At 59.3% G+C, this 228514-nt stretch carries 215 protein-coding genes, 6 tRNA genes, 1 pseudogene and 1 riboswitch (1 of these 223 only partly in view); of the genes and pseudogenes, 124 read left to right on the forward strand and 98 right to left on the reverse strand.

Translation table 11 applies throughout. The features are described from left to right. Window positions 1-32, forward strand: the 3' portion of a protein-coding gene (locus VOI22_RS04270) for an aldo/keto reductase (RefSeq protein ID WP_323795333.1). Its footprint begins 982 nt before the window's first position; only the last 32 of its 1014 coding nucleotides appear in the window; the start codon falls outside the window, past its left edge; the stop codon is at window positions 30-32. 12 nt (window positions 33-44) lie between these two features. On the opposite strand, the gene VOI22_RS04275 is transcribed toward VOI22_RS04270, so the two are convergent. Then, a complete protein-coding gene (locus VOI22_RS04275) occupies window positions 45-500 on the reverse strand; it encodes a cyclic nucleotide-binding domain-containing protein (protein WP_323795334.1) in 456 nt (151 codons plus the stop codon). Window positions 501-602: 102 nt separating this feature from the next. Next, on the reverse strand, window positions 603-962 hold the full coding sequence (locus VOI22_RS04280; RefSeq protein WP_323795335.1) for a TfoX/Sxy family protein: 360 nt from the start codon (window positions 960-962) through the stop codon (window positions 603-605). Window positions 963-1238: 276 nt separating this feature from the next. On the opposite strand from VOI22_RS04280, the gene typA reads away from it, so the two are divergent. Further along, on the forward strand, window positions 1239-3065 hold the full coding sequence (typA, locus tag VOI22_RS04285) for a translational GTPase TypA (RefSeq protein WP_323795336.1): 1827 nt from the start codon (window positions 1239-1241) through the stop codon (window positions 3063-3065). 118 nt (window positions 3066-3183) lie between these two features. Next, window positions 3184-3582 (forward strand): rhodanese-like domain-containing protein, encoded by a 399-nt coding sequence (locus tag VOI22_RS04290; RefSeq protein WP_323795337.1) that lies wholly within the window; start codon window positions 3184-3186, stop codon window positions 3580-3582. Window positions 3583-3638: 56 nt separating this feature from the next. Here the strand turns inward: VOI22_RS04290 and VOI22_RS04295 are convergent, their stop codons facing one another. The 5 genes from VOI22_RS04295 to VOI22_RS04315 form a co-directional block, all read right to left on the reverse strand. Further along, window positions 3639-5261: a HAMP domain-containing methyl-accepting chemotaxis protein gene (locus VOI22_RS04295; protein ID WP_323795338.1), complete on the reverse strand. Its 1623-nt coding sequence runs from the start codon at window positions 5259-5261 to the stop codon at window positions 3639-3641. A 139-nt stretch (window positions 5262-5400) separates the two neighbouring features. Then, the gene (locus tag VOI22_RS04300) at window positions 5401-5847 is read right to left on the reverse strand and encodes a cache domain-containing protein (protein WP_323795339.1); all 447 of its coding nucleotides are present in this window, start codon (window positions 5845-5847) and stop codon (window positions 5401-5403) included. A 398-nt stretch (window positions 5848-6245) separates the two neighbouring features. Then, window positions 6246-7736 carry a M81 family metallopeptidase gene (locus tag VOI22_RS04305; protein WP_323795340.1) on the reverse strand — a complete coding sequence of 497 codons (1491 nt, stop codon included), beginning with the start codon at window positions 7734-7736 and terminating at the stop codon, window positions 6246-6248. 4 nt (window positions 7737-7740) lie between these two features. Beyond that, window positions 7741-9135, reverse strand: a complete 1395-nt coding sequence (locus tag VOI22_RS04310) for a M20 family metallopeptidase (protein ID WP_323795341.1) — start codon at window positions 9133-9135, stop codon at window positions 7741-7743. Window positions 9136-9187: 52 nt separating this feature from the next. Beyond that, entirely contained in the window at window positions 9188-9961 is a 774-nt protein-coding gene (locus tag VOI22_RS04315; protein WP_323795342.1) for a 5-oxoprolinase subunit PxpA, read from the reverse strand. A gap of 128 nt (window positions 9962-10089) precedes the next feature. Between VOI22_RS04315 and pxpB the strand changes: the two genes are divergently transcribed. Further along, window positions 10090-10827, forward strand: a complete 738-nt coding sequence (gene pxpB / locus VOI22_RS04320) for a 5-oxoprolinase subunit PxpB (RefSeq protein ID WP_323795343.1) — start codon at window positions 10090-10092, stop codon at window positions 10825-10827. Beyond that, the gene (locus tag VOI22_RS04325; RefSeq protein ID WP_323795344.1) at window positions 10824-11855 is read left to right on the forward strand and encodes a biotin-dependent carboxyltransferase family protein; all 1032 of its coding nucleotides are present in this window, start codon (window positions 10824-10826) and stop codon (window positions 11853-11855) included. Before pxpB ends, VOI22_RS04325 begins: the two co-directional genes overlap by 4 nt. A gap of 155 nt (window positions 11856-12010) precedes the next feature. Here VOI22_RS04325 and VOI22_RS04330 read toward each other — a convergent pair whose 3' ends face one another. From VOI22_RS04330 to VOI22_RS04340, 3 genes are all read right to left on the reverse strand, one after another. Then, window positions 12011-14911, reverse strand: a complete 2901-nt coding sequence (locus VOI22_RS04330; protein ID WP_323795345.1) for a DUF4347 domain-containing protein — start codon at window positions 14909-14911, stop codon at window positions 12011-12013. A 389-nt stretch (window positions 14912-15300) separates the two neighbouring features. Then, window positions 15301-15558, reverse strand: coding sequence for a hypothetical protein (locus tag VOI22_RS04335; protein WP_323795346.1), 258 nt, complete (start codon window positions 15556-15558; stop codon window positions 15301-15303). 41 nt (window positions 15559-15599) lie between these two features. Further along, entirely contained in the window at window positions 15600-16631 is a 1032-nt protein-coding gene (locus tag VOI22_RS04340) for an MBL fold metallo-hydrolase (RefSeq protein ID WP_323795347.1), read from the reverse strand. A gap of 194 nt (window positions 16632-16825) precedes the next feature. Between VOI22_RS04340 and phnN the strand changes: the two genes are divergently transcribed. Beyond that, on the forward strand, window positions 16826-17383 hold the full coding sequence (gene phnN, locus VOI22_RS04345) for a phosphonate metabolism protein/1,5-bisphosphokinase (PRPP-forming) PhnN (protein WP_323795348.1): 558 nt from the start codon (window positions 16826-16828) through the stop codon (window positions 17381-17383). Between the two features lie 37 nt (window positions 17384-17420). On the opposite strand, the gene VOI22_RS04350 is transcribed toward phnN, so the two are convergent. From VOI22_RS04350 to phnG, 8 genes are read right to left on the reverse strand one after another with little or no spacing between them, the layout of a single operon-like run. After that, window positions 17421-18035, reverse strand: a complete 615-nt coding sequence (locus VOI22_RS04350; RefSeq protein WP_323795349.1) for a DapH/DapD/GlmU-related protein — start codon at window positions 18033-18035, stop codon at window positions 17421-17423. A 34-nt stretch (window positions 18036-18069) separates the two neighbouring features. Next, window positions 18070-19227: an alpha-D-ribose 1-methylphosphonate 5-triphosphate diphosphatase gene (locus VOI22_RS04355; protein ID WP_323795350.1), complete on the reverse strand. Its 1158-nt coding sequence runs from the start codon at window positions 19225-19227 to the stop codon at window positions 18070-18072. Next, window positions 19224-19946, reverse strand: coding sequence for a phosphonate C-P lyase system protein PhnL (gene phnL, locus VOI22_RS04360; RefSeq protein WP_416366077.1), 723 nt, complete (start codon window positions 19944-19946; stop codon window positions 19224-19226). The genes VOI22_RS04355 and phnL overlap by 4 nt, the downstream gene beginning before the upstream one ends. Window positions 19947-19951: 5 nt before the next feature. Continuing rightward, complete coding sequence (gene phnK / locus VOI22_RS04365) at window positions 19952-20740, reverse strand: phosphonate C-P lyase system protein PhnK (RefSeq protein WP_323795352.1); 789 nt, start codon at window positions 20738-20740, stop codon at window positions 19952-19954. Then, the gene (locus VOI22_RS04370) at window positions 20737-21678 is read right to left on the reverse strand and encodes an alpha-D-ribose 1-methylphosphonate 5-phosphate C-P-lyase PhnJ (protein WP_323796285.1); all 942 of its coding nucleotides are present in this window, start codon (window positions 21676-21678) and stop codon (window positions 20737-20739) included. Before VOI22_RS04370 ends, phnK begins: the two co-directional genes overlap by 4 nt. A gap of 16 nt (window positions 21679-21694) precedes the next feature. Further along, the gene (locus VOI22_RS04375; protein ID WP_323795353.1) at window positions 21695-22813 is read right to left on the reverse strand and encodes a carbon-phosphorus lyase complex subunit PhnI; all 1119 of its coding nucleotides are present in this window, start codon (window positions 22811-22813) and stop codon (window positions 21695-21697) included. Between the two features lie 4 nt (window positions 22814-22817). After that, window positions 22818-23441 (reverse strand): phosphonate C-P lyase system protein PhnH, encoded by a 624-nt coding sequence (phnH, locus tag VOI22_RS04380; RefSeq protein WP_323795354.1) that lies wholly within the window; start codon window positions 23439-23441, stop codon window positions 22818-22820. A 3-nt stretch (window positions 23442-23444) separates the two neighbouring features. After that, window positions 23445-23858, reverse strand: a complete 414-nt coding sequence (gene phnG, locus VOI22_RS04385) for a phosphonate C-P lyase system protein PhnG (RefSeq protein ID WP_416366078.1) — start codon at window positions 23856-23858, stop codon at window positions 23445-23447. 180 nt (window positions 23859-24038) lie between these two features. Between phnG and phnF the strand changes: the two genes are divergently transcribed. From phnF to VOI22_RS04400, 3 genes are read left to right on the forward strand one after another with little or no spacing between them, the layout of a single operon-like run. Next, entirely contained in the window at window positions 24039-24758 is a 720-nt protein-coding gene (phnF, locus tag VOI22_RS04390; protein WP_323795356.1) for a phosphonate metabolism transcriptional regulator PhnF, read from the forward strand. 35 nt (window positions 24759-24793) lie between these two features. Continuing rightward, the gene (locus VOI22_RS04395) at window positions 24794-25585 is read left to right on the forward strand and encodes a hypothetical protein (protein WP_323795357.1); all 792 of its coding nucleotides are present in this window, start codon (window positions 24794-24796) and stop codon (window positions 25583-25585) included. After that, window positions 25563-27263 carry a thiamine pyrophosphate-binding protein gene (locus tag VOI22_RS04400; RefSeq protein WP_323795358.1) on the forward strand — a complete coding sequence of 567 codons (1701 nt, stop codon included), beginning with the start codon at window positions 25563-25565 and terminating at the stop codon, window positions 27261-27263. The genes VOI22_RS04395 and VOI22_RS04400 overlap by 23 nt, the downstream gene beginning before the upstream one ends. Window positions 27264-27347: 84 nt before the next feature. On the opposite strand, the gene VOI22_RS04405 is transcribed toward VOI22_RS04400, so the two are convergent. The 4 genes from VOI22_RS04405 to VOI22_RS04420 are packed head-to-tail and all read right to left on the reverse strand — an operon-like array spanning window position 27348 to window position 29360. Continuing rightward, window positions 27348-27806, reverse strand: a complete 459-nt coding sequence (locus tag VOI22_RS04405; protein ID WP_323795359.1) for a periplasmic heavy metal sensor — start codon at window positions 27804-27806, stop codon at window positions 27348-27350. Beyond that, window positions 27803-28243: a hypothetical protein gene (locus VOI22_RS04410; RefSeq protein ID WP_323795360.1), complete on the reverse strand. Its 441-nt coding sequence runs from the start codon at window positions 28241-28243 to the stop codon at window positions 27803-27805. Before VOI22_RS04410 ends, VOI22_RS04405 begins: the two co-directional genes overlap by 4 nt. Next, a complete protein-coding gene (locus tag VOI22_RS04415; RefSeq protein WP_323795361.1) occupies window positions 28243-28812 on the reverse strand; it encodes a sigma-70 family RNA polymerase sigma factor in 570 nt (189 codons plus the stop codon). The genes VOI22_RS04410 and VOI22_RS04415 overlap by 1 nt, the downstream gene beginning before the upstream one ends. 35 nt (window positions 28813-28847) lie before the next feature. After that, window positions 28848-29360 carry an EF-hand domain-containing protein gene (locus tag VOI22_RS04420; protein WP_323795362.1) on the reverse strand — a complete coding sequence of 171 codons (513 nt, stop codon included), beginning with the start codon at window positions 29358-29360 and terminating at the stop codon, window positions 28848-28850. A 185-nt stretch (window positions 29361-29545) separates the two neighbouring features. On the opposite strand from VOI22_RS04420, the gene VOI22_RS04425 reads away from it, so the two are divergent. The 3 genes from VOI22_RS04425 (at window position 29546) to VOI22_RS04435 (ending at window position 32382) form a co-directional block, all read left to right on the forward strand. After that, window positions 29546-30484, forward strand: a complete 939-nt coding sequence (locus VOI22_RS04425) for a 3-keto-5-aminohexanoate cleavage protein (protein ID WP_028465185.1) — start codon at window positions 29546-29548, stop codon at window positions 30482-30484. A 5-nt stretch (window positions 30485-30489) separates the two neighbouring features. Continuing rightward, window positions 30490-31296, forward strand: coding sequence for a shikimate dehydrogenase (locus VOI22_RS04430; protein ID WP_323795363.1), 807 nt, complete (start codon window positions 30490-30492; stop codon window positions 31294-31296). 216 nt (window positions 31297-31512) lie between these two features. After that, on the forward strand, window positions 31513-32382 hold the full coding sequence (locus tag VOI22_RS04435; RefSeq protein WP_323795364.1) for a hypothetical protein: 870 nt from the start codon (window positions 31513-31515) through the stop codon (window positions 32380-32382). Window positions 32383-32449: 67 nt separating this feature from the next. On the opposite strand, the gene VOI22_RS04440 is transcribed toward VOI22_RS04435, so the two are convergent. The 14 genes from VOI22_RS04440 to VOI22_RS04505 form a co-directional block, all read right to left on the reverse strand. After that, a complete protein-coding gene (locus tag VOI22_RS04440; RefSeq protein WP_323795365.1) occupies window positions 32450-33244 on the reverse strand; it encodes a xanthine dehydrogenase family protein subunit M in 795 nt (264 codons plus the stop codon). Window positions 33245-33272: 28 nt separating this feature from the next. Then, a complete protein-coding gene (locus tag VOI22_RS04445) occupies window positions 33273-35636 on the reverse strand; it encodes a xanthine dehydrogenase family protein molybdopterin-binding subunit (RefSeq protein WP_323795366.1) in 2364 nt (787 codons plus the stop codon). Between the two features lie 64 nt (window positions 35637-35700). Continuing rightward, a complete protein-coding gene (locus tag VOI22_RS04450; RefSeq protein WP_323795367.1) occupies window positions 35701-36159 on the reverse strand; it encodes a (2Fe-2S)-binding protein in 459 nt (152 codons plus the stop codon). A gap of 304 nt (window positions 36160-36463) precedes the next feature. Next, window positions 36464-37099: a carbon monoxide dehydrogenase subunit G gene (locus VOI22_RS04455; RefSeq protein WP_323795368.1), complete on the reverse strand. Its 636-nt coding sequence runs from the start codon at window positions 37097-37099 to the stop codon at window positions 36464-36466. Window positions 37100-37234: 135 nt separating this feature from the next. Then, window positions 37235-38950 (reverse strand): Na(+)/H(+) antiporter subunit D, encoded by a 1716-nt coding sequence (locus VOI22_RS04460; protein WP_323795369.1) that lies wholly within the window; start codon window positions 38948-38950, stop codon window positions 37235-37237. Continuing rightward, complete coding sequence (locus VOI22_RS04465) at window positions 38934-39224, reverse strand: hypothetical protein (RefSeq protein ID WP_323795370.1); 291 nt, start codon at window positions 39222-39224, stop codon at window positions 38934-38936. Before VOI22_RS04465 ends, VOI22_RS04460 begins: the two co-directional genes overlap by 17 nt. A gap of 10 nt (window positions 39225-39234) precedes the next feature. Beyond that, entirely contained in the window at window positions 39235-40725 is a 1491-nt protein-coding gene (locus VOI22_RS04470; RefSeq protein WP_323795371.1) for a monovalent cation/H+ antiporter subunit D family protein, read from the reverse strand. Beyond that, window positions 40722-42209, reverse strand: a complete 1488-nt coding sequence (locus VOI22_RS04475) for a monovalent cation/H+ antiporter subunit D family protein (protein WP_323795372.1) — start codon at window positions 42207-42209, stop codon at window positions 40722-40724. The genes VOI22_RS04470 and VOI22_RS04475 overlap by 4 nt, the downstream gene beginning before the upstream one ends. Then, window positions 42209-42610 (reverse strand): cation:proton antiporter subunit C, encoded by a 402-nt coding sequence (locus VOI22_RS04480; protein WP_036553184.1) that lies wholly within the window; start codon window positions 42608-42610, stop codon window positions 42209-42211. The genes VOI22_RS04475 and VOI22_RS04480 overlap by 1 nt, the downstream gene beginning before the upstream one ends. A gap of 3 nt (window positions 42611-42613) precedes the next feature. Continuing rightward, window positions 42614-43051, reverse strand: a complete 438-nt coding sequence (locus VOI22_RS04485) for a Na(+)/H(+) antiporter subunit B (RefSeq protein WP_323795373.1) — start codon at window positions 43049-43051, stop codon at window positions 42614-42616. Continuing rightward, entirely contained in the window at window positions 43048-43635 is a 588-nt protein-coding gene (locus VOI22_RS04490; protein ID WP_323795374.1) for a DUF4040 domain-containing protein, read from the reverse strand. The genes VOI22_RS04485 and VOI22_RS04490 overlap by 4 nt, the downstream gene beginning before the upstream one ends. Next, the gene (gene mnhG / locus VOI22_RS04495) at window positions 43635-43976 is read right to left on the reverse strand and encodes a monovalent cation/H(+) antiporter subunit G (protein WP_323795375.1); all 342 of its coding nucleotides are present in this window, start codon (window positions 43974-43976) and stop codon (window positions 43635-43637) included. Before mnhG ends, VOI22_RS04490 begins: the two co-directional genes overlap by 1 nt. After that, entirely contained in the window at window positions 43976-44308 is a 333-nt protein-coding gene (locus VOI22_RS04500) for a monovalent cation/H+ antiporter complex subunit F (RefSeq protein WP_323795376.1), read from the reverse strand. The genes mnhG and VOI22_RS04500 overlap by 1 nt, the downstream gene beginning before the upstream one ends. Further along, window positions 44305-44793: a Na+/H+ antiporter subunit E gene (locus tag VOI22_RS04505; RefSeq protein WP_323795377.1), complete on the reverse strand. Its 489-nt coding sequence runs from the start codon at window positions 44791-44793 to the stop codon at window positions 44305-44307. Before VOI22_RS04505 ends, VOI22_RS04500 begins: the two co-directional genes overlap by 4 nt. 212 nt (window positions 44794-45005) lie before the next feature. Here VOI22_RS04505 and prpB point away from each other — a divergent pair, with 212 nt between their 5' ends. Both prpB and VOI22_RS04515 read left to right on the forward strand, forming a co-directional pair. Continuing rightward, on the forward strand, window positions 45006-45914 hold the full coding sequence (prpB, locus tag VOI22_RS04510; RefSeq protein WP_323795378.1) for a methylisocitrate lyase: 909 nt from the start codon (window positions 45006-45008) through the stop codon (window positions 45912-45914). Window positions 45915-46035: 121 nt separating this feature from the next. Then, window positions 46036-46896: a branched-chain amino acid aminotransferase gene (locus VOI22_RS04515; protein ID WP_323795379.1), complete on the forward strand. Its 861-nt coding sequence runs from the start codon at window positions 46036-46038 to the stop codon at window positions 46894-46896. Window positions 46897-46942: 46 nt separating this feature from the next. On the opposite strand, the gene VOI22_RS04520 is transcribed toward VOI22_RS04515, so the two are convergent. After that, the gene (locus tag VOI22_RS04520) at window positions 46943-47884 is read right to left on the reverse strand and encodes an ABC transporter substrate-binding protein (protein WP_323795380.1); all 942 of its coding nucleotides are present in this window, start codon (window positions 47882-47884) and stop codon (window positions 46943-46945) included. After that, window positions 47885-48655, reverse strand: a complete 771-nt coding sequence (locus VOI22_RS04525) for an ABC transporter permease (RefSeq protein ID WP_323795381.1) — start codon at window positions 48653-48655, stop codon at window positions 47885-47887. 54 nt (window positions 48656-48709) lie between these two features. Further along, a riboswitch (TPP riboswitch) is annotated at window positions 48710-48813 on the reverse strand. 114 nt (window positions 48814-48927) lie between these two features. Between VOI22_RS04525 and VOI22_RS04530 the strand changes: the two genes are divergently transcribed. From VOI22_RS04530 to VOI22_RS04570, 9 genes are all read left to right on the forward strand, one after another. Continuing rightward, the gene (locus VOI22_RS04530; protein ID WP_323795382.1) at window positions 48928-50409 is read left to right on the forward strand and encodes an NAD(P)/FAD-dependent oxidoreductase; all 1482 of its coding nucleotides are present in this window, start codon (window positions 48928-48930) and stop codon (window positions 50407-50409) included. Continuing rightward, window positions 50406-51572: an acetoin utilization protein AcuC gene (locus VOI22_RS04535; protein WP_323795383.1), complete on the forward strand. Its 1167-nt coding sequence runs from the start codon at window positions 50406-50408 to the stop codon at window positions 51570-51572. Before VOI22_RS04530 ends, VOI22_RS04535 begins: the two co-directional genes overlap by 4 nt. A gap of 47 nt (window positions 51573-51619) precedes the next feature. Then, complete coding sequence (locus VOI22_RS04540; protein WP_323795384.1) at window positions 51620-52120, forward strand: DUF192 domain-containing protein; 501 nt, start codon at window positions 51620-51622, stop codon at window positions 52118-52120. 89 nt (window positions 52121-52209) lie between these two features. After that, window positions 52210-52286: transfer RNA gene (locus VOI22_RS04545), tRNA-Pro, on the forward strand. Window positions 52287-52470: 184 nt separating this feature from the next. Next, entirely contained in the window at window positions 52471-52989 is a 519-nt protein-coding gene (locus tag VOI22_RS04550; protein WP_323795385.1) for a CC0125/CC1285 family lipoprotein, read from the forward strand. Between the two features lie 110 nt (window positions 52990-53099). After that, entirely contained in the window at window positions 53100-53414 is a 315-nt protein-coding gene (locus tag VOI22_RS04555) for an ETC complex I subunit (RefSeq protein WP_028465165.1), read from the forward strand. 16 nt (window positions 53415-53430) lie between these two features. Next, window positions 53431-53507 (forward strand) — tRNA-Arg (locus VOI22_RS04560). A 358-nt stretch (window positions 53508-53865) separates the two neighbouring features. After that, window positions 53866-54996 carry a porin gene (locus VOI22_RS04565; RefSeq protein ID WP_323795386.1) on the forward strand — a complete coding sequence of 377 codons (1131 nt, stop codon included), beginning with the start codon at window positions 53866-53868 and terminating at the stop codon, window positions 54994-54996. Between the two features lie 119 nt (window positions 54997-55115). Next, a complete protein-coding gene (locus VOI22_RS04570; RefSeq protein ID WP_323795387.1) occupies window positions 55116-55361 on the forward strand; it encodes a helix-turn-helix transcriptional regulator in 246 nt (81 codons plus the stop codon). Here the strand turns inward: VOI22_RS04570 and VOI22_RS04575 are convergent. Beyond that, window positions 55356-56333 (reverse strand): DMT family transporter, encoded by a 978-nt coding sequence (locus tag VOI22_RS04575; RefSeq protein ID WP_323795388.1) that lies wholly within the window; start codon window positions 56331-56333, stop codon window positions 55356-55358. The two genes, VOI22_RS04570 and VOI22_RS04575, sit on opposite strands and share 6 nt — an antisense overlap. 106 nt (window positions 56334-56439) lie before the next feature. Between VOI22_RS04575 and VOI22_RS04580 the strand changes: the two genes are divergently transcribed. Both VOI22_RS04580 and VOI22_RS04585 read left to right on the forward strand, forming a co-directional pair. Then, entirely contained in the window at window positions 56440-58335 is a 1896-nt protein-coding gene (locus tag VOI22_RS04580; RefSeq protein WP_323795389.1) for an ABC-F family ATP-binding cassette domain-containing protein, read from the forward strand. 18 nt (window positions 58336-58353) lie between these two features. Next, complete coding sequence (locus VOI22_RS04585; protein ID WP_323795390.1) at window positions 58354-59946, forward strand: rhodanese-like domain-containing protein; 1593 nt, start codon at window positions 58354-58356, stop codon at window positions 59944-59946. Between the two features lie 29 nt (window positions 59947-59975). On the opposite strand, the gene metC is transcribed toward VOI22_RS04585, so the two are convergent. Continuing rightward, complete coding sequence (gene metC / locus VOI22_RS04590; RefSeq protein WP_323795391.1) at window positions 59976-61136, reverse strand: cystathionine beta-lyase; 1161 nt, start codon at window positions 61134-61136, stop codon at window positions 59976-59978. Between the two features lie 407 nt (window positions 61137-61543). On the opposite strand from metC, the gene VOI22_RS04595 reads away from it, so the two are divergent. The 4 genes from VOI22_RS04595 (at window position 61544) to VOI22_RS04610 (ending at window position 66076) form a co-directional block, all read left to right on the forward strand. Beyond that, complete coding sequence (locus VOI22_RS04595; protein WP_323795392.1) at window positions 61544-62587, forward strand: amino acid ABC transporter substrate-binding protein; 1044 nt, start codon at window positions 61544-61546, stop codon at window positions 62585-62587. Between the two features lie 252 nt (window positions 62588-62839). Further along, entirely contained in the window at window positions 62840-63874 is a 1035-nt protein-coding gene (locus VOI22_RS04600) for an ABC transporter permease subunit (RefSeq protein WP_323795393.1), read from the forward strand. A gap of 3 nt (window positions 63875-63877) precedes the next feature. Beyond that, window positions 63878-65233: an amino acid ABC transporter permease gene (locus VOI22_RS04605; RefSeq protein ID WP_323795394.1), complete on the forward strand. Its 1356-nt coding sequence runs from the start codon at window positions 63878-63880 to the stop codon at window positions 65231-65233. A 51-nt stretch (window positions 65234-65284) separates the two neighbouring features. Then, the gene (locus tag VOI22_RS04610; RefSeq protein WP_028465155.1) at window positions 65285-66076 is read left to right on the forward strand and encodes an amino acid ABC transporter ATP-binding protein; all 792 of its coding nucleotides are present in this window, start codon (window positions 65285-65287) and stop codon (window positions 66074-66076) included. A gap of 116 nt (window positions 66077-66192) precedes the next feature. Here the strand turns inward: VOI22_RS04610 and VOI22_RS04615 are convergent, their stop codons facing one another. The 4 genes from VOI22_RS04615 to VOI22_RS04630 form a co-directional block, all read right to left on the reverse strand. Continuing rightward, entirely contained in the window at window positions 66193-67263 is a 1071-nt protein-coding gene (locus VOI22_RS04615) for a GNAT family acetyltransferase (RefSeq protein WP_323795395.1), read from the reverse strand. Window positions 67264-67274: 11 nt separating this feature from the next. After that, window positions 67275-68129: a 3-mercaptopyruvate sulfurtransferase gene (gene sseA, locus VOI22_RS04620; protein ID WP_323795396.1), complete on the reverse strand. Its 855-nt coding sequence runs from the start codon at window positions 68127-68129 to the stop codon at window positions 67275-67277. Window positions 68130-68152: 23 nt separating this feature from the next. Further along, window positions 68153-69154: a cysteine synthase A gene (locus tag VOI22_RS04625; RefSeq protein ID WP_323795397.1), complete on the reverse strand. Its 1002-nt coding sequence runs from the start codon at window positions 69152-69154 to the stop codon at window positions 68153-68155. A 106-nt stretch (window positions 69155-69260) separates the two neighbouring features. Continuing rightward, complete coding sequence (locus tag VOI22_RS04630; RefSeq protein WP_323795398.1) at window positions 69261-69830, reverse strand: GNAT family N-acetyltransferase; 570 nt, start codon at window positions 69828-69830, stop codon at window positions 69261-69263. 164 nt (window positions 69831-69994) lie between these two features. Here VOI22_RS04630 and VOI22_RS04635 point away from each other — a divergent pair, with 164 nt between their 5' ends. Both VOI22_RS04635 and VOI22_RS04640 read left to right on the forward strand, forming a co-directional pair. Then, a complete protein-coding gene (locus tag VOI22_RS04635; RefSeq protein WP_323795399.1) occupies window positions 69995-70513 on the forward strand; it encodes a histidine phosphatase family protein in 519 nt (172 codons plus the stop codon). Beyond that, on the forward strand, window positions 70510-72102 hold the full coding sequence (locus VOI22_RS04640) for a CYTH and CHAD domain-containing protein (protein ID WP_323795400.1): 1593 nt from the start codon (window positions 70510-70512) through the stop codon (window positions 72100-72102). The genes VOI22_RS04635 and VOI22_RS04640 overlap by 4 nt, the downstream gene beginning before the upstream one ends. Here the strand turns inward: VOI22_RS04640 and VOI22_RS04645 are convergent. The 4 genes from VOI22_RS04645 to VOI22_RS04660 form a co-directional block, all read right to left on the reverse strand. Further along, complete coding sequence (locus tag VOI22_RS04645; protein ID WP_323795401.1) at window positions 72091-73191, reverse strand: CaiB/BaiF CoA-transferase family protein; 1101 nt, start codon at window positions 73189-73191, stop codon at window positions 72091-72093. The two genes, VOI22_RS04640 and VOI22_RS04645, sit on opposite strands and share 12 nt — an antisense overlap. Window positions 73192-73320: 129 nt before the next feature. Next, a tRNA-Asn gene (locus tag VOI22_RS04650) sits at window positions 73321-73395 on the reverse strand. A 202-nt stretch (window positions 73396-73597) separates the two neighbouring features. Continuing rightward, a tRNA-Cys gene (locus VOI22_RS04655) sits at window positions 73598-73671 on the reverse strand. Between the two features lie 86 nt (window positions 73672-73757). Next, window positions 73758-74834: a tartrate dehydrogenase gene (locus VOI22_RS04660; protein WP_323795402.1), complete on the reverse strand. Its 1077-nt coding sequence runs from the start codon at window positions 74832-74834 to the stop codon at window positions 73758-73760. A gap of 151 nt (window positions 74835-74985) precedes the next feature. Here VOI22_RS04660 and VOI22_RS04665 point away from each other — a divergent pair, with 151 nt between their 5' ends. The 4 genes from VOI22_RS04665 (at window position 74986) to VOI22_RS04680 (ending at window position 80632) form a co-directional block, all read left to right on the forward strand. Next, window positions 74986-75645 (forward strand): protein-L-isoaspartate O-methyltransferase, encoded by a 660-nt coding sequence (locus tag VOI22_RS04665; protein WP_323795403.1) that lies wholly within the window; start codon window positions 74986-74988, stop codon window positions 75643-75645. A gap of 40 nt (window positions 75646-75685) precedes the next feature. Next, window positions 75686-77083: a TolC family outer membrane protein gene (locus VOI22_RS04670; RefSeq protein ID WP_323795404.1), complete on the forward strand. Its 1398-nt coding sequence runs from the start codon at window positions 75686-75688 to the stop codon at window positions 77081-77083. Window positions 77084-77177: 94 nt separating this feature from the next. Next, a complete protein-coding gene (locus tag VOI22_RS04675; RefSeq protein WP_323795405.1) occupies window positions 77178-77861 on the forward strand; it encodes a DUF2497 domain-containing protein in 684 nt (227 codons plus the stop codon). A 128-nt stretch (window positions 77862-77989) separates the two neighbouring features. Next, entirely contained in the window at window positions 77990-80632 is a 2643-nt protein-coding gene (locus VOI22_RS04680; protein WP_323795406.1) for a valine--tRNA ligase, read from the forward strand. Window positions 80633-80644: 12 nt separating this feature from the next. Here VOI22_RS04680 and VOI22_RS04685 read toward each other — a convergent pair whose 3' ends face one another. Both VOI22_RS04685 and VOI22_RS04690 read right to left on the reverse strand, forming a co-directional pair. After that, window positions 80645-81091 (reverse strand): thermonuclease family protein, encoded by a 447-nt coding sequence (locus VOI22_RS04685; protein WP_323795407.1) that lies wholly within the window; start codon window positions 81089-81091, stop codon window positions 80645-80647. Between the two features lie 15 nt (window positions 81092-81106). Further along, window positions 81107-82012 (reverse strand): HAD-IIA family hydrolase, encoded by a 906-nt coding sequence (locus VOI22_RS04690; protein WP_323795408.1) that lies wholly within the window; start codon window positions 82010-82012, stop codon window positions 81107-81109. Window positions 82013-82180: 168 nt separating this feature from the next. On the opposite strand from VOI22_RS04690, the gene VOI22_RS04695 reads away from it, so the two are divergent. Continuing rightward, window positions 82181-82360, forward strand: a complete 180-nt coding sequence (locus VOI22_RS04695) for a hypothetical protein (RefSeq protein WP_323795409.1) — start codon at window positions 82181-82183, stop codon at window positions 82358-82360. Between the two features lie 32 nt (window positions 82361-82392). Continuing rightward, window positions 82393-83895, forward strand: a complete 1503-nt coding sequence (locus tag VOI22_RS04700; RefSeq protein WP_323795410.1) for a M81 family metallopeptidase — start codon at window positions 82393-82395, stop codon at window positions 83893-83895. A gap of 122 nt (window positions 83896-84017) precedes the next feature. On the opposite strand, the gene xth is transcribed toward VOI22_RS04700, so the two are convergent. Continuing rightward, window positions 84018-84788, reverse strand: a complete 771-nt coding sequence (xth, locus tag VOI22_RS04705; protein ID WP_323795411.1) for an exodeoxyribonuclease III — start codon at window positions 84786-84788, stop codon at window positions 84018-84020. A 115-nt stretch (window positions 84789-84903) separates the two neighbouring features. Beyond that, window positions 84904-85335 (reverse strand): iron-sulfur cluster insertion protein ErpA, encoded by a 432-nt coding sequence (gene erpA / locus VOI22_RS04710; protein WP_323795412.1) that lies wholly within the window; start codon window positions 85333-85335, stop codon window positions 84904-84906. 128 nt (window positions 85336-85463) lie between these two features. On the opposite strand from erpA, the gene VOI22_RS04715 reads away from it, so the two are divergent. The 15 genes from VOI22_RS04715 (at window position 85464) to VOI22_RS04785 (ending at window position 99538) form a co-directional block, all read left to right on the forward strand. Then, a complete protein-coding gene (locus VOI22_RS04715; protein WP_323795413.1) occupies window positions 85464-86672 on the forward strand; it encodes a deoxyguanosinetriphosphate triphosphohydrolase in 1209 nt (402 codons plus the stop codon). After that, window positions 86673-88430: an arginine--tRNA ligase gene (gene argS / locus VOI22_RS04720; RefSeq protein ID WP_323795414.1), complete on the forward strand. Its 1758-nt coding sequence runs from the start codon at window positions 86673-86675 to the stop codon at window positions 88428-88430. After that, a complete protein-coding gene (locus tag VOI22_RS04725) occupies window positions 88427-89341 on the forward strand; it encodes an SPOR domain-containing protein (RefSeq protein ID WP_323795415.1) in 915 nt (304 codons plus the stop codon). The genes argS and VOI22_RS04725 overlap by 4 nt, the downstream gene beginning before the upstream one ends. Before the next feature lie 13 nt (window positions 89342-89354). Further along, entirely contained in the window at window positions 89355-90383 is a 1029-nt protein-coding gene (nagZ, locus tag VOI22_RS04730) for a beta-N-acetylhexosaminidase (RefSeq protein ID WP_323795416.1), read from the forward strand. Then, window positions 90383-91090, forward strand: coding sequence for a site-2 protease family protein (locus VOI22_RS04735; protein WP_323795417.1), 708 nt, complete (start codon window positions 90383-90385; stop codon window positions 91088-91090). The genes nagZ and VOI22_RS04735 overlap by 1 nt, the downstream gene beginning before the upstream one ends. Before the next feature lie 8 nt (window positions 91091-91098). Next, entirely contained in the window at window positions 91099-91893 is a 795-nt protein-coding gene (locus VOI22_RS04740; RefSeq protein ID WP_028465136.1) for a segregation and condensation protein A, read from the forward strand. After that, window positions 91890-92549, forward strand: a complete 660-nt coding sequence (gene scpB, locus VOI22_RS04745; RefSeq protein WP_323795418.1) for an SMC-Scp complex subunit ScpB — start codon at window positions 91890-91892, stop codon at window positions 92547-92549. Before VOI22_RS04740 ends, scpB begins: the two co-directional genes overlap by 4 nt. 147 nt (window positions 92550-92696) lie before the next feature. Next, window positions 92697-93770: an ABC transporter ATP-binding protein gene (locus VOI22_RS04750; RefSeq protein WP_323795419.1), complete on the forward strand. Its 1074-nt coding sequence runs from the start codon at window positions 92697-92699 to the stop codon at window positions 93768-93770. A gap of 115 nt (window positions 93771-93885) precedes the next feature. Next, window positions 93886-94125, forward strand: a complete 240-nt coding sequence (tatA, locus tag VOI22_RS04755) for a twin-arginine translocase TatA/TatE family subunit (RefSeq protein WP_323795420.1) — start codon at window positions 93886-93888, stop codon at window positions 94123-94125. 89 nt (window positions 94126-94214) lie between these two features. Next, window positions 94215-94673 carry a Sec-independent protein translocase protein TatB gene (gene tatB / locus VOI22_RS04760; protein WP_323795421.1) on the forward strand — a complete coding sequence of 153 codons (459 nt, stop codon included), beginning with the start codon at window positions 94215-94217 and terminating at the stop codon, window positions 94671-94673. A 3-nt stretch (window positions 94674-94676) separates the two neighbouring features. Continuing rightward, window positions 94677-95498, forward strand: a complete 822-nt coding sequence (gene tatC, locus VOI22_RS04765; RefSeq protein WP_323795422.1) for a twin-arginine translocase subunit TatC — start codon at window positions 94677-94679, stop codon at window positions 95496-95498. Between the two features lie 102 nt (window positions 95499-95600). After that, window positions 95601-96890, forward strand: coding sequence for a serine--tRNA ligase (gene serS, locus VOI22_RS04770; RefSeq protein ID WP_323795423.1), 1290 nt, complete (start codon window positions 95601-95603; stop codon window positions 96888-96890). A gap of 14 nt (window positions 96891-96904) precedes the next feature. After that, window positions 96905-97702 carry a 5'/3'-nucleotidase SurE gene (gene surE, locus VOI22_RS04775; protein WP_323795424.1) on the forward strand — a complete coding sequence of 266 codons (798 nt, stop codon included), beginning with the start codon at window positions 96905-96907 and terminating at the stop codon, window positions 97700-97702. A gap of 6 nt (window positions 97703-97708) precedes the next feature. After that, window positions 97709-98353, forward strand: coding sequence for a protein-L-isoaspartate(D-aspartate) O-methyltransferase (locus tag VOI22_RS04780; protein ID WP_323795425.1), 645 nt, complete (start codon window positions 97709-97711; stop codon window positions 98351-98353). Between the two features lie 129 nt (window positions 98354-98482). Beyond that, window positions 98483-99538 (forward strand): peptidoglycan DD-metalloendopeptidase family protein, encoded by a 1056-nt coding sequence (locus tag VOI22_RS04785; RefSeq protein WP_323795426.1) that lies wholly within the window; start codon window positions 98483-98485, stop codon window positions 99536-99538. Between the two features lie 13 nt (window positions 99539-99551). On the opposite strand, the gene VOI22_RS04790 is transcribed toward VOI22_RS04785, so the two are convergent. After that, window positions 99552-100409 carry an ATP-binding protein gene (locus VOI22_RS04790; protein WP_028465129.1) on the reverse strand — a complete coding sequence of 286 codons (858 nt, stop codon included), beginning with the start codon at window positions 100407-100409 and terminating at the stop codon, window positions 99552-99554. Between the two features lie 290 nt (window positions 100410-100699). Between VOI22_RS04790 and yajC the strand changes: the two genes are divergently transcribed. From yajC to VOI22_RS04820, 6 genes are all read left to right on the forward strand, one after another. After that, a complete protein-coding gene (yajC, locus tag VOI22_RS04795) occupies window positions 100700-101050 on the forward strand; it encodes a preprotein translocase subunit YajC (RefSeq protein WP_323795427.1) in 351 nt (116 codons plus the stop codon). 87 nt (window positions 101051-101137) lie between these two features. Next, complete coding sequence (gene secD, locus VOI22_RS04800) at window positions 101138-102709, forward strand: protein translocase subunit SecD (protein WP_028465127.1); 1572 nt, start codon at window positions 101138-101140, stop codon at window positions 102707-102709. 12 nt (window positions 102710-102721) lie between these two features. After that, window positions 102722-103690: a protein translocase subunit SecF gene (gene secF, locus VOI22_RS04805; RefSeq protein ID WP_028465126.1), complete on the forward strand. Its 969-nt coding sequence runs from the start codon at window positions 102722-102724 to the stop codon at window positions 103688-103690. A 4-nt stretch (window positions 103691-103694) separates the two neighbouring features. Further along, a complete protein-coding gene (locus VOI22_RS04810; RefSeq protein WP_323795428.1) occupies window positions 103695-104072 on the forward strand; it encodes an Mth938-like domain-containing protein in 378 nt (125 codons plus the stop codon). A 22-nt stretch (window positions 104073-104094) separates the two neighbouring features. Continuing rightward, window positions 104095-105015: a phytoene/squalene synthase family protein gene (locus tag VOI22_RS04815; protein ID WP_323795429.1), complete on the forward strand. Its 921-nt coding sequence runs from the start codon at window positions 104095-104097 to the stop codon at window positions 105013-105015. Beyond that, on the forward strand, window positions 105012-105860 hold the full coding sequence (locus tag VOI22_RS04820; RefSeq protein ID WP_323795430.1) for a phytoene/squalene synthase family protein: 849 nt from the start codon (window positions 105012-105014) through the stop codon (window positions 105858-105860). Before VOI22_RS04815 ends, VOI22_RS04820 begins: the two co-directional genes overlap by 4 nt. Window position 105861: 1 nt before the next feature. Here the strand turns inward: VOI22_RS04820 and trmFO are convergent, their stop codons facing one another. Continuing rightward, entirely contained in the window at window positions 105862-107247 is a 1386-nt protein-coding gene (gene trmFO, locus VOI22_RS04825) for a methylenetetrahydrofolate--tRNA-(uracil(54)-C(5))-methyltransferase (FADH(2)-oxidizing) TrmFO (RefSeq protein WP_323795431.1), read from the reverse strand. Here trmFO and VOI22_RS04830 point away from each other — a divergent pair. Next, window positions 107224-108648 (forward strand): hypothetical protein, encoded by a 1425-nt coding sequence (locus VOI22_RS04830; RefSeq protein ID WP_323795432.1) that lies wholly within the window; start codon window positions 107224-107226, stop codon window positions 108646-108648. The two genes, trmFO and VOI22_RS04830, sit on opposite strands and share 24 nt — an antisense overlap. A gap of 43 nt (window positions 108649-108691) precedes the next feature. Here VOI22_RS04830 and uvrA read toward each other — a convergent pair whose 3' ends face one another. Next, on the reverse strand, window positions 108692-111556 hold the full coding sequence (gene uvrA, locus VOI22_RS04835) for an excinuclease ABC subunit UvrA (RefSeq protein WP_323795433.1): 2865 nt from the start codon (window positions 111554-111556) through the stop codon (window positions 108692-108694). Window positions 111557-111744: 188 nt separating this feature from the next. Here uvrA and ssb point away from each other — a divergent pair, with 188 nt between their 5' ends. The 7 genes from ssb to VOI22_RS04870 all read left to right on the forward strand — a co-directional run bounded on the left by ssb (window position 111745) and on the right by VOI22_RS04870 (window position 117851). Beyond that, on the forward strand, window positions 111745-112275 hold the full coding sequence (gene ssb, locus VOI22_RS04840; protein ID WP_323795434.1) for a single-stranded DNA-binding protein: 531 nt from the start codon (window positions 111745-111747) through the stop codon (window positions 112273-112275). Between the two features lie 38 nt (window positions 112276-112313). After that, the gene (locus VOI22_RS04845) at window positions 112314-113141 is read left to right on the forward strand and encodes a class I SAM-dependent methyltransferase (RefSeq protein ID WP_323795435.1); all 828 of its coding nucleotides are present in this window, start codon (window positions 112314-112316) and stop codon (window positions 113139-113141) included. 159 nt (window positions 113142-113300) lie between these two features. Further along, window positions 113301-116051 carry a DNA gyrase subunit A gene (gene gyrA / locus VOI22_RS04850; RefSeq protein WP_323795436.1) on the forward strand — a complete coding sequence of 917 codons (2751 nt, stop codon included), beginning with the start codon at window positions 113301-113303 and terminating at the stop codon, window positions 116049-116051. Between the two features lie 16 nt (window positions 116052-116067). Further along, window positions 116068-116574, forward strand: a complete 507-nt coding sequence (coaD, locus tag VOI22_RS04855; protein ID WP_323795437.1) for a pantetheine-phosphate adenylyltransferase — start codon at window positions 116068-116070, stop codon at window positions 116572-116574. A gap of 73 nt (window positions 116575-116647) precedes the next feature. Next, window positions 116648-116723 (forward strand) — tRNA-Lys (locus VOI22_RS04860). 449 nt (window positions 116724-117172) lie between these two features. Beyond that, window positions 117173-117514 (forward strand): hypothetical protein, encoded by a 342-nt coding sequence (locus tag VOI22_RS04865; RefSeq protein WP_028465117.1) that lies wholly within the window; start codon window positions 117173-117175, stop codon window positions 117512-117514. A 97-nt stretch (window positions 117515-117611) separates the two neighbouring features. After that, the gene (locus VOI22_RS04870; protein ID WP_028465116.1) at window positions 117612-117851 is read left to right on the forward strand and encodes a hypothetical protein; all 240 of its coding nucleotides are present in this window, start codon (window positions 117612-117614) and stop codon (window positions 117849-117851) included. Here the strand turns inward: VOI22_RS04870 and VOI22_RS04875 are convergent. Next, window positions 117848-119041 (reverse strand): aminotransferase class V-fold PLP-dependent enzyme, encoded by a 1194-nt coding sequence (locus VOI22_RS04875; protein WP_323795438.1) that lies wholly within the window; start codon window positions 119039-119041, stop codon window positions 117848-117850. The two genes, VOI22_RS04870 and VOI22_RS04875, sit on opposite strands and share 4 nt — an antisense overlap. Window positions 119042-119100: 59 nt before the next feature. Between VOI22_RS04875 and VOI22_RS04880 the strand changes: the two genes are divergently transcribed. From VOI22_RS04880 to VOI22_RS04890, 3 genes are all read left to right on the forward strand, one after another. Then, on the forward strand, window positions 119101-119976 hold the full coding sequence (locus VOI22_RS04880; RefSeq protein ID WP_323795439.1) for an alpha/beta hydrolase: 876 nt from the start codon (window positions 119101-119103) through the stop codon (window positions 119974-119976). A 69-nt stretch (window positions 119977-120045) separates the two neighbouring features. Beyond that, window positions 120046-120744 (forward strand): DUF502 domain-containing protein, encoded by a 699-nt coding sequence (locus VOI22_RS04885; RefSeq protein WP_323795440.1) that lies wholly within the window; start codon window positions 120046-120048, stop codon window positions 120742-120744. A gap of 35 nt (window positions 120745-120779) precedes the next feature. Beyond that, window positions 120780-121175 (forward strand): RidA family protein, encoded by a 396-nt coding sequence (locus VOI22_RS04890; RefSeq protein WP_323795441.1) that lies wholly within the window; start codon window positions 120780-120782, stop codon window positions 121173-121175. On the opposite strand, the gene recG is transcribed toward VOI22_RS04890, so the two are convergent. After that, window positions 121172-123253 (reverse strand): ATP-dependent DNA helicase RecG, encoded by a 2082-nt coding sequence (gene recG, locus VOI22_RS04895; protein WP_323795442.1) that lies wholly within the window; start codon window positions 123251-123253, stop codon window positions 121172-121174. The two genes, VOI22_RS04890 and recG, sit on opposite strands and share 4 nt — an antisense overlap. A gap of 122 nt (window positions 123254-123375) precedes the next feature. On the opposite strand from recG, the gene VOI22_RS04900 reads away from it, so the two are divergent. The 3 genes from VOI22_RS04900 (at window position 123376) to VOI22_RS04910 (ending at window position 128399) form a co-directional block, all read left to right on the forward strand. Further along, the gene (locus VOI22_RS04900) at window positions 123376-123636 is read left to right on the forward strand and encodes a succinate dehydrogenase assembly factor 2 (RefSeq protein WP_036553171.1); all 261 of its coding nucleotides are present in this window, start codon (window positions 123376-123378) and stop codon (window positions 123634-123636) included. Window positions 123637-123640: 4 nt separating this feature from the next. Continuing rightward, entirely contained in the window at window positions 123641-127135 is a 3495-nt protein-coding gene (gene mfd / locus VOI22_RS04905) for a transcription-repair coupling factor (protein ID WP_323795443.1), read from the forward strand. A gap of 82 nt (window positions 127136-127217) precedes the next feature. Further along, entirely contained in the window at window positions 127218-128399 is a 1182-nt protein-coding gene (locus tag VOI22_RS04910; RefSeq protein ID WP_323795444.1) for an oxidoreductase, read from the forward strand. 11 nt (window positions 128400-128410) lie between these two features. On the opposite strand, the gene VOI22_RS04915 is transcribed toward VOI22_RS04910, so the two are convergent. Next, window positions 128411-128725 (reverse strand): DUF1272 domain-containing protein, encoded by a 315-nt coding sequence (locus VOI22_RS04915; protein WP_323795445.1) that lies wholly within the window; start codon window positions 128723-128725, stop codon window positions 128411-128413. Window positions 128726-128838: 113 nt separating this feature from the next. On the opposite strand from VOI22_RS04915, the gene VOI22_RS04920 reads away from it, so the two are divergent. Beyond that, entirely contained in the window at window positions 128839-129615 is a 777-nt protein-coding gene (locus tag VOI22_RS04920) for a DUF4197 domain-containing protein (RefSeq protein ID WP_323795446.1), read from the forward strand. Here the strand turns inward: VOI22_RS04920 and VOI22_RS04925 are convergent. Then, window positions 129612-130265, reverse strand: a complete 654-nt coding sequence (locus VOI22_RS04925) for a DsbA family oxidoreductase (RefSeq protein WP_036553168.1) — start codon at window positions 130263-130265, stop codon at window positions 129612-129614. The two genes, VOI22_RS04920 and VOI22_RS04925, sit on opposite strands and share 4 nt — an antisense overlap. A 134-nt stretch (window positions 130266-130399) precedes the next feature. On the opposite strand from VOI22_RS04925, the gene VOI22_RS04930 reads away from it, so the two are divergent. Further along, window positions 130400-132022, forward strand: coding sequence for an acyl-CoA synthetase (locus VOI22_RS04930; RefSeq protein WP_323795447.1), 1623 nt, complete (start codon window positions 130400-130402; stop codon window positions 132020-132022). A gap of 22 nt (window positions 132023-132044) precedes the next feature. Here the strand turns inward: VOI22_RS04930 and VOI22_RS04935 are convergent, their stop codons facing one another. The 3 genes from VOI22_RS04935 to VOI22_RS04945 all read right to left on the reverse strand — a co-directional run bounded on the left by VOI22_RS04935 (window position 132045) and on the right by VOI22_RS04945 (window position 136060). Further along, window positions 132045-133130, reverse strand: coding sequence for a mandelate racemase/muconate lactonizing enzyme family protein (locus tag VOI22_RS04935; RefSeq protein WP_323795448.1), 1086 nt, complete (start codon window positions 133128-133130; stop codon window positions 132045-132047). 105 nt (window positions 133131-133235) lie between these two features. Next, the gene (locus VOI22_RS04940; RefSeq protein ID WP_323795449.1) at window positions 133236-135065 is read right to left on the reverse strand and encodes an adenylate/guanylate cyclase domain-containing protein; all 1830 of its coding nucleotides are present in this window, start codon (window positions 135063-135065) and stop codon (window positions 133236-133238) included. Beyond that, complete coding sequence (locus VOI22_RS04945; protein WP_323795450.1) at window positions 135050-136060, reverse strand: P1 family peptidase; 1011 nt, start codon at window positions 136058-136060, stop codon at window positions 135050-135052. The genes VOI22_RS04940 and VOI22_RS04945 overlap by 16 nt, the downstream gene beginning before the upstream one ends. A 105-nt stretch (window positions 136061-136165) precedes the next feature. On the opposite strand from VOI22_RS04945, the gene VOI22_RS04950 reads away from it, so the two are divergent. Next, window positions 136166-137755 carry a peptide chain release factor 3 gene (locus tag VOI22_RS04950; protein ID WP_323795451.1) on the forward strand — a complete coding sequence of 530 codons (1590 nt, stop codon included), beginning with the start codon at window positions 136166-136168 and terminating at the stop codon, window positions 137753-137755. Between the two features lie 54 nt (window positions 137756-137809). On the opposite strand, the gene VOI22_RS04955 is transcribed toward VOI22_RS04950, so the two are convergent. Then, window positions 137810-139123 carry an FAD-binding oxidoreductase gene (locus VOI22_RS04955; protein WP_323795452.1) on the reverse strand — a complete coding sequence of 438 codons (1314 nt, stop codon included), beginning with the start codon at window positions 139121-139123 and terminating at the stop codon, window positions 137810-137812. A 384-nt stretch (window positions 139124-139507) separates the two neighbouring features. Between VOI22_RS04955 and VOI22_RS04960 the strand changes: the two genes are divergently transcribed. After that, a complete protein-coding gene (locus tag VOI22_RS04960; protein WP_323795453.1) occupies window positions 139508-140035 on the forward strand; it encodes a MarR family transcriptional regulator in 528 nt (175 codons plus the stop codon). 76 nt (window positions 140036-140111) lie between these two features. On the opposite strand, the gene VOI22_RS04965 is transcribed toward VOI22_RS04960, so the two are convergent. Together VOI22_RS04965 and VOI22_RS04970 are read right to left on the reverse strand one after the other, a co-directional pair. Then, on the reverse strand, window positions 140112-140798 hold the full coding sequence (locus VOI22_RS04965; protein ID WP_323795454.1) for an aspartate/glutamate racemase family protein: 687 nt from the start codon (window positions 140796-140798) through the stop codon (window positions 140112-140114). 18 nt (window positions 140799-140816) lie between these two features. Beyond that, window positions 140817-141269, reverse strand: a complete 453-nt coding sequence (locus tag VOI22_RS04970) for a YtoQ family protein (protein ID WP_323795455.1) — start codon at window positions 141267-141269, stop codon at window positions 140817-140819. A 300-nt stretch (window positions 141270-141569) separates the two neighbouring features. On the opposite strand from VOI22_RS04970, the gene VOI22_RS04975 reads away from it, so the two are divergent. The 8 genes from VOI22_RS04975 to VOI22_RS05010 all read left to right on the forward strand — a co-directional run bounded on the left by VOI22_RS04975 (window position 141570) and on the right by VOI22_RS05010 (window position 152127). Next, complete coding sequence (locus VOI22_RS04975) at window positions 141570-142664, forward strand: ABC transporter substrate-binding protein (protein WP_323795456.1); 1095 nt, start codon at window positions 141570-141572, stop codon at window positions 142662-142664. Between the two features lie 285 nt (window positions 142665-142949). Then, a complete protein-coding gene (locus VOI22_RS04980) occupies window positions 142950-144053 on the forward strand; it encodes an ABC transporter substrate-binding protein (protein WP_323795457.1) in 1104 nt (367 codons plus the stop codon). Then, window positions 144050-146023: a sensor histidine kinase gene (locus VOI22_RS04985; protein WP_323795458.1), complete on the forward strand. Its 1974-nt coding sequence runs from the start codon at window positions 144050-144052 to the stop codon at window positions 146021-146023. Before VOI22_RS04980 ends, VOI22_RS04985 begins: the two co-directional genes overlap by 4 nt. Before the next feature lie 248 nt (window positions 146024-146271). After that, window positions 146272-147279 (forward strand): BMP family protein, encoded by a 1008-nt coding sequence (locus VOI22_RS04990; protein WP_323795459.1) that lies wholly within the window; start codon window positions 146272-146274, stop codon window positions 147277-147279. Window positions 147280-147299: 20 nt separating this feature from the next. After that, window positions 147300-148844, forward strand: coding sequence for an ABC transporter ATP-binding protein (locus VOI22_RS04995; protein WP_323795460.1), 1545 nt, complete (start codon window positions 147300-147302; stop codon window positions 148842-148844). Further along, window positions 148834-149883: an ABC transporter permease gene (locus VOI22_RS05000; protein ID WP_323795461.1), complete on the forward strand. Its 1050-nt coding sequence runs from the start codon at window positions 148834-148836 to the stop codon at window positions 149881-149883. Before VOI22_RS04995 ends, VOI22_RS05000 begins: the two co-directional genes overlap by 11 nt. Window positions 149884-149887: 4 nt before the next feature. Next, complete coding sequence (locus VOI22_RS05005) at window positions 149888-150838, forward strand: ABC transporter permease (protein WP_323795462.1); 951 nt, start codon at window positions 149888-149890, stop codon at window positions 150836-150838. Window positions 150839-150852: 14 nt separating this feature from the next. Then, on the forward strand, window positions 150853-152127 hold the full coding sequence (locus VOI22_RS05010; RefSeq protein ID WP_323795463.1) for an amidohydrolase family protein: 1275 nt from the start codon (window positions 150853-150855) through the stop codon (window positions 152125-152127). On the opposite strand, the gene VOI22_RS05015 is transcribed toward VOI22_RS05010, so the two are convergent. Then, window positions 152124-153263 (reverse strand): aminotransferase class V-fold PLP-dependent enzyme, encoded by a 1140-nt coding sequence (locus VOI22_RS05015; protein ID WP_323795464.1) that lies wholly within the window; start codon window positions 153261-153263, stop codon window positions 152124-152126. The genes VOI22_RS05010 and VOI22_RS05015 overlap by 4 nt on opposite strands. Window positions 153264-153361: 98 nt before the next feature. On the opposite strand from VOI22_RS05015, the gene VOI22_RS05020 reads away from it, so the two are divergent. Continuing rightward, the gene (locus VOI22_RS05020) at window positions 153362-154327 is read left to right on the forward strand and encodes a hypothetical protein (protein WP_323795465.1); all 966 of its coding nucleotides are present in this window, start codon (window positions 153362-153364) and stop codon (window positions 154325-154327) included. A 46-nt stretch (window positions 154328-154373) separates the two neighbouring features. Here the strand turns inward: VOI22_RS05020 and VOI22_RS05025 are convergent. Continuing rightward, window positions 154374-154463 (reverse strand) — tRNA-Ser (locus VOI22_RS05025). Window positions 154464-154777: 314 nt separating this feature from the next. Here VOI22_RS05025 and VOI22_RS05030 point away from each other — a divergent pair. Further along, a complete protein-coding gene (locus VOI22_RS05030) occupies window positions 154778-155491 on the forward strand; it encodes a FadR/GntR family transcriptional regulator (RefSeq protein ID WP_323795466.1) in 714 nt (237 codons plus the stop codon). A gap of 42 nt (window positions 155492-155533) precedes the next feature. Beyond that, window positions 155534-156439 carry an SMP-30/gluconolactonase/LRE family protein gene (locus VOI22_RS05035; protein WP_323795467.1) on the forward strand — a complete coding sequence of 302 codons (906 nt, stop codon included), beginning with the start codon at window positions 155534-155536 and terminating at the stop codon, window positions 156437-156439. An 11-nt stretch (window positions 156440-156450) separates the two neighbouring features. Here VOI22_RS05035 and VOI22_RS05040 read toward each other — a convergent pair whose 3' ends face one another. The 5 genes from VOI22_RS05040 to VOI22_RS05060 form a co-directional block, all read right to left on the reverse strand. Continuing rightward, window positions 156451-157734: a TRAP transporter large permease gene (locus VOI22_RS05040; RefSeq protein ID WP_323795468.1), complete on the reverse strand. Its 1284-nt coding sequence runs from the start codon at window positions 157732-157734 to the stop codon at window positions 156451-156453. Between the two features lie 13 nt (window positions 157735-157747). Beyond that, entirely contained in the window at window positions 157748-158314 is a 567-nt protein-coding gene (locus VOI22_RS05045; RefSeq protein WP_323795469.1) for a TRAP transporter small permease, read from the reverse strand. A gap of 116 nt (window positions 158315-158430) precedes the next feature. Then, window positions 158431-159417, reverse strand: a complete 987-nt coding sequence (locus VOI22_RS05050; protein ID WP_323795470.1) for a TRAP transporter substrate-binding protein — start codon at window positions 159415-159417, stop codon at window positions 158431-158433. A gap of 178 nt (window positions 159418-159595) precedes the next feature. Next, window positions 159596-160522 carry a 5-dehydro-4-deoxyglucarate dehydratase gene (kdgD, locus tag VOI22_RS05055; RefSeq protein WP_323795471.1) on the reverse strand — a complete coding sequence of 309 codons (927 nt, stop codon included), beginning with the start codon at window positions 160520-160522 and terminating at the stop codon, window positions 159596-159598. 45 nt (window positions 160523-160567) lie between these two features. Beyond that, window positions 160568-161401, reverse strand: a complete 834-nt coding sequence (locus VOI22_RS05060) for an NAD(P)-dependent oxidoreductase (protein ID WP_323795472.1) — start codon at window positions 161399-161401, stop codon at window positions 160568-160570. 295 nt (window positions 161402-161696) lie between these two features. Here VOI22_RS05060 and VOI22_RS05065 point away from each other — a divergent pair, with 295 nt between their 5' ends. From VOI22_RS05065 to VOI22_RS05105, 9 genes are all read left to right on the forward strand, one after another. Continuing rightward, window positions 161697-162674, forward strand: coding sequence for a lytic murein transglycosylase (locus tag VOI22_RS05065; RefSeq protein ID WP_323795473.1), 978 nt, complete (start codon window positions 161697-161699; stop codon window positions 162672-162674). Window positions 162675-162768: 94 nt separating this feature from the next. Beyond that, complete coding sequence (locus tag VOI22_RS05070; protein ID WP_323795474.1) at window positions 162769-163749, forward strand: septal ring lytic transglycosylase RlpA family protein; 981 nt, start codon at window positions 162769-162771, stop codon at window positions 163747-163749. Between the two features lie 151 nt (window positions 163750-163900). Then, window positions 163901-165076: a D-alanyl-D-alanine carboxypeptidase family protein gene (locus VOI22_RS05075; RefSeq protein WP_323795475.1), complete on the forward strand. Its 1176-nt coding sequence runs from the start codon at window positions 163901-163903 to the stop codon at window positions 165074-165076. Next, window positions 165069-165737 (forward strand): dTMP kinase, encoded by a 669-nt coding sequence (tmk, locus tag VOI22_RS05080; RefSeq protein ID WP_323795476.1) that lies wholly within the window; start codon window positions 165069-165071, stop codon window positions 165735-165737. Before VOI22_RS05075 ends, tmk begins: the two co-directional genes overlap by 8 nt. Further along, window positions 165734-166852, forward strand: a complete 1119-nt coding sequence (locus VOI22_RS05085; protein ID WP_323795477.1) for a DNA polymerase III subunit delta' — start codon at window positions 165734-165736, stop codon at window positions 166850-166852. The genes tmk and VOI22_RS05085 overlap by 4 nt, the downstream gene beginning before the upstream one ends. Before the next feature lie 100 nt (window positions 166853-166952). Then, entirely contained in the window at window positions 166953-168485 is a 1533-nt protein-coding gene (gene metG, locus VOI22_RS05090; RefSeq protein ID WP_323795478.1) for a methionine--tRNA ligase, read from the forward strand. After that, window positions 168486-169304, forward strand: a complete 819-nt coding sequence (locus VOI22_RS05095) for a TatD family hydrolase (protein WP_323795479.1) — start codon at window positions 168486-168488, stop codon at window positions 169302-169304. Window positions 169305-169312: 8 nt separating this feature from the next. Next, window positions 169313-170089: an MBL fold metallo-hydrolase gene (locus VOI22_RS05100; RefSeq protein ID WP_323795480.1), complete on the forward strand. Its 777-nt coding sequence runs from the start codon at window positions 169313-169315 to the stop codon at window positions 170087-170089. Between the two features lie 49 nt (window positions 170090-170138). After that, window positions 170139-170786, forward strand: a complete 648-nt coding sequence (locus VOI22_RS05105; protein ID WP_323795481.1) for a glutathione S-transferase family protein — start codon at window positions 170139-170141, stop codon at window positions 170784-170786. A 67-nt stretch (window positions 170787-170853) separates the two neighbouring features. Here the strand turns inward: VOI22_RS05105 and VOI22_RS05110 are convergent, their stop codons facing one another. Then, on the reverse strand, window positions 170854-171498 hold the full coding sequence (locus VOI22_RS05110; RefSeq protein ID WP_323795482.1) for a hypothetical protein: 645 nt from the start codon (window positions 171496-171498) through the stop codon (window positions 170854-170856). 43 nt (window positions 171499-171541) lie between these two features. Here VOI22_RS05110 and VOI22_RS05115 point away from each other — a divergent pair, with 43 nt between their 5' ends. Continuing rightward, complete coding sequence (locus VOI22_RS05115; protein ID WP_028465072.1) at window positions 171542-171793, forward strand: hypothetical protein; 252 nt, start codon at window positions 171542-171544, stop codon at window positions 171791-171793. Between the two features lie 17 nt (window positions 171794-171810). Here the strand turns inward: VOI22_RS05115 and VOI22_RS05120 are convergent, their stop codons facing one another. Next, window positions 171811-173529, reverse strand: coding sequence for an FAD-dependent oxidoreductase (locus VOI22_RS05120; protein ID WP_323795483.1), 1719 nt, complete (start codon window positions 173527-173529; stop codon window positions 171811-171813). A 320-nt stretch (window positions 173530-173849) separates the two neighbouring features. On the opposite strand from VOI22_RS05120, the gene VOI22_RS05125 reads away from it, so the two are divergent. From VOI22_RS05125 to VOI22_RS05165, 9 genes are all read left to right on the forward strand, one after another. Then, entirely contained in the window at window positions 173850-174635 is a 786-nt protein-coding gene (locus VOI22_RS05125; protein ID WP_323795484.1) for an IclR family transcriptional regulator, read from the forward strand. 234 nt (window positions 174636-174869) lie between these two features. Then, on the forward strand, window positions 174870-176141 hold the full coding sequence (locus tag VOI22_RS05130; RefSeq protein WP_323795485.1) for an ABC transporter substrate-binding protein: 1272 nt from the start codon (window positions 174870-174872) through the stop codon (window positions 176139-176141). A gap of 87 nt (window positions 176142-176228) precedes the next feature. Then, window positions 176229-177104, forward strand: a complete 876-nt coding sequence (locus VOI22_RS05135) for a branched-chain amino acid ABC transporter permease (protein WP_323795486.1) — start codon at window positions 176229-176231, stop codon at window positions 177102-177104. Continuing rightward, window positions 177101-179638 carry a branched-chain amino acid ABC transporter ATP-binding protein/permease gene (locus tag VOI22_RS05140; protein WP_323795487.1) on the forward strand — a complete coding sequence of 846 codons (2538 nt, stop codon included), beginning with the start codon at window positions 177101-177103 and terminating at the stop codon, window positions 179636-179638. The genes VOI22_RS05135 and VOI22_RS05140 overlap by 4 nt, the downstream gene beginning before the upstream one ends. Window positions 179639-179702: 64 nt before the next feature. Further along, complete coding sequence (locus tag VOI22_RS05145; protein WP_323795488.1) at window positions 179703-180410, forward strand: SDR family oxidoreductase; 708 nt, start codon at window positions 179703-179705, stop codon at window positions 180408-180410. A 49-nt stretch (window positions 180411-180459) separates the two neighbouring features. Continuing rightward, on the forward strand, window positions 180460-182241 hold the full coding sequence (locus VOI22_RS05150; protein ID WP_323795489.1) for a thiamine pyrophosphate-binding protein: 1782 nt from the start codon (window positions 180460-180462) through the stop codon (window positions 182239-182241). Between the two features lie 29 nt (window positions 182242-182270). Further along, a complete protein-coding gene (locus VOI22_RS05155) occupies window positions 182271-182630 on the forward strand; it encodes a cupin domain-containing protein (protein WP_323795490.1) in 360 nt (119 codons plus the stop codon). Between the two features lie 223 nt (window positions 182631-182853). Next, a complete protein-coding gene (gene nirK, locus VOI22_RS05160) occupies window positions 182854-184002 on the forward strand; it encodes a copper-containing nitrite reductase (protein WP_323795491.1) in 1149 nt (382 codons plus the stop codon). 77 nt (window positions 184003-184079) lie between these two features. Next, complete coding sequence (locus VOI22_RS05165) at window positions 184080-184904, forward strand: SUMF1/EgtB/PvdO family nonheme iron enzyme (protein WP_323795492.1); 825 nt, start codon at window positions 184080-184082, stop codon at window positions 184902-184904. Here VOI22_RS05165 and VOI22_RS05170 read toward each other — a convergent pair. Continuing rightward, the gene (locus VOI22_RS05170) at window positions 184871-186052 is read right to left on the reverse strand and encodes an NnrS family protein (RefSeq protein ID WP_323795493.1); all 1182 of its coding nucleotides are present in this window, start codon (window positions 186050-186052) and stop codon (window positions 184871-184873) included. The genes VOI22_RS05165 and VOI22_RS05170 overlap by 34 nt on opposite strands. Before the next feature lie 84 nt (window positions 186053-186136). After that, a complete protein-coding gene (locus tag VOI22_RS05175) occupies window positions 186137-186568 on the reverse strand; it encodes a pseudoazurin (protein WP_323795494.1) in 432 nt (143 codons plus the stop codon). A 99-nt stretch (window positions 186569-186667) separates the two neighbouring features. Between VOI22_RS05175 and VOI22_RS05180 the strand changes: the two genes are divergently transcribed. Beyond that, the gene (locus VOI22_RS05180) at window positions 186668-187363 is read left to right on the forward strand and encodes a Crp/Fnr family transcriptional regulator (protein ID WP_323795495.1); all 696 of its coding nucleotides are present in this window, start codon (window positions 186668-186670) and stop codon (window positions 187361-187363) included. A 25-nt stretch (window positions 187364-187388) separates the two neighbouring features. Here the strand turns inward: VOI22_RS05180 and VOI22_RS05185 are convergent, their stop codons facing one another. Then, complete coding sequence (locus VOI22_RS05185) at window positions 187389-187598, reverse strand: DUF1858 domain-containing protein (protein WP_028465059.1); 210 nt, start codon at window positions 187596-187598, stop codon at window positions 187389-187391. A 265-nt stretch (window positions 187599-187863) separates the two neighbouring features. On the opposite strand from VOI22_RS05185, the gene VOI22_RS05190 reads away from it, so the two are divergent. The 6 genes from VOI22_RS05190 to VOI22_RS05215 are packed head-to-tail and all read left to right on the forward strand — an operon-like array spanning window position 187864 to window position 192749. Further along, window positions 187864-188235, forward strand: a complete 372-nt coding sequence (locus VOI22_RS05190; protein ID WP_323795496.1) for a cytochrome c — start codon at window positions 187864-187866, stop codon at window positions 188233-188235. A gap of 12 nt (window positions 188236-188247) precedes the next feature. Continuing rightward, the gene (locus VOI22_RS05195) at window positions 188248-189603 is read left to right on the forward strand and encodes a cbb3-type cytochrome c oxidase subunit I (RefSeq protein WP_323795497.1); all 1356 of its coding nucleotides are present in this window, start codon (window positions 188248-188250) and stop codon (window positions 189601-189603) included. Continuing rightward, entirely contained in the window at window positions 189600-190409 is an 810-nt protein-coding gene (locus VOI22_RS05200) for a CbbQ/NirQ/NorQ/GpvN family protein (RefSeq protein ID WP_323795498.1), read from the forward strand. Before VOI22_RS05195 ends, VOI22_RS05200 begins: the two co-directional genes overlap by 4 nt. 15 nt (window positions 190410-190424) lie before the next feature. Then, complete coding sequence (locus VOI22_RS05205; RefSeq protein ID WP_323795499.1) at window positions 190425-192347, forward strand: nitric oxide reductase activation protein NorD; 1923 nt, start codon at window positions 190425-190427, stop codon at window positions 192345-192347. Between the two features lies 1 nt (window position 192348). Further along, the gene (locus tag VOI22_RS05210) at window positions 192349-192525 is read left to right on the forward strand and encodes a hypothetical protein (protein ID WP_323795500.1); all 177 of its coding nucleotides are present in this window, start codon (window positions 192349-192351) and stop codon (window positions 192523-192525) included. Continuing rightward, the gene (locus VOI22_RS05215; protein WP_323795501.1) at window positions 192504-192749 is read left to right on the forward strand and encodes a hypothetical protein; all 246 of its coding nucleotides are present in this window, start codon (window positions 192504-192506) and stop codon (window positions 192747-192749) included. Before VOI22_RS05210 ends, VOI22_RS05215 begins: the two co-directional genes overlap by 22 nt. Window positions 192750-192760: 11 nt before the next feature. Here the strand turns inward: VOI22_RS05215 and VOI22_RS05220 are convergent, their stop codons facing one another. The 4 genes from VOI22_RS05220 to VOI22_RS05235 are packed head-to-tail and all read right to left on the reverse strand — an operon-like array spanning window position 192761 to window position 196502. Beyond that, on the reverse strand, window positions 192761-192934 hold the full coding sequence (locus VOI22_RS05220) for a hypothetical protein (protein WP_323795502.1): 174 nt from the start codon (window positions 192932-192934) through the stop codon (window positions 192761-192763). Then, window positions 192931-193251: an STAS domain-containing protein gene (locus VOI22_RS05225; RefSeq protein ID WP_323795503.1), complete on the reverse strand. Its 321-nt coding sequence runs from the start codon at window positions 193249-193251 to the stop codon at window positions 192931-192933. The genes VOI22_RS05220 and VOI22_RS05225 overlap by 4 nt, the downstream gene beginning before the upstream one ends. A gap of 12 nt (window positions 193252-193263) precedes the next feature. Beyond that, window positions 193264-195231 carry a glycosyltransferase gene (locus VOI22_RS05230; RefSeq protein WP_323795504.1) on the reverse strand — a complete coding sequence of 656 codons (1968 nt, stop codon included), beginning with the start codon at window positions 195229-195231 and terminating at the stop codon, window positions 193264-193266. Then, the gene (locus VOI22_RS05235; protein ID WP_323795505.1) at window positions 195228-196502 is read right to left on the reverse strand and encodes an HlyD family secretion protein; all 1275 of its coding nucleotides are present in this window, start codon (window positions 196500-196502) and stop codon (window positions 195228-195230) included. The genes VOI22_RS05230 and VOI22_RS05235 overlap by 4 nt, the downstream gene beginning before the upstream one ends. Before the next feature lie 563 nt (window positions 196503-197065). Between VOI22_RS05235 and VOI22_RS05240 the strand changes: the two genes are divergently transcribed. The 6 genes from VOI22_RS05240 to VOI22_RS05265 all read left to right on the forward strand — a co-directional run bounded on the left by VOI22_RS05240 (window position 197066) and on the right by VOI22_RS05265 (window position 202093). Next, the gene (locus tag VOI22_RS05240) at window positions 197066-197896 is read left to right on the forward strand and encodes an archaeosortase/exosortase family protein (RefSeq protein ID WP_323795506.1); all 831 of its coding nucleotides are present in this window, start codon (window positions 197066-197068) and stop codon (window positions 197894-197896) included. After that, entirely contained in the window at window positions 197893-198318 is a 426-nt protein-coding gene (locus VOI22_RS05245; protein WP_323795507.1) for a hypothetical protein, read from the forward strand. The genes VOI22_RS05240 and VOI22_RS05245 overlap by 4 nt, the downstream gene beginning before the upstream one ends. A gap of 148 nt (window positions 198319-198466) precedes the next feature. Continuing rightward, window positions 198467-198778 (forward strand): STAS domain-containing protein, encoded by a 312-nt coding sequence (locus tag VOI22_RS05250; RefSeq protein WP_323795508.1) that lies wholly within the window; start codon window positions 198467-198469, stop codon window positions 198776-198778. Between the two features lie 10 nt (window positions 198779-198788). Further along, on the forward strand, window positions 198789-199265 hold the full coding sequence (locus VOI22_RS05255) for a hypothetical protein (protein WP_323795509.1): 477 nt from the start codon (window positions 198789-198791) through the stop codon (window positions 199263-199265). After that, on the forward strand, window positions 199247-201376 hold the full coding sequence (locus tag VOI22_RS05260) for an SLBB domain-containing protein (protein ID WP_323795510.1): 2130 nt from the start codon (window positions 199247-199249) through the stop codon (window positions 201374-201376). Before VOI22_RS05255 ends, VOI22_RS05260 begins: the two co-directional genes overlap by 19 nt. Window positions 201377-201388: 12 nt before the next feature. Continuing rightward, window positions 201389-202093, forward strand: coding sequence for an AAA family ATPase (locus tag VOI22_RS05265; protein ID WP_323795511.1), 705 nt, complete (start codon window positions 201389-201391; stop codon window positions 202091-202093). On the opposite strand, the gene VOI22_RS05270 is transcribed toward VOI22_RS05265, so the two are convergent. From VOI22_RS05270 to VOI22_RS05290, 5 genes are read right to left on the reverse strand one after another with little or no spacing between them, the layout of a single operon-like run. Continuing rightward, window positions 202090-203544, reverse strand: coding sequence for a sigma-54 dependent transcriptional regulator (locus VOI22_RS05270; protein ID WP_323795512.1), 1455 nt, complete (start codon window positions 203542-203544; stop codon window positions 202090-202092). The two genes, VOI22_RS05265 and VOI22_RS05270, sit on opposite strands and share 4 nt — an antisense overlap. A gap of 13 nt (window positions 203545-203557) precedes the next feature. Beyond that, window positions 203558-203875, reverse strand: coding sequence for an STAS domain-containing protein (locus tag VOI22_RS05275; RefSeq protein WP_323795513.1), 318 nt, complete (start codon window positions 203873-203875; stop codon window positions 203558-203560). Between the two features lie 57 nt (window positions 203876-203932). After that, window positions 203933-205441, reverse strand: coding sequence for a SpoIIE family protein phosphatase (locus VOI22_RS05280; RefSeq protein ID WP_323795514.1), 1509 nt, complete (start codon window positions 205439-205441; stop codon window positions 203933-203935). After that, window positions 205435-208002, reverse strand: coding sequence for an ATP-binding protein (locus tag VOI22_RS05285; protein ID WP_323795515.1), 2568 nt, complete (start codon window positions 208000-208002; stop codon window positions 205435-205437). Before VOI22_RS05285 ends, VOI22_RS05280 begins: the two co-directional genes overlap by 7 nt. Before the next feature lie 27 nt (window positions 208003-208029). Further along, window positions 208030-208680 (reverse strand): oxidoreductase, encoded by a 651-nt coding sequence (locus VOI22_RS05290; protein ID WP_323795516.1) that lies wholly within the window; start codon window positions 208678-208680, stop codon window positions 208030-208032. A gap of 116 nt (window positions 208681-208796) precedes the next feature. On the opposite strand from VOI22_RS05290, the gene VOI22_RS05295 reads away from it, so the two are divergent. Then, on the forward strand, window positions 208797-209726 hold the full coding sequence (locus tag VOI22_RS05295; protein ID WP_323795517.1) for an NAD-dependent epimerase/dehydratase family protein: 930 nt from the start codon (window positions 208797-208799) through the stop codon (window positions 209724-209726). A gap of 83 nt (window positions 209727-209809) precedes the next feature. Here VOI22_RS05295 and VOI22_RS05300 read toward each other — a convergent pair whose 3' ends face one another. The 8 genes from VOI22_RS05300 to VOI22_RS05335 are packed head-to-tail and all read right to left on the reverse strand — an operon-like array spanning window position 209810 to window position 220159. Then, on the reverse strand, window positions 209810-210829 hold the full coding sequence (locus VOI22_RS05300; RefSeq protein ID WP_323795518.1) for a glycosyltransferase family 4 protein: 1020 nt from the start codon (window positions 210827-210829) through the stop codon (window positions 209810-209812). Beyond that, a complete protein-coding gene (locus VOI22_RS05305) occupies window positions 210786-211886 on the reverse strand; it encodes a glycosyltransferase (protein ID WP_323795519.1) in 1101 nt (366 codons plus the stop codon). The genes VOI22_RS05300 and VOI22_RS05305 overlap by 44 nt, the downstream gene beginning before the upstream one ends. Then, window positions 211883-213382, reverse strand: a complete 1500-nt coding sequence (locus VOI22_RS05310; RefSeq protein WP_323795520.1) for a hypothetical protein — start codon at window positions 213380-213382, stop codon at window positions 211883-211885. Before VOI22_RS05310 ends, VOI22_RS05305 begins: the two co-directional genes overlap by 4 nt. Further along, window positions 213379-213729, reverse strand: coding sequence for a hypothetical protein (locus VOI22_RS05315; RefSeq protein ID WP_323795521.1), 351 nt, complete (start codon window positions 213727-213729; stop codon window positions 213379-213381). Before VOI22_RS05315 ends, VOI22_RS05310 begins: the two co-directional genes overlap by 4 nt. Window positions 213730-213774: 45 nt before the next feature. Next, complete coding sequence (locus tag VOI22_RS05320) at window positions 213775-216156, reverse strand: hypothetical protein (protein WP_323795522.1); 2382 nt, start codon at window positions 216154-216156, stop codon at window positions 213775-213777. After that, window positions 216153-217292 (reverse strand): glycosyltransferase, encoded by a 1140-nt coding sequence (locus VOI22_RS05325; RefSeq protein WP_323795523.1) that lies wholly within the window; start codon window positions 217290-217292, stop codon window positions 216153-216155. The genes VOI22_RS05320 and VOI22_RS05325 overlap by 4 nt, the downstream gene beginning before the upstream one ends. 1 nt (window position 217293) lies before the next feature. Continuing rightward, on the reverse strand, window positions 217294-218961 hold the full coding sequence (locus tag VOI22_RS05330) for an asparagine synthase-related protein (RefSeq protein ID WP_323795524.1): 1668 nt from the start codon (window positions 218959-218961) through the stop codon (window positions 217294-217296). 13 nt (window positions 218962-218974) lie between these two features. Continuing rightward, window positions 218975-220159, reverse strand: a complete 1185-nt coding sequence (locus VOI22_RS05335) for a glycosyltransferase family 2 protein (RefSeq protein ID WP_323795525.1) — start codon at window positions 220157-220159, stop codon at window positions 218975-218977. A gap of 10 nt (window positions 220160-220169) precedes the next feature. Between VOI22_RS05335 and VOI22_RS21110 the strand changes: the two genes are divergently transcribed. Then, window positions 220170-220319: a hypothetical protein gene (locus VOI22_RS21110; protein ID WP_416366144.1), complete on the forward strand. Its 150-nt coding sequence runs from the start codon at window positions 220170-220172 to the stop codon at window positions 220317-220319. Here the strand turns inward: VOI22_RS21110 and VOI22_RS05340 are convergent. The 4 genes and pseudogenes from VOI22_RS05340 to VOI22_RS05355 form a co-directional block, all read right to left on the reverse strand. Next, window positions 220270-220896: pseudogene (locus VOI22_RS05340) on the reverse strand (acyltransferase); the annotation flags it as partial. The gene VOI22_RS21110 and the pseudogene VOI22_RS05340 sit on opposite strands and share 50 nt — an antisense overlap. A gap of 5 nt (window positions 220897-220901) precedes the next feature. Further along, complete coding sequence (glmS, locus tag VOI22_RS05345) at window positions 220902-222692, reverse strand: glutamine--fructose-6-phosphate transaminase (isomerizing) (protein ID WP_323795527.1); 1791 nt, start codon at window positions 222690-222692, stop codon at window positions 220902-220904. A gap of 57 nt (window positions 222693-222749) precedes the next feature. Continuing rightward, window positions 222750-224201, reverse strand: a complete 1452-nt coding sequence (locus VOI22_RS05350; RefSeq protein ID WP_323795528.1) for an O-antigen ligase family protein — start codon at window positions 224199-224201, stop codon at window positions 222750-222752. Window positions 224202-224204: 3 nt separating this feature from the next. Then, window positions 224205-225143, reverse strand: coding sequence for a glycosyltransferase family A protein (locus VOI22_RS05355; protein WP_323795529.1), 939 nt, complete (start codon window positions 225141-225143; stop codon window positions 224205-224207). Window positions 225144-225215: 72 nt separating this feature from the next. Between VOI22_RS05355 and VOI22_RS05360 the strand changes: the two genes are divergently transcribed. The 3 genes from VOI22_RS05360 to VOI22_RS05370 are packed head-to-tail and all read left to right on the forward strand — an operon-like array spanning window position 225216 to window position 228490. Then, a complete protein-coding gene (locus VOI22_RS05360) occupies window positions 225216-226397 on the forward strand; it encodes a glycosyltransferase (protein ID WP_323795530.1) in 1182 nt (393 codons plus the stop codon). Continuing rightward, a complete protein-coding gene (locus tag VOI22_RS05365; RefSeq protein ID WP_323795531.1) occupies window positions 226397-227785 on the forward strand; it encodes a lipopolysaccharide biosynthesis protein in 1389 nt (462 codons plus the stop codon). The genes VOI22_RS05360 and VOI22_RS05365 overlap by 1 nt, the downstream gene beginning before the upstream one ends. 12 nt (window positions 227786-227797) lie before the next feature. Continuing rightward, the gene (locus VOI22_RS05370) at window positions 227798-228490 is read left to right on the forward strand and encodes a sugar transferase (protein WP_323795532.1); all 693 of its coding nucleotides are present in this window, start codon (window positions 227798-227800) and stop codon (window positions 228488-228490) included. Window positions 228491-228514 lie beyond the last annotated feature (24 nt).

Genomic DNA, 228514 nt, shown 5'->3' on the forward strand with positions numbered 1-228514 from the left:
CGCTGGAAGGCCGCGTGGCGCTGACAGGGTAGGCGGCGTTCGCCTTACTTCGCGACGCCTTCCTCGAAGAAATCGCCAAGGCCGTGGTCGGGTTCGAAGACTTCTTTGACCTGACCGCGGCTGGCATTCTTGTAGTTCTTCATGATGAAGCCGTAGGCCTGATCGAGCTTGTGGGCCTGATTGAGGATGATCATCTTCGGCAGTTTCGCGCATTTGGCGATGTCGGCACGGACCCGGTCTGCGCGTACCCGGGCATAGGCACCGGCGCTGAAGCCGACGAGGGTGCCGACATAAGGCCGTTTCAGGATGGCTGAGCTTTCGCCGAGGAGGGAGCCGCGCTTGAAGGTCGTGACCGTGCCGTCCAGCTCAATGTAGAGGCCCGGGCTGTGCTCCATCGCAACCTCACCGCTGAGAACGTACATGACGAAATCGGACGGCTCGCCATGCTCGCAGATGATGTCGCCAGGCTCGAATGGAATACGGTCTGATTCAGGAACCATAGATTTTTCTTTTATCTTCAGGTTGATTGGTTAATGAGTATTAATTTGAATTAAATTATTCTTAATAACAAGCTCCAGGGCGGCGAATTCTGGCTGATTTCCTCAACTACGTTTTCTTTTTTTCTTAGGCTTATGTGCCTTGAGGGCCGCATCGATGGCAGCGCGGGCCCATTCCAGAAACAACTCTGGGTCCTCCAGTATGTTTGTTGGTACCTCCCAGTAACTGCCGACCGTGACCTCGCCTTTCTTTGTGTTGTAGCGGAACGGCTCGCTGCCGCGCTCCTCGAAAACCGGGCGATTTCGGTCGTCCACGCGGAAATAGGGCTGGTCACCCAGCAAGAGGGCGAAATTGACCTCGCCATATTTGATGCCATAGCCGCCGAACATGCGGTGCGCATGGATATCGCCCAACGGCTCCAGCATGTCGGTAATGAAGTCCGCGAGCTCTTTCGATGCGGCCATGACCCGATTCCTCTTGTTTGTTCTCTTATTGTTCCCATTTAACGCTTTGCTGGCAAGGCTAGGCGGCATCACATCCCAGTGGGATGCCGGTTGGGGTTGCAAACGGGATGCAGCCATGCAATCCAGCGCTTGTTTCGCGCTGCAATATAAGTATGTTAGCGCCGAGTCATTTTGACACTGCCGGGCCTGAACCGCCCTGAGCCAATCAACGCAGATTTGCACGCCTGGCACCGCGCCGTAATAGCGGCGCGCGGCGGACCTGTTCGGAGTCGTTCCATGGAACTGAGAAATATCGCAATCATCGCCCACGTCGATCACGGCAAAACCACGCTTGTCGACGTGCTTCTGAAACAGACCGGTACGTTCCGCGAGAACCAGCAGGTCGACGAGAGGGCGATGGACAGCAACGATATCGAGCGTGAGCGCGGTATCACCATTCTCGCCAAATGTACCTCGGTCGAATATGGCGGCACCCGTATCAACATTGTCGACACACCGGGCCACGCCGATTTTGGCGGTGAGGTGGAGCGCATCCTCTCCATGGTTGATGGCGTTGTCGTTCTGGTGGACGCGGCCGAAGGCCCGATGCCGCAGACCAAGTTCGTGCTCGCCAAGGCCCTGAAGCTGGGCCTGCGTCCGATGGTCGTGGTCAACAAGGTCGATAAGCCGGAGCAGCGTGCTTACGAAGTGCAGGACGAGATGTTCGACCTGTTTTCCGCGCTCGAAGCGAATGAAGAGCAGCTCGACTTCCCGTCGCTGTTTGCTTCCGGCAAGGCCGGCTGGGCGAGCGAGACTCCGGACGAGGTTGGCACAGACATGGCGCCGTTGTTCGAGCTCATCCTGAAGCACGTTCCGGCGCCTGCTGTCGAGAAGGACGCGCCGTTCCGGATGCTGGCAACTACGGTCGAGGCCGATCCCTATCTCGGTCGTCTGCTGACTGGCCGGATCGAGGCCGGTACTGTGAAACCAAACCTCAGCGTCAAGGCACTGTCTCGCGACGGCAAGGTGCTGGAGCAGGGTCGGATCACCAAGGTGCTCGCCTATCGTGGCCTGGATCGGGTCCCGTTGGACGAAGCTGTGGCTGGTGACATCGTGGCGCTTGCCGGGCTTTCAAAATCGACCGTTGCCGACACCATCTGCGTGCCGGAAGTGACCGAGCCGATCATGGCGCAGCCGATCGATCCCTCGACCATCGCCGTGACCTTCTCCGTTAATGACAGCCCGCTCGGCGGTCTGGATGGCGACAAGGTGACGAGCCGGGTGATCTGGGACCGTCTGAAGAAGGAAGCCGAAGGCAACGTCGCCATACGCGTCTCCGAAACTGCGGACAAGGATGCCTTCGAGGTCTCCGGACGTGGTGAATTGCAGCTTGCGGTGCTGATCGAGCAGATGCGCCGTGAGGGCTTCGAGCTGTCGATCAGCCGCCCGCGCGTGCTGTTCCAGTCCGATCCACAGACCGGCCAGCGCCTCGAGCCGATGGAAGAAGTCGTCATCGACGTGGATGAGGAATTCTCCGGCGCCGTGGTCGAAAAGATGCAGCAGCGCAAAGCCGAATTGATGGACATGCGTCCGTCTGGTGGTGGCAAGCAGCGGGTGACCTTCCGCTGCCCGTCGCGTGGCCTGATCGGCTATCACGGCGAATTCATGACCGATACCCGTGGTACCGGCATCATGAACCGGGTGTTCGATTCCTACGGTCCCTATAAGGGCCCGATCCCGACCCGCCGTAACGGCGTGCTAATCAGCCTGGAAAAGGGCAAGGCAGCGGCCTACGCACTGTTCAACCTGGAAGAGCGCGGCCCGCTGATGATTGGTGGCGGCGAGGATATCTATCCGGGCATGGTGATCGGCGAGACCAACCGGGGTAACGATCTCGACGTTAACCCGCTGAAGTCCAAGCAGCTCACCAACTTCCGGGCATCAGGCAAGGACGACTCGATCGTTCTCACCCCGCCGATCCGGATGACGCTGGAAAAGGCGATCTCCTATATCGGTGATGACGAGCTGGTTGAGGTGACACCGAACAATATCCGTCTGCGCAAGCGCTATCTCGATATCAACGAGCGCAAGAAGCACGCCCGCAAGATAGCGGCCGAAGGCTGATACTCTCCTGACGACCCAAGGGAGCCGGAACATCAGTCCGGTTCCCGAAAGGCCATTCCGTTTGCGCCTCGCGCGCACTAGGCTCTCCCCAGAAACGTGATCCTGAGGGAGGGCCTCAATGGCCGAGAAAACCATTAAAACAGTCGACTCCATGGTGGCCGAAGCCAACGAGCAGGTCCGCATCGTCTCTGTCGAGGATGCAAAGGCCATGGTCGGCAGCGACGACGTGACCTTTATCGATGTCCGCGATGTGCGTGAGATCGCCAAGACCGGCCGCATTCCGGGCGCGCGCCATGTGCCGCGCGGCATGCTGGAATTCTGGATCGATCCGGCCAGCCCCTATTACAAGGACTTCTTCGGCGAGGATAAAACCTTCGTTTTCTATTGCGCCGCGAGCTGGCGTTCCGCTCTGTCCGCCAAAACGGCGCAGGACATGGGCCTGACGCCCGTCGCCCATCTCGAGGGCGGCCTCGGCGAATGGCTCAAGGCGGATGGTCCTGTTGAGATGAAGGACTAAAGAAAACGGCCGGGCAGATGCCCGGCCGTTTGCATATAAATTCACCGATTCTCAAATCAGGCGGAGCGCACCTCTGCGAGGAAAGCGTCGACCTGACTGCGCAGGGCGCTGACAGAGTCGTTCATGCGGGATGCAGTTCCCGTCACGTTCTCGGCCGCGGCGCTGGTTTTTACTGTCGCCTGATTCACGTGTGCGATGCTGCTGGTAACCTCATCGGTACCGGTCGCGGCATCCTGAACATTGCGTGAAATCTCGGACGTGGCTGCTGACTGCTCTTCGACTGCGCCCGCGATCATGGTTGAGGATTCCGACAGGTTGGAGATCAGGCCGGTCACGCGGGTGATTGCCTCGACCGCCGCGCTGCTGGACTGCTGGATTTCCTGAACCTGTGTTGAGATATCCTCGGTTGCCTGGGCGGATTGATTTGCCGGGCTTTTCACCTCGCTGGCGACCACCGCGAAGCCCTTGCCGGCATCGCCGGCCCGGGCAGCCTCGATTGTTGCGTTCAGGGCAAGCAGGTTTGTCTGCTCGGCAATATCCCGGATGAGCGTGACGATCTCGCCGATCTTCTCGGCCGACTGCGCCAAAGCCTGCATCTGCACGTTCGTCCGCTCGGTTTCGGCAACAGCGGAGCTGCTGATCTGTGAGGCATCGGAGACCTTGCGGGTGATTTCGCCGATCGATGCGGAGAGTTGCTCCGTCGCGGCGGCAACAGTGTTCACGTTGGTCGAGGCCAGGGATGCCGCAGAGGCTACCTGATCCGACTGTGTGTTGGTCTCGCCGGCGGCAAGAGTCATCTCGTTGGCGGTGTCATTCAGGTTGGCCGCCATGCTGTTAAGTTCGGTCATGGATTGCCCGATCATGTTTTCAAAGCGGGCAATTGATGCTTCGATCCGCTCGGCCCGTTTCGACCGATCCTGTTCTTCGGCAATCTGTTTGGCGCGCATTTCCTCGCGCTCGATCAAGCCTTCCTTCATGACGCCGAGGGCTTCGGCAATCGCACCGACCTCGTCTTTGCGATCCTGATCGGTAATATCGGTGTTGCTGTGCCCGGATGCGATTTCCTTGATCACTGTTGTGATCCGGCTGATTGGAGCAGTGATGGCGCGGCCGGTGAAAATACTGATTGCAAGCGAAAGGATAAAGGCGACGACAACGACACCCATAACTTCCAGCTCGGCCAGATCCTGCGCCGCCTTGGCTTGATTCTGTAAGTCGTCCGCCTTCTTGATGATGGCGTCGGAGAGCTCCTGAATCTTCCCGGAGACGTCACTCAGCCTGACGTGAGCGTCGGTCATCAACATGGAGGCCAGGAATGAGTCGATAGCGACGGTCTCGAGTGTTTCAGTCGCGACACCACGATACGCGCCATACCCTTCCCGGATCGTCTGCAGGGCCTCTATTTTGTCTGCGGGAGTATTTGCCTCAATCTTTGCGAATAGCGCTTCAACGTTTCCGAAGATGGTCCGTGCTTCCTCGGCTGCTTTCGCAACGTCCTCGGCAGCTACTCCGGACTGTTGCCAGCTGAGAGCTCGGAACAGCGTTGCATGACCAGCATTGACAAGCCCTTGCAGCTCTTTGGTGTCAAGGACCAGTTGCCCGGCAAGCCCCGCATTCTTCTGGAGATTGGTTGTCTCCTTTAAAGAAATGAAGAATACCGCTGCGATGATCAGGATCATCAAGCACGCAACACCAGGTGCGATTAGTGTTTTCTGAATAATGGGAAGATTTTTCAGCATTTTCGGTGTTCCGGTCCCAAAATTTTATATACGGCCGGGGACGGAAAATCCGCCCCCGACGTGGTTCGTATAGCTTGTATTAGCGCTTGTAGGCGCCGACACCGACGACTTCATTAGCCAGTCGGATGATGTAAGATGTCTTCGGCTCGACAGCGTTGGACGTCGGATTCTGCCATTTGTAATCGACCCAAGCTGCATCCGTGACCTTCAGGAAATCCTGGATGAACTGCTTGCCGTCGACATCGCGGAGACCGGTCAGGTCGCGGCCGACCAGTGCTGCCTTGGCGCCGTGCGCAATCGTGGTGCCCTTGAGATCGAACACGAAAACATAGAGATCGCGGTCATGCCATTCGCCACCCGGGGCCATGAAATCTTTGATAGCACCATCAAGTCCGGCCGAGTTGATATGCGCAGCAGCTTTTTCAGCCATCGCCTTGGCTTCCGCCTCGGAGGCGAACTCGGCTGCAGTTGCACCCACGGTGGCGGTGAACAGCATTGCAGCGGCAATGATGAGTTTCTTGAACATCTGTTAGTTCTCTGAAAATCAGTCGTTGTTGGTATGAGGTGAACCCGGCTCGTCCTGGAACAGAGCCGTTGTTTTCCGTGAGAGGGGTGATTCTCCAGAATACTTAAAAGATATTTAACTGCCGGAAATTGATGTGGCTTTCCAAGCCGGGCCGTGGCCAGGCGGCGCAGCGCCGACTGCGAAGCGGCGTCGGCGTGCCAGGCATTTGTGGACGTGATAAGGGATTCCTGTTTCCGTCGAGAACCGGGGCGATCTTTCAACGCAGGTGCGCGCGCTTGCACCGCAGGGGGAATATGGCGTGCAGATAGGGTTTCACTGCACTCAGGCTCCACGCTTCATCACGCATTTCAAGCGGGTCGATGCAGGGCGCGCGCACCTCCTTTTCGCGGTGTCGCCGCTCAGGAAAGAGGATCGATCGGCCAGATCGGCCGGCGCAGATGCTTGTAGTCAAAGCTACTGTAGTCCTGGGAGACGAGACATCCGCTATCGACCAGCACGACGTCGCGGGCGACCGGCTGGAAGGCGGCGCGGAAATGGTGGGAGGATTTGACAGCGATCACGTCCAGCGCCGCCGGATCGAGTCCAAACAGCTTCAGCGCCTGCTGATCCGTGACCTGCAGATTGCTGCTGGCGATCACCACCTTCACGCCTGAAATGTCGAGCAGGGCGGCGCGGCCGAGGCGCACTTCCATATTGGCCCACATCGGCCCGTCGCAGACGAAAGCTCCGGTCTCGTTGAGGGCGAGCACTGTTGCATCCGTCTCGATTGGCGGCCCATAGCTGTCTGGATCGACTTTTGCGCCAAGCGAGATGGCGATTTTTGCTCCAACACCGGCTGTATGAGCCTGTTCGGCAACCGCCGGATCGCAAATCGCGGCCAGTGCCGCATTCGAAATGCCCGTCGCGATAATGCTTTCCAGCAGGCGAACACCGTCGCCATAACCACCACCGCCCGGATTGTCTGTGGTATCGCCAATGACCAGCGGTCCCTTGCCCGTGGGGCCGTTCCTGATCTTCTCGGAAAGCTCCGTGAGAGAGAGCAGGGGAACGGTGTTGATTGCCCGGGTGTCCCAGACGAACTGCATCAGGTCGTCGGCGATTTTCTGGCCTTTTCCCGCATCGCCATCCGTGGTGACGCTGACGGATGGGCCGGCCTCGGCTATGTCCGACCAGGCGAAACCGGCGCAGAGGCCGATTTCCAGAATAGCCGGATCGGCGGCCTTGATGTCCGCAGCCCGGGCCAGCAGCTCGACCATCGGGCCTTCCTGGGTCCGGCCGTGATTGAGACCGTCGAGGGTCGGGCGCCGGGCTACAACCGTGACCGGACGGATTTCTTTATCCATTGCCCGCTGCAGCAGGGCGGCAGCCTCCGTCGCGGCCTCGTACTGATCGATATGCGGATATGTCCGGTAAGGCACCAGGATATCAGCAAACGCGGCCATTCCGTCCGTCACATTCGCATGCAGGTCTAGCGTGACGGCAATCGGAACCTGCGTGCCGAGACGGTCCCGCAGCCTCTTCAGCAGATCACCTTCCGCGTCCTGGCTGCTCTCGGTCACCATGGCCCCGTGCAGGGCCAGCATGACCCCGTCGACCGGTCCCGTGTCGAGACCGGCCAGCACGATGTTGCACAGTTCCTCCCAGGCGTCCGCTGTGGTCATGCCGCTTGGTGTGGCATGGGCCGCAACGGTCGGGATCATCTCCCAGCCGTAGGTCCGCGCGGCATCGATATGGGCGGCCACTTCCGTCGCGGTGCCGGACATATGCGTGGCTATCGCGTCGCCGAAATAGCATTGCCGACGCAAATAGGCGTCCATGTCGGTCCGCAACACACTGAAAGTATTGGTCTCGTGGCTGATCTCAGCCGACAGAACACGCCGCGCGGTCATCGGATTACCAGCTTTCCGGAAGGGTACCGTCGCCGATATCCCAGAAAAGGCCGGCGGTGAGTTGCAGGCCCTCGCGGAGGATCGGTTTCAGTGCATGCTCGTTCGGCGCATGCTGGGAGCAGGAGGCATAGGAATGCGGCACCCAGATGGTGGCCAGGCCGAGGATTTCGCTGAAGACGTCGTTCGGCAGGGAGCCGCCGAGGTTCGGCAGGATCGCGGTCTTCTTGTTGGTCGTGCGCTGGATCGATCCCGCCGCCCACTGCACGAGCGCATGGTCGGGATCGAGGCGCGTCGCCTTCATGTAGCCGCGATCGGCGTCCGCGACGGTGACCATCGGGAAGCCTTCGCGCTCCAGATGCCGGCGCAGGGCCGGAACGATGTCCTCCGGATCGGTGCCGACAACGAAGCGGAGCTGTCCGCGGCAGGTCGCCCGGCCTGGGATCGCGTTCACCGGCTTGTCCGGCAGGCCGGCCGTGTAAGCGAGGATCTCGAAGCTGTTCCAGCCGATCACCCGTTCGATCGGCGTGAGGGACTCTTCCCCCCAATTCGGATCGATCTGCGGGCCGTTCGCTTCCGCCTCGAGCTCGCACTCGGCGAGCGCGGCCCGGATTGCCGGGGTGAGGGTGGTCGGGCGCCATTCCGGCACGCGGATCTGGCCGCGCCGGTCGACGATGCTGGCGAGCGCATGGGCGAGGATGACCGCCGGGTTTGCGAGCAGACCGCCCCAGTTGCCGGAATGGTGGGCGCCTTCGCGCAGGTCGCAGGTGATATCCATCGGATAGGCCCCGCGCGAGCCCATGAACACGGTCGGGTGATCGGCACTGATACGGGGACCGTCGGAGGCGATCAGAAAATCGGCCTTCAGCTTGGCTTTTTGTTGTTTTGCAAAGTCCGCCAGTCCCGGGGAGCCGGATTCTTCGCCGGACTCGATCAGTATCTTGGAATTGAAGCCAAGCTTGCCACGGGTCTTCAGGACGGCGTTAAGGCCGGCGATATTGATCGAGTGCTGGCCCTTGTTATCGACGGTCCCGCGGCCGTAGACCCGCTCGCCGACCTCGGTCAGGGTCCATGGATCGCGTCCCTCGGCCCATTGGCCTTCCATGCCGCGGACAACATCGCCATGACCGTAGGTGAGCACGGTCGGCAGGTTGTCGCCCTCGTGACGGGTGGCGATCAGGAAGGGGCCGCCCTTTGGCGAGGGGTTCGGGAACTGCTCGCAGACATATCCCATCGGCTCCAGGGCCGCCCGCATTTCAGCCATATAGGCCTCCATGTCGGGCTTCCGCTCTTCGTAGAGCTGGCTTTCGGTGCGGATAGCCACCCGGCGGCTCAGGTCCTTGAGAAAATCGCCGCTGTCGAAATGTTCGGCGGCGGCAGAGATGGCTTGCTCACGACTCACGGGGGTAGCTCCTGGGTTGGACACAACAGTTAGTCAGTTGAGTGGCAGTTGGTCAGTCAAGCGGCACGTCCGGCAGGGTCACCACGTCGATACCCCTGGCCTCGAGCGCGGCCCGGACGGCGCCGGCCACGGCCGGGCCTGTCGGCTCGTCCCCATGGATACAGATGGAATGAACCACCACAGGTATGTCCACGCCGTCGGTCGAGCGGACCTTGCCGGTCTCGACCATGCGCAGGACATGCTCGACGGCCTGCTGCGGATTACGGATCATGGCGTCGTCGCGCTTCCGGCTGGTCAGGCTGCCCTTGGAATCATAAGTGCGGTCGGCGAAAACCTCCGAAGCGGTCGGCACGTTGAGCGTTGTGCCGGCTTTCATCAGCTCGGAGCCGGTCGTGGCCAGCAGGATGATGGCCGGGTCGACCGCCTTGGTCGCGCGCACGATGGCTTCGGCGAGATCCCTGTCTTCGGAGGCCATGTTGTTCAGCGCGCCATGCGGCTTCATGTGCGTGACCGTCATGCCGTGCAGCGCCGCCATCGCCTGCAAGGCGCCGATCTGGTAGGCGATCATCGCCTCGACCTCGCGCGGGGACATGGAAATCCGGCGGCGGCCGAAACCCCAGAGATCGTTGAAGCCCGGATGCGCACCGATGCTGACGCCTTCCGCCTTGGCCGTGCCCACGACCCGGTCCATCACATTGGCGTCCCCGCCATGAAACCCGCAGGCGACATTGGCCGAGCCGACGATCTTCAGCATCGCCATGTCGTCGCCGATATCGTAAGCGCCGAAACCTTCGGCCATATCGGCGTTCAAATTCACTTTGGTCATGCTTATGGTCCGTGGCTATTGTCTCGAAGCGCGGCTCGCGCGTCCGGACGCTTGGTCGATGGGCGGTTGGACGTGAAGACTAGCGCCAAACCCTTCTTACGGTCCATGTCCGGAACAGAACCATTGTGATGTCGGAACCTGTCTTTCTCCCCGCCGGGGATACCGCCCTTGTCGTGCAGTTCGGCGAAGCCGTCGATGCGGCCGTAAACCGCCAGGTGCGCCATGTCGCCGCCAAGCTGCGCGAGCTGTCGCTGGCTGGCATTGTCGATATCGTCCCGACGATCCGCTCCCTGATGGTGCATTACGATCCGCTGGTGACGCGTTCCTCCGAGTTGCAATCGGCGATTTCCGAGATCCTGCATCATCAGCACGAGGGCGAGGACGGCTACCGGCTCTGGTCCATACCGGTTTGCTATGAGGGCGAGTGCGCGCCGGACCTCGATAGCGTGGCGCGGGACATGAAGCTGGACGCGTCGGAGGTGGTGCGCGGCCATACCGCCGCGCCGCAGGAAGTCCTGATGATGGGATTCCTGCCGGGCTTCCCCTATCTCGGCCTGCTGCCGGAAGCGTTCGATGTGCCGAGACGGTTCGAGCCGCGCGTCAAGGTACCGGCCCGCTCGATCTCCATCGCTGTGCGGCAGACCACGATCTACACGGTCGAGAGTCCCGGCGGCTGGCATCTGATCGGCCGCACACCGGTCGAATTCTTCGATCCCACCCGTGACGCGCCGATTCTGGTCGCCGCCGGGGATCGGGTTCATTTCCAGCCGGTATCGCTGGCCGAGTATGAAGCGCTGCGGAAGGATGTCGAGGCTGGGAACTACCTGCCTGTCGTGGAGGATATCGCACCGGGAGAGGGCGCATGAGCGGGCTCAGGGTGATCCAGGCCGGTTTCGCGCCGACCCTGCAGGATTTCGGCCGCCCGGCCTTCCAGAACAGGGGCGTGCCCGTGTCCGGCGCGCTCGATCCCGTGTCTCTCCGGATCGGCAATGCGCTGGTCGGAAATGACGAGGGGATGGCCGCCATCGAGTTCCGGCTGATCGGACCTGTTCTTGAAGTACTGGCGGAAAGCGTTCGCGTGGCGCTGGTCGGCACCCGGGCCGGGATTGTCGTCGAGGCGGGAGAGCGTGTCGAACTCCCGTCATATCAGAGCGTTACCCTGAAACGTGGACACCGGCTGTCCGTCAATCCGGTGACGGATAGCGGTGCGGCCTATCTTTGCATTGAAGGCGGCTGCGATCTGCCCGCCGTGTTTGACAGCCTATCCACCTATGGCCGCTCGCAGATCGGCGGCTTTCAGGGCCGCGCGCTGAAGGACGGGGATGAGTTGCCCCTGCGCCTGAACGCGGTTCCCGCGCGGGGCGAGCTTCGGCTGGAAAATCCCGGATATCTCGATGCCGGCGGCCCGGTCCGTGTCGTGTTCGGCCCGCAGCGGGATTATTTCACCGACGAGAGCGCCGCCGCTTTCCTGACCAATGAATACAGCGTCAGCCGGGAAGCGGACCGGATGGGAATGCGTCTGGAAGGCCCGGCGCTCGAGCATGCACGCGGCTACAACATCACCTCGGACGGCATCGTCACCGGCGCCATCCAGGTGCCCGGCAACGGCCTGCCGATCATCCTGCTGGCGGACCATCAGACCACGGGCGGATATCCGAAGATCGGCACCGTCATCTCCGCGGACATCCCGCGTCTTGGTCGCCTGAAGCCGGGGGATGCACTGTCCTTCGCGGAGGTCACTGTCGCCGAGGCTGAAGACGCGCGCCGGGAGCAGGAAAAGGAAATCAAGCGGCTGATCGGGGCGCTGAGCCCGGCTGCGGCATGGCTCGACGAGGCGGCGCTTTACCGGGAAAACCTGATCAGCGGCGTGGTCCACAACGAAGAAGCGGTCTAGGACGGGCCTTCATAAACGGGCGCGTTCCGATGACTACTTTCGGTAAAACCTCGGAAGTCGGTCAATCGACCGCGTCGGTCAGCAAAGGTGGGGAGCCGCCGTTCGCTCCTCCGGGGCAGTTCACCGAACTTCCCTCGTTGCTCCAGTCTTCCGCCTTAGAAGATCATGAAGTCGGCGCTGGAGAGGGCGCCCGTATGCACGCCGATCAGGGTGACCGAGTTGCCGGCCCCGAAGTCAATGACCGCGTCCCCGGCGGCATTGTCGGCGGCCCGGAGAAGCATGTCCTCCGGTGTGGCGACTGCCGTGCCGTTGATCCCGGCGGCAACGGCGATCTGGTCCTCGCCCGCGGTGAAGCTGTAGATGATGTCGTTGCCGTCCGCCGTCTCGAAGCTGAACCGGTCGGCCCCGAGCCCGCCGGTGAGGACATCGTCTCCGGTCCCGCCGGTCAGTATGTCATTCCCCTGTCCGCCATAGAGCGTATCCGCACCGTCGCCGCCGGAGAGCGTGTCTGCGCCCTGGTTGCCGTAGATCACGTCGGCTCCGAGATTGCCCTGGAGCAGGTCATCCTCCTGCCCCCCGATCAGTGTATCGTCGCCCTGACCGCCATAGAGCGTGTCGTTCCCCCGGTTGCCGCAGACGATGTCCGCCCCCTGGTTGCCATAGACGATATCTCCGTCCTGGCCGCCATAGAGCGTGTCCGCTTCTTCCTGCCCCCAGAGCGTGTCCGCCCCCTGGTTGCCGTAAAGCAGGTCGGTACCATTGCCGCCATACATCACGTCGCTACCGGCCAATCCTGAAAGCGTGTCGGCTCCGCTCGTACCACTCAGCACGTCATCGCCGGATGTCGCCGCGCTCGCATTGTCGTTGCCGCCGGAGGCCACAGGCTTCGCGCCGATATCCCGCAGCGTCACGTCATTGCCGTCGCTGCCGGCATAGCTGATCTGGTACTGGCGCGTGCCGCTGGTAAAGGTCGCCCCTTCCGCAAGGCCGCTGAAGGTCCCGGTCACGGCATCGGCCCCGTCATTGCTGATCAGCACATAATTGTCGCCGGTCGTCGATGTGTAGCCGAACACCGTGTTCAGGGTCGCCGAATTGATGGTGACGGTGCCGGTGACGGAGACCTGGTCATATCCGGTTCCGGCGGTGGTGCCGTCGATCTCCATCGTCGCGGTGGAGCCGCTGGAGAGTGTGAGGTTGCCGGTGGAGATCGTCCCCGGGCTGTTGCCGGGGGCGATGGTGCCACCCGACAGGATGGTGACCGGCGTGCTGTAGGTCCCGGTTCCCTTGAGGGTGACGCCGGAGGCAATGGAATAGGTGCTGCTTCCGCTCAGGGTGCCGGAGAACGTGTTGGCCCCGGGATCGGAAAAGGAGATAGAGCCGGCCCCGACATTCACGGTGCCGGAGCCGGTGAGGGCGCCGATGGTCTCGGTGGTGCCGTTCAGATCCAGGGTAGCCCCGGCGGCGACATTGACGGTGCCGTTGTCATCGAGGGCGTTGCCCCCGGAGAGCTGCACGGTGCCGGCCGAGATGGTGGTGTTGCCGGTATAGGTATTGCTGCCGGAGAGCGTCAGCGTACCGCTGCCGGTCTTGGTCAAACTGCCCGTCCCCGAGACCACACCGGAGAAGGTCGTGTTGGTTCCCTGATTGACGGTCAGGGCCCCGGCCCCGATCGACACGGTGCCGGCGCCGGACAGGGCTCCGATGGACTCGGTTGTGCCGTTCAGGTCCAGTGTCGCACCGGCGGACACCGAGACGCTGCCGCTGTTCGAGAGCGCGCTGCCGCCGGACAGTTGAAGGGTGCCGCCGCTCACCGTGGTGCCGCCGGTATAGGTGTTGGTGCCGGTCAGGATGGTGGTGCCGGTGCCCATCTGGTTCACCGCCGTCGAGCCGGCGATGGTGACGGCCGTGCCGCTGCTGGTGCCGTCGCTGCTGAGGACGTAGCCGGTATCGGTGTGGTTGAAGTTGACGGTGCCGGTGCCGGAGCTGGTCCTGATCGTCGAGGCGTTCACGATGCCCGCAGCACCGCCATTACCGATGTTCAGCGTGCCGGTGCTGCCGGTGAAAAGGCCGGTGTAAAGCGTGCCGCCGACGGTGACCGAGCCGCCGTCCGTAACGGTGAGGGTCCCGACCCCCGAATTTCCGACGAGCAGATTTTGGGCACCAGTGTTCACGGCCGAGCCCGCACCGTCGACGAGCAATGCCCCTGTGCTGCCAGAACTGTTACCGACAAAAGATTGGCCGCCATTGGCCGTCAGCGTCCCGCCACCGGTGACCTGCAGAGTCCCGCTGCTTCCGGACCCAGTCCCGATATAGAAGCTATCGATCGCGGGCGCGGCCCCGGCCAGTTGCGCCGTGCCGCCGTTAGCGATGTTGGCAGTATCGGAGCCGCCGGGCACGCCTCCAAGCCAATTGCCGGCCGTGTTCCAGTCTCCCGTTCCGCCGCTCCAAGTGTTCAACAGGACCGGCAGGCCGGTGAGGGCCGCGGTGTTCAGCGCGGGGCGCGGCACAGGGCAGCCGGCGTCGAGGATCCAGGATCCGCCAAGCGCCGAGCCGCCGACCGGCTTGCTGGCGGCGGCCACCGGGCATCCGGTCGTCCGCTCCAGCGTCGTCACGAAAGTCTGGCCGGCCTCTCCCTCAGCGACCGAGCAGGCATAGAGCTCTATCGTCGCACCGGCGAGAACATGTCCCATCGCCGCAAGGGCGTGCCGGCGCGCCCGCAGACTGTCCCCGGTCAGAGGCCGGTCGCCAAGGATCAGCGCCCCCGGTGTGCCATGGCAGATCACCGCCAGCCGGTGGCCCGGTGCTGCGCGCACTGCCGCCACAAGCCGTGCCAGGCCATCCTGTCCGGGATCGACCCGCACGACGCGGGCCGGGCCGGTCACCCCCTCCAGGATCTCGTCTGCAGCCGGAACCCGGGAGTCCATCACGATCAGGAGCGGCTGTACGGGCACCGGCGGCATGACCAAGTCCGGCGATACGGGCAAGTCGTGTGCCGTGCGGGAGCCGGTTGCCGAAAGCCGGTCCGCCTCCGTGTTCGTCACGTAGCCTCGATTCATCGTCACGGCCTCCGGCCTGAATGTCATCATCCGGCCGCCTATAAATTGACGAGGCAGCGGAACTTCCCCCTCAGGGTGGAAAATATTCTCCTTTGATTACAATGTTCTGATTGGAAATTCGGTGGCTAATTTTGGAAATTTTGGAAATTCGACGGCTAATTTTGGAAATTTTGGAAATTCGGCGGCTGAAATGAAAAGCGCCGGGCAGATTCTGGAAGAATTCGACATTGGCCCTAAGGGGCTATTCTCGTCTCCGCAACGACCGAACCGGCTATGGGAAGGCAGCACCCGCCGTTCCGGCCTGGAGGGGATGGATCCGGTATGTGGCCGACGGCGGATCTCGGGTCGGACCTGTACTATTTTGACTTCGACAATGTGGAAATCGCCCGCTATTTCGAAGGCATCGGTTTCACGGTCTTCACGGGAGAGATCTCGTACCGCATCTGCTCGATTTCGTCAGCACCCCGGCCCGGGAACACTCGGTCTCCGTGCCGTCCGATGTGACGGAGCGTCTGGTGGCCGCCTTCGAGCGCTACTTCGAAGGCATTGCGTAGTTCGAAGACGGGCGGCTTAAGTCCGCCGTTGCCAATGGCCTCTTTGGGTCGGGAGAGGCCGGATAGGCAATCCGGCTTTGCGGGCTGGCTCAACGCGGTTGGAACCTCGCAATAGTGAGTCCCGTAGCCACAGCCTAGGCGGCCCGTCCGTACCTGTACGTCCCGTTATCGCCAAGCTCCCGGGTAATCTGCCCGTCTTCGATCAGCAGATGCAGGTGCGCCAGCGTTTCGCCGACGGCGAAGCGGGTCTGGTGCAGGTCGAGGTCGCGCATGAAGAGGATTTTCATCACCTCGGCGGCGGATGACGGGCGGTCGCAGGCCTCGATGGTTTCCTCCAGCCGCTCGTCATGGTGGCTGCGGAGTGCGTCGATCCGGAAATTGATGCCGCGATAGGGGCCGTCGTGGCCGGGAAGTACGAGAATGTCGTCCTTGCCGCCCTTCATGCTGTCGAGGAAGGTGAAGAAATCCTGCAGCGGGTTGCCGTCAGGCTCGGTCCACCAGACTGCGATGATCGGCGTGATGCGGGGCAGCAGCAGATCGCCGCCGAGCATCAGGTTGTCTGCTTCCGAAAACAGGCAGACATGGTCCGGGGAATGTCCGGCGCCGAAATAGGGGCGCCAGGTGCGGCCGCCGATCTCGAATGTCGTATCCGGTCCAATGCGGTTGAAGGCAGGCGGAATAGGCGAGACCAGCTTGCGGTATTCGTTGCCGATCTTGCGCATCTCGCCGTTGATATCCGCGCCAAGGCCGAGCTTTCCATAGAAGCCGACCATCTGATCGACGAAATCCTCGGACGTGTCGAGATAGAAGGACCGGGCATTCAGCCATTCGGTCCGGCTCATCCAGAGCGGGGCGCCGGTCTGCTCCTGCAGCCAACCGGCGAGACCGACATGATCCGGATGGAAGTGCGTGCCGATGATGGCCTGCACCGGATCGTTCCCGATCACGTCCTTCAGGATCTTCGTCCAGGCGACCCGGCAGTTCTCCGTGTTCAGGCCGCAATCGACAATCACCCAGCCGGCATCGTCTTCCAGCAGGTAGAGATTGACGTGATTGAGCGAGAAGGGCAGCGGCAGGCGCAGCCAGTGCACGCCCGGCGCGACTTCAAGGAGAGCGCCGTCTTCAGGCCGCGTGTCTCCGAGCAAATAGGTAAGTTCCTGTGTCATGGTTGCGGACATTAGTCAGCACGCGTGTGACTGGAAAGTGCCTAATACGAACAAGTCGCCCGGATATTTCGACAAACCATCCGACGAGGCCTGTTCCTCGCATGTTAAGGATCTGTGAAATGCGCGCTTGAGCCTCGCCACGCCGGGGAGGAGGAGCTAGTAATAGCCTTCCTTATTCACGTGAGTTTCCCCGAATGAACAGTCGCTCCAACACCGGTACTCTCTGGCTCGTCGTGGGGCCGTCGGGGGCGGGCAAGGACAGCCTTCTGGATGGCGCCAAGGCTGCTTTGTCGGACAGTCCGGACCATTATTTCGTCCGCCGTGACATTACGCGTCCGGCAGATGCGGGTGGCGAGGAGCACAATCCGGTGTCGGTCGCGGAGTTTGAAAGGACAAAGAAAGAGGGCGGCTACTGCCTGAGCTGGGAAGCCCACAATCTGCGCTACGGAATTCCTAAAGCGATTGAAGCGGAATTGTCTGCCGGACGGCATGTCATCGTGAATGTGTCGCGCGCACTGATCGGCAAAGCTCGGGAGATGTTTCCGGATGTGCGGGTTGTGAACATTACTGTTCCCCGCGCGGTTCTGGAAAATCGCCTCAGGGGGCGCGGACGGGAGAGTGAGGCCGATATCCAGAAACGTCTGGCTCGGGCCGAGGCCTTCACGCTGGAAGGACCGGGCGTGATCAGTTTCATCAACGACCGGCCGCTTGAAGAGTCTGTCTCTGCTTTTACGGCGTTATTCACGCAATAGGCGAAATATCGGTAAAATCCGATATTTCGATAGGTGCTTACCGATATTTGGCCAGGAATGCGGGAGCCGGCAGGGCGCGGAAGTCGCTCATGCGCTCTTTCAGCAAGTCATGCGGCCAATCCCACCAGGCGAGCTCCAGCAATCCTTCGGCTGTCTCCTCGTCCACCCGGCGCTTGATCTCTTTCGATGGAACACCGCCAACGATTGTATAAGGCGCAACGTTTTTGCTGACGACGGCTCCGGCTGCGATGACGGCGCCAGTTCCGACATTCACACCAGCAAGCACGGTCGCGCCATGGCCGATCCAGACATCGTGCCCGATGGTGCAGTGATGCTGTCGCCGCCAGTCGAAGAACGCCTCGTCATCGTCTCCCAGGCCATAAGCAGCCGCTCGATAGAGGAAATGATGCTGCGACGCGCGGGTGCTCGGATGATTTCCGGGATTTATGCGCGTATGAGAGGCGATTGAGCAGAATTTTCCTATCGTAGCGTAAATGATGTCGCTGTCATTCACCACGTAGGAATAGTCGCCCATCTCGGTCTCAATGACGGAGGTGCGGGCGCCGACTTCTGTCCAGGCCCCGAGTTCGCAGTCCCGGACCTGTGCCGTTTCGTGCACGGTCGGCATCGAGGAGAGTTGTTTCTGAGCCATGAACTGAACTTTCCGTCTTTCGTTCAAACAAGCGTCAGGTGACGCGCGTACCTGCCCGCATAACCTTGCGGACCACCGGTGTGCCGTCCTTGGCCCGCCGCACCCGGATCAGGTCAGCCCGTTTGCCGGGGAGGATCTCCCCCCGATCGTCCAGTCCGACCATGCGGGCCGGGTTGGACGTGACCGTCGCCAGTGCTTTAGGCAGCGGCAGGCCATGTTTTTCATGCAGCAAGAAAGCGCCGTGCAGCATGCTGGCCGGGACATAATCCGATGAGAGTGCATCCAGCACGCCTGCTTCGGCCAATTCACCGGCCGAGACATTGCCGGAATGCGAGCCGCCGCGGACCACGTTCGGCCCGCCCATGATGTTGGTGAGGCCTTTCTTGCGGGCATGTTGTGCCGCTTCCAGCGTGGTCGGGAATTCGCTGATGGTCAGGCCCAGTTCGTGCGCCTCGTCCACATGATCCACCGTGGCATCGTCATGGCTGGCAATGACCACGCCCATATCCCGGCAGGCCGCAGCGATGGTCCGCCGGTGCTTGTCGGAATAGAGAACCTGGTTCTTCTTGCGCTCCTCAACCATGGCATCGAATTCGGCGTCGCTCATGGCGTGCTTGCCGGTGTAGTAGATCTTCAGTTTGCTGAGATCGACGAACTGACGCTGGCCGGGCGTGTGATCCATCAGGGATACCAGCCTGACCAGCGAATCTTCCTTGAACGGCTCGAACAGGTTGAGGGCATTGGGATTGCCGACCTCGCAGCGCATGTGCAGGAAGTGGCTGGCCCGCAGCATGTCGTGCTCGCTCGCCTCGCGGATGGCATTGGCGGATTCCATCAGGATCTTGTCGCGCGCGTCGTCCCGAAGGGTGCCACCGACGGCAACCGCGTCGAGCACCGTCGTGATACCCGCCGCCGTGACCTGTGCATCATGCGCCAAAAGGGCGGACATGACCGGCCAATGGACCTTCGGGCGCGGGATCAGGTGCTTTTCGAGATTGTCCGTGTGCAACTCGACCAAGCCTGCGATCAGATAGTCACCGTCGAAATCCGTGGCCCCGGCCGCGCCGGTGCGGCCTTCGGAAATATCCTCGATCCTGCCATTCCGGACGGTAACGGTGCCATGCACTTCACCATCGGCCAGAATGATACGTGCATTGGTCAGAATGGCATCGGGGGCCTCGCTCGTACTCACGCCGCGCTCCTCGCAGGTTGAAGTTCGTATGTCCGGGTGCCGACCGCCTCGCGCACGGCCTGATCGTGGAAAATGCCGACAATGGCGGACCCGTTTTGCCGCGCTTCGTTGATCAGGTCCACGACTGTTTGCCTGTTTTCGGCATCGAGGGAAGCTGTCGGCTCGTCCAGCAGCAGGACGGGATAATCCTGCACGAGGGTCATGGCGATATTCACGCGCTGTTGTTCGCCGCCGGAGAAGGTCGCGGGCGGCAGGGACCAGAGGCTTTCCGGGATGCGCAGGCGGCTCAGCAAGGTCGCGGCTTTTTCGCGAGCGGCGACTTCGTTGATGCCGCGCGCGAGAAGGGAATCGGCCACGAGATCGAGCGTGCCGACGCGGGGAATGACGCGCAGGAATTGGCTGACATAGCCGAGCGTCCGTGCCCGGATATCGAGCACGACATGCGGCTCGGCGCTGACCAGATCGACAAGTTCGCCGTCGTGCCGGATCAGGACCTTTCCGGATTGCGGCAGGTAGTTGGCGTAGAGCGAGCGAAGCAGGGTCGATTTCCCTGCACCGGATTGCCCGGCGAGGATGACGCATTCTCCCCGCTCGACAGTGAAGGAAACATCTTCCAGCACCGGAAGGGTCACGCCGCCCTGATTATGCAGCGTGAAGCTCTTCATCAGGTTGTCGACGCGGATCATGTCTTGGCCGTGTTTTTGGTTGTTATCGGTCATGGTCATCACACCGGCAGGATCGAGGAGACGAGAAGCTGGGTATAGGCGTGCTGCGGATCGTCCAGCACCTGATCGGTCAGGCCCTGTTCGACGACGCGGCCCCGCCGCATCACCATCAAGCGATCCGACAGCAATCGGACCACGCCGAGATCGTGGGTGACGATGATACAGGCGATGCCGAGCTGGCGGACGAGGCCACGCACCAGATCGAGCAGGCGGGCCTGCACGGAGACATCGAGGCCGCTTGTCGGCTCATCCATGAAGACGAGGCGCGGTTTGGTAACCAGATTTCGGGCGATCTGAAGACGCTGCTGCATGCCGCCGGAGAAGGTCCGGGGCAGATCGTCCATCCGGCCGAGATCCATCTCGACCTTTTCCAGCCATTCCGAGGATGTCTCCCGGATGCTGCCGTAATTGCGTTCGCCGACGGCCATCAGCCGCTCGCCGACATTGGCGCCGGCGGAGACGTTCATCCGCAACCCGTCGCGGGCATTCTGGAAGATGATCCCCCAGTCCGTCCGCATCAGCATCCGCCGTTCGGCTTCTGACAGGGCATAGATATCCTGCAGGCCGTCGACCCGCGTGTCGAAGCGGACGCTCCCGGCGGTCGGCTGCATCAGCCCGGAGGCGCAACGCAGCAAGGTGGACTTGCCGGAGCCGGATTCTCCGACGATCCCCAGCACTTCACCGGGATAGAGCGAGAAATGCACATCCTCGCAGCCGATCTGGTGGCCGTATTTCTGGGTCAGGCCTTCGACTTCAAGCAAAGGTCCGTTGTCACGAAGCGCCATCATTTGGCGGCTCCCTTCTTTGCGGAGGGTAATGGTTCGCCCTGATCGCCGACATGGCCGGCCTCGCGGCGTTCGGCGCAATAATCACTGTCGGAGCAGACATACATCTTGCCGCCGGCATCATCGGTGATGACCTCGTCGAGATAGCTGTCTTCCGCTCCGCAGAGTGCGCAGTTCTCTTCCCAGGACTGGATGGTGAAGGGGTGATCCTCGAAATCGAGGCTCTTCACGTCCGTATAGGGAGGGACGGCATAGATGCGTTTTTCGCGTCCGGCGCCAAAGAGCTGGAGCGCGGCCATCTGGTGCATCTTCGGATTGTCGAATTTCGGGATCGGGCTCGGCGCCATGATATAGCGGCCGTTCACCTGCACCGGGTAATTGTAGGCCGTGGTGATACGGCCGAAGCGGGCGATGCTCTCGTAGAGGCTGACATGCATGACGCCATATTCCTCAAGCGCATGCATCTTCCGGGTCTCGGTCTCGCGCGGCTCGACCCAGCGGAGCGGCTCCGGGATCGGCACTTGATAGATCAGGATCTGATCGTCGGTCAGGGGCTTTTCCGGAATCCGGTGCCGGGTCTGGATCAGGCTGGCATCCGCCGTCTTCTCGGTCGTCGCCACGCCGGCCGTCTTGGCGAAAAAGCGGCGGATGTTGACGGCGTTCGTGGTGTCGTCCGCGCCCTGGTCGATGACTTTAAGCGTGTCGTTCGTTCCGATCACGGCAGCGGTCACCTGCATGCCGCCGGTGCCCCAGCCATAAGGCAAGGGCATTTCCCGGCTGCCGAACGGCACCTGATAGCCCGGAATGGCGACGCCCTTCAGGATCGCCCGGCGGATCATCCGTTTCGTCTGCTCGTCCAGATAGGCGAAATTATAGCCTTCAACCTGTTCGACCGGTTTGTCATGCTCCGGCGCCTGCCAGGGCTGCGCTTCTTGCGTCATGCTCATGGATCTCGTCCTACTCGGCCGCGGCCAGTTCGTCGTCATCAGTGCGTTCCGCCGCCTCGCGGGCCGCGATTTCCTTGCGCAATTCGCGCACGGTCACGAGCTCGCCCTGGAAGTCGACGTAGTGCGGCAGTTTCAGGTGCTGTACGAAGCCGGAAGCCTCGACATTGTCGGAGTGATAGAGGACGAACTCCTCGTCCTGGGCGGGGGCGGTGATCTCTTCACCGAACTCCTTCGCCCTGAGAGCCCGGTCGACCAGTGCCATGGACATCGCCTTGCGTTCGCAATGGCCGAAGGTCAGGCCATAGCCGCGGGTGAATTGCGGGGGCACTTTCGCCGAGCCCTTGAACTGGTTGACCATTTGGCATTCGGTGACGGTGATCTCGCCGATCTCGATCTCGAAGCCGAGTTCTTCCGGCTCGAAGCTGACTGCGAGTTCGCCCATCCGGATCTCTCCGGCAAAGGGGTGGTTGTTGCCGAAGCCGCGCTGGGTGGAATAGCCGAGCGCCAGAAGGAAGCCTTCATCGCCACGGGCGAGGTTTTGCAGCCGGGTCGCGCGGTCCGCCGGGAAGGAAGTGGACTCCCTTGTCAGGTCGGGAACTGGGCCGTCCTCGTCATCCGGCAGATCGAGCTCGATCAGGCCTTCATGATCGAGAATATCTGCGACGCGGGGCATGCCGTCGGCAACCGGTTCTTCCGATTTAGGTGCCTCGGGCGTTTCGCCGTTAGCGGCCAGAGTGAAGTCGAGCAGACGATGTGTGTAATCGAAGCTCGGACCGAGGATCTGGCCGCCCGGCAGGTCCTTGTAGGTGGCGGAGATGCGCCGGCGGATCTGCATGGTGCCGGTATCGATTGCCTGCGATGCGCCGAACCGGGGCAGGGTGGTGCGGTAGGCCCGGAGCAGGAACACCGCTTCCTGAATATCGCCATTGGCCTGTTTGATGGCCAGTGCGGCAAGATCGGGATCGTACAGCGAGCCCTCGGTCATCACTCGGTCGACGGCGAGCGGGAGCTGTTCGCGGATTTGCTGGAGGGACAGTTCCGGGATCTGGCGGTCGCCCCGCCGGATATCGGCAAGATAGTGCAGCGAGTTCTCGATGGCCTTGTCGCCGCCTTTGACAGCTACATACATGGGCCTATTCCTTTCCGCTCTGCAGGGTGACGTGCGTGGTGCGTGGCAGCGCGACCATTCTGGCGCCAGCCACAAAGACGAGATCGATGCCGCGCGGGAAATAGCGTTGCAGCGTCGCTCTGCTCTCCCAGAACGCCGCAGGGACGTCCGGCAGGCCGAGTTGCGCGCTGTCCTTGATGCCGGGACCTGTCAGGGTCAGGGTGCCGCCTTTCAGGATCGTTTCCACCTGGATGATCAGGGTGGCGCCCAATTCCGGATACTCGTCAGTGCCTGTATTGAAGGCGTCAAGATCTCCGAGCGCGCCATCCAGAATGGCGAAGGCGGCGTCTTTCGCTTCCGGGACGATCCGGGTTCCGCAATGGAATTTCAGATAGGTTTCAGCCGCCGGATTTGCCAATGCGGGATCGAGATAGAGCGGCGTCTCGAAATCAACCAGGGCCAGTGCGATGGTGGTCGCGGCCAGATCCAGTGTCTCCGGTCCTTCAATGTCGAGATCAATTGTCTCGATGGTGCCCGGACGGGCCATGGCGTCGAGCAGGTGGCGGAAAACCAATTGCGATTGGCTGACCGGATCCGAGAAGCCCGGTTTCAGCGTTTGTCCGGATTGCATGGTGGATTCCAAGGACATCGATCAGTTCTCCCGCGCCACGGTAAAGAATTCGACTTTCGTCGCTGCGGCTTTCCGGCTCGCGGTCTCGCGGCTCTGTTGGTGACGGAGTTCCAGTGGCTTGATGATGGAATGCTCGACAGTTTCCGCGCGCTCTTCGCGTTGCATAAGGGCATCGATCACGGCGGCGATTTCCGCATGATCCTTATTCCTCCCAGAGACATATCCGTGTCCGAGAACACCGCCTTCAAGCCCGACAGAGCAACGGGTTACCGTCATTTCACCGAGGTTGAAGCGGTTCCCAGTACCGCCCATGCGCCCGCGCACCATGACCATCCCGATTTCGGCCGGGCGGATCCGGGTCCAGGAGGGTTTGTCGGGCAGGTTCTGCCAGAGGCTGCGGAGGTCCTCGAAGGAGGCTTTGGCGAGGATTGACATCCATCGCTTCCGGGCCGGTGACTGATGCTGTGGTGACTGTGTCCCCATCGGTCTGTCCTTTTCTCTCGACAAATTTTATATTTGTCTAGATGTCTATATCTATCAGTGTTATAGGGGCGTCCACGCACCTGCGCAACTGGAGCGCAGTGACATTTTCATGACTCATCGAGTGAGGGTGCCTTGATCGAACGGAAAAGCGGCCAGTCCCTTTGGCGCCAGATTGCCAACGACATATCCGATGCAATCCGCTCTGGCACGTATCCGCCAGGCAGCAAGATGCCGACGGAAGCAGAGTTATCGCAACAATATGGCGTGAACCGGCATACGCTCCGGCGAGCCGTCTCGGAGCTTGCCGAAGAGGGCGTTATCCGGGTGGAGCAGGGCCGGGGAAGTTTCGTTCAGGAACATGTTCTGGACTATCTTGTCGCCAGGAAAACGCGCTTCTCGGACAACGTGCTGCGGCAGAAGCGAACCCCAGGTGGCCGCACGCTGCTGCTGACGGAAGAGGTTGGCGATCCGGCGATCCTGAAGCAGCTTGGCCTCTCCCGTGGAGCCCGCCTTGTCCGGCTCGACCGGATCGGCGAAGTGGACGGCCGGCCGATTTCCGTTGGCAGTCACTATTTCCCGGCGGCCAGGGTTCCAGGATTCGCGGAATTGCATAAGGAATTGAACTCGATCACCAAGGTCCTGACGCATCTTGGTTATGGCGAATACACCCGTAGGGAAACACGTGTGACGGCACGGATGCCGGACGTGGAGGACGCAGAGCATCTTCAACAACCGCGAAACCGGCCGGTACTGGTCATCGAGTCAATCAATGTAGACCCGGCCGGTGTTCCCATTGAGTACGGTTTTGCCCGTTATGCCGCCGACCGCTTTCAACTGGTGTTCGAGAGCTGATCGAACCCGATAACTGGTGTTCGTCGCAGATTCGAATGAAACTTATCGCAAAGCGATCCTTGACCAGTGGCAGCGCATCGCGCGAGGTAGTATCAGCAATTCAACCTGCGCAAAGCGGGACGACAAAAGGGAGGCGGGAAGCAATCCCGCCGATAGGATTGATGGTGACATCCACCTACGTTCTGCGTCTGATAAAAGACGTGTTTTCTCCTCATGCGGTCTCAAAACATCTGCCTGACGGGTGCCGGATTGTTTATTGCAATGCCGGTGATCTGAGCTTCGAAGGAGGCTCGGTGCTGCAGCCCGACGAAGCCCGGTTCATGCGCTCCGGCATGGCCGTGCGGGCAGGGACCGAAGGTGGCGAATTGTGGCGTTGGGAGTTGGACGAGACTTCAGCTGAACCGCAAGTGGATCTAGGCGAGGGTATCCATAGCGAGATCGTCGAGTCGAACGAGGTTCCCACCGTGGAGAATCTTGAAGACTGGCTGATCCGCTGCGACAGCGTGCTTTTCCCGACGGGGGGCACAGCTGTGCCGCATAGCCATCTGGGTCCGGGCATCCGCTGCATCCGAAATGGCAAACTCACCCTTTCGACGGACAAGCTTTCCAAGGACTACCTTCCGGGCGATGCCTGGTTTGAGCCTGGCGCTCAAACCGTCTGGGCGGAAGCCTGTACGCAGGAATGCACCCGCTTCATTCGGGTGCTGCTGCTGCCGAAAGAAGTCAAAGGCAAAAGTTCGATCCGCTATCTGAACGAAGCTGATCGCCGTAAACCGAAATCCCAACGATATAAGAGTTATGTAGATGAGCTCCTCTCCCTCAAATAACAGTGCCGGCCATGGCCGTCTCGGTGGCCATATTCTTGTCGATGCGCTTGTTGAGGAGGGAGTTGATCTCGTCTTCGGCGTGCCCGGTGAAAGCTATCTGGCGGTTATCGACGGCCTGCAGGAGCGCAACGGTATCCGCACGGTGATGTGCCGCCAGGAAGGCGGCGCGGCGATGATGGCGGACGCCTATGGCAAGCTGACTGGGCGTCCCGGCGTCTGCATGGTCACCCGTGGTCCCGGCGCGACCAATGCCAGCGCCGGCGTCCATGTCGCTTTTCAGGATTCCACACCGATGGTGCTCCTGGTCGGCCAGGTGGCGCGCTGGATGGTGGAGCGAGAAGCTTTCCAGGAAATCGACTACCGCCGGATGTTCGGTCAGATGGCGAAATGGGTGGCGCAGATCGACGATGCGGCGCGCATTCCGGAATATATCAGCCGGGCATTCCACACGGCAGTCTCTGGCCGTCCGGGTCCGGTGGTTCTCGCTTTGCCCGAAGACATGCTGATGGATTATGCCGATGTGGCAGGCATCGCACCCTATGTGCCGGTCGAGCCGCATCCGGGCCAGCAGCAGATGGCCGATTTCAGGGCCATGCTGGATAAGGCAGAGCGACCGATCATGATTGTCGGCGGCGGCGGCTGGGATCGTCAGGCGTGCGAGCGGATCGAGACATTCGCGGTTGCCAACAGTGTTCCTGTCGGTGCGTCCTTCCGTTGTCAGGATTACTTCGACAACCGGCATCCGAATTACGTAGGCCATGTCGGCATCGGCATCGATCCGTCCCTTGCGGCCCGCATTCAGGAAAGCGATATGGTGATCGCGCTCGGCACCCGGCTGGGCGAGATGACCACCGGCGGCTACACCATGTTCGACATTCCGCGCCCGAAGCAGGGGCTCGTGCATATCCATGGCAGCGCGGAAGAGCTTGGCCGGGTATATCAGGCCGACATGATGATCAATTCCGGGCCGAGAGCTTTTGCGGAGGCTCTGGAGGCGATGGCGCCTGTTGACGGCAGCAGCCGGTCGAAGAGTATCGCTCAGGGCCATGCAGATTATCTTGCAACGCTAGAGCCGCTGCCGGTTCCGGGCGATGTGCAGATGGGGGAGATTGCAGCCTGGTTGAACGCCACGCTGCCGGACGATGCGATCATCACCAACGGTGCCGGTAACTATGCCAACTGGATGCATCGCTATTACCAGTATCGCGGCTACCGGACGCAGCTTGCCCCTACTAGCGGATCGATGGGCTATGGCCTGCCTGCTGCAGTGGCGGCGGCGCTGGTGCATCCAGACCGTGTGGTGGTTTCAATGAACGGCGACGGCTGTTTCATGATGCACGGCCAGGAGCTGGCTACCGCCATGCAACATGGCGCGAAGATCATTGCCATCGTCATCAACAACAACATGTACGGCACGATCCGTATGCACCAGGAGCGTGAGTTCCCGGGCCGAGTGAAGCATACCGAACTCCAGAACCCGGATTTTGCGGCACTGGCAAAAGCCTATGGTGCAAATGGTGAGACGGTTCTCGAAACCTCGGAATTCCAGCCGGCATTCGAACGGGCTTTGGCATCCGATAAATCGACCGTGATCGAGGTGAAGATCGATCCTGAGGCGATCACGCCGAAAACCACGCTTTCGGCAATCAGGAAAGCCGCCCTCGCAAAGGCCGGCTGAGTTCACGCCTTTCAGTATATCAACGTGTTTTCTTCAGAGACGGCTTTTGGGCTGAGTCCCTAGGCCGTCTCAGGACGACAAGGCTTAGTCGTCATCATTCTTGCGGTGCCTGCCGAGGGATTTCACCAGCTTGCGCCGCTGTTCCGGTGTCAATTGTTCGACGATATCGATCATGAAAGAGTGCGTTTCCGTCCGCATTCGGTCGAAGACCTCGTTCATCGATTCCAGAGCCTTAAGATAGGCAGTCCTGTCGAACGGTTCCTGCAAAAGCGTGTCCCGAATGGCGTCCCGCTTCTCGCGGGAGGTTCGGCGGGTCTCGCGCATGGCTTTGGAGTGCGCCGTCAGCCTCTCACGAAGTTCCGGCGTCAGGCTGTCACCGAGGCTTTTCTCGATCATCCGGGTCATTGAGTGGCCGTGGCTCGGCCCCTTTGGACCGCCATGCCAACGGTCGAAGCGGCCGACCATGATGCCTGCGAAAAACAGGTTCAGGGCGATTGATACGAATAGAACCAGTGCGAGTGTGCGTGTCCGGGTCCAGGTCATAGGAAATTCTCCTCAACGTCCGCGCCCAGCGCACGTTCAACTATCGTCACTTGATCATTCACCGTCGTGCTGGTCTCCGTCGGCAGGTCGGTGAAGGTGACGCCGATGATGAAACCGGCTGCACTAGCAGCGACGAGCCCCGCTGCGGGCTGCCACAAGCCACCGAACGGCCATAACGTATTCATCAACCCTTTCAGCTTCAGGCTTGCTGGCGCGCGGACTTCAGCCGACGCTGGGGCGATGGCCCTTTCTGGAGCAGCCATCATGGCGTCGAGTTCGAAGTCCAGAGCCGCAGCTTCGTTGAGTACGTCACGGAGCGCCGGATGAGCCTCCAGGAGTTGGAGTGCCATTTGGCGTTCCTGCTCGGGCCATTTCGACGGGTCGCTTCCGAAAGCATCCGCCAGTTCCCTGAATCTCGCTTCGTTCATGCTTGTCATCAGTTTTCTCCGACAGCCGCTTTTTCTAATGTGCCGGACTGTTGGTCCTGCATGATCTCTTTCAGTTTCTTCCGTGCTCGCCGGAGCAATGATTCCAGAGCGTCTATACTGATATCCATCGTTTCCGCAGCCTCGTTGGCCGTCATGTCCTTAAGATGGAACAGCGAGATCGCGATTCTCTGGCGCTCTGGCAGAAGCTCCACTGCATGACGCACGCTCGTCCCCGTTCTTTTCCGGGCGAGGGTCTGTTCAGGGTCGGGAGTTCCATCCTCGATTTCCTGATCGGCGATATCGACCGTTGTGTGCCGGGCTCTCAGACGGTCGATACATAGATTGTGAGCGATTCGGTAGATCCAGGACTTTGCCTTGCCGTCCGGGTTCCACCGCGGGGCGTGGGACCAGACGCGGCCGAAGGTTTCTTGCGAGATCTCCTCGGCATCGCTCTGGTTCCCGAGCATGCGGTAGGCAAAGGCGGATATCGGACCTTGATGTCGCAAAACGAGTCTGTCGAAAGCTGTCTCGCCACCATCGGCGACGAGACAAAGCAGCTCATTATCAGACTTAATCATGCACATTCCCGATTCCACGAACCGCTGTCACACGTCTAGCGCGGGCATTCCATCTTGCCGCCAGACATGCCGCCGTGCTTGCCACTGAAACCTTTGCCGTGATGCATGCCATACCCTTTCATTCGAGGGGTCGTGGCTTCTTCCATGGTGATGACACCGTCCCGATCACGATCCATTTTCTGCATCATCCTGGTGCCGGAGCGGGCGAACTCGTCGGTGCTGACGACACCGTCGCCGTCTGTGTCCATCCGATTCAGCATGCGCTGTTGACGCTTCAGGCGCATTTCTTTCCGGGCAACATCGATTTCCTCGACATCGATCACACCGTCATCGTTGGTGTCGATCTCGGCCGCGCGTTTGCCGCGGGACTGGTAGATCTCGGCCTTGGTCAGCTTCTCGTCGCCATTTTCGTCGGCGGCTTTGAAGCGTTCGAGCATATGGGCTTTCATTTCCTCGCCGCCACGTACGCCTTTCATGCCTTCGCTGTGTGCAAGCGCCGGGGTGAGGGCGATGGTGCCGAGCAGGGCGACCGCAAAAAGCTTCTTCATTTCGTCAGTTCCTTTGCTGGACTGTCCCGCCTCCGATGAACGGGATATCCATAAAACGGAGGCCGATGCAAAATCCGTCGCTGTTGCTGCGAATAAACTATTTTTCCCGACAGGCTCTTTTAAACGGCGGATGCGCGGAGTAGCCTCCAAGCAGTTAAATGAATTGAAAAAATCTGGAGGAAGCAATGGCGCCGGCAAGCAAGAAAGTGATCATCAGTTGTGCGGTCACGGGCTCTATTCACACACCGACTATGAGCCCGCATCTGCCGATCACGCCGGACGAGATTGCGACCGACGCGATTGCCGCAGCGGAAGCCGGAGCATCTATCCTGCACCTGCACGCGCGTAACCCCGAAGACGGCAGCCCAACGCCGGATCCGGATATGTTCATGAAGTTCCTGCCGCGGATCAAACAGTCCTGCGATGCCGTCGTGAACATCACCACGGGCGGCGGTCACGGTATGAGCCTGGAAGAGCGCCTTGCGGCGGCGTTCAGGGCCAGCCCGGAGATGACATCGCTCAATATGGGGTCGATGAATTTCGGCCTGTTCCCGATCCTCGACAAGATGAAGGACTTCCAGCATCCGTGGGAGCCTCAGTTCCTGGAAAACTCCCGCGACTTCATCTTCCGCAACACCTTCAAGGATATCGAATACATCCTCAAAGAGCTCGGCGAGGGCCATGGCGTGCGCTTCGAGTTCGAGTGTTATGACGTCGGTCACCTCTACACGCTGGCGCATTTCGCGGATCGCGGTCTGGTGAAGCCGCCGTTCTTCGTGCAGACGATTTTCGGCATTCTTGGCGGCATCGGAGCGGATGAGGAAAACCTCATGCATATGCGCCGGATCGCCAACAAGCTGTTCGGTGACGATTACGAATGGTCCGTACTGGCGGCCGGCCGTCACCAGATGAACTTCTGCACCATGGCAGCCATGCTCGGCGGTAACGTCCGCGTCGGGCTTGAGGACAGCCTCTTCATCTCCAAGGGCAAGCTCGCGGAAAGTAATGCGGATCAGGTGGCCAAGATCCGGCGCATTGTCGAGGATCTCTCGCTTGAGGTGGCCACGCCTGCCGAAGCCCGGGAGATGCTGGCGCTCAAGGGCGGCGACATGGTGAAGTTCTAGAGCCAATGTCTGCGACACTCGATATTACGGGCACGACCCGTGTGTTCGGCGTTATTGCCGATCCGATCGCCCATGTCCGCGCGCCAATGGTCTTCAACCCGCTGTTCGAGGCAAGGGGCACGGACGCCGTCATGGTGCCCGTGCATGCCCCGGCGGACCGGTTGGAGACTGTGCTGGATGGCTTGAAGGCACAGCCCAATTTCGGCGGGCTGGCGGTAACCGTCCCCCACAAACTTGCGATCATGGAACTCTGCGACGAGGTAGGCCGGCAGGGCCGCCTCGTCGGCGCTGTGAATGCGGTTCGCTTCGACGATCAGCGCCGGATGATCGGTGACAATTTCGACGGCGCTGGTTTTGTTGCCGGCATGCGCGCCGAGGGACATGAGGTTACTGGGCGCTCCGTGTTACAACTCGGGGCCGGAGGGGCCGGGCGGGCGATTGCTTTCGCGCTGGCCGATGCCGGCGTCTCAAGGCTGGTGATTCACAATCGGACGCGGGTAAAGGCCGAAGAGCTGGCCGCGGCTGTTTCCGCCGCTTATCCGGATGTGCCGGTTTCGGTCGGCGCTGCGGACCCGGACGGCTGCGAGATCGTGGTCAACACCACGTCTGCAGGACTGCATGATGGTGACCCTCTACCAATCGATGCAAAGTTTCTTCAGCCGGACGTGCTTGTGGCTGAAATCATCATGATTCCGGAACGGACACGCCTTCTCGAATCAGCACTATCCAGCGGCTGCAAAGTTCAGTATGGCCGCCATATGCTGGATAAACAGATTGATTTAATTGGCGAATTTCTGGGATGTTTTCAGTAAAGTTTGACGCGGACGCACCATCGGGTACACAAATGTGAGGTAATTAGAACTGATTTCCGCTCAAAATTCTGGAATCAGTGGGCGACAACTCGGTCCGGCGCTGTGCCGATTAGGTAGTCTATGAGCAACGATGCGGCAAAGGCGGACCTGGCTCGAATTCGTATCGCACTCTGCGGTAAGAACCGACAAGTCTTGCTTCCTGTGCGGTCAGAGCTGATGAGCATTGGCTACCTGGACACCGAGTGGATCAGGTCCGACGACGAACTGCGCGTTTGGACATTGTCCGGAATTCCGGATCTGATCGTCGCCGATCATGCCCTGGATGAAGGCGCCGCGATCCAGACCGTTAAAGACATCCGGAGCGGTGATCTTGGTGAAAACCCCTTTGTCGTGACGATCATGACGACCTGGGCCAATGATCCTGATTCTATCCGCGCTGCGATAAATTGCGGTGTGGATGACCTGATAGTGGCTCCCTATTCGACAGGGCAGTTGCTTGAGCGCATCCAGAAGATGATCACGGACCGTAAGCCGTTCATCGTGACCAGTGATTATATAGGTCCGGAACGGCGTCGTGACCCCAGCCGAAAGAGCGACATTCCGACATTTCAGCCACCGAATACCCTGCGTATGCGTCAGGAAGGCGAGAAAGTCGATGCGGCGGGTATCAAAGAGCAGATTGCGAAAAGCAATACCGAGATCACAGAGGAAAAACTGCGCCGGATTGGTTTCCAGATTTCCTTTCTGGTCGATCTTATCCTCCCGGAATTCGGTGTTGGAGAGTTTGACGCAGTGCTGTCGAAAAACCTGAATCGTCTGGCGTCAATGAGCGGGGAAGCGGTCCAGCGGCTCGAGAACACCAAGTATGAGCCTGTATCCCAGCTCTGCAAATCTTTGCATAAGCTGTCGAGCCGGATCGCGGCGGAACCGGATAAAGCCGCTCCGGACGACGTTGAGCTGCTGAAGCCGCTAGCCCGCGCGATTCTTGAAGCCTTCTTCCCGAGCGAGGAGACCAGCGATCTCGTCGGGCAGATCAGCAGCGCTATATCCAGCTACAACGAACGGCGCACCCGGCCGGCTTCCTGACAGCGGAAATGAAAAGCCCCCGGCCACATTGTGCCGGGGGCTTCCCTTAGTCTGGATGTAAGCCTTATCAGATCTTTGCGACGGCCCGTTTCGCCATCACGGTAATCAGATGTGCGCGATAATCGGCGCTTGCGTGAATGTCGGCGTTCAGGTTGGCTGCTGAAACCTTCACATTGGCGAGTGCATCAGCGGAGAAGTTGCTTGAAAGAGCGCTTTCCATCTCCGGTACACGGAACACGCCATCCTGACCGGCGCCGGTTACCGCAACGCGGATACCTGCCGGACCGTCTGCCACGAAGACACCGACCAGCGCATAACGCGAGGCCGGGTTCGGGAACTTCACGTATGCCGCCTTGCTCGCCACCGGGAAGGAGATCTTGGTGATGATCTCGTCATCCTCGAGGGCAGTCTCGAACAGGCCGGTGAAGAAATCGTCCGCTGCAATGTCACGCTGGTTGGTGTGGATCGTTGCCCCAAGCGCGAGACAGGCCGCCGGATAATCCGCTGCCGGGTCGTTGTTCGCGACAGAACCGCCAATGGTGCCCAGGTTCCGGACCTGGGCATCTCCGATATGGTCCGCCAGTTCCGCAAGCGCGGGCAGGGCGGATTTGATATCGGCGGAAGCGGCGACCGCTGCATGGTTCGTCATGGCGCCGATTGTGACGGTGCCTCCACTGACAGTGATGCCTTTCAGCTCCGCGATGCCGCTGAGATCGACCAGATCGGACGGGCTGGCAAGCCGCTGTTTCAGTGTCGGGATCATGGTCTGGCCGCCAGCGAGCAGCTTACCGTCATCCGCACCCTTCATGGCACTCGCCGCATCTGCGACGCTGGCCGGTTTGTGATGTTCGAACTCGTACATCTTTTGAGTCTTCCTTCCTGGCTTTCGCTTACTCGGCGGCCTGCAGGGCCGACCATACCTTTTCCGGCGTTGCCGGCATGCTCATGTCCCGTACACCACGGTCCCAGAGCGCATCGATAACCGCATTGATAACAGCTGGCGGAGAGCCAATGGCCCCGACTTCTCCAACACCTTTAACACCAAGCGTGTTGTGGGTGCAGAGCGTGCCTTCCGTTGTCACATCGAATTTGGGGAAATTGTCGGCACGCGGCATCGTGTAATCCATAAAGGAACCTGTCACGAGCTGGCCGCTTTCATCATATGCCGCATATTCAAGAAGCGCCTGCCCGATTCCCTGGGCGACACCGCCGTGCACCTGACCCTCGACGATCATCGGATTGATCACCCGTCCCACGTCATCCACTGCGGTGAACTTGATCACCTCGGTAACGCCGGTCTCCGGATCGATCTCGACCTCGCAGATATGGCAGCCGCCGGGATAGGTGAAGTTTGCCGGATCGTAGAAGGCTTTTTCGTCCAGACCAGGTTCCAGCTCATCGTGCGGGAAGTTGTGCGGCACATAGGCGGTGAGAGCAACCTCGCCGAAAGCCATGGAGCGATCAGTCCCGGCCACGGTGAAGTTGCCGTCCTTGAACTCGATATCGTCGGCCGAGGCCTCGAGCACATGGGCCGCGATCTTCTTGGCCTTGTCGATGACCTTGTCGAGCGCCCGGATCAATGCCTCACCGCCGACGGCGAGGGACCGCGAGCCGTAAGTGCCCATGCCGAACTGCACCTTGTTGGTGTCGCCATGGCTGATCTCGATGCTCTCCATCGGCAGGCCAAGCCGGTCCGACACGAGCTGAGCGAATGTGGTCTCATGTCCCTGACCATGGCTGTGCGTGCCTGTGAAGACGGTCACGGAGCCTGTCGGGTGCACCCGGACCTCTGCCGACTCGTAAAGACCGGCGCGGGCCCCGAGTGAGCCAACGACAGCCGACGGCGCAATGCCGCAGGCCTCGAGATAGGTCGAGTAGCCCATGCCCCGGAGTTTGCCCCGGCTGGCAGCTTCTGCCTTGCGGGCGGCAAAACCGGCAACGTCGGCAATCTTCGTGGCCGAGGACAGGGTCGCTTCATAGTCGCCGCTGTCATATTGCAGGGCTACCGGTGTCTGGTAGGGGAAGGCATCGGCCGGGATGAAGTTCCGGCGGCGGATTTCCACCTTGTCGATCCCGGTTTCACGCGCTGCCTGATCAACGATACGCTCGATCAGATAGGTCGATTCCGGACGGCCCGCACCACGATAGGCGTCTACCGGCACCGTGTTGGTGAAGATGGCCTTCACGTTGGCATGGATCGCCGGCGTGGTGTAGGTGCCGGCAAGCAGGGTGGCGGAGAGATAGGTCGGCACACAGGGCGCAAAGGTGGAGAGATAGGCGCCCATATTGGCCTGGGTCTGAACCTTCAGGGCGAGGAACTTGCCGTTGGCGTCCAACGCGAGCTCGGCGTGGTTGATCTGATCCCGGCCATGCGCGTCAGAGATGAAGCTCTCGCTGCGTTCCGCAACCCACTTGATCGGACGGCCGATTTTCGGCGCAGCCCAGGTGACGATGGCTTCTTCGGCATAATGGTAGATCTTGGAGCCGAAACCGCCGCCGACGTCCGGTGCGACGACCCGGAGCTTGTGCTCGGGAATGGAAAGCACGAAGGCGCCCATCAGCAGGCGGATGACATGCGGGTTCTGACTTGTGGTGTAGAGCGTGTACTCACCGGTCGCGGAATCGAACTCTCCAACCGCTGCACGCGGCTCCATCGCATTCGGAACCAGCCGGTTATTCACCAGGTCGATCTTGGTGATATGCGCGGCTTTGGACATGGCCTCGTCTACCGCGGCTTCATCTCCGATTTCCCAGTCAAAGCAGAGGTTTGAGCCGACATCGTCATGTATAAGAACCTTGTCGGTGAGGGCATCGGACATGCTGACGGCAGCGGGCAGGACCTCGTAATTGACGACGATGCTCTCGGCTGCATCTTTCGCCTGGCTATAGGTATCTGCTATCACGACAGCAACCTGGTCGCCGACATAGCGGACCTTGCCCTTGGCAAGCGGCGGATGCTCCGGCTCCAGCATGGGTGAGCCGTCCTTGGAATGGATCTGCCAGCCGCAGGGTAGGGAGCCGACCTGCATATCTTCGCCGGTGAAGACGGCCAATACACCTTCTGCGGCCTTGGCCGCGGAGCTGTCGATCGAGGTGATTTTGGCATGCGCATGTGGGCTGCGCAAGATATAGGCGTAGGACTGACCCGGACGATTGATATCGTCCGTGTAGTTACCTTTGCCTGTCAGAAATCTGAAGTCCTCAACGCGCTTTACGGCGGCGCCTATGCCCGTACCCGTGGTTCCGTCCGGCATTCTATCCTCCCGTTTCGCATGGCAGTTTTTCTGCCTGTCATTTGGAGCGTTTTATGCGTGTTCTCTAAGCCTGCGCCGCCTGCTGAACGGCCTTGACGATGTTGTGGTAGCCGGTGCAACGGCAGATGTTGCCTTCCAGCCACTCACGGATTTCGCCTTCGCTCGGCTTCGGGTTCTTTTTCAGCAGGTCGACAGCGCTCATCACCATGCCCGGGGTGCAGAAACCGCACTGCAGGCCATGGTTGTCGCGGAAGGCTTCCTGCATCGGGTGCAGCGTGTCGCCGTTGGCGAGGCCTTCGATGGTGGTAACGTCCATGCCATCTGCCTGTACGGCAAGCATGGTGCAGCTTTTCACGGAATCGCCGTTCACATGCACTACACAGGCACCGCACTGGCTGGTGTCACAGCCGACATGTGTGCCGGTTAGGTGGAGTTGTTCGCGGATGAATTGAACGAGAAGGGTGCGCGGCTCGACTTCACCGCTGACAGACTTCCCGTTCACCGTCATGGATACGGTGGCCATAGGCTCTCTCCCAGTTATCTCTCCAAGGCGCCATTTGCCGGCTCCTGGACTTCAAGGTTCCGACTGTGTCGAATGGTTTGGAAATTTCGACTTCGTGGACAGTCTCTCTGCCGTTCGGTCCAAGGTCAAGCGGGGATAGGAGAAGCTTTGAAATACGGGGCCGGGAAAAACTGCCGCTTTTCAGATGGATTATGCGCGCCTCGCGATGCTGTGAAATCGCGGCACGAAAAACGGCGCGAAACTCTCATTTCGCGCCGCTTCTTTCCAGCCGGAAACATATCCGGCTGGTTTTCAATTTGTTTGTCTAGAAGTCGAGACCATGCATCGCGTACCAGACTAGGCTGGCGACGGCGAGGCCAGCGGTCAGGATCACCATCCAGTGCAGGCCGGGATACACGTTCTCTGCCGGAACACCATTCTCGCTCATTGCATTTTCCTTTCCGTGGTCGATTGCTGACGGCGCCGCTGTTTCAGCTGCCGGGGAGTCAGTAGTGCCGGACGCTGCACCGACGACTTCGCTGAACGTCTTGAAGAAATCGTTCGCCATTTTTTTTGCGGTCGAGTCGATCAGGCGCGCACCGATCTGTGCAAGCTTGCCGCCGACCTGAGCATTCACCTCATACTTCAGCAGCGTACCACCCTCGGTCTCCGAGAGCGCCACCTTCGCGCCACCCTTGGCGAAGCCTGCCGCGCCGCCCTTGCCCTCGCCGCTGATCGTGTAGCCGTTCGGCGGATCGATGTCCGACAGTGTCACGGCGCCAGCGAATTTAGCCTTCACCGGGCCGACTTTCGCCGAAACCTTGGCATCGAAACCCGTATCCGAGGTCTTGTTGACCTCTTCACAGCCGGGGATGCACTGCTTGAGAATTTCGGGGTCGTTCAGCGCTTCCCAGACTGCCTGCTTCGGCGCCGGGACGAGATATTCGCCAGTCATGTCCATAGCGGTGAACCTTTCTTCACAAGGGAATTAACCCGCGGCGATGCAATTATCATCTTTTTAGCCCCCGTTCCAGACCAGCCGGGCCGATAGGAAAGGAATTGGCACGGAACTCTGCCACATAGCGGCCAGCGAGGATCATACAGCTGAGTAGCTGACAATCAGTGCCACGAGGAGCAGGAAGGCGACGATGGCGACCGCATTGCCGACACTGCTGATACGTCCGGAAAGACCGCCCGGTGCAAAAACCGTTACAGAAGCTGACATTGCAGCTCTTATGACCGATTTCGCATTACCGGTGACGCCTTGATAGACGATGTCTATAGAGGCACCCAACCGTCCCAGTACATTCGGAAGAAAGCGTCTGTAGACCCAGTCGAAATCGAGATTGGTCGACTTCAGTTCCGGGGGATAGATGCCGGTACGCATAAGGACGGTGAAGGCCAGCGCAGAGAACATCAGAAGCTGAAGCTGCGTTATCACGTGTGCGGTCGTATAGGGCACGTAGTCGACGTCGAATGGCAACAGCGCATAAAGCGGTGCCGGCCAGACCCCGATGCCGATACAGAAGGCGGCGGCGATCCCCATGGCAATTAGCATGTTCAGTGGCGCTTCTTTCGGCCGGCGGCCACTGTCATGCGCGAAGAAAGCGAAGTAGGGAATCTTGATGCCGGAATGGTGGAACACGCCAGCTGATGCAAAGAGCAGCACGGCCCAGACGAACCAGTAACCCTCATTGGCGGAGGCCGACATGATCAGGGATTTCGAGACGAACCCGGAAAACAGCGGGAAGGCCGAAATCGAGGCGGCGCCGACGACACAGAAACCCATTGTCCAGGGCATCGATTTGTAGAGTCCACCCAACTCGGAGCCCTTGCAGGTACCGGTCCGGAACAGAACCGCGCCCATCGACATGAATAACAGCGCCTTGTAGAGGATGTGGCAGAAGGCATGGGCAGCGGTGCCGTTCAGCGCGAGCTCGGTGCCGACACCAACGCCAACCACCATAAAGCCGAGCTGGTTATTCAGGCTGTAGGCGAGGACGCGCCGCAGATCGTTCTCGATCACCGCATAGAAAATCGGGAACATCGTCATTGCCGCGCCGATCCAGATCAGCATTTCCGTGCCGGCAAAACCGCGCGCGAGCGTATAGACAGCAAGTTTGGTGGTGAATGCGGAGAGCACCACCGTGCCGGTGACGGTCGCTTCGGAATAGGCGTCCTGCAGCCAGTTATGCAGCAGAGGAAAGGCGCATTTGATGCCGAAGGCGAACAGTATGAGCCATGCGCCGGGAGCATCGAGGCCGAAGTGCTCGAACGCGATGGAGCCGGTTGCCGTGACATGAACGATCAGGCCTGCGAGCAGGATAACACCGGAGCCGACCTGTATAATCAGGTAGCGCATGCCGGCGCGGTACGCGCTTTCGGTTCCGCTGGCCCAGATCAGGAAGACGGACGAAACGGCGGTCAGCTCCCAGAAGACAAACAGGGTTATCAAATCGCCCGCGAGGGCAGCGGCAACGGCGCTGCCGGCATAGATCTGCGCGGCGGTACGCTGCACCCGGTCTGGCTCATGCCAAGCATAGATATTGCCGAGCAGTGAGGCGATCAGGAAGATTGTGGCGAAAATCCGGGACAGGCTGTCGAGCCGGAGCAGTTCGAGCTCGTAGCCAAGCATCGAGACGGCGCCGTGGTTTCCGTCCGGAAGGGCAAACAGATATGCCAGGAGGACGGCCGGGAGAAGGAGCACATAAACCCGGCCGATGCTGTGGCTGAGAAATGGGACCAGAAGTCCGCCAAGAATCAGCAGCAGTCCGGGGCTGAGCGGGAAAAACAGATCAACGATCATGGTCATAATAATCTTCGTCCCGCATCAGGAATACCCGCATCAACTTCGCTGCCAGAACAAGACCGACACACATAATGAAGCCGTAGATGGCATAGAACCCGAACCACGATTCAGCCTCGAAGTGCGGATGCTTGTGATAGAAGCCGTCCGCCGCGAAAAGCAGAGCGCAGACAACGACGATTGCGACAATGATCTTGTTGACGTTGCGTTGGTCGTCGAGCCAACGCGGTTTCTCGTCATGCTTCGGATGGTGCTCGGGGGTCTGTGGATCCGCACTCATGGCAGCAGCCTCACTCAACGATCGGGCGCAGCAACGCGATGATCGCGTCGGCGTAGAAGAACAGGACGAGACAGCCAGCAGCCGTCAGGCAGGGCGGCAGGACGCAAAAGAACGGCGCTTCCTGTATGCCGCCTTTTGCAGGTGCCACGGCGGCGCCTGCAGATGCCGTGGCGAGCGCCGGAGCCGGGCGGAAGAAACCACGCGCCACAATCGGCATCAGATAGGCAATGTTGAGCAGCGAGCTGACCATGTAGACAGCGACCACCACAATCATGCCGGTCTCAGCAGCGCCGAGAGCGAGATACCATTTGCTCCAGGTCCCGGCGAATGGCGGCAGGCCGATGATCGAGAGCGCTCCGATGCAGAAGGCGCCGAAGGTAAAGGGCATGACGCGCCCCAGTCCCTGCATGTCGCTGATCTCTGTCTTGTGGGTCGCGACATAGATCGCTCCCGCGCACATGAAGAGGGTGATCTTGCCGAAAGCGTGGGTGGCAATATGCAACGCGCCGCCAAGGATCGCATAGTGATTGGCCAGCGCCGCCCCGAGCACGATATAGCCGAGCTGGCTGATGGTTGAGTAAGCCAGCCGGGCCTTCAGGTTGTCCTTGGTCATGGCGACAAGGGAGGCCGCCAGCACGGTGAAGGAGGCAACCCAGATCAGCCAGTATGCTGCGCCTGTCTGGGTCAGCAGATCAATGCCAAAGATATAGATCACCACCTTCAGCACGGTGAACACTCCGGCTTTCACGACGGCGACAGCGTGTAGCAGCGCGCTTACGGGCGTTGGCGCCACCATGGCCGCGGGAAGCCAGCGATGGAACGGCATCAGGGCAGCCTTGCCGATACCGAACATGTAGAGCGCCAGCAGGAACGGCAGCAGAACCGGCTCGACCTGATCGGCGAGGATGCCGCCCTTGGTGAAGTCCAGTGTGCCGGCAGCGACCCAAGTCCAGATCACAGCGGCGAGCTGCAGGCCGATGGAGGTGCCGATCAGGATGCCGAGATAGATCCGCGCCCCGCGCTTGGCTTCCTCGGTCTCCTTGTGGGCGACCAGCGGATAGGTCGAGAGGGTCAGCACTTCGTAGAAGATGAAGAGCGTGAACATGTTCCCCGCGAAGGCGATGCCCATGGCACTGGAGATGGCCAGCGTGAAACACATGTAGAAGCGGGTCTGCTTCTTCTCGCCGTTACCGCGCATATAGCCGATGGAATAGAGCGAGTTGATGATCCAGAGACCGGAGGCGATGCAGGCGAACAGCATCCCCAGAGGCTCGATCTTGAAAGCCAACTCGAGGCCAGGCATGACCTCGATCAGGGTCAGCCCCGGACTTGCGCCCGCCATCACTGCGTCCAGCAGGGCCAGTACGATGGCGAAGAGTGCAACAGCGGTTACCAGCGTCACGCCTTCGCGCAGATTCGGCGAATTCCCGGCCAGCCAGATCAGCACCATGCCAACGAGCGGCAGGAACAGGGTGGCGAGAAGGGCAGTTTCCATGCTCATTGCGCCACTCCCACGAGACCTTCGGCGGCCATGCGCGCAATCCGCGTCGTCAGGCTTGCATCAACGCCGAAATAGATATTGGCAATGACCAGCGTCCAGGTCGGGAGCAGCATGGAAAGCGGTGCTTCCGTCACGGTCCGGCCCGGGATTGGGTCCTTCAGATAGGCCACTTCGATGACTCGCCAGATATAGATCACGGCGAGCAGGGAGCTGGCGAGGATCAGGACGATGATGACCCAGGCTTCCTGCTCCAGCGCGGCGGATATCAGGTACCACTTGCTGATGAACCCGACCGTCATCGGCACGCCGATCAGGCTAAGCCCGCCGATCACAAAAGCGGCCATGGTCCAGGGCATCTGACGTCCGATCCCGGCCAGATCATTAATGTTGACCGACCGGATCCGGAAGAAGACACAGCCGAGCGCCATGAAGAGAGCACCCTTCATCAGGGCATGATTGAACAGGTGTAGGGTCGTCGCCATCAGGCCGGTGACGCTGAGGAAACTGACGCCGAGCATCATGTATCCGATCTGCGCCACGCTCGAATAGGCCAGCATCCGCTTCAGATTGTACTGATAGATCGCCGAGATAGAGCCGGCATACATGGCGGCCAGAGCCAAAGGCATAAGCACAAGTCCGACCATCGGCGCCATGAAGGAAGAGCCTGAGCCGAAGATGGTGAAAGAGAAGCGAAGGAGCAGATAGACCGCCGCCTTGGTCGCTGTCGCAGCGAGGAAGGCAGTCACTGCGCTCGGCGCATAGGTATAGGCATTTGGCAGCCAGGCGTGCAGCGGGAACAAGGCCAGTTTCAGGGACAGCCCGATGATGATGAAGGCGAAGCCGACATCAAGCGTGCGGGAGGAGCCGATCGGACCGACGCGCGCGGCGAGATCTGCCATGTTCAGCGTGCCGGTCGCCATATAGAGCAGACCGACTCCGATGACGAAGAAGGTTGCGCCAACTGTTCCCAGAATCAGGTAATTGTAGGCGGCGGTCAGAGCTCGCCGATCCTGCTTGGCCCCCGCGGCGACAAGCACATAGGTCGAAAGCGACGAAATTTCGAGAAAGACAAAGACATTGAAGGCATCCGCCGTGGCCGTGATGCCGAGCAGTCCCGTCAGGCACAGGATAAAGGCGGTATAGAGCAGAGAGTGTTGATTTTTAGGGACTTCCGCCTCGAAGCTGCGCTTGGCGAACGGCAGCACGACGGCGGAAATGCCGGAAATGATCAGCAGCACGAGCCCGTTGCTCGCATCGACCCTGTATTCAATGCCGAGCGGTGCGGCCCAGCCCCCGATCTCGTAACTGATCGGGCCAGTCTCCAGCACCATGTGCATCAGGTAGGCGCTGCAAATGAACGCACCGATGCACACAAGCAGGGTGAAGAACCAGGCGAGGTTACGGGCGCGGAGGAGGCTGCAGATAGGGGCTGCGATCAGCGGGCCAGCAACCTGCAGAACCGGCAAATGGTCGACGGCGATCATCAGGCTGCATCCCCCGTGCCTAGTCGCGCACGTTCGGTCGTGACGACGGCATTATCCATGCCTTCCAACTCGTCTTCCTCAATCGTGTCGTAGCTCTCGCGTATCCGCACAACCAGGGCGAGGCCAAGCGCGGTTGTTGCGATGCCGACGACAATGGCCGTCAGGATCAGGACGTGCGGAAGAGGATTGGAGAACAGTTCCGGCTTGCCTGTCAGGATTGGCGCGGTGCCTCCCTCGGCCTTGCCAAGCGAGATGTAGAACATGAAGACAGAGGTCTGGAACACGTTGAGACCGACTATCTTCTTCACCAGATTGCCGCGCGCGATGACGATATAAAGCCCGATCATCATCAGGACGACGACGATCCAGTAGTTATATTTGTCTAGGAACAGCTCAAGCATGGCTTACCAGTCGTCATCCTGAATTTCATGGGTCCGGCCCGCATAGGCGAAGAAGATCGCGATCATCACGGCTGTCACCGTCACGCCGACGCCGAATTCAACGACGAGAATGCCGAGATGCTGTCCGCCGGTCGGTGTGGATGCCAGAACGTCATAGTCGAGGAAAGTGCCGCCGAGCAGGAGCGATGCGATGCCGGTACCGGCATAAATCAGCACGCCGAGCGGGATCAGGATCGCGAGCCAGCTATCCGGGAAAGCTCTACGCGCAGCCTGCACGCCGAAAATCAGGGCGTAGAGAACAAAAGCCGCAGCGAAGATGACACCGGCCTGAAAGCCGCCGCCAGGTCCGAAGTCGCCGTGGAACTGAACATACAATGCGTAGAGCAGGATAAACGGGATAAGCAGCTTGGAGACCACGCGCAGGATCAGATGATGTCTCATGCATCCTCTCCCTTGCTGCTGTTGGAGCTCTCGTCGGCCTCTTCATCCTCGCGGCGGCGTCCAAGCAGGAACAGCACACCGATACCGGCCGCAAAGATCACGGCGGTCTCCCCCAGCGTATCGAAACCACGATAGCTGGCCAGGATGGAAGTGACGATGTTCGGAACCTGGATGTCATCCCGGGAGCCGGCGATGTATTCAGGCACAATATGCTGGAAGCCGGGTGCGTCGGTCGAGCCGAAGGGGGGCATATCGACTGTGCCGTAGATCAGCGCTGCGCCGATGCCGATCGTAACGAAAAGCGGGCCGACATGCAGCTTGATCGCGTGTTTCTCGCTACGCCGGGTGAGGGTCATGGCCCCCAGCATCAGCACCGTCGAGATGCCCGCGCCAACGGCTGCTTCGGTAAAGGCGACGTCGACCGCATCGAGGGTCACGAAGACGGCCGCAGATATCAGGCTGTAGATGCCGGAAAGCATGGCGGTCGCGAAGAGATTGCGGGACCGCACGATCCCGATCGCGGTGATCCCGAGCAAGGTCATCAAGGATATATCGACGAGGATATTGACAATGCCGGATTCCATCAGGCTTCCTCCGTCTTTTTCGGTCGGAGGTCGGCTTCCGGCACTCCGAACGGCCGCAGACCGACGGCATTGGCCGCGTTCGCCAATGCATGTGTTGCGGTCGGGCTGGTGAAGAAGATGAAGAGAGAGATCATCAGCAATTTTACGGTCACGATGGACCAGCCAGCCTGCAGCATCATGGCGATCAGTAGCAGCTCTGTGCCAAGTGTATCGGTGATGCCAGCGGCGTGCAGCCGGGTATAGAAGTCCGGCAGCCGGAGCATGCCGAGCGTACCCGTAAAGATGAAGAACACACCGGCCAGGATGAATGCCCAGGAGGCCAGATCGATGATCATTTCCATCAGACGGCCCCCCCGTTCTTCCCGCCGGCCCCGTTGTTGATCTCGGTCCCGTTCCTGATGTCGGCACTGTCGGCAACACCGAGGTTACGGTAACGGAAGAATTTCAGGATCGCGATGGTGCCGATGAAATTCATCAGGGCGTAGAGCAGGGCGATGTCCAGAAAGTCCGGTCGGCCACCGATAAAGCCGAGCACAGCAATCAGCAGGACCGTCTTGGTGCCAAAGCTGTTTCCGGCAAGCACCCGGTCGTAAAGGGTCGGTCCGATGAGGCCGCGGGCCAGCGCCATCAGCATCGGAATGATCAGGCCGGCGGCGGCCGCGGCAAACATCATCGGTACTTCAACTCCAAGGCCGTAACCCGTTCATCCATATCGCTTTCGATCAGGCCTGCCGCCATGTCGTCGGTGATCGCATGCACCAGGATTTCGTCATCCTCGATATCGACGGAGACCGTACCCGGCGTCAGTGTGATGGAATTGGCGAAAGTCGCAATGCCGACATCGGTTTGCTGGCTTGCTTTCACCCGCACCATGCGCGGTGAAACTTTAATGTTCGGGGCAAGGACAATTTTGGCGACATCAATATTCGCCTTGCCGATCTCCTTGGCGAGCCAGATCCAGTACCGGATCAGGTTCGGGCTGAGACGGATCGAGACGGGGAAGCCGTCAAGGCGGTCCATACGGATGGCGAGATACAATGTCAGGATGATGGACGCGACGCCGAACCCGAGAACCAGTTTGTGGTCAAGACTGATCGATCCGGACAACAGCATCCAGAAAGCGGCAAGGCTCGCTCCCAGACCTAAGATGTGCCTCATCGACGCGTCTCCCTCGCGTTTATCGACCAAATTCGTTTTTCAGCCCACAGGCAGCGATCTGGTGTACCAGGAACCAATCCAACAGCACGCCAGCATTGTCAATACAGGTATGACAATGCAATGACACGAGGGCGCGGCTGAGTGCAATCTCTGAAGCGCCGAATTAACCAATGAGAATCCCGGCAACATGGCGCGGAAGAGGGAAGAAATACATGGCATGGCTTCTGCAAAAACAGGTGGCGACTCCGGCGGGCGATCGGCTGGCAGCGCTTTGGGACCGGCGGGAAATTCTGCGTATCCCTGGCGCGCATGATGCCCTTTCTGCTGTCATTGCGCGCGATACAGGCTTCGAATCGCTCTATCTTTCGGGCGGGGCACTCTCCGCAAGCCTGGCTCTTCCTGACCTCGGCATGATGACAATGGAGGAGTTGGTTCATCAGGTTCGCACCATTGTGCGGGCCTCTCAGATCCCCCTCATTGTCGATGGCGATACCGGGTATGGCGAAGCGCTGAATGTGATGCGGCTCTGTCGTGAGTTGGAGGAGGCAGGGGCGGCAGCGGTTCAGCTTGAGGATCAGATGCTGCCGAAGAAATGCGGTCACCTGTCGGACAAACTGCTGAACGACACGGCCTCCATGAGCGCAAAGATTGCTGCCGCTTGCAAGGCTCGCAGTCATCTGCGGATTATTGCCCGGACGGATGCGATGGCGTCGGAGGGGCTGGATTCTGCAATTGCGCGGGCCAAGGCCTATGTCGCCGCTGGAGCCGATGCGATCTTTCCTGAAGCCCTGACGGAAGAAGCGCATTTCAGAGCCTTTTCCGAAGCGCTGGACGTGCCGTTGCTGGCGAATATGACGGAGTTCGGCAAGACCCCGTATTTCACAGCCGAGCAGTTTCAGGAATGGGGCTTCAGCATGGTGATCTGGCCGGTGACGTCCTTGCGGGCGGAAGCCGGGATCGTGCGCGCGCTCTATCAGCATTTGGCCGAGCAGGGCGGACAGGAAGGGTTTCTCGACCGCCTGATGTCCCGGAAAGATATCTACGAGCACATAGGCTACGGAGATTATGAGGCGCTGGATGGAACCATAGCCGCCAGTGTAGTGCCTGAAACGGATACCTGATTGGGTGTCAAATGGCTGTTGGCACGTGTTTCGGATTGTCTCCATGACAAAGTTTGTCTGGTCTCACAAAACATAAAGGACAATATTACTGTCCTATTTTGTTGCGTATGGAGATCGACAAATGAAACAAATATTCTGGTACCGCGGCGAATGGCTATCAAACGAACCCATGGTGTCCGGCCCGCTGCAGATCGCATTCTGGTCGGCCAGCAGCGTATTTGACGGTGCCCGGGGCATTAAAGGTGCGCTGCCCGACATAGGCCTGCATTGTCAGAGGGTGGTCCGCTCGGCAAAGGCGATGCTGCTGACGCCCGGGCTTGAGCCTTCTGAAATCGAGGCTCTTTGCCGGGAAGCGGTGCAAAGGCTGCCGCAGGATCTGGATTATTATATCCGGCCGATGTTCTTCTCTACCGGGCAGGGAGTGGCACCGGAAGGGGACGATACGGAATTCGTGCTCGCCGTCTTCGAGGCACCGCTGCCCGATGCCGTTGCCGGCTCTGCATGCCTTTCCAGCTTCCGCCGCAATGCCATTAATCAGGGTCCGACAGACGCAAAGGCGGGATGTCTCTACCCGAATGGGCAACGTGCGTTGAAGGAAGCTCGGGAGCGCGGCTTTGATCTTCCGCTCATGCTTGATCCAAATGGCAATGTCGCCGAGTTCTCAACGGCTAACATCTGGATCGTGAAGGACGGCGTCGCGCGGACACCGGCGGCGAACGGCACTTTCCTCTCCGGCATCACCCGACGGCGTCTGATAGGCCTGTTGAGCGATGATGGGATTCCGGTCGAGGAAGTGACGCTGACGGCAGACGATGTGCAATCAGCGGACGAGATCTTGGTCTGCGGCAACTATGGGAAAATCCAGGCGATCAATCGCTTTGAGGAACGTGCCCTGACACCAGGGCCGGTTTTCGAGCGGGCCCGGCAGCTCTACATGGGCTTTGTGGAGAGTACGCGGGCGTCAACAACAGCCGCTGGATGATCAGCTCGCCCCGCACGTCCTTATCGGATGTGCGGGGCGCTTCTGGTTACTTTAATTCGATCGTGTAAGATTCTGTTTTTACGTCTTTAGTGACCAAACCGGCTTCTTTCATGAAGGCGGCAAACCGGTCATAGCGGCCACGGTCTAGAGCTGCCGGGCGCAGGGCGAAACGGGGCAGGGTATCGCGCCAGGCCCGCTTGTTCAGCTCGTCATCCAGCTCTTTGCGGCCATCGATAAAGGCCATCCAGGCATCGCCGGGATGGTTGACGATATATTGGGTTGCCTGCTCCACGGCGGAGAGGAACTTCTTCAGGCGCGGGTCGTCGAGGCGATCCTTGTGCGCGATATAGATCAGCTCGTCATAGGGCGGCACACCTTCCTCCTCGACAAAGAAAGCCCGGCCCGGTTTGCCGACAATATCCATCTGGTTCAGTTCGAAATTCCGGAAGGCGCCGATCACGGCATCGACCTGCCCCGAGATGATCGAGGGAGAGAGCGAGAAGTTCACGTTGATCAGTTCGACATCCGAGAGCGTCAGGCCGTGCTTCTCCAGCATGGCGCCGAGCAGCGCATCCTCGAAGCCGCCGACCGAGTACCCGACTTTGCGGCCTTTCAGATCGGCGATGGATTTCACCGGCCCGTCCTTCAGGACCACGAGCGTGTTTAGCGGAGTGGCGACCAGCGTGCCGAAGCGCACCAGCGGCAGGCCTTCGGCTGCCTGGATGTGGAGCTGCGGCTGATATGAAACGGCGATATCGGCTTTCTGCGCGGCGACCAGTTTCGGCGGGTCATTCGGGTCGGCCGGGGCGATCAGTTCGACCTCAAGGCCTTCATCGGCAAAGAAACCTTTTTTGTCGGCAACTATCAGCGGGCCGTGATCGGGGTTGACGAACCAATCCAGAAGGACGGTCAGCTTGTCTGCCGCATTGGCCGGCGCTGTGCCGAGGACGATCAGCGCGGCGAGAAGCGCGGCGGTCCGGGTGAACATTCAGTTTCCTCCAGTATGCAATGTTGGCCGGGCTTCGCCGGCTTGCCAGGGCATGGCTGCCCTGAGCAGGAAATCGATCCCGTAATAGAGCGTGATGGCGAGGATCGAGAGAGTGAAGAGTGCGGCGAACATGACGTCGATCTGCAATCGTGCATTTGCGTGCAGCATCAGGTAGCCGAGCCCCGAGCTGGAGCCGACCCATTCGCCAACAATCGCGCCGATGGGGGCCACGGCAGTCGCCACGCGCAACCCTGAAGCGAAAGCGGGTAGGGCGGCCGGCAGTCGGACATGCAGCAACAGCTCAAGGCGATTGGCGCCAAGCGTGCGTGCGCAATCGATAAACAGCGGATCTGTCCGGCGCAGGCCGTCATACATCGCCGCGGTTACCGGAAAGAAGATGATGAGCGCGGCCATGGCCACCTTGGACGCCATGCCGTAGCCGAGCCAAAGCACGAGGATCGGCGCAAGCGCGAAGACCGGCACCGCCTGACTGATGACCAGAACCGGCAGCAGCCATGGGCGTATCCGGGCAGACCAGGCCAGCATGAGCGCCGTCGCGCCACCGAAAAGCGTGCCCAGGGTAAGGCCGAGCAGGATTTCTGCCAGAGTGATAGAAGCATGACGGGCGATCAGGGAGGCTGAACGGATCCAGGCTTCCGCGACGGGAAGCGGGCCCGGCAGTATATAGACGGGCGTGCCGCTGATGCTGACGATGAGCTGCCAGACGGCCAGTATCCCGGCGAATATGATTAACCCGCGGACAGCATTCATGAGCCGTCACCAGCATCAAGGTTCTGGGAAATCGGGATCTTGCTGAAAAGGCTGTGCCGGGTCATTTGCTCTCCCTACGCCGGCATTACCCGGATCAGGTTTAGGGTCGTTCCTCCCGGAACCTCTCAGCCGCACCTGCAGCTCCCCTGATTGAGCGGCAAATATGGGCGAGCTTCATTCCCATAGCAAGCCGTCAGATTGTGCCCCACTGGATGAGAGCGCCAAAGCGCGCTACCTAGTGACAGGGAAACAAGACGTTCTGTGGGGATCATGTGAGCGACGCAGGCTTGGTCATTGGACTTGATGCACTTGAAGTGCGGGTCGCGGAGGATCTCCGGACCATTTCTTATCCCAACGCGGCCTGGGTACCCGAGCGGCACGCTCCGGATGGGCGCCCTGTCCTCGATGTGCTGGTTATTGGCGGCGGGCAGGGCGGCCTTGCTGTTGCCCACGCCCTCAAGCGGGCCCGTATCGAGCGGGTGCGCATCGTGGATCGATCACCGGAAGGGTTTGAAGGCCCTTGGCTGACCTATGCGCGGATGCCCACACTGCGGTCGCCGAAAGAAGTCAACGGCCCCGATCTTGATATTCCCTCGCTCGCCTTCCGGTCCTGGTTCGTAGCGCAGTATGGCAGAGCGGCCTGGGAGGATCTCAACAAGATCGCAAAGGAAGACTGGGCCTCCTACTTGCTCTGGCTGCGCCGGGTTCTCGATATAGCCATCGAGAACGAGGTCTCGGCGGAGCGGATTGCGCCCGCCGCGGATGGCGATCTGATCTGCGTGGACCTCGTTGGTTTGCGATCCGGTACCCGGGAGCAAGTGCTTGCAAGAAAGATTGTGATCGCAACCGGTATTGAAACGCCCGGGAATTGGTGGACGCCGCCGGAAATCAGTGCGCTCGACAGACGGTTTTGGTCACATGCTTCCGAGACTATCGATTTCGAGAAACTTCGCGACCGTCGCGTGGCTGTGCTGGGGGCCGGTGCGTCGGCGTTTGACAATGCTGCGACGGCGCTGGAGGCAGGTGCCGCACGGGTGAGCGTCTGCTGCCGGCGAGAAGAATTGCAGCGGGTGCAGCCTTTCAAGTGGCTGTCCTTTCCCGGCTTTCTCGGGCATTTCGCGGATCTGGACGATACCTGGCGCTGGCGCTTCATGAACCATCTCATGAGCTTGCGCGAAGCCTTCCCGAAAGAAACCTGGCAGAGAGTCGCGAAGCACAAGAACTTTGAGCTCCTCACCGGCGCCCCATGGCTGTCCTGTGCAATCACAGGCGACCAGATCGACATCGAGACTCCGAAAGGAAAACTGGAAGCAGATTTCCTGATTGTTGGAACCGGCTTCGCGATCGATCTTTCGGCGCGGCCGGAGTTTTCCGAGATCGCCGCGTCGGCGGCTACCTGGTGCGACCGATACAGCCCGCCGGCCGGTGAGGAAAACCCGCGTCTCCAGTCCTTTCCCTATCTCGATCCTTCATATGCGTTTCAGGAGCGGGATGCCGGGACGGCCGGATGGCTCCGGAACGTTAGGCTCTTCACCTATGGCGCAACGCTCAGCTTCGGGCCCTCCGGGTCTTCCATCAACGCGATGAAGTTCGCGGTTCCACGTCTTGTCTCGGGGATCGTCCGGGACCTGATGGCGGAAGACGTGGAGCAGCACTGGGAAAGTCTGAAAGCCTATGACCTTCCCGAATTCCTGCTTCCCGATGAGGAAGGGAAGGTCGCGCCCCAGCAGGCCGTGATCAGCAGGACCGCATGAGGGTGCGCGACTCGCAGATACAGGAACACCTGGACCCCGCCATACCGGATGTTTTTCCAGACCGCCCGATCCTGATCGGCAGCGAGATCTACCGAAAATCACGGTACGGCGCGACGCACCCTCTCTCGATCCAGCGGGTAACGCCGGTGATGGATCTCGCCCGTGCGCTCGGCTTGCTCGACGAAAGTCGTTTCGTGGACAGCCCGATGGCGACACCGGATGAGCTCGCCCGCTTTCACGCCCCCGACTATATCGCCGCCGTGGTTGCGGCTGAACGGGACGGGCATGTCAGTGACGAGGTGAAGGAACGCTACAATATCGGCCGCAGCGGAAACCCGGTCTTCCCGGAGATATTCAGCCGTCCGGCAACGGCGGCGGGGGCATCCTTGCTGGCCGGACGAACCCTGGCCGCGGTCGAACGCGGCACTATTCACTCTCTGGCGGGAGGTACCCACCACGGCCGCCCTGCCATGGCCTACGGGTTCTGTTACTTCAACGACCCGGTGCTTGGTATTCTCGCCATGCTCGACGGGGGGCTGTCCCGAGTCCTCTATGTCGACCTCGACGCCCATCACGGCGACGGTGTGCAGGATGCCTTTCACGACGAGGATCGTGTTCTGACGATCTCCATTCACGAGGATGATCGCTGGCCCCGCACAGGACCCGCGGAAGACAGGGCCGGCGGCATGGCCCGGAACTTCCCGGTTCCGAAAGATATGAACGATACCGAACTCCGGTTTCTGATTGAGGAAGCGATCCTGCCGATAGGGGAGGGTTTCCGTCCGGACGCGATCGTCATCCAGAGCGGATGCGACGCGTTGGCCGATGACCCGCAAAGCAAATTATCGCTTTCGAACAATGCGATATGGGAGGCAGTTCAGCGCCTTTCGTCTCTTGCTCCTCGCGTTCTTGTGGTTGGAGGGGGTGGTTATAACCCCTGGGCTGTTGCCCGTTGCTGGACTGGCATCTGGGCGCATTTGAATGGCACCGATCCGCGAGGCATCTCGTTCGATAAAGAAGCCGAGAGCGTTTTGCGCGAGCTGTTTTGGAATCATAGCCGTGGGCGCAATCCGCCGGCGCACTGGTTCACAACACTGGCCGATGTTCCGTTGGAAGGAGATGTGCGATCCGCCGTGCAGGATCTTGCCCGCTTGCTCCCATGATGCGGTCAGCGCTCTTGAGCTCGGCACGGGAGTCAATTATCGGATGAATGGTCTATGACACTGAACAGGCAGTATCCGCTTTGACCCACTCCCTGAAGACCGTAATTGGCGCGATATTTGTGCTCGGACTGTTGGCTGTCGTTCCCTTCAAGGCAACAGCCGGCGAAGACGCGCGTCTGGTATTGCATCGCGGCGATACAGAGCATGTCTTTACAGTCGAAGTTGCCGACACACCAGAAACCCGGGCTTCGGGACTGATGTTCCGGAAAGAGTTGGCCGATGATGCCGGCATGCTCTTCATCTACCCGGGCAAGCAAAAGATATCGATGTGGATGAAAAACACACTGATCTCGCTCGACATGCTGTTCCTCGACCGTGATGGAACGATTTTGCATATCTCCGAACGAACGACGCCGTTATCGACGCAGGTAATCTCTTCCCGGTTTCGCGTGAAGGCTGTTCTTGAGGTCGTTGCGGGAACGGTCGAGCGGCTCGGTCTTCGCGCAGGCGACCGCGTGGAACATGATCGCTTGGCGGCGGATCGCTAAAAATCGTGGCATGACACTCGAGTATTGCGCTGGTCGTTCAAAAGCATTACCAAGCGTGCGCCCGTTGGAATTCTCGCTGCGGGCCGTGTCGGGGTGTAGCGCAGCCTGGTAGCGCATCTGCTTTGGGAGCAGAGGGCCGGCGGTTCGAATCCGTCCACCCCGACCATTCACTTTTTATCTCCCAGACCGATCTCATTTTATTGAAGGTGTAGCTCCGCTGAAGGAACCTTCATCTGGAAAATGAGAATGAGACCTATTATCTTTTGTTGTGGTCGCGCCGTTTTGGCGGGTTATGGCCAACCGGGAGCAATGCCATGAACATTGAACGGTCGTATTTCAGGACTCCTCGGATGAGAATATCCGGATTGCTGTTTCTGGCTCTGTTGTTACCGGTTCTGGCGGGGTGCGCTTCTCCGACGCCTTATGCGCCTCTGTCGGATCGCTTCGGCTATAAGGACAGCAGCATTGAAAGCAACCGCTTCCGGGTCAGTTTCAGCGGCAACTCGTCCACAGATCGTGAAACGGTCGAGACGTACCTGTTGTACCGCGCGGCGGAGCTCACGCTGGAGAAGGGGGCTGCCTATTTTCTCGTGGTCGAGCGCGATGTTGAAAAGACCGACCGCTATTTGAATTATTCCTATGAGCCCTTCGGATATGCCGGGTACGGCTACTACGGCTATCACGGAGGATATTACTTCCGTCATCGTGTTTATGCCGGCCCTGACGAAAGCGTACCGATCACCCGCTACGAGGCTATCGCGGAAATTATCGTCGGCGGCCCCGGGCTTTCCGACAATAAAGCGGACCTATACATGGCCAAAGAGGTCATCGAAAACCTTGGGCCGAAGATCGTCCGGCCGAAAAGCTGAGTCTCTGCTGCATTGACCTCGCAACGCCTTTGAGCGATACGAAACCCAAGGGTGTCTCACTGGGACGCTGGAAGGTCCGTAAGGGTCTCGGGTACGAGGAGAGATTTCATATGTCAGTGCGGATTTATCGGCCGAGCAAAACGGCCATGCAGTCTGGGCGTGCGAAGACCAAGCTTTGGGTGCTGGAGCCTACCCTCGATACTGCCCGTGTTCCGGAACCTCTCATGGGGTGGGTCAGCAGCGGCGATACAAACAATCAGGTTCGGCTGACTTTCGAGACCAAGGAAGAGGCCGTTGCTTACGCCAAGAAGCACGAGCTCGACTACATCGTGCAGGGCGACCACAAGCGGAGCCTGAAGCCGAAGGCCTATGCCGACAACTTCGCGGCCGACCGCTTTGCGACCTGGGGCACCTGGACACACTGATCTCGCCAGTTTTCGCGGCCCCGTAGCTCAACTGGATAGAGCACCGGACTTCTAATCCGACGGTTGCAGGTTCGAGTCCTGCCGGGGTCGCCAATTTCTGTTTCTCATTCCTAAAACAAGATCACATTCCCTTTCCGGGGGCGGGTGGTGCCGTCGGCATGCGGGCACCAGGAACGCTCTTAAGTGCGGGGGGGGGTGTTTTTCAATACCTTGCAACTCGATACGATCTGTTTCCGCACGGGAACTTATCTCTCTAACCGTTGCAGAGAGGGCCTTTCTGGCTGTGTCACGGCCTGCGCATGACTTTGTCCGGGATGGTGTTATTGTACATGATTGTACTTATTCACATCTGAGGGTCACCGGTCAGCACGCTGTTTCCGGTTGCAGGATCGTTTTTGACATTAGATAGCATTTTGGCAGGCTGTTCCTGTCGGGTGCATGGGGATAACGGATGAAAAATTTTGCGCAGCCCAAAAAGGCCTTGCTTCAGACCACAGCGCTTGTTGCCGCAGGCTTTATCGTTTCCGCGGCCCCTGCTGATGCCGCGGAAAAGCTGAGGATCGGTGTTGGCGGTTACGCCGAGCAATGGTTCGGCTATACGGATATTCAGGACGATGGGAACACCACTCAGGATCTTTCCGGTTTCGATGTGAAGTCGGACACGGAGATCCATTTCGAGGGCTTCACCACGCTGGATAACGGTCTTGAAGTCGGGATCAATGTTCAGCTTGAGGGCAACACCAACAGCAGTGACCAGATTGACGAGAGCTATCTGACGGTTCGCGGCAATTTCGGTCAGATTGACATCGGTGACGAAAATTCAGCGCTCTACAAAACGCATGTCGCGCCGAAAGAATACGGAATGGGGATCAATTCCGGAGACACCGTCGATTGGGAGCTGAGCGGAACTACTTCGATCAGCAACTCCGGTTATTTTCGCGCCCCGTTCGGCGGTACCTTCATTGAGCCTGGCCGGGCTAACGATTCGACAAAACTGACGTACTACACGCCGCGTGTTGAAGGTTTCCGCGTCGGCCTTTCCTATGCGCCCGACAGCGCCCAGGACAGCAATGTCCTGCCGGACCGCAACACAAGCAGCCTGACCGACGGCGTCATGGCCGGGATCGACTATTCCCGTGATTTCAATGGCGTGAAGGTCGGGGCGTCTGCGGGTTACGGCACGTTCCTTGAGGCAGCGGGAAACAATCCGGAACCGGAAGCATACGCATTCGGTCTCACGGTTGATTATGCCGGGTTCCAGGTTGGCGGCTCATACGCCGGCTTTCAGGATTCCGGCGTCAATGACGGCGATGCCTATGTTATCGGTGCCGCCTATGATTTCGGCCCATACGGGTTGAGCGCCACCTATCTCCATGGTGAACGCGACGGTCTTGCAGGGAGCACGGCCCCGGCCAGTGTGCAGGCGGATCGTGACACATTTGCCCTCGGCGGACGTTACATCCTCGGTCCGGGCGTTTCCCTGCAGGGCACGCTCGGTTATTCGGAATATACGAGTGACACAGCCGGCGTCGGCGATGTCGAGGCCGCATATGCCATTACAGGCATCAAGCTGACCTTTTAGTCTGAGGGGCTGGAAACATGGGGAGGGACGCCTGATGCGTTCCTCCCTGTTCACCGGGATGAATTCTCCGATGCCATCGTCTTCGAATGCGCATATAATGCGCTTCTCAAGGAGGCGGCATGACGTCCGGTGAATTCAAAAAGCTGAGAAAATTCCTGAAGCTCTCGCAGAAGGAAATGGCGGAGGCGCTAGGTCTGAAGCGCCGCATGATCCAGTATTATGAAAAGGGGGAGCGTGACGGTGAGTCACTCGATATCCCCAAAGCAGTTGAACTGGCTTGCTATGCTCTCGCGGCCGGTGTGCGTGAATACACCTTCATTGCCCCGAAAAGTCCTCCCAAGCGAGCCGAAATTTCAGCTCTATGACGCAACCTGCGCTTGCCGCCGCCGGACCCGTTCGCGGTACAGGATATAAAGCCCGCTGCTGATCACCAGTACTGTCCCGCCCAGTATCCAGAGATCCGGGACATCCCCCCAGACGAAGAATCCGATCAGCACCGCCCAGATCATACTGGTGTATTTGAACGGGGTGACGAAACCGGCTTCGTTATAGCGGAATGCCTCGATCATGAGGAACTGCGCGGCGCCGACGAAGAGACTGCTCAATCCGAACAGCAGGATGTGGCCCATGGCAACCGGCTGCCATTCGGTGAATGGATAGCTGGCAAAGCCCGACAGGGTCACGAAACTCATCCCCACTGCCAGCATCGAGAGTGTGCTCTCGGTCCTATGCATCTTGCGGGTCACAATGTCCCGGAAGGACCCCATGACTGTCGCGAAGAGTGGCAGCAGCGCCACGGCGGAAAAGGTCTGGGGGGTCGGCTTCACCATGATCAGAACGCCGCAGAAACCGACCAGGATCGCCATCCAGCGCCGCCAGCCGACTTGCTCGCCCAAAAGCGGAACGACGAGGGCTGCCGTCACGATAGGACCCGCGAAAGCGATCGCCGTTGCATCGGCAATGGCCATGAGTTTCAGCGCCCAGATGAAGCTGTAAGTGCTTAAAACAATGATGGCGGCACGGGCGAGCTGGAAGCGCCAATGGGTGACGCGAAGCTGGCGACGCCGTCCGGTCATGAAGGCGAACCCGAAAATCAGCACCAGAACCAGCACGCCGCGCAAAGCAATGAGCTGTCCGACTGGATAAACATCGGTCAGCCACTTCGCGATCCCGTCATTCAAGGTCACCAGACCGATGCCGCCGGTCATGCAGACGGCGCCATACATCCACCCGAGCCTCGGGCTTTCTTCCGGAGCAGCGAGCGGCATCGTGACTGGCGCAACAGCAGAGGCGGGCGAGATCGAGCCCCCTGCGATGATTACTTTTTTTGGAGACACGGAGCGGTCCTTTGGCAGAACTCAGAGCCTCTACCTCTCGTCCTTAATTTGCAAGCTGACTCACGCGGGATTGGCGCCGGTCTGAGCAAGTGCTATCAGGCGTGCCATGATCCAGATTACAGACATGACTTTCCGCATTGCGGGCCGCACTCTTTTCGACTCCGCATCGGCGACAATCCCGGACGGCCACAAGGTCGGCCTCGTCGGCCGGAACGGTACCGGCAAGTCCACTTTGCTCAAATTGCTCACCGACACCTATCATCCGGATGGCGGCGATATTTTCGTCAGCGGCGGACGTGGTGTGGAAGATCCGATCGGCATGGTGTCCCAGGAAGCGCCGAGTGGGCCGGATACGCCTCTTGAGGTCGTGCTGCGCGCCGACAAGGAGCGGGAACGGCTGATCCAGGAATCCGAAACCACGCAAGACCCGATGCGGATCGCCGAGGTGCAGACCCGGCTTGCAGATATAGGTGCCCATGCCGCTCCAGCACGGGCAGCGTCGATTCTGGCTGGCCTCGGGTTTGAGGATTCCATGCAGTCCCAGCCCATGTCGAGTTTCTCCGGCGGCTGGCGCATGCGTGTCGCGCTTGCGGCGGTACTGTTCGCGGAACCTGAGATCCTGCTGCTCGATGAGCCGACGAACCACCTTGATCTCGAAGCCACGGTCTGGCTGGAGGCCTATCTCGCGCGGTATCCGAAGACGCTGGTGATCGTCAGTCATGACAGGGGCCTGCTGAACAAGGCAGTCGATGCCATCCTGCATCTCGAAAACAACCAGCTGACCCTCTATCAAGGCGGTTACGACCGCTTCGAGAAGACCCGGGAAGAGCGGCTTGCCCAGATCGAGGCACAGCGCACCAAGCAATCGGCGCAGCGCAAGCATATGGAATCCTTCATCGAGCGCTTCCGCTACAAGGCGTCGAAGGCTCGTCAGGCCCAGAGCCGTATCAAGGCGCTGGAGAAAATGGGCAAGCTGCCCGATGCGGTAAACGAGCCAACCACCCGGTTCAGGTTTCCCAACCCGGAAGAGCTGCCGCCGCCATTGGTGACGTTCGACAATGCTAGCGTCGGCTACGAGCCTGGAAAGCCGATCCTGAGTGGCCTCAGTCTGCGCATCGACGGAGATGACCGGATCGGGCTGCTTGGCCGGAACGGTAACGGTAAATCGACGTTGGCAAAGCTGATTGCGGGCAGGCTTGCGAGGACCGGCGGGGACGAACACCGCACAGCCAAACTCCGCGTAGGATTCTTCGCGCAGCATCAGGTAGAGGATCTCGACCCGGAGGCGACGGCAGCCGAACATATGGCGCGGCTGATGCCGGGGGCGGCTCCGGACAAGGTCCGGGCACGGCTTGGCGGTGTCGGCCTTGTACAGGACAAGCAGACAACCCTGTCGAAGCATCTGTCTGGAGGGGAGAAAGCGCGCCTGACGCTGGCCCTGATCACCTATGACAGCCCGCACGTATTGATCCTCGACGAGCCGACCAACCATCTGGATATCGATGCTCGTGACGCGCTGGTTCAAGCGATGAACGATTATACAGGCGCGGTTATTCTGATCAGCCATGACAGGCGCTTGCTTGAATTGACAGTCGACCGGCTCTGGCTCGTCTCGGGCGGGACCGTGAAACCCTACGACGGCGACCTCGACGGGTATCGAGACTGGCTGCGTCAGGAAGAGCGTGCCGCGGCCCGGTCCGAGAACGGCTCGGGTGGGTCGGAGAAGAAAAACGACCGCAAACAGGCCCGCAAGGACGCGGCTGATCGCCGCAAGCAAACTGCGGATCTCCGCAAGCGAGCCCGCGAGCTGGAAAAAACCATCGAGAAACTGAACCAGCGTAAAGCCAAACTCGAAGCACAGCTCGCTGACCCGAAGCTGTATGAAGGACCGACATCGGACATGAAGGCTCTGATCCTGAAGAAAGAAGCAGTGAATCAGGAGCTGGAAGTCGTTGAAGCGGAGTGGCTGGAAGCAGAAGCGGCTCTGGAAGAAGCAAAATAAAGCGGGAGGAGGGCAGCCATGGCCCGGACGATCACTGCGCGCGAACTTCACGACGCGTTAAACGGAACCGGTGAAATTGCCCTCGTTGACGTAAGGCCGGAAGCGGTTTTCGGAGCGAACCATATCCTCCTCGCGGCCAATATTCCGCTCGGCCATCTTGAACTGCGCATGGCCGATCAGGTGCCCCGGTTGTCGGCAGCCGTTGTCTTGTGCGACGGCGGGGAGGGGCTGGCGGAACTTGCGGCTCAGCGTCTGGCCAGTCTCGGCTATACGGATCTCTCCATCCTCGAAGGTGGCGTGAACGCTTGGGGAGCGGCCGGTCTTGAGCTTTTCAGCGGGCTCTATGTGCCGAGCAAGGCTTTCGGCGAATATGTCGAGCACGAGTATGAAACCCCGTCTGTCTCTGCCGAAGAACTGCACCAGATGATGGAGCAGGGGGAGAACATGGTGGTGCTGGATTCGCGGCCGATGAGCGAGTTCACCATGATGAACATCCCGACGGGAATCGACATGCCCGGTGCCGAGCTGGTCTATCGAGTGCAGGAAGCGGCGCCCGATCCCGATACCACGGTTGTGGTCAACTGCGCTGGCCGCACCCGGAGTATTATCGGAGCCCAGTCGCTGATCAATGCCGGTATCCCCAATAAGGTTGTCGCGCTGCGCAACGGCACCATGGGGTGGCATCTGGCGGGCTATCAGCTCGAACACGGCAATATGCGCCCGCCGCCGCAGGTCAGCCCTGAAGGGGCAAATCTTGCGCGGCAACGCTCCCGGGCTGCGGCAGACCGGTTCGGCGTCCGGCGTGTTGACGCCGCCACTCTTGATCGCTGGCGGTCGGAGAGTGCTCAACGGAGCCTCTATATTCTCGATGTCCGGACCGCAGAGGAATTCGAGGCGGGCCACATAGCCGGATCGCGCCATGCGCCGGGTGGCCAGCTTGTCCAGTCGACCGATAGCTACATGGCGACCCATCGTGCGCGGGTGGTTCTGGTCGATCCGGAGATGGTGCGGGCGAACATGTCTGCAAGCTGGCTCAGGCAACTCGGCTGGCAGGAGGTTTATGTCCTCGAAGGCGCGCTCGACAGTCAGCAGATGGAGAGCGGTCCGCGTGCATCGCTCCTGCTCGGCGACTTGCCAGCGGCAGATCTGATTTCTCCGGAAGACGCACGGCAACGGATTGGGTCCGGTGCTGTATTTGTTGATCTGACGCGCAGTCTGGATCATCGGGATGATCATCCCGAGGGTGCTCGTTGGGGGAAGAGGGAGACCCTGGAAGGCGATTTGTCGGCGATCGGCGTGGCGGAAGTCATTCTGACGGCGGCGGATGTGCGGCTGGCTGTCCTGGCCGCAGGCGAACTGGCCGATAGTAACATTCGCTGTTCGGTCGTTGATGGCGGAAACAAGGCTTGGGAAGCTGCCGGTTTGCCAATGGCGGCAGGCATGGGGGCTCCCCTTGCAACTTTGGATGATGTCTATATGCGCCCCTATGACAAGGACGCAGGCAAAGCGGAGATGGAGCGTCGGATGAATGCCTATCTCACCTGGGAAGTGGCCCTGGTCGAGCAGATCGGGCGTGCCGGCGGCATCAGTTTCCAATCTTATCGGACCTGAGCGCGCCGGCTCCCGTTATTCGAGGTCGGTCATGCGAGGGCAGCCATCCGCTCGAAACCGGCCTCAAGATCCGCGATGAGGTCGGCTTCGTCCTCCAGCCCGGCATGGATGCGCAATAGCTGGCCCGAAACCTCCCACTTTGTCGCCGTACGGGCCGCGGCAGGATCGCCGGGAAGAATGAGGCTTTCATAACCGCCCCAGCTCGCACCCATGCCGTAGAGCTCGAGTCCGTCCAGGAACGCGGCGAGCGCTGTTTTTGATACCGGTTTCAGGACAAAAGAGAACAACCCACTGGCGCCGGTGAAGTCCCGTTTCCAGAGATCGTGTCCAGGGCAGGAGGGCAGCGCTGGATGCAGGACGCGGTCGACTTCGGGCCTTTCCTGCAGCCATTCAGCCAGGGCAAGGGCCGTCTCGCCGTTTTGTGCGAGACGCACAGCCATCGTCCGGAGGCCGCGCTGAGCCAGATACAGGTCGTCCGGGCCGGAGCAGTTACCCTGCATGTAAACCATGTCGCGGATTGCACCGGCGTGGGCTGACCGGCTGGCAATGGTTCCCATCATGATGTCGGAATGGCCACAGATATACTTGGTCACCGCCTCGACAACGATGTCGACGCCGTGCTCCAGGGCATCGAAGTAAAGCGCTGTTGCCCAGGTGTTATCCATGATGACGGTCGCATCGTGCTGATGTGCGATTGCCGCCAGCTTCGGGATGTCCGAGACCTCGAAAGTCATCGTTCCCGGGGCTTCCAGGTAGACAATCTTTGTCTCCGGCCGGATGTGCTCCGCGAGCTCATCGGGTTTCATCGGATCGAAATAGCTTGAAGAGACCCCGAAACGTTTAAGGAACCCCTCGGCGAATTTCCGTGTCGGGAAATAAACGCTGTCAGCCAGCAGGATATGATCTCCGGCAGAGACCTGGCTCAGGATCGCACAACAGATTGCAGCGAGACCGGAAGATACCGCGATTGCATCGTCGGCTCTGTACAGTGCGGCGACCGCTTCCTCGAAGGATCGACTGGTCGGCGTTCCCCGCCGTCCGTAGCGATATCCATCGAACTCCGGTTTCCGGGATGCCTCCAGTTCCGCAAGTGTCGGCTTGAGAATCGTCGAGGCGTGATAAACTGGTGGGTTCACGACCCCATGATTTCGATGCGGGTCGCGTCCCGCGTGGGCAATGAGAGTACGCATTCGGGATTTCGCGCCGGTTTTCATGTGATCTCCGAAAACTCTGAGGGTTATTGATAAGGTTTTGCATTTAAAACTTTATTGTCAAAAAAGCACGGTTGTCCGCCGAAAAACCGCAAGAGTTGCAGTGATGGCATGGGAATTACTGAACCGTCGGCTTTTCTCGCACTTGCAAAACACGGCAACGGCGTGTTGGTATTACCTCTACTGTCATGAAGACTGGTTCCAAGGTTGCCCATGTTCCGCTCCAGTTGAGTGGACGAGGCAGAGATTAAAAGCCGGGTAGCGGGGATACATGACGGTGAACAACGACCGGGATCCAAGGGGGCGATCCCAAAGTCTTAGTCAGGGGTATGCAGACCGGGACAACCGGCCGTCGTTAACCTAAACACAACAGGGTGGGTTTAAGAATGAAGAAACTGAGTCTTTTAGGCCTTGGTCTTGGCATGATGGCCAGCCTTGGCTTCACAGCCGAGATGGCGTCCGCGCAAAGCACGCTGGACATCGTGAAGGAGCGGGGAATTCTGCGGTGCCAGGTCGGCACTCCGGCTCCGGGCTTCTATCAGCTCGACGAAAAAGGTGACTGGTACGGCAGTGACGTGGCCATTTGCCGCGCTATTGCAGCCGCGATCTTCGACGATCCGAGCAAAGTGGAATTCCAGTCCGTGACCAGCGCGGTGCGCTTTACCGCCATGGCCAACGGTGAGTCCGACGTGCTGTCCCGCACGACGACGTGGACCCTGTTCCGCGACACGCAGCTCGGCCTCGATTTCACAGCCGTCAACTTCTATGACGGCCAGGGCTTTATGGTCGACAAAGACCTCGGCGTGAGCAGTGCTCTTGAGCTCAAGGGTGCAACTGTTTGCGTGCTGACAGGCACCACGACCGAATTGAACCTGACCGACTTCAGCCGTAGCAACGATCTCGGGATCGAGCCGGTTGTCTTCGAAGATTCGAACGTCCGTGACGATACCTTCGCCAAGGGCGGCTGTGACGCGATCACCAACGACAAGTCCAGCCTGGCGTCCACTCGTGCGAAGTTCCCGGATGCGTCCAAGTACGTCGTTCTTCCGGAAACGATTTCCAAAGAGCCGCTTGGCCCGGTCGTTCGTCAGAACGATTCCCAGTGGATGGACATCGTGAAGTGGACTGTCTTCGCTCTGGTTCAGGCCGAAGAAATGGGCATCGACAGCACCAACATCATGGATATGGTCGCTAATCCGGCCACTCCTGAAATGGCACGTATGCTCGGTGTTGAAGGCGACCTGAACAAGGGTCTCGGTCTCGAGAAGGACTGGGTTGTCCGCATCATCAAGCATGTCGGCAACTATGGCGAAGTGTACGAAGAGTACATGGGCACCAAAGGTGAGTTCGCCATTGGCATCCCGCGCGACGGTAGCCCGAACGCGCTGTGGACCAAAGGCGGCCTGATGTACTCCCCGCCGTTCCGGTAAGACATCCAAGACAGCAGGCCCGGTCGAAACTCGACCGGGCCTCTGTTCTATTGGATCACTTAATCTTACGCGGAGATCGGCTATATGGCTGTCGTTGACAGAGGGGCGTCGGGACAGGGTTCATCGTTCTCAGTAATAGTGAACGACGAACGTTACCGATCCATATTCTACCAAATTATCGTGTTTGCAGCCGTTATGTGGGGCGGCTGGTATCTCTTCTCGAACACGTCTCAGAATCTTGAAGCGCGTGGGATGAGTTCCGGGTTTGACTTCCTCGGAAGTACCGCCGGATTCTCGATCGCATTCTCGATTATTCCTTACGAAGCCGGTGACAGCTACCTGTGGGTCTATCTGGTAGGCATCACCAACACGCTTCTGTTGTCGTTCCTTGCCATTGTGGCGACGACAATGCTTGGCTTTTTTGTCGGCATAATGCGGCTTTCGAAAAACTGGATGGTTGCGCAGCTGGCGTCCTGGTACGTCGAAATATTGCGTAATACGCCATTGCTGCTGCAGATCCTGTTTTGGTATCTCGCTGTTTTCGCGATCCTGCCGCGACCGAAGAACAGCGTCGATATTCTCAGCCTTGAGCTCTTCCAGCTGAACAACCGCGGATTTTATTTCCCCGCACCGGTTCCTGGCGATCTTTTCTGGCTGACCATGGTCACGCTTCTGATATCCGTGATCGTTGCGTATGGCATCGCGATTTGGGCCAAGAGGCGGCAAAACGCGACAGGTGTCCGGTTCCCGGCTTTCTGGACCGGTGTGGGCATCATTATCGGCTTTCCGATGTTGATGTTCCTGATAACCGGCTCTCCGCTGCAGTGGGATATCCCGGTTCTGAAGGGATTCAATTTCGCTGGCGGATCATCAGTTCCACCGGCTTTCCTCGCGGTTTTCATCGCTCTCGTAATATACCATGCGTGCTTTATCGCAGAGATGGTGAGGGCGGGTATTCTGTCGGTTAGTCACGGTCAGACCGAAGCCTCGTATTCCCTCGGGTTGAAACCGGGACTTACGCTGCGGTTGGTGATTATCCCTCAGGCCATGCGAGCAATCGTTCCGCCGCTGATCAGTAACTGGATGAACGTGGTCAAGAACTCGTCCCTGGCAATTGCTGTGGGCTTTCCTGATCTCGTTGCGGTCTTCATGCAGACCTCGCTGAACCAGTCCGGTCATGCGATCGAGATCGTGGCCATGGTGATGTTCTTCTACATGACCGTCAGCCTGACGATTTCCGGGGCACTGAATTACTACAACAAGCTCGTTCAGTTGAAGGAGCGGTGAGCCATGACAAACCTTGACGCATCGTCTTCAGAAGTTGTCTTCCACCCGAAACCGAGCCTGCCGCCGCCACCGAATACAGTCGGTGCAATCGGCTGGGCCCGGAAGAACCTGTTCAGTAGCCCATTGAATGCATTCCTGACCATCCTGTCGCTCTATGTGATCTGGGTTGTCGTTTCGAACGCCTTCGAGTGGGCGGTCGTGAATGCCGTATGGGAGGCCAACTCACGTCGCGAGTGCCTAGACAAGGTCGGGCTTTCGGGCGCGTGCTGGGCCGGTGTCAGCCATTGGATGAAGAACTTCATCTATGGCCGCTATCCGGATGAGGAAGTCTGGCGGGTAAATCTGGGCTTCGGAACACTCATCCTCTGGATGCTGCCGTTCTGGCTTCCGCGGGTGACATCGAAGATCGCAATTGGCGCATCCGCCATCCTGATCTCTCCGTTCCTCCTCGGATATCTCTTCGCCGGGGGCGAAAAGGGCCTTTTCCTTCAGGTCATGATCTCTATTGCGATCACGTCCTTCATTTTCAGCTGGGCCCATACCTTGCTGTCCATGGCGACGGGTAAGTCGCTCTGGGCGGCTATCGTTCAGGCCAGCGGGTTTTCCGCAAAGCCGGAAGCCACGCATAAATACCCGGTATTTGCCGCCTGTCTGGTTGTGTTCGCCGTCGCTTTTGCTTGGCAATCCAGCTGGGATATCTCCGGGCAATCAACCAACCTCTGGGGCGGTTTGTTTGTCACTCTGGTGATTTCCGGGATCGGGATTGCTGTCTCGCTTCCGGCCGGCATCGTGCTGGCTCTGGGACGCCGTTCGAAAATGCCGGTCATCCGGGTTTTCTGCGTGTCCTTTATCGAGTTGTTCCGGTCCGTGCCATTGATCACCGTGCTTTTTATGGCGGTGACCATGGTGCCGCTGTTCCTGCCTGAGGCAATCAATCCGGTGAAGATCGTTCAGGCGATCATCGCGGTTTGTATCTTCTCCTCGGCCTATATGGCGGAAACGGTGCGTGGCGGTCTTCAGGCCATTCCGAAGGGACAGTATGAAGCGGCGCAGGCTCTGGGTCTGAGCTACTGGAAAATGATGACTCTGATCGTCATGCCGCAGGCTCTGAAGCTGATGATCCCGAATATTGTCGGCAGCTTCATCGGCCTTCTGAAGGACACCACACTGGTCTCCATCGTCGGTCTTTATGATCTGCTTCTGATGTTGAAGGCAGTCAGTCAAAACCCGCAATGGAACGGTATCCACACGGAGCCGCTTGTCTTCGGAGCAGCTTTGTATTTCGTTCTCTGTTTCGTCATGTCGAAATACAGCCAGCATCTTGAACGGACGCTGGGAGCAGGGCAGGCCGGGAGATAACCCCCGGCAGGTCCATTCCTTTTCAGCGTATCGAGCCAAGGAGTTAACAACATGAGCATGGACGCTCAGGTCGAAACAAAACAAACGGTCAAGTCCACCAAGGGCGATGAAGTCGTCATTGAACTGGCTGGCGTTAATAAGTGGTACGGAGAGTTCCACGTCCTGAAAGATGTGAATCTCTCGGTTCATCAGGGTGAGAAAATCGTTATCTGCGGCCCGTCAGGGTCCGGTAAATCGACGCTTATCCGTTGTATCAACCGTCTGGAAGAGCATCAGGGCGGAGATATCATCGTCAACGGCGTGACGCTCGACAACAACCTGAAGAACATCGATGCGATCCGCAGCGATGTCGGCATGGTGTTCCAGAGCTTCAATTTGTTCCCGCACCTGACGGTGCTGGAAAACTGCACGCTCGCCCCGATCTGGGTGAAGCAGACGCCAAAGGCCGAAGCCGAAGAATTGGCGATGGAATATCTGGAGCGTGTGAAGATCCCGGAACAGGCCAATAAATACCCGGGGCAGCTATCCGGCGGCCAGCAGCAGCGTGTCGCCATCGCGCGGTCTCTCTGCATGAACCCACAGATCATGCTGTTCGATGAGCCGACCTCGGCCCTCGATCCGGAAATGATTTCAGAAGTGCTGGACGTGATGGTCGAACTCGCGGAATCCGGCATGACCATGCTTGTGGTGACTCACGAGATGGGCTTTGCCAAGCGAGTGGCCGATCGCGTGATCTTCATGGATTACGGCGAGATCGTCGAGCAGAACACTCCAGAAGAGTTCTTCACGAACCCGCGTTCTGATCGTACAAAGCTGTTCCTGAGCCAGATCCTGGCGCACTAACACATACAGTCTGAGCTTATACAGTCTGGGAGGGGGGGACAACGGGGGACCCTCCGGAAGGGCGCGCTGCGAGAGATCGCGCGCGCCCTTCGCATTTCTAATTCATGGAGTTGAGGTCAGCGCGTGGCACCGTCGGCCAACGGAAGTTTTTCCGCGGCCGCATGATCCCGGAACAGGCTGTTCGGCGCGTGTCCACGCTCCGAAGCGTGCGGAGGGAGCGGTAGCCCGGCCAGCCGCGGGTCTGGCAGGATCTCGATCTCCCGTGCGTAGGGCACGAACCCGGCTCTCTGGTAATTTCCGAGGGCGCGGGGGTGATCGAGGTCACAGGTATGGACCCAGACGCGTTCTGTTTCCGGCTGCCATGCGAGATCGATTGCCGCGTCGATGAAATAGCGCCCGATACCGATCCCGATGAAGCCCGGTAACAAGCCAAAATAGGACAGCTCCACGTTCTTGCCGTTCTGACTGCGTTCAAGTTCACAGAACCCGGCCGGCTCTCCATCCACACTCAGCAGATAATACTCGGCTCCCGCGCGTGAGAGGGCTGCTGCCAGCGTTTCGTCATCCATGATCCGGCGAGACACCCAGGTCCAGTCGCCGCCGACCCCATCATAGAGGAACCGGTAGAATCGCACGCTGGGAATGGCCATCCGTTCCAGCACGATCCGTTTGCCGATCTCCGGCGGCCGGGCAGGCTCCCGGTCTGGCCGGGAAAGCATTTCCAGGTGGATAACCGTCGTTTCTGTCTGCCCGGTCTGCCAATCCGGCACCGGGCCAAATCGCTTCGCCATGACAAGGCGGTCTTCCTGGACATAGCCCAGTCGCTCGTAGAAGTCTTTTACCCTGGTATTCGCAGGCCGGATCATGAGCTGGGCCTTGCCGACACCGCGCTCTTGCAGCCAGTCCTCGGCGGCGGACATGATTTCCCGGCCAAGACCGCTCGTCTGTCGGCCCGGAGCCACTCCGACATAATAGTACCAGCCGCGATGCCCATCGTGACCGACCATGCTGGCGGCTGCCAGTTCCTGACCATCGAACCCGAGCAGGATTTCTGCATTGGGGCTGGCGCGGCAGAAATGAATGTCCTCATAAGGATCGTTGTGCGGCACGGTGAGACCTGCCGCTTTCCAGAGTGCGACAACGGAATCGATATCGCCGCCCGCAATCGGGCGTACGTGCAAAGCCACGACGTCCTCCTTCAGGATGTTTCGACTGGCGTTTCCGGGTGCGCGCCCCATTCACTCCAGGAGCCGTCGTAAACGGCGACGTCTTCCTTGCCTAGCAGGTAGAGGCCGAGCGACAGGATGCAGGCGGTTACGCCGGACCCGCATGTCGTCGAGACCGGTTGCGCGAAATCAAGGCCGAGACCGGCCGCGAAACGGTCGCGCAAGGCATCTGCAGGCAGAAAGGTCTTGTCCGCGTTGAGCAGGGTACCGAATGGCATGCTGAGGCTGCCGGGGATATGACCGCTGCGCAGGCCGGCCCGGGGCTCAGGGGCCGTTCCGGCATAGCGTTCGGCCGCACGGGCATCAAGAACCGCCCTGGAGCCACTGCCGATATTGTCGCTGAGGGCGTTAAGGTCGGTAACCAGCTCTTTGCGGAAGGTCGCCGTGAAGCTGGCTGACGGGCGTGTTTCCGCGCCTGAGGCCACGGGCCGGTCTTCGGTCAGCCATTTTGGCAACCCGCCATTCAGGACAGCGACCTTGTCATGCCCGAACAGCCGGAACATCCACCAGACCCTGGCTGCACTCATCATACCGTAGACATCGTAGACGACGACGAGGTCATCGTTCGATATTCCCATCGCCCCGACCTTCGCCGCGAATGTCTCGGCGTCCGGAATCATATGGGGCAGGGTGGCGGCGGGGTCTTTCACATCGTCGATATCGAAGCGTCCGGCACCCGGGATGTGCTTTTTGAGATATTCCGAGTCCGCGTCGCGATCTATGCCGGGCAGGTGATAGCTGGCATCGAGGATCTTGACCGTCGGATTGCCGAGATTCTCGGCCAACCAAGCTGTCTCGACGAGTGCTTCTGGATTCTTGTAATTCATCGTTTTCCTCCCGCTTTGCGCCGTCAGACCAACCAACTCGGTACCGGCAGTCCTTTTTCTTTCAGGAACTCCGGATTGAAGATCTTGCTCTGGTAGCGGTGTCCCCAATCGCACAGTATGGTGACGATGGTGTGACCCGGTCCCATCTGTTTGGCGAGCTTGACGGCGCCGGCGACATTGATGCCGGTCGAGCCGCCCATGCAGAGACCTTCTTCCATCAGGAGCTTGAAGATCACATCGAGGGCTTCCTCGTCGGTCACTTGGAACGGCGCATCGACCGTGATGCCTTCGAGGTTCTTCGTAATCCGGCCCTGGCCGATTCCCTCGGTGATAGAGCCACCCTCTGATTTCAGCTCACCATGTGCATAGTGATTGAAGATCGCCGAGCCCATTGGGTCCGCGAGGCCGATGGTGACATCCGGATTGCGCTCTTTGAGTGCCATGCTGACACCGCCGATGGTTCCGCCGCTGCCGACGGAACAGATGAAGCCATCGACCGTGCCGTCGGTCTGGTCCCAGATCTCCGGGCCCGTCGTGGTGTAGTGGCCATGGCGGTTGGCGACATTGTCGAACTGGTTTGCCCAGATTGCGCCATTCTGCTCATTCGCTGCGATTTCCTCGGCCAGACGGCCGGAGTACCGCACGTAATTGTTCGGGTCCTTGTAAGGGGCTGCAGGAACCAGCCGGAGATCCGCGCCGACAAGGCGCAGCATGTCCTTTTTCTCCTGGCTCTGGGTTTCCGGCATGACGATGACGGAGCGGTAACCGAGCGCATTGCCGACAAGGGCAAGGCCGATGCCCGTATTGCCGGCCGTTCCCTCGACAATCACGCCGCCGGGGCGCAGGGCGCCACGTTCTTCGGCATCGCGAATGATCGCCAGCGCCGCACGGTCCTTTACAGAACCACCCGGATTAAGGAACTCGGCCTTGCCGAGGATGGTGCAGCCGGTTTCCTCCGACGCGCGCTTCAGTTTGATCAGCGGGGTATTGCCGATTGTGCCGACGAAGCCATCGCGAATTTGCATTCTTTTTCTCCGGTATTACGTGCGGGCCATCAGGCCCCGAACTTAGTGTTCGATCCGTCCGCTTACCAGTTCGTATGCCCTTAATGTGAGCGGGCGGGTGCGGATTTCACAGTTTCTGTTCCTGCATGGATCGACGCAGGGAAGACCCGGCGAGGCGATAGAGAATTTTATCGCTCTTCAGCAACGGGCCGAGCTTTTCGTAAAAGGCCGTCGCCTTCTCGTTCCAGGGATCGGCTGTCCAGTCGATCTGCTCGACACCGCATTCTTCCGCCTGTCGTACCAGCTCGGCCATCAGGCCTGCGCCTACGCCTGACGCACGCGCTCTTCTCGTGACGAAAAGATCCTGAATGAAAAAGCTGCGCTGGCAGCTGGCGAGAGCGAAGACTTCGGTATAGGCGATAAATCCCTGCAATCCGGCGGTTGTTTCGGCGACCAGTACCTTGAGATTGTTGTCCCGCTCAAAAAGTTCCGACGTCATGATATGGGCCATATAGGAGCGCTGGTTTCGCGCCGGAAGGCCATAAAATGCGAGAAGTTCCTGGGTGAGTAGAGCAAGGCTGTCGATATCTTCCGGCTTGAGCGGGCGGATACCTGCTGCTTTTCCGGAATCGATTTGATTACCTTTTGTCGCGGGATCAATGAGCGCGGTATTTCGGGGCGGAGTTTCGGCGCTCATAAACGGTTCCAGCGGACAAACATAATGCGGTACGGGGCAACCGCCTTGTTTGACCTTGGCGGCAGCAGCACGCGCTGTCAATTTAGCGCTCTTTAAAAGGGGGCTGAAACGGTTATGGCGCTGAAGAATACGGGACCATCGCCCTCAGAGATGGGAGCCGCCTGGTGAGCAAAACCCTTTTGCTGTTGCGTCATGCCAAGTCCAGCTGGGACGCCCCGGCTCACAGTGACTTTGAGCGGCCGCTGAACCGGCGCGGCGAACGTTCGGCGGCGGTTATAGGCATCATGATGAAGCAGGAGAAGATCGCTCCCGATCTCATTCTCTGCTCGTCGGCCCGGCGAACGGTACAGACCCGGGACATTATTCGTCCTTATTTACCCCGCAATTGTCCAGTCGAGGAAACCTCCCGGATCTATGAAGCAAGCATGAACGATATTTTCGCTGTTCTGTCCGAGCTTCCCGACAATGTTCAAAAGCCGCTGCTTATCGGGCACAATCCTGGCCTGGCACAATTAACCTTGTTTCTGTGTAGTACAGCGGGAGGTGAAGCTCTGACCCGTGTGCAGGAGAAATTTCCGACCGGCGCTCTGGCGGAGATTGAGCTCGATATCGACACGTGGAATGAGATCGCGCCCGGAAAGGGGCGGTTACGCCGCTTTGTGGCTCCAAAGGATCTTGTATGAGTAGGAAAGCAGAGCCATTACCGACCGAATCGGAGTTGCGGCTCGCGATCTCGGAGAAATGGGTCAATCGGCTGAAGAGGTTGCCGTCTTTGGTCAAGTCAGGCAGTGAGCGGGCCAAGACCACTCATCTGAAGTCGACATATTTTGACACGCCAGACAAGGAGCTCGCCAACGCTGGCATTAACCTACGCATCCGGGAGATGGGGCGCAGGAAACTGCAAACCCTGAAGATCGGTAGCGGCTGGCAGGCCGGTATCACGCAGCGGATTGAGATCGAAGGCTGGGTTAGTGGCGAAGAGCCGACTCTCGACCTTATTCATGCGCCGGAGATTCGGGATTTGCTCACCCGGGACGGGATTTGGGGACGATTGCAGCCCGCTTTCGTGACGGACTTCCGGAGGACGAGCCGTCTTGTAACCTACGCCGGACGGTTCGGTGACGCACTCATTTCGGCGGATCTCGATATCGGCGAGATTCGCTCAGGCACCCGAAAAACGGCCATCTCCGAGCTGGAACTCGAACTCAAAGACGGTACGCCAAGCGCGTTGTTCGAGTTGGCATGTGCGATCAACGATGATGTTCCGGTCCGTATCGAATATCGCGGCAAGGCAACCCGCGCGGGGGAATTGCAGGTTCCAAAGGAGCCGAAGCCGGTCAAAGGGCGGCGGCCTCCGTTGGTTCGGGGGAGCCGGATCAATGAATCGGCAGTTGCGATCCTGAAGGCTTGCCAGACGCAGATCGCTGCGAACGAATTCCCGATTCTGGAGAGTATGGACCCTGAAGGACCGCACCAGATGCGAGTGGCAGTGCGCCGTTTGAGAGCCGCGCTCGGGATGTTCCGGACATTCGGTGACACGGAGCTGATCGATCGCATCAGGGAAGAGGGGAAGTGGCTTGCGGGGTCCCTCGGCCAGGCGCGCGAATGGGATGTTTATATCGCTGATCTTCATGATCCCGTCGAGACCGCTCTTGGCACGGATATTCCGGCGCTGAAGGAACTCCGGGCGCTTGCTGAGGCTCGGCAGGAGGCCGGGTACAGAGACGCCCGGGCAGCCGTCGCATCGTCCCGGTTTACCTCTTTCCAGCTGCAACTCGGTCTGCTGATAGAAACGCTGACTAATTCCCAGAGAAAAGGCGCCTTCGACCATCTGGCCCGGAGTGAGGAATTTGCCGCGTCAAAGCTCGAAAAACGCTACCGCAAGGTTCGCAAAATGGGACGAACGGCCCTTCAGGGCAACACTGCAGCGAAGCATGAGCTGCGGCTCGAAATGAAGAAGATGCGCTATGCGTCTGAGTTTTTTTCGTCCCTTTTCGAGGCCAGAAAAGCCAAGATCTTTTCCAAGTCTGCGGCCCGATTACAGGACCTGCTCGGCTATGCAAACGACTACGCGGTATGCATTGAGCAGTTGGAGTCGCTTGTTGCTCCGGAGAGCGGAGCGAACATGCCCGATCTGATGAAGGCGTCGGGAATTGTCATCGGATGGCACGGGGAGGAAATGGCCCGCGCCGATCAAGAGATAGAAGATGCATGGAACCGGTTTCTGGATGCCGGGCGGTTCTGGCCGAAACGACATCGCTCAGCGAGCTGATGCATCACCTTTGAGTTCTGCAAGGATTTCGGCTGTGTGCTGGCCTCTGTAAGGACTCGGCGACGCAGGTGTTGGTTTCTTGCCATCGAATCGCGGTGCGGCTGCTGCCTGCAGCCGGCCGTCGAGATCCTGCCAAACCCCGCGCGCTACCATATGGGGATCGGTCGCGGCGTCATCCGGCGAAAGCACCGGTCCGACGCAGGCGTCGCTGCCCCCGAATAAAGCCAGCCAATGCGCGCGGGACTGGCCGGTGAAGAGGGAAGCAAGCCGTGCGCCGAGATTTGGCCAGAGAGACTCCTCGAACTGCTGTTCGAACGCCGAATCGCCTTCAAGCCCCAGGCGCTCCAGGAATATCCGGTAAAATTTAGGCTCCAGGCATTGAACCGAGAGAAAGAGGCCGTCGCTGCATTGATATGTGCGGCTCCAGTGCGGCCCGTCCAGCAGGCTGTGGCCGCGTTCCGTTTGGAAAGAGCCGGCCGCGCGAAGCGACATCAGCAGATTCATCATATGCGCCGAGCCGTCGACGATCGCTGCGTCCACAATGGTGCCCTGGCCGGTCGCACGGGCTTTCAGCAGGGCGGACAGGATGCCAATCACCAGATAGAGCGCGCCACCGCCGATATCTCCGACCAGGGTCGGGGGCGGGAAAGGTGCTGTGCCTGCCGGAGAGGCGTACCAGAGTGCGCCTGATAGCCCGATATAGTTCAGATCATGACCGGCCTCCCGGGCTTTGGGGCCGTCCTGGCCCCATCCCGTCATCCGGCCGTAGACAAGGCGTGGCTGCAGTGCGAGGCACTCATCCGGCCCCAGACCCAATCTCTCCATCACACCGGGCCTGAACCCCTCGATCAACCCGTCCGCACCTCTCAGCAGGGCCTTCAGGACTGCAACATCCTCTGGCACCTTGAGATCGAGGGCGATTGAGCGCTTGCCGCGATCAAGCAGGTTGTTATCGCCTTTGCCCGGAACATCCGATGCTGTCTTTCGGTGCACCGTGATCACGTCAGCACCAAGATCTGCGAGCAACATGGAGGCGAAAGGGGCGGGGCCGAGGGCCTCGATCTCGATGATACGGACATCAGATAACATGGTTGAAATCCAGCTGTTCGGGCAGTGGATCGCATGGTCGCTGGAATGGAAGCCGGCGACAATGCCGGGCAGGCGTGCGCCGAGAAATAAAAAAACGGCCGAAACCGAAGTTTCGACCGTTTTTGTTATTGGCTCCCCGGGACGGATTCGAACCGCCGGCCAAGCGATTAACAGTCGCTTGCTCTACCGCTGAGCTACCGGGGATCAGCAGCTCGCCGGGGGTGTGCCCCGACGAGGTGGCGGTATATAGCAGCGCTTTTCGGCGAGTGCAAACTCGAAACGTGCCTGTAGGGCAATTTTAGCATGAGCATTTTAAGCGCCGCCTTCTCATGCCCAAAAACAGGCATGGAAGGCTGTTACGGGACGCAAGCCGAGGAAATTATGCGTAAATTCTCAGAAGGGGAGTTGGAGGCCCGGGCCGGAATCGAACCGACGTACAAGGATTTGCAGTCCTCTGCATAACCACTCTGCCACCGGGCCAACAGGGCGCGATAGGTAGCCGCCCGCTCCACGCCCGTCAATGCCTTTTCATGCGTTGAAGCACTGTGTGAAACAAATGACCCGAATCACACATTCCCTTTCGACAGCGCAGCAAGCACTGCATCGGTCACTTGCCGCGTTGTTGCCGTGCCGCCGAGATCGCGCGGAAGAACAGATCCGTCCGCAGTCACCCGCTCAATGGCGGACATCAATCGTGACGCTGCGTCGGTTTCGCCGAGATGCTCAAGCAGCATGGCGCTGCTCCAGAATGTTCCGATCGGATTCGCCACGCCTTTGCCCGTGATATCGAAGGCCGAGCCATGGATGGGCTCGAACATGGAGGGCATATCCCGCTCCGGCCTCAGATTTCCTGTCGGTGCGATTCCGAGCGAACCGGTCAAAGCGGCGGCGAGATCGGAGAGCACATCTGCGTGCAGGTTTGTGGCGACAACCGTATCCAGGCTCTTCGGGTCCAGCACCATTCTTGTGGTCATCGCATCGACCAGCATCTTGTCCGTCTCGACATCCGGGTAATCGGATTTGATTCGCTCGAACACGCTGTCCCAGAACACCATGCCGTGCCGCTGGGCATTGGATTTCGTCACGAGCGTAAGTTTTTTCCGCGGACGGGATCGCGCGAGCTCGAAAGCAAAACGCTGGATTCGTTCGACGCCGACCCTGGTGAAGATGGAAACGTCGAGTCCGACTTCCTCTGGCAGACCGACATGGGCGCGTCCGCCGGCTCCAGCATATTCACCTTCCGAGTTTTCCCGGACGATAACCCAGTCGAGATCATCGGCAGTGACACCGGCGAGGGGCCCCTGAATACCTGGAAGCAGGCGGGCCGGGCGAACATTGGCGTACTGGTCGAGAGTCTGGCAGATCTTCAGGCGTAAGCCCCACAGGGTGATGTGGTCCGGGATATCGGGATCGCCGGCGGAGCCGAACAGGATTGCGTCGAATCGGCGTAGGGTATCGACCCCGTCCTCCGGCATCATCACGCCGTGCTTGCGATAATAGTCGCCGCCCCAGGGGAAATGCTCGAATGTAAGCTCGAAATCCGCACTGTCAGCGGCGAGCGCTTCGAGGATTTCAACGCCTGCGTCGATCACTTCCGGGCCAATGCCATCACCGGGGACGGCGGCAATCTGATATTTTTTCATGGCGGTTATCGGTGCGGCCGATGACAGGCCGTTCCTCCCTTGGGTGGTATCTGGGGTGGTATCTGGATTGTGTTCAAAAACCCCTCAAAGTATAACTGCCACAAGGCCGCGCATTGGCCTGCCTTTTCACATGCTGGAGCACTGTCGCGAAATGACGGACTTCGCCACTGCACGCCACAACATGGTCGAGAGTCAGATCAGGACAAACAAGGTCACTGATACGGCGATCATTGACGCTTTCGAAGCTGTTCCACGGGAGCTGTTCGTCCCCAAACAGTTAATGGGCGTCGCCTATGTCGACGAGGATCTGAACCTTGGCAACGGCCGGGTTCTGATGGAGCCGATGGTTTTTGCCCGCTTGCTGCAGATCGCGTTGCCTGATTCGGCAGACGAAGTACTGGATGTCGCGTGCGGGTGTGGTTATTCGACGGCCATCCTGTCGCATCTTGCCGGGACGGTTTACGGTGTCGAGCAGGACGAGCAGCTGGTCAGTGGTGCTAATGAACGGCTCGGTTCGCTTGATGTCGATAATGCGGCGATTGTCGCGGGTGATCCGCTTGGCGGTTATATAAAGAAAGCGCCTTACAGCCTGATTGTTATCGGCGGCGGGGTTGAACGAATCCCGGAATCGATTACCGATCAACTTGCCGATGGCGGAAGACTGGTCACGATACTATATGAGAACGGAGCGCGGCAGGGTAACGCCGTGCTTGTCGAAAAATTCGGGACGACGGTTTCCAAGCGGGTGGTTTTCGACGCCTCCGTGCCGTTGCTCCCGGAGTTCCGGAATGAGCCGAAGTTCGTTTTTTAGATTCTCACGTTTGCTTTTTGTTAAAGCGGAAAGATCTCGGATGACACGGGTGACGGGTATGAAGAAATTGCATCGCACGGCCGCGATGCTGACAGTGTCAGCTTGCATTCTTGGCGTTTCTGCACCACCAGTCACCGCCGAAACGCTTTCTGAAGTCCTTTCTTATACCTATCGGACCAACCCAACCCTCAATGCCGCCCGGGCAAGCCTGCGTGTCGTTGATGAAGGCGTCCCGCGAGCCAAGGGCGGTTGGCTGCCGACGGTCTCCTCGACACTTTCTGTCGGCTTCGAGAAAACCGATGTAGATACCAACACCACGTCAGCTGACGGCAACACGACGCCGAAATCGGCCAACGTTACGGTGACCCAGCCGATCTATCGTGGCGGTCGCACGGAAGCGGACGTCAACTCGGCCGAATATAGTGTGCAGCAAGAGCGCGCCACCATGTTCAGTACAGAGCAAAACACGCTGCTCGATGCGCTTACCGTCTATATGAACGTGATTCGGAACCAATCTGTCCTCGAACTGCAGAAAAAGAATCGGGCACGCCTGGAGACCCAGCTTCAGGCAACACGGGATCGTTTCGAGGTTGGTGAGGTGACGCGTACCGATGTGGCGCAGGCCGAAGCCCGCGTCGCCATTGCCGAGGCCGACCTGATCCAGGCGGAAGGCAATCTGATCAGCTCGCGGGTGGCGTACGAACGTGTCGTCGGTACTGTACCGAGTGAACTGGAAGATCCGGACATCGTTACGTCCTTGCCCGAGAGCCGGGAAGAGGCTGTTGAGCAGTCAGTCATCAATAATTTTTCGCTGATTGCCGCCAAATTCGATGAGCGACGCCTCGGTGAGACAATTGATTTGGTGTTTGGCGAGCTGCTGCCGACCGTGAATCTTGTCGGCTCTGCCGAATATGCCGAGGACAGCGGCTTCAACGACGACAAAACGACCGAGTTTGCCGTTACGGCTCAGGTCATCATTCCAATCTATCAGAAGGGGCAGGTCTCCGCGCGCGTCCGCGCAGCGAAGGAGAATGCCAACCGGTCCCGGATCGTGGTGGAGTCGATTCGCCGCGATACGGTCGACCTCGCGGCCCGTGCCTATGAGGCATGGCAGACTTCGGTAGCCCAAATTCTGGCTCTAAAATCCAGTGTAGATGCGGCTGAAATCGCCCTCGACGGCGTCCAGCAGGAAGCTACCGTTGGTGCCCGGACTGTGCTTGATGTCCTGGATGCGGAACAGGAGCTTCTAGACACGCAGGTCAGTCTTGTCAGCGCAAACCGGGACGAAGTCGTGGCTGCGTATACGCTTCTGCTCGCTATGGGCAAGCTCACAGCGGCGGATCTTGGTCTTGATGTCGAGTTCTACGATTACGACAAGCACTACCGGGATACCATCGATCGTGTCTGGGGAACTGATGTGTCGGGAAAACTCCCCTGATCGCCCGGGACTACTGGCCGGACGACAGGCTGGCGTTTCATAGACTTGTGGGATACCCTTTAAGCCTCTTGATTCCTTGTGGGTTTGAGTCTGGATGAGTGATACGGCGCAAGAACCGTCGATGGAGGAAATCCTCGCCTCGATTAGGCGAATAATTTCCGAAGACGGTGAGGAGGGCGAGGAAGCCCCACCCCCCGAAGAAGCTGCCGAGCCAGAACCGACTCCGGAACCGGAGTCCGGGCCTGAACCGGAGCCCGAAGCTGAGCCTGAGCCGGAACCCGAGCCCGAGCCGGAACCTGAAGTCGAGCCGGAGCCTGAAGCCGAGGCTGAAGCTGAGCCCGAGCCAGAACCTGATTTCGAGGAAGAAGAAGACGTCCTCGATTTGACGGATATGGAGGAAGAACAGCCGGAGCCGCTGTTCGAAGAGCAGAAGTTTAGCGACGACGAGCCGGAACCGGCCCCCGCGCCGCCTCCGCCACCACCTCCGCCGCCGCTGCAACAACCGCAGCAAGCGCCTCCGGCTGAGGGACTGGTTTCACCGCCGCAGGCCGCCGAAACGGTCGATGCGTTCAGCCGTCTGAATGAAAAGCTGAACGAGGATTATCACGAGCTGCCGATCGGCAACGGGGCCATAACACTTGAACGCCTGACGCGGGAATTGATGCGTCCGATGCTCAAGGAATGGCTCGATCAGCATCTGCCGATGATGGTTGAGCGTCTGGTTCGCGAGGAAATCGAGCGGCTGGTAATGCAGTCCCAGCGGCGCGACCCCTGGTAAGAACCATCGGTCCCGGGCTTTCCGGGCTGGAATTCCAAACGATGATGCCCTAAACCTGCTCTCCTTTCGGGGAGCAGGTTCTATCTGTTTTCTGATACCGGTTTCACGACATGGCCAAGGGCATCAAAATGCTTGGAAAGACATTCGACGCGGCCGCGGTTGAGCGGACCCATTACGAGAACTGGGAAAAAGCAGGGGCATTCGCCGCCGATCCCAACTCGAGCAAGGTTCCGTACACCATCATGATGCCGCCGCCGAACGTCACCGGCAGCCTGCATATGGGCCATGCGCTCACTTTCACCATTCAGGATATCCTGGTTCGCTATAAGCGGAAAACCGGCAAGGATACGCTGTGGCAGCCGGGTACGGACCATGCGGGCATCGCCACCCAGTCGGTTGTCGAACGCCAGCTCGCGGCCAAGCAGATCACCCGGCGCGCGATTGGCCGGGAAGCGTTCGTTGAGAAGATCTGGGAATGGAAAGCCGAATCAGGCGGAACCATCACCAGCCAGCTCCGTGCCCTCGGCGCTTCGCCGGATTGGCAGCGTGAGCGCTTCACAATGGACGAGGGCTGCTCCGACGCGGTCGCGAAGGTATTTGTAGACCTTCATAAAAAGGGCCTGATCTACAAGGACAAACGCCTTGTGAACTGGGACCCGGAACTGCACACGGCAATCTCCGACCTGGAGGTCCAGCAGGTCGAGAGCAAAGGCCATCTCTGGTATTTCCGGTATCCGCTGGAAGACGATCCCAGCCGGCATATCGTTGTGGCGACGACTCGCCCGGAAACCATGCTCGGCGACAGCGGCATTGCGGTGCATCCGGATGACGAGCGGTACAAGGATCTGGTGGGTAAATACGCCATCCTGCCGCTTGTTGGTCGCCGTATTCCGATTGTCGCGGACGAGTATTCCGATCCGGAAAAAGGCTCCGGCGCTGTCAAGATGACGCCCGCCCATGATTTCAACGATTTTGAGGTCGGTCGCAGGCACAATCTGGAACAGATCAACATCTTTGATAGCCGCGCGCGCATCAACGAGAACGCGCCGGAGGCCTATCGGGGGCTCGACAGGTTCGACGCCCGCAAGAAGATCATCGCGGACATGGAAGAAGCAGGGCTGCTGGAGCAGATTGAAGATATCCAGCACACCGTCCCGCACGGAGACCGCTCCGGCGTTGAGATCGAGCCGTGGTTGACCGATCAGTGGTACTGCGACGCGGAAACTTTGGCGAAACCGGCTATTGAAGCCGTCGAGACCGGTAAAACCCAGTTCGTGCCGAAGAGCTGGGAGAACACCTATTTCGACTGGATGCGCAACATCCAGCCCTGGTGCATTTCACGTCAGCTTTGGTGGGGTCATCAGATCCCGGCCTGGTACGGCCCGGACGGCAGCATTTTCGTCGAGGAATCGGAAGAGGCGGCGCAGGCCGCAGCGGATGCGCATTATGGCGCACCGACCGAGATCACGCGCGATGAAGATGTGCTGGATACCTGGTTCTCTTCCGCGCTCTGGCCGTTCTCGACACTCGGTTGGCCGGAAAAAACACCTGAACTGGACCGTTATTATCCGGGTGATGTGTTGGTCACCGGTTTCGACATCATTTTCTTCTGGGTCGCCCGGATGATGATGATGGGCATTCATTTCATGGGCGAGGTGCCGTTCTCCACGGTCTATATCCACGCTCTGGTCCGGGATCAGCACGGCGCCAAGATGTCCAAGTCCAAAGGCAACGTGATGGATCCGCTCGATCTTATCGAGAAATTCGGCACAGACGCGCTGCGTTTCACCCTTACCGCCATGGCGGCGCAGGGCAGGGATATCAAGCTCGCCGAGAGCCGCGTCGAGGGCTACCGGAATTTCACGACCAAACTCTGGAACGCGGCGCGCTATGCGGAAATGAACGAGTGTCAGTGGGATGCGTCGTTCGATCCGAAAGCCGCGACACAGACCGTAAACCGCTGGATCATCTCTGAGCTGGCAGAAACGGAAGCCAAGGTCTCCAAGGCTATCGACAGCTACCGGTTTAACGACGCTGCGGGCGCGCTCTATCACTTTATCTGGGGCACCTACTGCGACTGGTATCTGGAATTCACCAAGCCGATTCTCTCCGGGGCAGATAAGGCCGCCGCTGAGGAAACCCGCAAGGCGACGGCCTGGGTGCTGATGCAGGCAATCAACCTGCTGAACCCGCTGATGCCGTTCATTACCGAAGAGCTGTGGTCTGCTTTCGGCGGCGAAGGCCAGTTGATTACCACGGCTTGGCCTGATGGCTTGCAGGAAGCTGCAGACGCCGATGCCATTGCCGAGATGGACTGGGTGGTGCGGCTTATTTCCGAAGTGCGCTCTATCCGTTCGGAAATGAACGTGCCGGCCGCCGCGAAGATTGATCTGCTGCTGAAGGACATGTCCGCTCAGACAGTGGAGCGGCTGGAGCGGAACCGGGATGTGATCATCCGTCTGGCCCGTCTGGAGACTATTTCAGCGACCGAGGATATTCCCACCGGTGCTGTTCAGGGTGTGATCGACGAGGCGATGATCGTTCTGCCGATCGCTGATGTGCTTGATCTGGCCCAGGAACGTGTGCGGCTGGAAAAGGATCTCGGCAAGCTCGATGGCGAGATCATCAAGCTGGACAAGAAGCTCTCGAATGAGAGCTTCACATCCCGCGCTCCGGCCGAAGTGGTCGAAGAAAACCGTGAGCGGCTGGCCGACGAGAAGGCCCGGCGGGATAAACTGGCCGCCGCACTGGAACGGATTGCAGCACTCTAGGGTGCTAAGTCCTTAGTTAGGCACACTTTCCCAAAGCCCGCGCTTCCCGGCGCGGGCTTTTTCTTCTGCCGGCCTGTAGGCATCGCCTGCTTCATCGGCGACAGCCCAGCCGGACAGCACCATCTCGTTCGACAGATCTTTCTTATTGACGATGCAGCGGGCGTTGAATGTTTCCACGGCCACGCAGCGAGCCTGTTTGCGGTCTGCCAGTTCCTGCAGATGCTTCTTTGCGGCGGCGCCGCAGAGCCAGGGCAGTGCGCCGCGCAGGCATTTCTGGCGCGGACTCGGGGCGACGATTCCAAACAGCCTTATCACGCTTCTGTCTATCTGGATGGTTCCGGCGTCAATAACGCGGGCTTCGCCTTCGATGACGATCGGCTTCTTGTCTGCCGCCATTGCGGCATTTGATAAGCCGGTTAGACAGAGAAGCATCGAGAGCAAGAGGACTGGCGCATGCATGCGGTCGCTCCATGATTAAATCGACGGTGCGATGAAATCAGGCCAGATTCCGCTTTCTTCTGCAAGTCTGAGGGGATCCTTTCCGCGTGTGAAGCCGGTTTCGACCAACAGGGCCTTCATGCCCCGGGCCCGTCCGCCGAGCACGTCCGTGTGGAGCGTATCGCCAACGCAGAGCACCCGTTCGGCCGGGATATGGGCCAGATCCCGCATGGCCATCTCATAAACCGGAGCGAAAGGCTTGCCGAGGAAGACCGGCTCGATCCCGGCTTCGTCCGCAAGCTGATGCGCGAGATAGCCGGGCTCCAGGCTCATTGCATCGGTATAGGGAGCTGTCAGGTCCGGATTTCCAACGATCACGGGGCGGGGGTGGCGCTTGAAGCTCTTGATGATCGGCGCGAAATCCTTTCTCCAGAAATCATCGCAATCGAGCAGCAACAAGCCGGAGGCCTCGTCGATATTGACGCCGTCATCCGGCCAGGCACGAATGTCATGGCCCCCTTGAGGGATGAGACGGGGATCGAGGCCGACGGCAGCCCAGAAACCATCCCCTCCGCTCTCAAGCATGTTTTCAAGCAGGCTGACACCGGCGAAAATCTCTGATTCCTCGAACAGGTAACCGCGCGCGCGGTGGCTTTCGCACATTGCGGAGATGCTCTTTGAGCCGTCGTTTGAGACAACACGGACGGCAACGCCTGCCTTGCGGATACAATCATAAGCCGCAGGGCCCTCGGGGATGACCGGGGGACCGAGACTGAGAACGCCGAAATTATCGAGGATGACAGCGTCGAAATCTCCGATGATCTCTGCAATGCCGGAAATGTGGCGTGGCGTGACCGGCGGCGGTGCGGGAGGCAACCGGTGCGCCCAGCGCAGATACCCGGCCCAGCTATCGTCGAACGTCAGATATTCCCTCGCGCACATGCCTGTCAGTCCCTCAGTCGGTCGGGTTTTGGAACCGGAGCGGTTCCAGAAGAATGGTTCCGGGCAAATTGCTATCGCGCATGGCCCGTGATTAAGATGTCATGCATTGATTACAGGCAGATGCACCCTCTGCCAACGCCGCCTCATCCCCGAGGGTACGGAATCTGAATGGTACAGCACGGAGACAGGACCGGGATCGAGCAGGAGCCGCGCCGCTGGCGCAGCTCCGAGTTCATCGGTCTTGTCGTCTTTCTTCTCATCTGCGTGGCCGTCCTGCCTTTTGTGCGGGACAGCTACATCCTCCAGGACGTCTGGGTCGCACTCTGCGGCGCCATCGGCATCAATTAGTTTAGTCATCTCAATCGGACAGGAGAGTCAGAATGGCGCGGATTATCATCGGCGGCTTTCAGCACGAGACGAATACCTTTGGCCCAAGCAAGGCGGGGCTGGATGCTTTCACCAGCCCGGGGAGCTGGCCAGCATTGGTCACGGGCGCTCCCCTGTTCGAAGCGGTCAAGGGGATCAACCTGTCTGTTGCAGGTTTTATCGAGCAGGCCAAAAAGCTCGGACACGAGCTGGTGCCGACGAGCTGGGCCGCGGCTTCTCCCTCCGCCCATGTCACGGACGACGCTTACGAGCATATCGCCGGGTTGATCCTGAAGGGCATTGAAGAGGCTCTGCCAGCTGACGCGGTCTATCTCTGCCTGCATGGCGCGATGGCGACGGAGACATATGAAGACGGTGAGGGGGAGCTGCTGCGCCGGATACGTGCGCTCGTTGGCGAGGACATGCTAATTCTGGCCAGCCTCGACCTGCATGCGAATGTCACACCTGAGATGGTTGCCCGGGCAAACGGTCTCGACGCCTACCGGACCTATCCGCATATCGATATGGCTGATACAGGGGGGCGGGTCGCGCGCCGGCTGGATACCCTCCTGAAGTCAGGCCGCAAACCCGTCCACACTTTTGAGCAAATTCCCTTTCTGATGCCGCTGGTCCGGCAATGCACAATGGCGGAGCCTGCTGCCGGCCTCTACGAGATGATCCCGGACCTGGAGGCGGCACATGGCGTCTCGCTCTCCTTCGCAACGGGCTTTCCGGCAACCGACATCTATCATTGCGGCGCCTCTGTTTTCGCTTACGGAGACACCGAGGGTGATGTGAAACAATCCGTGAAACAATTGGTTGATGCCATTTGCGCCAAGGAAGCGGATTTTTCGGCCGCATTGCCCAATCCGGACGACGCGGTTCGAGAAGCGATGCGCATCGCGGCGGCGGCGGACCGTCCGGTCATCATCGCGGATGTGCAGGACAATTCCGGCGGCGGTGCTGACAGTGACACGACGGGGCTGTTGCGCGCTCTTGTCCGCAATGGCGCCGAGGGTGCTGCGCTCGGATTGCTGGTTGATGCCGAGTCGGCGCTGGCTGCGCATGAGGCCGGTGAGGGGGCGGAAGTCGTGCTCGCTCTTGGCGGCAAGTCCCGGGTGCCGGGCGATGCGCCGTTTGAAGGCACGTTCCGGGTCGAGGCACTTTCAGACGGAGAATTCACGGCGACTGGACCGTTCTATTCCGGCACCCACATGCGGCTCGGCCCGTCGGCCCGGCTCAGCATCAATGGCGTGCAGATCGTGGTCGGCTCCCGCAAGGTTCAGATGGCCGACCGGATGATGTACCGCTTCCTTGGCATTGAGCCGGAACAAATGAAGATCCTGGTGAATAAAAGCTCGGTGCACTACCGCGCCGATTTCGCGCCGATCGCCGCAGAAATCATAGAGTGTGCGTCTCCGGGCCCGGTTCTGGCCGATCCGGCGGCGCTACCGTGGAAACATCTGCGCGAAGGGCTGCGGACACGGCCGCTGGGGGACCCGTTCAAAGCGGGGTGAGCCCACTCTAAATCGTCATTCCCGCGCACGCGGGGACCCAGGAAATCAGAACTCGCCATGATCGACTAGGTCCCGGCTCTCCGGCCGGGATGACGTCTAAAAAGCGATGACGACGTGAGCAGTTACGCCGCGAGCTCGATCCAGACCGGGGTGTGGTCCGAGGCCTTGGTTTTTCCGCGCGGGCCGGAGTCGATGCCGGAGGCTTTCAGCCGGTCCGCCGCTTGCGGCGAGAGCAGGAGATGGTCGATCCGGACACCGTGATCGTTTTGCCAGGCGCCGCCCTGATAATCCCAGAAGCTGTAGCGGTGCGGCGCGGTGTTGTAGATCCTGTAGGCGTCGGCATAGCCGAGATTGAGAATGGAGCGGTATGCGGCACGGGATTCCGGCTGGCAGAGCGCATCGTCCGCCCAACCAGCTGGGTCATGCACGTCTTCGTCCATCGGCACGACATTGTAGTCGCCTGCCAGCACAACGGGGCCCTCGCTTTGCAGTAGGGTTTCCGCCCGCGCCTTCAGTCGCTTCATCCAATCCAGCTTGTAGGTGAATTTCTCGGTCGCGATCGGGTTGCCATTCGGCAGATAGATCGAGGCGAAGCGGATGCCGCAGATCGTGCCCTCGACATAGCGCGCCTGTTCGTCCGCATCGTCGCCGGGCAGTCCAACCAGCGGGTCTTCGATCTCGTGTTTGGAGAGGATAGCGACGCCGTTATAGCTCTTCTGCCCGTGCGCCAGAATCTTGTAGCCGCGTTCCTCAATCTCAAGGCGCGGGAAATTCTCGTCCACGGTCTTGGTTTCCTGGAGCATGGCAACGTCCGGCTGGAAGCCGTCTAGCCACTCCAGCAGGTTCGGGAGCCGCGCCTTGACCGAGTTGACGTTCCAGGTGGCCGCTTTCATGGGGAGTCCGTTCCGCGAAGAGCTTGGAGAATGACGAACGGCGAGTTTGCCCGCACGCTGTCGCGCGGCCAAGACACTTTGCCGGACATCAAGGAAACCGGCGCGTTAGCGTCTGTCAGAGGGAGAAGGACGTACCGCAGCCGCAGGAAGACGAGGCATTCGGATTCGTGACCTGGAAATAGGCGCCGAGCAATTCGTCGACATAATCGAGCACGCCACCGTCCAGCAGGTCGAGAGAGGTATCGTCCACGATCACTTTCATGCCATGGCTCTCAAACACGTGGTCGTCGTCTTTCATCACATCGTCGAAACCGAAATCGTATTGGAAACCTGAGCAGCCGCCGCCCTCGACGCCGACGCGCATGAATTTGCCGCCGCCATTCTCTTCCATGTCCAGCAGGACCTTGATCCGCTGGGCCGCACTTTCGCTTAATCCGAAGCTGCGCGCACCAGCACCCGGAGGTGCTGCGGCAGCACTGTCACCATGGTTTTCAGCGAGGCTCATCGCCGCTCCGATCATCGCGTTCGAATTTATGACCGTGATCATAATCACGTCCCTGATGAGAAAGTAATGCTTCAGGCCCTGAATTCAACTGTTTTCGGGCCCTTGGCATTGCGCGGAAGGGCGCCCGAGAGTAGGTTCCGCCCAGTTCGAATCGCACTTGGTCCCTGTAAATGCCCGAGTCCCAAAACTGGACGTTCAAACAGCAGTTCGCGCCCTATGCTGCGGATTTCAGGAACAGCCGCGGCCGGCAGTTCCCGGAGCCGGAAGCACGCGAGCGCACGCCGTTCCAGCGAGACCGGGACAGGGTTCTGCATTCCGGCGCTTTCAGACGCCTGGAATACAAGACCCAGGTCTTCGTCTATCACGAGGGCGATTATTATCGCACCCGGCTGACACACAGCCTTGAGGTGGCGCAGATTGCCCGCTCGATCAGCCGTTCCCTCGGCCTGAATGAGGATCTGGCGGAAGCCCTGGCGCTTGCGCACGATCTCGGCCACACCCCGTTCGGCCATGCCGGCGAGGACGCGTTGGACGCGGTGATGAAGCCCTATGGCGGCTTTGATCACAATGTGCAGACGGTTCGGGTCCTGACCCTGCTGGAACAGCGTTACGCATCGTTTGATGGCCTCAACCCGACATGGGAAACCATCGAGGGGATCATCAAGCATAACGGCCCTCTGACGGATCGGGACGGAGTTGGTGATGTACCACCGATTATTACCGAGTTGGACGCGAAACTGTCTTTGCAGTTAAGTGGTTTTGCCAGCGCGGAAGCCCAGATAGCGGCGCTTTCCGACGATATCGCCTATCATGCGCACGATATTGACGATGCGCTGCACGCCGATCTTTTCGATATCGAAATAATGCTCGATGTACCGCTGATCGGCCCCATCGTCTCGGAAGTCATGGAGAGTTACGGCACGCTTTCCCGCGCCAAGATGGTGCAGGAGATTGTCCGCCGTCTGATTGGCGCGATGGTAGAGGATCTGCTTGCGGAAACGCGGCGGAGACTGGCGGAATACCGCCCGAATTCGGCCGATGAAGTCCGCAGCGCGCCTGTTCCGCTGATTGCTTTCTCCGCCGAAATGGAGGACCAGAACCGCACTTTGAAAGCGTTTTTGTTTCACAACATGTATCGTCATTACAAAGTGAATCGCATGGCCAGTAAGGCCCGCAGGGTGGTAACGGACATGTTCGAGTTGCTGATGGCGGAACCTAACTGCCTTCCGGCGCAATGGCAGCGGACCGGCAACGACCAGCCGGGCCAGATTGACGATACCAAACAGGCGCGCCTTGTCGCTGACTATATCGCTGGCATGACCGATCGCTTCGCGGTGATCGAACATGCCCGTCTCTTTGATCTAAACGCGAAGACATAAATGAACGTTTTCAGATACTTTCAAAGCAAACTTGATGCAACGATAGAGGCGCTGGCCGCCGAGGGAGCACTACCCTCCGGCTTGGATATCAGCCGGGCGGGCGTTGAGCCTCCGCGCGATCCGAGCCACGGCGACATTGCCACGAACGCGGCCATGGTGCTGGCTAAGCCCGCAAAAATGAAGCCGCGCGACATCGCCGAGTTGTTGATCGTCAAGATGCGCGCCTGGGAAGAGGTCAGTGAGGCTGAGATTGCCGGCCCCGGTTTCATCAATCTCCGGATCGCCGACGGTTTCTGGCGCAATGCCATTTCAGGACTGCTTGAAAAGGGCCTGGATTTCGGCAAGTCGGATATCGGCGCAGGCAAGAAGGTGATGGTGGAATACGTCTCCGCCAATCCGACGGGCCCGCTGCACGCGGCGCATGCGCGCGGTGCCGTGATTGGCGACGCATTGGCTGCACTGCTTGCCAAGGCCGGATTCGACGTGACCCGCGAGTACTACATCAACGATGCAGGCGCCCAGGTCGATACGCTCGCCCGTTCCACCTACCTCCGCTACAAAGAAGCGCTGGGTGAGGATATCGGTACCATCCCCGAAGGTTTCTATCCGGGCGAGTATCTGAAAGAGGTCGGCGCGGCTCTGGCGGCGCGGGACGGCGACAAGTGGATGCAGGCGGACGAGGCGGACTGGCTGCCGGAAATTCGCGCATTCGCCATCGCGCAGCAACTTGAAGGCATCAAGGACGATCTCGGCCTGCTTGGCGTCGATATCGAGATCTACAGCTCCGAGAAGGCTTTGGTCGACGCCGGTGCGGTCGATGCCGTGATGCAGACGCTGGAGGAGCGCGACCTGCTCTATACCGGCGTGCTGCAGCCGCCGAAGGGCAAGCAGCCGGATGACTGGGAGCCGCGCCCGCAGCGCCTGTTCAAGGCGATGCAGTTCGGAGACGATGTCGACCGGCCAATCCAGAAATCGGACGGTAGCTGGACCTATTTCGCCAATGACGTCGCCTATCACCTCGACAAGTACAATCGCGGCTTTGCCGAGATGATCGATGTCTGGGGCGCGGATCACGGCGGTTACGTGAAACGCATGAAGGCGGCGGTGAAGGCCGTAACCGACGGCAAGGGCGAACTGGACGTCAAGCTGTGCCAGCTCGTGCATCTGATGGATGACGGCAAGCCGGTGAAGATGTCGAAACGGGCGGGAACCTTCGTGACCTTGCGCGATGTCATCGATTCGGTAGGCAAGGACGTGTTGCGCTTCATCATGTTGACCCGGCGCAACGACCAGACCCTCGACTTCGATTTCAAGAAAGTCACCGAGCAAAGTCGGGAAAACCCGGTTTTCTATGTGCAATATGCACATGCACGCTGTCATTCCGTCTTAAGGCATGCTGCCGAGGCGCTTGAGGGCGCGGATGTTTCCTGTGCCGGGCTGGCACCGGTAGTGCTGGATCGCTTGACCGATCCGGCCGAGCTTGGTCTCATGAAACTGTTACTCGGATGGCCTCGTACGGTCGAAAGTGCCGCCGAAGCGCACGAACCGCACCGGATCGCTTTCTATCTCGGCGAGGTCGCCACTGGTTTCCACAGTTTGTGGAACAAGGGCAGGGAAGACACGACTTTGAGGTTCCTGGTCGATGATGACCGCGAGTTGACCATGGCTCGGCTGGCTCTGGTTCGAGCCACGCAGACTGTCATCGCTTCCGGACTCTCCGTGATCGGGGTTGAGCCCGTGGAGGAGTTGCGCGCATGAGTTTGCATTCGGGAGCGCCGGAACGGCCGCGGATGATCGAGGAAGAGGACCGTCCCGGACCGCCTCCACTCATGTCCGAAGAGACGACCAAGGGCAGGGGGTTGACCATCATTGCTGCAACTCTGGCGGTTGCAGCCTTCGCCGGTATCGTCTGGTACGCTTACGATCAGGGCCGTAGGATAGGCAGCGAAACCGCCGCCCCGCTGATCAAGGCCGATGTGACACCGTCAAAGGTTCGGCCTGATTCGCCGGGTGGTATGGAAGTTCCGCATCAGGACAAGCTGGTGCTCGACGATCTCGGCTCCGGCCGTGGCGCTCAGAACAGCGAAAGCCGGGTAGAGCGCCTGTTGCCGCCGCCGGAGACACCTCTGCCGCCGCCGGAACCTCTGTCGATCCCGACCAATGACGCGACCCAGACTGCGGAAGCCCCGGCACCGAGTGCACCTGCCGTAACGACGGCACCGGCTTCAACCCCATCGGCAACCGCCGTTATCCCGCCGGCCAAGAAACCGGCAGAGACCGCGGCGAAAACACTTATCCCGCCGCCGCCTGCCCCCCCGGCAGCGAAGGTGGAAACCCCGGTCACGGCTCCCGCGCCGAAGCCCGTTGCGGCAAAGACGCCCAAACCGGCACCAACACCGGCTCCAGCCCCCGCACCGGTCGCCACAGGCGGTTTCAATATCCAGATCGCCGCCTTGCGGAGCGAGGATGCCGCCGCGAAGGAATGGAACAGAGTGAAAGCGGCTAATGCTGCTCTGCTTGGCGCACTCGGGCCGACTTACCAGCGTGTCACGACCTCCAACGGGGTGTTTTTCCGCGTACAGGGCGGACCGTTGAGCGATAAAGCCGCGCGTGACATCTGTACGGCACTGAAGGCCAAGGGTCAGGCTTGCCTCGTGGTGAAACGCTAGACGGGACACGCAAATGCGCTCCTTGATCCTCGGCTGTGCCGGTCCGGAACTCAGCCGGGCCGAGCGCCTGTTCTTCATCGATACCGATCCGTTCGGCTTCATTCTGTTTCAGCGGAACTGCGAAAGCCCGGAGCAGATCCGGATGCTGACTGAAGATCTTCGCGATTGCGTCGGACGCCACGCGCCGGTTCTGATCGACCAGGAAGGTGGCCGCGTCCAGCGCCTGAAGCCGCCGCAATGGCGTGCGGCTCCGCCGGCCGCCCTGTTTGGAACGCTTTATGCCGAGGATCCGGTGCGGGCGGAGCAGGCAGTACGGGTGAACGCCCGACTGATTGCGGCAGAACTCATGGATTGCGGCGTCGATGTAGATTGTTTGCCCTTGCTCGATGTCCGTCAGGACGGCGCACATGACGTAATCGGAGATCGTGCTTTTGCCTATACGCCGGATATCGTTGCCAGGCTCGGACGCGCTCAGGCGGAAGGTCTCGCCGCCGGCGGTGTTGCTCCTGTGATGAAGCATATTCCCGGACATGGCCGGGCGGGTGTGGACAGTCACCACGCGTTGCCCAGGGTCGATACAGAACGGGACGAACTTGCCGTGATCGATTTCGCGCCTTTCAAGGCTCTGAAGGACCTGCCTATGGCGATGACGGCTCATGTCATCTACGAGACGCTGGATTCCGGACGTGCGGCCACGGTTTCCCCCACGGTCATCGGAGAGGTTATCCGGCAGGAGATCGGCTTCGATGGGCTGTTGATGAGTGACGATATCTCCATGAAGGCGCTGGCTGATCCGCTGGACATATCAACGGCACGTGCGCTGGAGGCCGGATGTGACGTTGTCTTGCACTGCAATGGTGACATGACGGAGATGCAGACAGTCGCCGGAGCGGCGCCGGTTCTGTCCGGCAAGGCTCTTTCCCGCGCGGAAATGGTACTCGGTTTCCTTGATCGCATTCGTCGGGACGCCCGTCCGGCGGTCCGCGAAGAGCTTCTTTCTTCCTTTGCCGAGCTGGCCGGTCAAAATCGGGCCTCCACCTGATGGAAGAGATGATCTCCAACATCCTCTTCACGGCGTCGATCTGGGCACTACCGGTATTGATCGCGATCACCATGCATGAAGCGGCACACGGTTATGTGGCGAACATGCTGGGAGATCCAACGGCTCGCCTGATGGGGCGTGTGACCCTGAACCCGTTCGCCCATATCGACCGGTTCGGCACGATCATCCTGCCGATGCTGTGCGTGATATCTGGATGGGCGCTCGCCGGCACACCGTTCGTCTTCGGTTATGCGAAACCGGTACCTGTCGCCGTGTCCCGGCTGAACAATCCGCGCCGCGATATGATGCTGGTCGCGGCGGCGGGCCCCGCAATAAATGTCGTGCTGGCATTCCTTGCAGCGGCGCTATTGCATACTGTCGCCTGGTTCCCGGAATGGTTTGGCGCCTGGTGGCAGGCCACCTTGATCAACGGGATCCTGCTCAATCTGGTGCTGGCAGTGTTCAACCTGCTGCCGATTCCGCCGCTCGATGGCGGACGGATCGTCACCGGACTTCTGCCTTACGAGTTGGCTGTGCGTTACTCCAAGCTTGAGCGTTTCGGCCTCTTCATTGTCATCGGCCTGATGTTTCTGCTGCCCTTTATCGGCCGGGAGATTGGCGTCGATCTCAGTTACGCCATGCAGCTCGTCATGTTCGGCGTCAAAAATCTGCTACACTTTATCCTTATGCTCACGGGACAAATCTGAGGCAGGCAATGAGCGACGGTTTCGAAAGTCCTGTTCCGGAACACCGCCGTAGGCGGGAGCCGGTTCAGCTTTCGCTGTTCCTGAATATCGACGGCTTCGAAGGGCCGATCGACGTTCTTCTGCAGCTTGCCAGGGATCAGAAAGTCGATCTCATTCATGTTTCCGTCCTGCAGCTCGCGGAACAGTATCTCGGCTTCGTCAATCAGGCCCAGAAACTCAACCTGGAACTCGCCGCTGATTATCTGGTGATGGCCGCCTGGCTCGCCTATCTGAAATCGCGTCTGCTTCTGCCGCCTGACGAGAAGGAAGAGGAGGAGCAGAGCCCTGAGGAGATGGCGGAGGCCCTGCGGTTCCAGCTCATGCGCCTGGAGGCGATGCAGCAGGCTGGTGAGGCGCTGATGTCCCGCCCGCAGTTTGGCGCGGACTTCTTCGCCAGAGGGCAGGGCGAAAGCATTTCCGTTCGCAGGCGCCCGATCTATGACGTGACGCTGTATGAATTGTTGCGCGCCTATGCGGATCACCGTGTACGCCACGACAGGTTGGCCCTGCGCATTGAGGCAACCCACCTTTATTCCGTCGAGGATGCGGTCCAGCGTCTCAGCCGCGTCCTTGGCGCCGTGCCGGAATGGCAAACCCTGTTTTCTTTCCTGCCGAGCGGGCTGCGCAAAGGCCTTCGTCTGCGCTCCGCCGTTGCTTCGACCTTTGTTGCTTCTCTGCAGCTGGTGAAGGACGGAAAGGCGGAGATCAATCAGGCCGGGACCTTCGCCCCGATCTATTTTCGCTCCCGGGAGGGCGATGCGTGAGTTTCGATACACCCGAAAATTCCGGTCCGAGCCGATCCGAACGGATCGTCGAAGCCCTGTTGTTCGCGAGCAAAGACCCGTTGCCCATCTCCGAAATTGGCGAGCGTCTGCCCGAGGGCGTTTCCGCTGAAAGCATTCTGGAGAAGCTGCAGGCACGCTACGCCACGCGCGGCGTTCATCTGGTGCAGATCAAGGATTGTTGGGCCTTCCGGACCGCACCGGATCTGGGAGACGCGCTGCGGGTTGAGATGGCAGTCCGCCGCAAGCTCTCCCGCGCGGCGATCGAAACCCTGTCTATCGTGGCTTATCACGAGCCGGTCACCCGGGCGGATATCGAAGAAATCCGTGGCGTCGCGGTCAGCAAGGGAACGCTCGACGCCCTGCTTGAAGCTGGCTGGATTCAGCCGCGCGGCAGGCGCCAGGTACCGGGGCGGCCGCTGACCTGGGGGACGACGGAGGCCTTCCTCGATCATTTTGGTCTGACGGCACTGAGCGATCTGCCGGGGCTGGAGGAATTGAAGGCGACCGGAATGCTGGACAAACGGCCGGGTCTGACGTCGATTGCCATGGGCGATGAGGATGGCATTGAGCCGGAAGACGGCGATGAAGAAGACGATGGCCAGTTCGATCTTCTGGAGAGTGAGGACGGAGCTTAAGCAAGCTCTTGTACATATGTGATTGCTTCCGCGCTTGAGCACCCGTGTGCCTTCTGATACCTCCCTGTCTGTGATGACATTGCAAATAAATCGCGTTTCGCTGCGCACAGCATCAATCCCGACCGGTATCAGGAGCGGGAACAGAGGATGACGCCTGTCCTTCGCCTGGAAGGCGTCAGCCATCAGTTCGACGGTATTCGTGTGGTCGATGACCTGACCCTGGACATCGCTCCGGGTGAAGTATTGTGTCTGCTTGGTCCGTCCGGCTGCGGGAAAACCACGGCGCTTAGGATTGCCGCCGGTCTGGAGCCGCTGCAGACCGGTCGCGTGCTGATGGGCAATACCGAAGTTGCGGGGCCCGGCCTGCAAACGCCGCCCGAGGAACGCGGAATTGGTCTCGTGTTTCAGGATTACGCGCTGTTCCCGCATTTGAACGTGCTCGACAACGTGGCTTTTGGTCTTTCGGTGTTCACAAAGTCTGTCCGCCGGGAGAAAGCGCTTACCGAATTGCGCCGTGTTGGTATGGACAGCGCTGCGGACAAATTTCCGCATGAGTTGTCCGGTGGTCAGCAGCAGCGCGTCGCGTTGGCTCGGGCTCTCGCTCCAAATCCAAGGATCATTCTGCTGGACGAGCCTTATTCAGGACTGGACAGCGCTCTCCGTGCCCAGGTTCGCGACGATGTCCTGCATCTCCTGAAGGAAAGCGGTGCCGCCACGCTGATGGTCACGCACGATCCCGAGGAAGCCATGTTCATGGCGGACCGGATTGCCGTGATGCGGGATGGCCGGATCGTGCAGGAAGGTTCTCCGCACAGCCTTTACTGCTATCCGAATTCTGCATTCGTTGCCGGGTTCTTCGGGGAGGTGAATGCCTTTACCGGGCCGGTGAAGGATGGCCACGTCGCAACACCGGTTGGCCCGGCCGCCGTGGAGGATCTGGCGGAAGGGACGCAGGCAACAGTGATCGTACGGCCGGAGGGACTGCGTGTAACCACATTGCAGGCAGGTCAGAGCGATTATGCGGCACTGGTCATGGAGTCGCGCCTGCTAGGACGCAGCAGCCTGGTCCATTTGCACGTTCAGTCCGGCGAGAACGGCAGTACCAAAGAGTGGCATTTCCACTCCCGCATGCCCGGTATATTCCTGCCGGACGCCGGGACGCGGCTGCGGATAGAACTCGACCCGGGGCAAATCTTCGTGTTTCCCGCGCAGGAAGACTAAATTCCTGCGGATTAAAGCCGTGCGGGACATTGCAGAGGACCTATGATCATGCCTATATACGGAAAAAGTCCTACTACGGGACGTAACTAATCTAGACAGACGGGAGCGTTCGCTCATGGGTTTCGGTAGTATCTGGCATTGGCTCGTTGTTTTGCTGGTCGTCGTTGTGCTGTTCGGCGGAAGCGGGAAGATTTCCTCGCTGATGGGCGACTTCGGCAAAGGCCTGCGTAACTTCAAGAAAAGCATCAAGGACGAGGATGGTGATCAGGCATCCGAGGGTGAGTCCTCGAAAAGCCTCAATTCCGAGCAGTCCGCTGCTGCGCAGCCGAAGGCTGACGAAGCCCAAAAAAGCTGACGGACCTCACCTGGTTCTCCGGCCCTTATGCCGGAAAAGAACCACGCGCGGGCCGACAGGTGCCGTGGCGTGAATAATGGTATGCGCTGATGTTTGATCTCGGCTGGCAGGAATTCATGCTGATCGCGTTTGTCGCGGTGGTCATTGTCGGCCCCCGTGACCTGCCGCGCGTCGTTCGCTCGGTCAGCACCTATCTCCGAAAGGCGCGCTCTATCGCGCGCGATTTCCAGAACAGTCTGGAAGAAGTCGCTCGCGAAGCCGAACTCGACGATCTCCGCAAGGAAGCCAAAAAAATCACCAGCGGCGATCTCGAACAGCGCGTCAACGACATGGTGGACCCGGGCGGGGACACCAAAAAGGAGATGGAGCGGATCGCCGGTCAGGCGCGGGATGTGGCGTCGTCACGTCCTGTCGAGTCATCTACGACAGAGGCAAAAGCCGACAGCAAACCGGAGACGAAAACCCCGGATGCAAATCAATCTGCCGAGGCGAAACCCGCTAAATCAGACGGTAAGAACGCGGCGGAAAGTGCTGCGGCAGGACAATGATCAATGACTGAGGATATCGAAGAAAAGCGGATGCCGCTGCTCGACCATCTGGTGGAGCTGCGTAGCCGTCTGATCTATTCTTTTGCTGCGTTCATTATCGCCTTTTTCATCTGTTATGCGTTTGCCGAGCCGATTTTTGCGTTCCTTGTTGAGCCGCTGGCCAGCCTGACCGAGGGTGAGCCCGGCCGCCGGATGATCTACACGGCGCTGCACGAGGCTTTCTTCACTTATTTGAAAGTCGCCTTCTTTGCTGCGGCCTGCCTGGCTTTTCCGATTATTTCGATGCAGCTCTGGAGCTTCATCGCGCCGGGTCTCTACAAGGACGAGAAGACGGCATTTCTGCCATTTCTGATCGCCACGCCGATCCTGTTCACAATCGGCGCGGCCATGGTCTATTACCTGGTCATTCCGCTGGCCTGGCAGTTCTTTCTCGGCTTTGAGCATCCGGGTACGGACGGTTCGCTGCCGCTGGTGCTTGAGCCGAAAGTTGATCAGTACCTTTCGCTGGTCATGCGTCTGATATTTGCCTTTGGTGTCTGTTTCGAGCTGCCGGTGTTGATCATCCTGCTGGCGAAGGTCGGCATGGTGAGTTCCACCGGTCTCGCCAAGAAGCGCAAATATGCGATTCTCATTGCGTTCGTCGTCGCCGCTATTCTGACGCCTCCGGACGTGATTTCCCAGGTCCTGCTCGCCATTCCGGTCGCAATTCTCTATGAGATCTCGATCATCGGCGCGCGTATCATCGAGAAAAAGCGCGGCCAGAAGGTCGATGACGACGATGATGATGAGGACGAAGACGAGACCTCGTCTAGCACCGCCACCTGACCGAGCGGCGCCCCGGCAACGGATCGGGGCCAGCCGCTGGACCCGTCGGGTGGCACTGCCTATAAGATCAAACCGGATTTCCGAACAGAATGGACGTGTGAGATGCACGATATCAGATGGATTCGCGAGGACGGAGCGGCCTTCGACAAGGCCATGGCGCGCCGCGGGTTTGCCCCGCAGGCTGATGCTATCCAATCCCTCGACAAGCAGTGGCGCGATACGACGACGGAGCTGCAGAGCCTGCAGCAGCGCCGTAACGAAGCTTCCAAGGAAATTGGCAAGGTGAAATCCCAGGGCGGCGATGCCGATGCCCTGATGAAGGAAGTCGCTGATATCAAGGACCGGATGCAGAGCCTTGAAGAAGAGGGGCGTGCCCTCTCGGAAAAGCTGGATACGGTTCTGTCCGGCTTGCCGAATGCCTTGGCAGACGATGTGCCGGACGGCCCGGACGAGAGCGCGAACGTGTTGCTGCGTACGGTCGGTGACGCTCCCCGGACCAACGAAGCCTCTCCTGACCATGTCGCCATCGGCGAAGGCCTCGGCATGATGGACTTCGAAACGGCCGCCAAGCTTTCCGGCGCCCGGTTCTCGTTGTTACGCGGTCAGCTTGCCCGTCTTGAGCGCGCACTGGCGAGCTACATGCTCGATATCCATACGGGTGAGTTCGGCTATACCGAGGTCTCTCCGCCCTATCTGGTGCGGGATACTGCACTTTATGGCACCGGCCAGCTTCCGAAGTTCGGCGAGGATCTTTTCAAGACCACAGGCGATCACTGGCTGATCCCGACCGCCGAGGTGCCGCTGACAAACATGGTGTCCGGCGCGATTCTGGCGGAAGAGGAACTGCCGCTGCGCTTCACGGCCTACACGCCCTGTTTCCGCTCTGAAGCAGGCTCCGCCGGCCGTGACACGCGCGGCATGATCCGGCTGCACCAGTTCAGCAAGGTCGAGCTTGTTTCCGTCACCCATCCAGACAAGTCGATGGAAGAGCACGAGCGGATGACCGGCTGCGCCGAGGAAATGCTGAAGCGCCTCGGGCTTTCCTATCGTGTTGTTACGCTCTGTTCGGGTGACACCGGGTTCGGTGCGCGCAAGACCTACGATATCGAGGTCTGGCTGCCGGGGCAGGATGACGGCAAGGGCATGTACCGGGAAATCTCCAGCTGCTCCAACTGCGGCGATTTCCAGGCCCGTCGCATGAAGGCCCGTTACCGGCTCGATGGCGGCAAGCAGACTGGATTCGTGCACACGCTGAACGGCTCCGCTCTCGCGGTTGGACGGACCTTGATCGCCGTGCTGGAAAACTATGCTGAAGCCGACGGCTCCGTCAGTATTCCGGAGGTGCTGCGTCCCTACATGGGCGGGTTGGAAAAAATCTCGGTCGCGAGCTGACGGGAGAACGAGAGATGACCTGGCCGCTTGATGTTGGCAACGCCCGGATACTGATTACGAATGATGACGGCTACTACGCACCGGGACTTCAGGTCCTGGTGCGGATAGCACGGTCGCTATCGGAAGATGTCTGGGTGGTGGCGCCGGAGAGCGAACAGAGCGGGGCAGGGCATTCCCTGACCCTCCGGCGCCCGCTGCACGCGCGGGAGCATCAACCGAACTGGTTCTCCGTGAACGGTACGCCAACGGATTGCGTGCTGCTTGCAGTAAACTCTCTGATGAAAGGGAAGCTCCCGGACATTGTGCTGTCCGGGGTGAACCGGCACGGTAATCTGGCGGACGACTTGACTTACTCTGGCACGGTCTCGGCCGCCATGGAGGCAACTATCCTCGGCGTTCCTGCTGTTGCGTTCAGCCAGGAGCTGATTGACGGCCAACCGGCGGACTGGACCCCGGCGGAGATTTTTGGTCCCAATCTCCTCCGCCGGATTCTGCATGAAGGTTTTCCGGAGAACACATTGTTAAACGTGAATTTTCCTCCGGTTCCGGCAGATCAGGTCAAAGGCATTCATTTAACCTCCCAGGGTCGCCGCAAAAGCGGGGACGATATTATGGAGGTGACGGATCCACGCGGGGCACGGCACTACTGGATCGGACATATGCAGAGCATGAAGCCCTATGCGGAAGGTACTGATCTCGCCGCGATTGATGCAGGTTATATCTCTGTCACACCGGTCAAGATGGATATGACAGACTACGAGACCCTGAAGTCGCTTCATGGCGCCTTTCACCTGGAACATTCAACCGACTGAGCCGCGATGACTCTTGAGGAAAGCAAGATACGCCTGATCATGGAACTGCGGCGCGAAGGGATCTCCGACAGCGCGGTTCTGGGCGCTATTGAGCGGGTTCCCCGGGAAATCTTCATTCCGTCGCCGATCAAGACCTTTGCCTACGATAACAGGGCGCTACCTATCGGCGCCGGGCAGACCATCAGCCAGCCCTACGTGGTGGCTTACATGACCCAAGCCCTCAACCTCAACGATCGCTGCAAGGTTCTGGAGATCGGCACCGGATCGGGCTACCAGACCGCGGTTCTGGCCCGTTTGGCGCGCCGTATCTACACTATAGAGCGGCATCCCAGCCTGTCGGATGAAGCGAAAGAGCGTTTTGAAGCTCTCGACCTGCATAAAGTGGTGACCCGGGTCGGTGACGGCAGCAAAGGCTGGCCGGAACAGGCACCGTTTGATCGGATACTCGTCACGGCGGCATCGGAAAGCGTGCCGGGAACCTTGCTGGAGCAATTGGGCGAGGGCGGTATCATGGTCGTTCCGATCGGCCCGCAGGATGGCACCCAGCATATTCACCGGTTCACCCGGACAGAGGACGGAATTGAGGATGAATGCCTTCTGCCAGTGCGATTCGTGCCTCTGGTCGAGAGCGAAGTGCGGGACAGCGCCTGATTGTTCCAGCGTTCAGTGGCTCTTGGCGCGGGCCTGCGGGCTCCGCTTGAGAAGGCGGTTTGCAAAACCTAAACTCGCCATATGGCAATGACATCCCCACGCTTTCGAAATTGGTCGGCCCTTCTTGTTGTGGCTGGTCTGCTGACTGCCTGCGGCGCGGGCGGGCCGCGTCTTGCCTTTAGCCCCTCCGGGAAATCATCGTCTCATCTTGCCATCCCGTCCGGCGGGCTGATCAGCGCCGGTCCGAACGATACGGTCTATGAGATTTCCCGGCGCTACGGTGTGCCGGTACGGGACATCATCCTCGCGAACCAGCTGCAGCCGCCCTACAAGCTCTATGTGGGGCAGGACCTGCGTCTGCCGGCACCGAGCAGTTATGTGGTGCGGCAGGGAGACACGGTTTTTTCGATATCCAGGCGATTCAATGTCGATATGCGCACGGTCGTGCAGATGAACGACATCAGACCGCCTTACCAGATCCGGGTCGGGCAGGAGATGCGTTTGCCGTCGCAAGAGATCGCGAAAGGCACCGCCGTCGCCTCCAACACCAGAACATCGCTTGGCGCATCGCAGTTTCCCAAGGGCCCGGGCAGTCGTGGCAACACCACCAGAACCGCATTGCTGTCACCGGGGATCGTTGCCTTGCCGGAACTTAACCCGCGCAATCCGTTGTCTTCGGAACGGCAAACAGTTGTTCTGCGGCCTCCGGCACCGAAACCTCGCGCGACCCAGTCTGCATCGGCACCCGAACCCAAGGCGAAAACGGGCCTCGAGGTTGCGAAAATACGCCCGCCGCAACGGGCTGGTTCCAAATTCCGCTGGCCGGTCAGGGGACGGGTGATTGCGAATTTCGGACCACGTCAGGGCGGACTTCATAATGACGGCATCAATATCGCCGCCCCGCGCGGCGCGCCGGTAGCGGCCGCCGACAATGGTGTGGTGGCTTATGCGGGGGACGGACTTCCCGGATTCGGCAAGCTGTTGTTGCTGAAGCACGCGAACGGCTGGATTACGGCCTACGCGCACAGCGATCGTCTGCTGGTAAAGCGCGGCGAAATCGTCCGGCGGGGCCAGACCATCGCGACGGTCGGTTCAAGCGGCAGCGTGGATCAGCCGCAGCTGCATTTCGAAGTGCGCAGGGAAAAGCGGGCGGTCGATCCGCGCCAGTATCTCGACAGAAGCTGAGCTCTTTAGCCGGTTAGGCCAGCTTCTTGCCGAGATCGCCAGCCAGATCTTGAATGAACTGCCAGGCAACTCGTCCTGAACGGGCGCCGCGGGTGACCTGCCATTCCTTGGCCTTGGCGCGCAGATCTTCCGCGCTGATCGGCAGGTCATAGGCTGATGCGTAGCCTTCGATCATGGCGAGGAAGGTATCCTGGTCGCAGGCATGGAAGCCGAGCCAGAGGCCGAAGCGATCGGAAAGCGACACCTTCTCCTCGACCGCTTCGCCCGGATTGATCGCCGTAGATTGCTCGTTATCGATCATATCGCGGGCCATCAGGTGACGGCGGTTGGACGTCGCATAAAACAGCACATTGTCCGGCCGGCCTTCGACGCCGCCTTCCAGGACCGCCTTCAGGGACTTGTAGGAATTGTCGGCAAAGTCGAAGGAGAGATCGTCGCAGAACACAATCAGACGCCGCTCCGTATCCCGTGCCAGATTCAGCAGACGCGGCAGGGTTTCGAGGTCCTCTCGGTGAATTTCAACCAGGGCCAGGATGCCGTTGCGCTTCTCATTGACCTGGGCATGGACGGCCTTGACCAGCGAGCTCTTGCCCATGCCGCGCGAACCCCAGAGCAGCGCGTTATTGGCGGGCAGGCCGCGGGCAAACCGGTCAGTGTTCTCGCGCAACTGTTCCAGCTGCGGGCCAACCCCCTTCAGGAGAGATATATCGACACGGTTAATCTGCCTGACGGGGTCGACCTGTCCTGCTTGTGCATTCCAGACAAAGCCTTCGGCGTCGCCGAGATCGGCAGCCTTTGCGGGCGGCGGTGCGATACGCTCGAGAGCGTCGGCAATACGGGCGAGAATCTCAAGCTCTCGGGCGTCGGACATGTCACTGGACCTTGAAAAGAGTAATCATCGTGCTCTGTTCCGGTTGTGAAACCGGAGCGGCGGGAAAGTATCACACGCCGTCTGTCCGTCAATTCCTCGGTCTGTCTTTTCCACAGGCTTTCCGGCCATTGAAAAAGCCCGCCGGACCTTTATAGTCCGCCGTTCCGAGTTTTCGGCGTGTTCCAGTGGAAATCGCTGGCCGAGACGCCTGGGAGCGACTATGTGAGCGAAGCATGCGCGAATACGAATAAGGATCGCGCTGAACTTTGCGTCTGAATTGGGAGAACTTGATGTTCATTTCACCAGCCTATGCCCAAGCGGCTGGCGGCCTCGGCGGCGGCTTCGACGTAATGGCGTTCCTGCCGTTAGTCCTGATTTTCGTTGTCTTCTACTTCCTGCTGATTCGCCCGCAGCAAAAGCGGGTCAAAGAGCACAAGGAAATGCTTTCCAAAGTCCGCCGGAACGATGTTGTCGTCACCAATGGCGGTCTGATCGGTACGGTTACCAAGGTGATCGATGATAAAGACGAGATCCTCGTGGAAGTCGCCGAAGGTGTGAAGGTCCGCGTGGCCCGCAGCATGCTCTCCGACGTTCGGGCCAAAACCGAACCCGCGACGGCGGAAGCCACTGACAAAAAGTAAGAGTCCTCGCGGCGCCCTGACGGGCGCCGCTGACACATCCGCTGACCCGTTATGGCGATGGCCCGTTATGGCTAGAGGCACATAAAGATGCTCCAATTTCAGCCTTGGAAAACCGCTCTCGTGGCGCTGGTCTGCGCCTTGGGTGTGCTGTACGCACTTCCGAATGTGATCGAGCGCGACCTGACCCAGGATCTTCCCTCCTGGCTCCCCGGAAAGAAGATCAATCTCGGTCTTGATTTGCAGGGCGGCTCACATCTTCTTCTCGAAGTCGATGTGGACGTCGTCGTTGCCGAACGGCTGGAAGCCATTGTCGATCAGACCCGGCGCAATCTGCGCCAGGAGCGGATCGGCTATCGCGGCCTTGGTGTGGCGCGCGACGCGGTTCACTTCACCGTTCGCAATCCAGAAGATCTTGAAAAAGCGCGGAATACTGTCCGCAGGATCGATCCGGAAACAGATACGGAAACCGGTGCAGGGAACACGATCCGGATCACGCTGACAGAGGTTGCAATGCGCGATCTCAAGGCCCGTGCCATCGCTCAGTCGATCGAGATCGTTCGCCGACGCATCGATGAGACCGGTGTGCGCGAGCCGACGATCCAGCGGCAGGGCGACGATCGTATTCTGCTGCAGCTGCCGGGCGTTGACGATCCTGAGCGGATCAAGGCGCTGCTCGGCCAGACGGCTAAACTGACCTTCCGTATGGTCGATGCGACCGCTTCGGTTCAGGACGCGATGCAGGGACGGGTGCCGCCGGGCTCGCAATTGCTTCCGGCAGCGGACGAGCGTCCAGGCGCCCCGAGTAATTACGTTGTGAAGCGACGGGTGATGGTTAGCGGCGAAAATCTCGTCGATGCCCAGCCGAGCTTCCAGGACGGACAGCCGGTCGTCAGCTTCCGCTTCGATACGGTCGGCGGTCGCCGCTTCGGCAAGGCTACAACCGAGAATGTCGGGCGTCCCTTTGCAATCGTGCTGGACGGCAAGGTGATCAGCGCGCCGGTGATCCAGACCGCCATCCTTGGCGGATCGGGTATCATTTCCGGCAGCTTCACCGTGCAGGAAGTCCAGGACCTCTCGCTGCTGCTGCGCGCCGGTGCACTTCCGGCGCCGTTGCAGGTGCTTGAAGAGCGCACTGTCGGCCCGGGACTTGGTGCCGATTCAATTGCTGCCGGCAAGTTTGCCAGTGTCATAGGTCTCTTGCTGGTGATTGTCTTTATGATCGTTGCCTATGGATTCTTCGGCTTGCTGGCGAATGCCGCCCTGTTCTTCAACATGGCTCTCATCGTGGCCGTACTCTCCAGCCTGCAGGCGACCCTGACCCTTCCGGGTATTGCAGGTATTGTCCTGACGGTTGGTATGGCTGTGGATGCAAACGTCCTGATTTTCGAGCGTATTCGTGAGGAAGTCAGGAATGGCCGGACACCCATGGCATCCATCGAGGCGGGCTACCAGCGCGCCTTCCGGACGATCGTCGATGCGAATCTGACGACTCTCTTCGCGGCCCTGTTCCTCTACTTCATGGGGTCGGGTCCGGTGAAGGGCTTCGCTGTGACGCTGGGCATCGGCATTCTGACGTCGCTCTTCACGGCAACGCTGGTCAGCCGCCTTTTCATCGTGCTCTGGATGCGGCGTAGCCGGCCGAGCGAATTGCCGATCTGAGGGAATAGACAGATGTTCAGACCACTTCGCATCGTTCCCCACGGCACTAAGGTGCCGTTCGTTGCCAACCGCTTTAAAGCCTTTGCCTTCTCGGTTGTGCTGATGCTGCTCAGCCTCGGCGCCTTGGCCGTCAACGGGTTGAATTTCGGCATCGATTTCCGCGGCGGCATCTTAATGGAGGTGAAGACCGACGGCCCCTCCGACATTCAGTTTCTCCGGACCGAACTCGGCAAACTCGAACTTGGTGATGTCAGTATCCAGGAGTTCGGGGCCGAGGACGATATTCTGATCCGTATCCAGCGTCAGGACGGATCGGAAGCGGAACAGCTTACCGCCGTCGAAAAAGTGAAAGAGACACTGGGTGAGGGCGTTGAATACCGCCGCACTGAGTTTGTCGGACCGACAGTCGGTGAGGAACTGAAGGAAGCCGGGCTTATCGCGGTCATCTGCGCTCTCGTGGCGATTATGATCTACATCTGGTTCCGCTTCGAATGGCAGTTCGGCATTTGTGCCTTGATCGCGCTTAGCCACGATGTGCTTTCGACCCTCGGGCTGTTCGCTCTGAACGGGCATGAGTTCAACCTGCCGACGGTCGCTGCGATCCTGACCATCGCCGGTTATTCGATCAACGACACCGTGGTCGTTTTTGATCGCGTGCGGGAAAACTTCCGCAAGTACAAGAAGATGTCGTTCGCAGATCTGTTCAATCTCTCGATCAACGAGACCCTCTCTCGTACGACGATGACCTCGGTCACCACCCTGCTTGCTCTGCTGGCGATCTACTTCTTCGGCGGAGCGGTTCTGGCCGACTTCGCGTTGGCCATGATCTGGGGGGTCATTATCGGGACCTATTCCTCGATCTTCATTGCCGTGCCGTTGCTGCTTTACATGCAGCCGCGCCGGGGCGAGGAAGATGACGCGGACTCCCCGGTCCAGATGCCGGAATACGAGCGGCAGGGAGCTGCCGACAAAAAGGACTGATCCAATGGATGTAACGCCCCTGATCCCTGAAGGTCTTCAGCTTATAGAGACCTATGGCGACGGGGCGTTCCGGATCACCGGCGTCCGCTATCAGGGCGCCGTTTTTGTTTTTCCCGACGAAACACAAGTCTGGCAGCAAGCCAGTGTCGAGGACCTGACGGCAGCCGCTCTCTCGCCGGTGACGGATCGAGAGACGGTCCCCGAGATACTGTTGCTTGGCACAGGCGCGCGCACCGAGTTCATCCTGCCGTCCATCCGCGCGGCGATCCGGGAAAAGGGGCCTGTGGTGGATATCATGGATACAGGAGCCGCTTGCCGCACCTACAATGTATTGCTGGCCGAAGGGCGCCGCGTCGCCGCCGCGCTGCTGCCCGTTGACTGATTCTTACGGCGACAATCCGGCAATGGCTGAGGATTTTGCGTTCTGCCGCGAGATAGCCAGGAGGGCCAACGCGAACCTCCTACATGCCGCGCGATTGCTTCCGGGACCACGGCAGGATTTTTTCTTCGCAACCTACGCCGCCATGCGTCTGATCGACGACGCGGTCGACGATGGTTTTCTTTGTCGCCCGTCCGAGGACCGTGAGCACGAGCGCGGCGCCATGCTGGCCGATATCGACAATTGGCAGGGCCAATGTCTTGGCCGAACGGAAGAGGGGCCGCTTCCGGCGCAGGTTTATCGTGCCTTGCGGAAGACGGCGCATTGTTCCGACCTTGGTGAGACGCCCTGGACCGGTCTTGCTGACGCTATGCGGCGCGATGTCCGCGAACAGCCGATGCCTGACTGGGAAGATTTCCTAGGCTACGCAGCGGGCGCGACCGTCGCGCCGGCAACGATCTTCATTTATCTCCTCGGTGCGAAGCCGGCGGAAAGAGGTTTTTCCTGGGATTTGCCCGAGCCGCCGGTGCATTATGCTGCCGATCTCGGGATATTCTGCTACCTCGTTCATATCCTCCGCGATCTGGCCAAAGATGCGGAGCGGTCTGAGCGGCTGGTGACCGTCCCTGATCGTCTAATCGAAAATGCAGGATTGCAGAAGACCGGTCTCACGGACGCGATTCGGTCGCGTGACCCGCGTGTTGGCTCTCTGGCAGCGGATCTTCGGCAGCGGGCATCCTCTTATCTTGAAGCCGGGCGCGTCGCTTTAAGGGCTCTGAAGCCACTCATAGGTCGGCGTGAACAGTTGGCTCTGTCCGGGCTGATCGGTATTTACGAGACGCTCTTCGAGCGTTTTTCAGCGGACTATTTCACGGGGATGGCCGACGCGCCGTCCCTCGAGGTGGCACTCCGCAAGAAACTGCTGCCCTCGCAAGCCCCGTCATGACCGCTCAGCCTCCTGCACTCTCGGCGCCAGCCGCTCTGGTCCGCCGGCATGATCTGGACCGTTTTCGGTTTGGCCTCTTTGCGCCTGCGCGGCATCGCGAGGCAGTCTTCACGCTTTTCGCCTTCAATCATGAGGTGGCGAAGACTCGTGAAAGCGTAAGCGAAACAATGATCGGCGCGATCAGGCTGCAATGGTGGCGCGACAGTATCGAGGGAATATATGCCGGAACACCGCGCCAGCATGAGGTGATCGAGCCGCTTGCAGCCTGCATCGCAGCCTACGGGTTGCCGCGTGCGCCATTCGACGCGTTGATCAACGCCCGGGAGCGGGATCTAGAAGATCGCCCGATGGACGACCTTGCGGAAATGGAAGGCTATCTCAGGGCCACAACGCTTCCACTGGTTACGCTTGTGGCGGAAATACTGGCTCCCGGGCAGAGTACGGATCTGGACGGTTTTGCCGAGATCGCCGCAGGGCATGCCCTGGTCGGGAAGTTACGCGCGGCCGCTTTCGATGAAGCGGTCCGGCGCCCGTTTTTGCCGCGCGCTGTTATTGAACCGCATGGTGGGGAAAGTCGCGGTTTTGCGGAGCTGAAGGCAGACGAGGGCGCTCGTAAAGCCGTGAAACAGATGGCAGAACATGCGCAAACTCTCATCGAACGGGGATTGGTGCGCACACCAAAGCATTCGCACCTTGCGCCGTTGCTGCTGCCAGCCCGCCAGGCACGCGCACGGATCCGGCTGCTGGCCAAGCTGGACTACGATCCATTCAGACCAGAGTTTGCCGACCACGATCCGCTTGATGTTTGGCGCTTTTGGCTGGCGCGGCTGATCCGGCGGTTTTGAGTTACTCCGCAGCGGCAGCTTTGTTACCCGACAGCCATTCATCGATATCGCGCAGGGCGCGTCCGGCCATGGCAGCCTTGCGGTCACGACCTTTCAGCTTTCGCTTCTTTCCGTTCGCGGTGATTTCCGGCTCGATCGTTGGGAACAGCCCGAAATTGACGTTCATCGGCTGGAAGGTTTCAACGTCGGCATCGCCGGTGATATGGGCGAGCAACGCACCGAGCGCTGTGGTTCGCGGCGGCAGGGACAGCTCGGTATTCAGACGCTCTGCGGCAGCGAATCGCCCGGCGAGCATGCCGATGGCCGCACTTTCGATATAGCCTTCGACACCGGTGATCTGTCCGGCGAAACGCAAGCGTGGCATGGCTTTCATGCGCAGCGTGTCGTCCAGCAGCAGCGGCGAATTGATGAAGGTATTGCGGTGAATACCGCCTAGCCGCGCGAACTCGGCCTTTTCCAGCCCGGGAATGCTTCGGAAGACCTCGGTTTGCGGGCCATACTTCATCTTGGTCTGAAACCCGACCATGTTGTAGAGCGTGCCGAGGGCATTATCCTGACGCAGCTGGACCACGGCATGCGCCCTCGTTCCTGTGCGCGGATCGGTCAGGCCCACCGGCTTCATCGGGCCAAAGCGTAGAGTTTCGGAACCGCGCTCTGCCATCACCTCAATGGGCATGCAGCCTTCAAAATAGGGAGTGTCTTTCTCCCACTCGCGAAATTCCATTTTCTCCGCATCGAGCAGGGCCTGGATGAATGCCTCGTATTGGGCTTCGTCCATCGGGCAGTTGATGTAGTCCTTGCCGTCTCCGCCTGGGCCGACCTTGTCATAACGGGACTGGAACCAGGCCTTGTCGAAATCGATGCTTTCCTTATGCACGATCGGCGCGATCGCATCGAAAAAGGCGAGAGAGTCCTGCCCGGTCAGTTTCGCGACGGCTTCGGAAAGTGCCGGCGATGTGAGCGGGCCCGTCGCGACGATCACGGAATCCCAGTCTTCCGGCGGCAGCCCGTCAATCTCGCCGCGCTCGACCGTGATCATCGGATGTCCGGTCAGCGCTTCCTCTACGGCTGCAGAGAAATGATCGCGGTCGACTGCGAGAGCGGAGCCGGCTGGCACCTTGTGGATATCCGCCGCCGTCATGATCACGGAGCCGACCCGGCGCATTTCTTCATGCAACACGCCAACGGCGTTACCCTCTGCATCGTCCGAGCGGAAGGAATTGGAGCAGACGAGTTCGGCAAGACCATCGGTCTGATGCGCTTCGGTCGAACGAACCGGCCGCATTTCGTGCAGCACAACGGGCACTCCGGCCTCGGCCAGTTGCCAGGCCGCCTCGGATCCGGCAAGGCCGCCGCCAATGACATGAACCGGGCGCATGTTATCCATCAAACTTCCAATTTCTCGCTGCGGGTCGCAATTTGCAGACAGATAGACCTTAAAAGCACCGACATCAACGCGGCACAAAGGAAGGCGTCTGCGTTAACCCTGTTTTTATTACTTTTCTGCATCATATTACCCATTGGCTGCAAAGCCTTCTCACCCGCGGATAACCGGTCAAAAAATCAGATGAGCGACACAGGGTATTTTGAGAGTTTCGACCGTCAGAAATTGGATCCGACCGATAAGGACGGCTTCAAATCCGCAATGATCGATTTCTGCCGCACCAACACGATGGCGGCGGATGCCCTGATGGCAGGCAATGTCGAAATGCTCGGCCTGGAGAGCCTGAAGGAAAAATTCGGCCCTAGCTGGGGCAAGGTTCGCGGCAAGGTTCATCTGCTGACAGAGACCATCATCAAGCAGGTCATCACGCCGAATGATGTTTATGTGCTCGCCAACGCCGAGCAGTTCATCGTGTTGTTCGGGCAGGGCGACAAGGAAACGGCAAACAAGAAAGCACAGCAGATTGCCAATGAAGTGAACCGGCGCCTGCATGGCAGCAGTGCGGATAGCGGGTTCCATGGCGTCACAGTCAAATCCATGGTCTTCGAGATCCCCCGCGACGAGCCGGAGAAGCTGACGGACGTCAAGGCGCTGACCGAGACAGTGGAAGAAGCACGGCAAGAAAAGCAGGCGGAAGAAACCGAGGCGTTCGAGCAAGTCAGGGAAACAATCAAGCTGGTCTATTGGCCGGTCACCAATATCCGCAAGCGTCTGGTTTCAATGTATCGCGCTGAACTGTCGATACCGGACGGCACGATGCCGGAAGCGGGAAGCGAGACCGGCGCGCTTGAATGCGCGATGGATGTTGCGTCACTTCAGTTGGCTCAGGCGATGATGAAGGATACGCCCAGGGCAAAGCCGTTACTACTGTTGCCTCTGCATATGAGCTCCCTGACCAACAAGCAATTCCGGGAAGTCGTTCTTTCCGAACTCAAGTTGCTTCCGGAATGGGCTGAGCGCCGACTCATGCTGTTGATCATGGGGCTCGACAATGATGTTCCACAGACCGTCCTGCATAATACTTTCGCGTATATCTCACCATTTTGCGCCGGGTTTGTTGGTTCTTTCTCCCGCACATTCGGTCGTGCGGCGCAATTAGAGGGGGCGGGACTGATCGGGACCGGTTGCAGCACCGGAGATACAAAAGGGATCACGCCTTCCCTGGTCGAGGAGCTGAGCAATTTCGTCGTCAAAAATAGCGGTGGTCAGAAACGGACATTCGTATTTGATGCCCCTGACCTCGATACGGCGACCACGGCACGCAAAGTTCATTGCGATTATGTGGACGGACCCGGAGTAGCCCCGGCGCTCAGTGTTTTCGGGCCGGTCTTCAAGATCGCCTGAGTCACGCGGGCGGACTGGATGAGCTCTCTTATAGAAGGTGGATTCAGGCCGACTTCTTCGCCCCGGAAGCAGCCAGATAGGGCGCTAGGTACTTGCCCGTGTAACTGCCCGCCGTTTCGGCGACAGCCTCGGGCGTGCCCTCGGCGATGATCCTGCCGCCGCCGGAGCCGCCCTCAGGGCCGAGATCGATGATCCAGTCGGCGGTCTTGATGACCTCGAGATTGTGCTCGATCACGATCACCGTGTTGCCCTGGTCCACGAGCGCATGGAGCACTTCCATCAGCTTGCGGATATCTTCGAAATGCAGCCCGGTCGTCGGCTCGTCCAGAATGTAGAGTGTTTTGCCGGTCGCCCGCCGGGACAGCTCCTTTGAGAGCTTCACCCGCTGCGCTTCACCGCCCGAGAGCGTGGTGGCCGCCTGACCGATTTGGACATATCCAAGCCCGACCTGCTGTAGCGTCACCAACTTGTCGCGGATCGACGGCACGGCCATGAAGAACTCCACGCCTTCCTCGACCGTGAGCGCGAGCACGTCGGCGATGGATTTCTGTTTGTAGGTGATTTCCAAGGTTTCACGGTTATACCGCTTGCCCTTGCAGATATCGCACTGAACGTAGACGTCTGGAAGGAAGTGCATCTCGATCTTGATGACGCCATCTCCCTGGCAGGCCTCGCACCGTCCGCCCTTTACATTGAAGGAGAACCGGCCGGCCTTGTAGCCCCGGGTCTTGGCTTCCGGGAGACCGGCGAACCAGTCACGGATTGGCGTGAAAGCGCCGGTATAGGTCGCCGGGTTCGAGCGTGGCGTGCGGCCGATCGGCGACTGGTCGATATCCACCACCTTGTCGATGAACTCGAGCCCGGTAATTGAATCATAGGGTCCCGGGTGTTCGCGCGCGCCATGCAGCTTCTTGGCGATAGCTTTCCACAGCGTCTCGATGATCAGCGAGGACTTGCCGCCGCCGGAAACCCCGGTGACGCAGGTCATGGTGCCGAGCGGAATGGAGACCGTGACATCGTCCAGATTGTTCGCCGTGGCGCCGGTCAGCCGAATATGACGCGCTTTTGTCGCCTTGCGCCGCTTCGCCGGGATCGGCACCTGACGAAGACCGGTGAGGTATTGTCCGGTCAGACTCTGCGGCGCCCGCATGACCTCTTCCGGCGTGCCCGCCGCGACCACGGTGCCGCCATGCACCCCGGCGCCGGGACCCATATCGACCACATAATCGGCAGCCCGGATCGCATCCTCGTCATGTTCGACCACGAGCACGGTGTTACCGAGATCTCGAAGGCGGACGAGGGTGGTCAGCAAGCGGTCATTGTCCCGCTGATGCAGCCCGATGGACGGCTCATCGAGTACATAGAGCACCCCGGTCAGGCCTGAGCCGATCTGGGAAGCGAGGCGGATACGCTGGCTTTCCCCGCCGGATAGTGTGCCGGAAGCGCGCGACATGGTGAGGTAGTCCAGACCGACATTGTTAAGGAAGCCAAGGCGTTCGTTGATTTCCTTCAGGATACGCTCGGCGATCTCAGCCTGCTTGCCCGTCAGGCTGTCGCTCAGCCCTGTGAACCATTTCACCGCCTCGGAGATAGACAGTTCCGTCAGCTCGCTGATATTGCGGCCTTCGATCTTCACCGCCAGCGCTTCCGGCTTCAGGCGCTGGCCGAGGCAGACCTCACACGGTGCAACGGACTGGTATTTGGAAAGCTCGTCGCGGCTCCAGGCGGAATCGGTTTCCCGGAAGCGCCGTTCCATGTTCGGCACCAGTCCCTCGAACGGCTTGTTGGTCTGGTAGCTCCGCAATCCGTCGTCGAAGGTCATCACCACGCGTTCAATACCCGTACCGTAGAGCAGGGCGCGCTGCGCCCCTTCCGGCAGATCCTCGAACGCGGTGTCGAGAGAGACATCGAGATGCTTCGCCAGGCTCGCCAGTGACTGCGCGTAATATTTAGAGGTCGACCCTGCCCACGGTGCCAGGGCCCCCTTGCGCAGACTTTTGCTGCCGTCCGGAACAATCAGGTCCGGATCGAAATACATACTGTTGCCGAGGCCATCGCATGTCGGGCAGGCCCCGAACGGATTGTTGAAGGAAAACAGCCGAGGCTCGATCTCGTCGATGGTGAAGCCGGAAACCGGGCAGGCGAACTTTGCGGAGAAGGTTTTGCGCTCACCGCTGGACGCGTCCTCGGCAATCAGCAGACCATCCGACAGATCAAGCGCGGTCTCGACGGAATCGGCAAGCCGGGTGCCAATGCCCTCACGGACGACAAGCCGGTCCACCACCACTTCGATATTGTGTTTCAGCTTCTTGTTCAGGGCCGGAACGTCATCGATTTCATAGAGTTCGCCATTAACCTTGAGACGCTGAAAGCCCTGCTTGCGCAGCTCCGCCATCTCCTTGCGATACTCACCCTTGCGGCCCCGCACGATCGGCGCCAGCAGGTATAGCCGAGTGCCTTCCTCCATCTCGAGAATCAGGTCGACCATCTGGCTGACAGTCTGACTCTCGATCGGCAGGCCGGTCGCGGGCGAGTAGGGGATACCGATCCGGGCGTAGAGCAGCCGCAGATAATCGTAGATCTCCGTTACTGTGCCGACCGTGGAGCGCGGGTTACGCGACGTGGTCTTCTGCTCGATGGAGATCGCCGGTGAAAGGCCCTCGATCAAATCCACGTCCGGCTTCTGCATCAGTTCCAGGAACTGCCGCGCATAGGCCGACAGGCTCTCGACGTAGCGGCGTTGTCCCTCGGCATAGATCGTATCGAAGGCCAGCGACGACTTGCCCGAGCCACTGAGCCCGGTCAGAACCGTCAGGCTGTTCCTCGGGATGGAGACATCGACGCTCTTCAGGTTGTGCTCGCGGGCACCCTGGACACGGATATCTTTCGGTTCGGAAGAGGCTGACATTGGCAGAATCCGGACTAAGAACGAAACAGAAACATTTATAAGGCGCAGGGCTGGACTTGGCCACCCGCATTTTGCAGGTGCAGCAAATCCGGAGAGAAGCCGACGGTAATCGATCCCGACTGGATTAGCAGTCCCGGATATGGGACAGTCCAGCAAACAAATTCGCAGAGCAGAGTGGAAATAGAACCATGGCAGGCAGCGTCAATAAGGTCATCCTTGTCGGCAATCTCGGACGCGATCCGGACATCCGGAGCATGCAGGACGGAAACAAGGTCGTGAACCTCTCCGTCGCCACCTCCGAATCCTGGCGTGACCGCAACAGCGGTGAGCGTAAGGAGAAGACCGAATGGCACCGTGTTGTGATCTTCAACGAGAATCTTGCAAAGGTCGCTGAACAGTATCTCCGCAAGGGCTCGAAGATCTATGTCGAGGGCCAGTTGCAGACACGCAAGTGGACAGACCAGTCCGGTGTCGAGAAATACAGCACTGAAATCGTGCTGCAGCGTTTCCGTGGCGAGCTGCAGATGCTCGACGGCCGCAACGAAGGCGGCGGTCAGGGCGGCGGCGGAGGCCAGGGTGGCGGCTATGGTGGTGACGACGGCTACAATCAGGGCGGCGGTTACGGCGGCGGCTCTGGTGGCGGTGGCCAGGGCGGCGGGGGTAGCGGTCCTGCTCCAGTCGGCGGCCCGGGCGATCTCGACGACGAGATTCCGTTCTAAGCGGCTTTGGTACGCGCCGACCGACAGGGTCCGACGGCATGGATAAGTTTCAGGCAGCAAATCAGCAAAAATGGAACGAGTTGGCGGAAGTGCATTACACTTCCGCCGGCAGTGACTATGGCGTCGAAGACTTCCTGAGCGGTCCGGAAGGCGCTCGCGACCTGCACAAGACGGAACTGGAGGAACTCGGTTCCGTCAAAGGCCTCGATATCCTGCATCTGCAGTGTCATTTCGGCCTGGACACGCTGTTGCTGGCCCGCAAGGGCGCGAAAAGCGTTACCGGTCTGGATTTCTCGCCCGTCGCAATCAAGCAGGCTCGGGAGTTGGCGGAGCGGGCGGGAATCGATGCGGCCTTTATCGAAGGAAACGTCTATGACGCACCGGAGTTGGTCCAGGGAACATATGATCTGGTCTACGTTTCCTGGGGCACGATTTGCTGGCTGCCGGACATTGAGGCATGGTCGCGGGTTGTTGCACACTTCGTGAAACCGGGCGGCCGTTTCTATTTTCTGGACCAGCATCCCGTAACGCTTAGCTTCGACGATTACGCGCCGGCCCCGCACGCGCCGATTTACGATTATTTCCATAAACCCGACCCCATCTCATTCGACGGAACGGATTCCTACGCGGATGAAAATGCGGTTCTCCGGACCCAGCGCAGCTACGAATGGACCCACCCGGTCGGCGAAGTTGTCACAGCCCTGATCGATGCCGGCCTGCAGATCGAGTACCTGCATGAGTTCGATACGGTGGCCTGGAAAGCGCTGGCTTTCATGGAGCCATGCGAGGGTGGTTTGTACCGTTTACCCGAAGGGATGCCGCGTCTTCCGCTGAGTTATTCAATATCGGCGCGCAAGTATCTGTAAATAATGGACAATCGGGCTCAAAAAAATCACCGTAAAGATTGTTCCTTCGTTACCGTTCTGTTATAAATTCAGGGACTTCTGAAGGTCCTGGCGGAGGGCCGACAAATATAGGCTGCCACCGCCGTTGACAGGGACGCAACCAACCGGAAATCGCTTGAATTGACCTCATCCGAATCCTCTTCATTCGACATTTCGCCTGTCTCAATCGAAGACGAAATGAAGCGCTCCTATCTCGATTACGCAATGAGCGTGATCGTGTCCCGGGCGCTCCCTGACGTACGTGACGGCCTGAAGCCGGTTCACCGCCGGATTCTCTATGCCATGAAGGAGGGCGGATACGACTGGTCCAAGCCCTACCGTAAATCGGCGAACATCGTCGGTGCCGTCATGGGGCAGTATCACCCGCACGGCGACAGCGCGATCTACGACGCGATGGTCCGAATGGCGCAGGAATTCTCCATGCGCCTGCCGCTGGTCGACGGCCAGGGTAACTTCGGCTCGATGGACGGTGATCCGGCCGCGGCCATGCGATATACAGAAGCACGCCTCGCGAAATCCGCCGAAGGCCTGCTCCGGGACATTGACAAGGATACGGTCGACTACGTTGCCAACTACGACGAGACGACGACCGAACCCAGTGTCCTGCCTGCCGAATATCCGAACCTTCTGGTGAACGGCGCCGGCGGTATCGCCGTCGGCATGGCCACGAACATCCCGCCGCACAATCTGGGCGAGGTGATCGATGCATGCTGCGCCTATGTGGACAATCCGGGTATCACCATCGATGAGTTGATTGAAATCGTGCCAGGGCCGGATTTCCCGACCGGCGCTATGATTCTCGGCAAGAACGGCATCCGTGACGCTTACCACACCGGGCGTGGCTCGGTGATGATGCGGTCCAAGGCGGATATTCAGGAAATCCGCAAGGATCGCCACGCCATCGTCGTCAGCGAAATTCCCTATCAGGTGAACAAATCCCGCCTGATGGAGCGCATCGCAGAACTTGTGCGTGAGAAAACCATCGAAGGCATTGCCGAGTTGCGGGACGAGAGTGACCGTGACGGCGTGCGCGTCGTTGTCGAACTCAAGCGCGACGCGGTGCCGGACGTGGTGCTGAGCCAGCTTTACCGCTTCACCCCGCTGCAGACCAGCTTCGGCGTCAACATGCTGGCGCTGAATGGCGGCAAGCCGGAACAGATGAACCTGCGCGACGTGATCGTCGCCTTCATCGCCTTCCGCGAGGTCGTCATCACCCGGCGGACCCGCTTCCTGCTGCGCAAGGCGCGGGACCGTGCGCACGTTTTGGCCGGCCTGCTGGTTGCCGTGAACAATATCGACGAGGTGATTCGAGTCATCCGTGGCTCCCGCGATGCGGCGGACGCCCGCGAAAAGCTGATGGGCCGGGATTGGCCGGCGGAAGATGTCGAGGAATTCATCGGCATCATCGACGATCCGGGACACAGGGTCGTGGACGGAAAATACCGTCTCTCCGACGCCCAGGTCCGGGCCATTCTGGAATTGCGCCTGCAGCGCCTGACCGGGATGGAGCGTGACAAACTGATCGAGGAGACCAAGGAGCTCGCGTCCAAGATCGCTGAGTATCTGGAAATCCTGCAATCGCGCCCGCGGATGATGGAAGTGCTGCGTGCCGAACTGGTTGCGGCCAAGGAAGCCTACGCCACGCCGCGCCGGACCGAACTTGTCGATGCCGAGTTCGAGCACGACATGGAAGACCTGATCCAACGCGAGGACATGGTCGTTACCGTCAGCCATAACGGCTACATCAAGCGTGTGCCGCTTTCGACCTACCGGGCACAGAAGCGCGGCGGCAAGGGCCGCTCGGGCATGGCCACGCGGGACGAGGATTTTGTCAGCCGCCTGTTCGTCGCCAACACCCACACGCCGATTCTCTTCTTCACCTCGCGCGGCATGGTCTACCAGATGAAGACCTACCGCCTGCCGATCGGCACGCCGCAGTCTCGCGGCAAGGCGCTGGTGAACCTGCTTCCGCTGGAGCAGGGAGAATGGATCCAGACCATCATGCCAATGCCTGCGGAAGAGGAGGAATGGGCGGACATGCACATCATGTTCGCGACCTCTGCCGGTACTGTGCGCCGGAATTCTCTGTCCGATTTCACCAATATCAAGCGCAACGGCAAGATCGCCATGCGACTGGATGAGAACGATCGTCTGATCAACGTGCAGCCGTGCATGGAAGCGGACGATGTCTTCCTCACCACGCGGGACGGCAAGGCGATTCGCTTCCGGGCAACCGATGTTCGGTTGTTCCGTGGCCGCGATTCGCTCGGCGTTCGCGGTATCCGGCTGGGGGCTGGTGACGAGGTCGTCTCCATGTCGATCCTGCACCATGTCGATTATCAGGATATTCCGGGTTCAGACGAACTCGAGCGCGATGTTTATCTGAAACTTGCCGGCCAATTGCGGCGGGCGACGGGCGAGGGCGACGAGGAGACCGATTCGCCAGCGACCGGTTCCCTGACGCCGGAGCGATTCGCACAACTTGGTGCGGAAGAGGAATTCATCCTCACGCTTACGGAAAGCGGTCTCGGCAAGCGGACCTCGGCCCATGAATACCGGATCACCAACCGGGGCGGGCAGGGCATTGCCAATATGGAGCTCACCAAGCGCAGCGGCGGTGTCGTTGCCGCGTTCCCGGTGGCCGATAACGATCAAATTATGCTTGTGACCGACGGCGGACAGGTGATTCGCTGTGCGGTCGGTGAAATCAGCATCACTGGGCGGAGAACCCAGGGTGTTTGGATCTTCCGCGTCGATGAAGGCGAGAAAGTCGTATCCGTGGGCCTGGCCGGCGATGAAAACGGAGACGACGTGGAAGGCGAAGAAGAAAACACAGACGAAGGCGGAAACGGAGATACCGCCGAGAGCTAACGGGGGACTTGGGAACATGAGGGTTGGGGTTTATCCGGGAACGTTCGACCCGATTACGAACGGGCACCTGGACATCATTCGGCGCGGCAGCAAACTGGTCGACAAATTGATCGTTGCTGTCGCCCGCAATGCGGGTAAAGGCCCGCTGTTCAGCCTCGACGAGCGGGTTGAGATGGTACAGGACGAAATCAACAAGCTGAACACAGCCCATAAAGGGGATGGAGTTCATGGAGAGATTGTCGTCGTATCTTTCGGCAACCTGCTGATGCATTTCGTCGAGGAGAATGGCGCTGCGACAATCATTCGCGGGCTGCGTGCCGTCTCGGATTTCGAGTACGAATTCCAGATGGTGGGCATGAATGCCCGCCTGAATGCGGCCGTCGAAACGGTGTTCCTGATGGCATCCGACCGCAACCAGTTCATATCCTCGCGTCTGGTCAAGGAGATCGCGAATATGGGCGGTGCCATCGACCAATTTGTCCCTGAGCGCGTGGTTGCGCGGGTTCAGGACAAGTTCCAATAACCGGAACAAAAATAATTACCGGAAGAGGTTGACCGGAGCCCGCTGTTTGCATAGGTTCCGGCTTCCTTTCGGGGGGCGCGTAGCTCAGCTGGTAGAGCATCTGACTTTTAATCAGACGGTCACAGGTTCGAATCCTGTCGCGCTCACCATTCCTCCGAACTTATAAAATGCCCCGCCGCGTCGTTTCTGCACGTTGCGTTTCAGGCACCGCATCAATCTCATTCGATAGAATGAGTAATAAGATGTTTTTTTTCAAACGCCTTTGGATAGCTCTAGTGCGCCGGGAGACATCGGGAGAAGGTCAAAGCGGGATTACACCGCCAGACCAGGCGAAGTGCTGGCGCTTGATTCGCATAAAATAAGAATGGTTAGATTATTAAATAAAATGCGCTCTATTTCCGTTAACCAAACCGCGAGCAATTTGACTTGAATTTTCGGCCTTTCCCCCAGGGAATCCCCGTTAATTGTACTTGCAAAGCCACAAATTTGATCAAAATCTAACTTGCTTAGCTTTGTCGCAGCATCAGATAGCGTATATTAGTACTGTCACTGCACCGGAAAGCGCCGTCGCGGCGTTCTGAACGAGAAGGACGAGAGTTTGGGGTTTTTTGACTTCCTCAGCGTCAAGGCCAAGAACAAGAAGCCGGTCAGGCCGACCAAGGCGCAAGGCATCAAAAGCGTCAAGGCCAAGGGCAAGCTTGAGGCCTGTGGAATCGTGAAGATCGACAGTTTTACGTTCGTCGTGAAGGACTACAATTTGAAGGGGTTCATCATTGAACCTTACGACAAGGATATCCTGGTCAAAAGCCAGCGCTTCCGCTTCGATATCGATGTCTCTAAAGGCAATCACAAGATGAAAGGTTCTGCGGAAGCGGTCGTCACCAAGATTGCAGGCAATGCCCTGGCAGCGGCATTTACGATCAAACCATACGATCACTAAAGAACAGACAACCTGTTTCTGGTATGTTTCTTACGGTTCGGTTTGGGCTAACACCGGCAAATCAGTCGGGGCGTCCTTGCCAACAGGGAGATCCATCATGGATGAACGTAAGAAGCTGCTTCTGATGATGCGGGAGATCCGCAAGAAGATCGATCCCCGGGTCCTGGAACAGGCCAGACAGGCCGCTCTATTGCAGATGGGGCAACAGCCACAGCCCGAACCGCCGCGAGATAATGAAGCATCCCGGCTCTTCAAGCTGGCTCGCGAGGATAACGGCGCCCGCAAGAGCGAAATCCTCGCCTATCTCGAGAAGAAGTTCCGCAGCAAGCTGAACTAGGTTTTGCCCTCTGATTTTCGCTTTATCGCTTGGGCCAATTTCTCATACTCCGTGACATCATTGTAGATCTGCGCTGAGATTCGGCACCAGAGTCTGCCGGCCACGGCGCGTATCGGCACCTGGATTCTGTCATGATCGACCAGATGCGCCCGCAATGCATTCGCATCCTGCTGATTGTCCCCCAGACCATCCGGAAGCCGTATTGTCGCCAATGATCCGGTCAGTGCCTTTCCCGCGCCGCGTTCCGTGTTCCATGCTGAAGTCAGCAGGTCAGCCGCCTCATTCGCGAGCTCTGTGTTGTGTCGGCGGATATTCCCAATCCCATATGCATCCATGAATGCCAAAGCTGACGGCAGGGAGAGTTGTGCCGAGGCATCGCGGGTCCCGACCCAGTCGAATTCGTCTATGTACCCGTCTGAATAGCCGTGGGAGATCACCAGGGGGTGAGTGCTCGCCCTGTGCTCTGGCGCGGTCCAGAGAAAGGCACAGCCTTTCGCGGCAAACATCCATTTATGGCAGTTTCCGGTGTACCAGTCGCAGTCGAGCGTCGAGATATCGAGCGCGAGCATGCCGGGCGCATGTGCGCCGTCGATCAGGACAAGCGCTCCTGCATCCCTCGCGGCCTTTGCCATCTCCGCCACGGGCAGGACAAGCGCGGTTGGGGAGGTCACATGATCGAGAATGACAAGGGCAGGGGCCGGGACAAGCGCGGCTTTGAACCTTGTGAGGATTTCATCCGGATCTGAAACGGGAAATGGCAAGGAGAGCGCCCGCACCTTGGCGCCGCAGCGGGACGCGACGTAGTCAGCGGTATTCCGCACGGCTGGATAGGTCTGGTCCGTCACCAGAATTTCGGCACCTGCAGCGAGATCAAGCCCGCGTAGCACGGCATTCACGGCCCCGGTTGCATTCTCGACCATGGCAATGCCGTCCGCATCAGCACCGATGCGCGGGGCGAGGGCAGCAGCCGCCGCCCGCAGGCCGGGCCGGAACTCCCGATCCATGAACCGGCTCGGTTCGCGCTCCAGATGATCCTGCCAGACCCGTTGGGAGGCGAGCACGCACACGGGGGTTGCCCCGTAAGAGCCATGGTTCAAATGCGCGTAGTCGCGTTCCAGCGCGAAGGCAGCCCGTACCGGGGCACCGAAAGCCGGAATGTCATTATTGCCGCGGGACGTCGGGACCTGCATGGTCATCTCCAGGAAATAAAGACCGAGAGTGCCACGGTCGGAAACGGGAGCGGAACAGAATGTTTGAGGGATTTGAGCGGAAACACATCGCGACCTCCGGATCGGAGATCAATCTGGTGGTCGGCGGTAGCGGCCCCGGCCTGCTCCTGCTGCATGGATATCCCCAGACTCATGTGATCTGGCACAAGGTCGCGCCGGTTCTGGCTGAGAAATTCACCGTCGTGGCAACGGACCTGCGCGGCTATGGAGACAGCGGTAAACCGGCGACCGACCCGGCGCATACTCCATATTCCAAACGGGAGATGGCGCGGGATCAGGCTGAAGTCATGTCCGCGCTGGGGATCGATAAATTCGCTGTGGTCGGGCACGACCGGGGTGCGCGTGTCGGCCATCGTCTGGCCCGCGATCATCGGGAGCGCGTGACCCAACTCTGCACACTCGATATCTGTCCGACTCTGGATATGTACGAGACGACCGACATGGCCTTCGCGGCGGCTTACTATCACTGGTTCTTCCTGATCCAGCCTGCCGATTACCCTGAGCGCATGATCGGGCACGATCCGGAATTCTATCTTGAGAAGAAGCTGAAATTTCTGGCTGACGGAACAGCGATAACGCCGGAAGCCATGGCTGAATACAAACGCTGCTTCGCCATGAAAGAGACCATCCATGCCACCTGCGAGGATTACCGCGCCGCTGCTACCATCGATCTGGAGCATGATCGCGCCGACAGGGAGCAATTACTCGACATTCCGATCCACGCCCTCTGGGGCGAGAAAGGGATCATCGGTCGGTTCTACGAGCCATTGGCTGTCTGGCAGCGCTATACGATCGGAGCTGTGACCGGGAGCGCGGTCCCTTCAGGGCACTATATCCCCGAAGAAGTGCCCGGCCGACTCGTGGAAGAACTCAAAGATTTCCTTGGCAGTGAGTGACCGTTTGCGTCGCAGCATTCTGTCCCTATATGTTCTGGCTGGGGCATTGAGCATCAGGCGGCATTCCAAATGACCAAAGAGAAGAATTCGGGCGTTGTCCGGCCAACGATTTTCGGCCGGATGCGCACCTACATGTTCGCCGGGATCCTGGTGACGGCGCCCATCGGCATCACGCTCTACCTGACCTGGGTTATCGTCCATTTTATCGATAACCAGGTGATGCCTCTGATCCCGAAGCAATATAATCCGGAGAATTTCCTGCCGTTCTCCGTTCCCGGCATCGGCCTGATCGTGATGCTGGTTTCCCTGACTCTGATCGGCTGGCTGACGGCAGGCATTCTCGGGCGCTGGATGATTCGTTTCAGCGAACATCTGCTGGCTCGTATGCCTGTGGTCCGTAATGTCTACAGTGCCATCAAGCAAATCATGGAAACGGTAATGGCGCAGCAGTCGAGCGCTTTCCGGGAAGTGGTTCTGATCGAATATCCGCGGCGCGGTATTTGGGCGGTCGGCTTTATAACCGGCGGCACGGTCGGCGAGGTTCAGAACATCACCGACGATACGATGGTCAATGTCTTCCTGCCGACGACACCAAATCCGACATCCGGGTTCCTTTTGTTTCTGCCGAACCGGGACGTCTATCGTCTTACAATGACTGTCGAAGAAGGCATCAAAATGGTGATTTCGGCCGGTATCGTCACACCGCCTGATCGCCGGCCATCGTCCGAACGGGAAAAACCCGTTATCCATGTCGAGAAGGCAGACTAAGTCTTTCCTTCAAAGCTCGGAATTTATGGATTAAAATGCAACGTAAGCTCGTTTCCTCGGGGTCTCATCTCGAGCCTATTATCGGTTTCAGCCGCGCTGTCCGGGTCGGCGATTTCATCTCGGTCGCCGGAACGGCACCGATCGGAACCGATGGAAAGACCGATGGCGTTGGGGATGTTTACAGGCAGACCGTGCGCTGCCTTGAAATCGTCCGTAAAGCGATCGAAGACGCTGGCGGCTCGATTGAGGATGTAATCCGGACCCGCATCCTGGTGACAGACGCAAAAACCTGGGAAGAAGCTGCACGGGCACACGGGGAGGTCTTCTCGGACATCCGCCCGGCGACTACCGTTATGGAAGTCCCCGGTTTCGTCGACCCAGACTGGCTTGTTGAGATCGAGGCCGAAGCGATATGCACGCCGAAAAACTAGCCGCCTCGTAGGTAGCGGATCGCCGCATCCCGTTCGAACAGGTAGAGCAGCACGCGCAGGGCCTCTCCGCGCTCGCCCTTGAGATCGGGATCGTTGGTCAGCACCAGTCGGGCATCGTCGCGCGCAACGGTCAGCAGATCGTTATGCGCGGCCAGATCGGCCAGACGGAATGTCGGCAGACCGCTCTGTTTGGTGCCGAGTATTTCTCCCGCGCCGCGTAGCTTCAGATCTTCCTCTGCTATCCGGAAGCCATCCTCTGTCTCGCGCATCACCGCGAGCCGGGCCCTTCCGGTTTCGGAAATTGGAGAGCCGAACAGTAACAGGCAGGTCGACGCCGCGCTGCCCCTGCCGACCCGGCCGCGTAACTGGTGTAGCTGGGCCAGTCCGAACCGTTCGGCATGTTCGATCACGATAACCGTTGCATCCGGTACGTCGACACCAACCTCGATCACCGTTGTCGCGACCAGAATGTCCAGCGGACCGTTCTTGAAACGGTCCATCACGGCGTCCTTGTCAGCCGCTTTCATCTTGCCGTGGACGAGACCGACGCGTCCGGGATAGAGCCGATCCAGGTGCTGGAATCGCTCCTCAGCTGCCGCAACATCGATTTTCTCGGATTCCTCGACCAGCGGGCAGACCCAATAGGCTTTTGCTCCGGAGGCAGCCTTGCGTCCAACGGCCTCGGCAACGTCAGCAAGCCGATTGAGCGGAATGGTTCTTGTATCGATGGGCTGGCGTCCTGGTGGTTTTTCGGTAAGCCGTGAGACATCGAGGTCGCCATAGGCGGTCATGGTCAGTGTTCGCGGGATCGGCGTCGCCGTCATTACCAGCGTGTCGACGGCATGCCCCTTTTCACCGAGGCTCATCCGCTGATGCACCCCAAAGCGGTGCTGCTCATCAATCACCGCCAGGGCCAGATCCTTGAACGCCACACTTTCCTGAAAAAGCGCGTGGGTACCGACAGCTAGATGGACCGTGCCTTCGGCAATCTCGGCGAGGAGCTGCTCCCGGGCTTTGCCCTTGTCCCGGCCAGTCAGCACGGCGATCCGTATTCCCGCCGCCTCCGCGAGCGGCTGCATCGAGGCAAAATGCTGCCGCGCGAGGATTTCCGTCGGTGCCATCAGGGCTGCCTGCCTGCCACATTCGACCGCATTCAGCATGGCCAGCAGCGCGACAACCGTCTTCCCGCTGCCGACATCGCCCTGGATCATCCGCAGCATGCGTTCCGGTGACGCCATATCCCTGTAGATATCCGTCAGCGCTGTCGCCTGCGCACCTGTAAGCTTGAATGGAAGGGCTTCCTGGGCCTGGCGGCGCAGCGATCCATTTCCTTCGACGGAACGCCCTTTCTGCCGCTTCTGATGCGCCCTGACCAATGCCAGAGCGAGTTGGTTCGCCAGCAATTCGTCATATGCGAGACGGCGTCGCGGCTGAGCTTGCGGATCGATATCTTCCAGTGAGCCGGGTGCGTGCGCTGCCAGTAACGCTTCCCGCCAGGCCGGGAACTGCTGGACCGCGAGATACGGCTTGTTGCCCCATTCCGGCAATTCAGGCACGCCAGAAAGCCCTGCCGCGATTGCCTTTCGCAATGTCTTCTGGGTGAGCCCCCCGGTCAGTGGATAGGTCGGCTCAACCTGCATGATTGTGTCGGCATCCTCTTCCGGAACCATGTGATCCGGATGGGTCATCTGCAGACGGCCGTTGAAATGCTCGACCTTGCCGCTGACCACGCGACGGGTGCCAACTGGTAGCATCTGCGTCACATAGTCGGGCTTTGCATTGAAGAAGACGATATCGAGCTGACCGCTCTCATCCTCCGTGATCACCCGATAGGGTTGCTTTCGGCTGCGCCCGGGCCGGTGCTCGACCACGGTAACGTGCAGGGTGGCAATCACATCGTCCGGCGCCTCGGCGATACGCGGATTGAAACGGCGATCGATAATGCCGCTCGGCAGATGCCAAAGCAGATCCACGACCGATTTCCCGGCCAACGTCTCCAGCAATTTCCCGATACGCGGACCGACGCCGGGAAGGCGGGTCGTATCGGCAAAAAGGGAATAGAGAATTTCCGGTCGCAAATTACTCGCCGATGCTATTAAGGGCGCGGCTCGGAGCCACCGGCCGTTATCCCGAGGGCTGACATGCCAAGACTTCGATTTATATCCTAGCGCAACGCGTTGACAAACAAGGAGTGCGCCGAATGACCGGTCTCGATGATAGGCGAAAAAAGCTGATCTACCGAAGCGCCTATACCGGCACCAAGGAAACCGACCTTTTGCTCGGCGCCTTTGCCCGCACCCATATTGCGGACCTTGATGAAGAAGGGCTCGATACGTATGAAACCCTTCTCGAAATTCCCGATCCGCGGCTCTACAAGTGGATTACCGGCCAGGAAGAAGCGCCGGAGGAATATGAAACGCCCATCCTCGACATGATCCGCAACTTCAAACTCGTTGAATAGTCTTTTGATTTACAACAAAACGACCCTTTCGAATGCGGGGCCTGCCGCCTTTTCATCCGTGCCAGAAGGCCACGACGCCCGTGTCTTGCTTGAGATTGCCGCAGCGCATGGTGGTGTCCTGCATGTCGCGCGGGACGACTCGCGCCTGGCCGTTTTGCGCCAGGCGCTCGGTTTTTTTGAGCCGGAACAGACGGTACTGAGCCTGCCTGCCTGGGATTGCTTGCCCTATGATCGCGTCTCCCCGCATGGCGACCTGATAAGCCAGCGGGTAGAGACACTTGCGCGGCTTGCCTCAACGGGGCTTTCCAATGGCGCCGTGATGCTGACAACGGTGAACGCGCTGTTGCAGCGTGTTCCGCCACGCAGCTTTTTCACCGATGTCGGCCTCGCCCTGAAGCCGGGAGACGACAAGCCGGTTGAGGATATCGCCCGCTTTTTTGAGGCAAATGGTTACACCCGCGCGGCGACGGTCCGGGAGGCCGGGGAATATGCGGTGCGCGGCGGGATTATCGACGTCTTCCCGCCCGGCGCGGAAGAGCCTCTTCGGCTCGATTTCTTCGGCGACGAGCTGGAAACCATTCGCTCTTTCGACCCGGTCAGCCAACGGACGACCGGCAAGCTTGATGCTTTCGAGATTTTCCCGGTCGGCGAATTCCGGCTCGATGAAGAGGGGATCAAACGCTTCCGCTCGGGCTATCGCACCCATTTTGGCGGGGAGATTTCCAAGGACCCGCTCTATGAGGCGATCAGCGAAGGCCGCCGCCATGTCGGCATGGAACACTGGCTGCCGCTGTTCCATGAGGATCTGGAGACCCTGATCGATTACACGGGCGCGGCGCCAGTGACTTTCGATCATCAGGCAGACGCGGCTATGAGCGCGCGCTTCGATCTCATCCAGGAATATTACGAGGCTCGCAAAAGCCTCTACGACCGGGGCACGCCGGACGGCGGCAGCGTCTATCGGCCGTTGCCCCCGGACAGCCTCTATCTCAATGAACGCGACTGGCAGAGTCTGGAACAAGGTCTGCCGAGCGCCCGTTTTACGCCGTTTGACCTGCCGGAAAGCGGTGCCGACGGGGCCACGGTCCTTGATTGCGGCGGGCATGGCGGTGTCGGCTTTGCCGAGGCGCGGGCCCGGCCGGACACGGATCTCTATGCCGCGGTGCGTGATCGTATCCTGGGCGAGCCGGAAGACCGCCGGGTGCTGGTTGCCGGATATACCTCAGGCTCGCGGGACCGGCTTGTCTCCCTGCTACACGAGCACGGGCTGGAACGACTGGAGCCGGTCAGTACCTGGAAAGAGGCTCAAAAGCTTCCAAAAGGAACCGCCGGTGCCGTTGTGCTCTCTCTGGAGCAGGGCTTTGCCAGTGACGATCTGCTTTGCATTGCCGAGCAGGACATTCTCGGAGAGCGGCTGGCCCGGCCATCGATCCGCCGTGGACGCCGGGGTGAAGAATTTCTTCAGGAAGTCTCGGCGTTGCATGAGGGCGACTACGTGGTCCATGTGGAGCACGGGATCGGCCAGTATGATGGGTTGGAAACGCTGGAGATCGGCGGCGCGCCACACGATTGCCTACGGTTGCTCTATCTGGGCGGGGACAAGCTGTTCGTTCCGGTCGAGAGCATTGAGGTGCTCTCCCGCTACGGCTCTCAGGAATCCGGCGCGCAACTGGATAAACTTGGCGGCGCCGCCTGGCAGGCCCGCAAGGCAAGGGTCAAGAAGCGCCTGCGCGACATGGCGGAGCAGCTGATCAGGCTCGCCGCCGAGCGTGAGGTTCGTGAGGCCGAGCCTATTGCAACACCGACTGGTGTCTATGACGAGTTCTGCGCCAAGTTCTCCTATACCGAGACAGACGACCAACTCCGCGCTATTGAGGAAACGCTGGACGATCTGAACAAGGGCCGGCCGATGGACCGGCTGGTCTGCGGCGATGTCGGATTCGGCAAGACAGAGGTGGCGCTGCGCGCTGCTTTGGTGGTCGCAATGCAGGGCTATCAGGTCGCGGTCGTGGTGCCGACGACTCTGCTGGCACGTCAACATTTCAGCCAATTCAAGGAACGCTTCAAGGGCCTGCCGGTCAAGGTCCGACAACTCTCCCGTATGATCACGGCCAAGGAACAAACTGCGGTCAAGGAAGAGCTGGCAAACGGCGATTGCAGCATCGTGATCGGCACCCACGCGGTGCTGGCGAAAAGCATCCGATTTTCCAACCTCGGCATGGTGATCGTCGACGAGGAGCAGCATTTCGGTGTCGCCCAGAAGGAGCGCCTTAAAGAACTGCGCTCGGCGATCCATGTGCTGACCCTGACCGCAACGCCGATACCGCGGACGCTGCAGATGGCGCTGAGCGGGGTCCGGCAGATGAGCCTGATCACAACGCCGCCGGTCGACCGCTTGGCGGTCCGCACCTTTGTCATGCCCTATGACGGGCTGGTTATCCGTGAAGCCATCATGCGTGAGCATTATCGCGGCGGTCAGACCTTCTATGTCTGTCCGCGCCTCGACGATCTGCCGCGCATGCATGATCGGCTGACCCAGCTTGTGCCGGAAGTCCGCATTGCCACGGCTCATGGCCGGATGAGCCCGACCGAGCTTGAAGATGTCATGACCAAGTTCTGCGACGGGGCCTACGATATCCTGCTCAGCACCAACATCGTTGAATCCGGTCTCGATATTCCGAACGCGAACACCATCATCATTCATCGTTCGGACATGTTTGGTCTGGCCCAGCTCTATCAGCTGCGTGGCCGTGTTGGACGTTCCAAGACCCGGGCCTATGCCTATCTGACCACGCACCCGACCAAGATCCTGACGGCGGACGCCAAGCGTCGGCTCGAAGTGATGCAGACCCTCGACAGTCTCGGAGCCGGCTTCAGTCTTGCCAGCCACGACATGGATATCCGTGGCGCCGGTAACCTGCTGGGCGAGGAACAGTCGGGCCAGGTGAAGGAAGTCGGCATCGAGCTTTACCAGCACTTGCTGCAGGAAGCTGTGCAGGCGGCGCGGGAAGGAGGCTTCGAAAGCATGGAGCCGGAGGAGCAGTGGACGCCGCAGATATCGCTCGGCACCCCCGTCCTCATCCCTGAAAACTATGTGCAGGACCTCACCGTCCGGCTCAGCCTCTACCGTCGTATCGCTAATCTGGTGAACGAGGCGGAGATCGACAGCTTCGCCGCCGAATTGGCGGACCGATTTGGTACCCTGCCGCCGGAGGTCGAGAACCTGCTGAAGATCATTGCCATCAAGCAGCTCTGCAAGCTGGCCGGGATCGAGCGGGTGGATGCGGGGCCGAAAGGCGCTGTTATTGCGTTCCGAAACAACGACTTCTCCAATCCGCGCGGGCTGGTCGGCTTCATCGCGAAGCAGGCCGGTAGCGTCCAGCTTCGGCCGGACCACAAATTGGTCTATCGCCGGGCCTGGGAGCAGAAGGATGTGCGGGTACGCGGCCTGACGGGGCTGATGCAGGAACTAGTCTCGATCGCCTCGCAAGGAGCGTGACGGTAAGCCCTTCCAAGAGAGCACTAACGCCTGATTGGATGCTGCGTTAACCTTTAGCCTAATGGAAACGGAGGGAGGCCTGATGCTGGATGAACCGCTGCATCTTCCCTGCGGCGCGGTCCTGAAGAACCGTATCGCCAAGGCTGCCATGTCCGACGATCTCGGCGACGGTCAAGGCTCTCCGACAGATTCCCAGCAGAGGCTGTATGCACTTTGGGCCGATGGCGGTGCTGCGATGTCTCTGGTCGGCGAAGTCCAGATAGGACCGTGGGCGCCGGAGAATTACGGGAACCTTGTTCTTGAACCCCTGGGTGAAACAGAACAGTTTCGCGGCCTGTCCGACGCGGCGACCGCAAACGGGGCTCATTTCTGGGCACAACTCGGTCACGCCGGCGCTCTGGCGGTGCCGGTTTCCGGTCCCGCGAAAGCGCCGTCGGCGATCGACGTGTCCGGCATTCATGCCGTCGAAATGACGTCTGATGAGGTCGAGGCGCTTCCTGCCGCCTATGCACAAGCGGCGCTGAACGCCCGGTCCGTCGGTTTTACCGGGGTCGAAATTCATGCGGCACATGGGTTCTTGCTCAACCAGTTCTTGTCCCCGCTTTTCAATCGCAGAACCGACCGTTGGGGTGGCTCTGCCAGGCGGCGGGCCTTGTTATTAATTGAGATTATTGCCGCGGTTCGCGCTGCCGCCGGTCCTGGCTTCCCAGTGGCCGTCAAGATTAATGCAACCGATCAGCTCGCCGGCGGTATCGAGGAGGCGGAGGCGCTCGATCTCGTTTCGATGCTGGACGAGACCGATATTGACCTGATCGATATCAGCGGCGGTGCCTATTTCCCCGGAGCGGCTGCTGCAAGTGACGGCACCAAGGCCGGGCCGTACTTCCTCGACTTCGCCCGGTTGGCCCGCGCGCGCACGGGGAAGCCGCTGATGACGGCGGGTGGTTTCAAGAAACGGATGGAAGCGGAAGAGGCGGTGTCGTCCGGTGCCGTTGACATTGTAGGACTGGCCAGAGCCCTTGCAATCGATCCGGCGCTACCTGGAAAATGGTTGAGTAAGTCTGGGGAAGAGCCTGTATTTCCAAGATTTGCCGTGACGCCGCCTGGTGGCGTCACGGCATGGTATACAGAACGGCTGCACCAATGGGGGAGCCTCGGCGCAATAGAGGAGGAGCGCTCAATTGAAGGTGCTCTGGCGCAAGTCGAGCGCCGCAAGGAAGCCAATGCCGTACTCTGGCGGAAACGTTTCCGAGCAGTGCTCTAGCCCGGTCTTACTCAGCGATCTTCCGGGGCTATATCCCTGATCCGGGCAACGTGGGCGTCGATTTCAGCGCGAGTGTATGTGGAGTGAATCCGCTTATCGGATGCGGGATGATTCTCAAGACCAAGCATCCTCTCCGGTCTCCACGCCTTCAAAGGCCGTATAGGGCGCGGCACGAAACCGCCGCCACAGGTCGGGCAGACATTGAAAAGCGTGGTTTCAACACATTCGACGCAGTAGGTACATTCATAGGAGCAGATCCGCGCATCCCCGGATTGCGGCGGCAGATCTCGATCGCAAAGCTCACAATTTGGCCGGAGTTGGAGCATCTTCGAATCCGCTTAATGGTTTTGTAGTACCCGACGATTACAATCGCCTGAACCAGACGATATCATAAGGTTGAGCCGACACGACACCGGCTCTCTAACCACAAAGAGACGATATGCCAGCGATTAAGCGCCTGTATTCCCGCCGCAACCTCCTTGGTGCCTCTGTTCTCGTAACAGCCTTGATCGCCGCGAGCACGGTCAAGGCCCAAACCGATTTATTCGGGACGGCAAAGGGGCTTTTGAACTCCTTGGGCGGTAGTGGCCAGGCCGGATCAGGATCGATAGGCCTGGATAACGAGACCATCTTTGCCGGGCTGAAGGAGGCGCTCAGCGTCGGTACAGAGAAGATCGTCTCCCAGTTAAGCGCAGCGAACGGTTATTTCGGCGACAGCGCCATCCATATTCCGCTCCCGGAAAGCCTGCAGACCGCGGGAAAATTCCTGGATAAGGCCGGTTTCGGCGCCCTTGCGGACGATCTGGAACTGCGGATGAACCGGGCAGCTGAGGCCGCCGCGCCGGAGGCTGGAGAGATTTTCTCCGACGCTATTTCATCGATGAGCCTTGAGGATGTGAAAGCCATCTATGAGGGGCCGGACGATTCCGCCACACGCTGGTTCCAGCAACGGACCAGCGAGACACTGACCGCGCGTTTTACCCCCGTTGTCGAACGCTCGATGTCGGAAGTCGGTGTGGTGCGGAGCTACGACGCCTTCGTCGGGCAGTATGCGAAGATACCGTTCGTTCCGGATGCAAAGGCTGAATTGTCGACGCACGTGGTTGGCAAGGCCCTGGAGGGGCTCTTTCATTACCTCGCGATAGAGGAAAAGGCGATCAGAACAGACCCCGTGGCCCGCTCGACGGATCTGCTTAAGAAGGTCTTCGGCGGTTAGGCCTGATTGGCCACCACGGTATTGTCCGAGCTGTCCATATCAAACAACGGGAAGAAGGCTTCCGGCTCTTGTGCGCCGGAAACCGCATATTGCCGGTTGAAGATGAAGCAGGGCACACCGTTGATGCCATTTTCGTAGGCAAACCGGGTTTCGGCCATCACTTCACTGGTGCCGCCGGTGCTTTCGAGCCATTCGCGGGTATCGTCCGGCTTCATGCCTGACTGTTCGGCCAGTTCCACCAGGTTATCTATCTCACCGATATCGACGCCTTTGGTGAAATAGGCGACGAACATTCTCTCCATCAATGCGTCCGACGTGCCCATGACAGTCGCAAGATTGATCGTGCGATGCGCAAGGACCGTATTTGGCGTGCGCTGGATCAGGTCAAAGCGGAAATCAATTCCCTCTCCGTCGCCCATGCGCTTGATGTTGTCATAGATCTGCGTTGCCCGATCCGGGCCGCCGAATTTGTTCTCGAGATAAGCCTGCCGGTCCATGCCTTCGGCCGGCATTTCCGGATTCAACTGGAACGCCCGCCACTGAATGGTCAGGTTCGGCAACGGCCGAGCCTTCAATGCCCGTTCAAGACGTCGTTTGCCGATGAAACACCATGGGCAAATTACGTCGGAGAAAATATCGATCTGGGTCATAGTCCGGCTCCAAGGCCCGTTCTGTCTCGGTCTCGTGGTGTCGGCGAGCAACACCATTTCCCCGTGCTTGACGGTTTATCGAAACGAAGAAACCATGTCTCTTAACGGGGACAGGGAAACATTTGCGGGCGGTCATGTCGATCTTTGAAACGGGACTTGAGAGAAATCGGGCGAACTATGCGGCGTTGACGCCATCCGATTTTCTGGAGCGCGCGGGTGCAACATTTCCCGAAAAAACGGCCATTATCCATGGCGACCTGCGCCGCAGCTATGGCGATTTCCTGAACCGTTGCCGCCGATTAGCCGATGCATTGCGGAAGCGCGGCATCGGACATGGCGATGCGGTTTCCGTTCTTGCTCCCAACACACCGGCGATGCTCGAATCGCACTATGGTATTCCCATGGCGGGCGCGGTGCTGAATGCCATCAACACCCGTCTCGATGCCGCGACCATCTCCTTTATCCTTGGCCATGCCGAGTCAAAGCTGGTGCTGGTGGACAAGGAGTTCGCGCCGGTGATGGAACAGGCGCTGGCGCAAATCGACAACCCGCCGCCGGTAATCTGGATCGACGATCCGCTGGCAGAAGGCGGCAAGCCGCTCGGCGAGAAGGAATACGAAGAACTGCTCTCCGAGGCCGAGCCTGCGCCGGACTGGCCGCGGCCCACGGATGAGTGGCAATCCATGTCGCTCAATTACACATCCGGGACAACCGGCAACCCGAAAGGCGTGGTCTACCACCATCGCGGCGCCTATCTGAACGCCATGGGCAATGCCATTGCCTTCGGTCTAACCTCAGGGAGCCGCTATCTCTGGACGCTGCCGATGTTCCACTGCAACGGCTGGACCTACACCTGGGGGGTAACCGCGGTCGGCGGCACGCATGTCTGCCTGAGAAAGGTCGATCCGGCGCTGATCTTCGAGCAGATCGCAGAGCAAGGCGTCAGTCATATGTGCGCGGCACCGATTGTGCTGACCATGCTGATTCATGCCCCGGCGGAACAGAAGAAAGCGTTCTCCCAGCGCGTAAACATCGCCACCGGCGGCGCCGCACCACCGAGTGCGGTCATCTCCGCCATGGAGACGATGGGCTTTTCGGTTACCCATCTCTATGGCCTGACCGAAACCTACGGCCCATCGACGATCTGTGCCTGGCCTCCCGAATGGGATGAACTCGACCTGGACGCGAAAGCTCAGCGCATGGCCCGGCAGGGCGTTTACTATCCGACCCTGGAAGGCATGCGGGTAAGTAATCCGGATACCGGCGAAGCCGTGCCGGCGGATAGCGAAACCATTGGCGAGCTCTGCCTGCGCGGCAACACCGTGATGAAGGGTTATCTGAAAAACCCGAAAGCCACGGCGGAGGCGCTGGGCGACGGCTGGTTCCGGACCGGCGATCTTGCGGTGTTGCACCCCGATGGCTATGCCGAGGTCAAGGACCGCTCAAAGGACATCATCATTTCCGGCGGCGAGAACATCTCCTCTCTCGAGGTCGAGGAGGTGCTCTACAAGCATCCTAAAATCATGGAAGCCGCCGTGGTCGCCAAGCCTGACGATAAATGGGGCGAGACACCTTGCGCTTTTGTCACGGCTGCACCGGGCGCCGGGGAGATCGGCGCGGAAGAGATAACGGCCTGGTGCCGTGAGCATATGGCATCCTACAAGATGCCGCGGACGATCATCTTTGGTGACCTGCCCAAGACGTCTACCGGCAAGATCCAGAAATTCGTTTTGCGGGAACGGGCGAAAGACCTCTAATGGTCGCCCGTTTGGCTCGCTCCTAGATCCTGAACCGCTCAATCATTTCCGGATCAGGCTCGAAGCCGATGCCCGGTCTGTCCGGAACCTGCACAGTACCGTTGGACGGAAGTGGGATCGACGGATCGAGATAGGCCTCGGGCTCGATATATAGATGCTCGAACTGCTCGCAGATCTCGCGCGCGGCCATGAGCTGGATCGTGGCCCAGTAACCCGGACCGAAATAGGGCGCATGCGGCATCACCGACGCGCCGTATTCCTCGGCAACGTCGCAGACCCTCAGGAACTCGCTGACACCGCCTACTTTGGTAACACTCGGCTGCAGGTACTTGATATGTGGCGCGGTACGGGCGAACTCTACCGAGGTGCAGGCATTCTCGCCACTGGCGATGGCCACACCGTATTCCGCCTGCAACATTCCCAGAGTTTCCGCGTCATCCGGCGGAAACACCGGTTCCTCAACCCAGTAAAGGTCCAGACGCCGCATATGCGGCATGATTTCGTGTGCCTGCTCAATCGACCAGTTGCAGTTCACGTCGGTTGCAAGCTTGGTCTCTAGCCCGGCGCCCTGGCGACCTGCCTTGATGGCGTCGAGCGAAATCTCGTGCAGTTTGACGGTCTTGTAGCCTTCGCCGACAACCTTGGCCGCGAAGGACCGAACAAGGTCCGGGTCCGTATACCGCATGAGGCTGGCATAGGCGGGCAACGCGGTTCTCGGCCGCACTGCCAGCAGTCTGGCAAGAGACGCCCTTTCATGCTTCGCCGCGATATCCCAAAGCGCGATATCGACTGCGGATATTGCGAACATGGTGATGCCATAGCGGCCATGCAGATGCAGGCGTTGCTGCAATTCCAAGTTCAGTGCGGCGACATCGTCTATCTCCCGGCCAATGAGCAGGGGGGCGACCATATCCTCGATGGCCGCCATCGTTGCCCGGCGGCAGGAATAAGCGAAACCGTCGCCCCATCCGACAATGCCGTCTTCCGTTTCTATCCGGACAAGCACGATCTCGAGTGTGGTCCATTTGGTCGGCATCAGGCCGGTTCCGGCGCTCCCATCCTCGAATGGAATTTGCAGGGGAATGACGTCGACTGACTTGATTTTCATTTTTGCTTCCTCCCTGACGGCGCTTTCGTACCGTTCCCGAGTGAAGCTTAGCCGAACTTGCTGGGAAGACACGAATACGGATGCTGTTAATACCCTTCAGGGGCGCTAAGCTGGGTCAGCCTCAAGGTTTAGCCGGAATACCTGCACAGCCCCGGTGCGACCACGCAGCTCGAAGAGGCCGACATTTGATATGTTCTCCGGGTTCCCGGCCGATCTCGCCGTTTCTGCTGCTACAAGAGCGCAGATATCAGCTTCTGGGGCGATTTGTTTTCCCAGTTGCTCCAAACGGTTGGCCACGTTCACCGTATCGCCGACGATCGTGTAATTGATTCGGTCCGGCGCACCGATATTGCCGACGATCGCAGTGCCCGTTGCAATCCCTATCCGAATATGAATTTGCTCCATGCCCTGATCCGCGCGCCTCTGGTTATCCTCCCTGATCAGGCTCGCGATGCGTCTTGCGGCCCGCATGCCGGCCGCAGCATGGTCCGGTCGCTCAGCTGGCGCCCCCCAGAATGCCATCACGCTGTCGCCGGTATATTTGTCGATATTGCCGCCTTCCGCTTCGATGGCATTGTTCATAAGTGTGAAATGGGCGTTGAGCATATCGACGACCTCATCCGGCGGATGTTTTTGCGAGATACCGGTGAAGCCAACAATGTCAGAAAACAGGACCGTCACCTCCCGTTCAACGGATCGCACACCCTGACTTCCGCGCTCCCTCATAATTTCCATAACGAGTGAGCGGGGTACATAGACCCGGAACTGCGCCAGACCGGCGATCATCGCGTTGAAGGCGTCCGCCGCATCATTGAATTCCCGCACCGGATTCCCGCGAATCATCGGAACGGTTTCAAGGTCGAGCTTGGCAATGGCGTTCGAAGCGGACGCCAACTCCGTGACGGGGAGGCGGATCCGTTCAGCCAGTTGCCTGAGCCTTAGCATTGCCAAGCCCATGACGATCAGCCCCGCAATCGCTCCGTAGGTCAAATAGCGCACCATGTCGTTATAGCTGCTTGCTGACTGATCGACATACATTCCGACTGTGTAGCTGTTGCCGCGCGTCACGGAGACTCTCTGAGTCAATGCGACATAGTCTGTGCCGCCTACCGTTACGGTCCAGTATTCGGTGCCCGTGGTCTTGTCCAATGTTCCGGACTCGCGGCGGTCAGGATCAAGCAAGGCAGCCAGTACCGGATCTCCAAGCTCGGTTGCAGTCAACAGCGGCTTTTTCTTGGACATCAGCGTCTTCATGCTGGGGTCCGTCAGGATGGGGTGGGCGAGGAGACGGTCCTTTTGGTCCAGCACGAAGACGGCACCGCCTGCAATGTCGGCATCCCGGAGGAACACTGAAATATCCAGAGGTGAAATCGCCGCTGCGGCGACTCCAATATAGCTGCCGTCCTCGTCAAAAATCGGACTGCGCGCACTGATCAAGGTCAGTCCCGCGCCTTCGGAATAAACCGCTGCCGCAAGATAGGACTCCCCGATCATACGGGCGTCTCGAACCGCTCTCTCTTCGATCGACCCTGGAGCGATGGCGCGCGCGCCCCTTCGCCCATCGGATGCAATCCATTCTATAGGTCCGTCATTCCAGATGAAAACCAAGCCCCGGATATGTGGCTGCATGTAGAGTGCAATCTTGGCCATGTCCTCGGCGGCGGGGCTCATTGGAGCACCATCAGGCATTGCGTATTGGCCGACAAATTCGGCAGCCTTCAACGCGGGCCGAATATGGGCAGTTAATGTCTGCTTGATTGAACTGATGGTGGCGTTGGCATTTTCCCTAACCACAGCCAGCCCGCCCTGATTACCAAAATAGAGCGTGACGGCCAGCACCGCCCCGAGCGCTATCAGGAACAATCCGCCTATATCGCGCAGCAACAGGGTGCGAATGGTAATCCTGTGGCTGGACGTTGTCAGCTTGTCCGGCATGGAAATCCAAACTTTTCCCGGTAACTGACAGACTGTCCCTGACTCTCGGCTTCAAAGACCCCGCGCGCTACCGCACGGGCCAGGCAATCCGCGGCGTGTGCGCCAAGCGTCGCAAGATCGCGTACCGGATCGGCGAGGGGACGGATACCGGTGGAAACGCCAAAGACCACGTCTCCGTCGAACGGCGTGTTGGCAGGCCGAATGGCGCGGGTCAGCCCCTGGTGCGCCATGATGGCGAACTGCCTGCACTGGGATTTGGTCAGCGCAGCGTCGGTCGCGACGATGCCGATCGTGGTGTTCTCCCTCGGGCCCGCGAGCTTAGGCATGTCAACGGCACTGCCTCTGTCCTCGGAAACCGGCATAACGCCCCCGAATTCACCAGCCGCTTCGGAAGCCCATGCGAAGAACGCACCGGATGTAGGATAAGTGACAGCGCCGACCGCGTTTACGGCAACCAGCGCGCCAACTGTCGGTCCGTCATCGGCAACCCGAACCGAGGCACTGCCGAGACCGCCTTTATACCCACCGGCATTCGCACCAAATCCGGCGCCTGCATTGCCGAGCCTGAAATCATCGGACGCTGCTTCATAGGCCGTGCGGCCAAGAGTTGGGTAAGGCGATGCGTCTCCCCAGTTCTTGTCACCGCCGTTATTGAGATCAAAGAGTATAGCGGCCGGAACGATGGGCACGATCGAGGCGCCGGCCCGATATCCGATGCCTTTTTCCCGTAGGCCCGCCATAACGCCGCCTGCAGAGTCGAGACCGAAGGCTGATCCGCCACTCAACACAATGGCGTTCACGCTCTGAACCGTCGCTTCCGGACGCAACAGGTCGAATTCGCGCGATCCGGTCCCGCCGCCACGCGAATCAACCGAGGCAACCATCTCCCCATCTGGCACCAATACTGTGACGCCGCTCCGCAAACGCTCGTCATCGGCATTGCCCACCCGGAGTCCCGGAACATCGGTGATGAGATTGAGTTTCCCCGGTTGCACTTTATTGGGCCTCCCACTTCCGCATGGCGGATAGCCAGCATCGGCTATTGGACTGATTGGACAAAGTCTTTATATACGACGGCGTTCCCCAATAAGGACGATTAGATGAGTTCCCTTGACGACGCTGTGGGGCGCCGGCGCACTTTCGCGATCATCGCGCACCCGGATGCCGGTAAGACCACTTTGACCGAGAAGCTGCTCCTGTTCGGGGGCGCAATTCAGATGGCCGGTGCCGTTAAGGCGCGCGGACAGCAGCGGCGTGCCCATTCCGACTGGATGAAGGTCGAGCGCGAGCGAGGCATTTCCGTCGCCTCGTCGGTGATGACCTTCGATTACGGGAACAACACCTTCAACCTGCTCGACACGCCAGGCCATGAAGATTTCTCGGAGGACACCTACCGGACCCTGACGGCCGTCGATAGCGCCATCATGGTGATCGACGGCGCGAAAGGCATAGAGGAGCAGACCCTCAAACTGTTCGAGGTCTGCCGCCTGCGCGACGTCCCGATCATTACCTTCGTCAACAAGATGGACCGCGAGGCACGGGACAGTTTCGAGCTGCTGGATGAAATCGAGCAGAAACTGGCTCTGGATGTGACGCCGGCAAGCTGGCCGATCGGCATGGGGAAAGCCTTCAAGGGGTGTTACGACCTGCTGAACGACAAGCTGATCCTGATGGATCGCGGCAGCCACGATGCACCGGACCAGGGGCTAACCTGCAACGGGCTGGACGATCCGAAGCTGGATGAATTGCTGCCGGCTTCCGCCGCAAAACAGCTCCGCGAGGAAGTTGAGATGGCGCGCGGGCTGTGCCCGGATTTCGATCCGGAAGCATTCCTCGGCGGCAGCATGACGCCGGTCTATTTCGGCAGTGCGGTGAACAATTTCGGCGTTCGGGAACTGCTTGGCGGCGTTGCGCGCTACGCTCCGCCGCCGCGTCCGCAGGCGACGAAAACGCGCGAAGTGACGCCGGCGGAGAAAAAGGTCTCGGCATTCATCTTCAAGATCCAGGCAAACATGGATCCGAAGCATCGGGATCGCATTGCCTTCGCCCGGATCTGCTCCGGCCATTTCAAACGCGGCGCCAAGCTGAAGCATGTCCGCAGCGGCAAGCTGATGAACATCCACAATCCGGTGATGTTCCTGGCCCAGGACCGTGAAATCGCGGACGAAGCCTGGCCGGGCGACATCATCGGCATCCCGAACCACGGCAATCTGCGGATCGGCGATGCACTGACCGAGGGCGAGGATCTCCAGTTCAACGGCATTCCGAGTTTCGCGCCGGAACTACTGCAACGGGTTCGGCCGACCGACCCTCTGCGGGCGAAGCATCTCGAGAAGGCAGTGGTCCAGCTGGCGGAAGAGGGGGCTGCGAAGGCCTTCAAGACCCGGATCGGCGGTAGCTGGATTGTCGGCGTGGTCGGTGCGCTGCAATTCGAAGTGCTGGCGGACCGGATTCGCACCGAGTACGACGTGCCGGTGAGTTTCGAGACGGCCGGACTGTATACGGCGCGCTGGCTGGAAGCCGAAGACCCGGCGGAACTTAAGAAGTTCATCGAGGCGAACCAGGGCGATCTGGCCGACGACCACGACAACATGCCGGTCTTCATGGCCCGCAATGGCTGGCACCTACAGCACACGGCCGAGAACTGGCCGAAGATCAAGTTCCTGAAAGTGAAGGAGCAGATGGCCTAGGCGCATCTGCTCCCTTGGTCCCGTCGCGACGGGACGTACTTATGAGCGTAGATCTTAGTGAGAACGCCAGGCCTGCCACCGGTCCTGGATCTGAAAGCCCCAATAGGCGCACTGGGCAATCAATGGGCCGAGTGGGCCACCAGCGAAATCGAGGCCGAAGGGGGCGAACAGCTTATAGGTCTCGTCATCCTCAGCAATGGCCTTTGCCACGACCTCTCCACCGGCCGTGGTGGCGCACATGCCGTGCCCGCCATATCCCTGATTATACCAGACACCCGGTTGCAGCTGTCCGATCTGGGGCATCTTGTGCACCGAATAGCCCATAGTCCCGGGCCAGGCGACTTCGGCCCGAATACCCTCGAGTTGGGGATAGATCTTCAGGATATCGCCAATCATCTTCTGCCTCAGATTACGCGGCGACAGATTGGAGCTGACACGTCCGCCCCATAGCAATCTTGTATCGGGCAGGGCACGGTAATAATCGCCCGCGAGGCGGCTATCCGACGTCGCATAGGGCGCTTTGATGGCATCTCGCAGCCGGTCGCCAAGCGGCTCTGTAAGGACCACATAGGTCCCGACCGGCAATGTCGCCCGGGACAGCTTCGGATGCAGGTGGCCGATATAGCCCGAACAGCAGATCACAACCTGATTGGCCGTCACGCTGCCAGTCGCCGTGTCGATCCGTTTTTTGTCCGTGCTGAGGTCCATGTGAGTTACGGCACTGTTCTCAAAGATTGTTGCTCCCAGACCGGTGCAAGCATCTGCGATACCGTTGGTGAAGTTCAGGGAGTGAAACTGAAACGCCGTCGGGTCCAGTAGGCCCTCGTGGTACCGCTCAGTGCGGTAGAGTTCCTTCATCTCCTCGCGGCTTTTGAATTCCAGTCCAAGATCGAACCGCTTGTTCATCTTCTCAGCACTGGCTTTCAGGCCATCGGCATTCCGGTACCAGGACGCCTTCATAATCCCGTCCTGCATCGGCCCGGCATCGATGCCGTATTGATCAAGCCGTGAACGGATGAGGGTGAGGGCATCGAGGCTGAGGCGCATAAGCGCATCTGCATCCTCGCGACCCACGACAGATTCAATACCGTCCGACCCTAGGCTGTACCCGGCACTGACAAAACCGCCATTACGGCCTGACGCACCCCAACCGACCCGTTGAGCCTCAAGGACGACAACTTTCTTTCCCCGCTCGGCAAGCCCCAAGGCCGTAGCGAGGCCTGCCATGCCGCCTCCAACGACGCAGATATCGCAGTCAAGATCATGCGCGAGGGTAGGGCGCGAGACGGGAGCTTTCAGAGTCCGGCCATAATAACTGTCCACGTAACCTGATCCGCGTCGCTCCAAACCAGTCATTCCCGTTTCCATTTCTAATCTGAAGTTCGCGAGACGGATTCCGAATAGAAACCGACGCCCTTGCTTTGCCTTGCATTGAATTATCGCTCTTATAATCGCTGAGCGTCAGCGCCGGTCAATCGCCCTTCTGTACGGTTATCGGCATAAATTGTCCGCCGCCAACCCATCAAAAACAGCAAAGGACCGGAGGTGGCTTTTGGTTGGCCCGATTTTTTCTATGAAATTCTTTTTAATTTTTAGAAGGAAATCAGCGCATTAGCGGGGCAAAACAGCATCATACCTAATGGTGACACTCATTCGTAACGTCATTTGCTGATTAAGCTTTACAATTAGAAACCATTTTGATGGAATAGCATCAGTTCGAAAGAAACTGCTCATGCGATGCGGAGACAAACCATGACCGTACAGACACTTCGACGCTCTGCCCTGAAGATCGATACGGCTGATATCGGCATCGGCGCATCCGCCGAAACCGTACGGTCGGGCTATCTAGAACTGACCTCGATGCTTGACCGGCTGCATCGCCGGTACCTCGACGTGGTTCGTGTTGAACTCGAATCCATGGGGATCAACAATATCAACCCGTCACAAGCATTGATGCTTGTCGGCATTGGAGACGAGGATATCCCTGTCCGGGATCTTATCCATCGCAAAGGCTATCAGGCCTCGACCGTCTCTTACAACGTCAAGAAGCTTTCCGAATACGGATATCTGGAGCAGGAACGCGCGGCGCACGACCGGCGGTCAGTGCGCCTGCGATTGTCTCCCAAGGGCAGGGACATCGTCACCCGTCTCCGGGACCTGGAAGCCCGTCACATGGAATTCAGCAACGGCCGCAGTGAACTTCTGCGCGGTATGGAAAATGCGACCTCCACGCTGCGCCAGCTGGACCAGATCTGGGCCGAATACATTACTTTCGGATAAAATTCCCCCTACATCCGAAAAACTGCCGAACGCGTCGCTCTTGAGCGGCGCGTTCTGTTTTTGGTGCAGGCTGATATCAGCTGGTCGCCGCCCGAAGAGCCGCGCGGGCGAGTGTTCTTGTCGAATCCAGTGTCGGGAGAACGCTGTTCTCGTCACTGATGATCAGCGGTATCTCCGTGCAGCCGAGAAGAATCGAATCCGCGCCGCGCTCTTTCATGCGTTCGATAAGCGCCTGAAAGTAGGATATCGAGCCCGAAAGGAAACGGCCTGGAACGAGCTCTTCCATGATGATCCGGGAGATTTCGATAATCTCTTCCGGATCAGGCCGGATCCAGTCGATGCCAAGCGCTTCAAGTTTCTCCGGATAGACATCGCTCTCGACCAACCATCTGGTGCCAAGCAAACCGACTTTTCGGAATCCATGCTCCCGGGCGAAAGCCGCGGATTCTTCTGCAATATGCAGCCATGGAAGCGGGTATCGCTCCGCCACATAGTCGAATGCCTGGTGAATGGTGTTATCCGGGCAAATCAAGAAATCCGCCCCGGCGCGTTCCAGTCTTCGGGCGGAATCGAGCATCAACTCCCCGACGCCGCTCAAATCCCCTGCTTCGAGGCAGCTGACATATTTCGAAAGTGGCGGCGTGTGCATCGTGATGTCGGGATGCTCGTGCGCACCAAGCAGGGCCGCTCCTTCCGCGCAGATGGTCCGGTAGCAGAGCGCCGCACCTTCGGCCGAGCAACCAACAATTCCTATATGCTTCATCGGTTTATACGCCGGACCTTAAAGTTCTCCAGTCACCACATAACGCAATACCGCAGCAACCTGCGCCGGCGTTTCCGCAACGGCTAACGCCGCGCCATCGACTTCTTTCAGCGGGTGCGTCAGCGACGGATCATGCTGGACGATGAGCGGCTTTCCGAGTGCGGCTGCATATCCCGCGTCGAACGCTGCATTCCACTGTTTGTATTTGTCGCCGAACCGGACAACAACGATGTCGGCGCGCTCGATCAGGGTGCGGGTCCGGATCGCATTGACCTTGGCGCCCTTGTGATCGGCCCAGAACGGCTTTTCCTCGCTGCCGAGAATCGACACACCGCAATCGTCGCTGTTTTCGTGAACCGTTACCGGTGCGGTGAAGCTGATTGGCAATCCCGCAGCTTTCACCGCTTCTTCAATTTCCGCGCGCCAGTCCGTGTGAATTTCACCAGACAAATAGACTTCAAGATCAGTCATCGAACCCTCCTACAGAACAGACCGCACTTGATATCCCAGTTTGCCGATTTCTCACAGTCCGCAACTTTGCGGAATACCTGAGGGCGATTTCGGAACGCGCGCTCTTCAATGACAAGGTAAGAAGAAAAAGTACTTTTCAGGGTTTGGGGATCGTGACCGCCGGTCAGCTCTTATGCCCGGTTCGCCGAACCGTAATATGCACACCTCTGAATTCGGAATCAGCCAATGTGTAGAAACATTTACCAAATTTTATCAAAGGTATGAAAACGTTCAGTGCATTAAGCACTGGAGAGACAGCTCATGCGGCCATATGCGACGCTTTCTGCGGTAATGATGCTCTTGCTGCAACTCGCAGCCTGTGGCGATCCCGAAGTTATTCGTGTCGGTTTTATCGGCGGCCTTGAAGGAAGGGCATCCGATATTGGTATCGCGTCACGGAACGCGGTCCAGATGGCCGTCGACGAAAAGAACGAAGCCGGAGGGATCAATGGACGCCAGATCCAGCTTCTCGTTCGCGATGATCTTGGGACGTCGGAAGGCGGAGCGGAAGCTGCTCGATCCTTGATCGCTGAAGGGGTAGACGCGATCATAGGTCCCAATCTCAGTGTTGTTGCAGGCGGCATGCTCCCGGTGATCAATGAGGCCAAGATCGTAACTGTCACCCCGACCGTTTCTTCCCTCGCCTTTGTCGGCAAGAACGATCATTTCTACCGTATAGGCTCATCGACCCGTCAATTTGCGGAAGCTTACGCAAGATACTGCATTGATGAGGGCTATCGAAAAATCGCCCTTGCGCTTGATGGCCGAAATCGGCTTCTTACCTTGAGCTGGAGTAGTGAATTCGACAAGGCCTTCACCAGACTTGGCGGCACACTCGTGGCGTCGCACCAGTTCGACGCCACAGTTGGCGGCGTATTCGCAACGAAACTGTTGAGCACCGGATCAGATGCACTGATTTTTATTGCCAACGGTGTCGATGCTGCTCAGCTTACCCAGCTGATACGAAAACAGGATCGTGCAATTGCACTCCTTGCTGGGGAATGGGCTGCTTCGGAAAGCCTCCTCACTCTCGGTGGGACCGCAATCGAGGGCCTGGTTCTTCTGCAACCCTACGATCTGAACGATGTGTCGGCGCATTATATTCTCTTCAGGGACTCTTACATAGAGAGGTTCCGCTCCGAGCCGGGATTCTCCAGCATCGCCGCTTATGACGCTGCGACGGTTCTGTTTTCCGCACTCACTGATCAAGTGGAGGATGGGACTCTGAAAAGATCGATGGATGCGCTTGACACAATTAAAGGCCTGCAACAGGACGTTGATTTTGACAGTTTTGGAGACAGCGTCCGGGAGCTTGTGTTCGTGACGGTCCAAAATGGGGAATTCATTCGCAAATGAAGCCCCCACGGGTACTCTCGCTGCGTGTCGCACTTTCTCTTTTGTTTGTCTTTACATCTCTGGTCGCTCTGGTGATCGTCGGTTCGATCACACTTGCCATTCGCTTGCCGCAGAGCGCCGAGGAAAACCGAACGATAACCAAAGAGTCCGCGACGGAGATGGTGGCGCGTCGAGGAGTATTTGCATTCTACCCGAACAGGTCGTCAGTCCAAGTGCCGGAATATTTACTAAATTTTATTATAAGTATGAAAGCGTCCAGTTGATTAAATACTGGAGAGACAGCTCATGCGGCCATACGTAACGCTATCTGCGGTAATGATTCTCTTGCTGCAACTCGCTGCCTGCGGCGATCCCGAAGTCATTCGGGTAGGCTTTATCGGCGGCCTTGAGGGAAGGGCATCCGATATTGGCATCGCGTCACGAAATGCTGTCCAGATGGCCGTCGACGAAAAGAACGAAGCCGGAGGGATCAACGGACGCCAGATCCAGCTTCTCGTGCGCGATGATCTTGGGACGTCGGAAGGTGGAGCAGAGGCAGCGCAATCCTTGATCGCTGAGGGCGTAGAGGCAATTATTGGCCCCAACCTCAGTGTTGTTGCAGGCGGCATGGTTCCGGTCATCAACGAGGCCAAGATCGTATCGATCACCCCGACGGTTTCTTCCCTCGCCTTTGTCGGCAATAACGATCATTTCTACCGTATAGGCTCATCGACTCGTCAATATGCTGAAGCCTACGCGCGATACAGCATTGATGTCGGGCACCGAAAAATGGCCACTGCGCTTGACGGAAGAAATGCGCTCTTTTCCTCAAGCTGGCAGGATGAGTTTGAAAGGGCTTTTACCGAACTAGGAGGCACGCTCGTTGCCTCGTTCCAGTTTGACAGCACTATCGGCGGAGAGTTTTCCCGCGCGGCGACGACCCTTTTGGCATCGAAGCCGGACGCAATGATTTTTATCGCCAACGGCGTAGATTCTGCGCAGCTCACCCAGCAGGTCCGAAAACAGGATAAAGAAGTAGAGCTCATGGCCGCGGAATGGGCTGCTTCGGAAAGCCTTCTCACTCTTGGCGGTGCCGCGATTGAAGGGCTTCTCCTACTGCAAACATATGACCGGTATGATGAGACCGCACATTACGTTGCATTCCGGGATGCTTATAAAGCCAGGTTCCGCTCCGATCCGGGTTTTTCAAGCATCGCGGCTTATGACGGCGCGACAGTTTTGTTTTCCGCTCTTCAGGAGAGGGGGGACGATGAGACCATGAAATCGTCAATGGATGCGCTTGGTACAACCCAGGGCCTGCAACAGAAAGTGACGTTCGACGGTTTTGGAGATAGTGCGAGGCAGCTTGTTTTCGTTACCGTTCAGAAAGGGAAATTCATCCGGAAATGAAGATCCCGAAAGTCCTTTCTCTGCGCGTCGCGCTCTCTCTTTTATTCGTCTTCACGCCTCTGGTTGCTCTCGTAATCGTCGGATCGATCACGCTGGCTATTCGCTTGCCTCAGATCGCTGAGGAAAACCGATCAATAGCCAAAGAGTCGGCGGCGGAGATGGCCGCTCGAGTCGAGGAATACCTGCGTTCTCTTGAGCATCGCCTGAAGGTTCTGGCCGCAGCTGTTGACAATGTCCCAGAGCAGGAAATCTATTTTTTGCTGCAAACGGCCCGCGGCGATGGCTTCGACGCCATTTATCTAGTCGACGATCAGGGCCTCCTCGTCGATGCTAGCGTAAAAAATTACAGCACTGAATATATTGAAGAAATCGTCGGAATCGATATGTCCGGCAATAAACTGTTTCGCACAGTTTCCGAGACTCAAAAGCAGGCGTGGAGTGACACCCAATTATCCTCCATATCGGGGATCGTAACTGTCGGCGTCGCTGTCCCTCTGAAAGGAAGCAATAAAATCATCATTGGAGAGGTACCTCTCGATCAGATCGTCTCCATAAGCCAATTTTCGCGTAGCGACAGGCAGCTTGATCTCTGGATCGTGGATCGCCTCGGTGAAGTTGTCGCAGATACAAGAATTGCGCGTTCGGGACGGCATAATCTTCTGCATCTGCCAGTCGTTCAGGCGGGTTTGAATGGAACGCTCATGCCGGAGGAACTTTCCTACGATGGGCGGGATTACTTCGCGTGGGCCGAGTTTTCTGACTCACTTGGGTGGCTCTTCGTCAGTCGAATTCCGCGTGGTATGGATAATTCCGCGACCCAGGACCTTGTCGCCATCATCGTCACGGGTTTCATCTCCACCTCGATCATCGGAGCGCTATTGGCCCCGCTCTGGGCGCAGACGATGACAAGCACCGTGAAGTTGGTTATCGAGCGTGCCCGTCTGGTCGCTTCCGGTCGCCAGCCCGAGACCTGGCCGACCGGTACAATCAAGGAGTTCAATCAGCTTTCCGGTGACCTCGAAGCCATGGCCGACGCGCTCGTCAGTCGGGAGCAGGCCCTGAAGGAGATGAATGAAGAGCTTGAGAACAGGGTCCAGAGGCGCACGCAGGATCTGGCCGCGACCAACTCGGATCTTTCCGAAGCGCTAAGCAATCTGCAGATGACGCAGAATGAGTTGATCGAGGTTGAAAAACTGGCTGCTCTCGGACGTCTGGTCGCTGGCATAGCACATGAACTGAATACACCTCTGGGAAACAGCAAGCTTAGCTTGTCCGCCCAAAATCAAGAGATCCAGAGTTTCAACAGTTTGATGGAAAAGGGGCTGCGCAAGTCCGATCTTATGAAGTTCCTGAAGCGAATCCAGGAAACGACCTCGATGGCCTCCATGAATGTCGAGCGTGCCTGTGATCTGGTAGCAAACTTCAAGCAGGTGGCAGTCGACAGGACGACATCTTTTCGCCGGGCGTTCCGTTTGCATGAGTTGGTATCAGCGACGGTGCTGACATTGCAGCCTTCCATAGCCAAAAATATACGTGTCGTGATTGAGGATATTCCCGAGCGGCTCGAAATTGACAGCTACCCGGGCGAGCTGGGGCAAATCATTACCAATCTTGTAGACAATGCCTCAAAGCATGCGTTTCCGGACACATCGGGCAGCATCCATATTTCCGTTACCGAGGCTGATGCGGGGATGATTCAGATTTCCGTTCGGGATGACGGGATCGGAATGGAGCCGGACGTCTCGGAAAAGATCTTCAATCCTTTCTACACAACCAAATTCGGTCAGGGCGGGACCGGTCTCGGGCTGCATATATCGTACAACGCCGCAACAAACGTGCTCGGCGGCAGCCTGACGGTCAAGAGCACACCAGGCGAAGGAACAAACTTCAACCTCCTGATCCCTGTCGTAGCTCCATTGCAGGAAAATGAAGCCTCCAGTAACGAAAAGGCCCCGCCAGTTCCGGCTTGAAAGCTGACATTTTCAACATGATGCTTTTTCGCCCCCCTCCGGGTTCGATTGACATTCCGAAACCAAATGCTGAAATTGAACTGTCACATACGATGGCATCGCAACCCCAACGCGGGACGGCGTCCCGATAGCAGGGATGCTAAGAAGAATGCCACGGATGAGACGGGAGGATTTGGCAAAACAGAGAACGGCCTGATGCAACGGAGGAAATCCGGAGCATGCGCCGTTTCGCTTTTCGGGGGACTGATATGACACTTCTTTCGCGCCGCCAGGTTCTGGCAACGCTGGCCGCTCTCAGCGCCATCTCAACGCTGCCGTCGGGACTCGCCAACGCGGCAGGCAAAATCAAGGTCGCGGGCATCTATACCCAGCCGATCCAGCAGAAATGGGATGCGCGCCTGCATCAGGCTCTTGAGGCCGCAAAGGCCGCTGGCAAGATCGAGTATTCCTTTTCGGAAAAGGTCTCCAATACAGACTATATCCGCGTGCTGCGCGAATATGCCGAAAGCGGTGTTCAGCTGATCGTCGGCGAGGCCTTCGGCATCAGCCGCGAGGCTCGCAAGGTGGCCGACGAATATCCGAACGTCGCCTTCGTTATGGGTGATCCCTTCAAGCCGCACGGCAGCAATTTCTCCGTTTTCGATAACTATATCCACGAGCCGTGCTACCTGATGGGTATCATCGCCGGTAGCATGACCAAGTCGAAAAAGATTGGCATGGTCGGCGGTTATCCGATCGGCGAGGTGAACCGGTTGTTCCATGCCTTCATGGCTGGCGCCAAGTCGGTCGATCCGGCGATCGAATTCAAGGTCACCTTCATCGGCTCCTGGTACGATCCGCCGAAGGCCAAGGAAGCGGCGTTCGCCCAGATCGAATCCGGCGTCGATATCCTTTATGCCGAACGCGCCGGCGTGGTCGATGCGGCTCGCGAAAAAGGCATCCTCGCCTTTGGCAATGTGAATGACATGAACAAAGAAGAGAATGGCACGGGCGTGGTCGTGACTTCCGCCTTGTGGCACATGGAAAGTGCGATCGATTACGCCATCGAGCAGGTCAAGGCAGGCAGCTTCAAAGCCGAGGACTACAAGGAATGGACCATGATGCAGAAGGGCGGCGCCAGCCTCGCCCCGTATTATGAGTTCGAGGATAAAATCCCGGCGGAAGCAAAAGCCAAGGTCGCCGAGCTTTCCAAGCAGATCATGTCCGGCGATTTCGTGGTCGAGATCAACGACAACGAGCCTAAATCCACGTTCTGATCCGTTGGGATGTCACGCACGTGACCCATAAATCTGTCTCAGTGATGCCCCTGTTATCCTTCAGGGGCATCACCAAGCGTTTCGGCCCGCTGGTCGCAAACGATGCGATATCGCTCGACCTCAATCAGGGCGAGGTCCTGGCTCTGCTGGGCGAGAACGGGGCCGGAAAAACGACTTTGATGAACATCCTCTTCGGGCATTACGTAGCCGAGGAGGGCGAGATCATGGTGGATGGCGCGCCGTTGCCTCCCGGCTCGACCGACGCGGCTATCCAGGCCGGTATCGGCATGGTGCATCAGCATTTCACCCTTGCCGAAAACCTGACGGTGCTGGAGAACATCACCCTCGGCACCGAGCCGCTTTTTGCCTGGCGCCGCGATATCAAGGCCGCCCGGGCCAAGATCGAGAAAATGGCTTCCGAGTATGGATTGCATGCCGATCCGGACAAACCGGTCAGCGAACTCTCGGTCGGTGAACGGCAGAGGGTAGAGATCCTGAAGGCTCTCTACCGTGACGCCCGTATTCTCATTCTGGACGAGCCGACGGCGGTTCTGACGCCGCAGGAATCGGAAAGCCTTTTCGTGACTCTGAAGAAGCTGACGGCCAAGGGCCTGGCTGTCATTTTCATCTCCCACAAGCTGAACGAGATCCTCAATCACACGGACCGGGTGGTGGTGCTGCGCCGGGGTGCCGTCGCCGGGATCGTCACGACGTCCGATGCAGATCGGGCCGGATTGGCGCACATGATGGTGGGCGAGGAAGTGAACCGGCCGAAAGCGACTGCAATGACACCGGGCGATGCGGTTCTGCGCCTGGACCACGTCTCATGCCGCGCGGATAGTGAAGCGCAGAGCCTGAAAGAGGTCAGCCTCGAAATCCGGGCGCATGAGATCATCGGACTTGCCGGTGTCGCGGGCAATGGTCAACGCACGCTCGCGAACCTGTTGTCCGGCCTTACAACAGCCGAGACCGGCGACGTCGAGATCCTTGGCGGACCGGGCGTGGCCGATCCGACGGAACTTGTCCGGCGTGGTGTCGGCCGTATTCCCGAGGATCGGCACGCTACCGGCGTGGTTGGTGAAATGCCGCTCTGGGAGAACCTGATCAGCGAGGACCGGCGCGGATCCGAAATTGCCCGCGCTGGCTTCGTCATCGACAAGGGCAGGGCCGTGCGGCGAACAAACCGCCTGATCGAGGAATTCGATATTCGTTGTGAAGGCCCGGAAGCAGAAACGCGTTTGTTATCAGGCGGCAACATGCAGAAGCTCATCCTAGCGCGCGTGCTGTCGAAGGGGCCACGCTTCATCATTGCGAACCAGCCGGTCCGCGGTCTGGACGAGGGGGCCATTGCCTATGTCCAGAGCCGCTTGCTGCAGGCACGGGCCGACGGTGCCGGTATTCTGTTGATCTCCGAGGATCTGGACGAACTCTTCGCCCTCAGCGACCGGATTGCCGTCATGTATCACGGCCGGCTGACCGCGCCACAGGATACGGAAAGCCTGACAATTGGCGATGTAGGCCTGCTGATGTCCGGGCATGGAGCGGAGGCCGCGCATGCGCATTGAGACACGGGAAGATGTCGCGCTCTGGCGCGTGATAATGGCGCCGCCCCTCGCGGTTCTGGCGGCACTGGTACTCGGCGCCGGGTTGATCATCTGGGCGGGAGAGCCGGTGCTGGCCTCCTATTGGGCTTTGCTGAAGGGATCGCTCGGCTCCAGCTTTGCCCTGAATGAAACGCTGACACGGTCCACGCCGCTGATCTTCACGGGATTAGCTGCAGCTGTCGCCTTCCGGGCGAAATTCTACAATATCGGCGCCGAAGGGCAGCTCTATTGCGGCGCTCTGGCCGCGACCTTCTTCGGCACCGGCATGATTTCCCTGCCGCCTTACCTGATGATCCCCTTTCTGATGCTGGTCGGCGCCATGGCCGGCGGCGCCGTCCTGATCGTGCCGGTTCTGCTGAAGACCCACATGAAGGTCGACGAGGTGGTGACGACGCTGCTGCTGAATTTCGTCATCCTGCTGCTGGCCGGATATCTGCTTGAGGGGCCGTGGAAGGACCCGATGTCACTCGGCTGGCCACAGGCCGCCCCCATCGTGGATGAAGGCATTTGGCCGCCGCTGTTGGCCAAGGGGCGCCTGCATCTCGGCTTTATCTTCGCGCTCGTCGCCGCATTGCTTGCCTGGGCCCTGATGCGCTTCACCGTCTGGGGATACGAGATCCGCGCCGTCGGCCTGAACGCCTCCGCCGCCGGTTTCGCCGGCATCGGCGTGAATGCAACGGTGATCCGTACCGCTTTGATATCAGGCGGTCTTGCGGGTCTCGCCGGGGTTAGCGAAGTCGCCGGGCTCAAAGGCTACCTCACGCTCGATCTCTCACCGGGCTTCGGCTATGCGGGGATTGCCGTCGCCATGCTCGCGCAATTGCATCCGCTCGGTGTCATTCTTTCGGCCTTCTTCATCTCGGCCGTCTATGTCGGCGCCGATGCGATGAGCAGGTCGACCGATATCCCGACCTACATTGCGGACGTGCTAGTCGGCCTGTCGGTGTTGACCATTCTGGTCAGTGTCATGCTGACCCGTTACCGCATCCGCTGGAATTGAGGCAATGATCGGCGACATCCTCGAAATTCTCCTCACCGCCGGCTTCTGGGCCGCCACGATTCGGATCGTCAGCCCATTGATCCTCGGCACACTTGGTGAGCTGATCTGCGAGCGGGCAGGAGTCCTCAATCTCGGTATTGAAGGCATCATGACCATGGGCGCCATGGCCGGGTGGATGTGGGTCTTTCAGGGCGGGGATCTGTGGGGCGGTATTGTCTTCGCCGCTTTTATTGGTGCGCTGTTCGGCTTGTTTCACGCGAGTTTCACGGTCTATCTCGGGCTATCCCAGCACGTGACGGGGATAGGTATCACGCTGTTTGCGTCTTCGCTCAGCTACTACGTCTTCCGCATGCTGCTGCCGGATGCGACGACACCACCGAAGATCGTCCCGTTCCAGCCCTATGCCATTCCCGGCCTTTCCGACATTCCGGTGATCGGTGAAGCGCTGTTCAGCCAAACGCCGCTGACTTATCTGGCGCTGCTTTCGGTTCCGGCCGTCTGGTACGTGCTGGAACGCACCCCGCTCGGACTCGCCGTACGCATGGCAGGGGAAAACCCGGTCGCCGTCGAGTCACAGGGCATTGATGTGCTGGCGGTGCGGACCGGCGCGGTCATGGTCGGCAGCGCCTTCATGGCCGTCGGCGGTGCCTTCATCACCATGAGCGCCTTCGACGCCTTTTATTTCGGCATGATCAACGGCCGTGGCTGGATCTGCGTCGCGCTGGTGATCTTTGCTTCCTGGCGCCCGGGCAAGGCGCTGCTCGGCGCATTGCTGTTCGCCGGGCTCGACGCTCTGCAGGTCCGTGCGCAGCAGCTTGCCGGCGCGCAGATTCCTTACCAATTCTTCCTCATGGCGCCTTATGTGCTCTCCATTGCTGCAATGGTGATCATGTCCCGGCGGGCCCTTTACCCGAAAGCGCTGCTGGTCCCGTTCCGGCGGGGCGACCGCGTTTAACGAAAGCCTGACTTATGCTCGATATTCTGATCACGAATGCCACACTGCCAGACGGCCGCACGGGTCAGTCCATCGCCATTCAGGGCGACCGCATCGTCGAGGTCGGCCCGGCTGTTACAGGTGATGCTAGCAGGGTGATCGATGCGGGCGGCTGTCTCGTGACGCCGCCTTTCATCGACCCGCATTTTCATCTGGATTCGACCCTCAGCCTCGGTGAGCCGCGGTTGAACCAGTCTGGCACCCTGCTGGAAGGTATCCAGCTCTGGGGTGAGCTGAAGCCGCATCTGACCGGAGACGCGATCAAGCAAAGGGTGCGGGAACTGGCGCGCTGGTCCATCGCCAAGGGTACGCTCGCCATTCGCAGCCACGTCGACACCTCCGACCCGCGTCTGCTGAATGTCGACGCCCTGATCGAGGTACGGGAAGAACTGAAGCCCTATATCGACATCCAGCTTGTCGCTTTCCCGCAGGACGGCTATTTCCGCTCGCCGGGCGCGGCGGAGAACCTCGCCCGCGCGCTCGACAAGGGCGTGGATGTCGTCGGCGGTATTCCACATTTCGAGCGCACCATGGAAGACGGCGCCCGTTCTGTCCGCGCGCTCTGCGAGATTGCCGCGGAGCGCGGCCTACGGGTCGATATGCATTGCGACGAGACAGACGATCCAATGTCGCGCCATATCGAAACACTGACGGCGGAGACAAAACGGCTCGGGCTGGAGGGCAGGGTCGCAGGCTCGCACCTGACCTCCATGCACTCGATGGACAATTACTACGTCTCCAAGCTGCTGCCGCTGATGGCGGAAAGCCAGATGCACGCGATCCCGAACCCGCTCATCAACATCACCCTTCAGGGCCGCCACGACAGCTATCCGAAGCGCCGGGGCATGACCCGGGTGAAGGAAATGACCGCCTCCGGAATCAATGTCGCGCTCGGCCATGATTGCGTCATGGACCCCTGGTACAGCCTTGGTAGCCACGACATGCTCGAGGTGGCCCACATGGCTGTGCATGTCGGCCAGATGACCGGCGTTGATGAGATGAAGGCCATGTTTGCGGCCGTCACCGAAAATTCGGCGAAAGCGATGGGGCTGGAAGGTTACGGAATCTCGAAAGGATCAAATGCTGACCTGGTAATCCTGCAGGCGGGTGATGCGATGGAAGCCATCCGCTTGAAACCGAACCGGCTGTTCGTCATCCGCAGGGGCCAGGTGATTGCCGAAGCGCCGCCGCAGATGAGCACGGTCAGTATTGGCGGCGAGAGCCATCAGGTCGATTTCCGGCGGTCTTAGCGTAACTCCGCGTCGAGCGCTACGAAGAGCCGATCCACATCGGCCGCGTCATTGAAGAGATAAGGGCTGATCCGCAGCGCGCCATTACGGAAGGCTACATAAACACCATGTGCCGCCAGCCGAGCCGCGAGATCTTTCGGCCAGGCCTCATCCCGGTAAAGCCCGATGAAATGCCCGATGCGGCGGGCTATCGGCGGGCAGGTGAAGCCGCGCTCCTCAGCCTTTTCGGCGATCACATCGACAAGCTTGACCAGATAGCCGTGTATCGCCTCTGGCGTCCATTCGGTGATCTGCTCCAGCGCGGAAACGCACATCGGCATGTGGATCATGCTGTCCGCCGCCCCCATGTCGAAGCGCCGAGCATTCGGCTTCAGGCGTCCACCAAGGCCGCTGCCGGTCTCCATCGACGGCGCGTCGATCCGCGAAGCGTGGTTTAGCTCCAGAGGCATGCCGGACTGGTGCTTGGGGGAGACATACATGAAGCCCATCATGTCCGGGCAGAGCAGCCATTTGTAGCCGGAGGCGACGATGAAATCCGCCGGAACAGTTTCAAGGTTAAGCGGTTTTACGCCGAGCGACTGGGTCGCATCCACGACCAACGGTATCCCGCGCCTCACGCATTCCGTCGCGATCGGTTCCAGATCGACAAGCGCCCCGTCGCACCAGTGACAGTTCGGTAACGCGACGATCCCCACACCGTCGTCCAGTGCCTCCAGAACCGCACCGGTCCAGTCAAAATCCGCGCCGCGCGGGACATAGCGAATTCCGCCGCCTGACCGCTCCGCCAACCTCTGCCACGCATAAACGTTCGACGGGAATTGCGCCTCGAGCACCAGCACATCCTGCCCCGGCGCCAAAGTCAGATTGGCCGCGGCGGAAGCAATTCCGTAACTCGTTGAAAAAACAATCGCGACATCGTCCGCCGTGGCGCCCAGTAAACCGCCAAACAACTCTCGGCAGCGCTCCATCTCCGCCGGCAAGGCCGCACGCTCGGCGATCCATGGCTGCCGCTTGCGCATGAGGCCCCGTTCACCAGCGGAGAAACTCGCCATGAGGCAAGGAGACTGGCTGGCCGTGTTGAAATAAGTCAGGCCGGTAGGCAGATCGAACAGATCCCGTTTGCAGGTAATGGGCATAAGAGGTTCTCCATTGGGATTATGCGCAAATTGCCTTCCAGCTGGGCGCCGGATAGCACACTGCACAGAATGAATTCTTATCTCAAGCACAGCCATACTTGGCAGCAGCATGCCGTTCCGCTAAGCAGCGATGCAGCCTGCAGGCATCTACGAGGATTCCAATGACCGTCTACGACTGTTTCATGTTCAACAATGAGCTCGACATACTTGAGCTTCGCCTACGCGAACTTGACGATGTTGTTGACCGGTTCGTCCTGGTTGAAGCGGCGGAAGCCCATAGCGGTATCGCCAAGCCGCTGCACTACGACGAGAACAAGGCTCGGTTCGCCCGTTGGGCAGATCGCATCACCCATATCGAGATCGGCTCGTTTCCGTCGAACCTGGATGCATGGGGCAAGGAAAACGCCCAGCGCAACGCACTCTCCTACGGATTGAAAAATATAGCGGACGATGATCTCGTCATCATTTCAGATGTCGATGAAATTCCGCGCGCATCTGCCATCAGAGAGGTCCTGACCCGCAGGGACGTGGATGTGATCGGCCTGCAGCTCACCCATTTCAATCTCCGTCTGAACTATATGCAGCGCGACGGTGCCGATCCTGTCTTTGTCTGGCCCGTGGCGGCATGGGGACACGCTTTCAAACGGAGTAGTCCACAAAAATTGCGGGATTTCAGGCTCATCTTGAAAATCAAGATGTTGAAAAACCAGCTCGATTCAAACCTTGCGGTTCTCGAGCATGCAGGCTGGCATTTTTCTTATATTGGTGATGATGAGCATGTCCGCCTGAAACTTGCGAGTTTCGCCCATCGGGAATTTGCCGTGTCAGAGGTGCTTGAAACTCTTGGTGTCGAAGCAGCAATGCACCGGGGAATGGATATTCTTGGCCGCGACGGATTTCGCTGGATCGGGGTTGCCTTGAACGAATACTTCCCCGAAGAAATCAGGAAAAATCCGGACAGGTATACATCAATGCTGCTCGCCCCGTGCCGCTACGAGATCAATGTGAAGGCGGTGCCGGAGACAGGGCTCATGGTTCTCAATCGGATCAGAACCGAGCCATAACCGAGAGTGAACTCGGAAAATCTAACTTGAATTCCGAAAAGCGGTATGGCGGATGGGGTGGGATTCGAACCCACGAGACGGTCTCCCGCCTGCCGGTTTTCAAGACCGGTGCCTTCAACCGCTCGGCCACCCATCCGCAATTGGCATTTCGATATTGCTGCAGGGCATCGCCCGAAAAGCAAAATAACCTCAAATGCCGCCCCGCTAAAACGAGCGAGGACGGGTGTCTATACGCAACCCCGCCGCGCCCTGCAACAGAGAACAGGTGAACAACGCTGAGTTCCTGAATTTTCCAGGCGGCGGCTTCGCGTTTCCTGCCTCTCATACGGCTTGTCGGACGGCAAACGGGGATATCCTTACGTTCAGAATAGAATTGATCAATCGTCCGAATTAATACTACATATACAGGCCGCTAATCATACTTCGAAGACGCAACGGGAATCGATGTCAATGCCTCAGAAGGTTCATCGCGGACGGAATCTCACCCAGGAAACGACGGCGGCACTGCGCGCTAAAATCGCCGCTGGGCCCATGAAAACGGGCGATAGGCTGCCGACTGAGAAAGAACTTGAAGCCGAGTATGGTGTCAGCCGCACCGTTATCAGGGAGGCTGTTGCGGTTCTGAAAGCCGACGGTTTGGTCGAGCCAAGACGCGGCGCCGGTATTTTCGTCCGTGACCCGAACGGTACCCGGAACAGGGGGATGGCGTCATTCCTGTCTGGCGATGTGCACAGCACGCTCGACCTTCTCGAACTACGCATGGCCGTCGAGATAGAGGCTGCCGGCCTCGCTGCCACACGGCGCAGCCTGTCACAGGATGCCCGGATCCGAGAGAACCTGAACCAGTTCGAGCGCGCGGTGGAGAGTGGTGCGTCCTCTGTGGCGCTCGACGCTGCTTTTCATCTCGCCATCGCCCAAGGCACCAACAACGAGCTGTTCGCGACGTTTCTGAACTCACTCGGAAAACGCGCCATTCCGCGCAACACGCTTTCGGAACAGGACCGCGAGCGGTTGATTGATAAAAGCTATCTCGAACGCGTGAACAAGGAACATCGCGCAATCGCCGACGCAATCTCCGCCGGCGATCCGGACGCTGCCCGGCTCGCCATGCGCGACCATCTCAGCGGCAGTATCTCGCGATACCGTAAAACGCTTTCCTCATAAGGCGCTAGTCCCTCTAGCTGAACCGGAAATCAGGAGATGGACATGAACACCACGGTCGAATGCGTCCTCGATGCCAAGGCCACACTCGGTGAAGGCGCTGTCTGGGACGCTCAATCGAGTGCGCTCTGGTGGGTGGATATTGCCGCGCCGTCCCTGCACCGGTTTCATCCCGGGACGAAGAAAAATCAAACCTGGTCAATGCCGTCTGCCATCGGGTGCGTGGCGCCTCGCCGGTCGGGCGGTGCGATTGTAGGGCTGGAAGAGGGATGGTGCGCCTTCGATCCTGCCGATGGCTCTATTCGCCTGCTGAACGATATGGCGCCGGGACTTGCCACACATCGCTTTAACGACGGAACGGTCGATCCGGCGGGCCGTTTCTGGGCCGGTACGATGCCGAAAAGCGGTCCGCGCGACGCTGCGGCGGGAGAGGCAGGTGACGGCACCCTGTTTTGTCTGGATGTGGACGGGAGCTGCCGGGCAGTCCTGGACGGGCTCTATATCCAGAACGGGCTCGCTTTTTCGCCCGACGGAAAGCGGATGTATCTCTCCGACAGCTACAAGCCGATCCGGACAATCTGGGTGTTCGATTACGACCTCGAAACCGGAACACCTTCGAACCGGCGCACCTTCTTCGACACGAACGCCGTGGCCGGACGCCCGGACGGCGCGGCGATGGATGCGGAGGGTTGTTACTGGATGGCAGGCATTGACGGCTGGCAGATCCTCCGGTTGACGCCCGACGGAACAATTGACCTGACCATTCCGGTTCCCGTCGAAAAACCCACATGTCTCGCCTTTGGTGGCCCACGACTGGAGCAGCTTTACATCACCAGCATGGGGGACGGCCTGATCAGCCCGGGAACCGAAGACCGCCAGCCCCAGGCCGGTGGTGTTTTCGTTTGCGAGCCAGGTGTTGTGGGATACGCACCGCCAGCCTGCGGGGCCTGACCTGAGACCGTTCAGCCTTCGATAAGGCGCGGTAATGTCAGCGAAATTGCAGGAATAAAGGTCGTCAGCATAAGCGCGACAAGAATAGCCGCGTAGAACGGCCAGATCGTCCGTACGGCGCGTTCGATCGGAACCTTGCCGACCGCGCATCCGAGGAACAGACATGCCCCGACCGGCGGTGTGCAGAGCCCCAATCCCAGATTCATCATCAGGATCATGCCGAACTGCACCGGGTCCATGCCGAGCGAGATCACGACGGGCAAAAAGATCGGGGTGCAGATCAGGATCAGCGCCGCCATGTCCATGATCATGCCGAGCACAAGCAGCATGAGATTGATCATCAGCAGGATGGCTATCGGGTTCTCGGTGACTCCGGTCATGAACTCGATCATGCGGCTCGGGACCTGATAGAACGTGAGCATATAGGCGAACGCCGTCGCCGAGGCGACCAGGATCAGCACCATCGATGTGGTGCGGACCGAATTGAGCACGGCTGTCTTGAAAGCTGTCCAGCTCAGGGAGTGGTAGACGATCATCGTCACCGCAAAAGCGTAGAGCGTTCCGAATGCCCCTGACTCGGTGACGGTGAAAACACCGGAGAGCACGCCGCCGACAATAATGACGGCGGTGAAGAGCCCGGGTAGGGCTGTGATGAAGCTGATGAACAGGGAATATAATCCCGGGAAGGGTTCAACCCCGTACCCTCTGCGGACCGCGATGATATAGGCCGCTGCCGCCAGGCAAAGACACATCAGGACGCCAGGCAGAACCCCGGCCAGGAAAAGTTGCGAAATTGAAATGCCGCCGCCTGCGGCGATAGCGAACAGGATCATGTTGTGGGATGGCGGCACCAGAATGCCGGCAATCGACGACGTCACAGTAACATTCACCGCGTAATCATCGTCGTAGCCCTTTTCCTTCATCACCGGGATCAGGATCGAGCCAAGCGCCGAGATATCCGCGACGGCCGACCCGGAGATGCCTCCGAACAGCATGGAGGAAAAGACATTCACCACACCAAGCCCGCCACGTACCCAGCCAACGGCTGCGGATGCGAGCCGGACGAGCCTGATGGCGATGCCGCCGTGAAACATCAGCTCCCCAGCGAAAATGAAGAAGGGGATTGCCATCAGGGAGAATACATTGATGCCCGAGATGATGCGCTGGAAGGCAACGACCAGCGGCAGTCCTTCGATGAAGAATGCTGTCACGGCGGCAACAGCCAAAGCGAAAGCCACGGGCACGCCGATGACGACGCATACGGCGAATACGCCGAGCAGAATGAGAAGTCCCATTTGAATATCCCGATCAGCGCGGAGAAGAAGAGGGTGGCTCGCGGTTCAGGAAGAACCGGATCAGATGACCTGTCGAATAGATCAGACACGCCGCCCCGCAGAAGGTCAGCGGTATAGCGCGGAGCCCTTCGGGAACATGGATGAGCGGGATCTGCGTGCTCCATTTGAACAGGACCAGTTTATAGGTCTGCACCATCATGACTGCTCCGAAGGCGGCCATAATCATGTGGACGAGGAAATCCATCGCGCGCTGCAGTGGACGAGGCGCTATATCCCGAAAAAACGAGACTCCGAGATGGGATCTTTCATGGATGCCTGTCGAGGCTCCGACAAAACCGATCAAGGCGACCAGAAGCAGGGCGACCTGCTCGACCCAGGTCGGCGTTGCGTTAAGCACGTAGCGACCGAACACAAGCCAGCCGAACATCACGGTCAAAACGACCATGGCTATCCCGGAAACCCAAAGACTCACGCGGCAGAGCGTATCCAGCCCCAGGAAGAACAGCCGCACCATGGGGGGAGCATTAAGTGTTGTCGTGCGGGCGTCGGCCTCTGGGCCATTCTGATGTATGGAGCTCATCTGGAATCCCGGCTCGAAAAGTGCCGCATGCGGCACGCAGCTTGACGAATGTCAAAAAGAGCCGCCGGAAAGACCCGCATCTGTGAGTCATTCCGGCGGCCACGGGACAGGAGTTTTTACTGCGTTGCCTGGATGGCAGCGACGAGCGGCTTCAGTTCCTGATTACTTTCCAGGAACTTCTCAAAAACGGGCTTCATGGCATCCTGGAATGCCGCCTTGTCAGCCACATCGTTGAACTTCACACCAGACTTCATCACCATTTTTCGGCTGGCCTCTGCCCGCTCCGCCCACAGCTTGCGCTGCAGTTCAGCGGACTCGCGTGCGGCGGCCTTTACTGCGGTTTTATCCGCGTCGGAGAGACCGTTATAGACGTCGGCATTGATGCAGACGCATTCCGGAATAATCAGGTGCTGGGACAGGGAGTAATAGCCAGCGACCTCGAAATGGCCGGTCGACTCATAGGAGGGCCAGTTGTTCTCGGCTCCGTCGACAACCCCGGTCTTCAGCGACTGATAAACTTCGGAGAAGGCCATCGGAGAAGGGTTACCGCCGAGTGCGGCAATCATCCCGGAATAAAGATCGTTATTCATCACCCGAACCTTCATGCCCTTGACGTCCTCGGGCTTATTGATCGGATGTTTAGAATTGTAGAAGGAGCGGGCGCCGGAATCGTACCAGGCAAGCGCGATCATGCCTTTTTTGGCCATACCGGCACTGATCTGATCGCCTGGCGCCCCGTCCATGGCCCGATGCATATGGTCCATGTCCTTGAAAATGAAGGGCAGGGAGACGACGTTGGCCTCCGGCGCGACGGGACCGATCGGTCCGAGATTGAAGTTCCCTATCTCAACGCCGCCGATGCGCAGCTGCTCGATCGCATCCGGCTGGTTTCCAAGGACGCCGGAATGGAACATTTTCAGCGTATGACGCCCGTCGGTCTTTTGCGCCAAGAGTTCGGCGAACTTGTCCATCGCGACCGTATTGGGATATCCGGGCTTGTGGATGTTCCAGCCTTTCCATTCAGCAGCTTCAACACTGCCGGAAACACCCGCCAGCAAAGCGACGGCAAGCGCGGTTGATCCGATTTTGTGGATGATCGACATTTTGTATTTCCTCCCTTTTTGGCCCGGCTGTGTACCCGGGACCAATGCACCGCTGGTTTGTTTTTTCTTGTGCGGTGCGTGTTGCCGGAATGCGGCGCTTGATGCGCCGTCTATAATCCTTGGATAAGTATGCCTCCTTTTTGCAATTGGTCAATCTATCGACGAATGAATCTTACTTCTAAGCAGCGGCGGCCATGCCGCAGGATTCGATAACCGCGACAAGGTCTTCGACATCCTTGTCAGTCGCTGCGGAAAGAGGAGGGCGGACCGGTCCGGCATCCCGGCCGACAGCGCGTAATCCGCCCTTGATCAGACTGACCGGATACCCTGGAACCCGGTCGCGTATATTCGCGAATGGGTAGAAGAATGATTTCAGGATGGCGTCCATTGCAGCGCGGTCTCCGGACCGCATTGCCGCGTAGAACTCTAGGGCCAGTTCCGGCACAAAGTTGAACACGGCCGAGGAATAGGTACTGAACCCTGCGGCATCATAAGCTGAGGCGAACAACTCATGGGTCGGCATCCCGCCGACATAGACCAGCCGGTCCCCAAGCATGGTGCGGATCCGGGTGACGAGGTCGAGTTCGCCGACCCCGTCCTTGAAGCCGATCAGGTTAGGACACTCTTCCGCCAAACGGGCGACGCTGTCGGCGGTGAGCACGGAGGTCGCGCGGTTGTAGACCACCACGCCGATTGAAACCGATTGGCAGACGGCTTTGACATGCGCCATTTGCCCGGCCTGGGTTCCTGCCATCAGATAAGTAGGCAGCAACAACAGGCCGTCAGCGCCCGCAGCTTCCGCGGCCCGTGCGTCGGCAATGGCTCGGACCGTATTCACGCCACATCCGGCAACGACCGGGGAGCGTCCGTCTGCTGCTTCAACGGCAGCGCGGATGATGGCCGGAAACTCGTCCTGGCCGATGGAAAAATACTCTCCGGTTCCGCCAGCGGCAAACAGCGTCGCCGCATCGTAAGTGGCCAGCCAGGAAACATGATCCTGATAGGGTTTGGGCGCGAATTTCAGTTCGTCATCAAAATGCGTGACTGGAAAGGACAGAAGGCCGGTAGCCATGCGGGCCTTGAGCTCCTGCGGTGAAAGAGACACGGTAATTCTCCCGATACGGGTTGATAAGAGCGGCCGCTGAGCGGGTCAGGACCCGGACTTCGCCCCTTGGACGGCAACGCGGCGCGGATCGCCCTGATATCCCTCGCTTGCGAACGGACCGCCCTGGACCGCCAGGCCGACTTCGTCCCCCGGCTCCGGGACGCCGGAGCTGTCTACTTCGGCAGCCCAGACATCCGATGAGTCTTTTGGCCGATAGCCCAGGCGTCGTGCCGTTTTGTTGTCCCACCAGGTGCGCGAATTGTCGGAAATGCCGTAGACGATCTCATGGTGCAAATCCGGCACCTCCAGCCCGATCCGGCAGAGTTGCGTCAGATCCCCTATGCTGACCCAGGACCCGAGAGTCCTCTGGGTTTCCGGCTTTTCGAAGCACCAGCCGATCCGGATGGAGAGGATGCCAAGGCCATAATTGTCTGCAAAATATTGCGACAGGCCCTCGCCGAAGACCTTGCTGAGCCCATACCGGCAATCGGGGCGAGGGCGCTCCGAGCCGTCCAGTATCTGGCCACGCGGATAAAACCCGATCGCATGGTTCGAGCTGGCGAAAACAATACGTTTTACGCCAGCGTTATAGGCAGCTTCGAAGAGCCGGTATGCGCCGTCTATGTTAGTGCGGAGAATATCGTCCCACGCGTTCTCGACGGACAATCCGCCCAGATGAATGATCCCGTCGACGCCATCGACGATCCGCTCCAGATCCTCCGCCCGGGTGAGGTCGGCTATCGCGATCTCTTCGCCATCTCCCGCTGGTCCCAGATCAACCATGTCGGATACGCGTAATATGGGGTAGGCGCCGGCGAGCGCCTGTCGCATGCGGCGACCGATGCCTCCCCCGGCACCAGTAAGCAGAACTCGTTTCATTGATCATCCAATAGGTATGACTAATTCGCATATTCAGGATATCTAGTGTGATTATTTTGTCTAGAATGAAATTTTACCGGATACGCCATGTCAGCCTGATACCGGGCTCACAGTTCTGCCTGTGCCGACCAGATTCGCAGTCGCGCGGTCTGGAGCATGCGGGACGTCTCTGAAACTGTCGTCTTGGATCAATGGCTTGCAGAACGGCCCTGCACTTTCTTGCGAGCGTCTGCCCCCTATGCCACAACATGCTGTATTGCATTTGGCGACACAGGCTAGGCATTGGGCGCAGAACATGTTGAGAAAAATTCTGGTACTTGCAGGACTGCTTTCGGCAGTCACATTCACCTCAGCCTATGCCACCGGGACGCAGCCATTCGAGGCCTGGGTCGCCGAGTTGAAAGCGGAAGCGGAAAAGCAGGGGATCAGCCGCCCCATTCTGGATCAGGCCTTCGCCGGAGTGGCGCCGATCCCGCGCATCATCGAGCTGGATCGAAAGCAACCCGAATTCACCCTGACATTTGAGCAGTATCTGACCCGTGTCGTGCCGGATTCCCGGATCAAGAAAGGGCGCGCACTTCTCAAGCAGAACAAGGCTCTGCTGGCTGAAGTCTCCAAGAAATTTGGCGTCCAGCCGCGCTTCATTATTGCCCTTTGGGGTGTTGAGACCGATTTCGGCCGGATCACGGGCGGCTTCCCCGTCGTCGCGTCTCTGGCGACCCTGGCTTATGACGGGCGCCGCAGCGCCTTCTTCCGGAAGGAATTGCTGCTGGCACTGAAGATCCTGGAGCAGGGCCATATCGCGCACAGTGACATGAAAGGTTCCTGGGCCGGGGCCATGGGGCAGAGTCAGTTCATGCCCTCCAGTTTTCATAATTTTGCGATCGACTATGATGGCGACGGGCACAAGGATATCTGGGGTACCAAAGCCGATGTCTTTGGCTCTATCGCCAATTATCTGTCCAAGTCCGGGTGGAACGACAGCGAGACCTGGGGCCGGCCCGTCAGCCTGCCTGCGACTTTCGACAAGTCTCTCGTTGATTCCAAAATCACCAAGACGATGCGTGAATGGGAAGCGCTCGGCGTAACGCGGCGTGATGGCACTCCGTTGCCGAGCCGTAACCTGACCAGCCAGCTGATCGTTCCGGGAGACGGAGAACTCGCGCCGGCATATCTCGCCTATTCGAACTATGAGGTCATCCTGAAATGGAACCGCTCTAGCTACTTTGCGACGGCGGTCGGCACACTCGCGGAAGCTATCGGCCAGGAATAGTTCATCGCGAAATTGACCACGATATATGGTAGTATCGCGGTTGAATTTGTATATCCGTTGTAAGTCGGGCGCCAAACGGAACAAAAGGACAGACATGAAATCTCTCGCCACGATCTCGTTCATGACGCTTGCCCTGCTGTTGTCCGCCTGCGCGGAAACGGAGTTCGTGGTCCACACGGCCAAACAGGTCCAGAACGCCACGTCGGATGGCAGACCGCTTGGCCGCTACAAGGTCGGGTCTCCCTACGCGATCAATAACGTCTGGTACTATCCCCAGGTCGATTACGGATATGTCGAAACCGGTATCGCCTCCTGGTACGGACCGAACTTCCACAACAAAGACACCGCCAATGGTGAGGTGTTCGACCAGAACGCTGTCACAGCCGCGCACCGCACCTTGCCGATGCCGAGCGTTGTACGGGTGACCAATCTGGAGAATGGCCGTGCGCTGGTTGTCCGGATCAATGATCGGGGGCCCTTCGCGCATGGCCGGATCATCGATCTTTCCCGCCGTTCCGCGCAGCTTCTCGGATTTCAGCGTCAGGGCACAGCGAAGGTCCGTGTCGAAATCTTGCCTGAAGAGAGCCGCCAGATCGCGGAAGCTTATCAGTCAGGCAAGCCGGTACAGCTCGCCAGCTTGAATACGGCCCCGGTTCCGACACCGACTGCGGCCCCAAGTGTGGGAGTATCCAAAGGGAACGTATCGGAGATACCGGGCACTATTGTTCTGACACCGCCCCCGCCGCCGGTCGTCTCCACAACGCCAAGCCCCGCGGATCAGGGAAGTGCCGTTGATCTCGCCCGCCAGTCACGCAGCCAGACCGTCATTCAATCCCAGCCGGAACAGACCGAGATATTCGTTCAGGCCGGTGCTTTCACGAATGCGAACAATGCGGACAAGCTGACGCAAATTCTGGCCGATGTTGGCCCGGTGCGGATCGATCCGCGCCAGATAGAGGGCAAATACTTCTACCGCGTGCGCCTTGGCCCTCTGGAAAATGTAGAGGATGCGGATCGGATACTTGAGGCCATCATTGGCAGGGGATATCCCGGCGCGCGCGTGATCGTCGAATAGTGCGGGTTAACTGGCCGCTAAAAATTTTGCGGGGCGGGCTTATGTCTCATTTCAATCAAATTTGTGCATTATGTACAAAACTGCTTGGGGCTGTTGAAGCCGAAAACCTGTTGGACCAAAATGTCTCGTCATTCGGACGGGTGGGGATCTCATGACGATAATAGCCGGCAAACTTAACGTGGCAGTCGGACATATGCGCCTTGTACTTGGCGGGGCCGGGTTCCTTGTGGCCTGCCTACTTTGGGCGCCGCAGGCATCAGCGCTCGATACCAGTGCACGTGAAGCCATCCTGATCGACTACGACACCGGCACGGTCCTTTTTCAAAAGGATGCGGACAAGCCGATGCCGCCCGCCTCCATGACGAAGATCATGACGGTTTTCATGGCGTTCGAGCGCCTGAAGGACGGCAGGCTTTCCATGGACGACACCATTGCTATCAGCGAGAAGGCCTGGCGCAAGGGCGGCTCTAAGATGTTCGTGAAGGTGAATACCAGGGTTGCCGTGCATGACATTCTGCATGGCATTATCGTGCAAAGCGGCAATGACGCTGCCATCGCTCTGGCTGAAGCACTTGGCGGAACCGAAGAGGCATTCGCCGCTGAGATGACCAAGCGGGCGCTTGAGATCGGTTTAACCAACAGCACCTTCCGTAACGCGACTGGCTGGCCGGATCCGGAGCACCGGACGACGGCCCATGATCTTTCGCGTCTTGCCATCGAAACCATCCGCCGTTTCCCGGAGTACTATCCGATCTATTCGGAAACGAAATTCACCTACAACAAGATCAAACAAGGCAACCGGAATCCGCTGCTCTATAAGAACATGGGCGCAGACGGGCTGAAGACAGGGCATACGGAAGCCGCCGGATACGGCCTCACCGCGTCGGCTGTCCGGAACGGCAGACGTCTGATCCTGGTCGTTAACGGACTTGAAAGCGTGTCCGCGCGCTCCCGCGAAGGCGAGGCCTTGATCGATTGGGGCTTCCGCGAGTTTGAGAACTACAACCTCTTTGAAAAGGGCGCTGTCGTCGCGGACGCAGATGTCTGGCTGGGGAACTCCAAAACCGTTCCTCTTGTGACCGATAGCGATGTGCTTCTCACGCTCAAGCGGACCGCACGCCAGAAGATGAAAGTCAGCGTGGTCTATGAAGGGCCTATCCCGGCTCCGATCGCCGCCGGCACTCAACTGGCTACGCTGAAAGTCTCGGCCCCGGATATGGATGACGTGACTATACCGCTCTATGCCGGTGACGATGTCGAGCAGCTCGGCGTATTCGGTAAAGTAGGCGCCGCAGTCGAATACCTTGTCTGGGGCAGTGGTGGTTGATCGCGCTGCCCCCGAAAGAGGGCGCTTCATCACATTCGAAGGCGGAGAAGGGGCTGGCAAAAGCACCCAGATCCGCGTGCTGGCAGCGGCGCTGGAGAAAGCCGGGCAGGATGTCTGCCTGACACGCGAGCCCGGAGGCTCTGCCGGGGCGGAACAGATCCGGGAACTGCTTGTCACCGGCGATCCCCAGCGTTGGGACGCCATGACGGAGCTTCTGTTGCTCTACGCCGCCCGGAGGGACCACGTCCGGCGTCTGATCGAACCCGCGCTTGAAAAAGGCACCTGGGTGCTCTGTGACCGGTTCTCCGATTCCACGATGGCCTATCAGGGCTATGGCCACGGGCTGGACCGCGGGAAAATCGCGGATCTGCACAAGATCGTGCTCGGCGCCCTCAGCCCGGACCTGACAATCATCCTCGATCTCGATCCCAAAATCGGTCTCGCCCGCACCCGGATCACGGATGAGGCACACCGGCGCGGCGCGGAGGATCGGTTCGAGCGCATGGAAATCGCATTTCATCAGCGGATGCGGGACGGGTTTCGGGATATTGCTGCAGCAGAGCCGGAGCGCGTGGGCCTGGTCGATGCGGATGTCGATACAGACCGCGTGAGCGAAGCTATCGCCAGGCTCGTCCGCGAACGGCTCGGCGCTCCTCTATGAGCGAAGAACACCGCCTTTCCCTGCCGAGAGAAAACGATACTCTTATCGGTCATGCAGCCGCGGAAACGGCGATGTATGACGCTATTTCCTCTGGACGAATTCCGCATGCCTGGATGATCACTGGGCCGGCCGGGATCGGTAAAGCAACCCTGGCCTACCGGTTTGCCCGCTATGTGCTGTCTGGCGGCGGAGGAGAAGATGAGGGGCCGGGCCTCTTCGGTGATGCGTTACCGCCGCCGGCAGCAAGTCTCAATGTGTTGAGTGACGATCCAGTTTTCGCGCAGATCGCTGCCGGAAGTCATCCGGACATGCTGGTCGTCGAACGCGGCTACGACGAGAAACGCAAGAAGATGCGCGGCGAGATCGTAGTCGACGATGTGCGCAAGATCGGCAGCTTTCTGCGTCTGACCCCATCGCTTGGCGGCTGGCGCGTTGTCATTCTCGACTGCGCGGACGAGATGAATAGGAACGCGGCAAATGCGGTTCTGAAACTGCTGGAAGAGCCGCCGCGGCAGGCCCTCATTTTGCTTGTCAGCCACACGCCGGGGCGGTTGCTGCCGACGATCAGATCCCGTTGCCGGACAGTTCGTCTCGGCCCGCTCTCCGACAGCCAGATCGCCGAGTTGCTGGCTATCCACCAGCCGGAACTCCCGCCGGAAACCGCCGCTACACTGGTGGCTCTTTCCGAAGGCAGCATCGGCCGCGCTCTCGGACTTGCAGCAGAAGGCGGTATTTCCGCGCTGGAGGATATTTTCGGTGCACTTGGTTCCTATCCGCAGCTTCAGGATCTCGGACTGTTGGAACTGGCTGACAGATGGACCAAGCCGGTCAAGGCGGAGGAAAGCGATCCTTTCTTAACGGGTATGAACCTGCTGGACTGGTGGCTCGGCCGCGTTGCGCGTGATGCGGCTGCAGGCCATGCTCCGGTCGATCGTGTGAAAGGCATGGGCGCCGCCGCCCTGAGGCTGACAGAAACCCTCGGCCCCGCCGGTATAGCGGAACGCCGTACACGGATAGCGTCTCTGCTGGGCAAAGGCATTGGCCTCAACCTTGAAAAGCGGCAGTTGCTGATGGATGTATTCTATTCTCTGGCCCCGGATCACGCCGCTTCCTGACGTTTCGTCTTGAAACTGACGGGTGCGAGCGGTACCTCATGACACCAAATTTCACCGACTGTCCGCCTGACGGGACAGCGTCCGCCGATCGGATACTTCCATGAGTGCGCATTATTACCTGACGACGCCGATCTATTACGTCAACGACAAGCCCCATATTGGCCACGCCTATACGACGCTTGCCTGCGACGCACTGGCCCGGTTCAAGCGCCTGGACGGTTATGAGGTCAAGTTCCTCACCGGCACCGACGAGCATGGACAGAAGGTCGAGACCGCGGCTGAGAATGCCGGGATTGACCCGCAAGCTTTCACCGACAAGGTGTCGCAGAACTTCCGCGACCTTGCGGGCGCGATGAACTTTTCGAATGACGACTTCATCCGGACAACGGAAGAGCGCCACAAGAAGGCGTGCCAGACGATCTGGAACAAGTTGCTGGAGAAGGGACACATCTATCTCGGCGCTTATGAAGGCTGGTATTCGGTTCGTGATGAGGCGTTCTTTACCGAGACCGAGGTCGTCGACGGCAAGGCACCAACAGGTGCGCCCGTCGAGTGGGTGGAAGAGCCGAGCTATTTCTTCGACCTTTCCAAATGGCAGGAGCCCCTGCTGAAATACTACGAGGAGCACCCGGATTTCATCGCTCCGTCCTCGCGGCGCAACGAAGTCATGAGTTTCGTGAAGTCCGGTCTGCGCGATCTTTCGGTCTCGCGCACCAGCTTCAAATGGGGTGTGCAGGTTCCGGGCGACGATGCGCACATCATGTATGTCTGGCTGGATGCGCTGACGAACTACATCACGGCCGCGGGATATCCGGATACCGACAGTGCAGAGTACAAGGCCTTCTGGCCAGCGGACCTGCACATGGTTGGCAAGGATATCCTGCGCTTCCACGCGGTCTATTGGCCGGCCTTCCTGATGGCCGCCGACCTGCCGCTGCCGAAACGTGTTTTCGCACACGGCTGGTGGACCAATGAGGGCCAGAAGATATCCAAATCCGTCGGCAACGTGATCGACCCGCTGGAGCTGATCGAGAAATACGGACTCGACCAGGTGCGCTACTTCCTGCTGCGGGAAGTGCCGTTCGGCAATGATGGCGATTTCTCCCACACCGCCATGATCAACCGGATGAACAGCGAGTTGGCGAACGATTTCGGCAACCTGTCACAGCGCGTGTTGTCGATGATTGCCAAGAATTGCGGCGGCACGGTGCCGGCGCACGGTGACTTCACAGACGCCGACAAGGTTCTGATGGATGCTGCTGCGGGCCTGCTCGGTACGCTCCGCCAGGCCTATGACGCACAGGCCTTCAACAAGGCACTCGATCAGGTCTGGCAAGTTGTCGGCGATGCCAACCGTTATGTCGACGAAATGGCCCCCTGGGGACTCAAAAAGACCGATCCGGACCGGATGGCGACCGTGCTCTATGTGCTCGCCGATACCATCCGCGTGCTCGGCGTGCTGATGCAGCCGATCGTGCCCGACAGCGCCTCGACAATGCTGGATCAGCTCTCGCTTGGCGAGGAGGAGCGGAAATTCTCTGCTCTCGCAAACCGGCTCGTGCCGGGAACTGAGCTGCCGAAGCCAAGCCCGGTATTCCCGCGCTATGTCGAACCGGAAACAGCGGAGGCCTGAGTGAACGCGCCGGCTATCGTCGACTCCCACTGCCATCTCGATTTCGAGACCTTCGAGGACGAGCGGGACGAAGTCATTGCCCGTGCCCGCGAGGCTGGTGTTTGCCGCATGGTGACGATCAGTACCCGGATCACGACTTTTCCGAAGATCCGCGCGATCGCGGAACAGTATGACGATGTTTTCTGCTCGGTCGGCATTCATCCGCACCAGGCGGGCGAGGAGCCGGAAGTGTCTGTCGAGGAACTGGTCGAACTTGCGGCGCACCCGAAAGTGGTCGGCATCGGCGAATCCGGGCTCGATTATTTCTACGACAGTGCCCCGCGCGACGCACAGCACCGCAGTTTCACGACGCATATCCGCGCGGCCCAGGAAACCGGCCTGCCGCTGATCGTCCATGCCCGCGACGCGGATGACGACACGGCTGACCTGCTGGAAGCGGAATATGCACGCAAGCCCTATACGGGCGTGTTGCATTGCTTCAGCAGCGGCCGCCGGTTGGCCGAACGGGCGCTGGATATCGGCTTCTACGTCTCGCTGAGCGGTATCATTACCTTCAAAAACGCGGAAGACATCCGCAGCACCGTGCGGGACGTGCCGCTGGACCGGTTGCTGGTCGAAACCGACTCTCCCTACCTCGCGCCGGTGCCGAAGCGCGGCAAGCGGAACGAGCCGGCCTATGTCGCGCATACCCATCAGGCACTGGCCGAACTGCGTGGCGTCTCGGTTGAGGAAATGGCCAGCCTAACGACGCGGAACTTCTTCCGTCTGTTCTCCGAGGTCTCCGTCCCGGCGGGCATTGATCTCAACGACGCGGCCTGACGCTGTCCATGAAAATCACCATGCTTGGATGCGGTCCGTCCTCCGGCGTTCCGGTTGTCGGTGATGGATGGGGGGCGTGCGATCCGGAAAACCCGAAGAACCGCCGCCGCCGGCCATCGATCCTTTTGGAAGAGGGCGGAACTACAGTGCTGGTGGACACCACACCGGATCTGCATGATCAGCTTATCGACGCTCAAGTCACCGATCTGGACGCGATCATCTACACACACAGCCACGCGGACCATGTGCATGGCATTGACGATGTCCGGCCGCTCTGCTGGGGAACGGGCAAGCAGATCCCGGCCTACATGGATGCCGCGACCCGGAAAGATCTCTTCAAGCGGTTCGAGTACATGTTCGAGAAGACGCCGGACAGCCCGCCGCACTTCCGCTCGCCGCTGAGTGCCCGCGACATTGCAGCGGGTGATACGCTGGAGATAGGTCCGCTCTCAATTGAACTATCCGAACAGGATCACGGCCCGAGCGGCACGTCTCTTGGTCTGATCGTGAACGATGTCTTCGCCTATTCAACCGATGTAGCCATATTCACCGATGCTGAGCTGGAGAGGCTGCGGAACATCCCGGTCTGGATCGTTGACTGCCTGCGCATCGATCACGCCCGCAGCCATGCCAATCTCGAGACGACGCTCGGCTGGATCGAGCGGGTGAAGCCGGGCAGGGCGTATTTCACCCACATGGCCGCCTCTCTCGACTACGAAGAGACCCTTGCGAAATGCCCACCCGGCGTTGAGCCCGGGTATGACGGGTTGGTAATCGAGATTTGAAAATACCACGCCTTATGGCGTCATTTCTGAGAGTTATCGGGAGCGATCAATGCTGAAAGTCTGGGGACGGCGCAGTGCCTTCAACGTGCAGAAAGTCATGTGGTTGGCCGCCGAGTTAGGGCTGGAGCATACCCATACAGAAGCCGGTGGCGCGGCGGGAGGGCTGGATGATCCGGCGTTTCGCACCATGAACCCGCACGGCAAGGTTCCAGTGATCGACCATAACGGAACAATCGTCTGGGAATCCCATGCCATTCTGCGCTATCTCGCCGCCGTCTTTGGGGACTCAGCGCTCTGGTCGGATGATCCGGCGACACGATCAGAAGCGGACAGATGGATGGACTGGTCGCAGACCAGCCTTCAGCCCGCATTTCTGACCGGGATATTCTGGGGATATTTTCGCACCCCGGAAGCGCAACGTGACTGGCCGTCTATCCGGGAAAAACAAAAGCTTACGAGCCAATGCTTGATGCGTCTGGAAGAAGCATTGGACGGCCGTGACTTTCTGGGTGGCTCGCAATTTGGGCTGGCGGATATTCCGGCGGGTACAAATCTCTACCGGCTTTTCGGCATGGATCTGGAATGGCCTGCGGTGCCTCGGGTTGAGGCCTGGTATGAACGCCTGAAGGAACGGCCTGCTTACCGGGAGCATGTGATGATCCCGTTTCAGGACCTGAAAGGCCGGACCAGTTTTTAAGTTGTCTAAAGGGCAGCTATTTCGTCATTATTTACAGATGGTTATTTGTCGTTGCTCATTATCTGAATCATATCCTCCCGAGATCGAGCAAACTCCAGTCGGCCGGTTTTCCCTCTGATTCAGCGCGCCTGCGCAACATGCTCCTGAAACCGTTTCGCGCCAATTCGAGATCGAGACGCAGATCGAAGCGCTTCGATACCGTTTCGGCGACATCGAGCAAGGTTTCAAACCCTTCCATGCAGCGCGCTTCGTCACGCGCATTCTGGTTTGCGAGGATAAGCCAGCGTGGTTGCTGGCGCTTCATTGCCTCAACGAACCCGGCCGCACCTGCGGGCCCCGATGGATCGGGCAGAGGCGGGATCACCTCACGGACATAGAACTCCATCCAGCGATCGAAATACCCGCGTAGCTCAAGAACAGGCTCGGCGCCCGCATCAGACATTCCGGCGCAATCCGGCCGCTCGCAATCCGGCCCATCGGAATCCAGCGAGGCAAAACGTTCATAGAGAAGGTCCTCGATGAAAACTTCCAGAAACTCATAAAGCGTGGTCGTCGAGCCTATGGCATGCAGCATGCCCGCGAGTTCCTTGGGGACGACCGTGATGTAATCTTCGCGCTGTGAGCTCTTGTGCGACCGGTTGTGCTCGCCCGCATGCCAGGTGATTACCCGACCAGGTTTCTTCAGAGCATCCTCAAGTGCTATTCTGCCCACATAGAGATCCAGATAATGACTGCGACCGAGGGACCGGAACGCGATGATAGACCCGAATTTGATCGGCGAGTTACAGAAAGATCACCAGAAGCTTCTTCTTACCAAAGAAGAAGCAGCGGATTTTCTTGGTGATCTCGCTGCGCTGTGCCGACAGCACCACGTTCTGCTGCGGACATCGGACGGGATGATCCGCTTCTCCAAAAGCTTCGAGAAATCGGACACACGGACGACCTTCAAGACCCTCGTCGATTCATCAGGTCGGGCGCCTGCAGCGAAAATAGCCCTGAAAGACTAAACGCAAGCCCTGGCGCGTCAGCCAGCATCGGGTGTGTTCTTCCCCGCAAGATGCATCGCCGCAAGATACCCAAACACGAGAGCGGGCCCGAGAGTGATACCTGGACCGGGATAACAGCCGGACATGATCGAGTTCATGTCGTTTCCGCAGGCATAGAGGCCTGGGATTGGCGCGCCGTTCTCTGCGAGCACCCGGGCGTTTCCATCCGTGCCGAGCCCGCCTGCCGTCCCGAGATCGCCCGGTTGCAGTTTGACCGCGTAATAGGGAAGGTCGGTAAGGGGTCGCATGCAGGGATTGGGGCTGGTTTCCGCGTCGCCGACATATTTGTGATAGGCGTTCGCGCCTCGCCCGAAGAGGGTGTCGCTTCCTGTCTCTGCATCCGAGTTGTAGCGGGCAACGGTTTTCGCAAGCGCTGTGGGATCAACGCCGATTTTTGCCGCAAGGCCGTTCAGGTCTGGTGCCTCGATGAGATATCCACTTTTCAGGTAAGGCGCGCGCCGGGCAGTCATTGGTTTGACGGCGCCTAGGCCGTACCGCCAGAGCGAGGTTGAATCGCAAATCAGGTGGCACGGCACTGCGCTCAGTCCCGTGTCGGTGCGCAGCATCGCCGTGACGAACTCATGATAAGAATTGGCTTCATTGGTGAAGCGGCGGCCATCAGAGGCCACGGCGAGCATGCCGGGCTTTCCACGGTCGGTCACCGTGTGCGGGTAGACAGCCTCGGCACCATTATTCCGGCGGAAGGTCGAGACAGGAACCCAGAAAGCATTGCTCTCATTTCCGGCCGGCAATGAGCCGCCGGCAGTCCGGCCCAGAGCCAGGCCGTCACCTGTGGCGCCGGGCGCCACGGCGGAAAGAGGGCCGGCTCTTTCCGGAAGGTAGGTCTGGCGCATCTCCTGATTATGCGAGAAGCCGCCGGTTGCGAGAATGACGCCCCTCCTGGCCCTCACAGTTACGGGGCCGTCCGCGCCCGCTATTTCCACACCGCCAACACCACCGTTTTCCATGAGCAGGCGCGTGACATCGGTTTCCAGAGCGACGGCAACGGAAAGGTCCCTCAGGCTCTTTACCAGCCGTCCCGCGAGTGCATTCCCCAGCACGAGCGTGGCGCCGCGATGCAGGTTAAGACGATGCAGGCCGTATTTAATCAGCAGCATTGCAACGCGGAGGGCCGAACGGGGAGAGCGAAACATGCGCCGGAAATGCGGAATGTCCGTACGGGAGACCATCATGCCGCCAAAAAGCGTGAATTCCGGCAGGGGGTCCCGCAACAGCCGGAAGGCTTCGCCAAGTGTACGGCCATCGAAAGGCCGTGGCTCCAGCACCCGGCCCTTGAGCGTGGCGCCGGGCAGGTCCGGATAATAGTCCGGGTAGAAGGCAAGGGGCGTGAGTTTGACCGCAGTATTTCGGCCGAGATAGGCAATCGCCTCGGGCGCGCGCTCGAGAAAGGTCTGCCGCAGCTTAGCGCCGGGCCGGGAGCCGATCACGGCGTCCAGATATGTGCGTGCCTCTGCCACGTTATCCTCAGTGCCTACGGTCGTCTCTGATGCGCTGTTCGGCGCCCAGACCATGCCGCCGGAGAGTGCCGTTGTGCCGCCCAGCCGGTTTGTTTTTTCCAGAACCAGGACGTTCAGCCCTTCATGTGCGGCGACCGCCGCTGCAGTCATACCTCCAGCACCGGCACCCAACACAATGACGTCATAGTGCTGCGACAGGTCCGCTTTCCCAAAACGCACTTCGGCTCTCCCCCACCGTGGCCGGTTACAGCGAGATGTCCACAATCCGGCTAGATTATTTAACAATGTTAAATACTACTGCGATATAAAGATATAACCAGCCCATATATCTGCTTTTCGCACGGCCTGAGAAGGGTCGATCTTCTCTGCGAGGAAGGTCCCGCTGATGCGGTTCCGGCAGAGTTCCCATTCTCATCTGCAGCCGCTTGTCGATTGAATTTTAGGTGTTTTTGGGGCAGACTCGGTAACATGGGAATGCGCCGGAAGGGCGTGGGATCTTCCTGCCGCGATAGTGAATTTGGACGATGGACGCAGATTTGGTGGAAACACGTAAAGCCGAAAAACCCAGCATTCAGTCGCTGGCGCGGGCATTTTCCATACTCGAGTGTATTGGCCAGTCACCTGGAGGCATTCAGCTTTCCGAGCTGAGCAAGGCGGTCGAGTTGAATAACAGCACCGCCTTCCATCTGGTCAAGACGATGGTTCAGCTCGGCTATGTCCGACAGGACGACAAGAGCAAGAAATACCATATCGGCCGACCTATGTTCCTGCTCGCCGCCGCTGCCCTGAACGATATCGAGCTCTACAATATCGTCAGCCCGATTCTCCACGATCTGGCCCGGGATACCGGGGAAACCTCACATTTCGCGGTCTGGTCGGGAACCAATGTGGCCATTATGGCGCGCAAGGAAAGTTCAAGTCCGCTCAGACTAAGCGAGGGACCGGGGACGATGCGTCCGGCCTATGCGACCGCCGTGGGAAAGGTTCTTTTGGCCCACCTCGGATCGGATCGGCTGGAGAGCTATTTCGAAGATGTCGTGCTGGAACCTCATACGCCCGCAACCATAACGGACAGTCAGAGACTCGTTGCAGAGCTTAGTAAAATCCGTGAGAGCGGCATTGCCTATGACGATGCGGAACTCTTTGCTGAAGTGCGCTGCGCGGCAGTTCCCGTTGTTGATTTTCGCAACAATCTGATCGGCGCCATTGGTATTTCCGGCCCGGTCTGGCGACTTTCTATCTCTGAGTTACAGGACAAGCAGGCAATCTTGCGAGCCGCTGCCGACCGGGTAAGCAAAGCACTCGGCGCGCCGGCCCTCCAGTAGATCTTTTAAACAGCTTCGATTTTTAGCGCGTTGGCGGGCTATCGCTCTGCCGATCCCTGATTCTATTGAATTTTCTTTCTTATCCCGATCGGAGAACCAACCCCGGTGTGCGGTCTGCTGCTCCCTCAACGCTTACCGCGTGCTGAAATTTTCAAAGTCCGAGTTGACAATGATGCGAGATTATAAAATTCATATATGACAATAATAAACAATAAAGCCTTGAGGGAGGTAACCATGGAAGAACGCGTGACAACGCGCGCCCATATTCAGGCGCCTGTAAGCCGCAGAACTGCTTTGAAGGTTGGTGGCGGGCTGGTCGCCAGCGCGGCAATCGGCAGCCCGTCAATTGTCCGGGCAGCATCAGATGACATCATGATCGGCCACCTGACGCCGATGACCGGGTTCCTGGGCGCACTTGGCGAATGGGCCGTGCTCGGTATCCAGATGGCCGCCGAGGAAATCAACGCCGCAGGCGGCGTATTGGGCCGCAAGCTGGACGTGAAGTCCGAGGACTCGATTAATCCGAACACTGCGGCGACGAAGGCCCAGCGCATGCTTGAGCGTGACGAGAAGGCCTTCCTGATGGGAGAGATCAGCTCAGCGTCCGCGCTGGCGATCTCTCAGGTTGCTGCCCGCAACAAGAAGATGTTCATGGCGCTCGGGCCGCGGTCCGACACCCTGCGCGGCAAGAACTGCAACCGCTATATGTTCTGCACCGATATCCCGAATACCGTGATGGTCAATGCAGTCGGCAACGCGCTGCTGCGTGACGACATGGTGAAGGGCAAGAAGTTCCATACCCTGACCGCCGACTACGTGTTCGGGCACGATCTTCTGAGGGCGGCGAAAAGCTTCTTTGCGGCGAATGATGCGACCCTGAGCGGCGATGATCTGGTGGCGACCGATGTCACCGATTTCAGCCCCTATCTGCTGAAAATCCGGCAATCGCAGCCGGACGTGGTCTGCCTCAATCTCGCTGGCAACCAGGTAACAAACTTCGTGAAACAGTATGCGGAATACGGCCTGCCGTTCCCGACTGTCGGCTTCAACCTGAACACCGCAGACGCCTGGGCCGCCGGACCTGGAAACCTCAGCGGGACCTGGCCGACGGTCTGGTACCACACGCTGCAGACACCGGCATCGCAGGCATTCGTCGAGGCCTTCACGAAGCGCTACGGCAAGCCGCCGGAAAACCACGCCTGGATCGAGTATGTGGCCCTGAAACTGGTGGCCCAGGCGATGGAGGAAACAAAGTCGACGGACTCCGAAGTGCTGATCCAGCATTTCGAAAAGGGCGCCAAGTTCGACATCATGAAGGGCAGGGAAGCCTATTTCCGGTCCTGGGATCATCAGCTGGTCCAGGAGGCCTATCCGTTCTCGGTAAAGGATGCCGGATCGGCCAAGGACCAGTGGGATCTGATGACGCTCGGCGCCGCTGTCCCGGGGGCAGACCAGCCGCTGGAGACTATCTATCCGACGAGTGATCAGAATCCCTGCACGCTCTGATACCTGCCTGGCGTGGTCCCCGAACGTCCCCGGGGCCACGCCTCTTTTTCGTATGCCCGATCCCGTAGTTAAGAGAACTGAACAGGAATGCAGCTCGTCTTCCTTCTGGAACAGCTTGTTAATGGCCTCGTCCTTGGCGGCTATTATCTGCTGATCGCACTCGGTCTGTCGCTGATCTTCAGCGTCGGCGGGGTGGTTAATCTGGCCCATGGCGCCTTCTATGCGCTCGGCGCCTATGTCTCGGTCGAGATCGCCAAATATGTCGGCTTCGTGCCCGCTGTGGCGATTTCGCCGGTCGTCGTCGGATTGCTCGGCATTCTGTTTGAGCGTTTCATCCTGAAACGGTTCTACACGGCTGATCCGATCCTTGGGCTGCTGGTGACCTTCGGTCTTGCGATGGTGGGAGAGGAGACAATCCGCATCATCTGGGGAGCGGCGCCGCAACCCGCTTCAATGCCGGAACTGCTCAAGGGGCCGGTGATCGTCGGGAACTTCCTGTTCTCCAAATACCGCCTGATTTTGCTGGCCGTGGTTGCCGTCGTGCTTGTCGGTATCTGGTACCTGCTTCAGAAAACGTCCTTCGGCCGGGTGGTGCGGGCCGGGATCCAGGACCCGGACATGGTGGCGGCGCTGGGTATCCGGCTGCAACCGTACATGACCACCGTCGTGGTCCTCGGCGTCGGCATGGCCGCGCTGGGCGGCGCGCTGTTCGCGCCCATCGCTGTCGTCCATCCGGCAATGGGGGCTGAGATCATCACCGTCGCCTTTGTTGTTGTCGTGATCGGCGGGCTCGGCAGTTTCTGGGGCGTTGTCGCCGCAGCGCTGCTGGTCGGTGTCGTCCGTGGCATAACCATCCATTTCGTGCCCGCCGCCGGTGAGGCATCGATGTACGTCCTGATGTTCCTGATCCTGATGTTCCGTCCGCGCGGCCTCCTCGGCGAGCGCATGGAGAAATTCGAATGACCTCGGCGCTCCTGAAATCGAAGCACGCGCCGCTCTGGATCGGCGCGCTGGCACTGCTTCTGCTACCTGCCGTTATGTCTCTGCTGGGGCAAACAACCAGTACGGCGGCGTTTCTCGTCACCCTGACGATCGCGGCCATGGGGCTAAATGTCCTTGTCGGCTACACCGGGCTTGTGTCCTTCGGGCATGGCGCCTGGTTTGGTATCGGCGCCTATGCTGCGGCGCTCAGCCAGCGGCACTGGTTCCCGGACCAGATCCTGATCCCGATCCTGTTCGCCATGCTCTTCGTGGCTGTTGGGGCTGCAATCGTCGGAGTCCTGATGTTGCGCCGGAAGGGTGTCTACTTCGCCCTGATGACGCTGGCGCTCGCCGCGTTGACATACACGGTCTCCTTCCGCTGGACCGAGGTGACAGGCGGCGAGGACGGCCTCGGCCACTTGCAGCGCGGCACCCTCGGCCCGCTCGATCTGGACGACCAGTTCACCTACTATGCCGTTGTCGCCGTGATCGGTTTCCTGGTTCTTTATGGATTGCACCGGGTAGCCCGTTCTCCATTCGGCCACGTCCTGGTGGCGATCAGGGAAAACGAGCAGCGCGCCACGTTCCAGGGGTATCCTGTGGACCGCTACAAGCTGGCCGCCTTTGTTCTCTCGGCCTCGGTGACCGCGCTCGCGGGAGCGCTGACCGGTTTTCAGCATTACATTGTGTCGGCGGAATCCACCTCGATCATCTTCTCCGGCGAATTGCTGGCGATGGTGGTGATCGGCGGGATGCGTCATATCCTCGGCCCGGCCATCGGCGTTGCCTTTTACGTTCTGTTCCGCGAAATGCTGTCGATCTGGACCGTGCACTGGCTGTTCTGGTTCGGCATCGTCTTCATCAGTTTCGTGATCTATTCGCCGAACGGCCTTGTCGGGATCTGGGAGCGTATGCGCCGTCACTGGCACAAGGCGCCGTCGGAAGCCGCGGCCATGAGCAAAAGGAAGCTCTACGACAACCTCGTTCTTCCAGCGTTCCTCCGCCCCGAGCGTGCCGACGGCATCGTTTTGCAGGTTGAAGGGGTCTCGAAGCATTTCGGCGGTATCCGGGCAGTAGAACATGCTGGACTGGAAGTCTCGGCCGGCGAGATACACGCACTGATCGGACCGAACGGCGCCGGCAAGACGACCCTCTTCAACCTGGTGTCCGGCATGTTCGCGCCGAACAAGGGCACCATCCGGCTGCGGGGAGAGGAAATTCAGTCCCTCTCGCCGGACGCTATATGCCGGCGGGGGCTGGCCCGGTCGTTTCAGATCACCAACCTGTTCCAGGACCTGTCGATCAGGGAAAACCTGCGGCTTTCCCTGCAGGCGCGGCATGAAAGCCGGTTCAATCCCTGGCAGGATGTCGACAGCAATCCGGAAATCAATGCCGAGACGGATGAGCTGATCCGCTATCTCGGGCTCGACGGCATCCAGGAAACCAAGGGGGGCGATCTCTCCTATGGCGGTCAGCGGCTGGTCGATCTCGGCATCGCGCTGGCCTCGAAGCCCGGAATGCTTCTGCTCGACGAGCCGCTGGCCGGTCTCGCGGCGGCTGAGCGGGAGAGGGTGTCGAACCTGATCGAAAACGTCTCCAAGGAGGTCCCGGTTCTGATCGTCGAACATGACATCGACCGGGTGCTCGCCTTCTCGAAGCATGTCACCGTAATGAACCAGGGCGAGGTACTGATGTCCGGCGGCCCGGAGGCCGTGCGAACGGATAGCCGCGTCCAGGAAGTCTATACCGGCTCCGGAACCCCGGTCGTGACAGGCCGGAAAATAGACGCTGCAGACGAGGCGGCGCGGGTACTGACAATCGATAAGGTGAATACCTTCTACGGCAAAAGCCATATCCTGAACGATGTCGGGCTGGACGTTAACGAGGGCGAGATTGTTGCCTTGCTCGGGCGTAACGGTGCCGGCAAGTCGACAATGCTGAAGACACTTGCGGGACTGGTTCCAGCCGCTTCGGGCAGTGTTGCGTTTGGCGACCAGGAACTGGTCGGAATGCCGGCATATCAGGCGGCCCGGCTCGGTATTGGCTATGTCCCGCAGGGGCGCGGGCTCTTTGCCGGGATGACCGTCGCTGAAAACCTGGAGCTCGGCCGACTGGCCAGAGCCGCAACGGCTGATCGCAGCGTGGTCTGGACCGAAGAGCAGATCTTTGATTTCTTCCCGGTTCTGAAAGAACGCCTGGACACGCCCGCCGACTATCTCTCGGGCGGCGAGCAACAGATGCTGGCGGTCGCCCGGGCGTTGTCAGGCGATGTGCGTCTGCTGCTGCTGGACGAGCCCTTCGAAGGGCTGGCACCGGCTATCATCCAGGATCTCTTCGCCGTGTTCGACCGGCTTCGCCTCAGCCTTCCGGTTGTGATCGTTGAACATAATCTTGATCTGGTGCTTGCCCTGGCCGACCGTGTGTTTGTGCTCGACCGCGGCGCCGTCATCCATACCGGCCCGGCCAAGGCCCTGCTTGACGATCTTGAATACCGGAAGGAGATCCTATGGCTCTAACCCTCCGGATATCTAACCGAAGCCATCCGTGTTCATTCCTTTCCAAGTAGCAACGAGGACTATCATGACCAAGAAAATCGCAATCGTATTCGGCGGCTCGCGCGGCATCGGCAAAGCCTGCGTCGATGCACTCGCCGCGGACGGGTTCGACGTCGCGCTGACCTATACAAGTACCGCCCCGGAAACCGCCGGATCGACCCGGGTCTACAAGGCGGATATCACCAATCCGACTGATGTCGCCAAGGTGATCGCGGATGCATCCAAGGATTTCGGCGGGGCACCGACCTGTATTGTCGCCAATGCCGGCATCAACGTGCCACCGGCACCGATGGCTAATTTCGACCCGGAGAACTTCCGCCGCCTCGTCGAGGTGAATATCGTCGGCGCCTTCAACGTCCTTCAGGAAGCCGCCAAGTCGGTCGCCGATGGCGGCAGCATCATCGCGCTGACCACCTCGCTCGTGCGTTTCGCCGCACCGGGACTCGGCCCGTACAGTGCCACCAAGGCGGCGGTGGAATGTCTCGTCCGGTCCATGTCGAAGGAACTCGCCGGTCGGGGCGTCCGGGTAAACGCCGTTGCGCCGGGACCGGTCGATACCGACCTGTTCCGTTCCGGCAAGGACGAGGCGGCGATCCAGCGTTCCGCAGGCATGAGCCCGCTGAACCGCGTTGGAGAGCCTGAAGAAGTCGGGAATGTCGTGGCCTTCCTTGCCTCCGGCAAATCTTCCTGGATCGACGGCCAGATCGTGCAGACCAACGGCGGCATGGTCTAACCACGCCTGTCTAAACAAGACTTGAGACAACCTGGAACGGGAGAGCGCCATGGCGCTGCGTAAAGGCGCGGAGATCATCGCGGAACATCTGATCAACGAGAAGATTCCGTATATTTTCGGTATCTGTGGCCACGGGACCGTAGGCATGCTGGATGCGCTGTACAACGTGCAGGACGAGATCAAGCTGATCTCGCCGCGGCACGAGCAGACGGCGGCGCATATGGCGGATGCTTATTTCCGGGTCAAGCATGAGCCGGTTGCGACCCTGACCTCCTGCGGTCCGGGCTCGGCCAACCTGATCATGGCGACGGCGGTGGCACAGACGGACAGCTCCGCTTTCCTGGCGATCACGGCGAACGTGCCGACCTCGCAGTTCAACCGCAGCCCGTTCCAGGAACTGAACCGGCACAATCAGGCCGATTTCGCCAATGTCATGCGGCCGGTAGTGAAACGCAGCTTCCAGCCGACCCGGGTCGACATGCTGCCGCTGGCCTTGCGTCAGGCGACGACGACAATGCTCAGCGGGCGGCCGGGACCGGTCAATCTGGACGTGCCGTTCAACGTCTTCCAGGAAGAAGCGGACGTTACCACCGAGGCACCGTCGGGTGGTCATCTTGCCCGCCGCAACGGAGCGGCACCGGAAGATGTCGCGGCGGCAGTCGATATGCTTCTCGCTGCTGAGAAGCCGGTGCTGTTCATCGGCCACGGTGTGACGCTTTCGGAAGCAAGCGCTGAGTTGACTGCGTTGGCGCGCAGGTTCTCCATTCCTGTCATCAGCTCGCCCAACGGCATGGGCTGCCTCGATATGGAAGATCCGCTCTCGCTCGGCTTTATTGGCCGGAACGGGGCCTATCAGGCAAACCAGGCGGGGCGGCATGCGGATCTCGTGATTGCCGTCGGCGCCCGTTTCGACGACCGGTCCTCGTCTTCCTGGACACCGGGTTATTCCTGGAATTTCCCGGATACGAAGCTAATCCATGCCGATGTCGACCACGACGAAATCGGCCGCAACTATCCGCCGGATCTCGGCGTTCTGGCTGACGCCAAGACCTTTCTGACCCAGCTCCTGGCAGAGTTGGACCGGCGCGGCGCATCCGAAGACGGGCGCATGGCGCCGTGGCTGGCGGATATCGCCGGTTGGGCCAAGGCATGGGACGACTTCACCCGGCCGAATTTCGACGTGCATGCCAGCCCGATGCGCCCTGAGCGCGTGGTGGCGGATTGCGCGGCCGTGTTGCCGGACGATGCGATCATCTCCCTCGATTCCGGCGTGCACCACAATTGGTACATGCAGTTCTGGAAAGCGCGGCGGCCGCAATCCATGCTGAATACCTGGGGCTTCTCCGGAATGGGCTTCGGGCCGAGCGGGATTCTTGGCGCCAAACTCGCTGCGCCGGACCGGCCTTGCATCTCGATTTGCGGCGATGGCGGTTTTACCATGGTGCCGCACGTGCTCTGCACTGCCGCCGAGTACAACATCCCGGTGGTCTGGGTGGTCTGGAACAACTTCTGCTGGAGCGCCATCCGCGACATCCAGTACGGCCTGTTCGACGGTCGGGAAATCGCTACAGGGTTCTACGAGACCGGCAACAACAACCGGCCCTACAACCCGGACTTCGCCGCCTGGGCACGGGCCGCGGGCGTTGAGGGGGTTACGGTTTCGAAATCGGAAGATTTCAAGGGCGCGCTGGAACATGCGGTCGCTTCCAACAAACCGTATCTGATCGATGTGCATGTCGACGCGGAAATCCGCCCGCCGGCAACCGGAACCTGGGCATTGCCGCCGATCCCGCACAAGGAGCCGGTATTCGGCGAGCCGTATCACCCTTAATCATCAGGCACACCAAGGAGACCAGATTCATGAGCAAGGCTTTCATCCGCAACATTGCCGAGGTCGAGTGGAAGGAATTCCCGGGCCACTTCGGCGGCGCGCTGTCCAAGCCGCTGGTCGCGGCCGACACGTCCGACGCCAAACAGCTCGACCACCGGATTTCCTGCTACCAGCCAATGGCCTATGTTGAACGGCATACCCACAAGGTGCAGGAGCAGGTCTATCACGTACTCGAAGGCGAGGGCCTGATGGAGATTGCCGGCAAGAAGCAGGTCGTCCGGCGCCATGACGTGATCTTCATCCCGCCGGGGATCGAGCACGGCATCCAGAATTCGGGGCTGACTGATCTCGTTTTCCTCGTCATCACCACGCCGATGACGGACGAGTAACGCTCCGGGAAAAGAGCCAGTGAGATTCTCATAACGGAATCTTCTTAACATCAAAGCTTTGCGCCAACCGATTGTATTGATTGGTGCAAAGCTATCTCGGGTTCAGTGACCCTCACATTCTCCGACAGAAATAATAGCCCGACATTGTGCTGGCACAACGTAGCGCTGGGCATGCATCGCTAAATCATCCTTGAACAGATTTTAAGCTCGAAAGGAAAAAGCGATGTTGACGCGTAGAGCCGCATTAATCGGTGCCGCTGGACTTGCAGCGACCCCTTTGGCTATCAAAGCCGCACAGGGCGAAGAGATCATGGACACATCGATGGCCCCCCCGGCCGACCTGTCGTCCCTCAAGCGCATCAAGCACAAGCTGGTTAAGCCGCCATTCGTCCATGCGCACGATCAGATTGCGCCTGCCGAACCGCGTATCGTCGAGTTCGAAATGCAGATCGTCGAAAAAGAAATGCAGATCGCCGACGATGCCTATCTGCAGGCGATGACATTCAACGGGTCAGTTCCCGGCCCGATGATGGTGGTTCATGAGGGTGATTACGTCGAACTCACGATGTACAATAGCCCGAACAATACGATGCAACATAACATCGACTTCCACTCGGCAACCGGTGCGCTGGGTGGCGGGTCGCTGACGTTGGTCAATCCAGGTGAAAAGACAGTGCTGCGCTGGAAAGCGACGCGGCCGGGTACCTTCGTTTATCACTGCGCGCCGGGCGGCCCGATGATCCCGTGGCACGTCGTCTCCGGTATGTCGGGCGCCGTCATGGTGCTGCCGCGCAAGGGTTTGTCGGATCACAATGGCAAGCCGGTCAGCTACGACCGCGTCTACTATATTGGCGAGAACGACTTCTACGTCCCGAAGGATGAGAGCGGCGAATACAAGCGCTTTGCGGATGTTGGTGACAGTTATTCAGACACACTTGAAGTGATGAACGGCCTGATCCCGAGCCACGTCGTGTTCAATGGCAAGGTTGGAGCCCTCACAGGCGATAACGCTTTGACGGCGAAGCAGGGCGAACGGGTGCTGTTCGTCCATAGTCAGGCCAACCGCGACAGCCGTCCACACCTTATCGGCGGACATGGCGATCTGGTTTGGGAGCACGGCAAGTTCAACAATACTCCCGACCGGGATCTCGAAACCTGGTTCATCCGGGGTGGTTCGGCGGGTGCTGCGCTCTACGAATTTCTGCAGCCGGGCGTCTATGCCTATGTGAACCACAACCTGATCGAGGCTGTGAACCTTGGTGCAACCGCCCACGTGCTTGTCGAAGGCAAGTGGAGCAACGATCTGATGGAACAGGTTGTCGCTCCGACGGAATACAACGCCGCTCATGAAGGCAAAACAGCGCTGCCCTGAGTGCAACCAATCGTCAGTCTCAAACGAGGGGCGGCCGGAAACGGCTGCCCCTTTTTATCTTGTCGAGGGATATGGAAATGCGCTCCCTGACTGTACCGCTCTCCGCTCTTGTTCTGACCGCATCCGTTGCTGCAATTATCGGCTGGAACATTTCAGCGCCCGCGATCACCGATTTGCCCGAGACCGTCGTGGTCGAGCCGGGTCCGTACACGTATCGGCCCGCCGGGAATTATCGCTATTACGGTAAGCTTGTTGAGGCACCCTTGGAACAGCACGACGCAGAAACGCCTCTTGAAATCATGAAGTTTCAGGTCAGCCGCGCCGAGTATGCTGCCTGTGTCGCGGACGGTGCCTGCAAGGCTTCAGAAGTTTCCCAGGGCGGTAGCCCGACAAGTGCTGAAATGCCTCAAACCGAAGTCAACTGGTATGACGCGACGGCATATGCCGCCTGGTTCTCGCGCCAGACGGGCCTCGACTGGCGTCTTCCTGATGACAGGGAATGGCAGCGCGCGGCAGCCGAGCGCTTTGTTGAAGAGGCCATCGTGGAAGAAGCGAAAGACGACCCGGCGCAGCGCTGGCTGGAGGCCTATGCCCGCAATGTCGCGGCCCGTGAAGGTGTCGAAACAGACCTCAAGCCGCGCGGGGCATTCGGCGAGAACTCTCACGGTCTATCCGACCTTTCAGGCAATGTCTGGGAGTGGACCAATACCTGTGTAGCCAACACGGATCTGACGGCTGATGGGGTGAAGCCCCTGGCGAAACAGGAATATTGCGGGGCTCATATCGCCGAAGGAAAGCACCGGGCGATTGTCATCGATCTGGTCCGCAATCCGAAAGTCGGCGGCTGTGCCGCCGGCTTGCCGGCGGATTACGTGGGCTTTCGGCTGGTTCTGGTCAGATAGGGGCCAATTTTCAGCAAGAAAGTGGCAAAGCCCGAAATCCACAGAGCCGCTGCTATCCAAAGACCGGAAACACTTCCGACAAATGCCTCCGGAAAGCACACCCGAACAAGTGCTGCGCTGAAAATCATGCCCGCCGCAACACTCAGCAGCGGCCCAGCCTCCAGCTTGTGACCTGTATGTCCAAGAGAAGCCCGGATCATGACTGCCATTGTCATTCCGCCGATAGCACCGATGCCAAGCAGATGGGCACCGGCGGCCGGAGATATCCAACCAATTGAAGCCGCGCCAGTGGCAGCGAGCCCAAGCGGAATAAAGGCATAGGCAGCATGCAGCATAAGCAGAAGAGGCGATCTCCAAGTGCTTGCGCCTCGCCACCGGCTCAAACGGACGCCCTGCAGACCGGCAGCCCCGAGCATTATCCAGCCGGCGATCGGCTCATCAGGAAAGAATGACCAGCCAAGTAGCGCTCCACCACCTGTGAGCAGACAGAGTGCATCGAACCGGTTCATGGCAGCCGGAAGCTGCTCACTGTTGCGTTTGACCAGCCAGTTCCGGGTAAAGCTCGGAATGATCCGCCCGCCGATCAACATGATCAGAAAGACGATAACAGCGACGCCCAAACGTCGGCCGACATCAGAGGCTCCGGTCAGATGGATTTCGAGGTGAAAGGCGAGGTTGGCGCCAAGCAAAAGCATGACTGGCATCACGACCATGAGATTGCGCCAGTTCCGGCCGGCGACAATTTCCACAAGGACCGTGGCGACGATGGCGACAAGGAACGCCAGATCGGCAAGCATTACGCTGATCGGCTCCAGTCCCAAGATCCCCCCAGTCGCAAGCCGGCCGATAAGCCACAGAATAACGAGAAAGACCAGCGGCCAGCCCCGTTTGGGCGCGCGTCCTGTCCAGTTCGGAATCGCCGTAAACAGGAAGCCGGCGATGACAGCCGATGCATATCCGAACAGCATTTCGTGGATATGCCAGTCGGTCGGGGTAAAGGAGCTCGAAAGCTCGAGTGTTCCATTCAGCAGCAGCATCCACAGAAAGACGGAGATGCACGCGAATAGCGCTGCGGACAGGAAAAACGGCCGGAAACCATAGCTGAAAACTGCCAGGTCACGCTCGGGCACCCGTGTCGCGTTGGTCATCTCGATGTTTCCACCTTAAAAATGACAAGGGCGATGCACATACGTGGCATCGCCCCCTCAGGATGGGTCAGTCTGAAATGCGGGTCATTTGACCTTGGCGAACGCGGCATCAAACCGTTGTTTTGCCTTGCCCCTCTGCTTCACTGCACGCACGGTTTCAAGATTGCTGGCCTTGCCAACCTGGATCAGGGCGACCATCCCCATGCCGATGTGGGGAGTGCATTTGAGCCCGTAAAGACCTTCGGTCTCGACCACGAGGTCGAAGTCCTTGTTCATCTTGCTCTTGAACTTCTTGACCCCGTCCGGGAGCATTCCCTTGATAGATTCAACATTGTGGCCTTTGTCAGTCGCAACGAAGCGGATCGTGTCGCCCGGTTGCGCGGCAACAAAATCAGGCTCGAAAATCATGGAGCCCGCAGCGCCCTTGTTGAGCATCTTGACTTCGTAGGTTTCGGCCAAAGCGGGTCCCGCCATCATGGCAAGAGCTGCGGTCGCCATCATTATTTTGCTGAACATCGAAAAATCCGTTCTTTGTTTTCGGTATTTTTGCCTGGCACCGTTATGCTTTAGTGCCGCGCGAGGCTCTTTGTGCTGCAACAAACTTCGGGACGAGTTTTGAATAAATTAGACGAAAGCCTTCTCGTCGGGCTTCCACCGTTCCGACGCCTTGAGCGCACCCAGATCCGCGAAATCCTCGATCAGGCCGTCTCCAAGCGGGCGGAAGAGGGCGCTACCGTCTTTTCCGAGGGAATGCCTGCCGACCAGTTTTATCTGTTGCTGGATGGCTATATCCGGGTCGTGAAGTCAACGCCGGGGGGCGAGCACATCATTGCGATGCATATCGCTCCCGGTCAGCTTTTCGGCATCGCTCCGGCTCTGGGACGCGATACCTATCCTGCGACGGCAATTGCAGCGGCAGAGACAGTTTCCTTGTCGTGGCCGGTCCGGGTCTGGAGCGATTTCACGTCAAAGTATGAGGGTTTCGCGACCGAAACCTACAAAGTTGTCGGTGAGCGCATGGGAGAACTGCATTCACAGTTGATGGAGCTGGCGACCCAGGCCGTGGAACAACGCCTGGCGGCGGCGCTTCTCAGGATGGCCAATCAGTCCGGCCGCAAGGTCGAGAACGGGATTGAAATTGCCTTCCCCGTTACCCGGCAGAATATTTCGGACATGACCGGAACGACACTTCATACGGTCAGCCGGCTGCTCAGTGCCTGGCAGAAACAGGGAATTCTGGAAAGTACGCGGCGTCATATTGTTGTGACGGATGCGCATCGTCTGGTCTTGCTGAGCGGCGCCGGGAGCTAGCCGGGGCTTCTTCTTGAATCTAGGTTTAGAGACCTGCTGCCTGACGCAGTTCCGCCCGAAACGCGTCTTCATCCAGTTTGTATTCCGCACAGGCGTCGATAACCGTGTGGAAGGGCGCAATAGGGCAGCCGTAGCACAACATCCGGTGCCTTATGAATACCGCCGGCGTCCCGGGCCATTCCTTGAACAGTGTTGTCAGCGGCAAGTCTGGATCGTTGATATCCGGCGGTCTCATGGCGCTATTGTCCCAGCAATTCGAAGCTCCCACAGCTCAAGGTGGTCATATGATCAAGGCCATTGATCCTTTGTGACCTCGTTGTTGCACGGCAAATCGTTGAGTTCTTTGCGCTGCGACAACATTGCCCAACCCGGACCCCGGTATTTCTGCTCCATCCGCAATAACGAGCAGGTCCGGCACAATGTCAGAGATCCTTACAAAATCGCGGGCCAGGAACATTTTTTATGGAGGATCTCTGTTCTTCATAGTCGTGTTCGTGGCCATGACGATCCACAGTCACCGCTATGTCGTCGAGAAATCCACGGCAGGCATGCCGCTGACCGACGCGGTCAAACTCGGCAAGGAAGTCTGGGAACGGCATAGCTGCATCAACTGTCATACGCTGCATGGCGAAGGCGCGTATTTCGCGCCGGAAGTCGGTAACGTGATGACCCGTTGGGGCGTTCTCGACGATCCCGAAGGGGCCTTCGAGATCCTTGATGCGTGGATGAAGGCACAGCCTTCCGGAACACCCGGTCGCCGGCAAATGCCACACTTCGAAATCACCGAGGAAGAAATGCGCGGGCTCGCCGACTTCCTGCGTTGGGCCGATCAGACGGACACCCAGAACTGGCCGCCGAATGACGCGGGTTAAGGGAGAAGAATCATGAAATACAAATCCCAAAAAGTGGCCTACGCCTATTTCATTGTAGCGATGGGGCTGTTTGCCATTCAGGTGCTGGGCGGTCTGCTGGCTGGCTGGATATATGTTGCTCCGAACACATTGTCCGAGTTGCTGCCGTTCAACATCATCAGGATGATTCACACTAACGCGCTGATAGTCTGGCTGCTGCTGGGGTTCTTCGGTGCTGCCTACTATCTCGTTCCGGAAGAAAGCGAACGCGAGATCTACTCGGTCAAGCTCGCTTACCTGCAGCTGATCATCCTGGTTGTTGGCACGCTTGGCGCAGTCGCGAGCTATCTCGTCGGCATCCATGGCGGTCGCGAGTTTCTCGAGCAACCGCTCTGGGTCAAGTTCGGCATTCTGGTGGCGGCGGTGATCTTCCTCGTCAACATCTCGCTGACCGTACTTGCGGGGCGCCGGACTGCGATCACCAATGTCCTTCTGACCGGGCTTTGGCTGCTGTCTCTGTTGTGGATCTTTGCCTTCATCAACCCGTCTAATCTCAGTCTCGACAAGATGTATTGGTGGTTCATCGTCCACCTCTGGGTCGAAGGGACCTGGGAGCTGGTGATGGCGTCGATCCTCGCCTTCCTGATGCTCAAACTGACCGGAATCGATCGTGAAGTGATCGAGAAATGGCTCTATGTCATTGTCGCCACGGCATTGTTCTCCGGCATTCTCGGCACTGGTCACCATTTCTACTGGATCGGCCTGCCCGAGTACTGGCAGTGGGTTGGCTCGATCTTCTCGACGCTTGAGGTGATCCCGTTCTTTGCCATGATGAGTTTCGCGTTCATCATGGTCTGGAAAGGCCGACGCAACCATCCGAACAAGGCTGCACTTCTGTGGTCTCTCGGTTCAGCGACGGTGGCCTTCTTCGGCGCCGGCGTCTGGGGCTTCCTGCATACGCTGCACGGGGTGAACTACTACACCCACGGCACGCAGGTGACGGCAGCACACGGGCATCTTGCTTTCTATGGCGCCTATGTCGCCCTGAACCTAGCAATGTTCACCTATGCCATGCCGGTGTTGCGGGGCCGCTCGCCCTACAATCAGGTGCTGAACATGTGCAGTTTCTGGCTGATGACAGGCGGCATGGCCTTCATGACTTTCGTGCTGACCTTTGCCGGCACGATCCAGACGCATATGCAACGGGTGGTCGGTGACTACTTCATGGATGTGCAGGACACGCTTGAGATCTTCTACCTCATGCGCTTTGGAGCAGGTGTTGCTGTTGTACTGGGCGCTTTGCTCTTCCTTTACAGCCAGCTTGTCCCGCAGCGGGAAATCGTCGAGCCCGGTGATGAAGCCGTGGTTCCCGAAAGAGGCCAGGCATGAACGCCCAAACAAGAAACGTGACGGGCACCCAGCCCGTCCCGTTCTACCGGCCAGTCGGCAATGAATGCACGTTGTTCGAAACGGCCCACGCCAATGGTCTGCCCCTTCTTCTGAAGGGGCCGACCGGCTGCGGCAAGACGCGGTTCGTGGAGCATATGGCGGCCAGGTTAGGGCGCCCGCTCTACACCGTGGCCTGTCATGACGATCTCTCCGCTGCCGATCTGATCGGCCGATACCTGCTTCGTGGCGGGGAGACCGAATGGATCGACGGACCGCTGACGCGGGCAGTGCGAGAGGGCGCGATCTGCTATCTCGACGAGATTGTCGAGGCGCGCAAGGACGTCACCGTGGTGCTGCATCCGCTGACGGACAGCCGGCGCACGCTGATGATCGACCGCACCGGCGAAGAGCTGACCGCGCCGCCGGGCTTCATGCTGGTCGCGAGCTACAACCCCGGCTACCAGAACATCCTGAAGCGGCTGAAACCGTCAACGAGACAGCGCTTTCTGTCGATCGGTTTCGACTTTCCGGATGCGGCGACCGAGACAGCCGTCGTGGCTTGCGAAAGCGGCCTTGATGAAAGCCGTGTCGCGCCGCTGGTCCGGCTGGCTGGTCATATCAGGGCGCTGTCGGGCATGGATCTGGAGGAGGGAGCATCGACCCGTCTGCTGATCTACGCAGCGACGCTGATTGCGGGCGGCATGCCGCTCGAACGGGCGCTAGAGGCTGCGGTGATCGAGCCGCTGACCGACGAGCCGGATATCCAGCAGGCCCTCCGCGATCTGATCGCCGTGGTCTACGGCTGATCGGGGAGTATCACGATGATCAGCCCGCTGGACTTGATGGAGCCTGAAGAGACGGTCGGCAATCTCTGGCATGACTGGGCCAGCCGCATGGCTGCGCCCGAGGGTTATGAAGAGAGTGCCGTCCCGCTGGAGGCGATGCGGGCCTCTCTGGCGGTATTGTTTCGGGCATTGGGCGGGGCAGGTGGTGTCGAAATCGGTGCCGCGCCTGCGACAGCGGCCACGCACCGGCGCGGCGTCATGCGCACAATCGGTGACGGTCGGCAGCTGGAATATTTGGCCAGCTTCGATGGTGAGCGCTTGCGGCTGCCCCCGCTTATGGATGCCTTCCCGACGCCCGACCTCAACCGGGCCGCCTATTTGTGGCTGGCGGCCATGGCAGCCAGCAGTGAAGGGCTGATCTCTCCCAAGCCATCGGCTGATCCACTTTCTGTGGACCTGGCACATCTTCTGGCCATGGAGGCGCTGACGTCGCGTACGCTTGCCGCTTGCCCCGGGCTCGCGAATCCTTTCAGGGCACTGCGCACTCATGTGCTCGAGACCCGCACGTCGCATGCCTCACACCGGACCGAGAATGCGCTGGAGGAGCTGACACTCCGGTATCTCGGCGATCAGGCACCACTTTCCGAGCCGGCGGTTGAGCTGATGCGTCAAGCCCGTTCCGGAACCGCGACCGCGCACCGCGGCTATACATCACCCGCCCAGGTACCAATCTGGCTCCGGCTGGAATGCGCCTCGCCCGGCGATGCAGCCGCTGAGCAGGATCCGGGCACGGCCCCTCCAGGGCTGGCGACGACCACGCGAAAAATCGGCAAGCGCGAGGAGCGCGACCAGGCCGATCGCAAGGACAGTTTCATCATCCATCGTTTCGAGGCGATCCTGAGCTGGGTCGAGAGCATGAACCTCAACCGCTCGGTCGATGATGACGATCAGGACAATGCACAGAAAGCGGCGGAGGATCAGGATCACATCACCCTGTCGCAAAACCACAAGCGGGCTGCAACGAGGCTGCGCCTGCATCTCGACCTTGCGCCGCAGGATGCCGATCACGAACGATTGGCTGATCATCACACCTATCCCGAATGGAACCACCGGGCGCGTGCCTACATGCCCGATCACTGCCGCGTTCTGGAGGCTGAAGCCGCTGCTGACCCAGTTCGGGATATCAAGGTCGACCAACACCTGATTGCCCGTGTCCGCCGTCAGTTTGAGGCGCTGCATCCGCGTCGCATTATGCGCCCACGTCAGATCGAGGGTGCGGAGCTTGATCTCGACGCGCTGATCGCGGCCCAGGTTTCGTTGCGCGTGACAGGCTCCGGCAGTGACCGGATTTATCAAAGTCTGCGGGTCACCGAACGCGATCTTTGTGTCGCTGTGCTGATGGATTGTTCGCGTTCCACCGAAGCGGTTATCGGCGAACGGTCGGTCATTGACACGGCGCGCGAGGCCTTGATGGCGCTTGCCGGTGGTATCGATGCCGCCGGGGACCGGTTCGGCATCTGGGGTTTCTCCTCGCTTCGTCGCGACCGCGTCTTCCTGACCCGCTGCAAGAGTTTCGATGCACCGATGTCGGCCAGGGTCACCGAACGGATTGGCAGCCTGCGCCCGGGCCATTACACGCGGCTCGGCGCGGCCATCCGCCATACCGCAGCGCAATTGGCCAAGGAGACTGCCGCGCGCAAGCTCCTGCTGGTCCTCACCGACGGCAAGCCGAACGATCTCGACCATTATGAAGGCGTGCACGGTATCGAGGACAGCCGCATGGCCGTGCACGAGGCGCGTATGCAGGGGCAGTCGGTTTACGGCATCGTCGTCGACGCTGATGGTCAGGACTGGTTCGCACGGATCTTCAACCGCGCCGGCTTCACACTTCTGCCCGATCCCGGGCGCCTGATCCGTGCTCTTCCGGACATTTATCGCTCACTGATACAGGAGACCTGACATGCGAACGCTGCTCTTTTTTTGCGCTTTGATGATGCCGTTCCAGACCCATGCGGCAAGCTTCCAGCGCCCGATCCCGAACCCGCAAACCGCAACGGCGGAGGGCTGGTTCTTGCTGGCATCTGTCGCTTTGTTGCTGGCTCTGGCGGCCGTGCAGTGGCTGGTGACCCGGCGGTGAGCACGCGGCCGGGATGGAAGCTGCTGGCAGGCCTCTATCCGTTCGGCGCGGGCGCCGCTGCCGTCAATCTGTTCTTCGCATCATTGATCTTCAGCTGGCTCGGCTGGCGTGTGCTGACCCCTTATGAATCCATTGTCGGCGGCTTGGTCCTGGGCATCCCTGCCACGTGGTTTTTCGCCGCCCACATCAAACGCCTGATTATAAATGCCGAGAAACCTCGGTGAATTTAGCCGTCTTACCGCTCAAGTGAAATCAGCAGGTCGTGTGAGCGGAAGGTAGCCCGATAGTTCGCGAAGAAGTCAGGTTGATCAGGCCGAGCTTCGACGTTTAGTTTTTTAATCCAGCCCAAGGATTCAGTAAACATCCCGATGAAGCGTTCCGTGGCGGTGCTTAGGCTGCTGATGGTCACGCTGCGTTTTCTTTTATTGGCAAGCACAGCACACGGCCACTGCCGGTAATGCGCAGCAGGTCGTTGGGCTGGCCGGTTGCGCCGGTAACGTGCAGGAGGCGGCCCTTGGCGCCGAGTTGGCGGTAGAAGGAGACCAGAAGGCCGAGGCCAACGCTGTCCATGAAATCCACGGCGCTGATATCCACGATTACAGCTCCGCTCGTTGTCAGGGAAACGTCGAAGAACTGATCTCGCAGGGCGGAAGCCGATGTGCCGTCGAGCGAGCCTTCCAGCGTGATGCTGAGTGGGCTTGAGTCCAGACGTATGCGGATTTCCATTTTGTTTTCTCCTCAGACGAAGTTGCGAAGGGTTTGACGGACAATACCGAGCCAGTTTGCCGATCGGACACTGTTGTCGAGATCGCCGGCGCTTAGGCGGTCAATCAGTTTTGTGCGCACGTCGATATCGAGGGCACCGAACAGAATGCCGACGCCGGCCGACGTGCTTCGGACGACCCGGCCGGGGACGGCACCAATACCGAATATCTCGAGCTCGACATCGCTGCCCACCGCCGGGGCGTTGGCCAGTGTTAATTGCGCACCAGTTGCCGACAAGTCGACAAGGCGGCCAGGAAGAGCCTCCTCCACACAGGTGATGACGGACGGCTCGTTCAAGTTGAATCTCTCCTCGCTACGGAGGCGGCTGCGGTCAATTGCGATGAGACCGATCAGAAAGCAGATCACCAGATTGAGGCAGCCCCAGAGATTTGCGACCAGATTGAAGCTGGCGGCATCGTGGTTCCCGCGCCAGGCGAAGCCGTTCCACAACAGGCCGAACCCCGTCAGCAAGCCGATGAGAATGGCGAAGCCGAGACCGAGGCGATCGACGGTTCGCTGCTCAGCTGCCTTTCCTTTTGGAGTGACCTGGAACGGTACGCCGAATGGGCATATCAGCGAAGCGACTACGGTCGGAAAGACATGCAGCGCGGTATGGATGCCGACTGCGGCTGAGACCAGCGGAACATAGCACCCGGGAACCAGCCACATCATTGCCGCCGTCGCGAGGAGAATCAGAGGGGCTATGATCTCGAAGAAAGCCGCTAGCGTGAGTCCGGGGAACGGAGAGGTGCCGGTGAAAAAATAGATTATCGGCACCAGTAGCATGAACAATTTCAGAGGATGCTGTGCGATCCACCCGAGCGGGAAATAGAGCACACGATCCTTGAGAGAGAGTCCGGGACCGAGCGGCCCCTGACTCAGGAAAAGCCCCTGGATGGCGCCGCGGCACCAGCGCTGCCGCTGGACGATGTAGGCGTTCATGTTTTCCGGGGCTAGTCCCGAAGCCAGCCGCTCGTTCAGATACCGCGTGCGGTAGCCGACCCGGAGCATGGCAAGAGATGTAAGCAGGTCCTCGGTGATCGACCCGGTTGGCACACCGCCGATGGCCTCGACCGCAGAACGGCGCATGATCGAGCCCGCCCCGCAGCAGAAAGCGGCGTCCCAGGCATCCCGGCTCGGCGCCATGTGGTCGAAGAACAGGCGTTGTTCGTCGGGAATCTCCTGTAGCGCCGCCAGATTGGTCTGGATCGGGTCCTTGTTAAAGAAATGTTGGGGCGTCTGGACGAGGCCTATGCTGGGTTCTTCGAACAATCCGGTCGTACGAAGCAGGAAGTTCCGTGTCGGAGCGAAGTCGGCGTCGAAGATTGCCACGATCTCCCCATCTGTGAGGTTGAGCGCATTGTTGATATTGCCGGCCTTGGCATGGGAGCGATCTGTTCGGGCGATATAGCCGACATCATGAAAGGCGCACAGGTCACGAAGCCAGGTTCGCGCGTTCCCGTCGTCGCAGACCCAGACCTTGAAATTCGGGTAGTGAATCCCGCGCGCGGCGATGATGCTACGCTCCAAAACCTCGCGGCCTTCGTTGTAGGTCGGAATCAGGATGTCGACTGACGGGAACTGTTCCGCTGGCCTGGCCAGCAGCGCACGCTCGGCACTGTCGGTTGCGGGCTTACGGTCCGCTGTTCTGGACATGATCAGCAGAAAGACGGCGATTTCGAGCAGGGCCAGCATTTCAAGCCCAAAGGTCCCCCACGCATAGGCGATTTCCCCGCTTCCGCCTTTTGCCGAGAGGAGCTGATCGGCACGCCATATGACGTAGCGGATGAAGCAGACCGCTGTCAGAGAGACCACGATCAGTCGATCGCGATTATTTGCCCGGTGAAGTTGCTGCATCGCGAAAGCAATGAAGAGAACGGCCAGAATCAACGGGGTCAGTGCTGGCACATCAAACGCGATATTGGTCAACAAACCAGTCACTTCAGGTTCTCCGGAATGGCGGCGGCAGCGGTCTTGACGATGAAATTGCGGATCGCGCCGAAGGCGTCCGCGACGGTGGCGAACCGCCCGGTGTCTGCAAAGCGTGTGAAGGCAACTTCGGCGGATCGGCCGATCAAGCAGAAGTTTTGGGGCCCGGCGCCATGCTGCTGCGGATCAAAGGAGAGGATCGCCTGGAACTCCCGTGGGCCACGCATCTGCGGGCGGGCGGCGAGCAGGCGATCTTCTGTAATCGCGCCAGCACCGCGGAGTGCAAGAACCCTGGCTGAGAAGGGGGCGTTGGCACCGACCAAGCGGACCTCCGCCTCATCTCCGATGCGGATCCGGGAGAAGCTCTCCTCTTCCAGGGACACGTCGAGAAATGCATTCGCACAATCGACGATTTCAAGCAGTTCGATGCCAGTCACCACTTCGTTTCCCGGTTTGACAAACCGTTTCCAGACGATGCCGTCGACCGGTGAGTAGAGCCGTGTGAGCCGCGTGGCCGCGAGACGTTTTGTCTCTGTCTCGAACTGGCGCTCGATCTCTCTGACGCGGATGGTGTATTCGCTGCGGCGGGCCTCGAGGTCGAACAGCCGCAAGCGGATTTCGTCCAACCGCTGCTGCGAATAGGGAACGTCGTTTTGGCCTTCGGAAAGGAACGTCGTCTGCTGAACGGACTGTCGACGGACATTCAGCCTTTCGATGATTGCGTTCTTTTGCGAGAGCCGTGCATCGAGTTGCTTAACCTTGAATTCAGCATTTTCGAACTTGGCCTTCGACGTTGCATCCTTGGAAAGCAGCGTTTTCTGACGGTCAAGTTCGCGCCCGGCATGCTGACGCTCGGCTGCAATCGCTTCACGATCCGCCTCGGCTTCCGCCAGCCTCCTGGAGAGGTGCTTCAGAGTGAAGTCACCATACGCGCTGACACGCGCTGCGAGCTCATCGGCCGTATCCCGTAGCGCATTCTCCTGACGATCAAGCGCGTCAATCCGCTCAGTGAGCGCGACCTTTTCGGTGCGCAGTTCTCCCATGAAGCTTTGGTCTTGGCGATTGTTGTAGGTCTCCGCCAATTGGGAGCCCTTGCGGACCCGGGTGCCGACAGCAGGCGGTCCGCCTTTCACCGTGCCTTCGCTCATCGAGGAGACGACGGTGATTTCGGCATTCACGACAGCATCGATGCTCGGAATCACGAACACAGACGGGCTCATGCCAAATGCTGCTGCACCGATGATGGCCACGCTGAGAAAAATGCGGTTCGGGCGTATGGGCATAGCGAACTCCAATAGTTGGTCCACTTGCCGCAAAGTTCGGGCCATCTTCTGTAGTTAAATTATAATCAATAAAGTCAGTGCGTTATGATTTATGGGGGCGATAGGCGAGGCGCTTTGAGCGTTGGACCCTTGCAAATTGCAATCTGCGATCGACGCAACTTGCATGGCCGACACATCTGGATCAGACCTGCAGCGCGGGAAAAGCCTTTAGAAACAATGTGAAGCTTGTTGGGCGGCGAGGAAAGGGAGTGTAAACCCCTCTGGTCTGTTTCTTGCGTTGAGGGTTCTGAAATATTGATCCTGCTCGGAGGAAGAGATGTTCAGAGTGATCCTATGCACCCTTGTTCTTTTGGCTGGCCAGAGTTCTCTGGTCACAGCGGCTGAGGACAATTTCAACACCACCGCTTTTAAAGATGGGGCCACGAACGGCTCGACGAACGCCAATTGCAGTGCGGCTATCTCATGGTGGTGCCAGGCGCAGCTCGCGGAATCGAGCGTGGAGCCGGTGCCCGGACCTGCGCTGAACGTGGCGACTGGAATCATCCTCCTGATCGCCGGCTGTTATGCGTGCCGCCGTCGGTAAAGCGGGCGGTTACGCCGCGCCGTGCTGGCGCGCTCTGGACAGGCCGCTCCTTTGCCGCGATGTCGTCTGGATCGCCCTCGCTCTAATATCTGCGGGATGGCTTTGGCGCGGACTGTATGCCGGGACGTCATGGCCCGTTACAGTTTCTGTTTTGTGTGCAGTGGCGGTTGCGGTCGATCTTCAGCGGTCACGTCCTCGTGTGTCCGGCCGCATAGCCGGCCCGTTGGCTCTTCTGCTCTTCATCAGCCCTGCTCCTGCCGGCGGTATTTCGATAATTGTAGCCATTCTGATCGCAGCATTCGCCATTGGTGTGGCAGCGAAATCGGCAAAAGATACGAACCTGTGCGCGGCGGCTTTCATGCTGGCCGTTACTGCTTTGTCGGAGTTCTTCTCCGGAGTTGGTGCGGATGTGGTCAGCCAAACTCTGCTCGAAAGCGAGGCCAGGATGCTCGGCAAATTGCTGGCAGTCGCGGGCGAGACCCATCAGTTGAGCGGGAGTGTTCTGTTCCTGTCAGGGCGCCAGGTCGTGCTTCTGACAGAGTGCTCCAGTTTCATTCTGATTGCGGAGGCTGCTGTTCTGACCCTGGCTCTCGGCCGTCTGCTGCGTGTCAATTCGGTAAAGCTCGTTGTCACTCTGGCGATAGTCACTGTTTTCACTGCACTGCTCAATCTCGGCAGGCTGACGGCCATGCTCTTCTCTCCGCAATTCTATGGGCAGCTACACAATGAGGCAGCAAACCAGGTGATGGGGTTTGCCATCTGCGCTGTTGTCCTTGTCCTGCTGTTCCCGAAGCGGGGGACCGGAGCATGAAGCGCTGGCTTCTCGTGCTGTTGGCACCACTGTGCGTCCTGAGCGCACGAGAAGCGGTGGACCGGCAATCCGGCCGAACGGAATTCACCGCTTGGGCGGCGGACGCAAATTACGTCGCAAGGCAAACAAGGGCACTGACGCCCGGCGCCTCCTACGTCGGCACTGACTATTATCGGGAAAGTGACGCATGCCGCTTGGTGGCCATCCCGGTACAGCGGGGCGGAGAAATGTGGGCGGTGCTCCCCGCGTTGATCGGACAGGCGGCATTTCGCAGCGGCCATCTGTTTGACGGTGTTTTCCGGCCATTGCCCGCAACCGGCACCGAGTTCGCTTTGGGACGGGTTGATTCCCGTCTGCGACAGCAGAGGGTGTCCGCCGAGGCCCATCTCGTGTTTGGTGAAGCGGCATGTCTCGCAGAATGAGTGGGCCTCTTGCAATTTGCGGCAAGAGGGATATCGACTTATTGAGTGAACACTAAAAATATTACGCTAATTCAATACGTTAAACCCGCACCGGCAAATGGCACGCGGGTTGCTCCATAGACTTCGAAAGCAAGTCATGGAGGACCCAATGACCATCATCGTTCAATCATCGAACACCGATCACGACATTTCCATTTGTGGAGCCTTCGACGCTGCTTTGGCGTTTGAAGCGAAGAGTGCCTTTCAGCTTGTCATCGATGCCGGCGGCAATGTCCGGCTGGACATGTCGAAGACAGATTTCATCGACAGCTCCGGTATCGGCGCGATCGTGTTTCTCTACAAGCGTCTGGTAATGCAGAGCCGGACGCTTGAACTCCACGGTGTCAATGGCCAGCCGCGGGACCTCATCGCGATGCTGCGCCTCGACCGCGCTATCCCGACCAATCCTCTGGCCGCGTGAGGAACTGGAGATGAAGCGCGTTTCCATTGCAGTCTTCGCAGCGGTTCTTTCCGCATGCTCATCTTTCCCGGAAGCCGGGACGGGCGGGTTCGCGGAACACCGTGCGACGCTGTCTCCAAATCTGGCCTGGGACCCCGGCGGCTGGAATTCCGAAGCCGGGCCAGAGCCGCACCATTGGTGGACCGGCTGGCGTTTGACCGCGCTGCACGACGAAGGCTGGGTGACATATCAGATCAACCGCCTCGATTGTGCCGATATTCATCTCGACTCCCTGCGCAAGGCGGGTGGCCAGGACCACTTTCCGGCTCTGATCTGGAAAGCGGAACGCGATCGCCGGCGGGCGATGCGTGGTCTCTCCGCCGGTCTCGAATGGGATGCTGAAAAAGAAATTGCCGCCTACGAGGCGGACTTGAGCGAGCTGGCGGAACGTCTTTCGAACAAGACCGGCGCGCAGAAACGGACATTGTCATGCGAGCATTCAGGTTGACCCGAGGAGCCCTGCAGATCGTTTTCGCGGCGCTTCTCTTCGTTGCTCTTTCGGCAACAGCCGAAGCCGAAGGCCTGCTTGGTCCCGGCGACGTGCTGAGCCTGAGCCTGCCCGGGGAAGAAGGCGTCACAGGCGCCTTCCCACTCGATGACCAGGGCCGCGTCATGCTGCCCGAGATTGGCCATGTCAATTTGATGGGGCTGTCGGTAGAGAAGGCAAAAGCGAAACTGTCCGAGGCGCTGTCTAAGGTTTACCGGAATACCGAGAGTTTCGATGCCACGCTCAAGGAACACAGAAAACTGGTCACAGTCCTGGGCTATGTGCGTCAGCCGGGTACGGTCGACCTTTCCGGCGATGCGGGTGTCCAGGAGGCGGTCACGGCAGCTGGTGGGCTCGTCCCTGGTGCCCAGCTCGACCGGATGCAGCTCCGCCGTGACGGTCGCAACGAGACGTTCAATTTCAAGAAATACCTCGATACCGGAGATACGACACTGATCCCGGCGCTACGGACCATGGACACGGTTTTTGTCCCTGCTTCGCCGCTTACCGGCAATGTGCAGGTTGAGTTCGATGCGCGCACGCTTACAGAAGGCGGCGACGCGGCAGAGAACAAGACGGGGGTCAAGATTTTCGGCGAAGTCCGCTCGCCCGGCGCATATGGCTACGCTGACGGGCAAAGCGTGGTCGATCTGATCATGCGGGCAGGGGGGGTGACCCGCTATGCCGCCGTGGAACAGATCCGGGTGATCACGAACGGAGAACCGCAGCCTTTCAATCTCAAGCTTTACCTTGATACCGGTGATACCTCCACGATCCCTTCGGTCGGGCCGGGTTCGACCATCTTCGTGCCAATTGAAACCGTTGGAGTGAAGAAAGGCTCGCGCATCGTCTACGTCATGGGCGAGGTGTTCAAGCCGGGCGCATTCGAAGTGCAGGACGAGACCTCATTCCTCGATGTGCTTGCGAATTCCGGTGGTCCGACGCGCTTTGCCGACACCAAGCGGGTACGCATCCTGCGGAAAAACGGGACGGCAGAACCATTTGATCTGGCAATGTATTCCGAAGTCGGTGGCTCTGGCGTTACGCTACCGCAATTGTTCCCGGGCGACTCCATCTTTGTGCCTGAGAAACTGGACCTGAACGAAAAGTCTTGGCTGAAGGTAGCTCCTTCTCGTGCCGTCCATGTGATGGGCCAGGTTGCCAAGCCGGGACGCTTCGAGTGGTCCGACGAGATGACGTTCATGGATCTTCTGGCGCATGCCGGGGGGCCGACCCCGCGCGCTGATATCGGGGCCATCCAGATCACGATGCCGTCGGACGACGGAACCGTCCGAAGCGTCCGCTTCGATCTCGATAAATATCTCAAGAACGGCGGCAAACTATCCGATGTACCGACGATCATGGCCGGCTACACGATTATGGTGCCGGAACTTCCCTGGGATCCGAAGGACAACAAGAGCCAGTGGATGCGGCAGCCTGCCGAACGCTCGCTCTATGTTTTCGGAGCCGTCAAGGCGCCGGGGCGCTATGCCTTCGATCCGTCCCTGAATCTGCTGGATATTCTTTCAGCCGCCGACGGACCGACCCCGAGTGCTGATCTGCACAGCATACGGATCAATCATCGCGGAGAGGAGAAGACCCGGGTTTCCACTGTCGATCTCGAGCTCTATTTCCGAACCGGGGATGAAATGCTGCTGCCTGGCATCAAGCCTGGTGACGCGGTTTTTGTCCCTGAGCGCGGCCGTGAGTGGATCGACAAGTCCAAGGAACGCACGGTTCGGGTCCTAGGCTCGGTCGGTAAGCCTGGCCGCTACGTATTCAGTGACGAGATGACAATTCTCGATCTGCTGGCCGAGGCCGGTGGGCCGACGGGGACCGCTCTTCAGGACAAGATCCTTGTCGTTAATCTTTCCTGCTGCCGCGATCAGGCCAGGACCTTCGATTTGATCGATTTCGCAAAGAGCGGCGATGTCCGCATGCTTCCCTTGGTTCGTCCGGGCGACACCGTTTACGTGCCCGATAAGTCGCAGGACAACTGGACCCGCTTCACGGGCTTCGTGAAGGATGCAGGTCAATTGCTCGCCTTGTTCGCCCTTGCCGGCGTGCTCTGAGAAGGACGGAAAATGATCCCCGCCAATTACACTGAAATAGATACGCTCTACAGGCATATCGTCTCCCGCAATGTGCGCCGCTTCGCCGTCGCTTCGGTCAGCCCGGGCGAGGGTGCCACCACGCTGGCCTACAGTCTCGCACGGCGTGCAAGCCGCGCCGGAAAACGGGTCCTGCTGATCGATCTGAATGTTTACAAGCCGTCTCTTGGCGCGTTGCTTGGGGTGGAACGGGTAGAATGGAACCCGAACATCGAGGACCTGACGGACAAGATCGTCAATTTCGGCAGCGACGGCATGTCGGTATTACCGGCACCACTGGATGAGCCTCTTTCTCCGGCCTTCCGGGAGACCGGTTCACTGGAGCGCATGCTGGACCGGCTTGAGGAGAGTTACGACCTGATCGTCCTGGACATCGCGCCGCTGTTGCTGAGCAATGCGCGAAATGTGCCGCCTTTCACCGTCTCCCGTGCGGCCAGGACCGTACTCCTCGCGGTGATGATGCGGGTAACCAGGCAGGCCAATCTTGAGCGTGCGACGGCCTTGCTCGCCGATGAAGGCATATCCATCCTCGGTGTTGCCGCCAGCGACCGGGATAATCCATCTCTCGGGGCGGAACTTGAGCGCGAGGCTATGCGGCTGAACCCTGTCTTTCCTGCCGGCGCCAATTGGCTGGCACGTCAAATTCGCAAAGTGGGATTCCTTTATGAACGACCCTAGTAAGCGGCACTGGCGGGAGCCGGCTGCCCGGCGCCTTGCGCTTCAAGCTCCTCCCAGGTGACACGTTTCCTGTAGATCGTGGACGGGCTGATGTCGAGCAGGCGCGCGGCTTTCTGAATGTTACCGTCGCAAATCGTGATCGCGTTCTCGATCGTGTCCCGTTCCATAATCCATAGCGGCCGAATGTCAGCCGGACTGGCAATCGGCGCGGGTCCACCGACTGCCGGCGCGCTGGAATGTGTTTCATGTTGAAAGCGCGGTGCTGTCCTCGGATCGAAACGGTCCAGTGGCGGCGGCAGCATTTCCCGTGTGACCGTGTCGCCGTCATTCAGCACGACCATGTTACGGATCACGTTCTGCAACTGCCGCACATTACCGGGCCACTCAAAGCCGAGAATAATCTGCGCGACATCGTCCGAGAAACGTTCGAAGTTTTTGCCTTCTTCCTTGCTCATCGTCTGGAGGAAGTTCTTGGCAATTTCCAAGCCGTCGCCGCCCCGCGCCCGCAGAGGCGGGAGCTGCAGGGGGATAACGTGCAGACGGTAGTAAAGATCCTCGCGGAAACGACCTGCCTGCACTTCCTCCCAAGGGTCCCGGTTGGTTGCACAAACAAAGCGCACATCAACGGAAACGGTGTTTGATCCCCCAACCTTCTGGAAGGTCCCTGTCTGGATGAAGCGAAGAAGTTTTACCTGAAGTTCGAAATCCATTTCGCAGATTTCGTCCAGGAATAGGGTGCCCTTGTCCGACCGGGCGGCGGCTCCTTCGCGGTCAGTCGTCGCTCCGGTGAAGGCACCTTTGACATGCCCGAAAATCTCGGACTCCATGAGGTCCCGCGGAATGGCACCGCAGTTCAGGGCCACGAAGGGAGCGTTCTTGCGTGATCCCTGGCGGTGCAGGGCTTCAGCGGTAAGCTCCTTGCCGGTCCCGCTTTCTCCCGTGATGAAAACCGTTGCCTTGGATGTGGCTCCCGCCTCGATTGTCTTGTAGACCGCCTGCATGGCGGTTGAGGAGCCGATAAAGCCGTGAAATCTGTCCTGCGCGAAGGTTTCGCGCAATGTGGTGACATCTTCGAGGAGGCGTTGTGTCTCTAGACCGTTGCGCACGCTGACGACAAATCGTGTCTTGTTCGGTGGCTTGACGATGAAATCGCGGGCCCCGGCCTTCATGGCTTCGACAGCGACATTCAGCGAGCCCTGACCGGTGATCACGATCGGGTAGACGGGGATTTCCTTTTCCGAGATCTCCCGGATCAGATCCATGCCATCTCCGTCGGGAAGCCCCAGGTCGACAAGCGCGACGCTGGGAGGTGTCCGGTTAACGAACTCCATTGCCTTGGCGAGACTATCCGTCACGTGGCAAGAGATGCCTTCTTCCGCAAGCCAGCTTTCCAGCATCCGGCTGATCGAGGGACTGTCCTCGACAATCAGGGCTTCAACGGTTTCAGGCATTGGCAATGTCCCCTCAATTCGCTTTTAGTTCCAGTATCGAGATCCCGCCGATCTGTTCAAGCAATCGTCTGGGTTGGCCGCCGGCACCGGTTATCTCAAATGAATTAGATGCACTCTTCGCATGTTCGCGCAATCGTACGACGAACCCAACTCCCGCACTGTCCATAAATTCAGTGCGGTTGAGATCAAGAACGATCCCGCCGGCAGCGTCCGTATATCTGGCGATAATTTGCTGGTCGAGATGAAACGCGGTCTCCGCATCGAGCGCACCGGCAACCTCAACCCGAAGAATTCCCTCAACAATCTCAATATTGAGCAAGTGCCCGGTCATTGACTGTCCGATCCGTTTTGTTGGAAGGGTGAAAGATGCATCACTCTTGTCTTTGCGTTATCTGGCAACGGCAAGAAAAGTCGATCTGTCATCCTGATCCTGTTCGCGGCCGTGTCCGGCTTTGTCCGCGATCTCGTTGAGCTTTGTGAGCGTGGCGCTATCCGGAGGCGGCAGCCCTCCGAGCGCGCTCAGCAGTGCATCTTCTGGGCGCTCGCGACACAGAGCCTCGCTGATACCGTCCGTAAACAGCAACAGGGCGTCGCCGCTTCCAAGTTGGAGTGTCTTCGTCTCGGGCAACTCGTTAGAGAGCCCTGGCAGGACCCCACTGATCGGTACCGGGCGCCACCCTGTGCCTTGCAGATAGACGAGTGGTCGGGGGTGCCCGGCGGAGGCAACGACTACCTTGCCGCTGTCGCTGAAGGTTGCAGCGACTGCTGTGACAATGGTCGAGGTCAATCGGGTATCCCGCGCCACATGGCTGGATAACCCCTGCAGTACGCGGGCGGGGTCTCGGGCCGTTTCGTCGAGCGACATGATCGACTGGACGTAGCCAGAATAGGCATGTGCGAACACTTTTGCCGGAATGCCGTGCCCCATCACATCGAGCAATACGACTGTAAGGAAATCGTCGCCGCTGACGTGAACCATGAAGTCTCCGCCACCCGCCGATGCTGCTATCTCCTCCGCGAAAAAATGGAAGCGGCCGAGTTCAGCGGGCGTGCTGGAACGCAGTGAGTTGGTAACACTCGCCTCGAATGCAGCGGCTGCCGATTGCCTAATCCGGGAAGATCGCTTCAGAACCCGGTCGACGGTTCGAACCAGCTTTCCCTTCGATGTGGGTTTTTCCACGAAGTCGTCGATGTCCAGGTCGTTTGCTTCGTCGTGGATCTTCTCATCAATGACTCCGGTCAGGAAGATGAACGGAATTAGAGCGGTTGCGGGGTCGAAACGGAGCGACTCACGAAGCTCAAGGCCGTTCAAGTCAGGCATATCGATATCGGAGATGATCAGGTCCGGATGTTCGCTGTTGATATGGTCGAGCGCTTCACTGCCTTTGTTGAACGGGTGAACCTCGTAAAGGTCTCCGAGGAAAGCCTCGATCAACTTGAGGCCGACCGGGTCGTCGTCGATTGCGACAATCGTTTTCCGCTCGGAAGCAGGCAGCGGCTCGCGAACGACAAGCTCATTGTGGCTTTCGGATGACAGATAGGCAACAGAACTGGTGAGGCTGAAAATGAGGTTGAGGCCCATGCCGCATTCCATCATTGCCAGGTCACCGAGGCTCCGAGCCGTTTCGCGGGCAGTCTCAAACCCGGTAAAATAGGGGCCATTGTCACTGACGCTGATGATGAGATTGCCGTCCTCGGTCTCGACAGAAACACAAATTTCAGTCGGTAGCGGTTTTGCGTGCCGGACAATATTCGTGAAGGCTTCCACCAGAACGAGAATCAGGTCGTTGATCCGGTTTCCGGAGAGACTGCTGCTCTCCAACACTGGCGCGATGTCTTCCCGCAGACGACGGGTTTCAACAAGTTCCGGACCGTATGTCTTGGAAAATGTCAACATGATCCAGTTCCAGTTACTGTGAGTGTCGCTGCAGTTCTGTCCCTGTTATCAAGCACTTCCTTGATGGTGGAATGCAGTTCCTGCTTGGCCAGCGGTTTGGTCAGGACCTGGTCCATGCCGGCATCCCTGCAAGATGCCAGTGCAGATTCGAATGCGTGAGCTGTCACACCGATCACCGGAATATCGCTAACCCGCCGGATCTGCTGTGTTGCTTCGACACCATCCATTTCCGGCATCGAGACATCCATAAGGACAAGGTCGAAGGTGTTGGTTAGCGCCTCGTCCACGGCCAGTTTTCCATTTTCCACGACAACGATATCCGTCGCAAAGTCTTTCAGAAAGGCACGCATGACCAACTGGTTCGTCTTGCAATCTTCAGCAAGCAGGATCCTGAGTGGCCCTGACCGCTTATCCTCAAACAGACGGGCCGGTTCGGTCCTGACGAGAACGGGCGGGAACGGTGCGAGGAGCTCTCTCATAAGGGTTGTGGGGTGGATCGGATAGCGCAGGAACCGTGTACGGCTGTCGAAAGCCTCCGTTACATCGTCGAGCATGTGTTCCGCATGGAGGACTTGCAGGTGTCTGTGCGGACTGATTGCGGTTGAGGCATTGAGAGGACTGTCGTTTATCAAGATCACATCCGTTTCGCCATCTGTCTGCGGGCTGGACGAGTCCCCAATGACGACATTCATGCCGAAGCCCTTGATCTGGGTGCTTAACGCATCCGCAATCGCACGATCGGAAAGGTCAATGAGCACCCTGGACGTGCTGGGACCGGCTTGTTTTCCCCACGGTTCGCTTGAGAGTACTTCAAACGGAATGTCGAACCAGAAACAGCTACCTTTACCGACAGCGCTTTCGAAGTCGACGACACCCCCCATTTTTTCCGCGAGAACTTTGGATATGGCGAGGCCAAGGCCGGTTCCGCCAAAGCGGCGTGCGTAGCTGGAGTCAATCTGCTTGAACGCTCGGAACAGATCGCCATGATTCTCTACCGGAATGCCGATCCCCGTGTCGGCGACGGAGAAGCGAACCAGGCAGCGATCGTCGCTTTGGCTCAGACAGTCGATCGAAAGTGCAACGTTGCCGTGTTCGGTGAACTTGATCGCGTTGCTTACAAAATTGTTCAGGATCTGGCGGAGGCGGTCCGAATCACCAGCGACCGATTTCGGCAGATTTGGATCGAGTGTCAGTGTAAGGCTCAGTGCGGATTTGTCCGCCAACGGTGTCATCAGATCGAGCACGTTTTCCGACAGCTCGGCCAGTGACAGCGCTTCCTTCCGGAGAACCATTTCGTTTGCCTCGATCTTCGAAGCATCAAGAACATCATCAATGACGGTACGCAGGGAGACGGCCGAACTAAGCGCTGTCTTTACGTAGTGCCGACCGGCCTGGGAGAGGGGTTCATCGATGATGATCTGCAATATGCCCAAGACACCGTTTAGTGGCGTTCTGATTTCGTGACTCATCATGGAAAGGAAACGGGACTGTGCTTCCAGATTGCGGATCGCGGTGTTCTTCGCGTTCTCCGTTTCGATTTCCCAGCGTTTGCGGTCCGTCACGTCGGCGAGTTTGACGATCATGGTGCCGTTCGTGGCGCGGCGGGTTTCGATCCGAACCCAGGTTTCGTCGTCCATGATGAATTCAAAACCGGTGCCGTCGGCGCGTCGTAGAGCATCCATGATCCTGTTTACGGGACGACCGGCAGGATCAAGCAGCGCGTTGTTAGTGAAACCTGTCTCAAGAGAGGTTTCAAAGAAATCTCCTGTCGGCGCGCTCCCGGAGAACCGTTTCATGAAGAATCTGAAGATAGTATTCGCGGAAACACACCGGCCTACACTGTCAATGACAGCGAACCCTTCGGCCATGGATTCGATGGCGTCAGTTACGCGTTCGCGAGCCGCATTCGCAGCCTCTTCAGCCGTTGTCGCTGCCAGCGTTGCCTTGTTCGCCTGCCGGTTTGAAAGAACCAGGCTGACGGTAAAGGCCGTGCCACAGAGGAACAGACCAACCAGGGAGACCATGATGTCATGGATCGCGGATTGGCGATCGCGGATATAGTTGACGAACCGAACTTGCTCGCCATGCATGATTCCCGCGGTCAGTTCCTGCGATAGCCTGGTGATGCTTTGGCCGGTGTCCAGGATGCTCCTGACCGCTTCCGGCCGCGGCTGGGGTTTGAAACCATCATCGGCGATGATGCTGTCAATTTCCTCGATCTGGGACTGAATATTGTCGACTACCGGCTTCATGCCGCTTGCGTTCACAAGCTTGGCAAGATCCCCCTTGCGGAAGACCTGGACCCGGCTCCAAAGAATGTCGAAACGCGTGGATGTTTCCTTGGGAGATGCGTTCTGGCCATTGTTTGTAAGATCGTAAAGGCTCTCACGGAAGCGGCCGAGTTCGAACTGTAATTGAGCTCCCGCCCAGACCGCATTTTCGGAAAGTCGCGATTCAAGCGTCTCATCGACGGTAGTGACGTGCTTGAAGCCAAAACCAAGGCTAACGGTGAACGCCAGGACGATGAGTGCGAGAATGGACTTGCGAAGCGATGCGGTCATGGGACTGGAACCTCTGCGAATGCGGAATTATTCAACAACAATCCGGTTGAGCTGCCAGATCCATTTCTCGTTGTATTCAGCGCTCTGCAGCTCGTTGTGTTGGTCGCGCGGATAAACGATCCAGATCGGTCCTTTTTCCCGAACGGACATTTCCTCGCCGTTCATCAGCAGCGCGAGAATGGCGTCATACTTTTCGAAATCCGATGTCGGGATGGTGATCGCGTAGTCATTGAGCGCGATCGCGCGCAGATTAGACCCATCCGCCTGAACGAATTTCAGAACGTCGCGGATCAGCGGGCCCTGGAATATCTGGACACCGTCGGTCCAGGCCGTTGTGGTGCGGATTTCCCTCTGCGGCAGAGTCATAAGCATCGCCCTGTCGAACGTTGCCTTACTGCCTTCATTCATGACGGCGATCTTGCCCGACACTTCCAAAATGACGTCATTCTGCGGGCGTTGCATTTCGCCATACGTCGATGTCGCAAACAGCGACACCACTCCGGCGAACAAGGCAATGAGAGAGCGGCGAGCGATCATTGGGATCTCCTTCTGAATTGATCTACTCACCACCGGACGCAAACTTCGTTCCGTCTTCGCTTTATCCATAAAATTACGTTGAATCAGTTTGTTAGCATTTTCTGTGTGAGTTGTGAAAAGCGATTCCGTTGCAGAATGCAACGGCTCCGGTCGTTGCAATTTGCGAAACGGCTCAGCGTATTCCCTTGGTTTTCAGAGGCTTCGGTTTTGGCATGTCGGTTGCGTAGGAGGGGTATCTCAATGTTCGGAGTACTCCCATGCAATATCTCGTCACGGGCGGATGCGGCTTCATCGGGTCCCATCTCGTCGATAAACTTCTTGCCGATGGCCATTCGGTTCTGGTTCTGGACGATCTTTCTACCGGTTCTCTCGACAATCTTAATCCCGAGGCGGAATTTGTCCGTGGTTGCATCACCGACCAGGCCGCTGTTGACGCGGCCATGCGTAATGTTGACGGGGTATTTCATCTGGCCGCTATCGCTTCGGTCGCCCGTTCCAACGAAGAATGGAGCTGGACCCACAAGGTCAACCTAACGGGCTTTGTCCATGTCGCCGACGCGGCGCGCGCCCGCAAATGTCCCGTTGTCTATGCTTCTTCAGCCGCGATCTATGGAGACAATTGCGCTTTGCCGCTGAGCGAGACGGATGAGCCGCGGCCTATGACGGCTTACGGAGCAGACAAGCTGGGCTGCGAGTTGCACGGTCGGGTGGGTGCCCTTATTCACGGCATTCCGACGACGGGATTGCGGTTTTTCAACGTTTATGGCCCGCGTCAGGATCCCAAATCTCCCTATAGCGGGGTGATCTCGATCTTTGCCGACCGGGTCATGCGTGGGGAGCCGCTGAAGGTCTTCGGCGACGGGCACCAGACCCGTGATTTTGTTTATGTGGGCGACGTGGTGCGCTGTCTTGACGCCGCAATGCAGACCCCAGTTCGGGGCGCCCGTGTCTTCAACGTGTGCACCGGGCGAGCGACGTCGATCCGCGAGCTTGCGCATCTCGTCATGATGGCCGCCGGCCGTGAAGTTGCCGTGCGCTATCTTGAAGCCCGCGCAGGAGATATCCATGCCTCAATCGGCGATCCAAGGAGACTCAGGTCAGCTTTCGGGTTCAAACCGGAGACTTCGGTTGGGACCGGCCTGATGCAGCTGTTGTCATCGTTGGGTGTAGGAGAGAAAGCCGCCTGACCTGGGGAATTCTTCCGAACAGGGAAAGCCGGCCTCAGCGAGTGAGGCCGGCTTTTTTTGCGGCTGGTTATTCAAATGATGTATCAGGCGGCCGCCAGGCGGTAGACAGCCTCCAGGCGCTGAACAAGACGATCCGCGGAGCATTCATGCCGGACATACTCCCAGCATTGCTCGCCAATAGTATCCCGTTCCGCGTCTTCGAGATGGGACCAGGTGCGGATAGCATCGCGCAATGCGCCTGTATCTTCTGGTGGTGCACACCAGCCGCGTCCCGCATCTGTCAATTGACGCAATGCTCCAACATCGAAAGCGGCAACCGGAACACCCTGCGCCATGGCCTCGAGCGCAGCCATGGGCAGACCTTCGGCACGGGACGGCATCACCAGCAGGCCGATGCCGGGCCAACGGCGATCAAGGTCCTCTACCGCTCCGTGAAACGTCACGTTTGCAGGCGCAATGGCTTCAAGCGAGCCGCTCATGGCCCCGTCGCCATAGATGCTGAAGGTCAGGTCCGGCAGGCCGCGCGCAATCTCGCAGAGTAGATCGGGGCCTTTTTCATGCGAAAGCCGTCCGATGAAGGCAATCTCGCGACCACGCCGTGGCGGGCAATTCCCGGGAACCCGGACACCGTTCGGAACCACCTCAGCGCCGCCAAATATCCTGGCGGCGATATCCTGGTTCACCGCGACAGCTTTACCGAGCGGCGCACTCAGCCTGTCGAGCAGGGTGTAGAGCCGGACTTTGCCGGTACCCGTATCACCATTGTGAAAGGTCGAGACCAGAGGTGTTCCAGTACGCCGGCAGGCGATGCGGCCAAAGATGTTGGCCTTGTACCCATGGGTGTGAACCAGTGCCGGTTGCTCATCCGCGATGACAGTCACGAGATCCTTGATGGACCCGGAGAGACAGCGCCAGGGAATGCCCGCCCGGTCCAGCCGGTCTCGCAATGGATGCGCGCCATGATCGGCCAGGAAAACAACCTTGGTCTGTCTGCCTGCCTCTCGTTGCGCCTGAGCCAGCCCCAGGACATGGGTTTCAATCCCGCCAATGGCGCTTGAATCAAGCAGCTGCCATGTCGGACGACTGATTTGGCGTGTTTCCATGCCATAGCTCCTCATAGTCGATCATCATGCGATCGAGCGAATAATGTTCCATGACGAAATCTCGTGGGTTCGAGACCTGAATTCGGGCGAGGGACCCGTATATGGCATCGACCACGGCGGCAGGCTCGGCCTTGGCGGCGACGAAACCGGAACCGGGATCCATGGCGTCGAGTACCCCCCCGACATTTGTTGCGATCACCGGGATGCCGCAAGCCTGTGCTTCAAGCAAGGAGAGGGGCAGGCCTTCTGCCCTCGAACTCAGGCAGAAGCGATCCAGGGCCCGATAGAAATCTTCCATGGCATCGACCCTGCCAAGAAAATGTATCCTCCCGGCCATGCCGTTGGCGTCCACGCGCCGTATCAGGGATTCCCGTTCGGAGCCGTCTCCGGCAATCGCCAGATGCAACTCGGGAAATTCGGTCATCGCGTCGATTAGGATATCGACGCCTTTTACATGTTCGAGGCGCGCGGCGATGCCGAACATGGGAACGTCCAGCGGCAGGTTGAGGCTGGCGCGTGCGATACGGCTGTTTCCGGGGGTGAAGCGATTGGTATCGACACCGTTCGGAATCACCGTGATGTTCTCGAACCCGAGATGGAGGTTCATCTGTCCGGCGACATTCGGCGCATCTGCCACGAGCAGGTGTCGGAAGGCCCGCATGGCAGTCCTGACGATAAAACGCCGCCGCCTCGCGTCGAGATGCCAGGCGTCATGCTCGGTGTGAATGAGTTTGGCTATTCCGGCAAGACGCGCTGCGGCTCCGCCATATATCAGGGGGCCGACATGATGAGTGTGCACCACGTCGGCGCCAATCGCCGTCAGAGTGCGAGCGAGAGAGACAGCAAGGCGGGGCACAAGACCTGGCGGCTTCTCCATGAACAGAATCCGATCCGAGAATTCTCTGAGCCGCGGCCAGGCATTGATGGATTCTTCTCGTGTTCCCTCAAGGGAGATGATGGTACTCCGGCTTCGGCTCCGGCGCGTCAGATCAAGAACCAGACATTCGAGACCGCCTGGGCGCAGGTGCTGGACGATTTGGACGACATGATCGCTCATGCTTTTGCCTCCTGTCTGAAGAACCGCATAAGGCGGCTTCTGCGATTGGTGTGCTGAGTGGGGCCATAGCCGGCGACCCGAGGCAGCCGGGTCAGAACCTTTAATCCGGGGATGCGTTCCACATGGTCGACGGTGCGAATAGTCGTGTCCGAAATGTCGACGACCACGGCGAGACCCACTCCAAGGGCGAAACCGGCGACAAGGCCCATCACGGTGTAAAATACGGTCGGGAGGCCGGTGCGGGCCTTGGGGACCAATGGGGGGTTAACGACCTTCACGGTTTCCGAGGAATCGAAGCGGCCGAGAGATCCTGTTACCTGTGCCATTTCAAATCGCTCGGCGAGTTGCGCCACGATCTTCCGGAGAACGGTCACATCGCGCTGCAGGCTCGTCAGGGTCTGTTCGACCATGCCGAAGGCATTGACCCTCTCGCGCAGGACGACTTCTTCTTCACCGAGGGTCTCTATTTCTTTTCCGAGCCGCTCGATCTGATCTTTCGCTTCCTGCAATCGCTCCAACTGAGAAACAACGAGTCCCTGTCCCTCGGCAACTCCAGACGAAATCATGTTCCAGAGACGATCAGGATCGTTGTTCAGAAGGGTGCGGCCAAGCGCGACTCTTTCACTGCGCTCATGTTCGAGCTGACCGACTTGCCGGAGCATTGCCTTGACCATGCTATGCTGGTCCGTATAGCGAGACCTCAAGATCGACAGTTCCGTGCGCGCGACGACGAGCGCCTTATCCAGCTGGCCTACGACGGGATCGGTCTCCACAAGCTTCATCTTGATCGACGCGAAACTCGCGCGGTCGCCCGCGAGCTGGCTCGTTTTGTCAGAGAGAAAGCGCCTGACTTCAGCGAGGCGATCAACGTTGCGGATGTGCAGTTCGGGGAGGGAATCGGCATGTTCCGATTTGAAGTCGGCGAGCTGTCGTTCCAGTGTTTCCAGTTCCAACCGTTTGGATTGCAACTGTTCCCGCAAGAATTCTTCCGAGCCGTCGACGGCTGTCTGGCCCGGGGCCAATAGTCTGGTGATGAATTGGTGGCTGACCTCGGTCAGGAGCTTGTCCATGCCCTTTGCCACATTTGAGCGGTAGGTAATCTCGACTACTTCGCCGCCGGTCAGGCGAAACATCAGGTTACTGTTGAGCCTTCCAGTCAGCATCTCAACCTCGCTCATCGGGGTGTCCTTGTTGATCCAACCGAGATTCCAGAGCACTTCCTGAAGCGATTTCCGGATCCGGAGCTGCTCCACAAGAGCGTCCATGCGATCCTTCAATCGCGTCGATATTGCGAGATCCTGCAGAAACGGGTTGTGACTGGTCGGCTCCTGAATGAGCAGCGTTGTTTTCGCCGTGAAATAGCGCGGCGTCACAATGCCAATGGCGGTACCGACAAGGGGCATCAACAGGATTGGGACGACGATGAGATAGCGTCGTTGCCAGGCCGCAGAAGCGATCCTGAGAATGATGTCCCGCAGTGACAGGATCGAGATCATTTGCAGCCCGGAACGGAGGTGTCGACCGCCCTGGACGCGACCTGGCGCCGCAGTTCCTCAAGCGTGATATCGTCGGACAGGTCAGATCCCGCACCCGCCACGAAATCGGTTCCGGACATACCATGCGGGAGACCGGCCGTTTCGGCTGCCGGCGGCATGAATTCTCCACGTACCCGGGCCAGCATGCCCTCGACGGAAAGAGGGTCGGACGGGACGATATCCCGGTCGGTTTTCATGAGTGCCAGATCTGCCGGTGCGATCAGATCGAATGGCGACTGAGCACAGGCGCCAGTGGCCAGCACGGCCAGCAACGCAAAGGCTTTCGCGGCGTTACGGAACTTCTGCATTGGAACCTCCTCGTCCGGCTTATGCCGAATGCAAACTGAGATAACTCAGTCCGAGAACCGCAGGTTCCGTGCCAATGCTGTAATGCTTTCTCGAAGGTGGAATAAATCCATGTGACTCAGGTGCTTATCCTTCATCCAGTCGCCGGAGATACGGTCATGTATCACCTTGCGAAGTGCGACAGCCGTTGCATTTCGCGACGCTTCCTGGTCGAGCCACAGAAGCCAGCGCAAATCGATAATGCCGTCCGCCATATCCAGCAAACCGCGGTCGATATCGGGGACACGCGGGCATTCGTCCGGCGTCGGATAGAGCCACTGGACGTCAGCTTCGCGACCATCGGTCGGATCGAACGGATCCGCGGTGGGCATCCGGGCGTGCCATTGCAGGTAGCCGTCGAGATCGTTGCGCCAGAGGAAGGTGCCGGCAGCCAAACGGGTCTGGCCGACATTGTAGATCATGGTTCTGGTTCCGTTATCCCTGAGCGCATCGATCGAGTCCTGATCGAGCCCGTATCCTGAATTAATCAGGGCAAGGTCGAACAGGGGGGCGACCTCCTGATCGCGCTCTGCATTGAAATGGCCTGCTATACGAGCCGTCGGTGCCGCCTTGCGGATTTCCCCGATCCAGGCCCGGAGTTTTTCCAGGTCGTGACCGTCATTGGAAACTTCATCCGCGGCCGACCAGTAGATAGTCTCCCCTCTACCGGTGAGATCGGTTTCCGCCTGCAGCAACTGGTCGGTCCAGTTTTTCGTGCCCTGGAGACGTTTCAGGGGCGTGTAGCCGAGTAGGGGAGTCGAAAAACCGGCGAGCCTGACAGTCTGGATATCCCGCATCATCGTCTCAAGCGTTTCTACGGTCTTTGGTGCGGTCATGGGAGGTGCGACGCCAGTCAGGCCGAGAGACTTCAGCGTGGAGAGATCGCAAAGCCGGGCTTCGGTTGAGGACGTCTTGAACCAGCGGTGCAGCGGCAAGTCTTCAAGATAGATGCCTATGGTCTTGTTTGTTTCGGGAAGCGTGACATCGAGCACCTCCACGGAGATCGGCAAAGCTTGGCCAGCAACGGTGATGCTGCCTTTGTAAAGGCCCGGAGGAGTTGCTTTCGGCACTGGAACAAGCACCGTGTAGCGCCTCGGCAGACCTGGAAGGATGGAAAGGTTAGCCGCATCTCCGCGCAGGTGACGGTCATCGGCGACGAGCAGGGTCGATGCCGTTTCCGGTCTGGTCAGGCGCCAGTGCCCTGCGAATAGCGTTCCCGGCAGAAATGTGCCGAGGCGCTCGGGTGCTGCGAGAGACGTGGCCGGATCGATGATTTCACGCGGTGAGCGCACGGTGATTTCGAATCGTGCATGCGTTCCAGGCGCGGAAATGACTGTTCCGCCCCCGGTAATCTGGAGCGTTTCCGGCGCAGCTTCGGTCATTAAGTCGATCTTCTTGAAACGCCAGGTTTCGTCGAACCGCTTCCGGCGCTCGGCCTCGATGTTTTTGAGAGTGTGCGCATCACCGACAGATGTAAGAACAAGGCCGGACAGGAAAGTGGACGAAAGGTCCGAGCCGGCTAATTCGATGCTGATCTCACCGTCTTGGCTTTCGACCACATGCGTCACTTTTCCGCCGCGCCGTCCGCCGAAACCGTCCCAGGCGGTCGTGCCCGGATGCCATTCGTGCGCGCGTCCCTCCAGATAGACCTGACGTCGCCAGTCGGCATGCGTCATCCGGCGGTAGAATGCGGTCTCGCCATTGATCCGGATACGCCGTTCGAGGGCATGTGGCAGGTATTCCCACTCGCCCACATCTTCGGTCCAGAGGGTAACTTGCCAGATGCCGGGACGATGCTTGAGAACCAGTCGTTCTATGCCCTCGACACCGTCGGCGATCAGTGCGTCTCCGCCCGGGCGGTCCCGGGTGCGCAGATTTCGTCCGATCAGCATCGGGTCGCCGGGTGCGACCTTGGTAAATCCTGGAAAGATGGCCCCGTCTTCGGGTCCGAAATCGAGGGCGATCACATCGCTTCCCGGCGCGTGAACCCGTTCTGGGATTTCGACCGTCGCATGCTCGACGGAGACACGTTGATCGGAAGGAGACGCGAACAGCTTGGCCAGTGTCAGTGTCTGCCGGTCGAGCGGACGTCGGCGCGGTGTTTTCAACGAAGCAATGGGGACACGAAAGGTGAACAATCCGGGCGGCACTTTGCGCTCCAGATTAACCCGGCTCCAGTAGTCGGCCGATTGCGCATCGTCGATCCGCAGTACGATGACCGCCGGCACCTCGTGGCCGTTCTTGCCGGACACCACGATCTCGGCGTCGTTGGGCGCCGAAGCCAGCGCGTTAATCGGCAGCTCGTAGCCTGTTGGGCCGGCATTGCTTTGGAACCAGACGCCACCTGACAGGAGCGCCGCGATCACCAAGGCAAGAATGAGACTTCTCACGCCGCAATCCCTTCAAGCGCAGAAAGTGCCTGATCCGCCCGGGCTCGCCAGGTCTCTGCCGCCACGAGCTGTTTCCGGGCGGCCCGCGCCGCGGGACTGTTATCGATCCGGTCGAGAGCGGCGCTGAAATCGGTCGTGTCGGAGACGACAGAAACGGCATCTCTATAAGGGGCGAGACTGCGGAAATCGGTGCTGATCACCGAAGTTCCGCTGGCTAGGTACTCGCGCAGTTTCAGAGGATTGCAGGCCCGGATCTGTGGCGTATCCAAGAAAGGCAGCAGGGCGGCATCCACATGCTGGACATAGCTGGGCAGGGTATGGTGAGGACGCGGGCCAAGCAGATGGATATTGGGGATGGATGAAAGCCGTCCCAGGGAGATGTCTGCCTTGCCAATCAGGACAAAAGACCAGTCAGGCCGTGCTTCGGCCGTCCGCGCTATCAGATCCTGATCGAGCCAATCCGAAATGCTGCCGTAAAACAGGGCCGTCTTTCCGTCGGGCAGGTCGGCAGGTCGGTCCGCCGGGCAGTCGAAAAGATCGAAATCGACGCCGTGCGGCAAGGCCGAGACCCGGGAGCCCTCGAATTTTTTCTCAAGTGCCTCATTGGTCACGAAGACGATGTCGGATTTTTGCGCGAGCCTCTTCTCCATCCGGCTGACCGGCGTATGGTCGACACCGACAAGTCCGGAGAAATCATCGCAGCAATAGTAAGCAACGGCTGCTTCTCCCAGAGTTCCGACAACGTCGACGGCGGTCGGCAGCGAGGCCCAGAGAATCGGTCTTTCGAGTCCTTGCTGTTGCAGCGCGGCCCGGATCTGGGCACCGAGACTGGCACGGTTGATGGCCGACGCGAGCGGGTTCCCGGGCCAGGAAACGGCGCGGGGATGGATGACAGTGAGGTTCGCCGGCGTGTCATGTGTTTCGGGAGCCGCTGCCGGTTGCTGGTTGCGGCGTCCCATAGACCGAAGCTTGCGCATGACGCGGGCTGCGTCGCTGGCATTCAAACGCGGTCGCCGAAGGCCGATTGAGTTGACCCAGATGACCGGGCGATCAGCGGCAAAGCGTTTGGCAAGGTGCTGACTGCTGCTGGGAAGGCCTCCCCAGTCTTCTCCGAACATGACAAGCGGTCGTTTCATCTCACGCTGCCTCCGATTGATCGTCACGGGCTAAAGTTGCGATGCTGTCTAGAGCGGACAGCGTGCCGGCCGCCCTGAGCTGATCGAGACCGGCCGCCCAGTTGGTAAAGGAGTTGCGGCTTTTCCCTGTGATGCCAGTCCAGTCGGCGACATGTCCGGCCAGCAGCGATACGTCTGTGCCTTTCGCCCAGGACGCGTAATCGGTGAGGGGTGCGCCTGATTTCCCGTAACGTGCCGATACACCGAACCGCGCTGCCAGCCCCGGCCAGCGCTCGGCGAGGCTCAGGCCTTCCGACAGGGGACGACCGGTCTTGTCCCAATCGATCGCGGCAAGCTCCGGAGACAGTCGGCGGATGGCCCAGCGATGGAAGCCGCCAGCCATACGACGATGAACCGGCAAACCGGACATCGCCGTTACGACATCGCGGTCGAGGAACGGGTGGAAGCGGGGATGAACATTGTCCAGAAGCTGTTGCCCCGCGATGACGAAACGTGGAACACGAAGGCGTAAATAGGCAAGATCGAGCCCACTGGCGAGCGTGTCCGTCCGGTCCAGCAGGCAAGAGACTTCCTGCTCCAGGCGGGCCAGGGCCTCTTGACCCTCGGCCATTCCGGATGCGGCAAGTGCCTCCAGACGCCCGCCGGACATATGTTCCATCACATACCGGAGCGCTCGCGGTGCGAAATGTTTGCGTGCGAGTGGCGAGCCGAGCAGCTCAAGTCCCGGGGCGCCGCGGTCGTAATAGAAGCAGCGATAGGTTTCCGAGCCAGTGCCGGTGATCAACGGCCGTCCGGCGATCTCGTGGAGCGCATCGGCGGCAAGGAGACTGTGGGCGTGGTTGACAGCCACTTCTCCAGCGCCCGCCCAGCCAACTCTGGAGGCTTGACTGGCAATCTGCTCCGCCTCGATGTCAGCTTCGAAATGCCAGCATTCCGCGGCGCCGGCAAGGTGGAGAGCGATGCGGCGGTCGGAGCTTTTCCGGGCGCCGTAGCAGAAGGTGTCGGGCTGATGACCGGCGGCGAGGGCGCAGGCCAGCAGAAGGCGGGAATCCAGCCCGCCAGACAGAGGGATCATGGCCTCGGGAGAGGCACGGAGGCAGCGGTCGACGGCGCCAACCAGCGCATCCAATGCCTGTTGCGGGCTGCTGTCCGGCGCACCTAGTGTCGGAATTGTCTCGCTAAGCTGCTCGGGTGCATGGACGGGTTTCAGACAGACCACTGCGCCTGGGCGGCACTGGTAGATAGCCGGGAATACCGTCCGATTGCCGAGGAGCTGGCCGAGGCCAAGCAGTTCGGTCGCGGCGGCGGGATCGCCGCCGTTTGCGAGTTCGGGACGGTTTTGGAGGATCGTCGCGGTCGCGCTCGCCGCACCGATTTCCTTGTCGGACCGGAATAGCGAGATGGGGTAGAGGCCAAGAACGTCCGTCGCGGCAATGATCCTGCCCCGGAGCTTATCGAGCAGAACGGCACTGATGCCCCAGAGTTCAGGGGCGCGACCGTCACTCAGGGCTGTCAGGAGCGAGGATTCATCAACAGGCGTGCCCGGATCTCCCCAGGCAATCAGCAGGCCCGAAGGCAGATCAAAGCGGTGTATTTCGGTTACACGGTTGGCGGAGAAGGCAACCGTGGAAACGTTCCCGTTTTTCAGAGTGGCGAAGAATTCGGCCATCGCACGGATCTCCTCAGGTGGCGATGCGGCGCCAGGGGCCGCGCTTCGGGTTCCGAAGGTAGTCGAGTGCCCCGATGCCGTTGGCGACATGGGCCTGGACCAGATAATGGACGGCACGGCCGACACGTCCCCATGGCAGGCCGGGTGCAACATGCACCAGACCAGCCAGCAGGTAGCCGGCACTCTGGCCGGCGGCGAGGACGGCGAAGACCGGCGATGTTGGTGCAAGCGCCAGCGAGCCGAGCCAGGCGAGAACCAGGATCAGGGGCATGAACGCCCGCAGGAATTTGCTGGAGAAAAAGGCGAAGGCCAGGCCGCCATGCCGGGGATGGAGCAGGCCGACGAGGCGGATAGCCTGCTGCATGTTACCTGCCCCGATGCGCTTGCGGCGTTGGCGGTCGACCGCGAGAGAGGTGCCGTCGAGTTCATAGGTCAAGACGTTTGGGTCGTAGACGGTGCGCAGGCCGTCCGCCGCGATGCACATCGGGATGACGAAGTCGTCATTGATGGTATCGGCAGGAATAGGCCGGAAACTGGAGCGGCGGATAACGTAGAAGGCCCCATGGGCACCGATCAGGCCGCCGATCCGCGCTTCCGCGGCTTTCAGCGCGGTCTGAAAGCGCCAGTAGGCCGCTTCGCCGGCCGATCCGGGCTCCATCAAAAGGTAGGTCCCGGACACGACGCCGACCCGCCAGTCGGCAAAATGCTGGGCGGCGAGGAGAAGTGCATCGACGGCGAGGATTGAGGACGTGTCGGTAAGTGCAACAAGGTCAGTATCGCAACGCGCGATTTGTTCATTGAGAACGGCAGTCTTGCCGCGGTTCTCGAGGCAGTTGACGATTGTCACGCGGTCGAGGGCCTGTTCGTCGAATTCTACCGCGCGCGAGGCTTCCGCGTAGGTCTCATCCGTGCATCCGTCGCAGACGACCCGCAGCTCGAGCCGGTCCGCCGGATAGTCGAGGCTGAGAACATTGGCGATCTTCTGGGCGATCGTTTTCTCCTCGTTATAGGCAGGCACGAGGACGGTCACGGTGGGCAGATCGCTGTCCGCCGTGGTGGAGAGGAAGTCGCGCCTGGACGCCTCGGCGGTTCCGTTTTCGCGCCGGGCGATCGCTCGCAGCAATGCGGGGTAGACAGCATGGTGATAGGCAGCCAGGCCGGTTGCGGCGAGGGTGACGGCTTCGAGAAACACGGACATGGCGGACCTCATGCAGCTTCGGTGGTCGCCGCGAGCGGCGCGAGGGGGCGAATGGGCCGGGCCGGAACGCCAGCGGCAAGAACTCCTGGCGGCAGATCGCGGGTTACGACGCTTCCGGCGGCGACGACAGTGCCGGCACCGATGCGGACGCCAGCACTGATCGTGACTCCCGTAGCAAGCCAGACACCGTCTTCCAGGATGATGTCGCCAACCTGGTCTTCGGTTTCCGGCTCGCCGGCGGCCCGTGCTATCGGATCGAGCGGATGGCCGGGATATCCGGCGAGGAAGGCACGACCAGCGATCCGCACATCGTTGCCGATGACGACGCGGCTGCCGACGGCAATCGTCGTCTGCCAACCGATATCGCAGTTGCGGCCAACGCTGAGTGTCGGGCGGGGGGTAGCCCGAGTGCGGCCGCTGATCGTGACCTGGGTGGACAGGCGAACGTCATCGCCGATCTCGATTTCGACCGGTCCGAGGACGAGAGGCAGACCGGCGCCGTCCAGATAGAGCTGGCGGCCGGAGCGGGCGAGGCGGCTCCTGAATATCGGTGTCCGGTAAAGGATCCGGGTGCAGTCCCGGAATGCGGACACGACGCTTCCATGCAGGAGGTAAAGACCCTTGTGAATACCGGGAATAACCGGTACTTCGAGGTGACGCCGCGCAGTGGCGATGCCGTAGATCGCTTTCGCGACGGGATGGCGGCGTTCCTTCACCCAATGCCTGAAACCGCTCATGTCTGTCACTCCACCGTGACCGACTTGGCCAGGTTGCGCGGCTTGTCCACGTCGAGGCCGAGTTGGCTGGACGTGTGATAGGCGAGGAACTGCATGGCGATGACATGCAGGAGCGGCGCAATGAAAGGACTTGCCTGCGGCACGCGAATGACGTCGTCGGCAGCGTCGCAGTCGAATTCGCCGCGTTCCGTAATCAGGACTGTGTAGGCACCACGGGCCTTTACCTCGGCGAGGTTGGAAAGTGTTTTTTCCAGCGTCGGGCCGCGGCTGGCGCAGGCGATTACCGGCAAGCCGTCGGCAATGACGGCAATTGGGCCGTGCTTGAGTTCACCCGCCGGATAGGCTTCGGCGTGAATGTAGGAGAGCTCTTTCAGCTTGAGTGCGCCCTCTGCGGCAGATGCATAGTCTGACCCGCGTCCCAGAAACAAACAGCTTTCGGATGACTTGATGCGGGAGGCGATATCACTTGCCTGCGCCTCGCATCCGAAGATGGTCTGGATCGATGACGGAAGGCGGCAAAGTTCCGCCTGCAGTTCCACTGCCCGCGAAATCGATATCTTGCCTTTTATCCGGGCAACGCGCAGGGCAAGCTGGGCAAGGGCGGTGAACTGCGAGACGAAGGTCTTCGTTGCCGCGACCCCGATCTCACGTCCGGCGCTTGTCGGCCAGAAATGATCGGCACGTCGCGCCAGTTGGGAGCGGGCGACATTGACGACCGCGATGGTCGGTACATTATTCGCTTCAAGAAGATCCAGCGCGGCGATGGTATCCGCTGTCTCGCCGGACTGGGAAATCAGGATGGCGGCCGTCTTGTCGATGCCGAGCATCGGGCGTGTCGACAATTCGGAGGCTATTTCGAGATCGACTCGAATGTGAGCAAGCTCCTCGAACCAGCGCCGGGCAAGCATGCCGGCATAGTAGGACGAGCCGCAGGCGACTATCTGGACGCGGTCCGCTTCAACCAGTACATCCGGGATATCGAGATTGGCGAGATTGCGAAGCGTCGTGGCGACAGCCGTCGGCTGCTCGTCGATTTCACGGCGCGTATGATCGGGCCATTCGGTCGAGGCGACTGTGGTTTGGCTGTCTTCTACGGGTGTCCATTCGCGTTCAACAACGGTCCCTTTATTGTCCAAGATCGTAATCTCGGTGCGCTTCAGGATGGCGATGTCGCCTTCCTCAATGCTCGCGATGTCGGTAACACGGTCGGTCAGGGCTGCGTCATCGGACGCGACCCAGGCACCATTGTTCCCCCGGCCGATGACAAGTGAGCTGCCCATGTGCAGGGTCACGATGGAATCGCGATCCCTTCCGTCGAGTACGGCGATCGAGTAACGGCCGCGCATACGCGCCGAGGCGCGCCGGATAGCGCCGACCAGATCGCTGGAACCAGCAAGTTCCTCGACGATCAGGTGTGGAATGACCTCGGTGTCGGTTTCGGAGAGGAAGCTGTGTCCGGCCGCAATCAGCTCGCGTCGCAGTTCCTGATGGTTCTCGATGATCCCGTTCTGCACCACGGCGATGCCGCCATGGACATGCGGATGGGCATTGATCTCGCTCGGTTTACCATGAGTAGCCCAGCGCGTATGAGCGATCCCGATGCTGCCATCGGCAGGGCGTTCGCGTAGCAAAAGCTCAAGCTGGTCAACTGGACCGACAGCGCGACGAACTTTGATACGGTCGCCGAGGACTGCGATGCCCGCGGAATCATAACCACGATATTCCAGCTTACGCAGGCCGTCGATCAACGCGTGGGCCATGAAGCTGCCGTTTACTCCAGCGATAATCCCGCACATAGGATCCTCCAAAGATTGTTCGACTCAATATTCGCAAGCGGCGTGCCAGAAGTTAACTTATTGATTTTTAGTGTTATTTAGATTCTCGACGGGGGAGGATTCGCAACCTGCATCGGAACCTGCATTGCGTCCTGCAACACGGGGGAGAATATCGATGCGTTCTGGCGAAATGCGGTCTGCAGCAACGATCAGGGCATGCATTATGTAAAAGGGCCAGATGAAGCCCTGAGTAAGGAACGTGCCCGACACGCAGAACCCGGCAAGGCCGGCTAGCAGGGCTTCGCGGGTTGCACCCGTCCAGGCGACGCCCCGGTCAAGATGGGCAGGCCACTGGCGGGCTTCCTTCTCGCTCGCCATGGCGCGACGCAGGGTGACACCAACCATGGTGCAGAAGACGCCGAACCCGAGGAAACCCGACTCCGCGAGAACGCCGAACCAGGTACTGTGCACAGCATGGTTCTTGCCGTCCCAGTGTGAGGAATAGAAGAAGTAATTGGCGTAGAAATTATCGAGACCGACACCGGAAAGAGGATTGGAGAGGGCCATCCGGAACGCTGCTTCCCAGGCGTAAAGACGCCCCATGGAGGACTCGTCGATCCCGTCTGCCGCAGCGACGACAGAACGGTCTCCGACGCCGGCCAGGACGAAGAGAACGGCCCCGACGGCACCTCCGGCCAACACCAGAAGCATCTTGTTCTTTGTCCGGTTCCAGGCGTAGACACCGCAGACTGCCATCAGGCCGAGCAATCCGCCGCGGCTTTGCGTGTAGACAATCCCGAGGATGACAGTCGCCAGGCCGATGAGTCCGATAAGCCGGTCGTGAACTCCTAGACCTCGGCGCAGTATCATTGCGACCGCGAAGCTGGCAGGAAACAGAAGCACCAGTGCTAGGTCGTTCGGATCTCCGAGCATCGAGCCGAAGCTTCTGCCAATAGTCACGCGTGTGCCTTCGACAAGCCCTATTCCGTTATGCCGGTTCTGGATTGCGACCAGAGCGACGAGGAAGCCCGCAATGACGAACACCCGGCTGGCAAGTGCGAGGTCGCCCGGTTTCTGGACCAGCCAGGCGATGGCGAAGACCATGATGGCGATCTTCACGAAAGTGCCGCTCCAGAACCCGAAAGCCAGTCCGAAGTTGCTCGCGAATACAACCCCAACGGTGACCAGTATGAAAAACGTGAGCGCTACTTTTAATTCCGGGGTCAGAAACAGGGTCAGACGCCGCGTTGCGAACTGATAGCCGAGGGTGGCCAGTGCCCCCAGGGCCAGGAGCTGCGGAATGCGCAGTGAGTAAAGCATCGGATAGGCTTCGTGAATCCTGAACAGCGAGAACACAACGAAGCCGATAACGATCGCGACCGGAAATCGGAAAACGATCAGCACCGCGAACGGCGCCATCGCAAGAGCCAACGCTGCCAGCGGTGTTTTGGTCGCGTACCAGGCCGCACCTGCGAAGCAGCTGATCCCGATGGCTGCCAGCGCCTGGCCTATCCGAGAGCTCAGAAACATGGCTCAGGCCACCAGCAGATTGCGCATGTCGGCAATGGCCGAACGTGCAGTGCGTCGGGTCGGATAGACGCGTAAGGCGCGGAGGTGGAAGCACAGAGCCTGAGAATGATTGCCGGTTTCGCGGGCCATCTCGGCTCGTGCAATGTCGATCCGGGCCTTTGCAACGCGAACTGCCTGCCTGTCCATTGGTCCGATCAATGGCTCGTAGGTCTCGACGATGCTGTTCATGCAGGAAATACGGAGTTCCCGGTTGCTGGTGACCGAGCCGGGCATGACAAGATAGTCCATGGCCGGTTCGGTCGAGTAGGCGGCGGGGCCGCGTAGCGCGAGGCGCAGCCACAACTCCCAGTCCGAGGCGGACCGGAGATCCGGGTCGAACCCGCCGCTCGCTTCAAAGGCATCCTTGCGGATCACGACAGTCGAGGTGCCGACGGCGTTCTCGGCAAAGATCAGCGGGGCGGGGTTTTCTATCCGGCCGAAATCCGCACCGGTGCAGGCGAGTGCCTTGTAGGCAGGCCAGAACGGGAAGGCGAGGCCGAGGGACTGTCCCACGGGTGTGAAATGCTCATAGTCGGTAAAGCTGAGCAGCACATCGCTATGGGCCTCGTGGAAGGCCACCTGCCGCGCCAGTTTGCCCGGACGCCAACGGTCATCCGCATCCAGAAAGGCTACGAGGGGCGCTTCGGCGTGTTCGATCGCAAGATTGCGCGCCGCCGCCGGCCCAATTCCGTCACTGCGCAATTGCAGAATGCGACAATCGTTGCGGCTTGCATCGGTTAAAACCGCGTCCGTCGCGTCGGTCGAACCGTCGTTCACGACAATATGCTGAAACTTTTCGATGCCTTGCGAACGGACGCTTTCCAGCGCTCCGGGCAGGTCTTCTGCGGCATTGCGGGCCGGCGTGACGATTGTAACGAGCGGTGTTTCGGTTCCGTGAGACATGGTTTTCGTCCTTGGCATTCTTGTTGCGACTTGCCGGGTAAGCAGCAGCTACCGTGCCAAGGAGTTTTCCGAATGAAGCGCATCGCATTTCTGATCGACGAGTTCCCTGTTCTCTCTGAAACCTTTGTCGGAAATGAGATCCGGGCCGTCGCGGCACTCGGCCATCCGGTCGAGATCATCGCCATGCGGCGTCCGCAGGGGAAAATCCAGCCCGCGGACGAAGCGCTGGCGGCGCAAACGGTTTACCTGGATGAGATAGGTTCGCTCGGAGCTGGGCTGGAACTGATACGTTCAGGCACCCGGATCGGTCGGTCCTGGGATTTCATTTCGGAGCAGCGCGGCCTGCCCAGCCGTTCGCTTCTCTTCAACGCGGCCAAGATCGCGTCCGTTCTGCATGGCCGGAACTGCGAACACATTCATGCGCATTTCGCCTGGGGTGCCGCCGGACATGCCATCGCGGCAGGACGTCTCGCCGGTATTTCGGTTTCCTTTGTAGGACACGGAACGGATGTCTTCGGGACCCCGGCAGATCTGAATGCAAAGCTGCGGCATGCCGATTTCGCGGTCGCGACCTGCGAGGACACACGCACGCATTTCCTTAACCTGGAAAGCAACGCCATCGTTGCCTCGATTGCATGCGGTATCGAGGCGGACCGGTTTAAACGACCGGAAGGCGATAGGGATGCCAGTGAACCGAGACTAATTTACGTGGGGCGCCTGATCGAGCGCAAGGGCGTGCAGGATGTGTTGAGTGCCCTGGCGCGTCTCGCTCCGTCCGAGCGTCCAGTCTTCGATATCGTTGGCGACGGGGTCATGCGCGCCGAATTGGAAGAACAGACCGCTGTCCTCGGGTTATCGGCCAGCGTGACCTTTCTCGGATCGCGTCCCGCCGAATGGCTGACAGCCAATCTCGGGCGATACACGGCCTTACTTGCGCCATTCTTCGAGGGCGAGGACGGAGGCCGCGACACCGGTCCGCTCGTCACAAAGGAAGCAATGGCAATGGAAGTGCCGGTCATTGCTTCGACATTCATGGGGCTCAAGGAAATCGTTAATGAGAGTTGCGGCATTCTCGTGCCGCCGCGTGATCTTGATGCCCTTACGGCGGCCATCCGGACCGCCGTCTCCTGGTCGCCAGAAGAGCGGTGTCGTCTTGGGCAGGCCGGAAGGCACAGGGTCATCACGAACTTCACGACCCGCCGTCAGGCGGAATTCCTGACGGCTGTTGTCTCGAGTCTGGGGCGGGCGGCCTGATGAAATCGTTGATCCGCAACCCTGGTGTCCGGAGCGCCGCGTTCTATGCGGTCGCCCTTGTTTTCGGTAAAGGCGTTTCGTTCTTGATGCTGCCGCTGGTGACGGGACATCTCAGTCCCGCCGAATATGGTGTGGTCGAGCTTCTCGCATCCGTCGCCGACGTTGCCGGGATCGTCTTCGGACTAGGGCTTGCGGATGTACTCTTTCGGTTTGGCCGCGAGGAGGGCATGGCGTCGACCCTGCTCGGCTTCTCGCTGACGATTGGGTTGTTGCTCGGGATCGCGGGGCAACTCGCGGCTCCCACAATGGCCGGTATGACGCCGGTCCCAGTTGCGCTTCTAGACCTGCGCATTCTTTTCGCTTCGCTTGCCCTAACGGCCGCAATTCAGGTGCCGCTGGCTTATCTCCGGTACAGGGACCGGCCGGCCTTGTTCGCGGCTGTATCAGTCGGGAAGGCTGCGGTTCAGGCTGGGCTGGTAGCGATTTTCCTGATCGCGGATGGCGGTGTTACAGCAGTGCTGGCCGGTGGCCTGATCGCCGATGGCATTGTGACTGTGATCCTGGTCAGCCTGCAGTTCCGCGAAGCAGGGATCGGTATCAAACGGAAGCTCGCGAAGCTGGCGCTGGGATATGGCGTGCCGCTGGTTGCCAGCGGAATGGCCGGTTTTTGTCTGGGAAGCTTCGATCGCTGGGTGCTTGCGGCACATGTTTCCGTAGAGGATCTCGCCTTCTACGGCCTGGCTGCGAAATTCGGGCTGATCGCAGCGCTTGCGATGCAGCCGTTTGAGATGTGGTGGTTCCCCCGTCGCTTCAGTCTGCTTGAGACAGAGGAGGGACGGCGCCACAGCGCTGACATCGTCGGCATTGGCTTTGTCTACAGCGTTATGGTCGTCGGCGGTGTCGCCGCTCTGGGGCCGTATGTGATCACCTGGATGACACCGGTCGCTTATCATGAAGCGGCCGTTCTGGTCCCTTGGCTGGCGCTGATTGCGCTGCTTCATGCCACCTCCAATTTGGTCAATGTGGGCTGTTATGCAGGGAAGACCACGGTTCTGCCGATGTGTCTCAACGGCTTTGCCGCTGTCGTCGCCGTCACGGGATACATGGTTCTGATTCCGGCCTTCGGTGTCATGGGGACGATCATGGCAACCCTGGTTGCGCAGTCAGTCCGCCTGACCCTCTTCTTTGCTTTCAGTCAGCGGCGTGTTCGCATTCCGCATCACCTGTTGCGTTCTGCGATGTTGGCATCTGCAACAATGGTATTGTTTGTCGGGATGGGGGTTTATCAACTATCTGAGTTTTATATATTTATTCCTTTGGCATCACTTGGCGCGGCATTTGCTCTTGGACTACTGAGAGCCCCTGACCGGGGCGGCAATCCGGCCTAAGGAGTGATACCCATGTCGATTGAAATCACCAATACCTATGAACCGCTCGCAAGCCAGGACCATGTTGAGCAGCAGCCGTTTGTTCACCCGGTTGTCGTGGTCGCAAAGCGCACGGTTGACGTGGTTGGGGCAGGCAGTTTGCTGATAGCAACCCTGCCGCTGTTTCCCCTCATCGCCCTTGCTATCCGAATTGAAAGCCCTGGGCCGGTACTGTTCCAGCAGCTTCGCGTGGGACGCACGACAGACACGTTCTCCGAGTTGTTCCAGATGAACAAGTTCCGTTCCATGAGGACCGATGCGGAGAGTCGCTCAGGCGCTGTCTGGGCCTCGAAGAATGACAACAGGATCACCCGGGTTGGCAAGTTTCTGCGCAAGACCCGGCTTGATGAGTTGCCGCAGCTGATCAATGTCCTGCGCGGCGAGATGTCGCTTGTGGGGCCTCGACCGGAGCGGCCGAGCTTCTGCCGTAAGCTGGAGCAGGAAATCCCGTTCTATATCGAGCGTACCTGGGGATTGCGTCCGGGCATTACCGGATGGGCGCAAGTCAATCAGGGTTACGACGAGACCCTCGACGATGTCAGGTCCAAGATTCTTTACGATTTCAGCTATGCGCTGGCCATGCGGTCGCCGTTTTCCTGGCTCGCCATGGAAGCCAAGGTCGTTTGCCGGACCGTGATGGTCATGGCGTTCGGGCGTGGTCAGTAGGGAGGGGAGAGAACAATGGCCAGA

This window comes from Nisaea sp. (assembly GCF_034670185.1).
In the GTDB taxonomy this organism is placed as follows: domain Bacteria; phylum Pseudomonadota; class Alphaproteobacteria; order Thalassobaculales; family Thalassobaculaceae; genus Nisaea.

Excerpts from the sequence above, each read along its gene's own strand:
- VOI22_RS04275 (WP_323795334.1), bottom strand. The coding sequence starts at position 500 with ATGGTTCCTGAATCAGACCGTATTCCATTCGAGCCTGGCGACATCATC.
- VOI22_RS04280 (WP_323795335.1), bottom strand. The coding sequence starts at position 962 with ATGGCCGCATCGAAAGAGCTCGCGGACTTCATTACCGACATGCTGGAG.
- typA (WP_323795336.1), top strand. The coding sequence starts at position 1,239 with ATGGAACTGAGAAATATCGCAATCATCGCCCACGTCGATCACGGCAAA.
- VOI22_RS04290 (WP_323795337.1), top strand. The coding sequence starts at position 3,184 with ATGGCCGAGAAAACCATTAAAACAGTCGACTCCATGGTGGCCGAAGCC.
- VOI22_RS04295 (WP_323795338.1), bottom strand. The coding sequence starts at position 5,261 with ATGATCCTGATCATCGCAGCGGTATTCTTCATTTCTTTAAAGGAGACA.
- VOI22_RS04300 (WP_323795339.1), bottom strand. The coding sequence starts at position 5,847 with ATGTTCAAGAAACTCATCATTGCCGCTGCAATGCTGTTCACCGCCACC.
- VOI22_RS04305 (WP_323795340.1), bottom strand. The coding sequence starts at position 7,736 with ATGACCGCGCGGCGTGTTCTGTCGGCTGAGATCAGCCACGAGACCAAT.
- VOI22_RS04315 (WP_323795342.1), bottom strand. The coding sequence starts at position 9,961 with ATGACCAAAGTGAATTTGAACGCCGATATGGCCGAAGGTTTCGGCGCT.
- pxpB (WP_323795343.1), top strand. The coding sequence starts at position 10,090 with ATGTCGGAACCTGTCTTTCTCCCCGCCGGGGATACCGCCCTTGTCGTG.
- VOI22_RS04325 (WP_323795344.1), top strand. The coding sequence starts at position 10,824 with ATGAGCGGGCTCAGGGTGATCCAGGCCGGTTTCGCGCCGACCCTGCAG.
- VOI22_RS04330 (WP_323795345.1), bottom strand. The coding sequence starts at position 14,911 with ATGAATCGAGGCTACGTGACGAACACGGAGGCGGACCGGCTTTCGGCA.
- VOI22_RS04340 (WP_323795347.1), bottom strand. The coding sequence starts at position 16,631 with ATGACACAGGAACTTACCTATTTGCTCGGAGACACGCGGCCTGAAGAC.
- phnN (WP_323795348.1), top strand. The coding sequence starts at position 16,826 with ATGAACAGTCGCTCCAACACCGGTACTCTCTGGCTCGTCGTGGGGCCG.
- VOI22_RS04350 (WP_323795349.1), bottom strand. The coding sequence starts at position 18,035 with ATGGCTCAGAAACAACTCTCCTCGATGCCGACCGTGCACGAAACGGCA.
- phnL (WP_416366077.1), bottom strand. The coding sequence starts at position 19,946 with ATGACCGATAACAACCAAAAACACGGCCAAGACATGATCCGCGTCGAC.
- phnK (WP_323795352.1), bottom strand. The coding sequence starts at position 20,740 with ATGATGGCGCTTCGTGACAACGGACCTTTGCTTGAAGTCGAAGGCCTG.
- VOI22_RS04370 (WP_323796285.1), bottom strand. The coding sequence starts at position 21,678 with ATGACGCAAGAAGCGCAGCCCTGGCAGGCGCCGGAGCATGACAAACCG.
- VOI22_RS04375 (WP_323795353.1), bottom strand. The coding sequence starts at position 22,813 with ATGTATGTAGCTGTCAAAGGCGGCGACAAGGCCATCGAGAACTCGCTG.
- phnH (WP_323795354.1), bottom strand. The coding sequence starts at position 23,441 with ATGTCCTTGGAATCCACCATGCAATCCGGACAAACGCTGAAACCGGGC.
- phnG (WP_416366078.1), bottom strand. The coding sequence starts at position 23,858 with ATGTCAATCCTCGCCAAAGCCTCCTTCGAGGACCTCCGCAGCCTCTGG.
- VOI22_RS04395 (WP_323795357.1), top strand. The coding sequence starts at position 24,794 with ATGAAACTTATCGCAAAGCGATCCTTGACCAGTGGCAGCGCATCGCGC.
- VOI22_RS04400 (WP_323795358.1), top strand. The coding sequence starts at position 25,563 with ATGAGCTCCTCTCCCTCAAATAACAGTGCCGGCCATGGCCGTCTCGGT.
- VOI22_RS04405 (WP_323795359.1), bottom strand. The coding sequence starts at position 27,806 with ATGACCTGGACCCGGACACGCACACTCGCACTGGTTCTATTCGTATCA.
- VOI22_RS04410 (WP_323795360.1), bottom strand. The coding sequence starts at position 28,243 with ATGACAAGCATGAACGAAGCGAGATTCAGGGAACTGGCGGATGCTTTC.
- VOI22_RS04415 (WP_323795361.1), bottom strand. The coding sequence starts at position 28,812 with ATGATTAAGTCTGATAATGAGCTGCTTTGTCTCGTCGCCGATGGTGGC.
- VOI22_RS04420 (WP_323795362.1), bottom strand. The coding sequence starts at position 29,360 with ATGAAGAAGCTTTTTGCGGTCGCCCTGCTCGGCACCATCGCCCTCACC.
- VOI22_RS04425 (WP_028465185.1), top strand. The coding sequence starts at position 29,546 with ATGGCGCCGGCAAGCAAGAAAGTGATCATCAGTTGTGCGGTCACGGGC.
- VOI22_RS04430 (WP_323795363.1), top strand. The coding sequence starts at position 30,490 with ATGTCTGCGACACTCGATATTACGGGCACGACCCGTGTGTTCGGCGTT.
- VOI22_RS04435 (WP_323795364.1), top strand. The coding sequence starts at position 31,513 with ATGAGCATTGGCTACCTGGACACCGAGTGGATCAGGTCCGACGACGAA.
- VOI22_RS04440 (WP_323795365.1), bottom strand. The coding sequence starts at position 33,244 with ATGTACGAGTTCGAACATCACAAACCGGCCAGCGTCGCAGATGCGGCG.
- VOI22_RS04445 (WP_323795366.1), bottom strand. The coding sequence starts at position 35,636 with ATGCCGGACGGAACCACGGGTACGGGCATAGGCGCCGCCGTAAAGCGC.
- VOI22_RS04450 (WP_323795367.1), bottom strand. The coding sequence starts at position 36,159 with ATGGCCACCGTATCCATGACGGTGAACGGGAAGTCTGTCAGCGGTGAA.
- VOI22_RS04455 (WP_323795368.1), bottom strand. The coding sequence starts at position 37,099 with ATGGACATGACTGGCGAATATCTCGTCCCGGCGCCGAAGCAGGCAGTC.
- VOI22_RS04460 (WP_323795369.1), bottom strand. The coding sequence starts at position 38,950 with ATGACCATGATCGTTGATCTGTTTTTCCCGCTCAGCCCCGGACTGCTG.
- VOI22_RS04465 (WP_323795370.1), bottom strand. The coding sequence starts at position 39,224 with ATGAGTGCGGATCCACAGACCCCCGAGCACCATCCGAAGCATGACGAG.
- VOI22_RS04470 (WP_323795371.1), bottom strand. The coding sequence starts at position 40,725 with ATGAGCATGGAAACTGCCCTTCTCGCCACCCTGTTCCTGCCGCTCGTT.
- VOI22_RS04475 (WP_323795372.1), bottom strand. The coding sequence starts at position 42,209 with ATGATCGCCGTCGACCATTTGCCGGTTCTGCAGGTTGCTGGCCCGCTG.
- VOI22_RS04480 (WP_036553184.1), bottom strand. The coding sequence starts at position 42,610 with ATGCTTGAGCTGTTCCTAGACAAATATAACTACTGGATCGTCGTCGTC.
- VOI22_RS04485 (WP_323795373.1), bottom strand. The coding sequence starts at position 43,051 with ATGAGACATCATCTGATCCTGCGCGTGGTCTCCAAGCTGCTTATCCCG.
- VOI22_RS04490 (WP_323795374.1), bottom strand. The coding sequence starts at position 43,635 with ATGGAATCCGGCATTGTCAATATCCTCGTCGATATATCCTTGATGACC.
- mnhG (WP_323795375.1), bottom strand. The coding sequence starts at position 43,976 with ATGGAAATGATCATCGATCTGGCCTCCTGGGCATTCATCCTGGCCGGT.
- VOI22_RS04500 (WP_323795376.1), bottom strand. The coding sequence starts at position 44,308 with ATGATGTTTGCCGCGGCCGCCGCCGGCCTGATCATTCCGATGCTGATG.
- VOI22_RS04505 (WP_323795377.1), bottom strand. The coding sequence starts at position 44,793 with ATGAGGCACATCTTAGGTCTGGGAGCGAGCCTTGCCGCTTTCTGGATG.
- prpB (WP_323795378.1), top strand. The coding sequence starts at position 45,006 with ATGGCATGGCTTCTGCAAAAACAGGTGGCGACTCCGGCGGGCGATCGG.
- VOI22_RS04515 (WP_323795379.1), top strand. The coding sequence starts at position 46,036 with ATGAAACAAATATTCTGGTACCGCGGCGAATGGCTATCAAACGAACCC.
- VOI22_RS04520 (WP_323795380.1), bottom strand. The coding sequence starts at position 47,884 with ATGTTCACCCGGACCGCCGCGCTTCTCGCCGCGCTGATCGTCCTCGGC.
- VOI22_RS04525 (WP_323795381.1), bottom strand. The coding sequence starts at position 48,655 with ATGAATGCTGTCCGCGGGTTAATCATATTCGCCGGGATACTGGCCGTC.
- VOI22_RS04535 (WP_323795383.1), top strand. The coding sequence starts at position 50,406 with ATGAGGGTGCGCGACTCGCAGATACAGGAACACCTGGACCCCGCCATA.
- VOI22_RS04540 (WP_323795384.1), top strand. The coding sequence starts at position 51,620 with ATGGTCTATGACACTGAACAGGCAGTATCCGCTTTGACCCACTCCCTG.
- VOI22_RS04550 (WP_323795385.1), top strand. The coding sequence starts at position 52,471 with ATGAGAATATCCGGATTGCTGTTTCTGGCTCTGTTGTTACCGGTTCTG.
- VOI22_RS04555 (WP_028465165.1), top strand. The coding sequence starts at position 53,100 with ATGTCAGTGCGGATTTATCGGCCGAGCAAAACGGCCATGCAGTCTGGG.
- VOI22_RS04565 (WP_323795386.1), top strand. The coding sequence starts at position 53,866 with ATGAAAAATTTTGCGCAGCCCAAAAAGGCCTTGCTTCAGACCACAGCG.
- VOI22_RS04570 (WP_323795387.1), top strand. The coding sequence starts at position 55,116 with ATGACGTCCGGTGAATTCAAAAAGCTGAGAAAATTCCTGAAGCTCTCG.
- VOI22_RS04580 (WP_323795389.1), top strand. The coding sequence starts at position 56,440 with ATGATCCAGATTACAGACATGACTTTCCGCATTGCGGGCCGCACTCTT.
- VOI22_RS04585 (WP_323795390.1), top strand. The coding sequence starts at position 58,354 with ATGGCCCGGACGATCACTGCGCGCGAACTTCACGACGCGTTAAACGGA.
- metC (WP_323795391.1), bottom strand. The coding sequence starts at position 61,136 with ATGCGTACTCTCATTGCCCACGCGGGACGCGACCCGCATCGAAATCAT.
- VOI22_RS04595 (WP_323795392.1), top strand. The coding sequence starts at position 61,544 with ATGAAGAAACTGAGTCTTTTAGGCCTTGGTCTTGGCATGATGGCCAGC.
- VOI22_RS04600 (WP_323795393.1), top strand. The coding sequence starts at position 62,840 with ATGAGTTCCGGGTTTGACTTCCTCGGAAGTACCGCCGGATTCTCGATC.
- VOI22_RS04605 (WP_323795394.1), top strand. The coding sequence starts at position 63,878 with ATGACAAACCTTGACGCATCGTCTTCAGAAGTTGTCTTCCACCCGAAA.
- VOI22_RS04610 (WP_028465155.1), top strand. The coding sequence starts at position 65,285 with ATGAGCATGGACGCTCAGGTCGAAACAAAACAAACGGTCAAGTCCACC.
- sseA (WP_323795396.1), bottom strand. The coding sequence starts at position 68,129 with ATGAATTACAAGAATCCAGAAGCACTCGTCGAGACAGCTTGGTTGGCC.
- VOI22_RS04625 (WP_323795397.1), bottom strand. The coding sequence starts at position 69,154 with ATGCAAATTCGCGATGGCTTCGTCGGCACAATCGGCAATACCCCGCTG.
- VOI22_RS04630 (WP_323795398.1), bottom strand. The coding sequence starts at position 69,830 with ATGAGCGCCGAAACTCCGCCCCGAAATACCGCGCTCATTGATCCCGCG.
- VOI22_RS04640 (WP_323795400.1), top strand. The coding sequence starts at position 70,510 with ATGAGTAGGAAAGCAGAGCCATTACCGACCGAATCGGAGTTGCGGCTC.
- VOI22_RS04645 (WP_323795401.1), bottom strand. The coding sequence starts at position 73,191 with ATGTTATCTGATGTCCGTATCATCGAGATCGAGGCCCTCGGCCCCGCC.
- VOI22_RS04660 (WP_323795402.1), bottom strand. The coding sequence starts at position 74,834 with ATGAAAAAATATCAGATTGCCGCCGTCCCCGGTGATGGCATTGGCCCG.
- VOI22_RS04665 (WP_323795403.1), top strand. The coding sequence starts at position 74,986 with ATGACGGACTTCGCCACTGCACGCCACAACATGGTCGAGAGTCAGATC.
- VOI22_RS04670 (WP_323795404.1), top strand. The coding sequence starts at position 75,686 with ATGACACGGGTGACGGGTATGAAGAAATTGCATCGCACGGCCGCGATG.
- VOI22_RS04675 (WP_323795405.1), top strand. The coding sequence starts at position 77,178 with ATGAGTGATACGGCGCAAGAACCGTCGATGGAGGAAATCCTCGCCTCG.
- VOI22_RS04680 (WP_323795406.1), top strand. The coding sequence starts at position 77,990 with ATGCTTGGAAAGACATTCGACGCGGCCGCGGTTGAGCGGACCCATTAC.
- VOI22_RS04685 (WP_323795407.1), bottom strand. The coding sequence starts at position 81,091 with ATGCATGCGCCAGTCCTCTTGCTCTCGATGCTTCTCTGTCTAACCGGC.
- VOI22_RS04690 (WP_323795408.1), bottom strand. The coding sequence starts at position 82,012 with ATGTGCGCGAGGGAATATCTGACGTTCGACGATAGCTGGGCCGGGTAT.
- VOI22_RS04695 (WP_323795409.1), top strand. The coding sequence starts at position 82,181 with ATGGTACAGCACGGAGACAGGACCGGGATCGAGCAGGAGCCGCGCCGC.
- VOI22_RS04700 (WP_323795410.1), top strand. The coding sequence starts at position 82,393 with ATGGCGCGGATTATCATCGGCGGCTTTCAGCACGAGACGAATACCTTT.
- xth (WP_323795411.1), bottom strand. The coding sequence starts at position 84,788 with ATGAAAGCGGCCACCTGGAACGTCAACTCGGTCAAGGCGCGGCTCCCG.
- erpA (WP_323795412.1), bottom strand. The coding sequence starts at position 85,335 with ATGATCACGGTCATAAATTCGAACGCGATGATCGGAGCGGCGATGAGC.
- VOI22_RS04715 (WP_323795413.1), top strand. The coding sequence starts at position 85,464 with ATGCCCGAGTCCCAAAACTGGACGTTCAAACAGCAGTTCGCGCCCTAT.
- argS (WP_323795414.1), top strand. The coding sequence starts at position 86,673 with ATGAACGTTTTCAGATACTTTCAAAGCAAACTTGATGCAACGATAGAG.
- VOI22_RS04725 (WP_323795415.1), top strand. The coding sequence starts at position 88,427 with ATGAGTTTGCATTCGGGAGCGCCGGAACGGCCGCGGATGATCGAGGAA.
- nagZ (WP_323795416.1), top strand. The coding sequence starts at position 89,355 with ATGCGCTCCTTGATCCTCGGCTGTGCCGGTCCGGAACTCAGCCGGGCC.
- VOI22_RS04735 (WP_323795417.1), top strand. The coding sequence starts at position 90,383 with ATGGAAGAGATGATCTCCAACATCCTCTTCACGGCGTCGATCTGGGCA.
- VOI22_RS04740 (WP_028465136.1), top strand. The coding sequence starts at position 91,099 with ATGAGCGACGGTTTCGAAAGTCCTGTTCCGGAACACCGCCGTAGGCGG.
- VOI22_RS04750 (WP_323795419.1), top strand. The coding sequence starts at position 92,697 with ATGACGCCTGTCCTTCGCCTGGAAGGCGTCAGCCATCAGTTCGACGGT.
- tatA (WP_323795420.1), top strand. The coding sequence starts at position 93,886 with ATGGGTTTCGGTAGTATCTGGCATTGGCTCGTTGTTTTGCTGGTCGTC.
- tatB (WP_323795421.1), top strand. The coding sequence starts at position 94,215 with ATGTTTGATCTCGGCTGGCAGGAATTCATGCTGATCGCGTTTGTCGCG.
- tatC (WP_323795422.1), top strand. The coding sequence starts at position 94,677 with ATGACTGAGGATATCGAAGAAAAGCGGATGCCGCTGCTCGACCATCTG.
- serS (WP_323795423.1), top strand. The coding sequence starts at position 95,601 with ATGCACGATATCAGATGGATTCGCGAGGACGGAGCGGCCTTCGACAAG.
- surE (WP_323795424.1), top strand. The coding sequence starts at position 96,905 with ATGACCTGGCCGCTTGATGTTGGCAACGCCCGGATACTGATTACGAAT.
- VOI22_RS04780 (WP_323795425.1), top strand. The coding sequence starts at position 97,709 with ATGACTCTTGAGGAAAGCAAGATACGCCTGATCATGGAACTGCGGCGC.
- VOI22_RS04790 (WP_028465129.1), bottom strand. The coding sequence starts at position 100,409 with ATGTCCGACGCCCGAGAGCTTGAGATTCTCGCCCGTATTGCCGACGCT.
- yajC (WP_323795427.1), top strand. The coding sequence starts at position 100,700 with ATGTTCATTTCACCAGCCTATGCCCAAGCGGCTGGCGGCCTCGGCGGC.
- secD (WP_028465127.1), top strand. The coding sequence starts at position 101,138 with ATGCTCCAATTTCAGCCTTGGAAAACCGCTCTCGTGGCGCTGGTCTGC.
- secF (WP_028465126.1), top strand. The coding sequence starts at position 102,722 with ATGTTCAGACCACTTCGCATCGTTCCCCACGGCACTAAGGTGCCGTTC.
- VOI22_RS04810 (WP_323795428.1), top strand. The coding sequence starts at position 103,695 with ATGGATGTAACGCCCCTGATCCCTGAAGGTCTTCAGCTTATAGAGACC.
- VOI22_RS04815 (WP_323795429.1), top strand. The coding sequence starts at position 104,095 with ATGGCTGAGGATTTTGCGTTCTGCCGCGAGATAGCCAGGAGGGCCAAC.
- VOI22_RS04820 (WP_323795430.1), top strand. The coding sequence starts at position 105,012 with ATGACCGCTCAGCCTCCTGCACTCTCGGCGCCAGCCGCTCTGGTCCGC.
- VOI22_RS04830 (WP_323795432.1), top strand. The coding sequence starts at position 107,224 with ATGAACCGGGCGCATGTTATCCATCAAACTTCCAATTTCTCGCTGCGG.
- trmFO (WP_323795431.1), bottom strand. The coding sequence starts at position 107,247 with ATGGATAACATGCGCCCGGTTCATGTCATTGGCGGCGGCCTTGCCGGA.
- uvrA (WP_323795433.1), bottom strand. The coding sequence starts at position 111,556 with ATGTCAGCCTCTTCCGAACCGAAAGATATCCGTGTCCAGGGTGCCCGC.
- ssb (WP_323795434.1), top strand. The coding sequence starts at position 111,745 with ATGGCAGGCAGCGTCAATAAGGTCATCCTTGTCGGCAATCTCGGACGC.
- VOI22_RS04845 (WP_323795435.1), top strand. The coding sequence starts at position 112,314 with ATGGATAAGTTTCAGGCAGCAAATCAGCAAAAATGGAACGAGTTGGCG.
- coaD (WP_323795437.1), top strand. The coding sequence starts at position 116,068 with ATGAGGGTTGGGGTTTATCCGGGAACGTTCGACCCGATTACGAACGGG.
- VOI22_RS04870 (WP_028465116.1), top strand. The coding sequence starts at position 117,612 with ATGGATGAACGTAAGAAGCTGCTTCTGATGATGCGGGAGATCCGCAAG.
- VOI22_RS04875 (WP_323795438.1), bottom strand. The coding sequence starts at position 119,041 with ATGCAGGTCCCGACGTCCCGCGGCAATAATGACATTCCGGCTTTCGGT.
- VOI22_RS04880 (WP_323795439.1), top strand. The coding sequence starts at position 119,101 with ATGTTTGAGGGATTTGAGCGGAAACACATCGCGACCTCCGGATCGGAG.
- VOI22_RS04885 (WP_323795440.1), top strand. The coding sequence starts at position 120,046 with ATGACCAAAGAGAAGAATTCGGGCGTTGTCCGGCCAACGATTTTCGGC.
- VOI22_RS04890 (WP_323795441.1), top strand. The coding sequence starts at position 120,780 with ATGCAACGTAAGCTCGTTTCCTCGGGGTCTCATCTCGAGCCTATTATC.
- VOI22_RS04900 (WP_036553171.1), top strand. The coding sequence starts at position 123,376 with ATGACCGGTCTCGATGATAGGCGAAAAAAGCTGATCTACCGAAGCGCC.
- VOI22_RS04910 (WP_323795444.1), top strand. The coding sequence starts at position 127,218 with ATGCTGGATGAACCGCTGCATCTTCCCTGCGGCGCGGTCCTGAAGAAC.
- VOI22_RS04915 (WP_323795445.1), bottom strand. The coding sequence starts at position 128,725 with ATGCTCCAACTCCGGCCAAATTGTGAGCTTTGCGATCGAGATCTGCCG.
- VOI22_RS04920 (WP_323795446.1), top strand. The coding sequence starts at position 128,839 with ATGCCAGCGATTAAGCGCCTGTATTCCCGCCGCAACCTCCTTGGTGCC.
- VOI22_RS04925 (WP_036553168.1), bottom strand. The coding sequence starts at position 130,265 with ATGACCCAGATCGATATTTTCTCCGACGTAATTTGCCCATGGTGTTTC.
- VOI22_RS04930 (WP_323795447.1), top strand. The coding sequence starts at position 130,400 with ATGTCGATCTTTGAAACGGGACTTGAGAGAAATCGGGCGAACTATGCG.
- VOI22_RS04935 (WP_323795448.1), bottom strand. The coding sequence starts at position 133,130 with ATGAAAATCAAGTCAGTCGACGTCATTCCCCTGCAAATTCCATTCGAG.
- VOI22_RS04940 (WP_323795449.1), bottom strand. The coding sequence starts at position 135,065 with ATGCCGGACAAGCTGACAACGTCCAGCCACAGGATTACCATTCGCACC.
- VOI22_RS04950 (WP_323795451.1), top strand. The coding sequence starts at position 136,166 with ATGAGTTCCCTTGACGACGCTGTGGGGCGCCGGCGCACTTTCGCGATC.
- VOI22_RS04955 (WP_323795452.1), bottom strand. The coding sequence starts at position 139,123 with ATGGAAACGGGAATGACTGGTTTGGAGCGACGCGGATCAGGTTACGTG.
- VOI22_RS04960 (WP_323795453.1), top strand. The coding sequence starts at position 139,508 with ATGACCGTACAGACACTTCGACGCTCTGCCCTGAAGATCGATACGGCT.
- VOI22_RS04965 (WP_323795454.1), bottom strand. The coding sequence starts at position 140,798 with ATGAAGCATATAGGAATTGTTGGTTGCTCGGCCGAAGGTGCGGCGCTC.
- VOI22_RS04970 (WP_323795455.1), bottom strand. The coding sequence starts at position 141,269 with ATGACTGATCTTGAAGTCTATTTGTCTGGTGAAATTCACACGGACTGG.
- VOI22_RS04975 (WP_323795456.1), top strand. The coding sequence starts at position 141,570 with ATGCGGCCATATGCGACGCTTTCTGCGGTAATGATGCTCTTGCTGCAA.
- VOI22_RS04980 (WP_323795457.1), top strand. The coding sequence starts at position 142,950 with ATGCGGCCATACGTAACGCTATCTGCGGTAATGATTCTCTTGCTGCAA.
- VOI22_RS04985 (WP_323795458.1), top strand. The coding sequence starts at position 144,050 with ATGAAGATCCCGAAAGTCCTTTCTCTGCGCGTCGCGCTCTCTCTTTTA.
- VOI22_RS04990 (WP_323795459.1), top strand. The coding sequence starts at position 146,272 with ATGACACTTCTTTCGCGCCGCCAGGTTCTGGCAACGCTGGCCGCTCTC.
- VOI22_RS05000 (WP_323795461.1), top strand. The coding sequence starts at position 148,834 with ATGCGCATTGAGACACGGGAAGATGTCGCGCTCTGGCGCGTGATAATG.
- VOI22_RS05005 (WP_323795462.1), top strand. The coding sequence starts at position 149,888 with ATGATCGGCGACATCCTCGAAATTCTCCTCACCGCCGGCTTCTGGGCC.
- VOI22_RS05010 (WP_323795463.1), top strand. The coding sequence starts at position 150,853 with ATGCTCGATATTCTGATCACGAATGCCACACTGCCAGACGGCCGCACG.
- VOI22_RS05015 (WP_323795464.1), bottom strand. The coding sequence starts at position 153,263 with ATGCCCATTACCTGCAAACGGGATCTGTTCGATCTGCCTACCGGCCTG.
- VOI22_RS05030 (WP_323795466.1), top strand. The coding sequence starts at position 154,778 with ATGCCTCAGAAGGTTCATCGCGGACGGAATCTCACCCAGGAAACGACG.
- VOI22_RS05035 (WP_323795467.1), top strand. The coding sequence starts at position 155,534 with ATGAACACCACGGTCGAATGCGTCCTCGATGCCAAGGCCACACTCGGT.
- VOI22_RS05040 (WP_323795468.1), bottom strand. The coding sequence starts at position 157,734 with ATGGGACTTCTCATTCTGCTCGGCGTATTCGCCGTATGCGTCGTCATC.
- VOI22_RS05045 (WP_323795469.1), bottom strand. The coding sequence starts at position 158,314 with ATGAGCTCCATACATCAGAATGGCCCAGAGGCCGACGCCCGCACGACA.
- VOI22_RS05050 (WP_323795470.1), bottom strand. The coding sequence starts at position 159,417 with ATGTCGATCATCCACAAAATCGGATCAACCGCGCTTGCCGTCGCTTTG.
- VOI22_RS05060 (WP_323795472.1), bottom strand. The coding sequence starts at position 161,401 with ATGAAACGAGTTCTGCTTACTGGTGCCGGGGGAGGCATCGGTCGCCGC.
- VOI22_RS05065 (WP_323795473.1), top strand. The coding sequence starts at position 161,697 with ATGTTGAGAAAAATTCTGGTACTTGCAGGACTGCTTTCGGCAGTCACA.
- VOI22_RS05070 (WP_323795474.1), top strand. The coding sequence starts at position 162,769 with ATGAAATCTCTCGCCACGATCTCGTTCATGACGCTTGCCCTGCTGTTG.
- VOI22_RS05075 (WP_323795475.1), top strand. The coding sequence starts at position 163,901 with ATGACGATAATAGCCGGCAAACTTAACGTGGCAGTCGGACATATGCGC.
- VOI22_RS05085 (WP_323795477.1), top strand. The coding sequence starts at position 165,734 with ATGAGCGAAGAACACCGCCTTTCCCTGCCGAGAGAAAACGATACTCTT.
- metG (WP_323795478.1), top strand. The coding sequence starts at position 166,953 with ATGAGTGCGCATTATTACCTGACGACGCCGATCTATTACGTCAACGAC.
- VOI22_RS05100 (WP_323795480.1), top strand. The coding sequence starts at position 169,313 with ATGAAAATCACCATGCTTGGATGCGGTCCGTCCTCCGGCGTTCCGGTT.
- VOI22_RS05105 (WP_323795481.1), top strand. The coding sequence starts at position 170,139 with ATGCTGAAAGTCTGGGGACGGCGCAGTGCCTTCAACGTGCAGAAAGTC.
- VOI22_RS05115 (WP_028465072.1), top strand. The coding sequence starts at position 171,542 with ATGATAGACCCGAATTTGATCGGCGAGTTACAGAAAGATCACCAGAAG.
- VOI22_RS05130 (WP_323795485.1), top strand. The coding sequence starts at position 174,870 with ATGGAAGAACGCGTGACAACGCGCGCCCATATTCAGGCGCCTGTAAGC.
- VOI22_RS05135 (WP_323795486.1), top strand. The coding sequence starts at position 176,229 with ATGCAGCTCGTCTTCCTTCTGGAACAGCTTGTTAATGGCCTCGTCCTT.
- VOI22_RS05140 (WP_323795487.1), top strand. The coding sequence starts at position 177,101 with ATGACCTCGGCGCTCCTGAAATCGAAGCACGCGCCGCTCTGGATCGGC.
- VOI22_RS05145 (WP_323795488.1), top strand. The coding sequence starts at position 179,703 with ATGACCAAGAAAATCGCAATCGTATTCGGCGGCTCGCGCGGCATCGGC.
- VOI22_RS05150 (WP_323795489.1), top strand. The coding sequence starts at position 180,460 with ATGGCGCTGCGTAAAGGCGCGGAGATCATCGCGGAACATCTGATCAAC.
- VOI22_RS05155 (WP_323795490.1), top strand. The coding sequence starts at position 182,271 with ATGAGCAAGGCTTTCATCCGCAACATTGCCGAGGTCGAGTGGAAGGAA.
- nirK (WP_323795491.1), top strand. The coding sequence starts at position 182,854 with ATGTTGACGCGTAGAGCCGCATTAATCGGTGCCGCTGGACTTGCAGCG.
- VOI22_RS05165 (WP_323795492.1), top strand. The coding sequence starts at position 184,080 with ATGCGCTCCCTGACTGTACCGCTCTCCGCTCTTGTTCTGACCGCATCC.
- VOI22_RS05170 (WP_323795493.1), bottom strand. The coding sequence starts at position 186,052 with ATGACCAACGCGACACGGGTGCCCGAGCGTGACCTGGCAGTTTTCAGC.
- VOI22_RS05175 (WP_323795494.1), bottom strand. The coding sequence starts at position 186,568 with ATGTTCAGCAAAATAATGATGGCGACCGCAGCTCTTGCCATGATGGCG.
- VOI22_RS05185 (WP_028465059.1), bottom strand. The coding sequence starts at position 187,598 with ATGAGACCGCCGGATATCAACGATCCAGACTTGCCGCTGACAACACTG.
- VOI22_RS05190 (WP_323795496.1), top strand. The coding sequence starts at position 187,864 with ATGACGATCCACAGTCACCGCTATGTCGTCGAGAAATCCACGGCAGGC.
- VOI22_RS05195 (WP_323795497.1), top strand. The coding sequence starts at position 188,248 with ATGAAATACAAATCCCAAAAAGTGGCCTACGCCTATTTCATTGTAGCG.
- VOI22_RS05200 (WP_323795498.1), top strand. The coding sequence starts at position 189,600 with ATGAACGCCCAAACAAGAAACGTGACGGGCACCCAGCCCGTCCCGTTC.
- VOI22_RS05205 (WP_323795499.1), top strand. The coding sequence starts at position 190,425 with ATGATCAGCCCGCTGGACTTGATGGAGCCTGAAGAGACGGTCGGCAAT.
- VOI22_RS05210 (WP_323795500.1), top strand. The coding sequence starts at position 192,349 with ATGCGAACGCTGCTCTTTTTTTGCGCTTTGATGATGCCGTTCCAGACC.
- VOI22_RS05225 (WP_323795503.1), bottom strand. The coding sequence starts at position 193,251 with ATGGAAATCCGCATACGTCTGGACTCAAGCCCACTCAGCATCACGCTG.
- VOI22_RS05235 (WP_323795505.1), bottom strand. The coding sequence starts at position 196,502 with ATGCCCATACGCCCGAACCGCATTTTTCTCAGCGTGGCCATCATCGGT.
- VOI22_RS05240 (WP_323795506.1), top strand. The coding sequence starts at position 197,066 with ATGCGTGCCGCCGTCGGTAAAGCGGGCGGTTACGCCGCGCCGTGCTGG.
- VOI22_RS05245 (WP_323795507.1), top strand. The coding sequence starts at position 197,893 with ATGAAGCGCTGGCTTCTCGTGCTGTTGGCACCACTGTGCGTCCTGAGC.
- VOI22_RS05250 (WP_323795508.1), top strand. The coding sequence starts at position 198,467 with ATGACCATCATCGTTCAATCATCGAACACCGATCACGACATTTCCATT.
- VOI22_RS05255 (WP_323795509.1), top strand. The coding sequence starts at position 198,789 with ATGAAGCGCGTTTCCATTGCAGTCTTCGCAGCGGTTCTTTCCGCATGC.
- VOI22_RS05260 (WP_323795510.1), top strand. The coding sequence starts at position 199,247 with ATGCGAGCATTCAGGTTGACCCGAGGAGCCCTGCAGATCGTTTTCGCG.
- VOI22_RS05265 (WP_323795511.1), top strand. The coding sequence starts at position 201,389 with ATGATCCCCGCCAATTACACTGAAATAGATACGCTCTACAGGCATATC.
- VOI22_RS05270 (WP_323795512.1), bottom strand. The coding sequence starts at position 203,544 with ATGCCTGAAACCGTTGAAGCCCTGATTGTCGAGGACAGTCCCTCGATC.
- VOI22_RS05275 (WP_323795513.1), bottom strand. The coding sequence starts at position 203,875 with ATGACCGGGCACTTGCTCAATATTGAGATTGTTGAGGGAATTCTTCGG.
- VOI22_RS05280 (WP_323795514.1), bottom strand. The coding sequence starts at position 205,441 with ATGTTGACATTTTCCAAGACATACGGTCCGGAACTTGTTGAAACCCGT.
- VOI22_RS05285 (WP_323795515.1), bottom strand. The coding sequence starts at position 208,002 with ATGACCGCATCGCTTCGCAAGTCCATTCTCGCACTCATCGTCCTGGCG.
- VOI22_RS05295 (WP_323795517.1), top strand. The coding sequence starts at position 208,797 with ATGCAATATCTCGTCACGGGCGGATGCGGCTTCATCGGGTCCCATCTC.
- VOI22_RS05300 (WP_323795518.1), bottom strand. The coding sequence starts at position 210,829 with ATGGAAACACGCCAAATCAGTCGTCCGACATGGCAGCTGCTTGATTCA.
- VOI22_RS05305 (WP_323795519.1), bottom strand. The coding sequence starts at position 211,886 with ATGAGCGATCATGTCGTCCAAATCGTCCAGCACCTGCGCCCAGGCGGT.
- VOI22_RS05310 (WP_323795520.1), bottom strand. The coding sequence starts at position 213,382 with ATGATCTCGATCCTGTCACTGCGGGACATCATTCTCAGGATCGCTTCT.
- VOI22_RS05315 (WP_323795521.1), bottom strand. The coding sequence starts at position 213,729 with ATGCAGAAGTTCCGTAACGCCGCGAAAGCCTTTGCGTTGCTGGCCGTG.
- VOI22_RS05325 (WP_323795523.1), bottom strand. The coding sequence starts at position 217,292 with ATGAAACGACCGCTTGTCATGTTCGGAGAAGACTGGGGAGGCCTTCCC.
- VOI22_RS05330 (WP_323795524.1), bottom strand. The coding sequence starts at position 218,961 with ATGGCCGAATTCTTCGCCACTCTGAAAAACGGGAACGTTTCCACGGTT.
- VOI22_RS05335 (WP_323795525.1), bottom strand. The coding sequence starts at position 220,159 with ATGTCCGTGTTTCTCGAAGCCGTCACCCTCGCCGCAACCGGCCTGGCT.
- VOI22_RS21110 (WP_416366144.1), top strand. The coding sequence starts at position 220,170 with ATGCAGCTTCGGTGGTCGCCGCGAGCGGCGCGAGGGGGCGAATGGGCC.
- glmS (WP_323795527.1), bottom strand. The coding sequence starts at position 222,692 with ATGTGCGGGATTATCGCTGGAGTAAACGGCAGCTTCATGGCCCACGCG.
- VOI22_RS05350 (WP_323795528.1), bottom strand. The coding sequence starts at position 224,201 with ATGTTTCTGAGCTCTCGGATAGGCCAGGCGCTGGCAGCCATCGGGATC.
- VOI22_RS05355 (WP_323795529.1), bottom strand. The coding sequence starts at position 225,143 with ATGTCTCACGGAACCGAAACACCGCTCGTTACAATCGTCACGCCGGCC.
- VOI22_RS05360 (WP_323795530.1), top strand. The coding sequence starts at position 225,216 with ATGAAGCGCATCGCATTTCTGATCGACGAGTTCCCTGTTCTCTCTGAA.
- VOI22_RS05365 (WP_323795531.1), top strand. The coding sequence starts at position 226,397 with ATGAAATCGTTGATCCGCAACCCTGGTGTCCGGAGCGCCGCGTTCTAT.
- VOI22_RS05370 (WP_323795532.1), top strand. The coding sequence starts at position 227,798 with ATGTCGATTGAAATCACCAATACCTATGAACCGCTCGCAAGCCAGGAC.